The organism is Streptomyces sp. NBC_01166 (assembly GCF_045039765.1).
Taxonomy (GTDB): Bacteria; Actinomycetota; Actinomycetes; order Streptomycetales; family Streptomycetaceae; genus Streptomyces.
In genome coordinates, this window is sequence record NZ_CP108613.1 from 283,389 (window position 1) to 507,034 (window position 223,646).

Below are 223,646 nucleotides of genomic sequence, written 5' to 3' on the forward strand. Positions count from 1 at the left end.
CTTCGACAAGTACGACTTCCCGCACAAGGAGAAGCTATTCGGCATAGTGCTGCTAGGCGTCCTCGTGCCGAGTGCCGTCCTCGTGCTGCCCCAGTACCTGCTGGCCAGCAAGGCGGGCCTGGACAACACCTACTGGGCCGTCCTGGTCCCCCTGCTGGTCAACCCCTTCGGCGTCTACCTCGCCCGGGTCTTCTCCGAGGGGTACATCCCCGACGAGGTGATCGAGGCCGCCCGGATGGATGGCGCGGGAGAGTGGCGCGTCTTCCGCTCGGTCGGCCTGCCGATGATCGCGCCCGGCTTCGTCACCCTGTTCCTCTTCACCTTCACCTCGAGCTGGAACAACTTCGTCCTGCCGCTGTACATGCTGAGCAACGACAAGCTCTACCCCGTCACCCTCGGCCTGGCGATCTGGAGCAAGTCCTCCCAGCAGAACCCGGAGTTCTACATGCTGACGATCGTGGGGGCGCTGGTCTCGGTCCTTCCCCTGATCATCGCCTTCGTCTGTCTCCAGCGCTTCTGGCGCTCCGGGCTCACCGCGGGCGCGGTGAAGTGACGATGACCGCACGGCACACGACGGCGCCGGCCGCCAAGGTCCTTCCCCCGCTCGCGCCCAGCCCCCGTCCGCGGCGTCCCCGCACCGCCCTCGCGATGTCGCGGGAGACCCGCGACGCCCTGCGCGACGAGGGCGCCATCGACCTGCTCCGCGAGGTGGCCGACCTCGATCCGGACCTGCTGGTCACCAACTTCGCGGACCCCTCCGCCGCCACTACCCTTGGCCGGACAGAGGTGCTGCTCACCCACTGGGGATGTCCGCCGCTGACTGAGCAAGCGCTCGCGGCCATGCCCCAACTACGGGCCGTCGTCCACGCCGCAGGATCCGTCAAGCACCATGTGACCGACGCCGTGTGGGAGCGCGGCATCACCGTGTCCAGCGCCGCGGCGGCCAACGCGCTGCCGGTCGCCGAGTACACGTTGGCCGCGATCCTCCTCACCGGCAAGCGGATCCTGGAGAGCGCGTGTGCCTACCGTGATCGGCGCGCCCCGTACCCGCTGCTGCCCTACTTCGCCGGTCACGGCAACTACCGGCGGGTCGTTGGCATCGTCGGCGCCTCGCGTACCGGCCGACGCGTGATCGAACTGCTGCGGCCGTTCGATTTCACCATCCTGGTCCACGACCCCTACCTGGACGACGCCGGTGCCGCCCGTCTTGGGGCGCGGCCCGTCGGCCTCGACGAACTGACCCGGCTCAGTCAGGTCATCTCCATCCATGCCCCCCAACTACCCGAAACCCACCACATGTTCGACGCCAGGCGGTTGGCCCTGCTGTCCGACGGGGCCACACTGATCAACACCGCACGCGGCTCCCTGGTCGACACGGACGCGCTCCTCACCCACCTGACGTCCGGACGCATCCACGCAGTCCTCGACGTCACCGACCCCGAGACACTGCCCGCCGAATCACCGCTGTTCCGGCTGCCGAACGTGCTCCTGACCCCGCACATCGCCGGCTCGCTGTGCAGCGAGCTAGGCCGCATGGCCGACTACGCATCCGCCGAGATCACCCGCTACGCCCGGGGCATGCCCTTCGCCCATGGTGTGGAGCCCCAGGACCTGGCTCGGACAGCGTGACGGTGGCGATCGTGCAGAGCGTGGGCTGCGTCGGCCCGGACTGCTCGTTCACCCGCACCCAGGCCGAGGCCGAGGGGCGGCGCCGTGGCCGAGGCCGCCGGCTGCAAGAACCCCCGTACGGCCGACTCCTGCCTGCGGCGCACGTCCACCGCCGGCCTTGTCAAGGCGTCCGGGACACCGCGCCCGGCTCCGCCCCCGACGCTGCGTCCGAGCACAACGGGTACCGCTCGCCGACGATGACGCCGGCGACAGGATCAGCGGCGAGCTGGAAGTCGGGAGTCTGCCCCTCGTGAAAGCAGAGCCGCCACTCGCGTTCGTGCGGCCAGTCAGCACGTCCTGGTTCGTAGCGAACCCGTCGGGCTCGGAACGGGGCAGGCATGTCATTCATCGCGTCCATCTACGAGGTCAGTCCCAGCAATCTGCACCCCAGTCGCGCGATGTCCGCAACCCCGGGCCCAGTGGCGCCCGCAGGAGCGCGCGCACCACCGACAGATGCGTCACAAGTGCGCGTTTTACGCGTTCGGGTCCCAGCCTGCGAGCTGCTCCATCGGCTCGGTGTTGCCGGTGGTCTCCAGGCCGTCGAGCGGGACGCGCTCGTAGAAGTAGAGGACCAGTTCGCTCGCTGCGCCTCGCATAGCCATGTCGCCCGGCTCCGCGTCGGCGCCGAGGTCGTCGCAGCGGACGCCCTCGGCGTTGAGGGTCAGGCGCCAGGAGCGGCCCTCGGTCGTGTGCAGGTCGATGGTCGCCGGCTTGAACGGCCAGGGGACGGTCGTCGCCGAGACGGTCGTCAGGAACTCGTCGACGCCCTCGACCGCGACGTCCGTCGGCAGCGGCTGTGCGGCCCCCTGAGTGAGCTGGGCGTCGTAGGTGTGGACGGCGATCTCCTGGATCTGGTGCCGGGCCACGGCTCCGCTGGTCTCCGGGGCCTGCGAGCGGCCCCACCAGGTCCAGCAGCCGCGGTCCGGGCCGGCCCCGCGCATCGCGTCGAGCATGAGCTCGGTCGACTCGGCGAGCCAGGCTTCCAGGGCTTCACGGTCGCGGGGCGCGGTCGGGGCGCCCTTCGGGTCCGTCTTCGCCGGGGGCTCAGCGCCCGGGCCCGCCGCGACGATGGCGGCCTGGCGGCGGCGGCCGTCGCCGAGGTGCTGCGCCAGTTCGCGCAGCGTCCAGTCCGGGCAGGTCGGGACCTGAACGTCAAGGTCGGGGGCGGACGCTATCGCGGCGCGGAACGCGGCCGAGCGGTCTTCGATCAACCGCAGAACCTCGGGGAACTCCAAGATGTCGTGCACGTCGGTTGTGTATCACGGCGCTCCGGCCGCCGGGTAGCGAATTTGTCGGACGAACGCGTCGACGGCCGGGCGGAGCGCCGGCGCGCTGAAGCCGTCCTGAAACTCCGCGCACTGCTCGCCCACGGCGACTTCGACCGCTACCGGACCAACCATCTGGGCAAGAGCACCAGCGCAACCACCAGGCCCGCTACCAACTCGCTGCTTGACGTACGAAACCACTCCCGGCAATCCGCACCCGTTCCCTGGGGAGCCCAGCCTGCTGGTGACCTTGCGTGGTCGCCTGCGGCGTACCGACTCCATGTCCCACCGCTCTCTCCGAGGAGATGGCTGCTGGTCTTGTGGTGGTAGCCGAGGGCGTCCGCGACGACGGGGGCGGGCAGTCCGAGGAGTTGTTGCCGGATGGCGGCGGCGACCGGGACACCGGTCTCGCCCAGGCGTGCGGACGGGTGGTCGGGGCGGGCCGGCCGTCCGGCCCGGCAGCCGGGGAAGAGCCAGCAAGATGCGTGGTTGGTGGCGGTGTTCATGTTGGCGCGGTCCGCGATGTATGCCAGCAGCAGAGCTGCGACTGGTGCGGGGACGGGGGTGGGCTCCCCGAGCCGCAGAAGGGTGGTCTCTCCGTCGTGCAGTACGTCGTCGACTCTCAGCTGGACGACCCGGGTTAGGGGTTGCGCGTAGAGGAGGGCATGCCGCCGGCAACACGGAGGTTCATAGGTGCGTCTGTGTCGCTCAGCAGTCGGCCGAGAGCGCCCAGCCGCTGGTCCCTTGCACGGGTTCATTGGACGCGTCGACTGCCTGTCGTCAAACGATCGTTTGCCGACGGGGAGGCCCCGCGCCCCTGTGCGGTGCGTTGCTCCAGGCCGTCCAGGATGAGGGCCAGGCCCGCCTCGAATGCGGACTCATGATCGATCGCCGGCACATCGGCTGGTAGCGCGGTGGTGCCGGGGCTCGGTTCCGCCTGTTCCTCCAGGACGCTGCCGACCGTGAAGCGGCCGGCAGCCAGCATCGCCATCTGGGCGTCACGCTCGGGCACACCGGAGGCGATGAGGAAGTCCATCTTGCGGCGGATTCGGTCGAGGTCGCTGGTGGGTGTGGTGCCGGCGTGGAGGCGTGCGCCGTCACGGCGCGTCAGCAGGGTGTGCCTGAAGCTGCGCGTGTTCTCCCGGAGCCAGTCACGCCAGTCGTCGCCAGGCGTCGGCAGCGGTTGCGCCGCGTGGGGCGCCATCGCCGCTTCCGCCATGGCGGCCAGGAGGTCCTTCTTGGTGCGGAAGTACCAGTAGAGCGACGGCTGCTCGACGCCCAGGCGCTTCGCCAGCTGCCTCGTGCTGACGGCGTCCAGTCCGACTTCGTCGAGCAGGCCGAGCGCCTCGGTGATGACGGTCTCGCGGTTCATCTTGGTCACGTTGACAATCTATCGCTGATAGATGACGCTGGAAAGCAACCATTCACTGATAGATTTCGGGTTGAGGTCATGATCACGCGATCGGGAACACATTCCTTGCGGGTCCTCGTCGCCGGCGGCGGGGTCGCAGGGCAGGCCCTGGCCTTCTGGCTCACCCGTGGCGGCCACCGGGTGACCGTCGCTGAACGCTTCCCGGCACTGCGGGCCACCGGCGCTCAGGTCGACCTGCGGGGGCAGGGCATCGAGGCCGTCTACCGGATGGGCCTCCTCGACGCTGTTCGCGACGCGCTCGTGGACGAGGCGGGTGTCGCCTTCGTGGACGCCCGTGGCAAAGCCAAAGCGACGATCATGGCCAATACGTCTGGAAAGGGCCGGCAGACCCTCACCTCCGAGTACGAGATCATGCGCGGCGACCTGGTGCGCATCCTCCACGACGCGACGAGGAACGACACCGAGTACGTCTTCGGCAAGAGCGTGGAAGGCTTCGAACAGGACCAGCACAAGGTCATCGCGCACTTCTCCGACAGCTCATCCGGAGAATTCGACCTTCTGATCGGCTCGGACGGGCAGGGATCACGCATCCGGCGGGCGCTCCTGCCGCAGGGCTTCGACCCGTACTGGCGCGTCGGCATTCACATGGCCTACTGGTTCGTCCCCCGCATCGCCTCCGACAGCAACATCCGGGACACCTACATGATCCCGAAAGGCCGCCAGATCATGCGTCGCAGCCACAACCAGACTGAGACTCAGGTGTACTTCGTAATGCGGGAGGAATCCAAGGAAGCCTCCGCGATCCACCGCGCGCCCGTCGAGCGCCAGCAGTCATTCTGGGCCGACCGGTTCCGCGACGCTGGCTGGCAGACCGAGCGCTTCATTGAGGGCATGAGGACCAGCCCGTTCTTCTACTCCCAGGAGATCGCCCAGGTGCGCACCGACACCTGGTCCAAGGGCCGCGTGGTCCTGGCCGGCGACGCCGCGCACTGTGCCTCCCCCTACAGCGGCATGGGCATTTCCGGCGGCCTGGCCGGCGCCCACGTCTTGGCCGGCGAGATCAACCGCCACCCCGGCGACCTGCCGACCGCCCTGGCGAACTACGACAGAACGCTCCGACCCTTCGTCGACGAGATCCAGGGCGAAGTCAACCCGCGCGTGCTGCGCTTGGGCATGCCGATGACTCAGCGCGCGATCGACGCCTTCCAGGCCACCACCGCACTTGCCTGCTTCCTCCGCGTCCCGGAACTCACCGCACGCCTTTCCAGGGAGGACCGCGGCGGCGACTGGCAGCTCCCCGCCGATCCGGCACCGAGCAGCGCCGCGTAGAAACCCTCAGGGGCAGCAGGAACCCGGCGGCGTCACGACCAGGACGCAGAGCTGGCCGCCCAGGCGAAACGGGCAGGTCACCGAGCGAGCGCCAAGAAGGCGAAGGCGGCCCCGGATCAGCGCCCGGGTCGGCTACGCCTCAGTGGTCGGCGCCGGAGGTTCTTCTGGGATTGATTATGTGGCTCCGGGGGGGGGGCGGGGTGGCTCGGCCGAAGCCGCCGCGCCGATGTGTGGCGCCCTGAACAGAGCGGCCGAGCGCGCGTCGCGATCAGTACGTAGGTCGCGGCGCGCGCTTGGCTGACGCTGTGCCATACCAGGCGCCCCCCCCTGAAACCGGTTGTGCGCGTGAGGGGTTTTCAGGCGGTGGAGCGGTTGCCCCGGCGTGCCACGAGCGCGGCCTCGGTGCTGGGGTAGGCGGGCAGCAAGGTGTCCATCCCGGTGACGCTGAGCAGGCGGCCCAGCCGTTCGGGAATGGCCGACAGGGTCAGGGAGCCGTCGGCGTCCGTGGCGCAGCGCCAGATACCGATGAGGGCTCCCAGCCCGGAGGAGTCACAGAAGGTGACGCCCCCCAGGTCGGCTACCAGGTCAGGATGTCCGGCCGCGATGAGGTCCAGGGCGCGGGACCGTACGGCGGGTGCGGTGGTGATGTCGAATTCGCCGGACAGCGCGATCACCGCCAGGGCGCCGTCGGTGTACTGGACGTCGATGTGGAATGCGTCGGTCATGGGCGTCGGTTCTCCTGCCCGACGGAGCCGTCGGCGGTCGGGGCGGCGGCGCTGTGAGCGGTGGTGGTGATGCCCGCGGGAGCGGCATCGGGGGTGGGAACGGACAGGGCCAGTAGGGCCACGTCGTCGCGTTCGGTGTCAGGGAGTGTGCCCAGCAGTGCGACGGTGTCGTCGATCAGGACGCCGGCGCTCAACGGTCCCGGCCGCCGGGCCAGGAAGTCGGTCAGGCCCGTGTCGGCAAGCATGTGGCCATCAGAGGTTCGGGCCTCGGTCAGCCCGTCGGTGTACAGCAGCAGTCCCTCGCCGGGTGCCAGGTGCAGGGTGCGTGAGGCGAAAACGGCTTCGGCGAACGCGCCGACCAGCATGCCGCCCTTGGCGCGGGCCGCTTCGACCTGCACCCCGCCGCCCTCGGTGGGGCGCAGGTGGTAGGCGGGCGGGTGACCGCCGGTGGCCAGGGTGACGGTGAAACCGCCGTCGCCGGCGGGGTCCAGCAGGCCGAAGACGGCGGTGCAGAAGCGGGTGCCAACCGCCGCGTCCAGCAGCAGCGCCGTGTTCAGTGCCTTCAGCGCTGCTGTGGGATCCGCGTCGACGAGGGCTGCAGCCCGCAGCGTGTAGCGGGTCAGTGAGGTGACTGAGGCGGCTTCAGCGCCTTTCCCGCACACATCGCCCAGGAAGAAAGCCCACCGGCCCCCGCCGACGGGGAAGACGTCGTAGAAGTCGCCGCCCACCTCCTGCGGGGAGGCGGTCTTGTAGTGGCAGGCCAGCTCCAGCCCCGGTACCGCGGGCAGCGCGGGAGGCACCAGGGTGCGCTGCAGGGTCGAGGCGAACGCGGCGATGGCCGCCATGTCCCGCTCCGCCCGCTGCCTTGCCTCTTCCTCCGCCTGGCGTTTGTCCTGCTCGACCTTGCGGCGCTCCTGCTCGGCGCGCACCACGTGCAACGCCGACAGCCGCAGCTCCAGCTGGTCACGCACCACCGCCGCCAGGTCCGCGAGCGTGGCCGAATCCGCCTCGCTGATCTCGCGGGGGCGGGTGTCGAGGATGTTGACCGTGCCCAGCCGGTACCCGTCGGCGGTAATGATCGGAGCGGCGGCGTAGAACCGCACCCCCATCGGGCCGGCGACCAGTGGATTGGAGCAGGCGACCGGATCCAGCAACGTGTCAGGGATCACGGTGGTGTCATCGGTCAGCACTGCCGAGGCGCACAGCCCGGGATCGCGGCCGATCTCGGTGACGCCTTCCAGCCCGTGGGTGGCCTTGAACCAGATGCGGTCCTCGTCCACGATCGTCACCGTGGCCACCGGCACCTCGAACAGCCGCGCGGCCAGCGCTGCGACTCGGTCGTATGCGCCGTCCGGTGGGGTGTCGAGGATGTCGTAACGGCGCACCGCCGCCATCCGCGCCGCCTCGACCGATGGGACCAGGGGATCGTTCGGTGCTATCGCAGGCAGGCTCGCTTGTTCTGGCATGTTCCTCGTCTCGCTCATCCCCCCAAGAAGGCGCCGACCGGACAGCCAGCACCCTGGCACTCTACCGACCGCCCCCGCGTCACCCGATCCCGCGACGAGCTTTCGTGGAACAGTGCCGAAGCACCGACCACAACTGAGCGCCCGACGTTGACCAGGGCCTGTCCGGCGGATCGTGCCGGGCGGCTGTCGGCGCTGAATCGATGTACCGCCGCTGGAGAAGGCGCTGGGTGGAGCAGGTGGGGTCCGTCGATAAATACCTCGACAGCGGGCGCGGTGATCGGGGACGCTTCGCGCGATGACCAGAATCAACGACACGCCGCCCGCATGGGACGAGCGCACCCAGCTCAGCACGTTCCTCGACTACACACGTGACACCGCCCGCGCCAAGTGCGCTGGCGTCTCTGCGGAAAACGCCCGCAGGGCGCTCCTGCCGGGCTCACCGCTGATGACCATGAGCGGAGTGATCAACCACCTGCGCTGGGTCGAGTACTACTGGTTCCAGGTGGTGTTCCTCGGCGAGGAAGACCTGGCCCCCATGACGGAGGAGGACCCCGACCGCGAGATGCGTATCGCCGTCGACTTCCCGCTTGCGCAGTTGCTCGACGAGTACGCCGAACAAAGCGCCCGCTACCGCGAACTGGTCGCCGGGAACAACCTGGACAAGCGGGCCGAGGGAACCATCCGCAACGGCCTCCACGTCGACCTGCGCTGGATCCTCCTCCACCTCACAGAGGAGACAGCCCGCCACAACGGCCACTTGGACATCCTGCGCGAGATGCTCGACGGCACGACCGGCGGCTAGATCCGGCGGAGATCACGGGCGGAGCCAGAGTCGGATCGAAGCGACCGTGACGGTGCCGTGGAAGATGTAGCCGCGCTTGTCGAACCTTGTGGCCACGGCCCGAGAATTCTTCAACGCGCTGATCATCCGCTCGACTTCGTTCCTTCGCTTGCAGATCGTCTTGTCGAAGCCTGCGGGCCGACCCCCCTTGCTGCCTCTTCGTTGACGGTTGGCCCGCTGGTTCCTCGGCTGGCGATCCGGACCACAGGACCTAGTGCGGCCGGCCGGCCGTCGAGGGGCTCGAAGTGGAACGTGCCGCATGCCCAGCAGTGCCACGACCTGATCGTGGAACACACCGCGAGTGGATACCGAACGCGCCCGTGAACACGGCGATGAAAGGCCAGCCCATCCACTCGTACCTCGCGAACGCGCGGAGGAGAACGGGCCGGTCAAGGGACCGGCGTTTCAGCAGTGCCGGATCGACCTGGTTCGTCCCCCGTGCGGCCCCCTCTTGAGAAACGGCGGCCGGAGGCACCTTCCTCGCGCCGACGGCGTGCTGGTGGGCTCGTACCGCTGTCGAGTCCACCGACACTTCCCAGTCGATCGCGCCCGCCGCGTCCTCGGCTGCCTGGATGCGGGACAGCAGCATCTGCCACGTTCCATCGGCTGACCAGCGACGATGCCGTTTATAGACCGTCTCCCACTGACCGAACCGCCACGGGAGATCCCGCCACTGCACACCGCCCCGCACCCGGCAGAGAACACCGTTGATGACCCGGCGGTGGTCGCTCCACCGGCCACCGCGCGCACCACCAGGAGGACGGTGGCTAGTACGCGAGCTGCCCGATGCCTCCGTCAACGCGCAGCACGGTCCCCGCGGTATAGGCGGACTCGTCCGAGGCGAGATAGACCGCCGCCTTCGCCAGCTCGGTGGCGGTTCCCAGGCGATGGAGAGGCACGGTCTGCCGGAGTTCCTCGTAGAGAGCTGCCTGACCCTCGGGGCCGAGGGGCGCGAACGCGTTGGTGATCGTCGGGCCCGGGCTCAGTCCGTTGACACGGATGCCCCGGTTCTTCAGCTCATGGGTCAGCCCGCGCGTGTAGGAGAGCAGGCCCGCCTTGGCCGCGCCGTAGACCGTCGCGTTCTCGTGTCCGATGTACGCGGAGACCGAGCCGACGAGGATGACCGAGGACTGCTGCGAGAAGAGCGGCAGCAGGTCTCTGATCAGGAAGAACGGCGACTTGAGATTGGTCGCGAGAAGCCTGTCGAACGCCTCCTCGGTCCATCCCTCGATCGGGAGATGGGTGACGTCCGCGGCGTTGCTCATCAGGATGTCGAGCTTCGGCCACTCCTTCCGGAGCCGCGCGGCGAGCGCCGCCTGGCCGGGCACGTCGCCGGCATCACTGACGATGGTCAGTAGCGGGCCCTCCAACTGCCGGGCTGCTTCGTCCAGCCTTTCCTGTGAGCGGCCGGTGATGGCGACGGTCGCTCCCTCGGCGAGGAACTCGCGGGCCGTTTCCAGGCCGATGCCGCTCGTCCCCCCTGTGATCAGTGCGTGCTTTCCTGCAAGACGATCCATTGTTCTGTATCTCCTCAGATTGCGGTGCGGCCACCGTCGGCGGCGACGATCGCCCCGGTCATATAACTGGCCCGGTCACTGGCGAGAAAGGCGATCACGTGGGCCACCTCGGCCGGGTCGGAGGTGCGCTTGAGCGCGGTGGCCAGGCCCATGCCACCCATGTCCGGGCCCATCGCCGCGACCACCTTCGAGGTGCGCATCGGACCCGGCGAGACTGCGTTGACCCGCACGTTCGACTCGGCGAACTCCGCCGCCCAGGTGCGGGTCAGCGATTCGAGCGCCGCCTTGGTGGCGCCGTAGACGGCCATGCCCGGCATGCCGAGGCCGGCCGCGGTGGAGCTGACGTTGACGATGCTGCCGCCGCCGCCCGCAGCCATCTTCTCCGCAAGCAGGGCGGTGAGCAGGAACGGGGCACGCACATTGACTGCGAAGGCGGCGTCGTAACCCGCGAGGTCCTGCCCGGTGGTCGGGGAGAACGTCATCACGCTCGCGTTGTTGACCAAGATGTCGACCGCTCCGGCATCCTCGGCCAGCTGCTGCACGCCCGCCGGGTCGGACACATCGGCCACGACGAAACGCACCGTCGAGGCGGACCTGCCACCGGCCGCCCGGAGGTCTTCCACGACCTGGGCGCCGCGCGCCGGATCGGTGCCGGTCAGAATCAGGTCGGCTCCGCCCGCGGCCAGCACCCTGGCCGTGGCGTGCCCGAGGCCGCCGATCGCGCCGGACCCGGTGACGAGCGCCTTCTTGCCTGCAAATTCCATGCTTCGCCCTTCGCGCCGGCCAGCGAGTGACCGACTTCTGTGCATCCGTTCAAGAAGTAACACCACGGAAGCTACGACTTCTTGAACGTCCAGTCAAGAAGTCGTAGGCTTGGCACGTGACACGAACCGGACGCCCTCGCGAGTTCGACAAGGAACGGACGCTGGAGCGCGCACTAGAACTGTTCTGGTCCCGGGGATACGGGGCTACGTCGATCCAGGACCTGGTTGACGCCCTGACCCTCGAGCGCGGCAGCCTCTACGGCGCATTCGGCGACAAGCGCCGCTTCTACCTGGACGCCGTCAAGCTCTACTGGGAGGTGTACGAGCGGCACCTGATCACCACGCTCGACACCACCCCGCTCCTGCCGGCACTGCGCGAGATCCTGACCCATCCGGCGCGGCTGGACGAATTGATCTCCGACATGGGCGTGCCGCAGGGCTGCCTGGTCGGCAACACCACCGCTGAACTCGTCCCCCACGACAGCGAAGCCACAAAGATCGTCACCCGCTCATACCGCCGCTTCACCGACATCGTCGCCGACGCCCTCCGCCGCGCACAGGCCGCCGGAGAGGTCACGGACGCCTCCTCCCCCGAGGCCCAGGCGCAGCTTCTGCTCTACATCGTCCAGGGCCTGTCACTCGTATCGAGAGCGGGGCTCGACCGGAGCGCGGCCCTGACTGCGATTGACACGGCGGTGGACGGGTTGCGGGCATGACCGGGTTTCTTCATGAGCACCGGCCCCTCCAGGCACGCGGAGCTTCGAGTGTCTTTGCGTCGAGCTCCTTGGGGTTGCCGATCTCCTGGAAGTCGAGCAGCACGACCTAGCCTTACTGATCGTTTCAGAGTGAGGTTTGAGTCGTCTCAAACAGATGATGCTGCAGGCGAGTTGGAGGGGTTCCAGGCGGAGGTCGGCGCGTATCTCGTAGCGGATGCGGAGCCGTGTGAACTGGTGGAGCCAGGCAAAGGTCCGCTCGACGACCCATCGAGTCATGCCCAAGCCGGAACCGTGCGGGGGCACCACGGCGGGCGATCTTGGGTGTGATGCCGCGAGTTCGGATGAGACGGCGGAACTTGTCGAAGTCGTAGCCGCGGTCGGCGAACAGCCGTCGGGGTGGGGTGCCGTGGCCGTCCGCGCAGGCCGCGAGTGCGGGGCATCGCGTCCAGCAGGGGTATGAGCTGAGTGACGTCGTGGCGGTTTCCGCTGGTCAGAGAGACGGCGGGCGGAGTTCCGTTCTTGCCGACGATGAGGTGGTGCTTGCTGCCCGGGCGCGCTCGGTCGACCGGCGAAGGTCCGGTGTGAGCCACCCTTTGAGGGCCCTGACGTGCGAGGCATCGGTCGCCGCGTCGTCCATCTCCAGCAGTCCGTCTCTACGAAGTTCTGTCAGCAGGACTTCCTGCAGGCGGGGCCACACTCCGGCCTCGGTCCGGTCCCGCAGACGACACCAGGCCGTCACCCCACTGCACTCGACGAGCTCCATGGGTACCTCCCGCCAGCTCACACTCTTGCGAAGCACATAAACGACGCCCCGCAGAGCAGCACGGTCATCGGCCGGCAACCGCCCCGGGTAGCGGTGCCGACACGGCGCACGAACCGGCCGCAGCGGAGCAACACGTTCCCACAGGTCATCAGGCACAAGATCAGCAGACACCCAACAGATCCCGCCGACACATCACCCAACTGCTCAGGGTCACAGCTGGACCGAGGCCGCCCGGCATGCTGTGACCGGCGTGGAGCCGCACCCTGGAGAGATGAGCACTCGGCAGTCGACCTGCGCCCTGCACGCTTGAAGCGGCGATCCGTTGCCGATCGGGTCACTACGGGAAGGCCGCAGATCTCAGGCGGGGCCGGGCGGTAGGTGGACGGTCATGATCAGGTGGCACCTCTCGGCGCCGGCGCCGCGGTAGGTGTGGGCGGCGTCGCCGTCGAAGGCGGCGGTCTGGCCGGCCTCGACAGGATGCTCGGCGCCGTCGACGACGAGCACCATCTGTCCGGCGGTGACGCTGACGGTCTCCACAACGCCGGCCTGGTGGGGGTGGCTCGGGTATTCCTCGCCGGGCTCCAGCGTCCAGCGCCAGACTTCGACCGGGGCTGACCCCGAGGTGGTCAGCATGAGCCGGGCCTCGCTGCCGCGTTCACCCTTCCACAAAGGCATGACGGCATCCGCGGTGACGACCCGGACACGTCCTTCGGTTGGCCCTTCCATGAGCGCGGATACCGAGATGCCGAGGGTGTCGGCCAGACGGACCAGGGTGGCGAAGTTCGGATTGCCCTGCGCCTTCTCCAGTCCGGCCAACGCCCCCTTGCTGACCTTGGCGCGGCGGCAGAGTTCATCCAGCGACAGCCCGGCGCGGGTACGGGCTGCGCGGACGTTGTGCGCGAGCGTCCGCAGGGCCGCCTCGGTCTCGGTCATCTCGTCGCCCCTCCAGGGATGGATCAGTGCAATGCACCAGCCGGTCGTTTGGTTGACACGTGTCGGTCGGTGCGTTGTACGGTGTAGTCGTTCCATTGATAGTAAGGGATGTACCCGTGATTGCTCTGCTGCTGGCCCTGTGCAGCTCCCTGACCTACGGATGTGCCGACTTCCTTGGCGGTCTCGGCGCCCGCAAGGCCCACGTTCTGCGCACCGTGATGATCGCCGCACCGGCTTCGCTCACTGTCGAACTGCTCCTGTGGCCGTTCCTCGGCGCCTCCTTCGCCCCGGCGACTCTCGCCTGGGGCGCTGCGTCCGGTGTCGCGTCGGCCGCCGCCTTCGCCCTGCTGTACCGCACGCTGGCGATCGGCCCGATGAACGTCCTGTCTCCGGTCACCGCGCTGATTTCGGCGATGCTGCCGGTCGGGGTCGGGCTGCTGCAGGGCGAGCGCCTGGGCCTGGCCGGGCTGGTCGGCCTGCCGCTGGCGCTGGCGGCCGTGGTACTGGTCAGCGCAGGACACGGCTCCGGCAGCATCCGTCCGTCGCGTACCGCGCTGCTGCTGGCCTTCGGCGCGGGCGCCGCCATCGCTCTGCAGCTGATCTTCCTGCACCAGGCGCCGGCCGACAGCGGCGTCGGCCCGCTGATCATCGGACGTGCCGTGTCCTCAGCGGTCACCCTGGCCGCGGCCGGGCTGATGTGCCGGCGTCTGGGATCGGAGAAGCCCGCGTACGCCATGTCGGCGGCGGCCGGTGTGCTGGACTCGGTGGCAAACCTGCTGTTCCTGCTCGCCGCCCGCAGCGGCGACCTGGCCGTGGTCGCCGTGATCACCGCCCTCTACCCGGCCGGCACCGTCCTGCTCGCCCGCAGTGTCCTTGCCGAGCGGATCCACCGCGGGCAGCTGATCGGCCTGGGTACCGCCGCGGTGGCCGTCAGCCTCCTCGCCCTGACCTGACCCCGTACCCCACCGGGAAGGACCCCTGCCATGTTCATCCAGCCCTGGGACGCCGCCCTCGACGACGCCGAATGGCAGGCCTGGATCGCCGACGGCCACGACTTCGGCATCCTCAGCGTCAACGGCCTCCCTGGCCAGGCGCCCGCCGTCGTACCCACCCACTTCACCGTCGTCGGCAGCACGCTGCTGACCCACCTCGCCCGCCCCAACCCCGTCTGGAAGGCGATCGACGCCGACCCGAACGTCACCTTCACCGTCACCGGCGACTACGCCTTCATCCCCGGCCCCTGGCGCGCGGGGCCGGAAACCCCGCCCCCCGACGGCGTCCCCACCAGCTACTACGCGACCATCCAGTTCACCTGCCAGGCCACGATCATCGACGAGCCCGCCGCCAAGGCCGACCTGCTCCGCCGTCAGATGGCCCACTTCCAGCCCGAAGGCGACCACGCCCCCATCGAGCCCGACCAGGCCCCTTACGGGCGGATGCTCCCTGGCATCCGCGGCCTGCGCCTGAACGTCACCGGCGTACAGGCAAAGTTCAAGTACGACGACCACAAACCCGCCGAGCAGCGCGCCGATATCGCCCGCCACCTCACCGATCGCGGCACCGGTCTGGACGCACCCACCGCAACCCAGCAACTGCGCCGCCTGGACCGCATCGGGACCTGGAAAGCCTGACCACGCCCTCCCGCCCCCGTACGCGCTCTGTCTCTCCGATCACGATCGGAGAGACAGAACGTCTGCTGGCGTGGCGTCTGCTCAGTTCTTATGTGCGGTTACCAGAGCGAAGGAGAGGAATTCTCCGTGGTCTGTGGTGAGCATGTCGATGACGGGTTGGTTCGCGCTCTGGCCGTCGGGGCGGTGTTCAGCGCCTGCCCGGGCCCAGAGCAGCCAGTCCTGCCAAGCATCTTGCAGCAGTCGCGCGGACGTGACCTTCACCAACTCGGTGATTTCCCACTGGAAGCGCCACCACTCCGCCGTGTGCCAGGCGATCGCTTCCCAGCCGACCACTTCCTTGATGTGGGGCGGGATCATCCCGAGCTCGCGGACCTCCCGTGTCATGGCCGGGGTCGCCATGCCGAGCTGTCCGCCAGGTCGGAGGAACCGCAGCAGGTAGGGCAGGTAACTGTCCGCCGTACCGAAGTACTCGAAGGCGTCCACGCTTACGATCGCGTCGAAGCTCGGCTCCTCGAACGGCAAGGTATGCGCCTCTGCTTGCACGGCCTTCACCTGGTCGCCGACACCCGCCCGGGCGAAGACGGCTGCCGCCTGTTCGGGGGCAATCCACAGGTCGGCGGCGACTACCTCGACTCCATACTCGCGGGCCAGGAACACCGACGTGGCGCCCTTGCCGGAGCCGAGGTCGAGAACCCGCATACCAGGGCGCAGGTCGAGATCGTGGGTGAGGTCTTCCGGCATCCACAGTGGGTTCGGCCCCATGTCGAGGTCGAGCAACCAGGCTGGGTCATAGCGAGATGAGCGCGGATAGCGGTCCGGGCGGACGAGATCGTTCAAAGCAGTCACGAGCAAGGACCCAAGCCGGTCATGTGCCCCGGTAGCAAACCGTTTTCGACTCACCACGCCCAGCTCCTGGTACACAGGGGACGGTATGGGGCGGCAGTCGGAGATGCCTCTGATCACGAGCGACGCCAGATCAGGAGGGCTGCGGCAGTGACGGTGCCGAGGGAAACGTATCCGTGCTTGTCGTAGCGGGTTGCCACGGCTCGGAACTGCTTCAGCTTGTTGCGATCGTCCGCTCGACGGTGTTGCGCTTCTTGTAGCGGTCCTTGTCGAGCCAGGGAGGCCGTCCGCCGCGGGGTCCTCTGCGCAGACGGCAGGCTGACTGGTCAGGCTTCTCCAGGATCGCGTGTCGGATACCGTGCTCGCGCAGATAGGTGCGGATTCCGCAGTTGTTGTATGCCTTGTCGGCGCCCCTTGACGGGCCTTCGGCGAGGCCGACCCGGTTCCAGTCGACGGACACGGATCTTGTCCATCAGTCGCGGACAAGAGCCGATCAGTAAACGCAGGGGCTCGCTCTGTGGGCGGCGGGCGCACCATCGCCTTCGTCCCCCGCCATCTGCGCCCTTGCTGCCCGATCTCACCGATGAGCCGTGGGACCGGATCGACGACGGCGGCAGCCTGATGGGCAACAGCCACGTTGCCAGCGCCATCGGTTACGTACGCCGGACCCGCGAAGCCACCGATGCCGGCCCCCGCGACGTGCCTCGGACGCCGTAATCGAGGGCAGCTCCAGCCGGCCCGCTGGGGCTGCCCGCTCCCACCGGAAGGACGATCCGATGAACTCTCCGCACCTCCCCGCTACTGGTAACCCGGGCTGTCGGAACTTGCGGATTGGCCGATCTGCCGCAGCCCGGCGCGAGCTGCTCGTGTGTACGAGTCCTGGGGCAGACGTGGCCGGCTCGGGTTAGTTGACCTCCCCCAGGTAACCCAGCGCTTCGCGGAAGTCATCAAGCGCGGGCCTGAACTCGCAGGCGGCGACGTAGAAGGTCGATCGGTCGATCAGCGTCCTGGCCAGCGTTCGCGTTCCGTCTGCCGGGTCGTGCTGAGGCAGTTGGCGGGCAAGGTCCACTCCCTCGTCGAACAGGGAACGTACTCGCTCCGCGAACAGATGGGTGCGGTATTCCCAGTAGACGGCGGAGCGGACGGTGAGGACCCGATGCAGCCGGACCAGTTCGGCCAGATACTGGTCCGGATCCTCGGTGGCTCGCACAGCAAGGGTGTCCACCTCGTCACGGAGGACATGACGGCTGTCGAAGTAGCGCCGCTTGGCATCGGGCGACCAGTCTATGGGCGCCGCCCCCGAAGGGGGACGCGGTCCATCGGACGCAGGCCGCTCGCCTTCGGCGCCGGAGAAGGACATCAGCACCGCCCAGAACGACGCCTCATAGCTACTCCAGGATTTCCGCTCATCGGAATCGGCCCACTCCGTCAGCAAGGCGAGTGCCTCTTGCCGTACGAGGGCCGCCTGCTCGCCTCGGCCATAGGCGTCGAGCATCTGTGCATACCCGATCAGCGAGTAGAGATGACAGGCTATCGGGCCCCCGTCTTTCGCTGCTTCGGCCGCTTCCATGCTGACGAGGGCCACAAACGCGCCGAGTGCTTCGCTGGACCGGCCGGCGTCATGGAGAGCGGCGATCCACTCCAGGAGCGACCACGCGAGGCCCCCGCTGGCGGGCCCATGGGGCAGGATCGCTGCGACCAACTCGGTCATGGCATCGGCAGCCTCGGCATACCGGCCTTCCTCGGAGAGGCCAGCAGCCCACTTGCTCAGTCCGGCCACGGGGGCTCCGGCGGCCTGTGCGCGGCCAATGGCGAGCATCTCGGCGCGCATGGCGAGCCCTTCGGCGCGTCGACCCACGGCGTACAGCTCTCTCTGGCACGAGTCGAGGGCCTCGTACAGAACCTCCGCACGGGCAGTTTCGGCCGTATCCATGGACCGTGCCACGGCCACCGCCTCCTCGCACAGCGCGAGACTGTCCGGATGCGGCCTGCCGCGGCTGGTGTCGTAACTCAGACGCTGCAGCGCCCTGGCCAAGAGCGGCAGGTACGAGGCGGGGCTGACCTGGACGAGAACCCGGTAGGCGTCTACTTCCTCGTGCGGGGTGCGGCGTCCTGAGGCGAGCAGGACATTCCGCGCCCGCATGATGTCGTCCTGATCAACTTTCCCCGAGTGGTTCATGACGACGATTCTGGGTGCCCCGCCGAGGGCCGAACAAGGCTGGCGACCTGTGCCGTTCGTCCTACGAAAACGCCCTCTGACCTGTCATGATGAGTGTGACATCACTTTCCCGCGCTCTACTGGTAACCCGGCCTAGCAGTTCTTGCGGAGTTCCCTCCGTGCCACCTCTGCCGTGTATCCCGGGCGAGTGTTGCCCGTTTCCTGCGCCCAGAGTGTGGCGGTGCTGACGTGGATGCCGAGAAGGCCGCTGAGGACGACGGCCGGGAGTTCGCCGGCCAGCTCCATGAGCGCGGTGTTGCGTCCGGGTCGAGCCCTGATCCCGATGCGGTTCAACCGGGCGGTGATGGAGACGCCGTCCATAGGGCGTCCGCGGAGTGCACCGGGGAACAGCCAGGGCGTGCTGTCCATGTGGCCCACCACGGCGTGCCCTTGGCGCGTGCGAACGAGCTCCATGACGAGGCCGGCCAGGGGTTCCGGTATGCCGAGTGGCTTCCGCCGGAGCCGTAGCTGGACTCTGTCGTGAAATCGGCCGGGTTCTGGCCTGAACCCTCCGCAGCAGTGAGTAATGCCCCCAGGACAGCTGCCTTACTGACCCGCTGGCTCCGCGCTCGGGGTGTCCGCAGTCCGGAGGAGCTCGCGGCGACGGCGCTCGACGCCGCCGAACGGCAGCACACCTCAGTACCAGGCGAAGCGGTCATCGCCCAGCTGGTACGGACCCTCGCCGCCGACGTGCGGGTGTTGAACGACAAGGTCGCGGAGATCGACCGGCTCGTCGAGGACCGCTTCCGCGCCCACGACCTCGCCGAGATCACCTCCGGGCCCTCATCCGTGACCGGCGGCTCTATGAAGTTGCACCGCCACCGGCCACGCTGCACTGACCTGGCCCGAAGCCATGGTGGTGTCTTCAAGGCAAGGCGGGCATCTCGTGGGTGCTCAGACCGACGGCGGGGAAGGGGTCATGTCGTACTCGTCGACGTCCAGAAGCGTGCCAGTAGCGGCAAGAAAGGCGATTGCTTCGTGGTCGAGCGCCCAGCCGAAGAGGTTGTGCTTGTCTCTGTCCCGCGGTTGCCCAGCCTCGTCCTGCTGCTCGGCGTCGTTGAAGTAGCGCACCACCTCCAGCCGGGCTTCGAGGTAAGGCTCGTCTTCGTCGTCTGCACTGTTGTACTGCTTCATGAGCTCGGCTATGCGGTCGGTCTGTGGCCGGAGACGGCTCAGGACGTGCGCGATCTGTTCATCCACGCACAGGCCCGGTTCCCTGCACACGACCTTCCAGATCTGACAGAACGGATTCGCCGGGTCAACAGGGAGACTGCGCGGGTTGACCACTTTCGTCTCATCAGGCTCGATACCCAGGGCATCGGTTATCTCCTGAGCGGTAATGCTTCGGCTGGACAGAGCGAAGTAGACGTACTGGTGAAGAGGCATCCCCGGAGAATAAGCGGTCACCCTTCATCCCCACTCGCCTGTCTGTGAGTGAGTCCCGAAGCCCAGTGGGGCCACGGTCAAGACATCTGCGAAACGACTCCCCGACCCGTAGCGGACGCCCGAGCTGTTTGACTTCTCCATTGGGAAGCCACTGAGCGCGGTAGTTGGGCACTTGATGCTGAGCTGCTGTCCTCGGGCCCTGTCTGCTGCAGAATGGCCACCATGCGTAGAGGGGTAGGCGAGGGGCTGCGCCGGTTCTGGCCATGGCGCGGGCGCGATGAGTCAGCGCGCATGCAGATCAAGGCCAGCATCACCGCTTTCGGCGAGCCTGACGCCGCTCCCTTCAGCACCGGCCTTCCCAGTCCCACCGATGAGGTGCGAGCCGAAGTGGCGGGTACCCGCGGGCCGCATGTCAGCGGGGAGGGTGGCCGGGACGATCAGACGCATCGACTGGCAATGCCGTCGTACCGTCCGGCCGTCATGGTCTTCTCGACCAAGGGACAGGGACACGTGCATCTGCGCTTCGTAGGCTTGAAGGGGCGCTCCTCGCGTCTCTACCGGCTGTCGGGCGACGGGAGCCCCATCACCGCGCGGATTCCGCTGCCGGTGGGAAACGAGGCGACCACGTTCCGAGTGTTCATTGCCGACGGCCGGAACGCGTGGACGGCGACTGCGTGGACGGCGACTGCGTCGCCCCTGCGTGAAGTCCCACGCTTCCATGAGGAGATCAGCGGGACCGGCTCAGACCTCGTCCACTACCGAGGCGGACCGGGCCCAGGCTTCCTGCACTATGCGGGTCCGAACCGGATCCAGTTGGAGGTGCTGGACGGCAACCTCGTCTACAAGGGCCTGGTGACAGAGAGCCGTGCCGGGGAGCACATGTTCCATTGGCCGGGCCGCGGCTACTACCAGGTGCGCTCCTCCGGCGCGTGGAGCCTGGCCATCGCATGCCCGAAGGCGGACTGCTGCGGTTAAGTGGGACCGGTCCGGCGCCCCCTTGAAGCCGCGGGGCCGATCCGGCACAGCGCACACGGCGCGGCTGTCCACGCCTGCCTCAGGCTGTGGGGTCCCAGAGTCCGCCGGCTTCGTCGCGGGCGAGATGCTCGGCGTAGACACCGACCTTCCAGGCGATGACGGACCGGCACTCCTCCAGCGCCTGGATCTGTGCGTCGACGCGCTGTCGATGGGCGTCGAGTAGTCGCAGGCGTTCTGCCTCGTTGCCTGGACCATGCCGTACCAGTTCGGCGAAGTGCTTGAGGTCGGCGAGCGGCATACCGGACTCGCGGAGCCTGACGCAGATCAGTAGCCAGTCGACATCCAACGACGTGTAGCGCCGCCTGCCGCCCGACGTGCGCCGGACCGGTCCGACGAGCAGACCCTCGCGCTCGTAGAAGCGCAGGGCGTGCACGCTCAGCCTGGTCCGCGCGGCCACCTCGCCGATGCTCAACAACTGCAGGGCAGCCTCGGTGATTGTCATACCGCTCACTCCTGGACTTGATCTAGACCTCGCTCTAGATCGTAGCGTCGGCGGCATGACCATTACTGATCAGCAGCCGCTCGGCTCGCCCTTCTCCGCTGCCACCCCCGCCGAGGACATCGTGGCCGGCTGCGACCTTTCCGGCATGACCGCTGTGGTGACCGGGGGCTACTCCGGGCTCGGCCTGGAGACGGTCCGGGCTCTGACGGCCGCCGGGGCCCGGGTCATCGTTCCAGCCCGCCGCCCCCACGTCGCTCGTGCCGCTCTCCAGGGAGTGAAGGGCTGCGAGGTCATCCCCATGGACCTGGCCGACCTCGCCAGCGTCCGCTCAGCCGCCGCGCACATCTGCGACTCCGCCGACCGGCTCGACCTCCTGATGGCCATCGCCGGAGTCATGGCCATCCCGGAGCGGCGCGTCGGGCCCGGCTGGGAAGGCCAGTTCACCGCCAATCACTTCGGGCACTTCACCCTCGCCTGTGAGCTCTACCCGCTCCTGGACGCCGCAGGCGGCGCGCGCGTCATCGTCAACAGCTCCGCTGGGCACACCCTGACCGGGATCCGCTGGCACGACCCGCACTTCCGCGCCGGCTACGACAAGTGGCTTGCCTACGGCCAGTCCAAGACCGCCAACGCCCTGTTCGCCGTGCACCTCGACGCCCTCGGTCACAACGATGGCGTCCGCGCGTTCGCCCTCCACCCAGGCAAGATCATCACCGGTCTCCAGCGCGAAATGGCCGTCCAGGAACAGATCGACCGCGGCTGGGTGGACGAACACGGCAACGTAATCGGCGTCGACTTCAAGACCGCGTCCCAGGGAGCCGCCACCGGCCTGTGGGCCGCCACGTCCCCGCTGCTCGACGGCCGCGGCGGACTTTACCTCGAGGACTGCGACATCGCCCGCGTCTCCACCCCCGACCAGCCCATGGACGACGGCGGCGTCCGCACGTACGCCATCGACCCCGACGAGGCCGCACGCCTCTGGGACCTCTCCGTCGCCGCGACCGGCGTCACCCCGATCCCCCGGTGAACCCGCGCCCTGAATACGCTGGCGATCGAGACCTGGCTCACCGACGGAGGGACCTTCCTGCGTCAGACCGACTGAGCGCCACACCGGCGCCCGGCCGCAGCCGCACCACTGCGCCCCTCCCCTGCAACGGGAAGACATGGGCGGCATCGTCAGGACGAAGAGCTCCACCTCCGGCCGCCTGCTGCGGCTGCTTCCGCACCCTCATGGGTGCCAGCACTCCGCGCCGGTGTCGGAGGACGCCAGCGTCACGGCCGACGAGTGCGCGAACCTCGTCAGCCGTGACGCGGAGCCAGGCCCTCCGGCGGGGTAGGAATACGCCCCCGGGCACGCGCGAGCAGAACGGCCGGCTCCGGCTCCGCCTGCAGGGACTTGAGCATGAGCAGCCACCACTGGTCCAGCCGCTCCGCCCAGTTCCGACCCCCCGGCATCTCCTCGCTTACCGTGCAGAGGCCGAAGAAGGAGTACACGAGCGTCACGGCCGCGGTCGACGGTGCGACCCCGTCCGCCAACTCGCCTCGTGTGCGGGCCTGGGCGAGAAGCCGGGTGACGGCCAGGGCCCAGCCGCCGAACGGCGTGGGTACGGGGGACTTCATGGCGCGGCGTTCCGCCCACAGGCGTGCGCCCGCGCGCGCCACGACGTCCTCACTGAGGGACCGTGCGACACCGAAGCTGAGTACGACCAACTTTTCCAGCGGAGGGATGTCGGGCGCGGAGTAGGGGGCCGCGAGTTGTGGCCAGGTGGCGAACTGCTCATGGATCACCGCAAGCGCCAGCTTCTCCTTGCTGGAGTAATGGAAATAGATCGCTCCACTCGTTTTTCCGGAGTGATCACTTATGTCATTGACACTCGTTCCCGCATATCCTCGTTCGATAAATAGATGTGCTGCTGATTCGAGCAGCTCTTTACGGGTGGCGCGGGCCCTGTCCTGCACTTCAGTTCCACTTTCGCTCAAATGTTCCAACAGTTGCGATGGGGAAGCTGGCATCTCCGTCCGGAGGGCCCGACCACAGCGCGCGGAAGATCCTATTATTCTTCGACCGTGCGCACTTGGGGCTGACTTCCGTGAATTCGCCGCCTGCTCTGCAGAATCGTTTCTCGAGGAGCCTGAACTTCGCCCCGATCGGGACGGCGCCGACCCTGAAAGCCGTTGCTCATCAGGCCAGTTGCCTGCTTTCCGTGGAGTAGTCCGCACCGTGCACGGAGGAGGCGGCCATCTTCCTCGAGGATATTTCCGTCACTCGAAATGGTGATTGCGGAGTCCAGAGGGACCAAATTAACGTAATGCCTACGATGTTTAGGATTCGGTCAAAAGGGGCGGTCGCGTCTCCCTGACGCACGGAAACGCCACGTGGCGCATGAGTGGTGCGGCACACACTCTTCCGCTTCATTTCTCCGAATGGATGACCCATCCAGGCACCCGCCTGCGCCCGTGCCGCCGGTCGGCGCAGCCTCTGAGAACGGCAGTCACATGACAGTTCATCCCATCCTTTCCTGGTCCCCGTCCGCCATCGTCTTCGACTGCGACGGGACACTGATGGACACAGAGCGACACTGGCAGGAGGCCCGGAATGTCACGTTCCGGGCGTTCGGCGTCAAACCGCCCGCCGGCTTCGCCGACCGGGCCAAGGGCGTGCACTTCACTGAGTGCGGGGCGCTCATGGCCGAAGAGGCCGGAAAGCCGGACCTCGTGGATGACTTCGCGGACACGCTCCTCAGCACCTTCACCGCGCTGGTCGACCAGGACCCGGTCACCATGCCCGGAGCCGCCGCACTGGTCCGGCTGGCCGTCGGCCGTGTCCCTCTCGCCGTGGCGAGCAACTGTCCCCGGACAATGGTGGAGTCATGCCTCGGGCGGGCGGGGCTCCTCCGTTGCTTCGACCACGTCGTGGTCGCCGGCGAGGTGCTACGGCCGAAGCCGGAGCCCGATGTCTACAGGGAGGCCGCACGTCTCTGCGGCGTACCGCCCGAGCAGACCCTCGCCGTGGAGGATTCGCTCACCGGCATGCAGTCCGCGCGGCGGGCAGGTCTCCGCGTCATCGGGATCGGACCGTGCCCGCCGGGTCTGGAGGCGGAGCAGGCCGATCTTTGGGTCAGGAGTCTCGCCGAGGACGAACTGGTGTCATGGGCCAAGCGCCGGATCCGCACGTAGAACGGCTCAGCCGCGACGCCTGGCCCTGGCCTGAGGAGGCGGTCAGCCGGTGGTCACACGGTGCGCCAGGGTGTCCACGCTTCCGCCGGCGGAAGCGAGGAGCAGGGCGACGCCGACCGCCCCGGGGTCCAGGATGCCCGTCTCCCTTCGACCCAGGTTGCTCGCCCCGCCCATGCGTGCCACCAGGAACGCCGTGTCCCGCACCCCTGCCAGGCACCCTCCGCCGCCGCGGCCAGAGCCTCCGCGGGAGGCATGCCCTTCGCCGCCAGCAACGCGGCGGCAGCCGGAGCGAGCGCCTCGACCCTGTCCTGTCACCTGGTGAGGCATCCCCCACACGGCGGATGCCGGCCAACCCTGGGCGTTGCCTTCGGCGACCACAGGCCACGGCGCTTCGAGCGGGTCTCCCGGGAGTGACCGGTCGATGTAGCGCACCATGCACATCTGGGGCGCGAAACCGAGCTGGTGGTGCATGGAGCGTCGCCTGGCGAGCAGATCGCGTTCGACGTCGTTGAGGAAGAGGAACCGCTCAGCCTCGGGGCGGGTCGGCTCCTCGGCGAATTTCCTGTACGCATCGGCCTCCTCATCAGTCAGAAACTCCACCGGCACGGTTGGACCGTAGCTAGCCCCGGCGCCCGCCCAGCGATCTTCCGTCTCTGCGGCCGCGTGCCATGGCTCACGCCACCGTGGTGCGGAGCGTGCTGGGACTGAGTCCCTTGTGGCGTTTGAAGGCGGCGCTGAAGCCGAAGGCGTCGGCGTAGCCGACGGTCTTGGCGATCTGGGCGATGCTGAGGTCGGTGTCGGCCAGGAGTGCCTCGGCGTCGTCCATGCGGCACGCGGTGAGGTAGGTGAGGGGCGGACGGCCCATCAGCTCGGTGAAGCGACGGGCGAACAGTGCCCGGGAGACGCCGGCTTGAGCGGCCAGCGACGCGACCGTCCAGCTCTCGGCGGGCCGCCCGTGGAAGGCGTGCAGGGCGGGGGCGAGGACCGGGTCGGCGAGGCCGCGGTACCAGCCGGGCGCGTCGGCACCCGCCCGGTCGAACCAGGCGCGCAGCGTGCAGACCAGAGCCCAGTCGAGGAGCCGGTCCATCAGCGCCTGCGAACCGGCTGAGAGCCGGGCGGCGTCCGCGGCGGAGTTCTCCAGCCAGGCGCAGACCTCGGCGTCCTCGGCCACGACCAGGACGGGCGGCAGGGCGCGCAGGAGCCGTTCGTGGCGGTGCCCCGAGGCGCGGTAGGCGCCCACGATCAGCGCGGTCGCTCCCTCCGGGCCGGTGCCCCAGCGGATGCCGTCGAGTGCCTGGCCGGTGCACGCGGCGTCCGCGGTGAAGCAGTTGATCTCGTACGCGGTGTGGGGGCGGTGGACAGTGCCAGCCTCGTCCACGAGGCGGAACCGCGCGGGGCCCCGGACGATGGCCGTGTCGCCCGCGCCGATCGCGCGCTCGGTGCCGTCGGACAGCATCAGCGTGCCGCCACCGCGCAGCACGCTGACCATGGTCAGCGGAGCGGCGTCGGCGAAGGTGATACTCCAGGGCGCCGTCAGGACGGCATGGCTGACGACCGAGCCCTCGGCCCGGATGCCGCTCAGCAGTGAACTCAGAGGATCCACAGCCTAATCGTAGACGATCTCCTATGCCCTGGAGGGTTTCTCCCATGGATCATCCACGGTGCTGCGGTTGTACTGGACCCACTGCACCAGATCGAGCCCTCGGGAGACACCGTGCCGCAGCACAGCAGTGACACCAGGACAGCCCTCGTGGTCGTCGCGCACCACCGCAGCGATTCCCTCACCGCCCACACCGCCCGCCGCGCGGCTGCCCAGCTCGAGGCCGCCGGATACCGCATCGACCTGCTCGACCTGCACGCCGAGGGGTTCGACCCGCGGATGAACGTGGAGGACCAGCCGGACTGGGGCGACCGGGAGAAGCCGTACTCGGACGAGACGCACGCTCACATGCGGCGGATCCTGGACGCCGATGCCGTCGTCGCCGTCTTCCCGGTGTACTGGCAGAGCGTGCCCGCCCTCCTCAAGGGATGGATCGACCGCGTATGGAACTACGGGTTCGCCTACGGCCGCAGCAAGCCCCGCCTGGCGGGCAAGCGCATGCTGTGGCTGGCCCTGGCCGGCGCCACCGCCGACGACCCCGTCGCGGAGTCGATGCAGTCCGTCCTCGAGACCAACCTGAGCGACGGCGTCGCCTACTACTGCGGCTTCTCCCGCTCCACCGTAGGCCTGCTCCTGGACGCGGAGGACCGACCGCAGCGCATCGACGCCGAGGGCAATCTGCTGGTCGGCGAAGCGGTCGCCGGCGCCGAGCGGGTAGCGCAGTACACCGATTTCGACCGTCGGGCGCGAAAGTTCGTGGACGAGTTCGTCGCGGACGGACGCGTCGCGGCCTGACGGCCTCCGGATCCCGTGGGCTGACATGGCGGCAGTACGTGCGGACTTGGCGGCCCGGCTTGCAGCGGCGTACGCCTGGCGCGATTCCGTCGCCTGCTGGTCGAGCGCTGCGCCGCCGGGTTGCCGCCGTACGCGGCGCTGCCGCAGGACGAGCGCGCTCTGGGAGCCGATCTGCTTCCTGGGAGTCGTCCGCGTCCCGCCTCGTTCTGGACGGCCTACCGCTCCGCGCTCGTCACCCTCTCCGCGTCCCGCAGGCTGCGGCCGGTGCGCGACAAAGACGCGACCGACGACGAGTGACTACGCGGGCGCCGGCAAACGCTTGGCGCACGGTCGGAGACTGATGTCCCTCAGACTCCGGGCCCGGCCGGCGTCGGTGAGCCGCTCCGTCACGGGCGGGACAGGAGCAGTGCGACGGGGCGGCCTGCGCGCTCATCTGGCTGGCGCCGACTGACAGCAACTCAGCACCGCCACTCGCAGACGCTTGGAGAGGTCTCCGCAACTTCCCGAGGCCAGGCCCCCCCCTGGGGGCTGCAGCCGTCGCTAATGGTCATCGCCCCATCCATCAGCCAGACGCACCCAAACCCGGACCGACGTCCCAGTACTGGCAAAGCCGTCCACGACAACTACGGCGAACCCCGTTCCGGCCGGATAGTTCGAACCGGATCTCGGGGTTGCGTCCGTCGTCCAACCGTGGCGTTTGCCCGGCCCGCTTCACGCCAACACGAGGCTGGCAGCGCTGTGTACGGGCCGGATCCGTGGCGGGTGCCTCGGGTAGGCGTCGGTGCAGCATCCCCGGGCGGCGAGGTGGAGCCCTGCGAGGTAGATGGTGGCGGTCTTGTCGTAGCTGGTGGCCAGACCGCGCCACTTGAGCTTGTTGATGCAGCGCTCAACTCTGTTGCGCGGGCGTCCTCGGGCGCCCTACTGCTTGCGGCCGTTGCCGTGTCCGTCGGGATGCAGGACCACCTTGGTCCATCCCTCATCGCGGGCGTCGAAGTGCTCGTAGGCGGTGGGGGCCTCGTCCAGGCCCAGTTCGTGGGAGACGACGAAGCTCGGCTTCGCCTTGTCGCCGGCGATCAGGTCGCGCAGTGCTCGGTTGTACCTCTTCACCGGTGCCTGTCCGGTGCCCATCTGCTGGCCCTTGAACCACATCATGCCGAAGTCGATCGGGACCTTGCCCTGCGCCTCCAGCTTCCCCTGGGCCTTGGCACCGCCGGGGTCTTCGGGCAGGAACACACCCACCACGCCGAGGTCGCCCGTGAACCTGACCGAGTCGATCAGGCCGTTGAGCGTGAGACTGGCGTCCTCTTTTCCCTTGGGGTCGTGTGCCTGGTATCCGACGCATTCACAGCCGTTGTCGGCGCCCAGACCAAGGGTGGCTTCCTTGACGACCTCTGCCGGCTCCTGCTCGGCGGTGTTGATCGGGATGGCGCCGATCTCCTCGGCCTTGCGCAGCCGGTCGGGCTGGTGGTCGGCCACCCAGACGCGGCCTGCGCCCTTGAGGAGGGCGGAGTAAGCCGCCATCAACCCGACAGGACCGGCCCCGAACACGATCGTCTGGTCGCCGGGTTTGACGTGGGCCATCTCGGTTGCGTGGTAGCCGGTGGGGAAGATGTCGGCGAGCATCACGTAGTCGGTCTGCCGCTCGGCGGCGTCCTCACCCAGCCGCAGCGCGTTGAAGTCGCCGTACGGCACGCGCAGCAGTTCCGCCTGGCCACCCTGGTAGGGGCCCATCTCGGCGAATCCGTAGGCGGCTCCAGCGAGGGCCGGTTCCGGCTGCATGGTCAGGCAGTAGTTGGTCAGACCGCGCTCGCACTGCTTACAGAAGCCGCAGGCGATGTTGAAGGGCAGGACCACATACTCGCCGACCTGGATCTTGCTTACGGCCGAACCGACCTCCACGACCTGGCCCATGTTCTCGTGGCCCAGGGTGCGGCCGGACTCGAACGAGGTGCGGCCCTCGTACATGTGCAGGTCCGAACCGCAGATGTTGGTGGCGGTGATCTTGACGATGATGTCGCAGGGGTGCTCGATCTTCGCGTCCGGCACGTCCTTCACCGTGACCGTACGCGGGCTCTCATATACCGCTGCTTTCATGATCGCTTCTTTCGGCGCCGCGGCACGGCCGCAGCGCGGCTGCGATGGAGGCGGAGCGGGCGCTGCCCGACTCTCGCGCGTGGGTACGGCGGAGTCTGCGGCTCCGGTACGCCTCTGCGGGCCGCCACCCGGTTCGGGTGCACGGCGGCACCACGGCCGGACCGCCAGAAGGAGCCCCGGCGCGGCACACTCTGCCCATACCCATGGGGTCACTCGCTAAACGACTGTGCACCGGTTGAGCAGCGCAGCGGAATCTGCGGATCCGAACGACCAGCAAGTGGCGACACATTCGGTTCAGGTCACCAGCTAGGCATCGTGGTCGTCCTTCAGCATGCTGCGGCGTTCCTGTTCGCGCTTGGAGTAGGCGGCTGCCCGGATCGCCTCGTCGCTCTCCAAGCCCGATCCCAGTGCGCCGGCCACGGTGGCGACCGAAGCGACGAACCAGGACAACGTCCAGTATTCCGTGGCGTGCAGCGGGGTTCTTGTCATGGAGGTGAACACTTGGCCGTTGAGGACGAACAGCGCCCACACCAAGTTGATGACCAGCAAACCGACATAGCAGACGAGCACCCCGATAGCCAGGGTCACGATCGTCGAGGCGTTGTAGAGAGCCGCCCGCTTTCTCGCTTCCGGCGAATCTCCTGCCGTTCGGTGCCACAGGTTGGCGTCCACGATCAGCCAGCCGATCATGAGCGCGACGGACCCGATCATGGCGATCACGAGGCGCGGCGTACTCAGGAACGCGGCCAGGCTCCAGACGGTGGAGTTCACGGTGGCGATGGCTCCGGTGGCGAGTGCGGCCGCCAGTGCCTTCGACAGGCCTGGCACCAACCGCCACGGCCGGTTGGCGCGGACCATACCGGCCAGTAGTCGCAGGTAAGCGCGCGGTCCGCTGACGACGTACCGACGATCAGCGGCTTCCTCCTCACCGACCTGGCCCGGGTGAATGGGGGTGAGAGGGCTGGCAAAGGGCCCTTTCAGGGGCTTACTTCGCGGACGCCCTTCAGCCCTCTCGCCTCTCGTGGTTTGTGGATCCGCCAACAAACTGAGCACGGCTTCTTCCACGGCCCGCCGGGCCCTCCTCTGCAGCCGCAAGCCGCCCAGGGAAGGAAGGGACAGCAGCGCTGAGCCGTCTTCGTGACTCAGATTCACCACGAGCTTGCGCCCGTGCGCATGCAGCGGAAGGTCGGTGAGGGCCACGACGATGTCCCAATTTTCCGAACTTCTGCGGTCGGCGATCCGCCGCATCAAAGTGGTCAGGTCCTCGGTCTCCGCGGTGAAAGGCTCACTGACCACCTGCACGTCGAAACGTCGCCCCTGAGCCGCCTTCTCGGCGAGCCGATCAGGGAGTGTCCGGGCAAGACTGTGCGCGACCTCCGTCGGAGCGTCCGGATCCGCCAGGAGAGCCACGACCGTAACGCCCTGGGACGACACACTCACGACTGGGCCCTTCCTGTCGGCAGCCCGGCGATGAGCCGGTGAGCCCAGGATGCCCCCGAGGCAACGTCGGCGCCCCTTGACGGTCTGGCTCATCGGCGGGCAGACAGGCACGGATTTCCTCCCCTCAGCACAGAACCCGCATTCACGACCCAGTCGCGATCGGGCCTACCTGTGGTGGTGCGGGCCGAGGCCGTGCTGGAGTGGATGTCCCGCCCGAAAGAATGCGTCCCCCGCACCCGCGGACGTCAGGCAACGACACCCAGTCCGTCAATCCCATGATCCGAACGAGACGGCCCAGCCAGGTTCTGTCCGGCGGATCTTGGGGCCTTACTTCCTGGACTCCCCCATGGCCGCAATCTCTGGCGCGGCGTAGCGGCGGTACCCGGATCGGAGCGCTCTCAGCGCGCGGCAGCGCCCAAACATCGGCTGAGATGGGAAGCCTGAAGCCGAGCTGCGCCGCGCTCTGCCGACGCGGTCTCCGCAGGCCCTCGGGGCAGGGCACAGACACCACTCCTCCAGGGAACAGCGGCGGCAGATGGGCTGGCCAAAGACGGGGCCGGCGAAGACGCTCTCCCTGGCCTGCCACATGGCTCCTGGAATCCTCGGACGAGTGCGTGCGTTCACTTTGCGGTCCCGAAGCCAGGGGCTCTACGGAGCGCTCGGTTCGGCCACGAGTCGGTCTCGGCCTGGTGAACCGTAATGCGGTGCACGACGTCACGTTCCAGCGTGTGACCATGCACTTCGAACGGAATATGCGTGCACCGCGCTTGCCGTAGAACGACGACCGCGCCGGGAAGCCTTCGAAAGTGCGAGGCGACGGGTTCGCAGGGGGCTGCATGAGTTTGGCAAGACCAGTACGACCGTGCCCAACCGTCTCCGCTACCACGAGCGTCGGGATGCCGCACACTCAGCGCAGGTGCGTTTTGCGGGTCGGGAAATCCCCGCGGGAAATTGCCCGCATCGGTATATGAGTAGCATCGAAGGCTGACCACCGATTCGCAAACCGAAAAATGAGGACCTCATGCCCGAAGTCGTAGCATCCTCTACAGTCACCGCAGGTTACGCGCAGAAGGTCACCGAAGACCTCGCCGCCACCAGGAGGAAGCAGGAGCGGGTGCGTGCCGAGCTGGCCCGACTGGAGGGCGAGCTCCGCCAGCTCGAGGAGGGCGAGCAGGTCCTGGTGAAGATGCAGGTCGTACTTGGCGGCCCCGGTAAGCCGACTGCAGGAAGTGGCAAGGGCAGGAAGAAGGCGTCGGTTCCTGCGGCGCGCCGTGGGAAGAGCGTGGCAGCGCAGCAGAAGGCACCCGGCAAGGCAAAGCCTTCGAAGAAGGCCAACTCCAAAGGTTCTACGGTGAAGGCTGCGCCGACCAAGGGCGCGGACGAAGAGACCTGGGCTGCGCTGGCCGGCAGTTACCTGGCCGGGCAGCGAGAACCGAAGTCCGCAGCCGAGGTTGCCGCCGCACTGGCAGAGGCCCACCCGCAGCGCAAGGTTCAGGCAACCGTCGTACGCAACGCCCTGGAACAGGGTGTCGCCCGCGGTCTCCTGCAACGTTCCAAGCAGGGCCGCTCCGTGTACTACACCCCTGTCACCACTGAGCCGGCTTCCCCTGAGCCCGCTGCCCAGTAGGGACACAGCCCAGTCGCAGATTCAGGGCCCGGCGGCGTAGAGGGCGCGAAAGCGGGATGCCGGTGTGCTGCGGGGCACGACGGCCACGCAACAGGCAACGGTGAGGTGGGTGCACCAGCAGCGTAAGGAGCGCTGTGGGCATATGGGTTGGAGGAGCGGCACAAGACCTGCTGGACTCCCCGGAAGCCGGGACGGTCCGGCAGCCGGGCGAGGAGGCGTGGGAGACCAAGCTCGCCGCACTGCGCTCGCGCCGGCGGGCCAGAGCGAACGGTAGCCGTGCACGGCCCGGTCGAGCGAGGTGCCGGATCCAACCAAGGCTCTGCGATCCGATCCAGGCGGGTCACGCCGCCTGGGCGTAGCCGTCCGGTGCAGGCGGCCCGTCGCCGCGCAGCGGGCACACGTCCCGGGCGGGGCTCGCGTCACGGTCCGTGGGCGGGTGCTCCCGTGCAGGTGCGGAATCTGCGGAAGAGAGTGTGGAGGACATCAGCTCTTCACCTCCTCAGGGGTGGGAGAGACGGTCGTCGCGGCCGGCCGGCCAGGCGCAACCGGCTCCGCGAGGGTCCGGAACAGCAGCCACGCCAGCGCCGGGAGGGCGATCAGAGGCATCAGGGCGGTCTGCAGGGACGTGGCGTCGGCCAGGCGTCCGATCAGGGGGCTCAACAGGCCGCCGACGCTGATCGTCAGGCCGAGGGTGATGCCGCTGGCAGTACCGACGCGGTTGGGCAGGTAGTCCTGGCCGAGCGTGACCTGGAGCGAGAAGGGGATGTAGAGCCCGGCGGAGGTCAGCGCCACGAACGGGTAGATGGCGGGGCCCGGTACGAAGACGAGTCCTGCCACGGCGAAGACGGTCAGAAGATACGACCAGCGCACGACGGTGACGCGGTCCCAGCGGTCGGCCAGTTTGCCGCCGAGGACGGTGCCGACCGCGCCACCGAGATAGAGCACGAACAGTGCGGCCGTCCCGGCTGCCAAGCCGCCGCCGGTGCGCGCCCGTACATAGAACGAGACGAAGGTGCTGAGGCCGACGAAGACGATCGACCGGCAGACCACCGCGAGGGCCAGCTTCCTGAAGGACGGCCAGTCGTCGCGCTCGGAGGGCGTCGGCGCCGGGGCGCTGGACGTGGCGGCCGTGCGCTCCATTCCACGCAGGACAGGCAGGCACAAGGCGCTGCCGATCAGGGCGGGGAAGATGAGCACAAGGGAGAGCCGCAGGCCGCCGGTTCCCACGACCACGGCGATCATGACCGGGGCGAAGGCGAAGCCCAGGTTGCCGCCAAGGGAGAACCAGCCCATGGCCGTGTTGCTCCCCTTGCTCGCGATGCGCGCCACGCGGGCGGACTCCGGATGGTAGGCGGCGACGCCGATTCCGCCCACGGCGACGAAGGCCAGGGTCAGAGCGTAGGAACCGCTCAGTCCGCTGAGCGCGATGCCCAGACCTCCGACGACCGTGCTCACGGGGAGCAGCCAGGGCATCGCACGCCGGTCGGTGACCACCCCGAACAGGGGTTGCACCACCGAGGACAGCAGCGATGCGGCGAGCACGATGCCCGAGGCCGCCGCGTAGGTGTAAGCGCGCTCGGCCACGAAGAACGGGACCAGGGCAGCAACGGCGCCTTGGTAGACATCGACGCAGGCATGCCCAACGGACAGCAGGGTGATTGCTCGATTCTTTGCCACTGGCCCATCGTCAACCTGGACTCATCGGCGCGCTTCCGATAAAAGGACAAGTAATGAAGAGTATTCGCCATGAGTCGATCGCTCCGACACGCACCCAGTGGGTGGCGGCCGGGACGGACATCGATGCCCACCACCATGACGACCACCAGATCATCTACGCCGCGCGCGGCGTTCTGGCCATCACGACGGACATCGGCACATGGATCGCGCCCGCGACCCGGGCAATCTGGGTGCCAGCGGGCACCGTACACGCGCACCATGCTCATGGGGCGCTCGAACTGCGCCTGGTGGGACTGCCCGCCACGGACAATCCGCTGGGACTGGACGCACCGACCGTGCTGACGGTGAAGCCCCTCCTGCGGGAGCTGATCCTGGCCTATACGAGCGATCCGGACGACGACGGTGCCGAACGGAACCGGCTGCGGGCGGTACTGCTGGACCAGTTGGCGGCCTCCGCGCAGCAGACGCTGCACCTTCCGACCCCCACCGACAGCCGCCTCAAGGAGATCTGCGACATCCTGCGGGCGAACCCCAGCGAACAGCGCACACTGGCGGCACTCGGCAAGGAGGCCGGCGTCAGTGCCCGTACGCTCTCCCGCCTGTTCACCTCCGACCTCGGCATGACCTTCCCCCAATGGCGCACCCAACTACGCCTCTACCAGGCCCTGGTGCTGCTGGCTGAGGGCGTGCCCGTGACAACGGTGGCGCACCGGTGCGGTTGGTCCTCCGCCAGTGCCTTCATCGATGTCTTCCGCCAGGCCTACGGTCACACTCCGGGCAGACACCGGATAGGCGGCGCGAAGGCCTGACGCCCCGTGCGGACCGCGACGGCCGCGGCGTAGCCCCGGGCCGGGCCGGGTTCAGTGGGGTGGTCTTTCCCACCAGTCGTGGACGGCCGGTGGTGTCGTAGCGGCCCAGCAGCAGAACCTGAGGGCGGTGCAGGAAGCCGGTGATGCCGCCGATGAGTGCTTTTCGGTGCAGTTCCTGCAGCGGACCTTGGTCCAGCCGCACACGCCCGGGCGGTAGCGGCCCGTCAAGCTCTTGGCCACGACGCCTTCGACGCCGGGGACATCGGTCCACTCGTACAGCACTCGTCCGCGATCGCCGGGCCCGTGGTCGACGGGCACAGCGTCCACGGTGGTGCCGAGCCGGTGGTCAGCGAACAGCGCCTCCAGGACCTCACGGCGGCGCGCGCGAACGGCTCGTCCAACAGCTCCTGGCCGTCGCTCTGCAAGACGTCGAACGCGATGAAGTGAGCGGGGAGCTCGGCCGCCAGGGCGCTCGCGTTGCGGCCGGCGGTCGCGCGGCGCTGCGGGGCAGTGAAACTGAGCCGGCCGCGGTGGTCAAGGACGGCGAGCTCGCCATCGAGGACGAAACCGGTCGAGAGGCTGCGTGCGGCGGCGGCCAGGCCGGGGAAACGGTCCTGGAACAGTTTCCCGCGCCGGGTGCTGGTGGACCCTGGTCGCCAGCACGATGTCGTCGCGCCGGGCGAACTACTTGCTCGCCTTCCCGACGATCTTCTCCGAGGCGCCGAAGCTGTAGACGTTGGCGGTGTCCCGGAAGGTGATGCCGAGGTCGAGAGCCTGTTGGAAGAACGGCGCGGCGGCGCCATAGTCCAGGACCCACTTCTCGCGGGACCCGTCGCCGTAGCTCATGGTTCCCGGGGCGATGACCCCAGCGTGGTGTACTGCACGTTTCTTGTCCGATCGCTCGGTTCGGTCAGCTGTCGATGGCGGCCATGTTCGCCTCGTCGTGGCGTTCGCCCGAGGCGGGGGTGAGGTTGTTCAGCCGCTCCAGCTGTGTGGCGGTGAGCTCGATGCCGTCGGCAGCGGTGTTCTCCTCGACGCGTGCGACCCGCCGGGTGCCGGGGATGGGGGCGATGTCGTCGCCGCGGGTCAGCAGCCACGCCAGCGCGGTCTGTGCCGGGGTCGCGCCGATCTCGGCGCCGATCGCCTGCACCTCGTCGACGATCGCCAGGTTGCGCTGGAAGTTCTCGCCGGTGAAGCGCGGGTTGGTCTTGCGCCAGTCGTCGTCGGGAAAGTCGTCGACGGAACGGATCTGCCCGGTCAGCAGGCCGTGCCCGAGCGGCGAGTAGGGGACGAAGCCGATGCCGAGTTCGCGCAGCAGCGGGAGGATCTCGTCCTCGACGTCGCGGGTCCACAGCGAGTACTCGGTCTGCAGGGCGGCGACCGGGTGCACGGCGTGGGCGCGGCGGATCGTCGCGGGGCCGGCCTCGGAAAGCCCGATGTGGCGGATCTTGCCCTCGGCGACCAGCTCGGCCAGGGCACCGACGGTCTCCTCGATGGGCGTGGTCTGGTCGACGCGGTGCTGGTAGTACAGGTCGATGTGGTCGGTGCCGAGCCGCTTCAGGGAGCCCTCGACGGCGGTCTTCACGTTGGCGGCACTGCTGTCGGTGATGCCCGGGGCAGGGCTGTCGCCGGAGTGGGAGACCAGACCGAACTTGGTGGCCACGACGACCTGGTCGCGCCGGCCCTTGATGGCCTTGCCGACGACCTCTTCGCTGTGGAAGGGGCCGTAGATCTCGGCGGTGTCGATGTGCGTGACGCCGAGGTCCAAGGCCCGGTGGATGGTGCGGATCGACTCGCTGTCGTCGAGCCCTCCGCCGGTGGTGTATGTGCCGGCCATGGTCATGGCGCCCAGGCCGATGCGCGAAACGTCCAGTCCGCCCAGCGATACGTGCTTCATCAGGTACTCCTTCGTCGTGGTGGTGCAGTGTGCGGTGGTCAGGCTTGGTCGGTGGGCATGACCCAGAGTTCGGCGATCGCCGTGTGCCGGGGCCGGGTCACCATGTAGGTGATCGCGTCGGCGATGTCCGTGGGTACGAGGCGCTCGTGCTGCTCGTTGAACGGGTCGAGGATCTCCGCGTGGATCGTGTCGTTGTTGTGCGAGCCCAGCTCCGTGTCGACGGCGCCCGGCTCCAGGACACCCACCCGCACGTGCCGGCCGGCCAGCTCCTGGCGCAGGGACTCGGTGAACCCGTTGACGCCGAACTTGGTGAGGTTGTAGACCCCGTAGTTCGCCCACGCCTGGCGGCCGGCGATCGAGCTGATGTTGACGAGGTCAGCGACCCGCCGCGGTCCCTCCTCGGCGGCCTTGAGCAGGTGCGGCAGAGCGGCGTGGGTGGTGTGGAGCAGGCCCTGTACGTTGACGGCGATCATGCGCTCCCACTCCTGGGGGTCCGCGCCGACGACCGGTCCGAGCAGCATCAGCCCGGCGTTGTTGACCAGGATGTCCAGCCGTCCGAACCGCTCGACCGTCTGCCGAACGGCCGCTTCGGCCTGGTCGCGGTCGGTGATGTCCGCCTCCACCGCCAGCGCGGTGCCGCCGGCCTCGGTGATCTCGGCGGCCAGCGTCTCGAGGCGTTCCTTGCGGCGGGCCACCAGAGCGACTGTGGCGCCCTGGTCGGCGAGCTGGCGGGCGGTGTCGGCGCCGATTCCGCTGCTCGCGCCGGTGACGAGGGCGACGGTGCCGGTCAGTTTCGAAGCCATGGGTCTTCCTCCTGTGCGGGCAGGCGGCGTCACAGCGGGTGTGAGGGCCGTCGGCCTGCCAGTGCCATGATCAGTGCGGTGCAGCAGGCCCGCTATCCAGGCAACCACCCGACGACCCGCCCCGGAGGCCCGTACGGGGGTGCGTTCGTCCGGGGGTCCAGCAGTACCCCTTTCGCTCACCGGTAGGTCCACGGGCGCGCCGTACGGTGGACGCATGGACCGCAGCAGCGAGATCCGCGAGTTCCTGCGCACCCGCCGGGCCCGGATCACCCCCGAAGACGCCGGCCTCACCCCCCACGCCGGGCCCCGCCGCGTTCCTGGGCTGCGCCGCGAGGAAGTCGCCCAGCTCGCCGGCGTCAGCGTCGACTACTACATCCGCCTGGAACGCGGCCGCACCCAAGGCGTCTCCGAAGCCGTCCTTGACGCCGTCGCCCGGGCCCTGCACCTGGATGACACAGAACGCGCTCATCTCTTCGACCTTGCCGAGCCCACCACCGCCTCGGCCCGGGCCCGACGCAAGCGTGCCCTCGCCCCGCAAAGAGTCCGCCCCGCCCTCTACCGGGCCCTGGACGCGCTCAGTGTCCCCGCCATCGTCCAGGGCCGGCGCCTGGACGTCCTGGCCGCCAACCCGCTCGGCTATGCACTGTTCGCGGACTTCGCTTCCCGCCCGCACCGCGAGCGGAACTTCGCCCGCTTCGTCTTCCTCGACCGGGCCGCTCCCGCCCTCTACGCCGACTGGGAGAAGGCCGCCCGGGACACCGTGGCCGGTCTGCGCCTGTACGCCGGACGCCACGCCGACGACCCGCAGCTCACCGAACTGATCGGCGAGCTGTCCCTGCACAGCGACACCTTCCGCCGACTCTGGGCCGACCACGACGTCCGCGCCCACACCACCGGCACCAAACGCCTCCACCACCCGATCGTCGGCGACCTCACTCTCGACTACGTCGTCCTCGCCGCCGAAGACGACCCCGAACAAAGCCTCGCCATCTACACCCCCGAGCCCGCCTCTCCCTCCGCCGAAGCCCTGGGCATACTCGCCAGCTGGGCCAGCCCGTCCACCAGCCCCTCGTCCGCACCCGGCCAGAGCGACAAACCGTCGCGCTGAGCATCCTGCGGGGCCGGCGAACGCTTCACCGACGGCGTCGTTGGGCCGGCAACAGGGGCCTCAAAGCCGGGAAGGCAATCCCGCCCGCGCGAGAACGGAACTCAATAGGGCAGGCCTTCGGAGGCCGCGCGCAGAGCGAACAGGAGGCAGAGGCAGACGGCGATTTCGCTTCCCGCTGCCTCGGGCTCGTCCGCGTTCCGGCGGGCGAAGTCCTCGGACGCCGCTCGCAGGGCCCGTTGATGGTGGCCGCGTGCACCCTGGTCCGTAGGTCGACTGCGCTGCTGCCGGACCGCTCGGCAAGGAGTTGGGCAGGGCCTCGTCGTGGGCCTGGAGCCAGACGGCGCGCAGCGCCGGGTCAGTGGTGGTCATGCGGATCAATTCGAGGAGCCGGGCGCTCGTCTGTCTCACCGCGTGCAACCCCGCCGCAACCACCGCACTCGACGACAAGCCCCACGGCGTCCGGCGCAGGCGCGGCAAAGCAGGGCGGTGCTGATCGGGGCATGGCGCGGCGTGATCACGGCGGGGAGCTCCGGCTGGGCCGTGTTTCAGCCTGCGGCTCCACCTCGGCGAGGCAAGGTTGTTGTCATGGGGTCAGCTCGCTGCTTGTCACCAGCGAGAAAGCGGCGAGGTCGTTGTCACCACTATGCCGACCGTGGCAATAATGACCCCCATGGTGCCTATTTCCTCCCGCTCAGTCCGGGGTTCCTCGCTCTCCTTGTGGTCGAAGGACTCATTCCTGTCCATCGGCTCCGTGGGGTCCGTGCTGTCCATCGGCTCGGTTGGCAGCGCGCTATCCATCGGGTCCATCGGCTCTTCGCTGTCCGTCGGATCGATCGGCTCCGCCATGTCCCTGGTGTCGCTGGGGTCCATCCAGAGCACCGGAAGTGCGCTGTCCATCCAGGCACGGCGCTCAGTACTGGCCATCGGCCCATACCGCGTGATCAGCTCCCCCGGCACGCTCGCACTGATCGGAACGGGCGCGCTAGCGCTGGCCGGCGCGCTTGCCCTGCACACACGTAACAGGCCATGAGCCGTCCAACGCCTTCGATCTCGGTGCCAACACAACTGCTTTGATGACAGCTATCGCGCTCGGCTCAACGCTGTGCCGATGCTCGGTAGTTGTCACCGACGGCACCGGATAGCCCGCGAAGGAACCGGGGCGAAGCGCCGGACTGTCACCAGAGAGGCGCTGTAATTGCCACACGCGGTCGATCGCCGGTCTTTCTGTCACCGGGTCGCAGCAGCTCCATCGACCGGACTCAGCCGAAAGCGGAGTCGTCGAGATCCAGGATGAGCAGGTTTCGCCAGTCGTTGGTGATGATCGCCTTGCGGCCCTCGTAACGCACCCTGATGAAGGGATTGGACGCAGCCGAGAACACAACCCACCGCAAGGAGCGGTCGGGATGGAGACGCGCGATGTAGGCGGTGTGTCCCAACCCAAGGTCCCCGACCGACATCCACCCCGATCCGTCTGGCAGCGGACCCTCGTCATTGACCTCCACCTCACCGGTGCCGTGTTGCTCCAAGACGTGCGCCACGTCCAGCGGTCCTCGGATACACCACCGAAGTGGCTGCCCCGCGTCCGGGTGGTATTCCCCCGGGCCGTCGAAAAGCAGCTCCACTCCGGTGTCGTCAGGCCGGTACAGCCCATCGCGATAAGGAACCTTCCCGGCCCTCCACGCCTCTTCGACCTGTCCAATGGTCATTCCGCCGTCCGTAGTCCGTGGTGCGCGAGGGGGTTGGCAGTGCCTCATCGGTGCGCCCCACCTCCGCTCGCCCGGAGAGCACCGTAGCCGGTGGTCGCCACCCTGGGGTATTTCATCTCTGGCGCCATTTGATGAAGGCAACCGGGACTTCCCAGCTCCCCGCTTGCCGACGAACGACGACCGCGCCAGTAGCCTTCGAACCTGCGAGGCGACGGGTTCGCGGGTGGCTGCACAAGCCTGATCGTGCTGCTCGAAATTTCGGTCGCTCTTCCACTGGGGTTGACGTCGGTGATCCATGGGTGGGGGCCCTGGGGTCCTAGCCGCGGACCTAGGCCGTTTCCTCCGGATCACCTTGCTGACCAGACGAAGATTCCTGCCAAGTGGAGAGCCGCGAGGTAGATGGCGGCGGTCTTGTCATAGCGGGTGGCCAGGCCCCGCCATTGTTTGATCTTGTTGATGCACCGCTCGACCGCGCCCCGCTGTTTGTACGCTTCGCGCTCGAACGCCGGAGGGCGCCCACCGCGGCTGCCAAGCCGCTTGCGATTCGCTGCCTGGTCGACGGGCTGAGGGATCACCGCCCGGATCCCGCGACGTCGCAGGTAGGTGCGGATCGCGCGAGATGAATACGCTTTGTCCGCGAGGACCGCGGTGGGCGTCGTACGGGGTCTACCGACCGGCCGAGGGACCCGGATCCCCGTCATCACGTCCGGGAATGCCGGGGCGTCACCCGCCTGGCCGGGGGTAATTATGAAGGCCAGCGGGCGGCAGCGGCTGTCGGCTGCCAGGTGGATCTTCGTTGTCAGCCCACCACGAGACCGCCCCAGTGCATGATGGTCCGGTTCCTCGGCCGGGGCCCCTTTTTACGGGCCCCGGCCGCGTGCTGGTGAGCACGAACGACGGTGGAGTCCACCGCGACGACCCAGTCCAGATCGCCCTCGGCATCAGCCTGGGCGAGGAGGTTCGTGAAGACCCTTTTCCAGGTGCCGTCAGTTGCCCATTTCCGCAGCCTGTTGTGGACGCCCTTCCACGAACCGAAGTGCTCAGGTAGGTCCATCCAGGGAATTCCGGTGCGGTATTTGAACGCGATCGCGTCGATCACCTGCCGGTGGTCCCGCCACCGCCCGCCCCGCCTCGGCGTCCGATCCGGCAGCAACGGCTCGATCCGCGCCCACTGGGCGTCACTCAACGACATGCTCCAACGAACGACTCGTATGTGCGGAGGCAACGGCCGCCCGCCGTACCGATCAGATAGGCCGCAGTACCTGATCAGACTCTGCGGAAGCAGCCCCGGCGAACTCTGCGAAGTCCTCGTTGCCGAGCGCCAGGCCCACCTGGACGCCATGCACCGCGGCAGGCAGGGCTCGAAACTCCCGAGGCTCGGGCGACTCGATGAGTTCCTGGTAATAGACGGGGTCAAGGCCACTCACGTCTTCCCAGACGGTCGACAGAGCCAGCAACGCCCGCGTCGGCGACTGCATGGTGCCGCGGTCAGCAATGAAGACAACAACCAGGTCCTCATCCACCACGGCGGCAAGAACCTCGTCGGCCGTTGCTCCTGACCAAGCAGGCGCATCGACCAGCTGCACTGCTGCGGCAAACTCGCCGCCTGGCCCCCACGGCCGGTGCAACTCCCCAACCAACGCGTTCCACGCCTCGTCGTTGCTGAAGTCGGTCCTGATGACGAGAACGTCGAACAAGTCGCGTCCGATCTCAGGCAGCACTCGCTCAGGATTCTCCGGCAGCATCATGCCCAGGACTCTCCCACCCCGCACAGACAACCAGCTCCTGCGGGAGTGATCCGGAGGAAACGGCCTAGCCCAGAAACCAGCCGCAAAGTAGCCGGAGATCACGTGCTCACCGCCGTGGCGCCCTGCTCGGCGTATTCGCGGAGCATCCGCATGACGGTGGCGGGCGAGGGGTGCTGGCCCCTCTTCGCGCCCGTGGTGATGGCGAGCCGCTCGGCGATGTCGCGCAGGCTCATCTCCTGGTCGCGCAGGTGCAGGGCCATGGAGAGCATGGACTCGTCGGTGATGCCCGCCGCCGATGGTCTTGCCGCGCTTGCGGGCGGACTCGTGGCCTTCGAGGGTGCGGTCGCGGATGTACTCGCGCTCCATGCCGGACATCGCGGCGAGCACCGTGAACACAATCCCGGAGGGGTCGTGCGAGCCCCGGAGCTCCCCGGTGAGGAGCTCCAGGCCGACGTCGCTCGACTTCAGCTCCTCGGCAAGCATGGCGAGTTCGATGCCGCGGCCGAGTCGTTTGTGTTCGTGGACGACGAGGGTGACGGCGAAGCCGGAGGAGCGGATCTCCCCGGCGAGCTTCACGGCGGCCCCCAACTCGGGGCGTCTGGCGGCGCGGGTGGAGATCCTCTCCGAGAAGACGCGCGTCACTCCGGCCTCGGTGAGGGAGTCGAGTTGTACGTCGAGGGACTGCCGGGTGGTCGAGGCGCGGGCGTATCCGAGGCGGACGTGCCCGACTGGTTCGGCGTCGGCGCTCACCGGCCGGGGCAGGTCGGTCCAGACCGACCCCGGCTCGCGTACGGCGGGGGTCGGCACGCTGAGGGCCTTGGCGAGTGCGCCGTCTCGGGGCCGGGCTACGGCCGGTGCGCGGAACGGTCGACAGCATGCTGCGCAAGGTGGAAGTGCACCACACCGACCTGGCCACCCGGCACCGACCGGCCACCGCCTTCTTCATCGCCCGCGAACTGGAGACGACCACCACGAAACTGCGCACCAACCCCAACAGCCCGCCCATGGCGCGTAGCGTCTCCCCATGCTGAGAGGGCGGCAAGTGGGGCTTGGCTGAGCACGACTTCGCTTCTGGTGGAGTCGCGGGTAGCGCAAGTGCGTGTGGATCAGGCCAGGATGCTGATCGAGTGTTCGTGATGCGGAATGCTTTGGCCATGAGCGATGAATCCAAGCGTCTGGCGAAAGCTCTCGTCGAGTTCCGGGAAGCCGAAGGCATCTCCGTGAGGGAACTGGCGTACCGCACCCAGTTGAGTCAGGCGACCGTGAGGCTCCACGAGAGTGATCATGGCCGTCCGCCCGTTCCCTTCGCGGCCCGCCGTTTCGAGGAAGTTCTCGGCTGGGCACCGGGCAGCATCCCGGCCGCGTCGGCCGAGCCGACGGATCGCGAGCCTCCGCCGGACTCCAGCGCTGTCGGTGAGTAGGCCTGGCGCCTTGGCGAGCGGCACCCCACGCGCAATTACGGTTTGACGGCACACAGGCGTGTCTACAGACGTCCCTGACACGCAGACCAGACCTGTTGCAGAAGTGTCCGGTAGTCCTCGCCGTAGGTGGCTACGGCTGCGTACACCGCGTCGAGGGCGGCCTGGAGCGGATCTGCTTCGGCGGCGCCGAGCAGTGCGGGGATGGCCATGTGCGGCTGAGACATTCGCGGGGACGGGTCCGGGGGGCCGATCGTGACCTCCAGCGCTCGCGTTGCTCGGTCGAGCGGTCTCGGCATCGGCTGCCCGGGCGGGCTCGGCAACTCCGTTGCGGCGGCCGCGGGGCCCACGGGCCGTGGAGCCTGCCCGGGTTGGGGCCTCGGCGTATGGGCGCCTTCATCGGCGGGCGACCGCTCTGGCGGGACGGGTCGGCCGACAGTCCTGTCGGGTACGCGCGGGTCGGATTCCAGGGCCTGCCACAGGCGGGCGGGATCGTCGAAGAGCGGCGGTAGCGGGCATCCTCGGGCCAGGGCGGTCAGCGCCGTGGCGATCCAGTCGAGTTGTGCGAGGCCGGCCTCCTCGCACGCGTGGCGTGCCGCAAGCAGGGCTACGGCGCGCTGGGTTGCAGGGCCGGCGGCATCGATGGCGTGGACGAGGGCTGGGTCGAAGGGGAGCAGGCCGCGCACGTTGCCACCGACGTCGCGGAGGGTCTGGCTGGGCGACTTCCCACCCCAGTCCCATCGTTCGTATGCGAGTCGGCGTTCTTGCTCTGCTTGTTCCTGCGCGCGGCGGGAGAGAAGTTCGGCTTCGGCGCGTTCGGCAGGCGTGGGAGGGGGTGGCTGCCGGCGGGCGTAGTCGTGCCAGTAGGCGGCGTACGCCGAGGTCTGCAGCAGTACGCGGTCCAGCGCGGGCGGAGCGGGCCAGAACTGCAGTAGATAGCGGTCGAGTTGGTGCTCGTCGTTGAGCCGGGTGTCCTGCTGGTGTGCCTCGTCCATGCCCTTGGCCCAGTAGCGCACCCGGTAGTCGGTCTCTTCCAGGTCAAGCTCCCAGGACGCCTCGCCTGCCCACTGCACAAGCATGCTGCGGGCGGAGACGGGGCGGAAGGAAACCTCCACACCCTCCTCCCATACCGCGTCCAGGATCGGCGGCGCCTGGTCGTGTACCTCGACGGTGAAGCGGACGCATCCCGTGTGCAGGCCCGTCGTCAGCCACAGCGCGCCAGGCGTAGCCGCGCCGCACAGTCCGGCGCTCTGTCCCGCGAAGGCCTCCGCGAGGTCCGGGCCGCAGCTGTCCGGATCGCTCTGGACGTAGATCTGAGCGTAGTGAACATGGACTTCGCCCTCGACCGGCCTCCGCACGGCTACCCCCATCGTCTCCGGGACGGAACTTCGCCAGTCAGCCTACGGAGCCGAACTGAGGTTCAGAGTCCCGAGCTGCGGGAATCAAGTCGCGCAACCAGTGTCGGTGCTGCGCGTCGGCCCGCGCCGCGGCCTCGCTGAGGCTCGGGCAGGGCGTGACGCGACACGCGCGTGGCGTATCTGCGGAGGCAACCCAAGAAACTTGGCTTCCCTGCGAACAGGCGGCCAGCGACAATGCAGAGCAACAAGGGACCACAGGGCGGTTCCGCCATACGCAACGGGGGAAGCATGATCTTCATCATTTCCATGGCAGTCGTGTCTGCGGCCGCGATCGGGGGGTGCCTGATCGCGCTGCGACGCAGAGGCGGCTCGGGGGAACGCGGGGCACTGGAGCGTGGGGCAGCGGACCAGGGTCTCGCACAAGGACTGGGCGCGGCGAACGCCAAGGGCCAGAACACGGGGTCCTGGTCCTGAGCTCTGCCGTCACCTACGACCGTCAACGCCCCCGCAACGGCTCGCTGCGGGGGCGTTCTGCCTGGTCGGCGCGGACGGTTTCACAGCGTATGGCCCGCTACTCACGACTGCCCAACGCCGTCACTGCCTGCTGTCGTTCTGGACTGGGCGGTGGAGGGCAGGGACACCTGATGACGCGGTGGTGGCTCACTCGACCACCCATCGCACCTTGCCCAGACCGGAACAGTGGGCGACACCGAGTCTGCGCGTGGGGTCGAACCTCTTGTCGTGCTCGAGGAGAAAGCTGATGCGCAGTAGCCGAGACCGGTAGATCAGTCGACCTGGGCCAGACTGCGTGAGCTCCGGGGCGTCCACCGAGCTGGCCGTGTGCAAGCGGGCTCCGGGCTCGGACTGGGGCGACGGGTTTCCCTGAGCGGCTCCGGGTCCGCGACTCTTCCATGTCGGGACGGGCCGTCCTCACGCCAACGGCAGCGGCACGACGGCCGTGTACACCGTACGGTCCGCGAGTTCGCGGGTGGTGCCGACGGCCGCACCGAAGGAGGGGGTGATGTCCTCGACCTCTCGGACGAGGACCCTCAGACGGCCGGGGCCGGCCGGAGCCGTGAGGGCCGGCAGGGGCTCACCGGTGTGGCCGGAGACCGTCGCACCGGCGACGCGTTCCCACGCTGGGAAGCCCGGCGGTGTTCCGGTGAGCGAGGTGAGGTCGACGGGTGCGCCCGGTACGTCCGGCGCGTCGCACCGTTCGACCGACGCGAAGACGCGGTTGGGCCGGTTTCCCCCGCGGCTCAGGCCGGTGAGGGCGATCCGCAGCCCGTCGGGTTCCGCCCGGACCTCCAGGGCACGGTCCGGGAGGAGCGGGACCATGTCCGTGCGGACGACACGGGAGAGGCTCAGGCCGTCCAGGCTCTCGGGCTGGTAGCGGGCCAGCGCCAGGTGCACGAAGGGGCAGTAGGACGAGGAGGCCGCCCCCGGCATCGCGATGTCGGCGTACCAGCGGCCCTCGTCGCGGAACACCGGGTAGGGAAGAACCCGGACACCGTGGCCGGTCTCCACGAGCGGTACGTCGACCGGGGCAACGGCACCGGCGAACATGGACGGGTCGGCCAGCGCCTTCGGGGAGGGTGTCGAATGGATCGGGTCGCGATTGATCCAGGACACCAGGGGGCGGTCCTCGTCGAGGACGGAGTCCTCGTCGCCGGGCAGGGCGATCACAGCGACGCATTCCCCCTCGCCCGTGGTGTACCAGGGCCGGCCGAGTTCGACGCGCAGCCGGCCGGCGGAGCGCTTCCGTACGATGCCCCCTTCGGGGCCGGGTTCGTCCGACCAGAGAAAGGCGGGGACGGCGGACACGATCACGGGTGGCGGGGGCAGCGCGCTGCTCTTGACCGACACCGGGCCGAGGACGGTGTTCGCGCGGAACTGTTCCTCGTCGTCGGTGGGCGCGAAGCAGTCGCGGAAGCGGCTGATCGCGGTGACGGAACAGCGGATGTTCCGGTGCCTGGTGTCGCCGAACTCCGGGCGGATCTCGGCCAGTGCATGTGCCCCGCGGGACACCGCGAGCGGGGGCAGGGGGACCGAGGTGGGGACGGGAGCGTCGGTGTCACCCCATTCGTCCCAGTGCGCGCGGATGTCCAGCTGCGCGGTGCTCGGCGTGTGCACGCCGAAGATCCCGTCGTGGGGTTCGAGGACGGCATGGGTGCTGCCCGGGGGCCTCGACGAGGTCAGGGATCCCGACGGGGCGTTGAGCGGGCGACGGACGGCGTGGACGAGTTCGAGCCGGCGTGGCGGGGTCAGCATGGGATGCCGGCCCTTGAGGGCGGCCCTGCCCGCGTCGAGGTCGTCGGTGTCGTCGGTGTCCTCCACGCCGTTCCCGTCCGTATCGCCGTCGGTGTCCGCGGTGACCAGCCGCTTGATCTCGAACCAGTCGAGTTTGTCCTGCAGGACCGTCGAGGTCAGTTCCACCTTGACGCGCTGTCCGGGCGGCACGGAGATCCGCACCGTCGAGGACTCCGCGGCCGGCGTTCCCTCCGGGGTCGTCCAGTTCAGGCTCGCCGGGTCGTCGCGGTCGTCGGCGGGGACGAGCTTGACGTGTTTGGGCTGGTGGTCGGGCCAGGTACCGGCCCAGGGGCGGGCGTCGGTGAGGCGGCGGAGCGGTCCGGCGGGCTCCGGCATGACGGTGGCGGCGGCTCCGAGGGCGGCCGGGTCGGGGAGCCCGGTGCCAGGTGCGGCGGTGATGGCGCGGGTGGCCCGGTCGCGACCGTCCTCCGCCGGGTCGCTGAGGACTCCGTGCTGCTCGGCGAGCTGGAAGGTTGTCGCGGGCGGCGAGAAGGTGCGGTGGTCGTTGGCGGGATAAGCGGGGTCACCCTCGAACTCGTCGGGGCGGAAATCCCCGTTGGGGGTGGGCGACGAACGTACGACAAGCCGTTCCAGGGTGCCGCCGGGTCCCAGTAGTTCGTGGTTGACGCGGAACCTGCCCGGCTCTCGCGGGTCCTCGACAAGCAGGCCTTCGGGGACCAGCACTTCCGGGGGTGGGACCGGCTCCCACCGGGTGTAGGGGATCTCGTCGGTCGGGCGCGAGGCCGCGAGGTGGTCGTCCGGCAGGAGCCCGCCGCCCGCGATGTCGGCGACGCGTGCGCGCAGCTGGTACGCGCGGCCGAACCGGAGTTCGGGAAGGCTCCCCTCGGCAACCTCGACGTGTGCGACGAACCGGTAGGGGATGCGTTCGGCCGCAAGCGCCGAGGGGCTGGACGTCGGCTGCGTACCGTCCAGTGTGGGGCGGGGGACGGCCAGGCTCCAGCCGGTCCAGCCGGCCACGATCTGATCCGTGTGCAGGCCGTCCTCCGTCTTGACCATCATGTTCGGTTTGAGGTGGCCCTCTTCCGGCACCTCGGTCTCCGGACCCACAGGGCGGTCGTCGACCCTGTACCGGGCGATGCGGGCCTGCAGGGAGAACCACGTGTTGCTGTCCTGTGGCCGGACGTCGAGCCGGTATCCGAGGACCAGGTCCTCCGCGCCGAGGACCCGGCCGGCGAGCGATCCGTTCCGGGCGCTGGAGCGTCCGCGCTCGCTGCGGTCCGACAGCTGCTGCTCGCGGTCGGTGCGTGCCAGCAGAAGCCCGGCGGACTTCAGTGTGGGAAGTACCAGCGGTTCGTCCGCCGTGCCCCCGTCGTCGTCGAGCGCCGTGCCGGCGGTGTCCCGGAGTCTGTCCACCCCGCCATCGACGTCGACCGTGACGACCTTCCAGGTGTCGGAGTCCGACAGGTCGACGAATCCGGACCGGATGTCGCCGCCGGAGGCCGGCAGGAAGTGGGTGCCGTCGAACTCGTAGGCGGTCCACGGAGACTCGACCGTGACCGGTGAATCCGGCCAGCTCACCCGGATCCAGGAATACGACGGCTCGGTGCTCCTGGGCAGCGCGCCGGCCGGCACGTCCAGCCGGACGACCAGCCCGAGCGCGTGCAGTACGTAGGGGTGGTCCCGCAAGAAGGAGACGGCCCGGTGGAAGTCGAGCGTCGGAAAGGCCGGGTCTCGGACCGGCTGTTCGCCGGTGGCGGGATCCGGTGGACGGCGCGGGCGCCAGTTCTGCAACTCGTCCCGGACGACCTCCGTGTCGCCCGGGCTGCTCGCCGCGGCTGCGTAGGTGGCGATCAGGGCGTCATGGTCCCGCAGGGTCGGGCTGACCTCCGGTTTCCGGTACCCCTTGGGCGGCTGCCAGGGGGTGACCTTGATTCCGTGTCCGAAGAAGCCTTGCCAGGTGTCACTGCGGGCGTCGCGGTGCAACGTGGCCGGGACCGCGCGGTCGGCCTGTCCGGGCTCACGGATCTCGACGAGCGGGTTCGCCGCGTTGACGGTCCTGGGCCAGTCCTCCATCGGCGTGCCGGCCAGTTGCCGGGTCAGCCGGGGAACGACGAGTACGCGCAGCGGCGCGGCGTCCGTCTCGACCCGGCCCCCGGGTACGGCGATCCAGCCGAGTGTGCTCATGACGTGGGTCCTTCCCCGAAGGCGGACCGGTAGCCGCGCCACTCCTCCGCGGCCGGACCGGCCGGCTCGGCCGGCGGGGGCTGCGGGCCGGGTCCCACCGGTGCGGGTGCGAGTGTGCGTTGCCGCCGGCCTTCTCCGCCGGCCAGTACCCAGTCGCCGGTGTCGAGTTCGACGGACTCGCTGAACAGCGTCAGGTCGATCTCCAGCACCAGCGTGGCCCGGCCGACCAGCTCGTTCGTTCCGCTCCGGTAGGTGAGGGTGATCCTCACTTCGATGGACACGGTGACCAGTCCGAAGATACTGATGTGCCCGCCCAGCCGGAGGTAGCCGCTGAGGTCGAACTGGTCTCCGCTCTTCAAAAGGTGGACCCCGCCCATGGCGTGGACCTCGCCGGAGGCGACCACGAAGTTCACAGCGACCGAGGCGCCGAACTCCAGCGCGGCCTCCAGCCGTCGTAGTCCGGTCCGGTCGAGTACCACGTCGACGTATCCACCGCCGCCGAACATCAGCACGGAAAGGTTGAACGGCGCCGCCCGGCTGGCGAAGGCGAGGGAGACCGCGACCGGCCTGTCGTCGAAGGGCACGTCGATCCCGGCGTGGAACACCAGCCCGGTCAGCTGGAAGGCTCCCGCGGTCACGTCCGGGACCGGCAGGCTGTAGGAGGCCGAGACCCCGCCGGACGAGGCCTCGATGTGCGGCCCGGCGCCCCCGAGGTCGACGCCCTCCTGCAGCTCCTTCAGCAGGTTCAGCAGCCCGGAGAACTGCGCCCCGACATTTTCGACTCCGAGGGTGGGTGGTTGCCCACCGCTCTGGAGGAAGGTGATGCTGCCGAAGCTCACCTCCAGGAGCTTGCCGCTCTCGCTCCGGTCGGGAAGCGCCAGCGCCACGTTCCGCACCGTGCAGCTGATGGTCTGCTCCTCCGGTGCCATGACGACGTCGAGGTCCAGCACGGAGTCGTCGCCGGTGACGAACGATCCGTCGGCGGTGTCGAGTTTCACGCCGTGCCATTGCAGGGTGATGCGCGGAGGGCCGCCCGCCGCGGCGTCGCTCAGGATCGTCGGCGGTTCCTTCAGCGCGGTCGCGTCGATGAGGTCGGACAAGCGGTAACCGAGGAGGGTCGCTCCGTCGCCGAGGATTTTCTTCGGGTCCAGATGGCCGCCGGCCCGGTCGAGCAGACCGCCCACGTTGACCGGTCCGTTCAGGCGGGAGATGCCGTCCGCCACGATGTCGGGCGCCACGATGCCGCCGCTGCGCGCGCTGTTCCGGGCGAAGTCGGTGACGAGCGCCTCCGCCCCCTCGGGTACCTCGAACGGGACCTTCAGGTCATGCGCCGAGTCGAGCAGGGCAGCGCTGAGGGCCAGCCGCATCGGTGGACGGTCCGCGCCGACCAGCGCCCGTACCGCCGGAAGCGCGGTGTCGAACGCCCAGCGGTCCAGGCCCGGCCGACGCCGCTCGCCGGGCCGGGGCGCTGCCCCGAGCCGCGGGCGGAACCCGCCGTTGTGCGGGGTGCCCACGACATGCAGGCGCTCCACCTCGCAGACGTCCTGTTCCACGGGCGCGCTCGACCGTACGAGGTCGATCCGGGCGCCGTGTGCCGCCACGGCCCCGTCACCCACGTCCCGGTAGGTCTCCGCCAGCCTGCGCGCGATGTCGCTGTCCGTCAGCGAGTTGAAGGGCGGTGTGAGCAGTCCCTGAGGGCGGTCGATGTCAGACACGAACACCAGGGGCATCGCCAGGTGGACGTCACCCGCCCGGCCCGCCGCACGGACCGGGAAGTCGACGGGTGCACCGCTGACTCGCGGCACGATGTAGACGGGGAGCGGAACGACCCCACCATGCGGCAGGGCGTCGATCTTCGCGTCGATGTGCGCGATCTGCTCCTGAAGGTCCAGGTAGTCACGCGCCGCCGAGGAGCGGGTGACCGGGGGCTCCGGATCGTCGGGGTCGAAGAACGCGTCATCGAGAGGCTCGTCGGCGTCGGGGGTGACGCCGTCCGCCAGGTCCTCGACCGGGGGAGTGCCCCTGCCCGGCCCCATGTCGCCGTACAACTTCTCGTACAGGTCACCGGCCAGGCCCGACCATTGGCCCCGGGCCTCCAGGAGGCCGGTCAGTTCGGGCACCGGGAAGTCCTGAGTCCCCCACGGCTCGCTGTCGAGCCCCTCGTAGAACGTGCGCTCGATCTCCACCTCGTGAAAGGGGAATGCCGCCCGGAGTGCGGCGTCGGCCGGTTCGCTCCGGACAGGTTCGGTGACCTTGAGAATCGTCGACTTCCGCAGGTGTGCCACGGCCCCGTCGCGGGTTCCCTCGAAGACGCGCTCCGTCAGCTCGACGAACTCCGCCCGGTGCCCGAAGGGGTACAGCACCCCTTTGGTCGCCGTACGGACGTACCGGTCGCGGCCGAGCGCGGCCAGATGCTCCCACTCGAACGTGTCCCAGGACCCGGCGGCGGTCAGCGATCCGCCCAGTGAGCTCAGGGTGAGTCGGTCGATCCGCGCGGTGGGCTCCTCCAGCATGATCCTGGCGCGTGAACCCCCGCGCAGCGCCACGGGGAACGGATCGTCGGAGGTCATGTCGACCGGGCGCAGGCGCAGGCCGGCCGGTGCGCCCGCGGCCGTGTCCTGTGCCGCGACGGTCGTCTGCCAGAGGCCGACCGTGCTCGACTCCGACCTGACGGCGTCGGCCGGATGCGTGGCGCGCACATCCAGCCCCTCCGGCGGGTGCGGGGAGAGCACCAGCCCGTAGGGGATCTCGATCGCCGTTTTCTCGTCCTGGACCCCGTTCGCCGGCACCAGACGGCCACGGCGTACGGCGTCCAGCACGCCCTCGGCCGTCAGCCGGACCGGAAGATCGTCCGTCCGGAATCCCACCACGAGCCGGCTCGCCCCCGCCAGGGCGGCCTGCCACGTGGGGAACCCGCCCGTCAGGGACGGGTCCAGTGCGGGCACGGCAGGCCCTCGGCTCGCGACGACCTCTTCGACCACGTGCTGGGGAGGGAAGAGGACCGTCAGTTCCGCCGCCGGACCCGGCACCAGTTCGGCCGGTTCGCCCGCCGGGGTCCGGAGTTCGAAACCGCTCCAGCGCACCCCGAGGAGGACCAGGTCGTCCGGTCTGATCAGCAGCATGTCGGGGTCGGCCGGCAGGGCGGTCATGAATTGCGGCTCCGGCGCCGGCTCGGTGGGGAACAGCCCCTCCGACTCCCCGGTCAGCGGCACCGGCTCCCCCATGCCGCCCTCGGGGTCGAGGGTGAAGTCCTCGCGGCTGAAGCCGCCGTCGGTAGCGCGCACCAGTACCTCGGCGTGTTCCCCGACCGACCAGGCGGTGGGTGGGAAGGGGGAGGTCACGATCTCGGAGGGGCCGCGCCAGGCAGCGGGGCGTCCCGGAGCCGCAGGTTCCAGAACCCAGCGCACGGTCCCGTTGTTCTTCGTGCCGGCAACCAGCAGGAGAAGTTCGGGGCCGAACGTGACGAGCTGGACATCCCGGGCGGCGATCCTCCTGGAAGCGGTGAGCTCCATGTCCAGCCGTTCTTCTGCGTCGAACCAGCGGACGCCGTCCCAGCCCCAGTGCAGTGGCACCCCGTCCGTCCGCACCGCGAAGAGGTCGAGCCGCCGGGGATCGTACGAGGCCACGGTGGGCCTGCCCGAGAGCGACTGACCGCCCCGCGCCTCGGTGTTCCAGCGGTTCTCCGCCCACCACCAGTGCCGCAGCGCGCCTTCGCCGTCAACGGCGAACACGTCGAGTGCGCCCGGAGCGCGGCTGATTGCCGCCGGCTTGGAGGTCGCCACGTCCGAGGTCAGTCTCCGCGGGGCGCTCCAGCCACGGACACCGAGCGTCCATTGCCTGATGCATCCCTCGACCCCGAGGGCGAAGAGCTGGAGCCCCCCGGCGTGGACGATCTCCGGATCGGTGACGCAGAAACCAGGCAGAGTCTCCTCGGTGGGCGGTCCTAGCAGCTGGACACGACCCGCGTCCGGCCAGGACCAGTCGACGATCCTGACCCCCGACCGGCCGAGCAGATGCAGACGTCCGTCTCCGCCCACGGTCACCACCGGGTCGGAGTCGAAATGGCCTCCGAGCGGCTCGGGCCCGGCCATGACAACGCCCTCGAAGACCTCGTAATGCTCCACCGTTCCGTCGTCCCCGCGGACGAAAGCGGTGAACTCACCGAGATCCCAGGGAAGCACGGCCACCCGATGGTGGAAGGCCGAACGATCGAAATCGGTCACGATGCTGACATCTCCCTGCTGAGAGCGGGAGGTGAGCCGACGACAGGCGGCGCATGCCACCAGCTCGCTCGAAGGGCCGTCAACTCACTTGAAAGGCCTGGGAACTCACCCCAAGGGCCGGGCCCGGGTCCCCAGCGAGCGGCTCCTGCGGGCCGCGGCAGAGGCCAGACGACGATTCCTGGGCGACGCGTGGGTCCGCCGCACACGGCGGAAGAGCCGCGGGCCGCCCCCGTTCACGGTGAGGGACCTCGTGAACACGGCGTCCTCCGAAATGCTGAAGGTGCACATGTTGGACCCACTCGTCGACACATCGCCCGACAGCGTCGTGGTGGCCGTGACGGTCACCGGGCCCGGCGAGGGATAGGCGGCGACCAGGTACAGCGTCTGCGTGGCCGTCGTGTCGCTCTGGGGCGCTATCGACTCACGGCGGACCTCGGACGCGGTATTCCCTTCCGAATCGGACAATTCACAGACGGTTTCCACGATGATCGGGTCGTCCGTGTCATTGACAATTTCGTACCAATGGGAACTGCTCAGCGATACATTGGTGTCCGTCGTCGCCGCTCCCGGGCACGTGGGTCCTGCGGCTGCTCCGCCGTACGGCATGATCTCTCCTCTGCTCGTGCGTATCACCGGATCGGTGTCCGGTTCCGCCGTCGACACCGCCTCTACCCGCGCCTGTCCGCCGAATTCAGACTGCGGCCACGACGGGAACGCAGTGGAACGTCGTGTGCCCCACTCCGAGGTCGTTGGCCAGCGTCACGGTGAGCCGATAGTCCCCAACCGGAAACGGCCCCACCTGGGGCTCCATCAGCGGGCCCGTCTCGCCCGCGAGCAGATCCGGTTCGGTGAAGTCCGCCGGGTTCCCGTCCACGTCGCTGTCGAAGACGGCCTCATGTTCGACGTCGTCGGAACCGGGGCAGCCTTCCGGAATCCTCTCGACGAGCAGCCGGTCGACGAAGGACGGAAGGTCTTGGGCGCTGACGTTGAAAGCCACCCATTCGACACGGAAAGATTCATCGTCATGGATGATTGATATGCTCGGGGTTATTGGATTCTCACTGTCGGCAAAAACGACGTCGGCCATGGCTGCTCCCGTGAAGCGGCAATGTACTCGGAGGGCGTAACGACCAGTCTCATCTTATCTTCGTTCGGCGTTTCGCGTCATATGGAGACATGGGGCCGTGACCCTTCCCCGAATACTCGCCTGAATTTCACGCCAGGCCGCCAAGAGCTGTCCGTACGAGGTCCACCCGCAGCCACGGGTTGCCGCAGCCAGCACCGCCCCCCGGGCGCACACAAGATCACGGCCACCGGTTTTCCGGACATCTTGGCGAGCTCCGACCACCGGTCCGTGATCGCGAGCCGGCGCACTCGGCCACCGACGCGCCGGCGTACATCATCGTCACCGACCGCCGCTTCACCGACCCCTACCGCTGGGGCCAGCGCGCCACCCCGCTCACCCTGGGCCGCCGAGATCCAGCGCCAGCTCCTGCCCGACGCGCCCTCCTGCGAGGCCGCGGAGTTCATGCTCGCCGCGAGCCTGGTGCCCGCCGACTCCGCCGCCGGAGACACCTACGACTTCACCCTCGACTACAACACCCTGCACCTGTCCGTCACCGACGCCATGGGCCACGATGTCGACGCCGCCCTCATGGCCACGCTCCTGGTCAAGGCCTCGCGTGGCGCCCGCCGCGAGGGCGCCGGCCTGGCCGAACAGGCTCGCCGGATCCATCAAGCCCTCCTCGACCACGGCCACCACGCCCTCGCCGCCGGCCAACTACTGCGCATCGCGCGGGACGGAACTGGCGTGGCGGGGGGGGGGCCGTGCCAGTCAAGGCACAGCACGGCGGCGTCGTCGGCCAGGTGGCCGCCGCCCGCGTCGGTGACCACCGCTGCCAGGACGCGCACGACCTCGCGGGGATGTTCAGAGGCGGTGTCGCGGATCAGACCGGCCAGGTCGACGGACTCGGCTTGTCGTTCCTGCATGCCGTCGGTGCAAAGCAGGAGGCGGTCGCCGGGGCGCAGGTCGAGTTCTGCACGTGGTACGGGGTTCTTCCGGGGACGCCGAAGAGCACGTCGACGTCCAGGGGCACATCGCTCACCGTGCCGCCACGCGGAAGCAGCGGCCGGGGACGCCCTGCGTCGACGAGCCGAGCTGCGTCTTCCAGTTCGCCGAACGCGCTCCGTCCGCGCCCGGTGTGCGGCGGGCAGCCTCATCAAGGACCGTGGTCCTGATCAGCAGTGCGAGCGCGGCTGTGCGCGGTTTGATCCCCGGCCCGTACGCACGAGGCCCGCCGGTGCCCCGGCGGGCGCGCAGAGCTTCAGGCCGCGGGTGGCGTGCTGGTCGGCTTGGTGTCTCGGTGGTGTTCGGCGTTGATGCGCTGGGCTTCTTGGAGCTGGTCCTCAAGGATGACGATGCGGCAGGCCGCCTCGATAGGAGTACCGGCATCGACGAGTTCGCGGGCGCGGGCAGCAATGCGCAGTTGGTAGCGGGAGTAGCGGCGGTGGCCGCCTGGGGAGCGCAGCGGTGTGATGAGACGGGCTTCGCCGATGGCGCGGAGAAACCCCTGTGTGGTGTTGAGCATCTCAGCGGCCCGGCCCATGGTGTAGGCGGGGTAGTCGTCGTCATCGAGACGGCCGAACGAGTCGTCTGCTGTCATCTGTACCTTCCTGTGGAACACGCGTCGGAGGGGCCCTGGTGCCAATAGCACCAGGGCCCCGAAGGAACTGCTACACCATCAGCCGGCTGTATTCTTCTCCGCCGGCTCTGTGTTTCCGCACACCCGCCGGGAAGAGATCCGCGGGTTGCGGGGATCGCGATTGCTTGACCGGAGACCACCTCACTATCGATGTCCTGCGGTACCCGGGCCCAATATTTCCGCCCGGGCGATCCTGATGGCGCTCAACTCCTCCGTTCTTTCCCTCTGGACAAACTACTTCCGTACCTCCGGTGGCCTCTCACAGCGCCACTTCGGCAGCCAGCCCCGTCGCCCGTCCTGCATCCGCTCTGGCTTGGAACCCCACTGCCGAACCTCCCGGCACGCGCGCCGCAGCCTGACGCCTTTTACCGAGGAACCACTGATACTGCGGACTGCACTTGCGTACTGCGGTACCGCTCGCGGCGGCCCCTGATCACTGCGGGCCACCCAGTCCGGGGCCAGTCCCGTCGCCTACCTCCAACAACCCTGGCTTCGGAACTCCGCCACCGCACCGACCTGCACTTACATGTACTGCTTCCCGGCAGTTCATCCCTGCCGGGCCTGCTCGACCTCTTGGCTACGAACAAGACACTAGACCCAGCAACGACCAGATGTCTACCTCCGCCATGACAGGTTTCCTGTGAGGACTGACAGTGATGTCTTGCGGTGCGCAGCACCTGGAAACTGCACTGGGGCACATCCGCCGGGAGGTGAGGGGTACCGGAGCGGGCAGGTGGGGCGCTACGGCACAAGCGGTACAACTGACCACGGGTGGGGTGTGTGCGTATGAACAGCACGACGATCAGCATCATCTCGACGCCCCCGTACCGACCGATGTCCGGGGCGACAGCGCGTCCAGCATCGGCCAGGCCCGCCAGGCCGCCCGCGGCTTCACCGGCCGCCTCCCTCCAGCACCCGACCCAGACGCGCCGGACACGCTCGGCCTGGTGGTGGTCTCCGTGCTCGTCACCAACGCCTTGGGCCACGGCGGCGGCACCTTCAACCCCCGCTTGAACGCCCACCCCGACGCGATCAACCGCCATCACCCACCGGACAGCCGGCGGCAAAACCGTCACCGCCTCTCTCCCCCACTGACACCGCCGCAGACAGACAGCGACCCCACGCCTGCAGCACTGACAAGTCTCTGTGGATCCCTGCGGCGGACCTTGGATGCGACCGCAGGGTCCGTGGTCGACGGGCACAGCGTCCACGGCGGTGCTTAGCCGGTGGCTCGCGAAATGCGCCTCCGAGACGTCGCGGCGGCGCGCAAACGGCTCCTCCATGAACTCCTGACCGTCGCTCTGCAGGACGTCGAACGCGAAAACGAGCAGCCTCGTGGAATTCCGGGCGTCGAACAGCAAGGAACCCGGCGTCTCATCCGAGGGGAGGCGCGTGAGCGGACAGGTTCCGACCCGCATGCTGTGACCGGCGTGGAGTCGCACCCTGGAGAGATGAGCGCGCCAATAGTCATTCACCGCCTCTCCCCCACGGGCGGGCGCCGGGTCACCATCCGTGGGCAGATCGCCGGGCTCGCCCACGACGATCACGATGTCGTGGAGTTTCTGCGTCGGGCGGGGCTGCCGGATGCGGAGGATCTGCTGGACCGGCCGGAGTGGGTGGAGTGGCGAGGCGGGCGCGCGCATACGTACGTGGCCGCGTAGACCGTGGTGGGCCGAGTGCGCGGCTCAGCTCAACAGTCCGGTGTCCGGCCGGCAGACCCGGCACGGCTCGATGTCCGGTTCCGCCAGCGCGACCATCGCGTCTTCCCGGGAGATGAGCCCCACCTGGTCCGGGTAGGTAGCACAGCCGCCACGGTGCAGCAGTGCCACCGACGAGGAACGCTGCGGCTGGATCTTCCACAACATCTCCGCCCGCGCCCGCTCCCGCCGCTCCCGCTCCTGCGCTTCCCTGATCTCCAGCTCCCGGACGCGGCGCTCGGTCTGCCCGACCTGCCAGCGCAGCCAGTCCAGAAGAGCCCGGTTCTTCTCCAGGTCGCTGATGGTGCCGGAGTACGGGATGCCGTCGGGCACGGCTACGCCTCGGGGCCGCATCGAGTCGGCAGCCGAATCACGCCGCACCCTCCGCACGCCGGTCGCCACCGGTCCGCTGCCGCAGCTCCACCCGGGCCGCAGGCGTGCGGCCGGGCGGGGTGGACCAGAAGGGGTGCCAGTGGATCCGGACGGACAGGGCGAGCAGGCGGCGGCGCAGCTCGGTGGCACGGCGCGGGCGCGGGCGGGCGAGCGCACGGTTGATGTCGTGCCACTCCCGCTGGGCACGTACGAGATCGTCGGGGAAGGAGAAGCGGTCCATCCGGCAATTAGATCGCATGTTCGAATTTCGTCGCCACTCGGACACCCCGGTCTACTTCAGCGAGACACAGGCGTCCGTGGACAGGCCCTTGAACTCGCGGACCGCACACCCTCCCGCCCCCTCGCCGACGAGGGCCGTCTCGTGGAGCGCTGTTTCCCACCGCGCCGGTGTGAAGCCGCGAAGGCCCATGGCCCGCCGAGACGACCCCTGAGCTATCCCGGCCTCAGCGCACGGTGATGACCAGCTTGCCGGTGGTGCGGCCCGTCTCCCCCAGAGCGTGGGCCCGGGCACCTTCGGCGAGGGGGAAGGTGCTGGAGACGTGAGGGCGGAGACTGCCCCGGTCGACGAGCTCGGCTATGGCTCGCATTCCGGCCTGGTCGTGCTCAACGAGCATGGTGACGGCGCGGACCTGTGCCTCCTCCGCTGCGGCCTGGGTGTCCTTGTCGCCCGGTAGGAGGGAAACCAGGACGCCACCGGGGCAGAGCACGCTCACAGAACGGGTGGCGGTCTCGCCACCGAGGGCGTCAAGGACGACGTCGTAGCGCTCCTTGGTGTCGGTGAAGTCCTCAGAGCGGTGGTCGATGCACACATCCGCACCGAGCTCGCGCAGGAAGTCATGCTTGGGGGCGCTTGCCGTCCCGGTGACGTGTGCGCCGCGCTCCTTGGCGATCTGTACGGCGAGATGACCGACACCGCCGGCCGCAGCGTGGATGAGGACCCGCTGACCGGCCCGGAGGCGCGCAGTCTCGACGAGTGCCTGCCAGGCGGTGAGCGCGGCCAGCGGCAGAGCGGCCGCCTGGATGTGGTCTATGCCGGCGGGCTTGGCGACGAAGGCGCGGGCGGGGCCGGCCACGTACTCGGCGTGTGAGCCGGCCCCGTACGGGTACGGCAGCATGCCGAACACCGCGTCACCGGGCCGGAAAAGGGTGACGCCGAAGCCGGTCTCCACCACGGTGCCGGAGACGTCCCACCCGAGGGTGAGCGGCGGGGGCGGCAGGAGGATACTCAGGGCGCGGTGCTTGAAGTCCGTGGGGTTGAGTCCGGCCGCGTGCACGGCGACGAGAATCTGCCCGGGCCCGGGCGTCGGCCGCGGAACCTCTGTCAGCTGCAGAACCTCGGGGCCGCCAAGGGCCGTCTGGTGCAGGGCGAGCATCACGGGGGCGTCCTCCGGGACAGCAGGATTCGAGGCGTCCGTGGCGGCCGGGCCCGGTGAGTTGAGGTTCTCGCGTGTCTCCGTCGAAGTCATGCCTCGATCCTGGCCGTACGGTCCGGGCCAGGGCGATGGCAAGAAGGTCAGTCTTCGATACATTCTTGCCATGCCCATCTCCCCTGCCGCCCGCCGCGCTCTTGGCGGCACTCTCAATGTCCACTCCGCCTCAGCCGCGCCCTCGCGGGACAGGGACCTCGCCAGTCGTGCGGTCGAGCTGGGTCACCTGATGCACCCGGAACCGCAGCCCGGCGCCCATAAGGTGGTCGTCCTTGTTCTCGACGGGGTCTATCCCTTCGAACTCGGCATACCTCACCGGGTCCTAGGCTCCGCCAATGGCCGCTACGAGGTGCTGTCCGCGAGCGTGGACGGGCAATCCGTGCGTACCGACTCGGACCTGACCGTCACCCCCGGACACGGTCCCGAAGTACTGGCCGAGGCCGACACCGTGATCATCCCTCCGTACGCGATCACCCAGGCCTCGGCCGCCGCCGCGGACTCGCGAGCTCTCGACGCCCTGTCCCGCGTCCGCCCCGGTACCCGTCTGGTGTCCATCTGCACCGGCGCCTTCCTGCTGGCCGCCGCCCGTCTCCTGGATGGGCGCCGGGCTACCACCCACTGGGCACTCACCGACCACTTCCGGGAACTGTTCCCCCGGGTCGAGCTTGACGCCGCCGTGCTCTTCGTTGACCACGGTGACGTGCTGACCTCTGCGGGGGCGGCGAGCGGTGTCGACGTCTGCCTGCACCTGGTGCGTCAGGACCACGGCAGCGAGGTTGCCAACCAGGTCGCCCGTTACTGCGTCGTGCCGCCGTACCGGGACGGCGGGCAGGCGCAGTACATCGAGCGGCCGCTGCCGCCGGCGAGCGGAACCGGCACCGGACCGACCCGCGACTGGGCGCTGCAGCGGTTGGAACTGCCGCTGTCACTGGCCGAGTTGGCCGCGCACGCGACGATGAGCACCCGCACCTTCGCCCGGCGCTTCCAGGAGGAGACCGGCCTGAGCCCCGGCCGCTGGCTGACCCAGCAGCGGCTGCGGCGGGCACGGCACCTGCTGGAGTCCAGCGACCTGCCGGTGGAACGAGTTGCCCACGAGGTCGGCTTCGCCACCGCCACCTCGCTGCGGAGGCACCTGGCAGCGGAGGCCGGGGTCGCTCCGTCCGCGTACCGGCGTACTTTCCGTGCCCCGGGTCCGGTCGCGGGCGATGTGGGTCCTGCCCTTCAAGAGCCATGCTGAGCTTGTCTTTGTCTTCCGGCCTCGAACGGCGGTTTCCTACTGCACCGCTCACCTGGGGATCCGCCGAACATGGGGGGCGGCCTTCGTCTGATCCTGTGCCCCGATCAAGGTGCACGTGATCAAGACGAAGGCCGTGACGATGAGTCTGCTGGCTGATGCTGTCCAGGGGAAAGCGTTCGCGGAAGCGTCACCCTTGGCGGCCGCGGTGTCGAACCCTCCAACGTCGACTCCCGGATGTTCTCCCGCTCTGTCTCTGCCATCGCAGCGAAGAACGCGAACAGCGGCCTGCCCGGCCCGATCGGGTCGTAAATTCCGGGCAGGGGCCCGGCGAGTATCTCCAGGACCAGGTCGTGCGCATGAGGTGGTCGGCCAGCGCGGTGAGTTCGGCGGCGCCGCGGCCGCGCCGCGTCATCTCGTACACGGTGAAGATGACCCGGCAGTGGGGGCGTGCGCCTTGACCTCCCGGGCCGTCCGCAGCGCCTCCTCGAAGCGGGGGCGGACCCGTACCGCTGAGCGCGTCGATCTGAGAGTCGAGCCCTTGCCCGAGGGTCGAGCACCGTGCATACCCGCTGCGGATGTGGCCCGGGCCGACCGTGGAAGCCTGGCACCCCGCCCCCGGCGGCCATCGACCCGGATCTGCCGAGCGCGGGAAGGGGTCTGAGGTGCTGTCAGGGGTGCGAATTTTCGCCCTGCTGATCCGGGATCGATTCTCAGAACCCGTTCTCACTCAGAAGAGGGTTGCACCCCCTTCTGAGACTTGCATTGCGCACGCAGAGCTGACCCGGCTTCCGCGCTGACGCACAGCGGAACTCGGGGTCGAGGCCCTCCGCGCCCAGCAACGATCGAAAAGCACGCGACCTTCATCCCTCCACAGGATTCTGATCATTCTGCTCTTGCGCCTGCGCCCAGGTGATCGCCCATTCGTCGAGCGGTCGGAGGGCGTGACCGAGTGCCGTCCCCAGCCGAGTGAGCTCGTAGCCATCGACTGAGGGCGCGATGATCCCGCTTGCCGTGAGTTCGCGAAGCCGCTGGTAGAGGACACTGGATGACAGGCCTTCACACCGCGCCAGCAGCGCACGCGCCCCGAGCGGACCCGCACGCAGCTCCCAGAGGATTCGCAGCGCCCACCGACGGCCGAAGAGATCCATCGCGGCCATGATCGGACGGCCGGTAGTCGATCCACGAACCGGTGTTCCTGGGCGCCTCGGGTTCGCGAACGGATCGACGCCCCCTTGGTCTTGGCGGGCAGCGCCGTCGTCGTCGGTGGCGGGTTCGTCCTCTTTGCGACCGCCCGGTCGAACCTGGCCGAACTGTTCGTAGCAATGGGCGTGCTGGGCTTCGGTGTCGGCATCTTCTCCGCCGCCATGCCCGGCGTCATCTTGGCCGTCACCCCCGAGAGCGAGACGTCGAGCGCCATGAGCTTCAACTACGTCGTCCGTAGCGTCGGATATTCCCTGGGCAGCGCCGTAGGCGGCCTGGTCCTGGCCGGCGGCACCGACACCGGCCATCTCTTCCCGAACTACGGCGCCTACACCACGGCAGCGCTGGTCGGCATCGCCGCGATGGCCATCACGAGTATGGCCAGCCTCGCTCTCGCTCGCCGACGCTCGTCCGACACCAACCCGACCGCAGTCCCGACCGGCGCGCCAGAAGGGCGAGAGCCCGGACAAGAACGAAAAAGAGCCGACACGTAGGTACGAGTCGCACCATGCGGCACCCTCGCCGCACCGAAAGACGCCGTGGTGAAACGGGGTGGCGGTCGGCCAGTGGCTCGCCAATCTCCACGGCGCTATGTCCGGTTCGGCCAGTGCCACCACCTCACGGACATGGGGACCGGTGCGCGTCATGCGAACGAAGACCATCCTCTACGGCGACACCGACGGCGACCACCGCGACGAGGCCGCCGCCTTCGTCGGGTGCAACGACAACGCAGCCACGCAGAACGCAGACATTGCCCACGGATACGTGGTGTACGCGCACGCAGGGAATCTCGTCGTCCTCGGCTCGATTACCCCACAACAGAAGTCCACCGCGAACCAGCCTTCGGAGGGCTCCCCTGGCGAACAGTGCCACCCAGGTCAGCTCCCCCAAGCATCGCGGCACAGAGAGACGGCGACCCCCCCTCCCTAACTTCACGCCTGCCACGGCTGGTGACGGCACGACCAGACTCTGGACGAGGAGCGTTCTCAAGAAGACGGCAGGCAGCCCGATCAGCAGCAGGACGGCGCCGATCGCCAGCGGGAGGGAGTGCGACCACAGGGCCCAGGTGTGCACGCTCAAGCGGTCACCTCGCCGGCGAAGCGCATGCCGCCTCGGACGTTGTCGTGCCCCGGCCGTTGCGGTCCTGGTCCTCACGGCGCTCACGGCATCCTCCTGACCTCGATCGACAAAGGGCGACTCGGACAACGGCTCGGCCGGAGTCTTCCCGTTCACAGGTGTCTGTGGGGTCGACAGGGGGAATCGATGTCCGCTATGTCATCCTTCGGAGCCGTGATCAGGAGGGTCGGTCTGGAAGCCGGTGATCAGGGTGTCGATGAGGAAGTGGAAACTCCGCGTGACGTCGCGGGGCATTTCGAAGCCGCTGGCGCCCTCAAGGGTGACGAACCCATGAAGTGCCGATCGCAGCGCCCGTGCGGAGTCGACTACGCGCCCGGCGGGCAGGTCGAAACCGGCGAGGACGTCGAGCAGAACCTGCAACGCCTCTTCGCTGACGCGGCGGTCCTCCTCGTCACCGGCCGCCGGAGCGGGGACGGTGGCGGCGTAGCGGCCGGGATGCTCCAGGGCCCAGTGGCGGTAGCTGTCGGCGAACGCCCGGACCGCGTCCGGGCCGGAACGGCCGACGGACTCCCGGGCCAGCTGATGGGCGAATTCGCGCTTGGCCTGGACGGAGATGCCGTGCCGTAGTTCGTGCAGGGAGCCGACGTGCTTGTACAGGGACGGCGGTCGTACGCCGAGCCTGTCGGCCAGCAGCCCCATGGTCAGACCCGCCAAACCGACCTCGTCGGCGAGCGCCGCGCCCGCTGCGACGACGGCGCTCGTATCGAGGCCCGCCCTAGGCACGGGCGTGTGCTTCCAGAAAGGCCTGGATGAGGGACACCGTCTCCTCGGGGTACTGGTCGTGCAGGTAGTGGCCGGCTCCCTCGACCACCGCGAGCTCTCCGACACCGGCCGGCATCGCAGCCACGATCGCCTCGCCCTCGGCACGGGGATCGACCCAGTCGGGGTCGAGCGAGCCCTGCACGATCAGGGCAGGGCACCGTACGTTGCCCAACTGGGCGCCGGCGTCGGTCGGCGCCGACTGCCCCATCTTCTGCAACGCCCGCATCCGGCCGGGCTCGCCCAGCATCGCCTCGATGCGTGCCAGCCGGCCCCTCCAGTCGGCCGGCTTGCGGCCCGGGTAGGCGTGGTCCAGATAGCGGGACCACAGTCCCACGCTGCCGAACAGGCTGGCACCGAGCAGCCGGAAGGCACCCTTGCGGTAGGTCTTCGAGCGGAAGTCGCCGAGCTTGATCGACTGCGCACGCGTGAAGGGGCCCAGCTCGATGATGCCTCTGACCAGGCCGGGATCCTGGGCGGCCGCAACGGTGGCGGCGCCGCCGGAGATCGAGTGGCCGACCAGGACGGCCGGGCCGCTGTCGATGTGGCGGATCACCGCGAGCAGATCGCCCGCGATGTCCGTGCGCGAGTAGGAAGGCCATTGCGCGCTCGACTCGCCACAGCCCCGCAGGTCGACCGCGGCCACTCGATACCCCGCCGCCACCAGACGCGGCAGGACGAACCTGTACGCCGTGCGGCTGTCCCCCATGCCGTGGGCCAGGACGACCAGCGGACCTTCTCCAGCGGCCTCGTAGGCGATGGTGCCGCCCGGGACGGAGACGAACTCAGCCATGACATCTCCCTGCTCGTTAAGCACAATAGCTATAAGCTAATATGAATAGCCAAAAGCTAATGCCCATAGCCATGAGAGTCAACCCCAGCCGGGTGCCAGGCGAGGGCGAGGGAGGAAGGTCCAGCTCAGTCCGGGCCGGGCGGTAGGGGAATGGGCTGACGCGCAGCTCGGCCGGGTCCGCGCATCGTCACTCCGGTAGTGCCGGTTCGGGACGCGCCTCCCCAATCCCAGAGGGCCTCTCCGTTCTCTGTGGGCAACGCAGCTGGCCGCCCAGAACACACCGTCTCCCTTGAGCCTGCAGTCGCGGAGGATCTTCCAGTTCTTCATCCGAGCCAGGACATGCTCAACGCGGGCCCGAACACGCCGGTGAGCGGCGTTGTGCTGCTCCTTCCACTCAGGTAATCGCGTCTGCCCCGCCTTGCGGCGATGTGGGATGAGCAGGCCTGTCCCCTGATATCCGCCGTCCGCGATGACCGTTGCCCGTCCGCATGCGACATCGATCCCGGAGTCACTGAACGCTGTGTAGTCGTTCCGATTCCCGGGCAGAGGCCGGCCGACCGAGATAACGAGTCTGGTCTCCGCTGTGACCAGCACCTGCACAAGGGTGCAAGCTGCCGCACGGTCAGGTTGGTGCGGCGTACATCGCCGCCAGCAGAACCCGGTCCCTCAGCGGCAACGACCATGGATGCCCAGGTCGGGCCGCGCCCAGTGCCTGCCCACCGGCCCTCTGAACCGCCTGCACAAGCCGTTGGAACTGGCGCGGCTGAAGCCCGGTGAACACTTCAACGAGCTCGCGACGCTCAGCGGAGATCACCTGCATCATCAGGCCAACGCGGTTCAGCCCTCACAGTTACGAGACAGGCTTCAGGGCGCGCATTTGGCTGTGATCAATCTGCGGGATCGACCCTCGTGGCTGGGCCTGATCTGGTAGATCGTGTTGTGTGACGCGGATGCAATTGACGGATATGGGAGTGGGAGTTCATCGGCCCGTACCTGCCGATCGGCACGTATGGGCCGTACCCGGAGCGGCTGCGGCACCAGTTCGAGGGCGTGATCTGGCGGTTTCGGACGGGCGGGCAGTGGCGGGAGATGCCGGAGGAGTTCGGCTGGTCAAGCGTCCATAACCGTTTCCGGCAGTGGCGGGACGCCGGCGTCTTCGAGGCCCTGCTGGAGGGCCTGATCGCGGAAGCCGCGAAGCGGGGTGAGGTGGACTTATCCCTGGTCAGCGTGGACTCCACCACCGCCCGGACCCACCACGACGCTGCCGGGATGCACGACCACGTATCCGGCGTCGGCACAGACTCCGGTTGAAAGCCGTCCTGCTCAGACGCTCACGGGGCGGGCAGACCAGCAAGGTCCAGTCCGCCTCGCCTCCGACCGGAAGTGCCGCCCACCGGCGCTCGTCCTGACCACGGGGCAGGCCGCGGACAGCCCGCAGTTCATCCTCGTGCTCAAGAAAGTACGGGTCCGCGGGCCCGTCGGCCGCCCCCGCACCCGGCCCGACTCGATCGCCGGGGACAAGGCCTTCTCGTCCTGCGGCAACCGCGCCTACCTGCGCAAACGCCACATCAAGGCAGTCATCCCGGAGAAGAAGGACCAGGCCGCCAACCGGAAGAAGAAAGGCAGCAGAGGTGGTCGGCGCCGTCAGTCACGACGCCGACCTCTACAAGGAACGAAACACCGTCGAGCGCCTGACCAACAAGCTGCAAGCGTGGCGCGGCATAGCCACCCGCTATGACAAGACCCCTCAGAGCTAACTCGCCGGCCTCCACCTTCGCGCCTCAATGATCTGGATCAAGGACCTCACACGGAGCAATCCTTGATAACAACCAAATACCCGCCCTAGCGCACCAGCTGATCCGTGAAGCCGTTGCCGAAGACCCGGTGAGGATCGAGCCGGTCCAGGATGGAGACGGCTTCGGACCACTGCCCGGCGCCGTACGAAGCGGGCACCGTGGACTCGATGATCTGCTCGTCGGCCCAGGCTGCCGTATCTGTATAGCCCCAGCCCTTGGACCATTCGACGCGCGCGAGCGCGTAACCGCCGTCGAAGGTACTCATCAGGAAGCTTTCCAGTTCCCGGTAGAACTCGTGGGCTCCGGGTGAGGTCGGCTGGGTCAGCACGTCCACCCACACCACACAGTCGTACTCCGGGTGGTCGGGGTGCGGGCGGATGACGGAGAGCAGCGGCGGGCGTGCACCCGGCGCAGCGGAGTCTTCGGGCTGGTCGAGGCCGCTGACTCGGATTTCCACCTGCCCGTTGATCGGGAATCTGCCCGCTGCGGCCCAGGCCGCCAGCCGTTGCCGGTAGTAACCGGCGAACTCGGAGACGACGCGCTGGACGTCGGCACGGCGGGTAAGGATCCCGTACCCGTTGGCGGTCTCACGAAGTGTTGTGGGGCGCAAGTAGAACTGGAGGGTGTGCGAGGGGCCCCACAGGTCCTTCGCGACGGTGGCGGTCAGTCCGGTCGCCGCCACCGTGTACTGTGCGGCGCCGAGCGTCGGCGCGAGGTACCAGGAGCCTGCGACGAGAAGCCCGGCCAGCCGGGCGACCGGGGTCGGGACGATGTCGCTGAACGGGTAGTTGTACGGGGCGTGCACCGGCCTGGAGGTGACCGGGCGCTCAGGGCTGAGGCTCCATACCTTGAGCCAGGGCCGGTCGGTGAAGGCGAACCAGATCGTCTCCACCCGCCCCGACTCGGCCATGAAGTCCGCGAAGGTGTTTCCCCGGGCGGCGAGGGCGCTGCCCGGGGCGGCGAACAGTTCGTCGGCGGTGAGGTCGACGCGGCTCCGGCAGCGCAGCGGGATGTCCTCGCCCGCCTGGATCTCGGCCTCCACGATGAGACCGCGCCCGAGGTGGGTGGCCAGGGCTTCACACTCCTCGTCGATTCCTCGGTGGAAGGTCTTCACGACGTAGGCGTCCTCGGCGGAGTCCCAGACGACGGCGGTGAGGGACAGGACGAGGTTGCTGAGGCTGCCGTAGGTGTGGCCGGGGCGGGCGGACTCGCCGTCCGCGGGGACGCTGGTGCCGTGGGCGTCGATGGCCAGTGTGCCGCCCAGGGTCAACTCCCCCGGCGCGGGAGTGTTGGTGACGCCCAGTCCGTGATCGGCGAGGAAGGCCATCAGCGTTTCGAGGGTCACTCCGGCCTGCGCACGCACCGCGCCGGGGGCGCCGGCGGGCGGGGTCGTGAGTTCCATGTGTGTCAGATGCTCGGTGGTGTCCAGCAGGAGGACGTGCGCGTCGCGCTCGGTGGCCGGGACGATCGTCAAGGGTGACCAGTTGTGCGACTTACCCCGGGCACGCAGCCGCCAGCCGTTGGCATGGGCCCAGTTTGCGAGGTCGGCGAGTTCCTGGCCGGTGCGGGGCGCGCAGGCCCACAGCCCGCTGTGGGTGATCTCGCCGGCCCAGTTGATGTACGGAGAGCGGTAGGGCACGAGTCCGGCGGGAAGTTCGGGTGCGGCGCTCGGAACGACGGCGGGCGCCGCCGCGGCCGGGGAGGCCCCGGCTATGGCGGCACTGAGCGGGAGGCCTAACGCTCCGGCAGCCGCCGCGGCGCGCAGAACACCACGGCGGGAGAGGCCGGACGGCTCAGAGGGACCGGAGGAAGTGACAGGACGTGAAGAAGACTTCGAGTGATCAGACATGACATGAATGTATGGGGAACCAGCACGTCACCGAAGCTCCATGACACAGACCGCCGAAACCGGCACCTGAACGTCAAACCGGCAAACTGCACCCGTCCGCAATCATCGCGAGTTCCGTCTCACAGCCTCACAGCCTTCGGCAGGTTCCGCGGCTTCCTTCTCGGGGGCGGCGGTACGGCGGGTGGTGATGTACAGATCGCGATGCAGACCCGCCGCTAGGCTTACGACTGGCGAAGAGGCGGGGTTCACAAACCGCACAATTCGCTCGTCAGCGGACATTGTCTGTCGGCGGGGCGATCTGCCACACACCTCGGAGCAGGTCGTGTGTCGCCGTATAGCCCAGTGGGGGGTCCGCGGGTCCGTCGGCCGCCCCCGCACCCGGCCCGACGCGGTCGCCGGGGACGATGCCTACGCGTCCCCCGCGGCAACCGCGCCTACCTGAGCAAACACCACATCAAGGCAGTCATCCGGAGAAGAAGGACCAGGCCGCCAACCGGAAGAAGAAAGGCAGCAGAAGCGGCCGGCTCGTCAGCCACGACGCCAGCCTCTACAAGGAACGAAACACCGTCGAGCGCCTGATCAACAAACTGAGGGCCTGGCACGGCATAGCCACCCGCTACGACAAGACCCCTCAGAGCTACCTCGCCAGCCTCCACCGTCGCGCCTCAATGATCTGGATCAAGAACCTCGCACGGACCAACCCTTGATCACAACCAAATACGCGCCCTAGTGCTTGTCCAGCCCTCGCGCTCCGATGGCGAACCGGAAACGGACTCGATCAGGTCGAACTGGCGGAGACAGCCAGGCCTGAGCAGCCCACCATCTCAGCTGGAACATCACGCCACGCGACTCCGGTCCGTAGTACGCACCTGATCCCGCCGAATGCCGTCCGGTCGGGAACGCGCAGTCGCCCGGGACAGCGCGGCGCCGCTCAGGAGCAGGTGGCGACAGCGGAGCTGCGCGCTCTCACAGTCCCGATCAGTAAGTGATCTTCCGGCGACCTCTGGCGGCCCTGCGGGCGTGCGAAGCGGACTCGCGCTTCGCTCAGAGGAGGCCGGTCTCCTGGGGCCTGTCCGATGAGTCGCGTGACAGGCTGACTGGTGAATCGTTTCTTCCGTTGGGGCGGGGTGGGCTGACAGAAGCAGAGTGGGCCCGGCTGGAACCCGCACCTGCCGAGGGACACAGGCCCAGGCGGGCGGTGGAGGAGCCACCGGGTGGTAATCAACGGCATTCTCTTCCGGCAACGGACCGCCATCCCGGGGTGGGACCTGCCCATGCGGTTCGGCAAGTGGAAGACGGAGCAGCGGGATGGGGAGATCGAGGAGGGCGCCGGACGGCTCGCCGACCCCCTCCTCGAAGACCTGGACACCGCGCCGAAAGCAGGAGCAGGCGGTGGGTTCAGCCTGCCAGCTGTTGCAGCCATTCACGCAGCAGAGCCGTCTCCGCGTCTCGCAGAGGTACCCCGGCGCCCGCAGCCGGGGGCCCGGTGGGGAGCGCGGTTTGAAGTGCGGCGAGGGCGAGGGCGCGCGAGGCCAGGTCCGACCCGGATGGGGTGGGCGAGTCTGTGGTGATCGAGGCGAGGACGGTGTCCCGCAGCCGTGCCGAGGTGGTCAGGTCCTGCTTTGAGCGCTCTTCGCCGATCAGCGCCAGCGTGGCACCTGTTGTCGCCGCATGGATGACGCGCGTCGCCTGCTCCACCGGAACCCGAAGGCGTCCGGCGTCGGCCGCCCGGCCCAGCAGTCCCACCAGCAGGGCGTGCGCCTCGTCCGCGGCCGGGGGGCGCCGCCCGGGCTGCACAGTGCCGTACATGAGCATGTAGAACGCGGGGTGCCGCACTCTCTCCCAGAACGGGTGCGTGGGGACCACCGCCGACAGGCGCAGCAGCTCGGGCCGGAGCCGTGCGACTTCCGCGTGCCGCCCCCTGGGTGTATCCAGGGGCCGGCCTCCCTGCCCGGCTGCGGCGGCGCGCTCGGGCAGGCCGACCAGGCCGCCGAGTGACGAGCGGTGAGTTGCCGCGCCGACTTGAGCTGCAGACCGAAGGGCTGGTGTGATTGCTTCTCAAGGTTCTCACCCTGTTCACGGGCGAGTGTCGGTAGACCGTCCGTCGGCGCGATAGAAGCCTGGGCTCCTGGCCATGATTCGGTGTCGGGACGCTGCTCGGTCAGTCACGGCTTGTGGCCTGTTTTCTGGACCAGGCGGTGGCGTCATCTCCGTATCGGGCCAAGAGGCGTGCGAACTGGATACGCTCCCCCGGCGACCAGGCAACGGTGATCTCCTGGAACGCTCTGCGCTGTTCAGCGGCGAAGCGGCTGCGTTCGGCCTCACCATGCTCGGTGAGTTCGAGCACGGTGCGACGTCCGTCGGCCTGGGACGCCGCCCGGCGCAGCAACCCTTCCTCTATACAGGCGGCTACGGTCCGGCTGGCCACCGGCTGGGCGACGCCCATCTCGGCGGCGAGGCCACCGACGGTCGTCTCGCCCGGCGCATCGGCGATCACATTGAGCACGAGGTTGCGGGTGAGGTCCTTGCTCGATGCGGGTGCGCGTCGTCGCAGACGTGACAGCGCGGGGCCGATCTGGTCCAGCGCCAGATCGTCGGACGGCTGCTCGGAGAAGGGCGCGCTGCTCATGTGACCCATTCTAGGCCCGGTCCGCACATTTGCATACCAGTATACAAGTGCATAGCATCGGGTATGTAAATCTTGGACGAGCGAGGAAACGAGGCGGACCGCTATGGCGCTCACCGCGATCACCAACGCACAGATCTTCGACGGAGAGAAGTCGATAGGCGCGCAGACCGTCGTCATCGACGGCGGGAGGATCGCCCGTGTCGGGGGCGACGCCCCTCAGGGCAGCGAGATCGTGGACGGCGGCGGCGCCACCCTGCTGCCAGGACTCATCGACGCCCACGTCCACTCCTCCCCGGGTTCCCTGGCGCTCGCCCTGCGGTTCGGGGTGACGACCGAACTGGAGATGCAGGGGATGAACACCCGGGAGAACCGGGGGCTCATCACCGACGACGACACGCAGGCCGACGTGCGCTCTTCCGGCTTCGCCATCACCCCGCCCGGTGGTCACCCGAGCGAGCTGATGCCCGAAGGATTCCGGCCGAAGTGGGATCTCCCCCCGGTCATGCCCCTGATGCCGTTCTCCACCACGCCCGAGGAAGCGGCAGCCTTCGTGCCCCAACTGCTCGGCCGCGGTTCCGACTTCATCAAGTTCATGATCGACGACGGCAGCGTGGAGGGGCACCCCGGGCTGCCCGCACTCGACCAGGCCACCGTGAACGCCGGTGTGGCCGAAGCCAAGAAGTACGGCGCCCTCACCGTGGCCCACGCGCTGACCGTGGACGCCACCAGGATGGCCGCCGAAGCCGGCATCGATGGCCTCACCCACGTGTTCATGGACCAGCCGCACACCGCCGAGATCATCAGCGTCATCAAGGACGCGGGCATGTTCGTCATCCCCTGCGTCACCCTCAACGCTTCGATGATGGGGATCACCGGCAGCGAACTCGCCGACGACCCCCGGGTCGCCGCACGCCTCGACAGCAAGTGGGACCAGACCCTGCGCTCCAGCTACAACCGCTACCCGCAGGGCAAGCTCGACGACGTCTACGACACCGTACGCGCTCTGGACGCCGCCGGTATCGACGTGCTGGCCGGCACCGACGTCTCCATGCCCGAGACGTTCTTCGGGGGCCTGGCCCACGGAGCGAGCCTGCACCACGAACTGCAATACCTGGTGGCGGCCGGCCTCACGCCCGCACGGGCCCTGCGCGCGGCCACGGCGACCACCGCCCGCCGCTTCCGCCTCGGCGACCGGGGCCGCATCGCCGAGGGACTCCGTGCCGACCTTCTACTGGTCGACGGCGACCCCGTCAGCAACATCAGCGACACCCTCAACACCCGCGCCATCTGGCGCCGCGGCACCCGCCTGGCGGCATAACCGCAGCACTTCCCCTTGAGGGAAGGACTCAACTGTCCGGTTCTTGCTCGCCGCAGTAGGGCGATTATCTCCGAACCGCCCAAGACCTCTGCGACTCGGTCGGCTGGGAGCGAGCTCACCTACCCTCCCCACCGGTCGGCCGACCAGCGGCCGGGAGAGACTGCGGCCGGCGGGCGTGCGCACCAATATGCGGCGGCGTACGCGAGCCGCAACTGCCTGGGCTGGCTGCTTGTCGATCACGCAGACGGAAGCACCACAGACGCATATCCTCCACCGATGGAATGGACTTCGGTGGTCAGTACGGTGACGGGTGCTGTCATCGGCGTGGGGCCAGGTGGCTGGCCGACCGGTCCAGGTGGCGCAGAAAGCAGGGGTCCGGCGTACCTCTGTCACTCGCCAGTTGTACGCCGCCTACCTCGCGACTGTGGCGCGGACATGGAACGAGATCCACGGCGTGACGATGAACCAGCACGGAGCCCTGGCCGGAGCGCCCGTCCGGCAGCGAACGCGTATCGGGACGGTGGCATGTACGAACTGCGCTAACAGATTTCCATCACCGCACCGCCGGACATAGTCGCGTTGTCTGACAACGTGCTGCGCGGTATGCGCGACCTTGTGCAGAGCCTTGTCGCCGGCCAAACCTACGACACCTGGGCAGAGTTCAAAGACGCCAACCGTGCAGGGTTCGACGACTTCGACGCCATGTGGGGGGCCATTCTGCGCTGGGGCGTTCCTGGAGGGGCGCGACGCGGGCAGCCGGCAGTGGTGCTGTGCGTGCTGAGGCGGATGGCATATCGATCCAACTCACCATGCGCGGGTGATGGTGTTGCTGTCGAGAGTTACGGACCCGTTGCGCGCGGAGACTTGCCCGTTGACTGTCGCGCCGGGGTTGAGGGTAATCGATGTCACTGCGAGGATTCTCCCTGACAGGGAACTGGCGGGACCCAATGTGGCTGAACTTCCGATCAGCCAGATGACATTGCGTGCGGAGGCGCCGTTGACGAGTTGTACGCGACTCGCGGTTGCGGTGGTCAGGGTTGAGCCGATCTGAAACACCCAGCGCGCGTTGTGGTCATCTTGCGCGTCGAGTGTCAGCGCCCCGGTGAGTGCGATCGAGGACGCCGCGTGATACACGCCAGGGACCAGGGTCTGGCCGCCCAGGTCTCCGGAAATGCTGGTGTCCGGCTGCCTGTTGACGGCTTCGTCACAGGTGGCCGCCAGCTCGGCTCGGACCTGTAGTGCGTCCGCGTCGGCGATGTGGAAGGTTCCGTTCAGTTGACCTGGCGGGAACCCGGTGACAGACACTCCGGGGCTCGTTCCGAGGTCTCCCGTGACGCTCGTAGGTCCGGCGTTGGTAACTGACTCGCCCCCTAGGACGGCGAAGCGCCCAAGGTAGGCGTAGACGCTGGTCGCCGTGGCGGTGCCGCCGAGGGTCGTGATGGTGACATCGGCCAGGCCTGGCTCACCGCTGGGCAGAAGAGCGTCGATCTCGGTGTCCGAGGCGATCCGGTAGGAGAGGGCGGGAATGCCGTCGAAGGCGACACCTGTGGCGTAGGAGAAACCAGTGCCTGTGATGACGACGATGTTGCCGCCGTCCACCGGTCCGGAGTCTGGGGTGATGCGGTCAATAGTGGGGACGTCGAGATATGTGTAGGTAACGCCGCCCGCGACTCCGCCTCTGCTTCGAACGATGATCACTACCGTTGTCTCCGCACCTGAGGCCGGGACCGTGACAGTGAGTCGCCCGTCGGATTCGACGGAGAACTCGGCGGCTTGCGTGCCGAAGCTGACGTCGCTCGTGGTGGAGAGGCCAACACCGATGAGGGTCACGATGTTGCCGCCGGTGCGGGGGCCGGCCGACGGAGGAACGAGACGGAAGGAGGGCGGGGGAAGGTAGAAGAAGGTACCGACGAACCCCGTACCGCCGGCGGTGGTCACGGTGACGGCTGCGGGGCCGCGGCCGGACGGTGTGACCGTGGCCGCCGAGGAGTCGTTGACGACTGTGAAGCCTGCGGCCTGACGGAGGCCGTAGTGGACGGCACTGGCGCCGGTGAAGTGGCTGCCGGTGAGAGTGACGATGTCGCCGCCGCCAGTGGAGCCCTGATCTGGTGAGACCGGCATGGGGTGCTCCCTCGATCCGACAGGGCCGCCGAAAAGCGTTGTTCACGCGCGCGTCCCCTGTGTTGGCCGTAGTTGGCAGACGACTCAATCGAGTAGCCCATTAGCGTGCCAATGTGGCAATACCTCACACTGTGCATCACCCGAACGAGGGACCCGTCAGGACCTGAGGTCCCCAAACAGGCGCTGCCAACGCACCGTACGGCGCAAGTGACTTGGCCCTGGCATGCACGGCTCGGCTCATGTGTTCGCGCAACGCTCCGCGGGCAGCATTTTCCCGCCCCGCCGAAATCTTTGGTCGGCCGTCCGGAGATCAACCATTGCAGCGGTGCGCTATCGCCGCGTCTGTCGCATGAAATGATATTCATGAAAGCGCTGTCTGTGTGCCGTCTTTTACGCCCTTGGCGCTCGCCCGATCGGATGACTCAACGTCAGTTTCATTGCGCCGAAGGTCACTCGAATGGGTTACTGCACCTATCCGCATCCAGCGGTCTTCGGATCCACGACACATAGGCGAGCAAGCCCCTGATCTGGCGGCAGCTGACGCTCGACAGACCGTGTTCCTCGACTTCTCCTGCGTGTGACGGCGGAGGCCGCAGACCTCCACCGGGCAACCACACGCAAGACCGTCGATCCACCACCTGGCCAGTGGACACGAGAGCCGGCTCGCATCCATCCGGTACGTGCGGGGTCCACAAGACCCTCACCACTGCTCGGCAATGTACATCATTCCGAGCGAGGAAGAAGCCCTCATGCCCATCAGCCCGAACCAGGGTTCCAGCGGCGGCGGCACACTCGTCACCATCACCGGCACCAACCTCACCGGCACCTCCGCGGTGCGCTTCGGCAACCGGCCCGCGACCGCCGTCACCAACGTCTCGCCCACCCAGGTCACCGCCGTTTCGCCCTCCGGCAACGGAGCGGTCGGCGTAACCGTGACCACCCCGGGAGGGACGAGCAACCCGCTTCCCTTCTACTACATCGGAGCGCCGTTCAAGCAGTCGCTCAGCCCGACCTCCGGATCGACGGCGGGCGGTGAGACCGTCACCATCAACGGAACCGGTCTTTCCAGCGCCACCAGTGTGGCGTTCGGTGCCAACTCGGCGGTGCCGACCGTCATCTCCGACGGTCAGATCACCGTCGCCGTACCGGCCGGTCCCGCCGGCTCCGTCGGCGTCAGCGTCACCACGGCCGGCGGCACCAACAACGGACTCTCCTACACCTACGTCGCGGCTCCGACAGTGACGACGGTAGTCCCCACTGCGGGACCGACGTCCGGCGGAACGACCGTGACCGTGTCGGGTACAGGCCTTACCAGCACCACCGAGGTCACCTTCGACGGCAACCCCGCACCCTTCACCGTGATCTCCGACACCGCGGTGTCGGCCGTCACACCTCCGGGAGCCGCCGGTCCGGTAGACGTCGTCGTCACCAACGACGCCGGGAGCGCGACCGCAACGGACGCGTTCACGTACATCGCAGGACCCGGCATCTGACCGACACCGAACGAGGGCCGGCTCCCCCAGGGAGCCGGCCCTGCCCGGACGGCCGCGCGGTGACGCTGTCGTCTCACCGCAGACCCCTCTACAGCCCCCGGCCCGGACACCCCACCTGGGCCGGGGGCCCACCGGGTAGCGACCGGGAAGAACCCGATCAGCCGCCCTGGCTTTCCCGGCCGCCCGACCCACTTACGGAGACACGTGAAAGACGCCGACCCCAACACAACACCGGCGCGGCCCAGCGCCGTGGCCGCCGCGCCCGTCCTCACCACCGTGGTGCCAGCTACCGGTCCCGCGGCCGGCAACAACAACGTCGTCCTGAACGGAAACGGCTTCACCGGCGCCACCGCCGTCAGTTTCGGTCCCAAAGCGGCCCTCGGCTACAACGTCGCTTCATCGACGCAGATCACCGCCATTGCCCCGCCCGGTACGGGTTCTGTCGCCGTCACCGTGAAAACCCCCGGGGGAACGAGCAACGCTGTCACCTACACCTACGCCGCGGCCCCCTCCCTCACCGGGATCACACCGACCCAGGGGCCCTCGTCCGGCGGCACGGCCGTCAACCTCACCGGATCGGGCTTCACCGCAGTCACCGCAGTCACCTTCGGCACCGCAGCCGCCACCAGCTACACCGTCAACTCCCCCACCCAGATCACCGCCACGGCACCCGCTGGCGCCGGAGCCGTACCCGTAACCGTCACCACCCCCGGAGGCACTACCGGGCCCGTCTACTTCTTCTATCTGAGCGCCCCCTCCCTCATCACCCTCACGCCGAGCGAGGGGCCTTCCTCCGGCGGTACGGCCGTCACCCTCACCGGATCGGGCTTCACCGGAACCACCGCAGTCACCTTCGGCGTGACGGCCGCCACCAGCTACACCGTCAACTCCCCCACCCAGATCACCGCCACCGCACCCGCTGGCGCCGGATCCCTACCCGTAACCGTCACCACCCCCGGAGGCACCAGCAATCCCGTCGTCTACACCTACGCACCATCGCCAGTCATCACAGGCCTCTCCCCCGCCCAGGGCCCCACTTCGGCGGGCGCCGGCGTCACCCTCACCGGCAGCGGTCTGACGACCACCACCACGGTCCGCTTCGGCACACTGCCAACCGCGTTCACCGTACTGTCCGACACAGCCGTGGTCGCGCTCGCACCGGCGGCACCAGCAGGCCCCGTCCTGGTCGACGTCATCACCGTCGGAGGCACCAGCAACTCCCTCCCCTACACACGGCTGTCGCCCCCCGGAATTTAGAACCGCACTCCCCTACGCCATCGATCAAAGGCCCCGGGGCGGCATCTGAAAGCCCGCAAGAATATGCTCATCGGGCTACCCGAAACCCGGGTACCTGCGTTCAGGTAATCCTCTAACCCAACCGGGTTGACCCCCGCAACGCCTCCCAAGATTCCAAAACCAGCGGCATAGGGTGACGGCTCCGAACCGGCCAGGGATTAAATACCCGGTCGCAACCTAGGAGTCGAACAGTGAGCCTTCGGAAAGTACGCGGGACATTCAAACTGGCCACCTTCGCGGCACTCTGCACAGTGGTTGGCGGCGCATCACCGGCCGCCGCCGCAGTGGCATCGACAACCACGGTCCAAGCATTCCCCTCGACCGCGCCCGTCAGTGAACCGGTGCAGCTGACTGCGACGGTGACCTGCTCGGACGACCCAACCGGCGGCCTCGGCGTGACGTTCTTCGACGGCGGAGACCTCCTGGACACAGTCCCTGTCGGACCCGACGGACAGGCCTCGTACACGGCCAGCTTCACCACCACCGGCTCGCACACGGTGACAGCCGCCTACAACGGCAACGACAACTGCAACGCCTCCAACGACGAAACTATCGTCACCATCTCGGCAACCCCGGTACCGCCCACCACTCCGGGCGGATTCTGTCTCCTCGCCTGTGGCGGCCTGATCAATTTCAACACGGGAAACATCCACAACGAGATCAACATCCACTAGCACGAACGGCGCCCCCGGTCCCGACAACGGCCCTGCCGGGGGCAGATCTCATGGGAGAGAGTCGTGCCGAGCATGAGTCGTGTGATCATCGGCCGCCTGCGACTGCTCCAGCAAGCCTGAGCAGTGGGTAGCGTCTGGCCAGTGTTGGGCAGCGAGCCTTTCGTCAAGCCCCGGAAAAGTGCCTGCCCGCCTGCCACTCCCAGCTTCTGATGATCTCCCACTCCGTGTTCTCCGCCGGGTGGCAGCCCGGGTCACACACCCACGATCGGGCACCGCCCGTCCGCGGGGCCGCGAGAACGGCCAGACCTAACGGCGACAGGACGATGCCGGACCAGACGGAGAAGGGCCAGAGGCATCCGGAGATTCCGTCTCGGCCAGGCACTTTCCAACATCATGCCGCAGCTGCTCGGGGCTCTCCAGCCTCGGCCCGCCACGTCGCGCCGAGGCCACGAGAAAATGCCATGTCCGTGAAACTGGCATCCTGGCCATCAAGTTGAGACCGCGCACGACCTGCTGGCCAGCGAAACCACCTGTGCCACGAGCGGCGAGAACCTAAGCCGAGCTTCCGGTAGGGCTCACCTTAGGGGGCGTACGACCCACCGGGGTGCTGGAGGGCGACGGCGATGATGTCGGGCCCGTGGTCGTCGCCGGGCCGGGTGTGGGCGCGCTCGGGAACGGCCCGACCCTCAGAACGATGTCGTGGGCGCAGCCCGGCTTCAGGGGCTCGGGCGGCGCGGGGCGGTGAACGTCGCGCGGAACGCGTCGACGGCGACCTGGTCCTCGGCAGGGAGGGGGCCGGGTGCGGTGGCGCAGCGGCGGAACAGGGTGCGGTTCATCGAGCGGTCTCCTCTGTGGCGGTACGGGGGCGAGGGACGTGCTGCGCGCGCAGCAGCAGTTCGCGGTTGCGGCGCTGCTGGGCGGTCGTGAGTGGGCGGGGCCGGGGGCTGGCCCGGTGCCAGAGCGGCGATGCGGGCGGCTCGGGGTAGGCGAGGTGGCGAACGTCGCGCTTGGGTGCGCTGCTCATCGGCATCACGCGGATCTCCCGCGTAGTGCGGTAACGGGTCGTCCTGAGCGGCGGCCGTTCACGCTGGGCGTGGGGGCGTGCCCGGGCCCGGCCTGGGGGATGATGCCGGTGTGCTTGCCCTCGTACATCGCGGTATCGGCGGAGCGCATCAAAGTGGGCAGGTCACCGTCCGGCTGGCGGCCGGGGTGGCGGCACCGATGGACACGGCCAGGGGCAGAGTCCCGCCCTCGTACGGAACGGGGCGGGCCATGAGGCGTGTGAGGCGGTCCAGGCGCAACTCCCAGCGGCGTCGCGGCCGCCGGGTGACGGCGTTCCAGGGCGCCCATAACCAGGCCGGCGACGAGGACCAGGAGCAACAGGACGAGCTGGGTGAGCGCGGGGCCACGGCCCGCGCGCCGGGCCGTTCGGTCGCGTTCTCGCGAATTTTCTGTTCCCGGCCGTCGTGGAGGGGCATGTGGCGGAGTCGACCAGCCCGGAGGGTTCCGACACCGTGTCTGAGGCGCTCCGGCCGGTGTTCTGCGTGATGATTGACGAGAAAGTCATCGCCGCAGCAGACATGAGCCGAGGCCGCAGAGTCGGCCCGAAAGGGGCGGCAGCCATGCCTACCTCCCGGACGAAGAGATCGGCCGCCGCCGCACTCGCCGCGCTCACGCTCGTCCTCACTGCGGCCTGCAGCAGCTCGGGCGGAGGGAAGACAACATCCGCACCACGCGCCGAGGTTCTCGCCGTGAAGATCGACAACGTAGCCGCGGCTCGGCCGCCGACCGGGCTCGAGAAGGCCGACATCGTCTACGTGGAGCAGGTAGAGGCAGGCCTCAGCCGCATACTCGCCGCCTACTCCTCCGACCTGCCGTCCGTCGTCGGCCCCGTACGCAGCGCTCGCGAAACGGATCTGGAGCTGCTCCGGCAATTCGACGAGCCCACGCTCGCGTACTCGGGCGCCCAGTCCGCCCTCCGGCCGTCGATCGAAGCCGCCCCCCTCGACGCGCTGCCGCCGTCGAAGGCACCGGGCGCCTATTTCCGCAACGAGGATCGCGCCGCACCCCACAATCTCTATCTGCGCCCGGGGAAGATCCCGCGCGCCTCCACCGGGGCGAACGCGGCCGAGGACATCGGGCTCCGCTTCGCTGCCCCGCCCCCGGGCGGTATCCCCGTCAGCGAGCGCAGCGTGTCGTACCCGTCGGCACGGTTCACCTTCACCTGGGCCGCGGACCGGGACGAGTGGCTGGTGAGCATGGACAGAGCCCCGGCCCGTGCGGCCTCCGGGGACCGGCTCGGAGCAGCCACAGTAATCCTGCAGGATGTGGACGTGCAGCCTTCACGCTTCCGGGACCGAGGGGGAAACACCTCGCCGTTCAGCGCGACCGTGGGGTCCGGCTCGGCTGTAGTCCTGCGGGACGGCAAGTCGTACGACGTGGCATGGGAGCGGAACACCGCCGAGTCAGCGACCGGCTTCACCACCAAGGACGGCGAGCCGATGACATTCGCGACCGGCCAGGTCTGGATCGTTCTCGTACCGAATTGACGCAAGGCCGCCGAAGTCCGCATCTGCGGACTCCGGCGGCCCGGGTGACAGCGAAACGGCTCCAACTCACGCGATGTCATGAGGTCTTCGTCGGCACCGCCAATACTCGGCACCCCGGTCTTTCCGAGCAGCTTCCACGCGTTCGCGATCTCTCGCTGCGGCATCGTCCGCGCAGCGTTCCTGGCGTCCCTGTCGGCCATGGTGAAGGCAAGGGCCGCGGCGACGACGGAGACGGCGGCGAGCACGAGATGGGCGTTCTGGAAAGCTGCGACCGGCGGGTGGGCGTCAGCGCCCCCGCCCGCTGCGGTACGTGAGGCCAACACGACGGTGGCCACCGCGATTCACCCCCTGCCGTCCAGCCTGTCCTTCGCCCAAGGAGCGGCAGTCGGCGTCCCTTGCGTGACGGCCTGGCGTGCCCTGTTCCAGCGAGCCCGGCTGCAGCTGGGCGGAACCGTCTTCATCCACGGCGCGAGCGGCGGCGTCGGCGCCGCCCGGTGTTCGCGCACGACGGCCGGCAGCGGTTCAGGCGGGGGCGTCGTCGGCGTCCAGGCGGCGATACGGGACCCGGTCCCGGTTGTAGACGCACATCAGCAAGGAGCGCGGGTTGCATCAGGGGGGCTGATGGTGCCGGACGTGCGGTGTGCCGTCAGGCATGGCTACGCCTCAGGGCCGGCCTCGTCGTCGTGGGCCTGCTTCAGGGCAGTGCGGGCCTCCACCCGGTCCGGGCCGGACAACGTCGCCCAGTACGGGTGCGTCAGCACGAACGTGGTCAGTTCCAGAACCCGTGCCCGGTACCCGGCAAGGCGCTCGGTCTGCTCGGGTGTGTACCCAGAACTCCCTTCCGTCTCCGGCCGGTAGCGGTCACGTTCGGCCTGCACCTCGTCGAGGGCGGCCTGGGCGTCGAGGAGGTCTTGGGGAAAGTCATAGGCGGGCACACCCAGATGATACGTCTGTTCGAATTTTGAATGCGAGTGGCGCACCGCACCCCCGAAACTGATGATGGCCTCCAAGTCGGGATGTGAGAGGAACGCTTCCTCGGCGGCCGTTGCGAGGTCTTCGACACTCCGGCAGGTGGCGTCGAGCTGCTGGATCATGGTTTGGACCCGCTTGCCCATGGTCTGCTCGACCTGCGGCAGCTGGTGCAGGCAGTCTCTGCGGAAGATCTCCCGGAGCCGTTCGGCCTCGGCATCAGTGCCGCGCCGCTGCCGCCGGCGCAGGTGCTGGGGCCAGGACCGTGCGGGCGTGCACCATGCGGCCCCCTTCGCGCTGAGCGCTCACGCGCCGGGCCGCCCGCTGGGGGCAGAGAAAGGGACCGATGAGGTCCACGTCGATTCTCAGTGCGGGCGGGCACGGTGGCATCGTCCCGAGCAGTGATGGCCCCACAGGCCCACCTTTTATAGACCGATCGCCAATCGGGGCCGAGAGTCCGGCGCCGCAGACCACGTTTCGGTTCCGCGGCTCCGTCAGCCTGGCCGCATGCCTCTGGCGGGCTCGATAATCCCGTCGACGGCAGGGGCGTCGGTCCCGCTCGGCAGCGTGCTCAGCTTCAGGTCGTTGAAGACGGCCCGGATGTGATGACCGACGCCGTCCCGCCCCGACCCGCCCCAGTGCAGCCCCACAACCTGCCGTTTCTCAGCAGCGAGGGCTGCATTACCGGGTGCGAGCAGGTACAGCGCTCCCGAGTCCCCGCCCAGCGAGAAGTCGCCGCCCTCGGCATCGATCCACAGATCGGAGTGCGAGCCGCGGTAATCCGAGTCGAAGTCGATCAGGTCGACGGTGCCGAAGGTGAGTCCCGTCGCACGTCCCGTCTTCTGGACGCGCATATCCAAGGCCGCGTCAGCGATCTCGAATACCGCAGGCCCTCCCTGAACGATGGACGCACTGACGATCGACGCATCAGCCGGCTCGGCTATCGCCGCGTCGAGTGATCCTGTGCGCAAGACGGAGGCGATGCTGTCGTCCGGTGAAACTCCGCCGTCGTCATTCGAAGGCTGAATGATGCTCACACCGGGACGTGAGCCGAATACATGGGCATTGGACAGCGCGACCACTTGCCGGGTCACGGTGTCCCATACCCATCCCCCCAGCGTGCCCGATCCGACGTGCGTTCCCACGATACCGACGCTCACCCCACCAGGAACCGGGCGGACCCTGCCTGTCTCCGGAGTGGGTTTCGCGTGCTGCTGCACGTCTACGCGCACCGAGACATCTCGCCCGCTCTTTTCGGTGAAACGCAGCTCTTTGGGCAGCAATCGCGCGGGAGGAATTCTGCTCTCCGGCAGTTTCTCACGCAGATGCACGACGACGGCGTACTCGTCCGTCCTGTCTCCGGCCCGCCGACGCCGGCCTACCCCCACCCCCTCCACGTCGGGGTGGGCCAGCAGCTGAGGACCGAAACGCGCCTTCGCCTCGCGGGCGATGCGCAGGTCGTCATTCTTCATGCCGTCTGCCTGCACGGGTCACTCGGGGCGCACGCCCGCGTCTCCCGCACCCGCGTCTCCGCCACCGACCGGGGTCACGGGAGGACGACCACTGATCGAGTCGCACCCACATTCAGGAGTGACCACCGCGTCCGAGTGATCGGCCTCTTCCGGAAGGGCACTCCCCTTCGCGGCGACCAGCTCACTGATCACACGAACCGGACGGATATCCATGGCAACCGTGTCGACACCGGCTTCGCCGAGGGCGCCTCTCACCTCGTCCCACAGGTTGTGCTTCTCGATGAAACGGATGTGGCTGCGGAACGTGTCGAGGGGCACGTCGGCAAGCCTTTCGCCGTCACCTTTCGCCTGGTCAGCATACGTTCCCACGACACCACTCCTTACTCACTCCTCGTTCTGTCAGGGTCCCATGCCCCCTCTCCCCGCGCACATCGGAACGGGGAGTCCGCGGCCCGGAGTTCGTGTGTGCCGAAAGGGGGTTGGTGCGCCTATCCCCCGGAATCCGCATGCAATGACCGCACCGGAATTCTGCGAGGTACGTCATTGATCCGCCCGCTGGATTACTTACCTGGCATTGAGCCAGCGACAAAGACCGATGTGCGGCGTGGTGTGAGCGTCGTCAAGAACGCCCCGCATGGATACCCGCCGGACCGCGAGGACGTGCGGGAGATGATCACCTATGTGCGCGGTCATCGAGAAGGCGACGCCCAGCGCCCCTTCGACCTCGTAGTCGGCGGCGCCACTCCGGCGGACACCGCCATGGCCAAGGTTGCGATCGGCCCGCTACGCGACGCGGGTGCCACCTGGTGGGACGAGAGGCAACTCGATCCCGGCCCCGATGTAGACCGCCTGGCTCCGGTACTGCGGCACATCGAGGCGGGTCCACCGGAGCTCGATTAGGCGCCCCACCCCATGGCGCAGGTGCTCGCCTGTCAGGGGTCGGTGGCAGAACTCGGGCAACTCCCCGGGGGACTGATAGACCCTCATGTCCGCAGCTAATACGCAAGATTGACGGTGAATCAGGTGTTGACGGGATAACCCTGCCGAGTCCTGCCCAGGCAGTAACTGATCTGAGGACGACGCCCTTGTTGGCTTTCACCATCTTGATGGCATTGTCCATGACCGCCAGGTTGCCGTGACTGAGCGTTTCAGACCGACCGGAAATAGACCGTTGTTGCGGGGCGAGAGTGTGGGGTGAGTGCAGTGCGGGCACGAATCCGCCTGATCACTTAGCTCTCTACGATCGCCCGTCAACTACAGCCGTGTGCACGCTTAATACGGACAGCACACCATCAATACCTTGCCGTCCTCCCTGCAGTTCGTCCTGACGCAGTTTGATTGGCCCCGTCCGATCTCGGCACCATTGATCAGGACCTCGCCATGCGCAGACTTGGCGAGGGGCAGGACGGCGTGAGGTGGGGACACCCCCCGTATCAACCCGGGCGTCAGCAGGATGGGCGACCGGCGCGGCGGCCCGGCACGCTGAGAGAGGAACGGCACAGGCGACAGAAACAGGGGCAATCAGTGAAGGCACGTGCGGGGGCAGCAACACTGTTGGCGGGACTTTGCGCGGTGGCGGTATCAGGAATCTCCCCGACGGCCGCGGCGGAGCGAGCGTCGGCCCCGCCGCCCGCCGGCCTCAAGGAGGCCATCGAGCAGACGGTCGCGGACGGATTCCCGGGTGTCGTGGTGTATGCCAGGCGCGGAGAGCGGGAGTCAAAAATGGCGGCCGGGCTCGCGGACACGGCGAGCGGCGAACGAGCACGGCCGGACCAGCGGTTCCGGATCGCCAGTAGCACCAAGTCATTCGTGTCGACGGTGTTGCTGCAGTTGGAGGGCGAAGGGCGGCTCTCGCTCGACGACAGCGCGGAGAAGTGGCTGCCCGGCGTGGTCCAGGGAAACGGCAACGCCGGCAATGACATCACCATCCGCCAACTGCTCAACCACACCTCGGGCATATACGACCCCACCAAGGAACCGGAGTTCTTCGCTCCCTACCTGGAGCACCAAGAATGGGACCACGTTTACACCCCCCGGGAGGTCATCGCCCGCGCCATCCGGCACAAGCCGCTCTTCGCACCCGGCAGCGACTGGTCGTACTCCAATACCAACTACCTACTCGCCGGTCTGGTGATCGAGGCAGTCACGCATCGCAGCGCGCCCTCCGAAATTCGGCGGCGGATTCTCGCCCCGCTCGGCCTTGAAGACACCTCTTTCCCGCTGACCGACCCGGCCATTCACGGTTCTCATCTGCACGGTTACGATCTCACGGGGCGCGACGTAACGCGATTCAGCCCGTCGTACGACTGGACCGCCGGCGCCATGATCTCCACGGTCGACGACCTGGCCCGATTCCACCGGGCCCTGTTCACCGGCAAGCTGCTGCGCCCCGCCCAACAGCGCGAACTCCTGACCACGGTGCAGTTCCCCGAAGCGCCGGCGTACGGACTCGGCGTGCAGCGTATGGACGTGCCGTGTGGCTCGGAGCCGGACACCAAGCCGATCGGCGCCTGGGCAACCGACGGCGCCGGACCCGGGTTCACCAGCGTGTCCCTCGCCACCACCGACGGTGAGCGACAGCTGGTCCTCGCCGCTAATGTCTACGACCTCGGCGCGGACCTGAAGGATGAGCGGCCCGTTCCGCAGAGCGAGGGACCGAGAAAGGCGCAGATGGCAGCCCTGTGTCATTGAGGCTTCGTCGTGCTCGCGCTGCTCTGTGGCTCCGGTTACGAACGCCGGACGCTGTCAACGTCAACCTCGACCGCTGCTATGACAGCGCCAAGTGCCGTGCGTCGATGGCAGAGTTGGGGTCCATGACCACAATCGCCCGCAAGGGAGTGCCGGCCCCGATCCAGGCAGGCAAGCGCTGGGGGGCGAGCGCACGCACTCATGGATGAACGACTTTCGGCAAGTTCCGGCGCTGCACCGAGAGGAGCGGCGAGGTCGTGGACTTCTACCTCCGCCTCCCCGCCGCTCTCGTCACGCTCCGCATGCTCATCCACCGAGCAACAAGCCGCTGCCGCGGGGACGGCCGTCCCACCACCCGGCGCCTCAAATGAACCATTTGCCGGTCGGTCCTATTTGGCCCCTGAGCGCTCTAGTTGGCCCGCGTAGGCGTTTCAGTTGGCCGCAGGGCGAGTGTGTCACCTCGCTGTGCTAGCTGTCATCGGCTACGGGTACGGTCTGCGCATGGTTGACCAGCAGTGGAGCGGTGTGCGTGAGCGTGTGGTCGCGTTGGGCGCTCAGCCGTGGAGCGGCAAGGTATTTGGCTCGCACGGGCACGAGTGGGCCCTGGAGGACCCGCTGGCTGATGACGGCCTTGCGGAACTCGAAGCACAGGTGGGTGTCCAGTTGCCGGATGACTACCGGAGCTTCCTGACCCGCGTGGGCGCCGGCGGCGCGGGTCCCGCGTACGGCCTCTTCCCCGTTCGCCGCGTGCAAGGCCGATGGCGGTGGGAAGGAGACGGTGCCGACCTGGCCGATCTTTCCATGCTCGCCCAGCCCTTTCCTGACCGCGGCCCGGATCCCAGAGATCTCGACGCACTGCTCGCCGTGCGCCCTGAAGAAGAGGATTTCGACGAGATCGAGGACTTCGACGACGCCATCGAAGCATGGGACGAACGCTGGGAAACTCTCATGTTCGCCCCCGAGCGCACCGCCGGCGCCATCGTGATCTCCCACCTCGGCTGCGCTCAGAGGGAGTGGTTGATCATCAGTGGCACCCACCGCGGCTCCATCTGGTCCGACTGCCGGGCAGACGACGCCGACCTGGTCCCGCTCCTCGACCAAGCGGGGAGCCCGATCACCTTCAACCGCTGGTATATCGACTGGCTGGAACGAGCTGAGCTCACAGCACCCCTGTCACCTGCGAGCACCTGACGCTGGTGTGCACGGCGCTGCGCCGTCGAAACGATGAGCGGTGCCGTTAGCCCTGGGCCGGCTACGCCACGGGAGAGACACCGGAGGCGCCCCCAAGCGAGGCCGCGGTGAGTGACACCCGGTCTCGGACCGTCTCCTGATGGAAGCCGCTCGCTGTGCTCGTAGCCACGGTCTTCGCATCCTCGACAGACCCCGGCGTTCCTGCTCGGCTAGGGTGCGACCATGGCAACCGCCCGCTCCAATGGACCCGTCCTCCTGGACCCCAAGGGCCCGGTGATCACAGCAATCGCGTGCACCGTGGGTGCGGTCCTGTTCCTGGGCGCGGGAGGGGCCTTTGCCTATGTCACCGTCCGCACTGTCGCCGACCTCGACGAGACGAGCGGGGCGTGGGTGTGGGCCGGCGCCGGCCTCGCCCTGGCCGCGGCGTTCATCGCCTGCGTCGGGTTGTCCACCATCCTCGGCGCCCGCGCGGAACGGCGGGCCACGCTCCAGCTCGCCGCCCTCGGCGTCGACGCGACCGCCCTGGTTCTGGCGGTCGCCTCCGCCCCGCCGACCAACGACAACTGCTACCAGGTTCGGCTCCTGATGCGTATCAGCGGCCCCGGCTTCGAACCCTTCGAGTGCGGCAGCGAAGTCCCGAAGTACCGGTTCGGCAGCGCTACGCAGGGGACAGTGCTGCCGGCCCGGGTCAATCCGGCCACTCGCGCGTTCACCATCGAGCGACCGCCTGCGTCCCCGGCCCGCGCAGCCGGAGGCGCATAGCGCGGACGGGAATCATCGGTGCAGCAGCTACCGGCTGCCGTGCGGCCAGCAGCACGCCGACGACCGTCAGTTCTCGGCAAGGTCGGCGAAGGGGATGGGGCAGCGGGAACTTGCGGCGCACACGTTCAGGTCGTCACACCCGGCTTCGACGGCTACGACCAGGTCGGTGCGAATGGTGGTCAGATCGGCGATCTTCGCGTCGACCTCAGCGAGCTTCGTCTGCGCGCGGTCCTGAAGCCCGGCGACGTGGCGGCCGTGGTCGTGGCGGCCGGCCTCCAGTAGGTCGGCGACCTCCTCCAGCTTGAACCCGAGCCGCTGAGCAGCCTTGATCACCCGCAGCGCGGTCACCGCCCCATCCCCGTGGAGACGGTGACCACCGTTGCTTCGTTCCGGCTCGGCCAGCAAGCCGCGCCGTTCGTAGTAACGCAGGGTCTGGACGTTCACCCCGGCCGCGTCGGCGACCTGCCCGCTGCGCCGCCCCCCGCTCACGGCTGCCCTCCGTCGGCGGTCCGCGCGGCCAGGGCCTCCAGGACCGCGGCGTGCTGCTGGTCGACCGCGATGTCCAGGCCGATCAGGCCCTCGCCCGGGGTGATGGTGAAGACGAAGAACGAGCAGCAGCCGCTCCACCAGGTCCCGCGCCCGCCCGCTCATCGATGTCGTGTCCGCCGGTTAGGTCCAGGTGCAGCCGTAGCGGTCCGGGCCGTTTCAGCAAGGTCAACCGGTCGGCGGGACACCGGCGCGAATGCGTTGAAGGAACCGGACGGGTGTCCCGACGCAGGAGCCGTTCGTGTAGTGCCCGGGGAGGTCCCGGTCACCCGGCTGTGCTCGCCGACGGCCGGACGGCTGTCCTGCCGTGATTGCTGCAGGTCGTGTGATTGCTCAGCGGCCGTAAGTTCCGGCGCCCGGGGTGCGGGAATGAGCTCGGCCCGAGTGGCGGTGGCCCGCACCCGCCCCGCCCCAGGCGGTCGGGTGCCTTGGGCGGGGCTTCCCCTTCGGGCACGAGGTACGCCGTCACGGTCACCTGACGTCGTCGCCGGGGGCGGGCCGAGTCTCCCGGGCCCGGACGCGGGCTCAGTAGATGTTGGCCTCCACGACCGGGCCGTCGCCCCGAGTGCTGTTGATCTGGGCCCGCATCGAGATCTCGTCGTAGACGCGGAACTCCCGCACGATCCGGCCCTCCTGGATCAGGAACTGGGACACTCCGAGGACGGTCACGGGCTTGTCGGTCAGCGGGCCGAAGACCGGAGTGCCCCGGTAGGTGCCGTGCATGGTCCAGGTGACGGCCACTCGCAGGCCGGCGTACCGCTCCGCGTAGTTGGTCTGTATGTCCCGTACCGCGAACCGGGCGTCGGGGAAGGCCCCGACCATGGCCAGCAGATCACTCTGGTAACGCTCCGGGCGGATGACAGTCCGGTCGCCGACCGTGTGCAGGAAGAGGTCCCGGACCATGAAGTCGTCGACCCTGTGCAGTCGGCGCTGCGTCCACACCTCCTCGATGAACTCCAGCACCATCTCGCACTCCGGCCGGAACTCGTCGGGGCGCGGTCCGCTGACGCCGGCCAGCAGCACGTCCTTCGGCGGCTCCTCGGTCATCGACCCGCTGTACCCCTGGAACCGCAGGGCGCGGGCCGCTTCGTCCGGGTCCGATCCGCGCTGCAGGCAGTCGGCCAGCTCGTCACGGACCACCCACTCCTCGACCATCCGGCCGCGGCGGTAGAGGCAGTTGGCGACCGTGCGTTTCCGGATGCGGATGTTCCTGCCGTCGACCAGATGCTCGTCGGCGGAGAAGACGAGGTGCGAGCTGAGGAAGGCGTCGTCCCCGCGCGCCTCCCACACCACGTCCTCCGCCTGGCCGATGTGACCGGGCGTGCTGCCCATACGCATCGTGCTGCCCTCAATCACGCCGTCGCGGCCCACCACGGTGCCCAGGCTCGTGTGGACGATCGAGTCCGGTTCGTAGTTGTCGACGATGTAGGCGATGTCGCGGCCGACCCAGATGCGGTCGGTGACTTCACGGATGAAGTCGTCCGGGTCCTTGTAGGGGAGGTAGGCGGCGGGGTCCAGCGTCATGGTTCTCACCTTTCTCGGAATGCTGTGTATGCGTATGTAGGTGAAAGGGTCTGTGGTGGGGCGCCCAGGGGGCGCGGGGTCCGGGCTGCGTATCGTGTGCCGGTCACGCGGCGAACTTGTCCGCTCCCAGGTGGCTCCGGTACGTCTCCGTCATGAAGGCGCTCACGACGACGAGCGCCAGGACCGCGGCCGCGGCGAGGTAGACCCACACGGCGTAGATCGTGTCGAAGCTGCTGACGAGCAGCGCGGCGACGAACGGCGTGATGCCCATGAAGATGGAGAACGAGCTGTTGTACGCGATGGCGCTCGCGCTGAACCGGGTGCGCGTCGCGAAGAGTTCGGCCGTGCAGACCGTGACGATGCCGGTCAGGAAGAACTCGGGGACGATGTAGATCAGCTGGCTCGCCACCGCCGTGCCGAAGGTGCCTCCCTCGCCGACCCGGAAGGCCAGCGGAACCAGGACGATGCACGCGACGGCACCGGTGACCAGCATCGGTTTGCGGCCGATCCGGTCCGAGAGGATGCCGGCCAGGGGCAGCAGCGGGATGAGTACGGCGACCGAGATCGCGTTGGACGTCAGTGCCATCCAGCGTGGCAGGCCCAGCGTGCCGGTCAGGTACTCGGGATAGAACGTGACCCAGCTGTAGGACAGGATCGCGAGCATCACGGAGACACCGCAGAACACGAGCATCGGACGCCACTGCGTGCGCAGCGCCTCCCGGATCGGAGCTTTGACGACCTCGGCGCCGTTCCCCGTGGCCCGGACGAACTCGGGTGACTCCTCGATGCGCCTGCGCAGCCAGATCCCCACCGCACTCAGCGGAAGCGCGAGCAGGAACGGGATACGCCAGCCCCAGGAGTCCAGGGAGGGGCCTTGGAACAGCCAACTGGTGAGGGCGGCGGTGCCGGCCCCGGCGAGGATGCCGACGAAACAGCTGTTGGAGGCGTACGAGGCGTAGTAGCCGCGCCGGTTCGGCTCCGCCCACTCCACGATGAAGGCCACCGCCCCGACGTACTCCCCGCCCGACACCATGCCCTGGACGACGCGCAGGAGCAGAAGGAGCAGGGGTGCGAGTACCCCGATCTGCTGGTACGTCGGCAGGACGCCGATCAGGGCGGTGGCCACACCCATGAGCACGATGGTCCACAGCAGCGTCTTCTTGCGGCCCACCCGGTCGCCCCAGCGGCCGACGAGCGTCCCGCCCAGCGGGCGGAAGAGGCACGCGACGGCGATGATCGCGTACGTGCTCAGCACCGCCACCGCCTGGTTGCTCTCAGGAAAGAAGGCGGGGGCCAGGACCGGCGCCATGTACCCGTAGAGGCCGTAGTCGAACTGTTCGACGAAGTTTCCGATGCTTCCCGCGCCGATGGCTCGGCGTATCGCATTCCGCTTCTCCGAGTCGGCCCCTGGGGTGCCGACCGTGGCGGTGGGCGCTACAGCGGACATGGCTTCTCCGTTCGCGCGTTGACGTGGTTATGCATACGTATGAACTTCCGCCGAACACTAAGGAGCCCGGCGAAGGTCGTCAAGAGGTGGACGACACCCATTCCGTGACGCTGCGGGGCGACCGGCGGTGGTCATGTCCGCAGGGGTGCGGCAGCGCGCCCGGCTTCCGGGAGAGGCACGGACCGCACCGGGCGCGGGCGTGCGGCGTCATGAGGGACTGCCGGTCCTCTCGGCAGGTCCGGGCGCCGCGAGGGACCGGAAGGTGTCCATCAGGACCTGGGCCGTGTTGTAGAGGACCAGTTGCGCCCCTGCCCGCTCGGCAGCGCGGGCGCCCTCGGCGCCCGGGACGATCGTCATGACCGCCCGGCCCGCCGCCCGGGTTGCCCGATGGGCCGTGGCCACCAGGCCGTCGATCACGTCCTGCCCGGGGAAGGAACAGTCCGCCGCGAGGTCGGCAGGGCCCACGAGTACCGCGTCCACGCCCCGCGTGGAGGCGATCTCTCCGGCGCCGGCACAGGCCCGCTCCGTCTCGATCATCGCCACCACCAGGGCGTCCCGCGAGGCAGTCACATGGTCGGCCGCCGGGACCGTGCCGAAGCGGCCCGCCCTGCTGTACGTCGCGAATCCCCGCGTCCCCAGAGGCGGATAGTGGACCGAGGCCACCGCACGCCGCGCGTCCTGCGCGGAGTCGACGTGCGGATGGATGAGGCCGGCGGCCCCCAGGTCCAGACAGCGCAGGGCAAGAGCAGGCTCGGACGTGCCCACCCGGACGAGAACGTCTATGCCCTGAGCCGCCGCGGCCGTCAGGTGGTGCTGGAGGACGGTCATGTCGGCCGGCCCGTGCTCGCAGTCGATGACCACGTAGTCGAGGCCCGCGACCCCCGCCATCTCCACCAGGGTCTCCGAGGGGAGCCGCAGCAGCGCGCCGTACAGCCGCTCGCCGTCCGCGAGTCGCGTCTTGAGTGAGCGGCGTTCCGCACGCGCCGCCGTCACCGTGCCACCATCCCCGCCGAGAGGTCGATGTCCGCACCGCACAGGCCGGGCATCTGGAGCATCGCGCTCACCGCGGCGCCCACTTCCTCCTCGCTGACCATCCGTCCCAGGGCCGATCGCGACACGAACGCCTCCTCGGCCTCGGCGTAGCTGATGCCGGTGCGCTCCGCCTCGAGGCGGAAGTTCCGTTCCATCCGGGGGCCCGAGACGGGCCCCGGGGACAGGGAGTTGACCGTGACCCCCAGCGGACCCACCTCGCCCGCCAGGGTGGTGGTCAGGCCGATGACCGCCATCTTCGACGCGCAGTAGGGCGTACGCCGCAGAAGGGGCCGCTTCCCCGAGACCGAGGCGATGTTCACGACGTCCCCGGTGCCCCTCTGCGTCATGGGGGGAAGGAAGGCCCGGCACATCAGGAACACGCCGCGCACGTTCACGTCGAAGACCTCGTCCCAGTCACGGGCCGAGATCTCGGTCAGGGGCGCCACCGGTCCCGCGATCCCGGCGTTGTTGACGAGTACCGAGATCTCCACGTCCGCGAGGCTCTCCGCGAGCGTCTCGACCTCGTCAGGCCGGGACACGTCGCAGACCCGGTGGACGACACCCGGGCCCAGCCGGGAGGCGGTCTCCTTCAGGGTGCGCTCGTTGCGGCCGGTGATCACCACGCGGGCTCCGTCCGACAACAGGGAGCGCGCGACGGCGGCGCCGAGCCCGCTGCCGCCTCCGCTCACGAGTGCCGTGCGCCCGGCCAGCCGGCCCGCGTTGCCGCTCATGCGCCGGCCTCGTTCCACGGCAGCATGCCGTTGCCGTACTTGGCGGCCCGCACGTCACCGGAGCGGGCGTGCCCCTCGAACAGCTCGACACGCGCCGCGCGCCCGCACACCTCGCCGAGCAGCGCCGACGACGAGGTGTCCGTGACCTCCTGGTAGGTCACCGTCTTCAGGTACTTCCCCACCCACAGGCCACCGGTGTACCGCGCGGCCCCCCGGGTGGGCAGTACGTGATTGGTGCCGATGACCTTGTCCCCGTACGAGACACAGGTGCCTTCACCGAGGAAGAGGGCGCCGTAGTCGGTCATCCGGTCCAGCGCCTGACGCGGGTTCTCGGTCAGGACCTCCACGTGCTCACTGGCGTAGGAGTCCGCGATGCCGAAGGCCTCGGCGAGCGAACCGGCCACGACGATCTCACCGTGGTCCCGCCAGGCGGGCCCGGCGAAGTCCCTCGTCGGCATGCCGGGCAGCAGCCGCTCGATGTGGCGTTCGACCTCCCGGCCCAGTTCCTCGGAGGTGGTGACGAGAACGGCGGGAGAGTCCGGGCCGTGCTCGGCCTGGGAGAGGAGGTCGACGGCGACCACGAACGGGTCGGCCTGTTCGTCGGCGATCACCAGGATCTCCGTGGGCCCCGCGAACAGGTCGATGCCGACCTCGCCGAACAGCTGGCGCTTGGCCTCGGCCACGTACGCGTTGCCGGGCCCCGCGATCAACGGCACCCGGCCGACCGTCTCGGTCCCGACGGCGAGCGCCGCCACGGCCTGGACCCCGCCCAGCAGGTAGATCTCGTCGGCGCCCGCCAGGTGCATCGCGGCGACCGTCGCAGCGGGGATCTCGCCCCGGATCGGCGGTGTGCAGGCGGCGACCCTGGGCACCCCGGCCACCTTCGCGGTCACGATCGTCATGTGGGCCGACGCGGTCAGCGGGTAACGCCCACCGGGTACGTAGGCTCCGGCGCCGGCCACGGGGACGTGCCGATGTCCGAGGTGGACCCCGGGCAGGGTCTCGATCTCGACGTCGTGCATCGAGTCGCGCTGCGCCTGGGCGAAGGTGCGCACCTGGCGCTGGACGAAACGGATGTCGTCCAGGACCGTCTCCGGAACGCCGGCGATGATCTTCTCGATCTGCTCCGGGCCCAGGCGGAAGGACTCGGGGCTCCAGTTGTCGAACTTCTCGGAGTACTGGCGAACTGCTTCGTCACCGCGTTCGCGGATGTCGTCGAGGATGATGCGGACGCGCTCGGCGACATCCGCGCGGGCGGCACGTACCTGACCGGCGGGCACGGGGGACTTGAGGAAGCGAGGCATGACGGCTTTCTTTCGAGGATGCGTGTCGGACGGGGAGAGTGGAGTCGGGTGCGGGGCACGGGCTGAGGCGGGTGTGGAGTGCGAGCCCGGCGCGTGTGGGGTGTGAGGTGCGAGCCCGGCGCGCTCAGGCAGCGGGGGGCGCGATGTGTGCGGACGTCCGGGGCGCCGACGGTGGCGTCTCCCGCACCCGCACCAGCAGGCCCCGCAGCGCGGCGGAGACGGCGGACGGGCTGTGCCACGGGAGCAGGTGGCCGGCCCCGGCCACCTCCCGCAGTTCGGCGCCCGGCACGGCCCGCGCGATCACCCGGTGGAAGTCGGGCGGGCAGAGGGCGTCCCGGGACCCGGACAGGACCACGGCCGGGCACCGGGCGGTGCGCAGCACGCCGATCGTGTCCTGGCGGGTCGTCTGCGCGGCGAGCTGGGAGCGGGCGGCCTCGGGGCCCACGGCATGCGCCATGCGCCGGTAGCGTTCCGCCGATTGCGCCGGCGGCTGCGGCACGGGGAACATGCCCGTCAGCGTCTGCTCGACGACGTCCGCGAACCGGCCGTCGGCGATCAGTCCGTCCATGGCCTGCCAGGCGGCGTACTGGTCGGGGCGCGGTGCGCCCGCGTTCGTCGACATGACGCACAGGCCGAGGAGCCGCTCCGGGGCCCTGCGCAGCGCCTCGAAGGCGACGACGGCCCCGAGACTGAGGCCGACCGCGACGAACGGCCCGGACACCGAGGACAGCAGCTCCTCGGCCATGGCCCCGATGTCCGGCTCCGTCAGCTCGATGTGAAGGACCGGGTGGCCTTCGGGAAGAACCACGTCGGACCAGAGGCTCGCGTCGCACAGCATCCCGGGCACCATCACCACGGGCGGCAGGCTCGGCGGGCAGCTGCGGGTCACGGCGGTCACCAGCGGCGCGCGGAGCGGGGCAGCAGTGCGTACGGGGCGACGTAGCCGTTGTGGTCGATGCCGAGCCCCGCGTCGGCGGCACTCTTGGCGACCTCCTCGTCCCAGTCCAGGCGGACGCGGCCGTCACCCGAGTTGACGACCATGAGGTCGCCCTGTTCGTCGCCGACGTTGCGCAGGGTGCGCCAGGCGTCCTGCGGTACGGAGAGCATGTCGCGCGGCCCCAGGCGGACCGAGACGGGCTCGGTGCGGTTGAGGGTGACCTCCCACAGGCCGTCCTTGACGATCAGCGTCTGGGTCTCGTGCTGCCGGTGGAACGAGACCCCCTGGCCGGGATCGGCCCGCATCCAGGCGACGTTGTGCCCGTGAGGGTTGAAGATCCGGGGCTCCTGGTGCAGGTCCTCGGTCATGCCGTAGCCGATGACGCAGCTCAGCCGGACCCCTCCGCCGGGCAGGGTGCTGTCGAGGAAGGGGCGCTCGGACCACACCAGTTCGTCCGACGCCGCGATGCGGCGCTTCATCTCGTCGGCGCTGTAGTGACGCAGCCGGTCGATGTGCTCCTGCGCCATCGGTTCGGTCAGCTCGGTCCCGGGCGGCACCCCGTCGCCGGCGACCGCGTCGATCAGTTCGTTGTCGGCGGTGAGGTACAGGCCGTGGCCCTCCGCCTCGCGCAGGACCGAGGGGCCCCAGATGATGCCGCCCGTGTGGTCCATGCCGAGCACGGTGAACATCCAGCCGTCGTCGGGGCCGGTGTTGGTGAAGCCGCGGAAGATCCAGGTGGGGATCGAGGCGATGTCCCCCGCCCTGAGCAGGTGTTCCCCCTGGGTTCCGTCGGCGCCCCAGCGCAGCAGGTATTCGCCCTCGGTGCAGACGAACACCTCGGCCGTGTAGTGGAGGTGGAGGTTGTTGGTGATGCCGTGGGGCATGGCGGCCGCACCGATGTTGTAGCCGTGCGGCAGCCGGAGATTGACGTGCTGGGCCGCGGCCTGGGAGACGCCGGGCCCGATCATGGCGTAGTTCTCCTTGCGGTCGGAGCCCGGCGTGCGGCAGTCGATGAAGGCCTGGTTGCAGGAGACGAAGTCACTGCGGCGGATCGTGCGACGCCCCAGCTCGACGGTGGACACGACGACATCGGGCATGACTGCTCCTTTGCTTGGAATACGTATGCATTCCCATGACAGGCCCTCCTCCGGGCAATGTCAAGGGGTCGGGGAGGGTCGGCTTCAGACGTATGGTGCGCAGAACCCGCGTCGCCCCATGGGAGTGCGCACGGGGCGCAGCACCGCTGCCGGGAAGTGTGCGCCGGTCCGAGAGGGTGCGGATCCGGTCGACCTCGCGCGGTGGGGTGGGTGTACCGACTCCGGTGGCATCCAGCTACATACGTATAGTGATATCTGCCGCGCCAAGGGGTGGCGCACCGGGCGACGGGAAGAGGGCCGATGGCGATCACGAGTCACGACGTGGCGAGGCTGGCAGGCGTCTCGCAACCCACGGTCTCCCGCGCCCTGCGCGACGACCCACGGGTGTCCGCGGCTACCCGAGAGAAGGTCAGGCGGGCCGCGGAGGCACTGAACTACGTGCCCAGCGAGGCGGGCCGGACCCTGTCGACCCGGTCCACGCGGCGTATCGGGGTGATCGTCACAGATCTCACGAACCCCTTCTACCCTCACGTCATCGCGCCCCTGCACGACGAGCTCCAACGCCTGGGCTACCGCATGATGCTCCTCACCGAACGCTCCGACGAGGCGGTGGCCGAGGAGAAGCTCCTGGACCAGTCCCTCGACGGCGTGGTGCTCGCGACAGCGACCACCGACTCCCGGCTGCCGGCCCAGCTCGACCGCCGCGGCATGCCGTACGTCTTCCTCAACCGCGACACCGGCGGCAGCGGCGACTACGCCTCCGTGGTCGACAACGAGGGGGGCGGGCGGCTCGTCGCCGACGTACTCGTCGAGCTCGGACACCGGCGGATCGCGGGCATCTTCGGTGCGGCCAACACGACGACCGGGCGCGAACGGGAGCTGGGCTTCCGGCTGGCCCTGGCCGACGCGGGTGTAGGACTTCCCGCGGACCGTGTGGTGCGCGGCGCCTTCGAGTACGACACGGGATACCAGGCGCTGCCCGCCCTGCTCGGGGCGGCCGAAGCGCCCACAGCGGTCTTCTGCGGCAACGACGTGGTCGCCATCGGCGTCCTGAACGCCGCTCTCGCCGCAGGGCTCAGGGTTCCCGACGACCTGACGGTGATCGGCTTCGACGACCTCCCCATGGCCGCCTGGGAGGTGTTCCGGTTGACCACTGTCCGCCACGACCTGCGGGAACTGTCGCGTCAGGCCGCACGCCTGCTGGTGCGGCGCATCGACGGCGACGCCGACCCCGCCGGCGAACGCCTCGTCCTGCCGACTGAATTCGTACCGCGTTCCACCCACGCCCGCCTCCTCTGACCGGTCACCGCGGTGACGACCCGACGCGAGGGGGCCGGCCGGCGGCGCCGGCTCCGGTGCCGGAAGCGGCCAGGCCGGTACCGGGCCGGTCACCGTGCCGCCGTTGCCGAAGGACGCCGACGCCCACGAGGACCGCGGCCAGGGCGAGGGACAGCCAGAGTTCGAGACGGTGGCCCGGCAGCACCGCCATGAGGACGAGTACCCCGGCGATGAAGGCGATCGTGGCGAGAGTGAGGTAGGGGAAGGCCCACATCCGCACCTCGCCCGGCTCCGCCTCCTTGCGGCGGGTGGCGTACTGCGTGATGGCGATGACCATGTACATCATCAGGGCGATCGCGCCGCTGGACGCGATGAGGTACGTGAAGACGCTCGGCAGCAGATAGTTGGCTATCACCGCGGCGACGCCGATGACCGTCGAGGCGATGACCGCGTTGCGGGGCACACCGGCAGCGGAGGTGGCGGCGAGGGCGGCCGGCGCGTCCTTGCGGCGGGCTAGGGAGAACGCCATCCGGGAGGCGGTGTAGATGGCCGAGTTGAGGCAGCTGCTCACCGCCACGACGAGGACCACGTCCATGATCCGCCCCGCGCCCGGGATGTTCATCCGGTCGAGGACCGCCTGGTAGGAGCCGGCCGCCAGTCCGTCGGAGTTCCACGGCACGAGGCTGACCACGACGAAGATCGAGCCGACGTAGAACAGCCCGAGGCGCCATACGACGGCGCGGACGGCCTTCTTGATGTTCTTCTTCGGCTCCTCCGACTCCGCGGCGGCGATCGTCACGATCTCGCTGCCCTGGAAGCTGAACATGGCGGTGAGCAGACCGGCCAGTACGGCGACCCCGCCCTTGGGCGCGAACCCTCCGTTGCTCCACAGGTTCGACACCCCATGGGCGTCGGAACCGGGCAGGAGACCGAAGACGGCGAGTCCGCCGAGTACGAGGAAGGCGACGATCGCGATGACCTTCAGCAGGGCGAACCAGTACTCGAACTCACCGTAGTTGCGGACGGCGAGGAGATTGCTGCCGGCCAGCAGAGCGATCATGGCGAGGGCCGGGATCCAGCTGGGAACCGAGGTGAGCCCCGCGATGACCTCGCCCGCGGCGATCGCCTCGATGGGAATGACGAGGATGTAGAACCACCAGTAGAGCCAACCGATGGAGAATCCCGCCCAGCGGCCCAGGGCGCGGTCTGCGTAGGTGGAGAAGGAGCCCGTGTCGGGGTTGGCGACGGCCATCTCCCCGAGCATCTGCATGACGAGCACCACCAGGGCGGCGGCCAGCAGGAAGGAGATGAGAACTGCCGGTCCGGCGGCCGCCACGGCGGTGGAGGAGCCGACGAAGAGGCCGGCTCCGATCACACCTCCGATGGAGATCATCGTGATCTGGCGTCCCTTGAGGCCCTGGGTGAGCGCGGGGCCTGCCCCGTTGGTCGGGGCGGGGGCGGGCGGGGAATGGTGCATGGGGAGGATCCTCGCGGGAGTGGGAGCGCAGGTGCTCCTGCTGCAGGACGGTACTCACCCGTCTCGGGCGGGCGATGATACCGGCGGCCCGGGACGCAGGCCGCGGCCGTTCATGGTGCCCCGCGGCCCCCGCCCCCGGCCGACACGAAGCCGGAGGCGGGGACGGGATCAGAGCTGTTCGCGCAACGCGTCGGGGACGGAGTCGAACGCACCGGACGTACGACCGATCCGGTCGATACGGATCGAGGCGGTCGCACCGTGGGCGGCCAGGCCCTCGAAGGCCGAGATCCGCTCGACGGCGGGCGCAAGCGCGGCGGTACCCCCCTCGGTCACCCGCTGGTACGTCAGGGGCTTGAGGAAGCGGGAGACCGACAGCCCCGCGTTGTAGCGAGCGGTCTTGCCCGTCGGCAGCACGTGGTTGGGCCCGGCGATGCCCTTGTCGGAGTACGCCACCGTGGACCAGGGCCCCAGGAAGAGCGACCCGTAGTTGGTGAGGTTCTGCAGGTAGTAGTCGTCATCCCCGGTCTGGATCTCCAGGTGCTCCGGCCCGAGGATGTCCGCCACGGCGACTGCCTCGTCCCGGTCGCGTACGACGATGACGGAGCCGAAGTCCCGCCAGGCAGGTCCGGCGATGTCCCGGGTGGCGAGCGTCTCGAGCTGACGGTCGATCTCGGCGGCGACGGCGCGCCCCGTCTTCTCGGAGGTGGTGATGAGGGCAGCGGGCGAGCTGGGACCGTGCTCGGCCTGGCCGAGCAGGTCGGCGGCGACCCAGGCCGGGTCTGCGGTGTCGTCGGCGATGACGGCCACCTCGGACGGGCCGGCCAGCAGGTCGATGCCGACCTGACCGAAGAGCTGCCGCTTCGCCTCGGTGACGAAGGCGTTGCCGGCACCGACCAGCATGTCGACCGGGGCCTCGCCCAGCAGGCCGAAGGCCATCGCGCCGAGTGCCTGCACGCCGCCGACGGCGAAGACCCGGTCGGCCCGGGACAGGTAGGCGCCGTAGAGCACGGCCGGGTGGGCGCCGTGCTCTCCCGACGGAGGAGTGCACGCCACCACGGTGGGGACGCCGGCTGTCTTGGCCACGCCCACGGTCATGAAGGCGCTGGCCAGCAGGGGAAAGCGGCCGGCCGGGAGGTAGGCGCCGACCCGGGCCACCGGAACGTAGCGCTGTCCGGCCGCCACTCCTGGGGCCACCTCGATCTCGAAGTCGGTCAGGTGCTCGCGCTGGGCGGACGCGAAGCGGTGTGTGCGTTCGTAACCCATTTCCAGGGCGGTGCGGACGTCGGCGGGCAGGGCGTCCCCCGACTTCTTCAGCTCGGCGGCCCCGATCTCCAGCTCGCCGGACCAGCCGTCGAGCTCCTGACCGTAGGCGCGGACGGCGTCCAGGCCCTTGCTCTCGATCTCCTTGAGCATCTGGGAGACGCGCTCGACCACCTTGGGGTCGCGCTGGGCGGGAGGACCGTCGACCGCCGGCTTCTTCAGCCACTGGAAGGGGGCGAGGGTCTTCTGTTCGTCGTGCGTGATCTGCATACCCGGGACGGTAGACGCGCCGCTGCCACAGGGCTAGAGGGGCAGTTCCTGCGTCTCCCACAGGGTTTCCCTGTGGATCGACCGCGGCATCCACGGGCGGCGCCGTCAGGTCATCAGGCCGTGCCCCATCTCGCGGATGGTGTCCTCGGCGAGGCGGGCGAGCTCCCGGGTGGCGCGGGAGAGGGGATGCCCGACGCGCCGGACGAGCGCGATGGTGTCGTACAGCGGCTCGGCGAAGGGGGCGGTGTGCAGTCCTGCGGGGAAGGCGGGGCTGGCGATCACGGCCCGGCTGGCGATCGTGTCGCCGGCTCCGGCCGCGACCAACTCCAGTGCCGCCTCCACGCGTTCGAGCTCGATCAGGGGATCGACGCGGACTCCGGCGAGCTGGGCGCGTTCGGCGATCTGCCGTCGGGTCGGGTCCTTCCAGCCGTAATGGGCGTCGTACAGCACGAGAGGCGCCCGCGAGAAGGTCTCGATGGTGACCGGGGTACGGGCGCGCTCGGCGCTCGCGCTGACGTAGTGCACCTCGTCACGCATGAGCGGAGTGACGGCGAGCCCCTCGTCGTCGATCGGCAGGACGACCAGGCCGGCCTCGATCCGCCCCGCCGCGACGGCCAGAGCGGTCTCGGCGGAGTTCTGCCCCACGAGCCGTACACGGACAGCCGGGTACCGGGCGTGGAACATCTGCACGAGGTTGGCGAGCAGGTAGTAGTCGGCGTTGCGCAGCACCCCGAACGTGGCGGTGCCGCCGCCCAGCGAACCCAGTGAGTGCACGGCCCGGGCACCGCTGTCCGCCGCCGCCACCGCCTCCTGGGCGTACGGAAGCAGCTCCTCCCCGGCCGAGGTCAGGGTGAGGGTTCGGCTGCCACGGACGAACAGCTCCGCGTCCAGTTCCGCCTCCAGACGGCGGACCAGTTCGGAGGCGGACGCCTGGGCGATGTCCATGGCCTGCGCCGCGGCGGTGAACGAGCCGAGCCGCTCGGCCTCGACGAAGGCCCTCAGCTGGACGAGAGTCATGCTGCCCGGTGAAGTGGTTCTGTGCATGCTTGCACCTTAAGAACTGGCTGCGCCCACCACAGGACAGGGTCCCCGGCCGAAGGCGGCGGCCCGTCATGCCGCCCGAGGCGGCGGGCACCGGGGCTTCAGATGTTCGTAGAGGGGCGTGCGACAGGTTGCCCGCCATGACCGGACTCGTCGCCGTCGCCTGACGGCCCGCCCCGACGAGGACCGTCAGGTGATAGGCGACGTTCTGGCGCTGGCTGACGGCAGCCCGGTGACCTGGTCCGTTGACCTGAACGCTGGCGGGGGGGCGCTCTGCTGATAGCCCTCCTGACCAGCCGTGGCCAGCGGCTGCTCCACATCTCTGGCCGATCTTCCGCCCCGCCTCCCGTGGCTACCGCGGCGACGGCAAGACCGACGCGGAGGACGCCGCGGCTGCGCCGCCCGGGCCGCCCGGCAGGGCGGGCTACTTCCCGGCGGCGGCGCGTTCGTGGGCGAGAGGCAGAGGCTGGTTGCCGGAAGGCTCGGCGAGGATGGTGAGTGCTTCGGCCTCCGGCTGCTCTACGGTCAGACGCCGGCGCAGCTTGGTGGCGACCCAGTCGGCTGCGTACGTACAGCGTGCGTCGGCCAGCGGCGGGAGCCAGGTGGAGGGGCACTCGATCACGAGGAATGACGGCGTCGCCGTTGTGCGACAAGCTGGCCAGTGAGCGGGTGCCGCATGACATCACTTCTCGTTCGCTGACCACGTGGTCAGACGAAAGTGGTGGTGCACGAAACCCGATCGCGCGTTCGCCAACTACCGCCACTAGCCCATGAGACTGGTCCACAGGATCCATCAGCCGCCGCCAGGTGAGCTCTGTGATCTTGCGGGGCAGTTCGTTGTAGAACCGCAGGTAGCCAGCCCAAAGCTCATCCCGCCGCTCACGGTGGGCTGCGCGGTGGGCAGAACTGCGACGAACGCATGGAGGCGATCATGAACGACCAGGGATCCAGCCCGGCCCTCCCTCCTGTGGTGGACAGAAAGACCTGGCAGGAGGCGCGGGACGCACTGTTGGCACGGGAGAAGGCGCACACCCGCGAAGGGGACGCGATCGCGGGGGCGCGGCGGCGGCTGCCGATGGTGGAGGTCGACGCCACCATCGAGGTGATCGGTCCCGAGGGGCCGGTCACGATTCTCGACGTCTTCGAGGGCCGTCGGCAGCTGATCGCGTACTTCCACGCATGGTGGCCCAGTCGGCCCGCCGCGGAGCAGTGCGAGGGCTGCACTTTCTTCAACTGCCAGGTCCGCGAGCTGTCCTACCTCCATTCCCGCGACGTCACCTACGCCACGCTCTGCAAGGGCCCGTACGACGCCAGCGTCCGCTACCGGAACTTCCTGGGCTTGGACATGCCGTGGTACTCGGTCGAGAAGACGGCGGCACGTCTGCTGGAAGGTCGTGACTGGCAGCGTCACCACCTCGTCTGCTATGTCCGCGATGGCGATCGGGTCTTCGAGACGTACTACACCGGCGGCCGCGGCGTCGAGATCATGGCCCCCACCCACGGGCTGCTGGACATGACCGTCTACGGACGCCAGGAGACGTGGGAGGACTCCCCCGACGGCTGGCCCCAGCCCTGGGGTGACGCCAAGAACCCCGAGGTCTGGCGTACGAACGGACGCCCCATCGCCCAATGGTCCCGCATCCGAGCCGGCCGCTCCGACGAGCTGACGTCCTGATGCTGCTCTGGAGACTACCGCCGTGCTGTCAGCAGTCGGATTCTGGCTCCACTTGTGTGACGCAGCCACTCTGAGTGGCAGCCGCACCGCTTCGGGACGTACGCAGCCCTGCTTTGCACGTGACTCCCCGCACCAGGCCGGCTCGACGACGCTGGAGCGAACCTGAGCGAGGCTGCGGAGCGGTGCGTCACAGCCCGATCCGGCCCAGCCTGCCCCCAGCTCGAAGACCCCTCCGACTCGCCCTGGCCGAGGGGACACCGCTTCGCCGACCGCACCCGTGTGAAACACGCGACCGTCCACAAACTCCTGGCAGCCGGGCTCAGTCGGAGAACCACCGGCCGTCAACACCGGATGACCTACCGCACCGTCAAGCTCCTCCCTGACACAGCCACCCGGAGGATCTGCTCCAGGGGCGGTGGCAGGGCCGGCCGTCCCAACTCGACGCCCTCAATCCCTATCTGGATGACCGCTGGAACCAAGGCTGCACGAACGCCTGGAGGGCGTGGGAGGAGATCATGCCGCTCACGCGGGCGAATTGCCGGTGGGGTAGTCGGAGAGCTGCCCGTGTCTGATGATCATTGGATGCGACTGCTGAAGCACGGCTACACCAACCGCACAGTCGGGGATGGCGCCGTGGTGGAGAAATCGTACGAGGGCCCCGATGCTGAACTCAGGCTCCGTCGTGAGCACGCACTGCTGACTCGGCTGCAGGACCGATTGCCCGTGCCGCCGGTACAGGGAATGACGGAGGCCAGGCTGACTCTTGGCTTCGTGGCCGGTGCGCACGGCCAGGAGCTTCTGGCCGCCGGTCAACCAGAAGCTGTCCTGGCGAGCTGTGGGGAATTGCTGCGCAATATTCACGGAACCGCACCGAGTGTGCTCCCGGAAGACGCGCCCAGCGCGGAGAAGGTGCTTGTGCACGGTGACTTCGGGCCCAACAACGTGCTGCTCGATCCCGCCACCTTCGAGGTCACCGCAGTGGTTGACTGGGAGTTCGCCCACCTCGGGGACCCAATCGAGGATCTGGCGTGGTGCGAGTGGATCGTGCGCACGCACCACTCCGAGCACCGCCGTGCACTCGGTCACTTCTTTCGGGCCTACGGCGGGGAGGTGCCGCCCTGGCCGGTCCGCAGGGCGGCCATGCTGACCCGGTGCGAGGAGCTGCGGCAGTTCTGCGACCGGTGGGAGCCGAACGGTCCGGGCGTGAGGCTGTGGCAGGGGCGCGCCGCAGCCACAGCGGACTGGCAGGAGTAGCCCGGGTACCCGGGCCCCGGCAGAGCGGGCCGAGACTGCGGATGCCACCGGAACGGAAGCGATCTCCGCGACGAGGACCGGCTCCGGGGGTTGCAGCTGTCCAGGACAGGGAAGCCGGTGACGCCGCCGATGAGCGCTTCGGTGGAGACCCTGCAGCGGGCCTTCGGCCAGCCGCGCGCGCCTGGCCGGTTGCGGCCCGTCAGGCTCTTGACCTCCACGCCTTCGACGCCGGGGACGTCGGTCCAGTCGTACAACCACTCCCCCGCGATCGCGGGGTCCGTGGTAGACGGGCACAGCGTCCATGGCGCTGCCAGCCGGTGGTCGGTGAACAGCGCCTCCAGGACCGCGCCGCGGCGTGCGAACGGCTCGTCCAAGAGCTCTGGCCTCACTCCGCAGGACTGCTCGAACGCGACGAAATGGGCAGGGAGCTCGGCAGCCAGGAGCTTGGCCTTGCGGCCGGCGGACGCGCGGCGCCGCAGGGCGGTGAAGCTGAGCCGGTGCGACTGAGCAGCCCGGTTGGCACCCAGGACACTCCTACGCCTGATCTGCGGCCTTCTCTGATTTCGTGTACGCAGGTGCGCGGTTCGGCTGTGCTTGTCGTGAACTCTCGGCTCGTAAGGCCGCGACTTCACCCCGCAGTTCGGTCAATTCCCGGTGCAGTGCCTGAATGGCGACGATGGCCACTCCGTTGGCATCGGTACAGCAGATCGTCCGGTCGTTCTCACCGATCCCGAACGCTTTCCACCAGTCCTGCGCCATGGGCCCCAGGTGGCGTACGTGCGGAGGGTCCCAGTGATACCGCCATGTACTGACCGGCAGCTGCACCACCTGCTCCAGCACCTGGTAACCGTTGACCGGATCGCTACCGCGCACCGCACCCGACACGGCATCGGAAGCCAGACCGGCCGCAGAAACACCTTGTCTCAGGCGCATCCTGACCAGGGATTGCATCAGGGCGCTGGCCAAGGATCCTTTCCACCGCCGGTAGATCATCGCTCCCAGACCACCGCGGTGACCTCAGTCTTCAGCCCACGATCCGAAAAGAGCAGGCTGCCCCCACCACCGCGATTCTCAGGGCTGCTCACCGGCAGCTGGACCAGACCACTGCCGACCCCGCTGCTGTAGGTCGTCACGCCGACGGCCGTGACCTCACGTTCCATGTTGATCATCGTGGTGTCGTAGGCGGCGTTGCCGGCTGCCAGAATGTTCGTGCTAGCGACGGCCGGAACACTCAACGCCCCCGTACCGGTGGCCGCCGTGGCTGTCAGCACCAGTAGACGACTGGCAACGCGCTTCGTGGACATCAAGCATCCTTCCGGCCGGGACGCCGCGTGCGTCCGCGACACCCCTAACGGCCCATCGCCCGCAAAAGGCACGTAGGTTTTCAGATCTCTTCCGCCCCCACGCCCGCCACCCGAACGCGACAAAAGCGTCCAGCTGGTAGCGCCCGGCATGCCGCCACCGTCCTGGAGCCGCACTCTGGAGAGAGGAGCACGCCGATAGTCATCCACCACCCATCTCACCGGCGGACAAGAAGGCGGCGCCGACGGCCGGGGCGTTGCGTGCGCCGACCTGGCAGCCCGCGTTGGGCTGGTGGCTTCCGAGACTGCTCGCATCCGCGCTCTGGTTCGCGGCCGCGCCAGCCTCCCCCAGGGCACACGAAGGCCCTGCCCCCAGTGGTCAGGGCTTTCGCGCTGCCGGTCGGCTGTCTTCGGGTCCTCGAAATCTGCTGTTGCGGTTCTTCGTCAGACCGAACCGGATGGGTCTGATGGTGCGTCGGCGCGGCGGTATTAGGCGTTGATGCGCTGGGCTTCCTCGAGTTGGTCCTCGAGGATGACGATGCGGCAGGCAGCCTCGACCGGAGTCCCACGGCCGACGAGTTCTCGGGCCCGGGCCGCGCTGCGCAGCTGGTAGCGGGAGTAGCGGCGGTGGCCTCTCGCGGAGCGCAGCGGGGTGATCAGACGGGCTTCGCCGATGGCGCGGAGGAAGCCTTGGGTGGTGTTGAGCATGTCGGCGGCCCGGCCCATGGTGTAGGCGGGGTAGTCGCCGTCATTCGAGACGGCCGAAGGGGTCGTCTGCTGTCTTGCACCTCTGTGGAACACGCTGGAGGGGCCCTGGTGCCTTATGGCACCAAGGCCCCGAAGGAACTGCTACACCATCTGCCGGCCCTGGAACTGCGCCGGCCTTCTGTGTCCGCTGCCCCGACGGAAACGCTGTCGGGGATACGGGGATCGCGGTTGCTTGACCGGAGACCACCTCACTATCGATGTCCTGCGGTACCCGGGCCCAGCCCTTGCGCCCGGGCGATCCTGATGGCGCCTGGTTCCTCCGTTCTTCCCTCTGATGATCAACTGCGTATTGCTGGTACTGCGTCCTTCGCGGCATGTCGTAGCGCCGCTTTCGGCAGCCGGCCCCGTCGCCTGTCCTGCGTCTGCTCTGGCTTGGAACCCCACTGCCGAACCTCCCGGTACGTGCGTCCGCAGCCGACGCCTTTACCGAGGTACTGCTCCACTGACTTTGCTGCTGGGTACTGCCTCCTGCTCATGGCCGCCCCTGATGACTGCGGGCCGCCCGGTCCGGTCGCCAGTCCCGTCGCCGTCCTGCACAATCCTGGCTTCGAAACTCCGCCACCGCACCGTCCTGCAACTGCAACTGCGGTACTGCTGCCTGGCAGTTCGTCTCTGCCAAGCTCTGCTGACTTCCTGGGCTACGAGAGAAACCATAACTACGTCACGGCCCAATGTCTACTCTGACCGACATAGATTTTCGCGTGTTCGGTAATGAGGAAACCGGCCTCGGTCAGTGATGCCGCAGGGTTTGCCGGGGCACAGGCCGGGCAGAAGCACCATCCAGGCAGAACCAGGTATGACGATGCAGAGACCAGGTGGCCTGATGGGCATGATGAGCGTCACCGTTACACTCGCCCGCTCCGCGACGTCCGTCGCCGACGCACGCGACAGCGCCCGGACCTTCCTCCAGCGTCTCGTACGTCCGATCGCAGCCGAGGCCGCTGACGGCGTGATCCTGGTCGTCTCGGAGCTCGTCACCAACGCTCTGCGCCACGGCGGCGGCACCTGCACGCTGGACCTGAACGCGCACCCGGCCGGCATCGAGGTGGCCGTGCACGACCGCAGCCCGCAGGGCCCGCGTATGCGCACCCCCGACCTGAACGGCGGCACCGGAGGCTTCGGCTGGCCTATGGTCAACCGCCTCGCCCACACCACGGCGGTCACCCGCCGACCGGCCGGCAAGACCGTCATGGCCCTCATCGCCCGATAGCCAAGCCCCGGTACCGGCTCCTCCGAACCGGCCCTCCGGGTGCCCCGGTCGTTCTCTGAGCAGTCGGCGCGCCGAGCCTGCGTGAGCCATGGGGCTTCGCCCGCGCTGCCGTCTGACTCAGAACATCCCTCGCTGGACGTACTCCACCCACGGTGTCCAGGCAGCCGCCGGCCAGCTTCTCCAGCGCGGCCTGCTCCTTCGTGTCGCCGGTGAGCTTCCGGCGGAGCTTGGTGGCGCCCCGGTCGGAGGCGTAGGCGCACTGCGCGGAGGTGGCCGACGGGAGCCACTGGGCTGGGTCCTTGTCGCTTTTGAGCCGGTTCGACTTGGCTGTCGCCAGTTAGCGTGAGGCGCCGGTAGACAGAGGCAAGGTCTGGCTGCCCGGCGCGCTTCAGGCGGTGGAGTCAAGCGGGTTGGATGCCATTCTGTCGGCCAGGCCCGATCGCACCGCGCCAGCCGCAGCGGTGCCGGGTTTGCGAGCGGCCTGGGCCTGGAAGCACGTCAGAAACTGTTCGGTGAGGTCGAGCCTGGGGTAGCGATCCAGCACCTCGGCCCGGAAGCCGGCCGAGTAGTCGTCCGCGTCTTTGCCGACGACTTCGGTCGCGGTGGCGCGGGCCAGCAGGTGTCCCTCGGGATCAATGGAGACCTCCACCCACGGCCACATATGGCGGACGATCACGTCCGACAGGCGCGCCCGGCGCTTGGCCGGCCATCCGGCGCCCGCTGCGAAGACCTGGGCGACGTGGCCACCTGCCTCCTCGAACGCCACAGTGTGGCTGTCGAAAGCCGGCACCAATCCGATGTCGTGGAACAGCGCAGCAACGTAGAGGAGTTCCGCGTCGAAGGGAATGCCTTTTGCCACGCCGGACGCGGCCGCCCACACGTACGCACGCAGCGAATGGTTGAGCAGCGCGGGGGAATGGTAGGCAGTGGCCACCTCGAGGGCGGCGGCCGACGTCATGCTGCCGGGCATGGGGAGAGCGTCGAGCGACATGCGGGTCACTGTTGGCCTGCCTTTGTGGCGCTGTCCGACACGATGCGGATGATCGCCTTACCGGGCCTGCCGTGGCCGGGCGTGAAGGCCGCGGGCGCGTCAGCGAGCGAACATACCTCCCCGACGATCGGCTTGAGCCTCCCGTCCCTCACCCGCTGCACGACGTCGGTGAGCCTGGCCCGGTCGGGTTCGACGACGAAGAAGACGGCCCGCCCGCCCTCGGGCTTGACCCTTGGGGGTTCGGCGATGGTGACCAGAGTGCCGCCGGCGCGTACCAGTGCGGCGGAACGGTCAAGGATCTCACCACCGATGACGTCGAACACGAGGTCGACGTCTCCGGTGTCCTCCAACCGGTCCGCCTGGAGGTCCACGAATACGTCGGCGCCCAAGCTGAGAGCGGTGTCCCGATCTGCGGACCGGCCGGTGGCGATCACCCGTGCCCCCAGATCGTGCGCGAGTTGGACCGCGGTAGACCCGACGCTGCCTGCGGAGCCGTGGATCAGGACCGTCTGTCCCACCGCGAGCCGTCCGTGGTCGAACAGCCCCTGCCACGCGGTCAGCCCCGAGATGGGCAGCGTGGCGGCGACGGTGTAGTCGACGTCCGCCGGAAGGGGGGCGAGGTTGCGGGCCTCCACCGCGGCGTACTCGGCCAGCGATCCGTCACGCGTCCAATCGGCCATACCGAAAACCCGCTGGCCGACAGTGAAGCCGGTTGTGCCATACCCAAGCTCGGCGACAACCCCCGCCAACTCGTGCCCAGGCACGCTCGGCGTCCGGTCACGGCCGGCTCGGTCGGTCCACGTCCCGGGCCAGGCGAGTTCCCCACGGGTGAAGCCAGCAGCATGCACGCGCACGATGACGTCGTTCTCAGCAGCGTGAGGATAGGGCAGTTCCGTCAGAGCGAGTCCGCCGGCACCGGCATCACGGTTGCGGACGGTGATGGCTTGCATAGAGATCATCCTCTGAAGAGCGAAGTAGCGGCGATGAAGCAGATAAATGCCCGCTTGGGGCGACATGGCACGCGATGCGTCGTGATCTCGACCGTATGCGCCATCCACTGTCACCGTGTGGGCCACTTCCCAGGCAATGGGATGAGCCACTTTCGCGTCGCCAGCAGAGGTGGACACGCCACACCGCATCCGAGGGCTGACCGCCCGTTGCGACCCAGACCACCAGGCTGAGGCGGTGGCACATCTTTTCCAGGACTCCCACGATCGCCCGGCCGGTATCGGCTGACCCAAGAGGGCGGAGTGAGGCGGTGGGGGGCCTTTGCGTCCGGGGAACGGCGAGCAGTGCCGTCAGAGGCAGGCGGCAACCTCAGCCCGATCTCCACCGCCTGTGTTGGGCGGCCTCTGACCAGCTACGAGATGCTGCTTCGAAGCATCTTCGGCAACCCGCACCATCGCCGGATCACAGCAAGGAGGACCGTGACCAGCACAGCATGGACCGTCCCCATCCCGCAGGAGAGGGTGCAGGAGTTCCGCGACCTGCTCGCCGACCTCAACAAGGACCTGTCCGGGCTCGCCGAGCGAGCGCGGGAGGTGGGGTATCACCGGGAGCGTATGTGGCTCCAGACCAACCAGGACGGCAGCGGCAGCTCATCGTCCACCTCGAACTCAACGATGGTGTGACTCCGGCCGAGCTCGTGGCTCGACTGTGCTCGTACGACTCGGAGTTCACACGCTGGTGGAACCCTCGCTTCGAATCCTTCGGCTTCCCGGCGTCCCCCGGTGAGACGCTGCTCGCTTGGAGCGACGACGCCCGATCTGTGCGGCTACTGCGTCTCACCGAACGGCGGGACTTCGGTTTCGGCGGCATCCAAGGCGGAGCCGTTCGTAGCGCAGCGGGTGGCGCCACACACGGTGGTCCTGTGACACGTCGGCGCTGATCTCCGCGACGAGAACGGGGGCAACCAGGACCTTTCAAGGGGGTGCGGCTGTCCAGGACGCGGTGAACCGACCGGCGACGTCCCCAGCTGGGCCGGGGTCCAGCGTGGCGGTCTTCCCCACCAGCCGCAGACGGCCCGTGCTGTCGCAACGTCCCAGCAGCAGGTCCTGGGGGCGTCGCGGAGAACCTGTGGCGCCGCCGACGAACGCTTCGATGGAATCCCTGCGGCGGACCTCGACCATCCTCGACCATCCACGCACGGCTCGGCCGCCACCCTCATCTGCCACCGCCCTGCGTATAGAACGGCGTCATAAGCCCAGTGCGAGGAAGGGCCGCGCTCGCTGGCGAGCCCCCACGGGCCCTCCCCGATTGGATTCCTAACAAGTCTTGCTACTACAGTGGGTAGTGGTAGGTCACTTTGTGTATCCATGACGCGCGGGGAGAAACGTATATGCCCGAGACACAAGTCTTGCGCGCGTACCGGTTCGCCCTGGATCCCACGGATGCCGAACGCGTCGAACTGGCTCGCTATGCCGGTGCCTGTCGGTGGGCCTACAACTATGCGCTGGCGAAGAAGACGGAATCCCACCGGGCCTGGGCGGCCCGCCGGGCCGTCTACCTCGGTGCGGGGCTGAGCGAGGCCGAGGCGAAGGCCCGGATCAAGGCCGACGGCGCCGAACTCACCGACCGCATCAAGGTATGGGACCACCACCGCAAGACCCTCATGGCCACCACCCCCGGCAAGCAGGCCGTGGCCCCGTTCCAGCCCCCAGCAGGGCAGGAGGCACTGGCCCACCGACTGGCCGCGGCCCGGGCGGACGCCGTCGCCACCGGGCGCGAAAGCCGGCTGCTGGCCGAGGCCCGCACCACGGTCAACAGCCTGAAGGCCGAAGCGTTCAGCGCCGGATTCCGCACACCGTCCGCCATGGACACCAGTGCCCTGTGGCGCATGGACCGCGACCTGCCCGCAGAGGAGGGTGGCAGCCCGTGGTGGGGCGAGGTCAACGTGTACTGCTTCACCTCAGGCTTCGACCGTGCCCACGTCGCCTGGAAGAACTGGCTGGAGTCGCTCTCCGGCCGGCGTGCCGGGCACTGTGGCTATCCCCGGTTCAGGAAGAAGGGCCGGGCGGCCGAATCGTTCGCTCTCTTTCACGACGTGAAGCGGCCGATCATCCGGCTGGACGGCTACCGGCGCCTGGTGATGCCGGGCCTGGGCAGCATCCGCATCCACGACACGGGCAAGCCGCTCGCGCGGCTCGTCCACCGGGGCCAGGCCGTCATCCAGTCCGTGACCGTCACCCGGGGAGGCCACCGCTGGTACGTTTCCGTACTCGCCAAGGTGCGGCAGAACATCCCCCTGCTCTGGGAACACATCGACGACGAGGACGGCACCCGGACCCCGTACCTGACACGCGCCCACGCCGATAGGGCCGCCGAACGTCTCGGCCGCGTCAGGCAGATCGGCGGCCCGACCGCCCGACAGCGGACCGGCGGGCCGGTCAGTGTCGGCCTCGGCTCCCGCTACCTCACCCTGTCCAGCCCTCTCCACCCAAGCGACCCCACCTCCACTCTGGTGGAACACCCGCGGCCGCTCACGGACAACATGGCCAAGCTGACAAAGACTCAGCGTGCACTGGCCCGCACTGCCAAGGGATCGCGACGGCGGGCGAAGAGCACTGCCCGGCTCGCCCGCCTGCATCACCAGATCGCAGTCCGGCGCGCATCGTTCCTGCACGGTGTCTCCAAGAAGCTCGCCACCGGGTTCACGCACGTGGCGATCGAAGACCTGGACCTCACCGCGCTCACCGCCTCGGCCGGGGGCACCCCCGGTAAGCAGGGCAAGAACGTGGAGGCCAAAGCCCGCTTCAACCGGCACCTCCTGGATGCCGGTCTGGGCGAGCTGCGCAGGCAACTCACCTACAAAACCGTCTGGTACGGCTCGCAGCTTGTCGTTCTGGACAATGCCGGAACGACCACCTATACCTGCGGGAAGTGCGGGGTGCGAAACCCAAGCTCCGCGCCTTCCAACAGAGGGTTCTACTGCCCGTCGTGCGGTGGTGTTCTACACCGTCACGAGAACACCACCGCGGACGTCGTACCCTCGGCGCGCGGGCAGCTCACGCCGGTCGCCTCCGATAGGGGGGAGACCTTAAACGCTCGCGGAGTCTCCGTAAGCCCTGGCTCCCGCAAGGGTTCCGGGCAGGGGGCGTTGACGCGAGAAGACACCGGCTGACGCCGGTGCCACCCCCGGGGAGCGATTCCCGGGCGTCCCGTACCCGACCCGTCGCGACGGCTACCCGATGCCACGCGTAGACGCAATGAGCCGCGGTGGACAAGGGCCACCAGAGCGGCACGCCACCGCACGGGTATGGACGGGACGATCTGTGTTCTGGCAGACGCCATACAACGAACGTCCGCGCTCACCTGCGCCTGCCCTGCCCGAGTTCGGGCAGGGCAGGCGCAGCGCGTGGCCGGGTTACTGATCATTTCAGAATGAGTTGAGTCACGGGGATTTGTGCTCGGCGATCTTGGTCGGCAAGGTGTCTGGGGTGCGTGCTGACCTTGTTCCTGACGACCTGTGGGAGCGGGTGGCCCCACTGTTGCCGCCCGCTCCCGAACGGCGCCGCCGCCATCCCGGGCGGCTGCGTATTCCCGACCGGGCAGCACTCGCCGGCGTCATGTACGTGCTGCGGACCGGTGTGGCGTGGCGCGATGTTCCTGCCGAGACCGTGGGCTGCTCCGGAGTAACAGCCTGGCGCCGGCTGCGGGACTGGACCGAGGCCGGTGTCTGGCCGCGCCTGCACGCCACCCTGCTGGCCGAGCTTCGCCGCGTCGACCTGCTGGACCTGGACGACTGCTCCGTGGACGGGTCGCACGTCCGGGCCCTCAAAGAGGGGATCACGTCGGCCCCTCGCCCGTCGACCGAGCCCGCCCCGGCTCCAAGCACCACCTGATCGTCGACCGCCACGGAACGCCGCTCTCCGTGACGCTGACCGGCGGGAACCGGCATGACGTCACCCAGCTCCTGCCGCTGCTGGACGCCGTTCCGCCTATTCGAGGTCGGCGGGGACGCCCCCGCCGCAAGCCCCGACGTCTGTACGCGGACCGGGGCTACGACTTCGACAAGTACCGCCGCCTACTGTGGATGCGCGGCATCAAGCCGTGCATCGCACGACGTGGCGTCGCCCACGGTTCCGGACTGGGCAAGGTGCACTGGGTCGTCGAGCGCGCCTTCGCCTGGCTGCATCAGTTCAAGCGGCTCCGCATCCGCTACGAACGATGCGCGGATCTGCATCAAGGCCTGCTCGAACTGGCCTGCAGCCTCATATGCCTGCGCCGTCTGCGAACTTCATTCTGAAAGATCAGCGAGGGGCAACATGTCGGAGCCGGCGGTAGGGCGGCAAAGTCGGTTCGTGCCCTTGGGGGCTGAGCTCAGGTGAGGTCGAAGGTGATGTTCACCGAACCGTGCCCGTTCGGCACCTCCATGAGCGTGAGGGTTCCATCCTCTGTTTCGAAGACTCTCACCAAGATCCCGCTGTTGTCCTCGCCGGGAAACACAACGGAGAAGTGGGGGTCCATCTCCATCAGGAAGTCCCAGCCCTCCCGCTGGGGCGTGTCGAGGAGATTGGCATGCCGACCGGTTGCCTGCCATTTGCCGACCTCATCGACAGTGACGGTGAGGTCGATGCCGTACTTCTCAAGGCAGATCTCGCGATTGGCCCACCATTCGAGGCTGGCCTGACCCACGAATCGATCCATGAGCACACTATGCACGGCACCCAGGCTGGACGGTCAAGTTTGTGTGGCTGCCGGCCGTCGTAGGGCGGTCCGTGAGACAAAGCTGCATGGGCAGGCCGGAGAGGCCCCCGCCTCAACCGGCCACAGCGTGTATGCCTTCTCTGCCTCCGGATCCCATTCTGAAACCAGCAGTTAGTCCGGCTCCGACCTTGGTCAGCATCTGGCCGAGGAGGTGGAGAGCTCGTGCACGTGTCGGCACTCCACGCGCGGTTCCCGTCCAGTAGGCGCCGGTGAGCTTCTCCGTGACCGTGAAGATCTGGTCCTCGTCCTGGGCGGCCAACACGAGGACGAACCGCACGTAGTCGCCGATGTCGGTGCCCTGGGGGTGCTGGTGCGTGAAAACCTGCAGGCGGGGTGTCAGAGCGGGCAGGGTGCGGTCCGTCGGGAAGACGACGGCGAGACCGGCCAGGGCGAGACGAACCGCAGGGCATTCGGCCGACCAGCGGGTCAGTAGATCCGGAGTGCGGTCCTGGACCGTACTGCGGGCCCGAGCCTCGCTCTCGGGATCGGCGTGCGGCGCGGTGGCTGGCCAGGTCTCGGCGAGACGACGCTCGGCGACGGTGGCAGCCCTGAAGAGCAGGTTGACGGCTTGGAATCGATATTGAGCGGGAATCCGGTCGTCGAGGGCGAGGGCCGCGAGCAGGACGAGGCCGTCAGCGGTGGCGGGGTGGCAGGTGTCCTGATGGACGATGTCGTTGCAGAAGTCGGCGAGGAAAATCCGGTCGTCCCAGCAGGGGTCGATCTCGGCGGAGAGCAGCATCGCCGCCTGGGGTGGCCTGGGGCCCGGCAGGCGGTCGGCGATGACGTCCCGGAAGAGCTTCCGGATCGGCGGACCGGCAGCTATCGCGTCGTGCCGTGACTGCTCGGGGCCTACGTGCAACGTGCATATCCATGGCCGACGCAGCCTACTGGAACGTCTAGGTCGCGGCCGCCCCTGGACGGCTTCCCTGCTCCAATGGAGGAAGTTGGGTCTCCTGAGCGCTGGGGAGGCGCACCGGCAGGGCAATGCGGACTGAGTTACCGGAGGCTCCTGCGGGCGCGGACGGTGATCGTGAAGCCGCCGACGACGGTGAGTACGGCTACTCCGGACAGGACCGAGGCCTGTGTGGTCGTGCCCGTCCTGGCCAGGCTCGGTCGGGCATTCTGGGCCGCCTGGAGAATGAGGTCGGTGACGTCATCGGGGTTGGTCTCCAGCACGTCGTGCGGAGCGTCGACTTCGACAGTGGTGGGGCGGGCACGTTTGGCCGTGACGCGGAGAGTGTCTGTGCCGATCGCGCGGTCGCCGGTGACGACCATGTACCAGGAGGGAATCGTCTTCCACGCGGCGGCCCTGGACGGCTCGCTGCCTGCGAGCGCGGTCGCGGGACGCTGGGAAGCGGCGAGTACCTTGGCCCGGCCGGCCTCGACGCGGTTGCTGAGGAAGACGTCGCTGAACCTGTCCGGCTTGATGTACAGGTCGACGTCGGTGGCACTGCCACCGACCGGCACCGGGGTGAGAGCCGTGGGAACGGGAGCCTTGGGGTCGTCCACCAGGCGGCTGCCGGGGTACTTCGCCGCAAGCTGCAGGGCGCCTCCGCCCTTGTCCGGAGCGAACGCAGCGATATGGACGAGTGACTTGACGTTGGAGTTGCCTACGGCGGCGTTCGAGATGTCGGCCTCGCAGTAGGAGGGGCCGACCAGGACGACTGGGCCCTTGAACGACTTCAGCCGGGCGGCCAGGTAGTCGGCGTCTCCGGAGAGGCTACGCAACGGGTTCGCGGTGGCGACCACGGGATAGCCCTGAGCCTGCAAACTTTCGGGTTCTCGTTCCAGCCGGAGGCATCGGCCCAGGCGCCGTGCACCAGCACGACGGTCGGCTTAGCGCCCTCGTGGGGCTCGGAGTTGCCGCCGATTTCGGAGGCCAGTGACGGGCCGGCGGATATGAGGGCCACGGCGGGCAGCAGAAGAGCCAGAGAGGCGAGCTTGGGCGATCCGACGTGCCTCATTGACACTCTTTCAGGTCGGGAAGGCCGACTGCTGCAGAGACTGCCTTCCCGCTATAGACGCAGCGTCACGGGACGGTCTGACCGGGTGAAGGCGGCTGCCACGCGTGCAAACCTGGAGGGCCGGGCTCTGGCGGTCTGTGCGCTCCGCCGGGGGTTTCGCCGCCCGTTGGACCGCTCCTCGGTCAGCCGACCACCTCATGCAGCAGTTTGGGTCTCGGCCTTGAGGTAGGAGTGACCTGCTGCGATCGCGACGGAGCGGCCCGGACTTCATCCGAGCCGCTCTGCTGTACGCCCCAGAAGCTGCCTCGCAGCAGGCATCCTGGTACCTGCCTGCACCTGTTCGCCGCTCGGCGTTCTTTGCCGGAGGGGTACCAGGTTCGGTGTCGGCTGCTCTACTCCTTGACGAAGGCCAGCAGGTCGGGGTTGACGACGTCGGGGTGCGTCGCCAGCATGCCGTGCGGCAGCCCGTCGTAGGTCTTCAGACGGCCGTTCTTCAGAAGCTTGGAGGACAGCGGGGCGGAATCCTCATAAGGCACGATCTGGTCGTCCGTGCCGTGAGCGACCAGCACGGGCACCTCGATCTGCTTGAGGTCCTCAGTGAAGTCGGTTTCTGAGAATGCCTTGATGCAGTGGTAGTGCGCGTTGGCAGCGCCCTGCATGCCCTGCCGCCACCAGTTGTCGATGATTCCCTGTGAGATCTGAGCGCCGGGCCGGTTGAACCCGTAGAAGGGTCCGGATGCTACGTCGACGTAGAACTGTGCGCGGTTGTCGACCAGGGACTTGCGGAAACCGTCGAATACCTCGATCGGCAGTCCGCCGGGGTTGGCCGGCGTCTGCACCATCAGTGGCGGTACCGCCCCGACGAGGATGGCCTTGGCGACCCTCCCCGGCTTCGCGCGCGCCACGTACCGTGCGACTTCACCGCCGCCCGTCGAATGGCCGATGTGAACCGCATCGTGAAGGTCCAGGGCGTCTGCCAGTGCGGCGACGTCAGCCGCGTAGGTGTCCATTTCATGACCGGTCGCACTTTGGGTGGAGCGGCCATGTCCCCGCCGGTCGTGCGCGATGACGCGGTAGCCGTGCTCGAGGAAGAACAGCATCTGGTTGTCCCAGTCGTCCGCGCTGAGCGGCCATCCGTGGTGAAATACGACGGGTTGAGCGTCCCGGGATCCCCAGTCCTTGTAGAAGATGCTTGTGCCGTCGTTTGTGGTGACCGTGCCCATGGCAGATTCCTCCGCATCACGCTGGCTCGAACTGTTGTGGGTTACGTCAGTTGCGTCGCAGAGTCGGCGGAGCATGTCGCTCAGCGGCCAGCCATGTCGCAACTAAGGTCTTCTGCGACATTACACCCAAGTCCAGCAACGCTCATTTTGGCGCCACTACGCTCGTGACCAGGAGATTTGCGCAGCTCTACGGGTCAGCACAAGACAGGCGCGGGCACATACGTCCCCTGACGGCGCGGTCGGCGTGCCGGATGGCGTTCGCGCGTTGATCATGGCTCGTGATCAATACACCTAAGGCGCATCACTTGCCCGTTACGCTCGCCAGAGTGCGGTGCGCAGTTGTCGCCAGCAGACGACGGCCTGCTGAGGTGACGCAGGCGGGTGATCTCAGCACAGCGTGTGCCCTCACACCCGAGGCTGCTCAAGGTGCGGTCCCGCCTGCACCTCGGGCAGGCGCCCGGCCGACGGGCGGTGCCCACGCACGGGAAGCCCAGGCTGGTCGGGGGCCAGCTGGGGCCGATGAGGGTGTGGGTGCGGAGGGCGGTCGCCTCTCGGCGGAGGGCTCCATGGGGCTTCAGCCGAACGATCTTCCCCATGGGCTATAGGTGAGGCCCGGGGACACTGTCCCCTCCGTACCCACAGACAGTTGAACCCACAACCGCCCGGAGTTGTTCCCGCCCGCTTCGCCACCGGCCGATGATCCGGCGTGTGTACTACACCCCGCCGTGGTACGCGGCTCAGCTTGATGTCGACCTTCTTCAAGGCGTTGTCTGCCACAAAACGATTGCACCTCCCACATGGGCAGCGCCTGCGACCGGCGGCATGAAGCCTCATTGCGTCGGTGATTCACAACTCGTGCCCCGCAGAATGCAGGACTCAACCAGGAGTTCCTCTACACCGGCGGCCTTGCCCGTAGGCCGTCCGTCTTCAACAGTCGGCCGATCGTGTCCAGCGCCCCGTTCGCAGCCGCATCGTGGGCCAGCTCCTCGTCGTCGAGGAGTACTGCCAACCGGGCCTGAGGAAGATTCGGGTGGCGCGCCGCCGCAGCCCTCACGGCATATTCCGGGTCCTGGGTGAGACGCGCCACAGCTGTCGGCTCAGTTTCGGGGTTGCGTGCGGCCGAGGCCCGCGCTTCAGGGTCCTCGTGGTCGGTGAAGGCGGCCAGCCCGTCGGTCGGGAAGTCGGCCGGGAGGTGAAGTGGCTGCGCTCGGGGCCGGTGTACTCGAGGAAGCTGATGTGGCGCGGGGGCGTCCGGATGGTCCTGGGCCAGCAGGACGCGTACGCCGAGGTCGTCGTCGGCGGCCAGCCGTGCGACGAGGTCCGGTGGCGATGGGTGGTGCCTGGCTGCCTCCCGGCGCAGCAGTGGGTGGTTGGAGAGTGCGTTTCGGCGGACGGTCTCGGGATCCCGGGGGACCTCGGATGCAGGGCGGAAATCGAAGGGATGGTCCATGGGGACCAGGCAGTCGATCCGGGCCCGTTCCTCCTCGCTCAGTGCGGGGTGGAGGGACACGGCCAGCCGGACGCCGGGGTGAACGTAGGTCGCGGAGATCAATACGCATTTGTGCGTACGCCAAATGTCCGGCCGCTGGTGCCAAGCGATCGGCCGTTCGATCTTCCACCGGTGCCGACCGAGGCGTTCGCCGGACCCGATCCGGGCCGCGCGATGTGCGCAACGAGCCCGCGCTCGCGCAGCCAGGCCAGGTGTTCGGCGGAGAAGTACGCCTTGTCCGCGCGGAGTTTGACGTCGGCACCGCTGTGGCCCCCGGCGGGACCGGACGGCGGGCATGCCACGGATGAGCGGCTTGAGGGCGAGGCTTTCGTGCACGTTCGCGCCGGACACGGCGACGGCGAGGGCATCGGACAGCACGTGCAGCTTGCCGCTCTCGGCGGCAGATGCCACCAGGCACAGCCGCTGGTCAGCGCGTACACCACTGCCGTGAACACGGCCGCTCGTCACACGGAGCAGCCCACCACCTTGCGGACGAGCAGCCAACGACGGCAGCAACAGGGCGGCCGGCTCCCAGAGTTCATCAGTAACCAGACACTTCGATGGATCAGCACCCACGACCGCAGCATGCCGCACGAGCACCAAGTCACGTGAGACAACTACTAAGCCTTGACCGGTGCCGCCGACCTGGCGGCCTGCTCGACCTTCGCGCAGTAGGCTGCACGAGCTTCCTCGTCGATCTGCGCCTCGTGTTCGGCGCGCAGCCCGGTCCGGCCGTCGAGGCCCTCGCGCAGGATATCGGCATGCCCGGCATGCCGGATGGAATCGCCGAGGACATGGACCATGATGGCGAACAGGTTCGTGTCGGCATAAGGCTCCGGCCACCACGGCACGTGGCCGGGGGCGTCGAGGGGAAGCTCGTTGATCGTCGCGTCCGAATGTTCCCACGTGCGCCGGTAGAACCCGATGATCTGGTCGCAGGTCTCGTGCTCGGTCGCCCACAGATCGCTGCCGTCGGAGTCCTGCCACCGGGGCAGCGGTTCCGGGGAAGGGCGGTCGAAGACCTCGCCGAAGTACCTGGCCTCGACTGTGGCCACGTGTTTGACCAGGCCGAGCAGGTTGGTCCCGGTCGCCGTCAAAGGCCGGCGGGCGTCGTAGTCGGACAAGCCGTCGAGTTTCCAGAGCAGCGCCTTGCGGTCCCGCCGCAGTCTCCCGTACAGGTTGTCCTTCGCGAATTCATCGATCATGCGGCATGAGCCTGCCACGGGCTGCTCGTGGTCTCAAGAACCCGTACGGGGTCCGCAACGAGCGGCAGAGCCGAGGCCTGGCCAAGGCCGCCGCACTGGCCTGCTACAAGAAGCTCGCGCAACTTGTCACGTGAGACGACCTCTAGGCTGCTTTCGCGATCACGCGTCGCGATCACGCCGAGAGGAACGGCTCCGTCAAATGCGGCGTAGCCAGGTGCAGCGTAATGGCGGTTCCGCAGTCCAGCATGCGCTCCCTCGAGTGCCTGGCCGCCTCAGGGTCGGTCTCGTGCGCGTAGGCGAGCTCGGGGTGGAGCAGCTGCAGCGCGTGCACCAAGAGGTCGCCGGTGACGAGCGCCAGCTCGCGCCCGTCGGCGACCAGCACGCTCTGGTGTCCGGGCGTGTGACCGGGCGTGGCGACCACGCGCCCGGCGCTCAGCGGCGTGTCCCCGTCGAGGAGCCGTAGCCGACCGGCGGCTTCGAGCGGATCGGTGAGGGTCTCGCGAAGCTGCGAGTTGACCATGTCGATGGCGTCGAACTCGGCCCGCTGGAGCAAGTATTCGGCGTTCGGGAAATAAGGGCGGCGACCGCCGGTCGAAGCCTTGGTGTCCGCCGCGCCCTCCACCGCTGGTACGGCCTCCTCGGTCACGACCGCCCACCCGACGTGGTCGGTGTGCAGATGGGTGAGCACCACGGTGTCGACTTCGGCCGGGTCGATGCCCGCGGCGGCGAGCGACTCGGGGAGCGCACCGGGCACGGGCGCCCACGAGCCGGCCGGGCTGTCCGCCGGACCGATCCCGGCGTCCACGACGATGAGGCCCTTGTCACCGCGGATCGCGTACGCGCGGAACTGCAGCCGCCAGCGGCCCTCGGCGTCGACCGCACCCGGGTCGTAGCGGTCGACCTCGGCCCACTGCGCGGTCGTGGCATCGGGGAAGGCCTCGGTGCGCGCGGAGAAGAACGGGCCCTCGCCGTCGGCGAGAGCGATGATCTCGGTCGAGCCGATCCAGAGGCGGGGAACGCTGAGGGACATGACCGCGATCCTGCCATGCACTCCTCGTGGGTGGTGCCCCAATCCATGCCGTGATGGTCTCGATGCGAGAAGAGGTGGTCTCAGTTGAACAGTGGGAAGTGCTGGGGTAGTTGCTGTCTGCCGCACTGTTGGGCAGGCCGTCGGTGTCTCGAAGGCGCCCACCGCCGCCTGATCGCCGACCGCCTCGACATCACCGGCACCCGCCGGGGCTCGACCGCACCGAAGCCCTGATGAACCACTCAGGGTTTCAAGATCATCTCACTGTTGTCTATGCCCCACGCCCGGCAAGCACGAGGACGCCCACGCCTGGGCTCGTAGGCCTACTGGATGGGATTGGTGTTGAGCCAGTTGTTCAGCTCGCGTGCCGGGCCGAGCACGGGAGGGAGGCGGGCCTCCCCGCTCAGTCCCGCGGCCGCGGTGAATCCCTTCTCCAGCTCGCCGAACAGAAGAATCGGCTCGTCGTAGACGCCTTCTGGCGCTCCGGACTCCTTCATCAGGTCCTTGAGCAGCAGCCCGTCGTTGAAGATTCGCACGAGGTCCGGCCTGCAGTCTGCGGAACAGTCGACCGCGCTCAACCCCTGAAAGTCGTCTTGGAACTTGCGCGCCGCATCGTGCAGAGTTGCCCTGTGCCAGGACTGACTCGGGCTTGCGCTCGGCGCCGTCTCAGTCCTGTCGGTTGAGGCCTCCGTCTTTCCACCGCAGCCGCTCATGGCTGCTATCGCCGCGGCGGCGAGCAGAGCTCCTGCCACGGGCTTCCCCCACTGGTTACTCCTCATGACGGTGGATCATGCCATGGCGCACCCGCGCCGTTACGGGATGCCGTAGACCCCGACGCGCCCCGACCTCGGCTTGGTTCGATGGCTGACAGGACGTTCACGCTGACCGTCCGCGCGGCGGCCGTCGTCCTTTCGACTTGCCGGCGCCCCGAACACGGTCCGCAACTACGGGGTCGGGGTGGGCAAGACGGTGCTCTCGTGGGCTGGGCCGGTGCGACGAGCGAGGGTGCGACGGCCCTGCCTGGGTGAAGTGGCATACCCCGCCGGCCCCAGAGACACCGACCCCGCTCGAGGATGGGGATCGACGGCACCCCGGCTGTCGGCGCTGTCGCGAAGACGGGCGGGCACATCCCTCCGTGCGTGGGGTCGGCGGTGCGTCTGTGCCCCGCCAGAAGCCTGGCGGGGCGATGGCTCACAGGCAGCGCTAACGCTCATCTCTGGCCGCGACTCAGCCAATGGGCGATGTCCGCGATGACGGCGGGGTCGACATGCTGCGGAGTTCCGTATTCGGCGGGTGTGGATGGTCCTGCGCCGCTGAAGAACAGGTGGTTGTCAGCTTCGTAGACACGGATATCGACTTCCGGGCAGCCGGCCAGGCCCGTCCTCCATCGCACCAGGTCGTCGGCGACGGTGACCTGGTAGTCGCGTCCTCCTTGGAGAATGAACATCGGCTTGCCGAGTCCGGCCGCGATTGCGACCGGGTCGTAGTCACGCAGTTCGAGCCAGTACGACGCGGACAGGCCGAACGGCAGATCGACTGCGGGGGTCGAAGGTGTGAGCTCCGCGCTGTCGACCAGGGCGGCCTGCGTCTGGAAGGTCTCGATGACCGCGGGTGGAACCTGCTCGGGAAGCACGGAGGCGAGGTAGCTGACGACGCGGACAGCGGCGTGGTGCATCGGCTGCGTGTCACCGGCCATGATCACCAGGCCCGCCACCGTGGGCGCGGCGACGGCGACGGCGGGGGCGACCTTGCCGCCCATGCTGTGGCCGAGTACGAAGACGCGCGCGGGATCCACGGACCGGTGGCTACGGAGCAGGCCGACTGCGTCGACGGCATGCGGTACGTACTCCTGCGTCATCGTCAGGCCCGATGCCGCGGCCGCATCGCGGTGGGCGTATGTCGCCTTGTCGAAGCGCAGCACCGTCGTCCCGCGGCTGGCGAGCCCCCAGGCAAGATCCTTGAGCGGCTTGTTCGGACCGCTGGTCTCGTCGCGGTCGAACGGCCCACCCCCGGCGAGCAGCACCACGCCGGGGCCGGGGGCCTGCCCGAGGGGGACGCTCACCGTGCCTGGCACCGCGAGTGGGCCGGTTCCGACGGTCACCTCGTGCTCGCTGAAGCGGCCGGGCTCGGCGTATGGCGGTGGCATCCAAGCGAGTTCTGAGCCGGTCATGGACTTGGTCGCAGCACCATCAGGCATCCCAGCCCTACCTTTCTCAATGAATGCGAACGGTAGCATGACGTGAGATCATTGCGAGATGGATGCCTTCGAACTCTTGGCCCACCCGGTGCGGTTGCGCGTGGTTCATGCGATGTGCGGTGGCAGGGAGATGACCACCGCCGAACTGTGCGAGCGCATTCGGGATGTCTCGAAGGCCACGGTCTACCGGCACGTCGACCTGCTCGCAGCCGGTGGCGTCCTGGAAGTCGCCCTGGAGCGGCGCGTGCGCGGCGCCGTCGAGCGCCGGTACCGGCTGCGCCGCGACCGAGCGGGGATCAATGCGGAGACGATCGATTCACTCTCGCTCGATGACCATCGCAGCGCATTCGCCGCCGCACTGGCGGTCCTGGCTGCCGAATTCACCGCGTATCTCGACCGCGGCACGGCCGACCCGGTAGCCGACCTGGTCGGCTACCGGCAACATGCCGTCTGGCTCAGCTCCGGGGAGCTGAACGGGATGATCGAGGGGATGCGGCAGGCGATCGTCCCGCACCTGGCCAACGAGCCGTCACCCGACCGCACGCAGTACTTGATCAGCCCGGTCCTCTTCCCCGTCGAAGCGCCGCCCGACCGAGACCGGCGTCGATAGCACCGCGCCTGCAGCGGAGCCCGGGACCCCGTAGCTGAGCAAAGCCCACCACTGCCCCCGTGGTCGATTTGCCCCAAGCCCCAAGCCGCACGGCCCGTTGGGCCACAGAGAATGCTGATGCACGCTCCTCCGCCTCATCGGCGTCATCGACGGCCCGCAGGGGGTGCGGGCCGTGGCCGGGACCGCCGGCCTTGAGGTTCAACAGGTAGCGGACCAGGAAGTTGACGTGCCGGCCCTTATACGGGGCCGGGCGAGCGACGCCCTTGTCCTTGACGTCGTTGGGCGGCACCGAGCCGGACCACACTTGCGTCCAGATATCGAGCCGGAGGGCCCGTCGGAGATCTCCCCGCACCTGATCGAGCGCATCATGCGGTACGTCGAATACTCCACACTCAAGCTCAGAAGCCGAATCGATCCGAAAGCTCCCGATGTGGCAGCTCGCGTCGCTGTTCGGCTGCTCGCAGGCCACCGTACGCCGGGTCATCGGGCGGCTGCGGCCGCTCCCGCCGATCGAGCCCGGCGCCCGCCCCGCCGATGCCGTGGAACGGCTGTCGATCGTGGACGGCAAGTGGCCCCGGTCGGCACCTACTCACGCACTACCGCTTCTTCGCGAACGTGCAGGTCAACATTGGCGCCGACACGAAACTCGTGATCGCAACAGCACGCCCGGTGCCCGGCAACACCGCAGACGCCAAAGCATGGTCGGACTCCGGACTCGCCTCCCCCACCGCGAACGCCCCGGCCGCCCACTCCTGCCAGGCGAGAAATCGGACAACGCAGAACACCTACGCGTGCCGGCCCGCGTGGAACACGCATTCGCCCGCATGAAGCACTACGACATCCTCTGCGGCTGCTGCCCAACCACAGGCCTCTGCAAAGCGCTTCAGACGATGCCCGTCGGCTCCGCGCAAAGGGCGATGGTGAACGCCACCCGGTCGAGTCCGGGGCCGTCGTAGTCCGGCTTCACGGTTGAGGCCGTGAAGCCGAGTCGGGTGTGAAAAGCCCGCGACGCAGTGTTCTCCGGACTGGTGATACAGCGCACGACACGGCGCCCGTGTGACCGAGCGAGCGCGAAGAAGGCCCGGTAGAGGGCACGCCCGACGCCCTGCCCGTGCAGCGCCGGATCGACGCCGACGAAGTGCACATAGGCGGTCTCGGGCTCTGTCTGTGACAGGAAGCCGACCAGGAAGGCGCCGACTTCTCCATTGTCGCGTTCGACCAGAAAACTGGTGGTGGTGAAGTGCTGGAAGTACAGCCGGGGCAGCAGCAGCGCACGTTCCGTCGCCCCTGCCTCCCCCTTCAAGCCACCCCACCACGTGTCCAGTACGGCGAGTACGCGGAGATGGTCTGCGTCGGCAAGGTGTCGGGCCCTCAGGCCGGCGGGAAGATCGTCGATCATCTGTCCAGTCTGTCAGCCGCGCGAGGCTTACCGCGAACGCGCGCGATACACCGCGAACTTGGCCGCTGCGGGGCGCGACGACTCAGAAGTGCGACCGACAAGCCGACAGCGGCCAAGCTCAGTGCGTCAATAACGGTCCGTACTTGGCAAATTCTTGATGTCCGCCATCAGTGCTGCCCGGGTTCAGCTTTGAGCATGTCGAGCAGCACGTCGGGGCTTGCCCTTGGACGAGGGGTGACGCAGTGCTCCGAGTCGATGTCCAGCCAGCCGCTCAGTGCGACGGCGCAGGCGTGCTCCGGCTCGTGCGCATCACCCGTCAGGCCGGGATCCGCGGGATGGGCGGTCACCGCGCGCGCCGCGCTGCCATACCCGCACCGTCGAACGTAACCTGCAGCTCCCGTGGTCGAAATCCAGGCCGGACGTGGAGTCCTCGAAAGGGCCCGCAGGGGTTCAGGAGGCACGTTCGGCATCTGGGCTCACGGGATTCAGCGCATCGGGTCCCAGTGGGAGGGTGCCGACCGTCGCTCCTCTGCCCTGCGGCCGGCGCGAGAGGAGCCGGTTCACCGTTTCAGCGCGGCTCGGTCGATGGCGTCAACCATGGCCCGGTAACCGGCGGACCGGGGTGGATGTGGTCGCACGTGTGCAGGTCCTCCTGGAGCCGAGGCCGTTGTTCAGGACCGGCCGGGGACGGCCGGCGGCGAGCAGGCGTTGAGCGAGGATGTCGACGCTTCAGCATCACCCTGCTCCCGTGGCACCTGGGAGCATGCCCGAACCGACATACGGCCGCCCTGGTCCAAGACGTAGGGGTACCCCCACTCCGGCGACGAAGGGTGCCCACAGTGAGCTGCTGGTCGGCGGATAGCGTGCGGGCATGGCTACTACGGGGAAGCGACGGGTTCTGTACCGGCAGGGCAGCGGATTCTGGCGGATGACGGCGAAGTGGATCCTGGCCTTCGGGGCCTTGTACCTGCTGAATGGCGGGCTGCTTAGGTCGTGGGGTGACGCCCTTGTCTGGCCGATGATCGGGATCCTGCTATGGGTGCCTTTCGGGATCGGCGTCGTCTGGTACCCGAGGAAGGACCAACGCGTCGAACTGACGGCGCGTGAGCTGCGGGTGCGGCGCAAGCGGCTGCCGATGGAGAAGGTGAACGTGCTGCACGTGGCGCGGCTGTGGCTGGAGGGGCGGTCAACCGCGGACGAGCAGCCGGTGTCGGAGTGGACACGGTCCGACCGGGTGGTGTGGGTGCCGCTGAGGGACGGCCGAGCGTTCGGTGTGGAGTTCCGCGACCCGGCCGCGTTTGCCAAGGTCTTCGGCGCTTTCGCTGTCGCGGCGTGCGGCGGGCCCGACATCGTGCGCGCGAGGGCCGCGGCGGAGACCTACCCGGATCCGCTCCCGATCCGGCCCCGCCCCGCCGGCGACACGGGCTCCTGGCTGGATGCTCTGGACATCTTCAGCTGACAACGTCGCACCCGGCAAGGGGCAGCCTTCCGTCACGCTGGACCACTTCGGTCCTGACGAGCTGAGCCGAAGGATTTTCGAACGCGGGGTGGTCGGCGGGAAGAGGACCCACGGGATTCACGGACTCCTCCTTGGTAGGGATCGGATGGAGCACCCCGAACAACGTTGCTGATCACGGGGCGATACGGGACGGTCCGGGCGACCTGTCGAGCACAGATTCGAGGAGAGGCGCAGGAGGCAAGTGCGGTCGGCGCCCCCGTGCGTTCGATTCACTCGTCAAGGGGACGGCAATGGAGTGGCAACCCGAGCGGGGGATTGCGTGAGGACGTCGAGAGCACCGGTCTCCTCGGTGAGGGCGGATGGACCTGCGGACGGAACCTTCGGCCACACCACTGACAATCCGGCGGGCACGTGCCGGGATCCGGACAATCCGAGCGGCACTTCCGACGGCGGACCAGGGCCCGCGACTCGACCTGTTGGCCTGCGACGGAACCGGGAGAAAGGATTCGTGGACCGCTCGGCGAATCCCCGTGACCGAGCGGGCGGATGGATGGCTTGATCTGTCCGCATCGTGGTGCCGGCGCAAGGGCTGTCCGGCGGATCACGGCGTCGTAGCCTCAAGTCATGCACCGCACTCTGACTGAGCATGCCCGGTGTCTCTACGGAGATGAGTACCGATCCGCACCGGAGTGCCGACTGGAGCACCGGGAGCACTACTTCGTCGAGGAGCTGACTTTCGCCGATGCCGAATCGATCCTCGCCATGCTCCATGAGCTCAGCCCGCATGTGGTCGACGGCCACCTGCCGGTCTGGATCCGGAATCTGGCCTATCGGCTGGTGCTCCTGCTACGGCCGGACAAGCCGGCACTGCTGCGGGAGGCTGCGGAGAGTTTGTGGATGCACGGGCCGGACTGGGACGACGTCGCAGCTGACATGGTGAGGCGAGCCGACGCCCTCGGTTCGGGCGAAGCCTCGAACTCGGGGCGCACTGATCCGTGCGGGCCTCTCCCCCGCCCGTGAAGGACTCGTCCGCCGTGAGCTGGGCGGCCCGGCCCAAGAACCGGCCGTGCCGCGCAGAGCACAGACCGTGCGGCGAGCTCCGCATGTCCCCCAGGATCTTCTGTGTGGACAGCGTAACGACGGTTGGCTGTGCGCGCGATGCTCAGGTCATCGAAGTCAGCGGTCCTGGAGCCCACGGGAAGGATCACGATCTCGGGTGCGGCGCAGTGAGCAACTCCGCCATGTGGTCCGCCAATTCGGTGAGCCGGTCCAAGCGTGGCCCGCCTCGCGCCATACGGAATCCATGACGGCGGCCCCAGAACGCAGCCTGGACGGCATGGAACTGGGCCCAACGCCGGGTGCGCTCCCGGTCGAGTTCCGCGGCCTCGGTGAAGACGTCCAAGGTCCGGTGGAGAGCTTCGCGCAGGTCGTCCTGTCCAAGGAGCGTCAACGCGCGGGACTTCAGCAGCGTGCCGCCGTCGTAGGCCGGGTCTCCCGCGTACCCCTTGGGGTCGACTGCCAGCCATGGCCCGCGGTCGGCGCGTAGGATGTTTCCGGCATGCAGGTCCCCGTGGATGAGGGTGTCCGGCTGGATGCGACCCAGCTCGCGGATGGTCGCCACGGCGGCGTCCAGCGCACAGGGCGACAGTGTGTGCGTCAGCTCCTCGGCATCCTTGAGCATCTGCTCCTCCCAGGTGCCGGCCTGCTCCCGCAGCCGGGGCAGGCCGGCCGGCGCGGGGATGGCCAGCCGGTGGCTGATCCGCCCTGCTACCGTCACCACCTCCTCGCCGTCTTCGACCTCGGCCAGCGTTGACGGCTGGGCGCGTTCGAGCAGCATCGCGAACCGGTCGTCATCTCGCTCGTGCAGCAGAACAGCTCCGCGCCCACCCCACGCAACCAGGGCATCCGGCTCATGCACATTGCCGGGATGCGGAAACGACACCTTGAACACAGCGGTGTCCCCGGCTCTCCGCCGCACCGGGACGACGACCCCGACGGCACCGTGCATGACCTTCCCGTCCGGCACGCACCCCCAGAGCTCCAGCAGCTCCTCCACGATCCCGGGCAGTTCGGAGAGCCACGCCGCTCCGCGCTCCCCTTCGCGCTCGACGGTGGTGTGCGCGAAGGCCTCTGGTGTCTCGAACATCCGGGAACCCTACGCACCAGCTCCGGGCGGCCGCCAGGAGCCCGAGCGGGTCGAAGAGACACCCGAAGCGATCCACCGCGACGCCGCCCTCTCACGACCTGGAGCTGTCATGACCCTGGCGGAACGCGCAATCCACCCCCACAATACCGATGGGAGCGCTCCCATCCGCCGGGGCGCCGCTCCCCCACGCCCACCGCCTCTGTCGACGAAAGGCCTTCCCGGTGAATGCCTCACCACTCTCCGCACGGCCCGTGTGCGTCCGCCCCCGGCACGGGAGACGCGTGTTCGGGATGTCAGCTGCCGCCTTACTGTTCGCCGCGGCGCTGGCGGTGCCCGGCACGTCCGGTGCCCAGGCAGCCGAGCCGGGCCCCGAACAGATCACCAACGGCGACTTCACCGCCGGTACCGCCCCCTGGTGGTGGACGGCGAACGCGCCGGCGGCCGTATCGGACGGCCGACTGTGCGCGGAGGTGCCCGCCGGTACGGCCAACGCCTGGGACGTCATCGTGGGCCAGAACGATGTCCCGATCGTCGCGGGCGAGAGCTACGAGCTTTCCTACACCGCCAGTTCGACCGTCCCCCTGACCGCCCAGACCCGGGTCCAGGAGGCGGCGGAGCCGTACACCACGGTGCTCGCCACTGCCGACCCGGTGGGTACGGAGGTCACACAGGTGACTCGTACGTTCACGGCCTCGGTGGACCTGCCCGCCGCCTCGGTGCAGCTGCAGATCGGCGGCGGTGAGCGGGCGACGGACTTCTGTCTGGACGACGTATCGCTGCGGGGCGGGGCCGAACCGCCCGTGTACGTACCGGACACCGGCTCGCCCGTACGCGTCAACCAGGTCGGGTACCTCCCCCACGGTCCCAAGAGCGGCACCGTGGTCACCGACGCCGACGCGCCGCTGACATGGACGGTGAAGGCCGGTGACGGCTCGACGGCCGCCACCGGTAAGACCGTTCCGCACGGAGAGGACCCCAGCTCACGTCAGCGGGTCCACACCTTCGAATTCGACGGCCTCACCACCACGGGCGACGGCTACACCGTGGAGGTCGACGGTGAGGTGAGCGAGCCGTTCTCGATCCGTGGCGACCTGTACGACGGACTGCGCTCCGACGCGCTGGCGTACTTCTACCACAACCGCAGTGGCACCCCGATCGAGGCGGACCTCGTCGGTGAGGAGTACGCGCGCCCGGCCGGCCACATCGGTGTCGCGCCCAACAAGGGCGACACGGACGTCCCCTGCCGGACGGGGGAATGTGACTACCGGCTGGACGTGTCGGGCGGCTGGTACGACGCGGGCGACCACGGCAAGTACGTGGTCAACGGCGGGATCTCGGTGGCCCAGCTGATGTCCACGTACGAGCGCACCCTGACCGCCCCGAACGCCGAGTCGGCAGAGCTCGGCGACGGTGAGCTGCGGGTGCCCGAACGCGACAACGGGGTGCCGGACATCCTGGACGAGGCGCGCTGGGAAATGGACTTCCTGATCAAGATGCAGGTCCCGGCCGGCGAGCCGCTGGCGGGGATGGCGCACCACAAGATGCATGACGCCGAGTGGACAGGGCTGCCGATGAAGCCGCATCTCGATCCGCAGCAGCGTGAGTTGCATCCCCCGTCGACGGCGGCGACGCTGAACCTCGCCGCCTCGGCGGCCCAGTGCGCCCGGCTCTACGCCCCCTTCGACGAGGACTTCGCGGACCGCTGCCTGCGGGCCGCGGAGACCGCGTGGGCCGCGGCGCAACAGCACCCGGACGTGCTCGCCGACCCGAACGACGGCGTCGGCGGCGGCGCGTACAGCGACAACGACGTCTCGGACGAGTTTTACTGGGCGGCCGCCGAGCTGTTCACCACGACGGGCAAGGACACCTACCGCCAGGCGGTGCTCTCCTCCGACCTGCACGGTGACACGGACGCGGTCTTCCCGGCCGGCGGCGGCATCTCGTGGGGATCCACCGGCGGACTGGGCGTGCTCACCCTGGCCACCGTGCCGAACGGTCTGACGTCGGCGCAGCTCGGCGAGGTCCGCTCGGTGGTCACCGCGGCCGCCGACCGCTACGCCGAGCAGTCCCGCGCGCAGGTGTACGGGCTTCCGTACGCCCCCAAGGGCGAGGACTACGTCTGGGGATCCAACAGTCAGGTCCTGAACAACATGACCGTGCTGGCCACGGCCCATGACCTGACGGGTGACGCCGTCTACCAGGACGCCGTGCTGCGGGGCGCCGACTACCTGCTCGGCCGCAACCCCCTCAACCAGTCGTACGTCACCGGCTACGGCGAGCGGGACTCCCGCAACCAGCACCACCGCTTCTGGGCGCATCAGAACGACCCCGCTCTGCCGCACCCGGCACCCGGTTCCGTCGCGGGCGGGCCCAACCTGACCGCGGGAGCGTCCGGCGATCCGGTGGCGACGGAGAAGCTGAGCGGCTGCGCCCCGGCCATGTGCTACATCGACGACATCGGCTCCTGGGCGACCAACGAGATCACCATCAACTGGAACGCGCCGCTGGCCTTCATCGCCTCCTACCTGGACGACGCGGGCGACGGTCAGGCCGACCTGGCCCGTACCTGCAAGGTCGCGTACTCCTCGCACCCGTGGAACAGCGGCTCGACGGTGACGGTCCGCGTCGAGAACACCGGCCCGGAACCGGTCTCGCCGTGGTCGCTGACGTGGCTGTTGTCCGGCGAACAGCGCCTGAGCCACACATGGAGCGCGGAGTTCGACCAGTCCGGCCGGACGGTCAGCGCCAGGCCGCTCTCCTGGAACCGGGCCCTGGCCCCGGGCGCATCGGTCGACTTCGGCTTCAACACCTCGGCCGCGGGTCCGGCGCCGGACCCGGGGTCGTTCAAGTTGAACGGCCGGGCCTGCACGTCGGGCTGATCGCGATACAGGTGCGTACGAGCCCGGGTGCGGCGGCCTTTCGCGGGTTGCCGCTCCCGGGCGGTTACTGGGCGCGGTCCTGCGGTGCGGCACCTCAGCGTCGGGCCGGCACGCCTTGGGCGCGGTCGGTCCGATCCGACCGACCGACGGGCCCGGACCCGCCGCCCTCCTGAGCGAGGGCGGGGACGTCCAGGCCACCGCGGAATTCACCGGCGCCGGCCGTGATCCGGTTCGCCCACAAGCCGAACCGGGAAACCGCTCCCACTCCGAAAAGGGCCGCTACCGTAAACCTCCGACTTGTACTGCGACTGCCCACCCGAACAGCGCCAACCACGCCGACGTTGACGTGTCGACGTACGGCTGCGACAGCAGCCGGGGCAGAACGTCAGGGTGACCAGACCGCCCGCCCTGTCGCGCTGGACCACTACGGTCGATGCGGCCTATGGTCGGCCGGTGCCAGGCTCTGAAAGGCAGTGGACGGCTGGGTGGCGGAGGGCACATTCCGGCACTGGTGGGGAGGGAGGGCGGTGGAGCGGCACGAGATCGAGGTCTTCCTGGCTCTGGCCGAGGAGTTGCACTTCGCGCGGACGGCTCAGCGTCTGCGCATCTCGCCCGGCCGGGTCAGCCAGACGATCAAGGCGCTGGAGCGGCGCATCGGCGGTGCGTTGTTCGAGCGGAGCAGCCGTCATGTCGCCCTGACACCGGTCGGACGGCAGCTGTGTGCCGACCTGGCGCCCGCGTACCGGCGGATCCAGCAGGCCGTAGCCGATGCGATGGCAGCGTGCGAGGAGATCAGGGGCGCCTTGCGCGTCGGCTTCACCGCCCCGTGGTCCGGGAGGCTCCTCGTGCAGGCTGCGGATGCCGTCTCGCGCCGCTATCCGCGCTGTGCCGTGGAGCTGCAGGGCGCGACGTACAACGCCGTGATCGACGCTCTGCGGGAGAAGGAAGTCGACCTGGTGATCGCGGAACCGCCGGTCGAGGGGCCGGGCGTCACGGTGGGGCCGGTGGTGTTCAGTGAGCCCCGCGCCCTCCTGGTGCCCGCCTCTCACTCTCTCGCCGCACGGGAGACCGTGTCGCTGGAGGACTACGCCCGTCTACCGCTGATCACAGCAACCGGTGTGTCCCAGGCGTGGCGCGAGGCACACTTCCCGCGCCACACACCCCAGGGCCGGTGTATCGAGCACGGCCCGGCCGCAGCCGACTGGGAGGGTGTGCTCTCCCTGGTCGGCGCCGGCCGGGGCGCCACGATAGCCAGCCTCAGAGCGGAGCAGTACCACGGCCGGCCCGACATCGTGTACGTCCCTCTCAGTGATGCACCGCCCATCGACTACGCGTTGATGTGGCGCGACGGGAGTATGGCGCCCGGGCTGCGGGCTTTCGTACAGTCCGTCGTCGAGCTCGCTCCGCAGCCCTTGGGTCCGCCGTCCTGACATCCCGCTCCCACCGCTCACCTCTGGCCGGGCCGCCTCCGGAACGACCGCCCCACCTCACGTTCCGGCGGCCCCGTGCCCGCCGCGTGGCAGCGTCAACGTCGCGGCCGCCGTCGCCGCGAGCCCGGCCGCAGCGAGCAGCACGCTCCAGCGCATCCCGGCCAGGAACGTGTGCGCGCCCGTCAGCAGTGCGCCGTACACGGCGACCGCGATGGCCCCGCCGACCTGTCGGGCGGTATTGAGCACCGCGCCCGCGGTGCCTGCTCGATCTGCGGGCACGACGTCGAGGAGCATCGCGGTCAGCGCCGGCACCGCCAGCGCGCCGCCGAGCCCGACCGGCACCATCAGCGCCGCCACCACCCACATACCGGTGTGGCCGCCGACCGTCAGCAGTGTCAGCAGCCCGACTGTCCCGACCAGTTGCCCGGCGACCATCGGTACGCGTGGCCCGAACCGTGCCGCCAGCCGCGCCGAGGCCAGGTTCACCACCGCGACCAGCGCGGTCATCGGGATGAACAGGACACCCGCCTGCAGCGCCGATTGCCCCCGCTCCTGCTGCAGGTACAGGCTGAAGACGAACACCCCGCCGTAGTAGGCCGCGTTGAGCATGAAGCCCACGACCAAGGAGACCGCCACCACCCGCGTCCGGAAGAGCGGCAGCGGCAGCATCGGATGCGCACCCCTGGCCTGCGCGAGGAGGAAGGCGGCTGCCGCCGCCACGGCCACCAGCAGGGACGCCACCACGAGCGGATGGCCGAAGCCCTCGGCGCCCCCCTCGATCACGCCGTACGTCAGCCCGCCCAGCGCCAGCACCGCCGTCACCTGCCCGACTCCGTCCAGCCGCGCCGGCAGCCGTGGCGAGACGAGGACGCGGGTGAGCAGCGCCAGCGCCAGCAGGCCGGCAGGCAGATTGACGAAGAAGATCCACCGCCATCCGGCCGAGGCGGTCAGGGCCCCGCCGACCACCGGTCCTGCCGCCACCGCGACCGCGCCGCCCACGGTCCAGACGGCGATCGCCCGCGCCCGCTCGGCCTGATCGGGAAAGCCCTGCCGCACCAGCGCCAGGGACGCCGGCATCATCACCGCCGCCGCAGCCCCCTGCACCAGCCGAGCGGCCACCAGCACACCGAGTCCGGGCGCGAACCCGCAGGCAGCCGACGTCAACGCGAACAGGAGCAGCCCGCCGCCGAACGCGCGGCGTGCCCCGATCCGGTCGGACAGCGAGCCCGCGGAGAGCATCAGGGCCGCGAACATCAGCGTGTAGCCGTCCACCACCCACTGCAGGCCCGACATGCCGCCGCCGAGACTGCGGCCCATGTCGGGCAGCGCGACGGTGACGATCAACGCGTCCAGGGAGATCAGGAAGAAGCCCAGCATCGCGGCGCCGAGCACCACGGGTCCCGTGCCCGGGACAGCGGACGGCGACTGGGTCGCGGACGGCCCAGCAGCGGACGTGGTCATCACCGACCCGCCGCCCGGACGGACAGACCTCTGTTGCCGTCGCCCCAGACCGCGGTCATCACGACGGTGTCGATGAGCCACCGGTCGCCGCTACGGGCCAGCTCCCACCGGTATGAGCCACCGAGTGTCCACAGCGGCGATCCGTGGGCGTCGGCCAGGCGGTGTGTGGCCTGGAAGGAGGCGGTGCACAGGGCACGGTCGCCGTCGATGTGGACGAGCTGATTGCCGATCAGGTGCTGGGTGGCGTCGTAGCCGCTGAGCGTCGAGGCCCAGGCGTCGACGATCTCCTGCGGGGTGAATTGGGCTGGTTCACCGCCGGCCAGGCTCGTGTAGTCGAGCAGCACCTTGTCGGCGAACAGACCGCGGAGCAGGTCCCATTCACGTTGATCCGCGTGCACGGCCATGCGGGTGCAGGTCTCGGCGACCGCGTACTTGGACTGGAGTACGGACTCGGACATGGCAGGTGATCTCCTGACGAGGTCGGGGTCTGGGGCGGCGTCCGGGGCGTTCACAACGTGCGGGCGAAGTGTTCGGCCGTCGCGTCAGCGGCGTAGCCGACCTGCAGGGGCTGGTCGTAGAAGTCGAACTGGACGCCCTCGGTCCACAGGAATTCCGAGGGCCCGGCCAGTCCGGCGTGGAAGCGTCGGGCGCCGTCCGGGACCGCGGCGTCCTCGCTGTGCACCAGCAGCGTCGGGGCCGTCACGCGCGGTGCGAGCGCCACGGCGTCGAAGTCCAGCCACTCGGACCAGGCCATGACGGCGTACCGATTGGGCCACTGCCGAATCCCGCCGCGCCGCGGGTTGAGATAGAAGTCGATGTCGAAGGGCATGGCCGCCTCGGGGTCGCTGCCGCTGACCACCGGCACATAGACGACCTGGCCTGTCTCCTCGTACTGGCGCCGGGCCTCGAGCGCCGCGGCCTTCTTCGCCGAGATGCCCTCCGGACCACCGTAGTTCTCCTCGCAGATGCGCCGGTCGTGCAGCCATGGCGCCACCAGCGCGAGCGACCGCACGCGGGAGTCCTCGGCGGCGAAGGCACTCGCGTACATCGCTCCGGCGCATATGCCCAGCACGCCCAGTTCTCCGTCACCCACCTCCGGGCGGGCGGCCAGGAAGTCGGCTGCCGCACGCAGGTCGCCGACCTTGAGCGTCGGCGACTCGTAGTCGCGCGGGTCGCCGTCCGACTCACCGTATCCGGTGAAGTCGAAGGACAGGGCGGCGAAGCCGCGTCGGGCCAGCTCCTCGGCGTACCGGTCGGCCATCTGCTCCTTGACGGATGTCCAGGTCCCGGCGATCACGACGCCCGACACCGGAACGGATTCGTCGACGTCCGGCAGAAAGAGACGGCCGGTGAGCTTGCCGGCATCACCGGCGAAGCTCACCTGTTCAGAAACGGGCATGGCAGGACTCCTTGGAAGAGGGATACGAGCGGCATGTCTTCACGCTGACAGCCGGCAGCCCCTCGAACAACGCCCGATGTGTAAGGCCTGGTTTAGCAGGACTAAAGGTCGCCTCTTCGCTGCCGGCTAGGCCGGTTCGTTTGGATCACTTCCGCTGGCCGACTCACCGCGTCAGCGCTCTGATCTCGGCCTTCGGCGTCCTTGCCAGCGTCATGCTGCTCGTTCTTGGCGTTCGCGAGTACCGCTCTGGGACCTCGGTTCTCTGGCTCGCGGCTGGAGCCGTGATCTTCCTCAGCGCTTCGTACACGCTCGTGCGGGACGTGCGGCGGCTCCGCACGGGGCCGGCCGCCTGACAGCGGTGCCGTTCCGACCAGCTCCGCCAGTCGTTGTTCGTGTATGCCGTTGACTGACGCGCAGTGGGCGCGAATCGAGCCGTTACTCCCGGACCGGACACCGCAGCGGGGTGGCCGGTGGCGGGACCACCGAGAAGTGATCGACGCGATCGCCTGGAAGTTCCAGACCGGATCGCAGTGGATTCACCTCCCGGAGAAGTACGGCAACTGGCGAGGCGTCTACAACCGCTGCGGATGTGGGCCGTCGACGGCACATGGGAGCGGGTGTTCACCGCGCTGGTCGCCCAGGCCGACGCCGACGGCGACCTCAACTGGGCTGTCTCGGTGGACTCCACCATCGTGCGCGCACACAAGCACGCTGCCGGGGCCCGCGAAAAGGGGCCCCAGCGGACGAGCCGTCAGACCACGCCATCGGCCGATCCCGGGGCGGGCTGACCACCAAAATCCACCTGGCCTCTGATGCCCACTGCCGGCCGCTGGCCTTCGTGCTCACCGCCGGACAGGCTGGTGACGCACCCGCATTCGCTCACGTCATGGCTCGAGCAGTTGGTCGCACCGTATGCCGTCGGTGAGGACGTTGAGACGCGATTGTCGCTGAGGGCCTGCCGGGAAATAACTTGCTGTCGAGCACTCTGACTGCGCTGGGGCGTCAAGAGCCAGAACCCGCAAGTTATTTCCTGGCAGGCCCTGACGAGCTCGTGCACGATAGGAGCCGTCGCTGCGACCGTGCAGGTCAACAACTTGGGCGCAGCGGTTCCACAAGCCTTGCGGACCTACGGTTCTTGACCAGTGTTCGAGGACGGTGGAAGCAGAGGACCAAGCCCTTGTCCCAGGCTTCTGCGTCTCAGGACCTGCGGTGTTTCGCCGTCTACCCGGGCTTCGTCGCCAGAAGGGTGGAGCCCCGTGTCCGGGCTCGGCGAGGGCTCCTTCCTGGCCGTGCGGTACACGGCGGGCAGCGGACCAAAATATCCGCAGGCGTAGGAAGAATTGGCCAGCAGCTCGGCCGTGACTCGTACACCGCTGAGCTCCTCGGCAAGAGCGATCTTGCCCGGCTGGCCCGGATCCTGACCTTGAGGACTGAGATCAAAGCCGACACGCTGCATTGCCTCGACGAGGTCGTCCGGAGTGCTTCCGCGGCGCTTGCGAGGCCATTCGAACGTCGTCCGGAGCTCGCCGTCCTCCCACCAGTTGAAGGATGCTCTTCCACTGGCGTTCTGGTAGTGGGAGAGAGCCCGTGTTGCTGCCGAGGCTGGCTCCATGTACGTGCCGGAGTCACCGATCCAACCGTTGAGCTCGACGGCGAGGGTCCATGGGCCGTCGTGGCCGAGCACCTGCGTGGCGCCGATGAACTGCCAGTGATCGTCTATGACCAGGGGAGCGTTCCAGTGTGTTGAAAACAGGCCCTTCAGCCCTTCCTGGTCGGGGTAGGGAGTGACGCCCAGTCGGGCCAGGAACTCGCGCGGCGTTAGGCCCTTGATGTAGGTCATGCAGTACATGGAACGTAGTTCGTTGTCCTCGAACCACGCGTACTCAGAAGCAGAGGGACTCATGGCCGGGATAGTGCCACGCGCTACTGACACCTGGTCATGATCCGAAGGAAACGCCCTAGTCGGCCGGGGTGGTGGACGGTGGTCCGGTCCGATGCACGGCTCAGTGCATGGCTCTGGGACCGACGGCCTGAGCGAAAGCGGCGAAGGCCCGGATCGGTGGCGTTTCGGCGGCGGTGCGCCACACCAGCGCCCATTCGGTGGGCGGGGCGTCCCGGAGGGGGACGAAAAGGACTCCGGGGTGGGTGTAGTAGCGCAGTACATGGGCGTTGAGCGGAGCAACCCCGGCATCAGCGGCTACCTGGGTCAGTGCCTCGTGAAATGTGGTCACCGGGGGCCCGCATACGAGGACGGGCCGGCCGCTGGGGGTGCGGGCGGGCAGCATGGCGGCTCCCCAGGGTTCCGGAAGACCGAAGCTCGGATTCAGCACCGGGTGGTCGGCGAGTACTTCGATACTCACACCCGTACGACCGGCAAGTTCGTGCCCCTTGGCGATGGCCAGGACCCGGCCCTCGGTCAACAGCACGGGTCCCACGGTCAGATCCGGCTCCGCGACCGGGAGCCACACGAGCAGCATGTCGGCGTCGCCGCTTCGCAAGGGGGTGAGGGGATCGCTGAAGTGGATCTCGCGGAACTGCACGCGGCATTCCGGATGTCGTTCGGCGAACTCTGCCGCCATGGAGTGCAGTTCGTGACCTAGGGCTCCCATGACGCCGAGAGTCAGTGCGCCCGACAACCGGTTGGCGGCTGCGGTGGCTTCGGCCAGGGCCTGTTGAATGCTGTCGTATCCGCTGCGCAGTGCCTCCGCCAGCCGCTCACCGAGTGGAGTGAGCCGGACAGTTCGGCTGGTTCGCTCGAACAGAGCCCCGCCGAGGCGTCGCTCCTGCATCTTGATGGCCTGGCTCACTCGCGCCTGGGAGACATGCAGGCGCTCGGCGGTCCGGCTGAAGTGCAGTTCCTCGGCGAGCGTCAGAAAGATCTCGATGTCACGCAGTTCCATGCCCCACCCCTTGCCTTCACCCCACCGAACTCCGGACGCGCGATTCATAATGCACGGGTTATGGATCACCGCGGAAGTCGTCGTTGATGCTCGAACAGAGCGGGTGCAAGCTCGGTTCCTGCGGGGGCGGTTGGCCTCCGGTCTCGTGAGCCAAGGAGCATCACTGTGTCTCTCGCCGTTGTCGTCACCGTGCTGACTGCTGTCTGGGTGGCCTTCTCGGGGGTCTCCCTGCTGCGGCGGGCCCCGTTCGTGGTCGACCCCCTGGTGTCCTACGGGGTTCCGCGTGCGTGGTGGCGCCCGCTGGCTGTCGCCAAGCTCCTCGGTGCGGTCGGCCTGCTGGCAGGGCTCGTCGTACCGGTTGTCGGCGTGACAGCGGCGGTCGGCCTGGTCGTGTACTTCGTCGGGGCGGTCATCACGGTCCTGCGTGCTCGCTCGTTCAAGACGGTCGCCTTCCCTGTTCTGTATCTCGCGCCGGTCGTGGCAACCCTGGCGGTCGGATTCGCCTGACCGCCTGGCGAGCGCCGGCCGGAGGGACGACCCGGCTGTCCAGCGGCAGCCCGAAGACCGGTCCCGCGCCACTCCGCCCTGGGCGGAGCAGCTCAGCCGACTACCCTGCCCTGCGGGTAAAGGCGGCCGACCGCCGTCGCCGTCATGAGGCGAGGGCGGTCAGCGCGTCATTCAGCAGGATCGCCGCGAGGGTGCCCAAGGTGACCCCGGCGACCATGTTCACCGTTACAGCCGTGCGGCGGCCCCGCACCAGTTCCCGGCCCAGTCGGCCGGCGCACAGGCCGATCGCACTGTCCCAAGCGAGCCCCGCCAGCAGGAAGATCGCCCCGAGGATGAGTAACTGCGCCCATAGCGGACCGTGTTCCGCACTGGTGAACCGCGGCAGGAACGCGGCGAAGAACAGCACGGTCTTCGGGTTGAGCAGATTGGTCAGGACAGCCTGCCGCAGGATCCGACGTTCGTCCGGCGTCCCGGGAACCGCGGGCGGCGTCTTCCTGGCGGAGCGGACCGCGGTCACCGCGAGCCATCCGAGATAGAGCCCACCGACCAGCTGCACCAGCACGAGTACCGCAGGTGTGGAGCGCAGCAGGACGGCGAGCCCGAGCGCAGCGGCCGTCACGTGTACGACCATCCCCAGAGCCATTCCCGCGGCGGACACCAGACCGGCCCGCGGGCCCCGTTCGAGGGCCACAGCGATGATGTACGCGGCGTCCGGCCCCGGCGCAACAGTGATGATCGCGACTGCCGCCAGATAGGCCGGCAAAAGAGTGAGATCCAGCATGTCCACCTCCCGCATCCAGATGACGTAACGCACGGAAACGCTTCAATACGTTACCCAACCCGCAGTGCCAGCGCAACGCATAGAAGCTTCAAAGTGCGTTACATTGGAGGTATGGCTGTCATTCTCACCGGGATTCCACTCGACACCCTGACGGAACTGGTCAACGGGTGGGGCACCCTGCCGCGTAGGGAGGACGGCCGAGGGGACAAGGCGCACCTGCCGGCCTCCGAAATCACACAGAGGCTCGGCCTGCCCGCCCGCGTGAGCGGCGGGCTCACCTCACAGGCATTGGCCGACGCGGCGGACCGCCTCCACGAGGTCTTCTCCGCCCCGGACAGCGAGACGTGCGCACACAGCCTGACGCGCCTGTTGTCCGACATCGGCATCCACCCCGTCATGGACGTTGCGGCCGACGGCACACTTCGGGCCGCCTGGTGTGTGGAGGACACGGATCAGGCCCTCGCCGGGGCGGCGGGGATCGCCCTGCGCGAGCACCTCGCGGACCACGGCTTCGCGCGCATCGGGATCTGCACGGGGGCCCGCTGCGCCGACGTCTACATCGATCAGTCCCCCGGCGGCCGACGCCGGTTCTGTTCGGTGACCTGCCAGAACCGTACGCGCGTGGCGGCGTTCCGCAGCCGCAAGGCGGCCGCCTCCGGCCGAGCGCCCGACCGGGGTGATCGAGTCAGGACTGACGGGGAAGGCCGTTAGGTGTATTACCCGCAGCGTTTCTTTTCGATCATCGGATCGTTGCTCCGGCCGTGCCGTTGACTGAGGGGCAGTAGGCGCGGACAGAGCCGTTGTTGCCTGATCGGACGCCGAGACGAGGGGGTCGCCGACGTGATTCGTCCGACTCCAGGTAGCCCTCGCAGAACTCGTCGTAGGTCGAGCCCGCTTGGTGGTTGTCGAGTGGACGTTCACCGTCCCACTCAGCAAGGTCATAGCTCACAACCACTTCGTCGCAGGCAGCAGTTCCGCCAACGCCAGCGGGCCATGCGATCGAACCTCCACCAGTGATCCGAAAGAGACCCCGCTAGCGTGGTGGCCGGTCGACGCCTGGTCCTTGGTGCGGTGCTCAACATGACGGACACGGCCGTTGACAGCGATGTGAACGCCGCACCACCAGCCGAGCGGTTCACCCCGCTGGATGGTCCGCCGGAGGGCCTTGAACGCTTGGCGGCGCCACCGAGCATGTCGACTTCCTCCCCGGTCAGCACGCGCTCCGGCAACAAACTGGAGAGGAGGGCCCCACTCTCTCCTTCGGCTGCGGTCGCCCGCTCAAGGCATCCCCAGCCGACATACTCAGGCGTGGTAACGGGTGTGTGGCAGCTTGTTAAGGCATTCCAGGTCTTCCATACAGCGACGAAACCTCCCGTAGAGCCGTTGGAAGTCCTGAGCTGCGGCCAGATCCATATCGCGGTTCTTCTTGATCCGGTCCCAATGATCCGTTATTCGAGTGGTCAAGAGCCGGCCGCCGGCCGCCGGTGGTCTGCTGCCAAGGGTCAGATGATGACCACAATCTTCCCCCGCACGTGTCCGCGTTCGGAGTGGGCGTGCGCCTGCGCGATCTCTTCCAGCGGGTAGGTCTGATCGATGCGCGGCACGTAGCGACCCTGCTCGCCGAGGGCGCCCGCCTCGGCCAGGAGCGTGGAATCGTTGACCGCGTTGGCCACCCGGACGCCCAGACGCTGTGCGTTCACGTGGTCGGCGACCGTCACCACGCGGTCCGGGTCGCCAGCGATCTCGACGAGATCGGTCAGCGAGCCGGAAGCGGCGGCATCGAGAACGAGGTCGACCCCGTTCGGGGCCAGGCGGGTGAGGCGTTCCGCCAGGCCCACGCCGTAGGCGACGGGAATGGCGCCCAGGGACGCGAGATACGCATGGTTGCGCTCACTGGCCGTCCCGATCACGGTGGCCCCCATAGCGCGAGCGATCTCGACCGCCGCGCCGCCGACTCCTCCGCCGGCCCCCTCGATCAGCAGGGTGCGACCTTCCAGCTGACCGCCGAGCGCCTTCAGCCCGCCCAATGCCGTCACGGACGCCAGGCCGGCCCCGGCCGCCTCCTCGTCGCTCCAGGCAGCGGGGGCAGGAGCCCAGGCCGAGAGCACCGCCAGCTCGGCCGTCGCGCCCGTCACTCCGCCCAGACCGAAGACGCGGTCCCCGATGTCCACCGAGGTGGCCCCCTCGCCGATCATGTCCACCAGACCTACGACGTCGCGTCCTGGGATCGCCGGCAGATCGACCGGGAAGAAGTCGCGCACTGATCCGTTACGCACCTTCCAGTCGACGGGGTTGACGCTGGCCGCCGCGACACGGACGCGGATCTCTCCGGGCCCCGGCAGCGGGTCCGGGGCCTGCTCGACGACGAGGGTCTCCGTACCGCCGTACTCGTGGTAACGGGCTGCGCGCATGATGACCTGCCTTGTTTGTCCGGATGGCTTGGTATGCCTTGACGTCGACTACGCTAAAACCTGACGTCAACGTGAGGTGCAAGTCGAGGCTTCTGCCAGGAGAGAAGAGGACGCGTGCGGATCGGTGAGGTGGCTCGCAAGGCCGGGGTGAGCGTGAGAGCTCTGCGCTACTACGAGGAGCAGGACCTGCTGCAGGCCGACCGTAGCTCCGGCGGGCAGCGCCAGTATCCGGACTCTGCCGTCGACCGGGTGCGGCTGATCCAGCAGCTGTTCGCCGCCGGGCTGCCGAGCAGGTCTGTACGGGAGGTGCTGCGCAGCGTGTACTCCGGCACGGTGGAGCCGGGGCTGCTGGACCGGTTGGAGAGCGAACGCGCACGAATCAGCGTGCGCGTCACTGAACTCCTTGCTGCGCGTGACCGGCTCGACGGAGTGATCGCAACCACACGCAACCCTCCACCCGAGTGCGCACGCGGCCGGGCATTGGGGGACCCGGCTCGCAGTGCTGCACCCAGTTGACCGGTGTTGTCGTCCTGCCCGGGCATGTGTCGACGTGCCCTGCGCGCGGGTCTGTCCACGCGACCTCGGCTGGTCAGGCACACGCATGCTGCCCTGGCGCCGGGCGAGCCCGAGATGACTCTTGCCGCCCGTCGGCTGTGTGCCGCTGGTGTCGAGGCGGAGGCCGAATGTCCCCAACCGACTGACGAAACCCCAGCTCGAGAACGGCATGCTGGGCGAGGGCGTCGACGATGGGGCCCGACCGAAACCTGTACCTCCGGCAGCCCCATTGCCGAGGTGGAAGCGGCCATCGATCAGGTCACCATCGTGAACCCGGCCGAGGCCACCGCCACCGTGCGCCGCATCCTCGGGCCAGTCCCCCGCTGCGCCCGCTTCCGCCGCATCCGCGAGATTACTGAGGACAGCGTTTGCCGGCTTCGGCGACAGTTGGTGATCGACAGGCTCGTGACTGTCGGGGAGAAGTGAAGGGCGGATTCAAGCCACGCCGCAGCCTTCCGGGCGCTCACGCGTGCAGCAAGGCTTTAGCGGCACGCCGGGTGCGACGAGGGAGCCGTCTGTCGGCTGCCCAAACGGCCATCGCGCAGACCGCGAATCCGGCCCCGAGGAGACTGGAGCCCGCCCAGCCGTGGATGGTGTAAACGGCCGTGGTTGTGGCTGCACCGAGGGCGGAGCCGAGCGAATAGAAGACCATGTAGCCGCCGATGATGCTGCTGGTGCGCTCCGGATGCGCGGTGGTGAGCAGGTGTTGGTTGCTCACATGGACGGCCTGGACTGCGAAGTCAAGGGCCACGACGCCGACGATGAGAAGCCCCAGTGTCCACGGCAGCTGCGCGATCGCTGCCCACGAGAGGACGAGCAAGGTAAGCGCAAGGCCCGCGACCTGAGTCGTCCGTCCTGCATCCGCCCACCGTCCCGCGCGTGCAGCGCCGAGGGCGCCGGCGAGTCCGGCGCTGCCGAACAATCCGATCTGACTCTCGCTCAGATGCCACGGCGCGTCCGCAAGCGGCAGGGACAGCCCGCTCCACAGCGTTCCGAACGATGCGAACAAGAAGAACGCGATGAGCCCGCGCGTCAGCAGGAGGCGCTGACCGAATAGTCCGCCCAGTGCAAGGACGGCCTGCCTGTACCCCGCAGGTCGGCTGGGACGCTCCACTGGCGGCAGAGCGACGAGAACGAGGGCCGCGAGGCCGAGCGACAGCACCGCCAGCACGGCGTAGATGCTCCGCCAGCCCCACACATCGGCAAGCGCGCCGGTGACAACCCGCGCGCCCAGGATGCCGACCACAACGCCGGAGGTCACGACACCGATGTTCCGTCCGCGTTCGGCAGGCGGCGAGACCGATGCAGCGTAGGCCACCGTGGTCTGTACGACGACCGCGAACAACCCGGTCGCCGCGAGCCCCCCGAACGCCATCCATGCCGCTGACGCCGAGGCCGTCAGGATCATGCCGGTTGCGGTGATCGCCAAGTGCACGGCAATGAGTCGGCGCCTGTTGACAACCACATCACCGAGCGGCACCAGCAGCACCAGCCCTGCCAGGTAGCCAAACTGACCGGTCGCGACGATCCACCCCGTGTGCGCTGCCGACACGCCGAGATCCCGTCCCATCGGCTCCAGAACCGGCTGCGCGGCATAGATGCCGGCCACAGCGACGCCACACACCGCCCCGAGCAGAAGCCGCTGCCACGCGCCCATAGCACCCCAACCCCCAATCAGTAGCGAAACGCAACTGTTTTGACAGTAGGGCATGCTGGTTTCAATCCGCAACTCATTGGGAGGTGTCATGTCGCGCACCACGACGCGCGCCCCGAAGGCAGACTGGACCGACCCCGACTGCCCCGTCGCCCGCACACTCGACCTCGTCGGCGACAGATGGTGCCTGCTCGTCATCCGCGACGCCATGGACGGGGCGCGATCGTTTACCGAGTTCCAGCGACGTACCGGTATCGCACGCAACATCCTCACTGATCGCCTGCGCAAGCTCGCCGCTTACGGGCTCCTCGCCCAGCGCACCGCGCCATCGGGCCGCCGTCAGGAATACGTACTCACCGATGCCGGCCGCGACCTCTTCTCCGTCATCCTCACTCTGCGGCAATGGGGAGAACGCCATGCCTTCGCCCCCGGCGAGGCTCACTCCACCCTGGTCGACGAACACGGCACCCCTGTGCCGGAAGTCGTCCCGACCGGCGCCGACGGCACCCCTCTTGATACCGAGACCACCCACGTTCAGAAGGCCCGTTAGGAGGTAAGTCTTCGGTGCTTCAGAATCTCCAGTGGGTGCCAGAAGTGCCTACGTCACCGTCGCTCCCAACGGCATCGGCACGGAGATCGCCCGCAGCCGCATATAAGCGCCCTTCCACGTGCCGTACTCGGCCGGGAGGTGCGCCCGCTGAGACCCGATCCGCAACTTCCAGGCGATGGCATCGATCATCTGTCGGCGAAGGCAACGACGGCTCTGTCCGCGCCCACTGCGCGTCAGTCAACGGCACGGCCGGACCAACGATCCGATCGGAAAGAAACGTCCTAGTGACCTGAGTCGGTGATTCGTCGTTGGTTGGGGGTGAGTCGTCGTGGACCGAAGCTTGCAGCGTTGTCGGTAACTGATGCACAGCGGGCCGTGCTTGAGGGGTGGGTGCGCCGTCGCTCGACGGCTCAAGCACTGGCCTTGCGGTCGCGGATCGTGCTCGAGAGCGCCGAGGGTCATTCGATCGCGGAGGTGTCGCGCCGTCTCGGGTCGTTCCCGAGACGGTCCGCACATGGCGTCGTCGTTTTCTGGACCGGGGTCTGGACGGGATGTGCGAGGAGCCCAGGCCCGGTGTGCCGCGCAAGATCACCGATGCGGATGTCGAGCGGGTGATCGTCAAGACTCTGGAGGAACGGCCGGCGAACGCCACCCACTGGTCAACGCGGTCGATGATGCAGGCGACGGGGATGTCACAGTCGGCGATCTCGCGCATCTGGCGGGCCCTTGCCCTGGCCCCGCACCGGTCCGAGACCTTCAAGCTGTCCACCGATCCGTTGTTCATCGACAACGTCCGCGACGTGGTCGGCCTCTACCTCGACCCGCCGGAGAAGGCTCTCGTGCTGTGCGTGGACGAGAAGTCGCAGATCCAGGCCCTGGACCGGTCCCAGCCGGTGCTGCCGATGATGCCCGGGGTTCCCGAACGCCGCAGTCACGACTACATCCGGGCAGGCACCACACGTTGTTCGCGGTCCTGGAGATCGCCTCCGGCAAGGTCATCGGCTCTCTGCACCGCCGGCACCGGGCCGCCGAGTTCGAGATCCTCGCCAAGATCGACAAAGAGGTGCCCTCGGAGTTCCAAGTGCACCTGATCCTGGACAACTACGCCACGCACAAGACTCCGGCGATCAAGCAGTGGCTGCTACTGAACTTGATTGAGTGATGTCGGGCTGTTTGCCAGACGGTGGTGGGGTGTCCTCGGTAGTCCTGGTGCGGTGAGATACGCGCAAGGCGGCGTGTTGACTGACGCCGAGAGGGCCAGACGGGAGCGGATCCGGCTGGAGGCCGTGGAACGCTTCGAGGGCGGGGAGAAGAGTCGGGAGATCGCCGCGGTCCTGCGGGTGTCGGAGCGGTCGGTGGAGCGATGGCGCCGGGCCCGGCGCGAATGCGGCAAGGCTGGAGTCGCCTCCAAGGGTTCGCCGGGCCGACCAAGGCTCAGCGACGTACAGATCGTCCGGCTGGAACGGGAGTTGGAGCGTGGTCCGCTGGTCCACGGATGGGCGGTCAGCGGTGGACGCTGGCGCGGGTGAAGACGTTGATCGGCCGGCTGTTCCACGTCTCCTGCACCGTCGAGGGCACGTGGCGATTATTGAGGCGGCACGGCTGGTCGTGGCAGCAGCCTGCCCGGCGGGCCATCGAGCGGGACGACGAGGCGGTCGAGGTGTGGACGAAGGAGACCTGGCCGCGGGTAAGAGCTGTGCGGCGGAGTATGGGGCCTGGATCGTCTTCGAAGACGAGGCCGGGCAGTCGATGACTCCGCCGCGCGCCAGGTCCTGGGGCCGCATCGGTCAGACTCCGGTGGTGCGCGTGCGGGGCCGAGGCTCCGGACGGGTGTCGATGGCGGGTATGACCTGCTTCAGGCCGGGCGAGCGGTCCCGACTGATTCTACGCGATCCGTGAGTACCGGGGCCGCAAGGACGAGCCGAAGGGTTTCGGCTGGCGGGACTTCCGCGACCTGGTCGTCCGCGCCCGTTTCCAACTCGGGGGCCCGATCGTGCTGGTCTGGGACAACGCCCGGATCCACCTGACTGCGGCCATGCGGGAGTTCATTGACGCGAACGCCAGGTGGCTCACCGTGTTCCAGCTACCGGCCTACGCACCTGACCTCAACCCCACCGAGGGCATCTGGTCGCTGGTCAAGCGCGACATCGGCAACCTCGCGGCGGCCGATCGCGGTCAGGTCACCCGCGCTGTGAAGCACCGGCTCAAGAAGATCCAGTACCGCCGGCACCTCGTCGATGGTTGCCTCACCGGCACTGGCCTGATCTTGGATTGCTAACCGACGACACGATTTCGCCCACGATCGGCTCTACAAGCCGGTTGTCGGGTCTGTTTCTGCGAGGTCCGGAGCGCGAGCCAAGCGGTCAGCGTCGCGCGACCACATCGACGAGCTACTGGTACCAGTCGTCGCCGCCCTCGGCCAGGGAACGGCCCAGGTAGTCCCTCAGGTCTCGCGCGACCCAGCGGCGGCTGTCGGTTTCGTGCTCCCAGACGAAGATGTCCGGGCGCTGGGGTGTCTGCACGAAGGCGAACTGGTCCCCGCCCCCGTTGTCCCCGAAGAAGAGGAGAGCGTCGAAGGACATGTACAGCTGGGCGAAGGAGCTGTCGGTGCGGAAGAGAAGGTTCCGGGCGACGATCTGCTCGACGGACCAGACGGTGTCCACCGCGGTGTGCCCGATGATGCCGTCGCACTCCAGGAGCAGCTGCCTCAGATCGGCAGGCACCGCGCGTCCGAGACGGTGCTCCGCGTCAGCGAGGGCTGCCACCTGCGCGGGACTCCGGAACTCCGCCTCAGGAAATACCTCAAGAGCTGCTTCTCTCCACATGGCTCGGAGACTACTCAGCGGTCGGCCAGGGCTCGAAAGGAGGGTCCGCCGCGTTTCTTGTAGCGCTCGCTGTCGAAACCGGTGGGTCGACCGCCTCGGGAACCTCGATTCTTGCGGTGCCTTTGCTGGTCTCGGCGTTCGGGGATGGTGTACGAGATGCCGCGTCGTCGCAAGTAGCGACGGTTTCCGCGGGACGTGTAAGCCTTGTCCGCCAGGACATGGTCGGGGCGGGTGCGAGGTCGGCCGACTCCTGTTCGGGGCACTGATATCTGCTCCAAGACCCGCTCGAGCTGGGGTCCGTCACCGTAGTGTCCGGGTGTCAGGACGAGGCCGAGTGGCCGGCACCGCCCGTCGGCGACGAGGTGAATCTTGGTGGTGAATCCGCCGCGGGAACGTCCCAGGCATTCGCCGAGCTGACCACCTCCTCCAGACGTGCGGCCAGTTTCAGCAGTACCGGATCGACCTGGTTCGTCCCCCACACGGCCCCCTTTTGAGGAATGGCAGCCGGAGGCACCTGTCTCGCACCGGCGGCGTGCTGGTGGGCCCGCACAGATGTGGAGTCCACCGATACCTCCCAGTCGATCCCGCCTGCCGCGTCCTCGGATGCCTGGATACGGAACAGCAGCATCTGCCAAGTTCCATCGGCTGACCAGCGACGATGTCGCTTATAGACCGTCTCCCACGGCCCGAACCGCGTAGGCAGATCCCGCCACTGCACACCGGTCCGCACTCGGTAGAGAACCCCGTCGAATACCCGACGATGGTTACTCCACCGACCCCCACGCGCACCACCAGGAGGTAAGAACGGCTCCAGAAGATCCCACTCTGCATTCGTCAGATCCCCACGACCCATCCAGCCAGCCTGGCGCCAACACCCCACCCACGTCAGGAGATCCGAGAAACAGTGCCTAGGCCTATTCTTGCGGGTCAGTGAGCGGCCAGTGGCGCGATGGGTCCATGCGGCGTGAGAACTGTGCGACCAGGAACCACATAGAGGTGTGGCGTCAACGTGCCCTGCCCGGAGCTCCAGAACAGGTCACGCTCTGGGCAATGTCACGTGGTTCGCACTTCCCACTCTTCGTCTCGGCCGGCGTCCGCCTGCTTCGTGCACTCCCCCCCGTAGGGCCGGACACTCCGTTCGCTGCAGCGTCTACGGCGCTGTGGGCGGCGTGCTCGACAAGTCCATGGCCGGGTTCTGATGCGTCGCGGTGAAGGGTTGGTGTGCGGGGCCGGCGGAAGCGGGTAACGTATTTGTCATGTTCTTCCAGACGCCGATCTACGAGTGAGAGCGTGATGGGCCGCTGGTGACGCCCTTCGACGTGGCCGTCAGTCCCCACCGATGAATCCGTAGATCACTTCACATCATTACCGGGAGAACCCGTGACCGTGAGCAAGAACATCAACAACCCCGTGGGCATGGGCGGCGGCAAGCGCAAGAGGCTGTCCCGCACCGAACGGCAGAACAACGGTCCGCACCGCAACCTCGACCGCCAGGGTGCAGCCGACCAGAAGGCGGAGCTGGTACGCAAGATGCGCGAGAAGGCCCGCGCAGCCGAGGGCGCCGGACAGGCTGACGACGCCACCGCACAGAGCTGACACACCACCGCCGCAGGGCGGCACCGCACGGCAGCAGGGCCCGGACCGCGACGCGCGGCCCGGGCCCTGCTGCCGCCGTCGGCGATGTCGACCGCGTGGCCCACAAGCGGCCTTGGTGCCGGATTCCGCCCATGCCCTGCAGTCGTCGCGCTTGCCGGGGAGTGGTCGGACGACCACGACGGCCAGGTGACCACAAGCATCAGGCCACCACCTGATGGCTGGTGGAGCACCGAAATTCTTGGACTGCTCGGCCACCGTGCGGTCGCGAGGGGGCCCAGTCCCTGGAACTGTCGCGGACCCAGGTGATCCTGGCCCGGGAGCGGAAGCCTCCCGGCAACAGCCCGCTCCCGCGCCTCACGCCCTCGGGGGCAGCCGCCAGATCCCGTCGATCGCGTCTCCGGTCAGCACCTCCCGGGGGTCGCCCTGTCCTCGCAGCCGACCGTCCTGGAGCAGCAGGAGATGACCCGCTGATCTGGCCACCTCGAGGTCATGGGTCGCCTGGACCACCGTCACCCCTTCCACCGTCAGCTCGGCCAGCACATCGGCGATGAGCCGCTGAGCCGTCGCGTCGAGCCCGGTGGTGGGCTCGTCGAGCAGCAGTAGATCCGCCTCCTGGGCCAATCCCTGCGCGACCAGAGCGCGCTGGCGCTGGCCGCCCGACAGCTCCCCCAGTTGCCGATGGGCGAGGGCGCTGATGCCGAGCCTGCTCATGCTCGCCCCCACGGCGTCCCTGTCCCGCCGGGACAGCCGTCGCCACGGTCCGCGGTGACTCCACCTCCCCATCGCCACGGTCTCCCGCACCGTCAGCGGCAGCACATCGGCCGCCCTGCTGCGCTGCGTCACGAACGCCACGCTCCTGTCCGTGCGGTGCTCCACCTCACCTGCTGTCACCTGGATCACTCCGGCGATCACCCCGAGCAGCGTGGACTTGCCCGAGCCGTTCGGGCCGACCACGGCCGTGGTGGTCAACGCCGGTATGTCCAGGGTGAGTCGGTCCAGTACCGCTCGGTTCGGATAGCCGGCCGACACACCCTCGAGCCCCACCTGTCGCTGCATCTTCGGAGCCTCTTCCTATCAGCTTCTTTGTAGTGATAATCATTTTCATTGTAGTGTCCTGCGGCATGGAATGGTTGATGGGCCCCTTCGAGGTGACCTTTGTCCAACGGGCCCTGTGGGGCGGCATACTCGTGTCGTCGATCTGCGCCCTGGCCGGTACGTGGGTCGTCCTGCGCGGGATGGCGTTCTTCGGGGACGCGATGTCGCACGGCATGCTTCCCGGGATCGCGCTCGCCTCGCTGCTGGGAGGCGACCTGCTCGTCGGCGCCGCCGTGAGCGCGGCGGTCATGGCGTTCGGCGTCAGCGTCGTCGGCCGGTCACCCCGGTTGTCCCAGGACACCAGCATCGGCCTGCTCTTCGTGGGCATGCTGTCGCTGGGCGTGATCATCGTCTCGCGCTCGGAGTCGTTCGCGGTCGACCTGACCGGCTTCCTCTTCGGAGATGTGCTCGCCGTGCGTCCGGCGGACCTGGCCTACCTCGGAGGCGCGCTGGTCATCGCGCTGGTGATCTCCGCACTCGGCTACCGGCCGTTCGTCGCGCTGGCGTTCGACGAGCGCAAGGCGCACACACTGGGGCTCCGGCCGCGCCTCGCGCATGCGGCCCTGCTGGCCCTGCTCACGCTGGCCATCGTCGCGTCGTTCCACGTGGTGGGGACGCTGCTGGTGTTCGGCCTGCTGATCGCGCCGCCCGCGGCCATGTTGCCGTGGGCGCGGCGAATCCCGGTGATCATGACTGGCGCCGCCTGCCTCGGGGCGAGCGCGACGTTCGTCGGCCTCTTGCTCTCGTGGCACCTCCGCACGGCCGCGGGGGCGAGCATCGCGGCCACGGCAGTCGTCCAGTTCCTGCTCTCCACCGCGGCTTCCGGCCTCCACCGCCGGTGGCTGCGGTCCACTCCCCCAGCCTCCCCGACCGACCGCCCGCACATGGAATACGGACATCCGTCATGACACCCAGGAAAACCCGGACCGCCGCAGCGCTCTTCTGTGCCGCCCTCGTCAGCTCCGGGCCGCTCGTCGGCTGCCAGAGCAGCAGCGATGCGAAGACACCCTCGAAGACCTCCGCCTCCGCCGCGAAACCCCACGGTTATGTCGAGGGAGCCGAAGAAGCCTCCGAACAGCAGTCCCGGCTCGTTCTCGTCGACGCGGGCACGGGGGCCGTCAAGGTCCTGGACCTGGCCACCGAGGACATCACATCACTCGGGGACAGAGAGGGCGTACAGGGCTTGCGCACCGACGGCAGATTCGCCTACCTGAGCTCCGGCGGCAGCACACATGTCGTCGACGCCGGTGCCTGGACGGTTGATCACGGCGACCACGTCCACTACTACCGCGCCGCGATCCGCGACGTGGCGGGGACCATCGCCGGGACGGACGCCGCCCGTGTCCACAGCGATCAGGCCGTCACAGCGGTCGCCTCCGCCGGGGCCGGCACCCTGCTGCTCGACCGCAAACAGCTGGAGGACGGCACCGTCCCCCGTGGCAGCGTGCTGACAGGCGCGGGCAGCGGGATGGCCGTCCCCTTCGAGGAACATCTGCTGGTCGCAGCGGCGGGCGCCGGCAAGGACTCCGTGGAGGTCCACGACCGGGACGGTTCGCGGGTCACCACGCTGAAGGAACCGTGCGCCCAGGCGCGGGGCGAGGCGGTCACCCGTCGGGGCGTGGTGTTCGGATGTGCCGACGGAGCGCTGCTGGTGAGCGGGAGCAAGGGCGCGTTCGACGCGGAGAAGATCGCGTACGGCACAGCCGTGAAGGCCTCGGAGCGGGCGGTCGAGTTCCACCACCGGGCGGGCAGCACCACGCTCGCGGCCAGGTCGGGCGATGACGCCGCCTGGGTCCTCGATGTCACCGAACGCTCCTGGACACGCATCGGGACCGGCCCGGTCGTGGCCGCCAACACCGCGGGAGAGGACTCTCCGTTGCTCGCGCTCGGCACGGACGGTGCGCTCACCGCGTACGACATCACCACAGGGAAGAGGCTCGCCCGTAAGGAGCTCCTCCCTGAGGGGGCCGGCTCCGCCGTCATCGAGGTCGACACCACCCGGGCGTACGTCAACGACGCCGCGGCACGGAAGGTCTACGAGATCGACTACAACGACCAGCTGCGGCTCGCCCGCACCTTCTCCCTGGGCTTCGCCCCGACGTACATGGTGGAGACCGGCCGATGAGCACCGGTTCCGCGACCGCGCGCCTCCTTGTCGCCTCCCTCGCCGGCGTACTGCTCCTCGGGGTGAGCGGTTGCTCGGCAGGTGGGCGGGACCGCCCCTCGGTGGTCGTCACCACGAACATCCTCGGTGACATCACCCGCAACATCGTCGGCGACGAGGCCGAGGTGACCGTGCTGATGCAGGCCGGCGCCGATCCCCACTCCTTCGGTGTCTCGGCTCAGCAGGCGGCGTCCATCGAGCAGGCCGATCTGGTCGTCCACAACGGTCTCGGCCTGGAGGAGAACGTCCTGCGCCATGTGGAGGCCGCCGAAGAGGCCGGCGTCTCCACCCTGGCGGTCGGGGAATCCGTCGACCCGATCGCCTACACCGCGGGCGAGTCGGCCGAAGAGGCGGACCCGCACTTCTGGACCGATCCCGAGCGGGTCCGCGAGGCCGTCGGGCTCATCGCGGATCAGGTCACCGAGCACGTGGGGGGCGTCGACAGCGCCGTCGTCGGGAGGAACGCGACGGCCTACGCCGCGCAGGTCACCGGACTGACCGCGTGGATGCGTGAGCAGTTCGGCGACATCCCGCCCCGGCATCGCCGGTTGGTGACCAACCACCATGTCTTCGGATATCTGGCCCAGCGTTTCGGCTTCCGGGTCGTGGGGGCGGTGATCCCGAGCGGGACCACCCTCGCTTCGCCGAGCGCCTCCGACCTCAAGTCCCTTGCCACGGCGATCGAGACGACGGGCGTGAAGGCCATCTTCGCGGACTCGTCGCAACCGGACCGGCTGGCCCAGGTGCTGAAACGCGAGAGCGGCATCGAGGTCGCTGTCGTGCCGCTGTTCTCCGAATCCCTCACCGCGAAGGGGAAGGGGGCGGCCACCTACCTGGAGATGATGCGCGCCAATACCAAGGCCATAGCCGCGGGCCTGGGAGCCGAATAACCACCTGTCGCCATTCATGGGCGACAGCCGTAAAGAGGAAATCCACATGATGAAGCATGTAGTACGCCCGAGGACGGCGGCTGCCGTCAGCACCCTTCTCGGTCTCTCCGTCGCGCTCACGGCCTGCGGGGGTGACAACGGGGAATCCGCTTCAAGGACGACGGGCAAGGCGTCTGGTTCACCGGCCGCCCAGGTCGCGGAGCCGATTGTCGCCACGTACGACGGGGGCCTTTACGTCCTGGACGGGAAGACGCTGAAGCTCGCCGAGGACATACCGCTGGAGGGGTTCAACCGTGTCAACCCGGCGGGCGACGACCGTCACGTGATGGTCTCGACCGCGAGCGGTTTCCGGGTACTGGACGCGGCGGGGCGCAAGCTCACCGATGTCGAGTTCGAAGGCAGCAAGCCGGGCCACGTCGTCCGGCACGCGGGCAGGACCATCCTTTTCGCCGACGGCACCGGCGTGGTCACGGTCTTCGATCCCGAGGACCTGGGCGGGACGAAGCCGAAGGCCGAGACATACACCTCTGCCGCCCCGCACCACGGTGTCGCCATCCAGATGGCCGACGGCAAGCTGGTGACCACGCTCGGCACGGAGGAGAGGCGCGTCGGCATCGCCGTGTTGGACAAGGACCGCAAGGAGATCACCCGCAGCGAGGAGTGCCCCGGTGTCCATGGGGAGGCGGCCGCGCAGGGCGAGGCGGTCGTCATCGGCTGCGAGGACGGTGTCCTGGTCTACAAGGACGGCGCCATCAAGAAGGTGAAGAGCCCCGCGGAGTACGGCCGGATCGGCAACCAGGCCGGGTCCGACGAGTCGCCCGTGGTCCTCGGCGACTACAAGACGGACAAGGACGCCGAGCTGGAACGGCCGGAGCAGGTGTCCCTCATCAACACCGGGACGGGCAGGATGCAGCTCGTCGACATCGGTACGAGCTACACCTTCCGTTCGCTGGCGCGGGGCCCGCACGGTGAGGCGCTCGTCCTGGGGACCGACGGCAGGATCCATGTCATCGATCCCGGAACCGGCGAGGTGACCAAGAAGATCTCCGCCCTGAACTCGTGGCAGGAGCCGCTGGACTGGCAGCAGGCCCGCCCGGCACTGTTCGTGCGCGACCACACGGCGTACGTCTCGGACCCGTCGAGGAGGAAGCTGCTGGCCATCGACATCGAGTCGGGCAAGCAGCTGGCCACGACCGAACTGCCGAAGGCACCCAACGAGCTGAGCGGCGTAACGGAGCACTGACCCTCTTCCGTCCTACGAGGAGCGCGTTCCCGCCTGGAGGCGGGGGCGCGCTCCGGTTCCTGCCGTGGACCGAGCAGAGCGTGGCAGAGTCATGGTCGCTGGTAGGTTCGGTTCGTCAGACCTGAGCCGTTGAGGGGGCCGAGGTGCTCACACTGGCGGAGATCGCCGACGAACCGCTGGTTCTCACCCGCCACTTGGACCTGCTCGCCGGTGCGGCAGGTGTCTTCCGCCCTCTCACCCATGCCGACAGCGAGCGTCTGGCTTGTTTCCTCGAGGGCCTGTCCCCTGAATCGAGGCGGCTCAGCACGTTCGGCGGTTACGGCATCGTGGCTGCCCGGGAGCTGTGTGACGCCATCGCGGTCTCGCCCTCCCCCTCGCCGACGTCGCGCGCTACAGAGACGCCGGCATCGAGCTCACGGAGCTCACCGACTGCCGCTTCGGGCCCACCCTGGCCGATGACTACCAGGGACAGGGGGTGGGGACGCTGGCCCTGCCGCTCATCAGAGACGTCGCGCGGGGGCTCGGAAGGACGAGGATCATCCTGTGGGGAGGCGTCCTCGCCGGCAACGCTCGCGCCATTCGCTATTACGAGAAGAACGGCTTCCGGCCGGTCGGTTCCTTTGCCAGCGCGGACGGTTCGCTGTCCCTCGACATGATGCTGGACCTCCGCCGGAGGCCGTGAGCCGCCCCGCCCGTCCGTCTCCGGGTGCCTCAGCCGGGTCAGGTCAGTCCTGACTCGATGGCGCGACGGACGGCGTCGGCCCGGTCGCGGATTCCCGCTTTGGCGAACAGGTTGTTGATGTGGGTCTTGACCGTGGCCTCACTGATGAACAGCTTCTCGGCGATCCCCCGGTTGGGAAGGCCCTGGCCGATCAGAGCGAGTACCTCTCGTTCGCGGGGTGTGAGGGTGCTGGGCAGGGAATGTCCCACCACCGGCGTCCTGGTCCTGACGGTGGCGAGCAACCGGTCCTGGACCTCGCGGTCGAGCACGGACTGACCGGCGGCGGCGGCCCTGATCGCCCGGGTGATGTCCTGGCGCCCCGCGTTCTTGGTCAGGTAGCCGCGGGCCCCGGCACTCAGCGCGCCCAGGATCGAGTCGTCGTCGGCGAAGGTGGTCAGCACGACCACCGCCACGTGCGGGTACTCCTCGCTCAGCCGACGGGTCGCCTCGATCCCGTCCATCACGGGCATTCTCAGGTCCATCAGCACCACGTCCACCGGCCCGGCGGCGACGGCCGTCAGCACCTCGCTGCCGTCCGCGGCGGCCGCGACCACCTCGATGTCGTCGGACAGCCCGAGCACCGCGGCAAGCGGCTCCCGGACGGCGGCCTGGTCGTCGGCCACGACCACATTCAAAGGCTGGGGCTCGTCGGTCTGTTCACTCATCCGGGATCACTGCCTCCACCTGCCAGCCGCCCTCGTCCGGTCCCTCGGTGACCGGGCGTGCCGTGACGCTTCCGCCCAGCAGCGCGACCCGTTCACGCATTCCGATCAGTCCCATCCCGCTGCCGATACCGGCGTTCACCGCACGGGTGGCGGGGCCGTTGCGGATCCTCAGTGTGGTCGACGAGGTCTCGAACGTCAGCGTCATGCCGACATCTGCCCCGGGGGCGTGCCGAGCGGCGTTGGTCAGCGCCTCCTGCGCGATCCGCAACAGATTCTGGGTCACCTGGACGGGCACCTCACGGACGGTCCCGGTGACGGTGAGGACATCACGGTGGCCCGACGACTCGAGCAGCGCGGTCAGGCTCTCCAGCAGCGGCAATGAATCCTCACGCAGCGCGTGCACGGTCCACTGCGCCTGTTCGAGGCTCTTCCTGACCAGGCCGTGGGCCTTGTCGTTGGCCTCCCGGACCCTGTCGAGGTCACCGGTGTCGATCAAGGCGTCGGCCAGTTCCAACTGCATGTTGATCCCGGCCAGCGAGTGCGCCAGAACGTCGTGCACGTCCCGGGCGATCCGGCTGCGCTCGGTCAGCACGGCGGTCCGGGCCTCGGCGCGGGCGGCGCGTTCGGCTGATTCTGCAGCCGCGATCGCCGCCAGTACGGCCCGGCGCTGACTGCGGTTGACGATGCCGGCCACGACCGGGACGCCTGTGGCGAGCCCGACGACCCAGGGCAGCTCGTGATACCCGGGCCCGAGTCGGAAGTAGAGGACACCGCAGCAGAGCAGGCTGCAGATCCCCGCGAGAACGAGGGCCGGCCTGGTCTCGAGGCGGTATCCGAGGTGAGCGGCGAGGAAGAAGGCGAAGAGGTAGCTCGTACCGCTGCTGCTGACGCCGATCAGGGCGGCCGCCGCGACGATGCCGAGCGTCAGCCATACGAGAGCCAGGTGCTTGGGAACCTTGCTCTCGGGCAGGCGCCGGGCCAGCAGCGCCGCACAGTTGATCACGAAGAGGACGGCAACAGCCAGACCTCGGCCGCTGAAGCCCATGGGCCGGATCGTCAGGGTTCCGACCACGATGACCGCAAGGGTGAGCACCCATTGAGCACGCGGGTCCCGCCCGGGAACCTGCTGCGGGCCCGGCCCCCGCGCCGCGGCCTTTCCATGCGGCGGGACGCTCTCGGTTACGGACACGGGCAGAACATATCGCATGGTCAGGCCGTACGTTCGAAGGCGGGCACAGGGTGGGTGACCGTCCGGAACCGGCTCCGTACGAAGATCGTGGCCAGGCGCGTGACCACTTCGGTGAGTGCCATCAGGACGAACGCCGCCACCCAGGCCTGGTCGCCGGTGATGTGGTGGGTGACGCTGAACCGGCCGACGTCGTCGGCGCCACCGCCGTGCTCGACCCACAGCTGGAAAACCATTCGCGCCCCCATGCCCAGGACCCAGAGGATCGCCGACACCGCTCCGGCCTTGATCAGTATGTGCTCGCCCGCAGTCCGGAGCCGGGTGTGGATGCCGCCGGCTGTGCCGAGTGCGGCACCCACGGCCATCAGAACCCCGATCAGCACCAGGTCGTTACCCGCGGTGGGAACGGTGTCCAGGTACGAGTAGGCGACGACCGCCACGATCCCCAGTGGGATCAGGAAGGACTTGAGGTCGAGTCGGCCTTCCCGCAGCTGTCGGAAGACGACGAGGATGAGGACGATGTCGGTGATCCACTCGGTTGCTGTCATGCCTTGAAGAATCCCGGGACCGGGCTCGAAGCGCCTGGACCCACGGGTGGAACCGTGGGTGGAGTTCAGCCGGTCGCCGATGTCCACCCCACCGGCCGGGCGAACGCGAGACACCCGGAATGCCGGCCCGGCCCCCAGCGTCCGGCACCGCTCACGCGGCCCCCGGGGGCTGTCCCTCGGCGGCAGCGCCAAACCTCCTTATCCGTGGCGCATACCACATCACCGGGTGGATTGCCCCGAGGATCGATCAGGGAAGCCATATGACGCCCAAGGTCAGCTCGAAAGGTGGCATGCTCTCGTGACGCTTGTAGCGCCTCCCCCCATACCCAGAGCGGCAGGCTCGGTCCCGCTGCTGGGTCACGCGGTACAGCTCGTACGCGACAATCTCGGCTTCATCGCCTCACTCCGTGCCGATTACGGCCCGCTGGTCGAGATCACTCTCCAGCCGGGCACCCGCACTCTGATCGTCCAGGACCCCGACCTCATCCGCGCCATGCTGACCGACCTCGGCCCCGGTCTCGACAAGGGGCGCTTCTTCGAGAAGATGGGTCAGCTGCTGGGCGACTCCGTCGTCACCGCCGCCGGCCAGGAGCACGTCCGCAGACGACGCCAGCTCCAACCCGCCTTCGCCCGGCCGGAGATCGCCCGGTACGTCGACCTCATGCGGGGCGCGACGACCACCGCCGTCGACTCGTGGGCCCCTGGCCGTCAGCTCGACGTCCGCGAGGCCATGGTCGAGCTCTCCCTCGAGATGCTCGCCAAGACCGTCTTCGCCGACAGCCTGGACGACGCGACCTTCCGTCGGTTGCGCAAGGACCTCTCGGTGGTCATGAACGGTGTCGGGGCGCGCGTCATGCTGCCCGACTGGGTGGAGAAACTCCCCCTGCCCTTCAACCGCAGGTTCACGGCAGCCCGGGACGCGGTTCGGGCCACCATCGACCGGGCCGTGGCCGAACTCCAGGAATCGGGGCGGGAAACCGGTGACATGCTGTCCCTGCTGCTCCGCACCACGGACGAGGAGACCGGCCTTCCGCTGACCGGGCACCAGATCAGCTCGGAGATTCTCACTCTGGCCGTGGCGGGCACCGAGACCACCGCCTCGGTCCTGGCCTGGACGCTCTACGAGTTCGCCCGGGACGCCGACGTCGAACGCAGAGTTCTGGACGAGCTCGACACAGTTCTCGACGGCCGGCCCATCGCGTTCGAGGACCTCCCCCGTCTGCCCTACCTCGGCCGCGTCATCCGGGAGACGCTGCGGTTGCACCACACCGGATGGCTCGTCACCCGTCGCACCGTCACCCGGACACAACTGGGACCGTGGTCCGTGCCCGCCGGCACCGAACTCGCCTACTGTCAGCACGCCTTGCACCGCGACCCCGCGCTCTTCCCCGACCCGCTCACCTTCGATCCGGACCGCTGGCTGCAAGAAGCGCAGGCCGAGGCTTTCACGCCGGGGGCGTACCTCCCCTTCGGTGCCGGCAAGCACAAGTGCATCGGAGACCGGTTCGCCGTCACCGAGCTGGTCACGGCCATCGCGACGATCATCAGGCGAGTGCGGTTCGATCTCCCACCGGGCCGGACCGTCCGGCCCGTGGCCCGGGCAACTGTGCGGCCCAGCACCCTGCTGATGACCGCGCACCGGCGAACCGGCTCCACGGAGCAGGAGCAGGAGCAGGACTGACGGCGTAGACGACTTTCAGGTCGGGCGGGTCCGAAGAACTTCGCGGACCCGGCCGGCCGGGAGTACGGGCTCCAGGCGGAACGGGTTCAACCGAATCAGGTTCTAGTATCCTGATTCAATATCTGCCTACCGGTAGGGAGCCCCATGTCCAGGACCGGGGAAACAGCGGAAGCAGAGCAACTTCGCTACGCCTGGCGCGTGTTGTCCGTTGTCAGCATGGCGAGCATTCTCATCGCACTCGGCAGCAGCTCGCTGAACGTCGCGCTCCCGGACGTGGTGAGGCACTTCGACGCCGGTGCCGCCGCCGCGAATTGGATCCTGTTGTCCTACATGCTGGCCAACACGGTGCTCCTGGTCGTCTTCGGCCGACTGGCGGACATGTTCGGGCGGCGCACCATGTATCTGCTCGGGCTGGCCACGTACACCGTGGCCAGCCTGCTTCTCGGTTTCGCCCCGGGAGCGTGGTTCCTGGTGGGCCTGCGGGTGGTCCAGGCCGCCGGGGGCGCGATGCTGCTGGCCAACAGTGCGGCGCTGCTGGCCGACGCGTTCCCGCCCCGGCACATGGCGCGTGGCATGGGGGTCTACATCGCGTCGTTCTCCGTGGCACAGCTGGTGGGCCCGACGCTGGGCGGGTACCTGACGCACCGTTTCGGCTGGGAGTGGGTGTTCTGGTACAACGTGCCGATCGGCTTCGTGTGCCTGGTCCGGGGCGCCGTGGTGTTGCGCAGGGTCGGTGGCCCAGGTGGTGACCGCGGCATCGATGTGCCGGGGAATCTGCTCGTACTGGTCGGTCTGGGAGGCCTGCTGATCGGCCTGTCGGAGGTCGGTGACCGGAGCTGGGGTGATCCGGTGGTGGTCGCCTGCCTGGCGCTCTTCGCCCTGCTGGTGCCGGTGTTCCTCGTGGTGGAGCGACGCAGCGCCCGTCCGGTGGTGGATGTCGGGCTCTTCCGGGACGTGCCGTTCGCGCTGGGCCTTCTGACGTCGTTCCTGAACGCGGTGTCCCGGATGGCCGTGGTCCTGCTGATCGCGCTGTTCTACCAGGCGGTGCGCGGGGAGGACCCGGTGTCGGCCGGATTGAAGGTCCTGCCGCTGCCGGTCGCCGCGATGATCGCGTCGGCGTGCTCGGGAACGCTGCACTCGAGGCTGGCACCACGCACGATCGTGCTGCTCAGTACGTCGGTCGGCACCGGGGGGCTGTTGGTTCTCCTCCTGGAGATGTCCGTGGATGTGGGTTACGCGCCGATCGCCTGCGGGCTGGTGCTCGTCGGGGTGGGCTCGGGGATGTTCATGCCGGCCAACACCACGGCGATGCTGGACGGTATAGCGCCCGACCGGATCGGAATCGTCAACGCGATGCGTCTGATGATCCAGAATACGGGAGTGGTGGTGAGTACGGCGCTGGCCATGTCGCTCGTCACCAGTGCGCTCCCGGCAGAGCTGCGCGACCGCGTCTTCGACGGAACGATCTCCCGTGTGGCCCCGCACGCACTTGCCCAGCTGGTCACCGGCTACCGGCTGGCCCTGCTCGTGATGGCCGTCATCTCAGCCCTGGCGGTGCTCGCCTCGCTCGGCCGGCCGCGGGCGGCGGACGATTCCGCCGAGGCTGCCGGCCGGACGAGGCGGAGGTCCCCCGCACCGGACGGTGTCAGTCCGCCGCCCTCGGGATGACCGGCTCGGGAGCCTTCGCCGGCGCCACGGCGGCGCGTCGCCACGGCCCGTGGAAGAACAGCGTCGCCGGGAGGAACAGCACCATGCAGCCGAGCGCGATGACCATCCACAGGTGCCAGCTCGAGTGCTCGACCACACGCGGTACGGCGAACAGCGCGAGCACCGCCACGGCCTTGGACGTGAAGCCGAACAGCCCCCACGCACTGCCCTGGAGCCGGGGGTCGATGTTCTCCGCGTCCTCGGAGAAGTTGGCCATCCAGGGACCGTAGGCCACGCCCATCGCGCCGCCGAGCAGGGCGCCGGTGATCATCAGGTGCGGATGCGACACATCTTGACGGCCCATCAGGTGCACGAGGTGACCGGTGACCGCCACCGCCGCGAGCGTTCCGCCGACACAGAGGGGTTTGCGCAGTTGCAGACGGTCGGAGATCCGGCCGCTCACCACGACCGTGACCAGGTTGAGCACCCAGAAGACCGACATGATCCCGGCCGCGGTCGACGCGCTCAGACCGAACGACTCCCCCAGCATGAGCGGCCCGTACAGAGAGAGGGTGAGGAAGAGCACGAGCCACAGCCCGATGCCGACGACGTGCGCCACCATGTTGCGGTGGGCGAGGAGGCCACGGGCCCTGGGCGGTGCGGTGGGGCCGGCCGTGACGATCGCCCGCACCTCCGTCTGCTGGATGCGTCCGCGCAGTTCGGGAGAGAGGTCGGCGATGTTGTACGCGATCACCAGGGAGGCGGCCAGCGACACCACGGCCATGATGACGAACTGGGAGCGCCACGAGTCGTGGAAGAGCGGCAGGGTGGCGCTCGCGATCGCGGCGGCCAGGAAGTTGGCGCCGACCGGGCCCCAGGTCCAGAAGCCGAAGGCCTGGGCGCGCCCCATGCGTGGTGAGAAGTCGCGTACGAGCGGCGCGGTGCCCGCGAGCGCCATGCCGTCGATGACCGACAGCGCGATCCGGGCCAGGAGCAGCTGTGTGGGTGAGTGCACCGTGGTCATCAGCACGCAGCACACGGTGGTGAGCAGCATGAGCGGGATGAGCAGGCGCACCCGGCCCAGTGTGTCGGTGAGCCGGCCGCCTGCCATGGAGGCAAGGGCACCTGCGACGGTGGCCAGCGCGGAGATGGTGCCGTAGGTGGACAGCGACATGTCCAGGTCTTCGAGCAGCAGGGGGGCGACGGGGGCGATCTGCCCCTCGTACGATCCGATCAGGACGGCGAGCACGGCCATGCTGAGGATGCGTATCCGGCGTCCGCCGGTGGGGTACTCGTCGAGTTCGCGTACGTAGGAGAGCCTCATTGCCCGGGCCTTTCTGCGAGTGGTGTTCCGCCTCTGTCCGTCGAGCGAGGTGCGGCGCTCTCGAGCGGCCGTGACCGGCGTGAGGGACCGAAGGCCGCCGCGGTCGCAGCAGGCGACCGCGGCGGCCTTCGGGTGGCGCCGCGAGGGTGGTTCAGTTCCAGGTGATCAGTGCGTCCAATGCCTCGACCTCACTCCCCCGGACGAGGAGCGGGTTGACCTCCAGCGATTCCAGCCGCGGGCCGAGGCTTCCGGCGAGCTGCCCGATCCTGGCGACCACTTCGGCGACCCTGTCGAGGTCTGCGGGCTCCGTCCCGCGTGCCCCTTGGAGCAGCCGGGCGCCACGGAGTTCGCCCAGGGCCCGTCGGATGCCGGCGGTGTCCACCGGCAGCAGCCGCAGTACCGAGTCGCGCAGTACCTCGACCCAGATCCCGCCGAGAGCGACGGCCATGGTCAGTCCCCAGGCCGGATCGCGGACCACACCGACGAGCAGTTCCACTCCGCCGGTTCGCTGCGGCTGCACGAGGGTGCCGACCCCGGTCAGTCCGCGGTCGCGCAGGGTGGCGCACACTTCGCCGTGGGCCTCTCGCACGGCCTCCGGTCCGTTCAGTCCGAGCCGCACCCCGCCGATGTCGCTCTTGTGCCCGAGGCCCTCGGCGACAGCCTTCAGCACCACGGGATACCCGAATGCGGCAGCCGCCTCGACCGCCTCGTCCTCGGTGGCGGCGAGGGTGGAGGGGACGACCGGGACACCGTTGTCCGTGAGCAGCCCGGACGCCCGGTGCTCCGTCCAGAGCCCTGTGGTCTCGCCCCGTACGACGGGTGGCACACCCTTGTCGGCCGGGGCGGTCCTGTCGGTCTCGCCCAGGGCGCGGGACCAGCGGACGGCCGCGCCGATCGCGGTCATGGCGTGCTCGATCCCGCCCACCACGTACGGGAACCCCGTCTCCCGCTGAACCTGGCGGCCCACCTCCGTGATGTCGGTGAGCACGTTGCCCGCGACGATCACCGGCCGCCGCGCGTCGCGGATGCGTTGCGCGGTCGCGGCGAAGTGCTGCAACGTCAGGTTCAGATCGGCGGGTGGCAGCCGCGGCAGGTCGGTCAGGAGCATGACCGCGTCGACTCCCGGATCTTCGGCCACCACCTCCAGGGCCCGGCTGAGGAGCGTGCGGTCCACGACCACATAGCCGGTGACGTCCAGCGGATTCTGGACGGTGGCGAAGTCCGGCAGGATCTCCTTCAGCCGTGCCACCGTCTCCGTGGCGAACGGAGGCAGTTCCAGTCCTTCCTGCTCCGCACGGTCGGCTATGACCTCGCAGGCCCCGCCGGAAGGGGTCACCACGGCGATCCGTGGTCCCCGTACCGGACCGGTCTGGGCCAGCAGCCCCGCCGTGATGATCAGGTCCTCCAGGGAGCGGACCCGTACCACCCCCAGCTGCCGGAACGCCGCGTCGACAACCGCGTCGTCCCCGACGAGGGCTCCGGTGTGGGCCTGGGCGGTGTGGGAGGCGAGTGCGCTGGATCCGATCTTGAGTGCCACGATCGGTTTGCCGGCCCGGGCAGCTCGGCGGGCGGCGCGGGCGAATTCCTGGGGGCGGCGTACGGACTCCAGGAACAGCGCGATCACGCGGGTGGCGGGGTCGTCCACGAGGTAGTCGATGACGTCGGTGACCGAGACCATCGTCTCGTTGCCCATCGAGGTGAGCAGGCTGAGACCGACGTTGCGGGCCTGGGCGAAGGCGAGGATGGAGCTGGCCAGTGCCCCGCTCTGCAGCACCACGCCGACGGGGCCGCTGATCAGCGGTGGCGGGATCGGCAGTCCGTAAGGGGTGGTTCCCTCGGTGGCGTTGATGTATCCGTTGCCGTTGGGGCCGAGCACGGTCAGCTGGTTCTCGCGTGCGAAGGCGAGGATCTCCTCCTCGAGACGTCTGCCCTCCGGTCCGGTCTCGCCGAAGCCCGCGGTGAGCACGACGTAGCTGCGGATCCCCAGTCCCGCGCCCTCTCGCAGTACCGGCAGCACCGCGGATGTCGGAACCATGACGTAGGCCATGTCGACCGCTTCACCGATGTCCGTGAGGCTGCGGTGGGCGCGTCGGCCGTGCACCACCTCCGTACGGGGATTGACGAGGTGGACAGGGCCGCGGAAGCCGTTGGTGCGCAGGTTCTCGAACGTGGACAGCGACCACCCCGATTTGTCCGTCGCACCCACCAGCGCGATGGAGCGGGGCGCGAAGAGGGCCTGCATCGCCTCCGTGCGGATCTGTGTCGTGGCCGTGCTCATGCGCTCTCCTTCACTCGGAAGCACGGCAGCGCGGGGGACTCCTCGCCGCCCAGCCGGGTGATCTCCAGCTCCACCCGGTCACCGATCCGGACCGGAGCGCCGCCCACGATCCGCGACATCATCCGTACGCCCTCGTCGAGGTCGATGAGGGCGACGGTGTACGGCGGATCGCCGGCGGACGGACTGAAGGCCCGGTGCGCCACGGTGTACGAGTAGACGGTGCCTGTCCCCGGGGAGGTGACCCAGTCCAGCCGTTCGCCGAAGCAGTGCGGGCACAGGGCCCGGGGGTAGAACACGGCACGGTCGCAGTCCCCGCAGCGCTGGAGACGCAGCTCACCGGCTGCGATGCCGTCCCAGAACGGCTGTGTCTCCGCATCCGGCACAAGGTCCCCCACGGTGATCAACTCCTTCCGAGTACAACGGTGGACGTGGACGAGAGGACCCCGCCGGTGCCGTGCACCAGGGCCAGTTGTGCCCCGTCGACCTGTCGCGGCGGGTCGGAGGCGAAGTCGTGCCGCAGCTGCCGGGTCGCCTCGATGAGCAGGAAGATGCCGTACATGCCGGGGTGGGTGTAGGACAGTCCGCCGCCGTTCGTGTTCATCGGCATGTCACCCCCGGGGGCCGTGCGGCCCGAGGCGACGAACTCCCCCGCCTCGCCCGGCTTGCAGAACCCCAGGGACTCGAGGGTCAGCAGCACGGTGATGGTGAAGGAGTCGTAGATCTCCAGCAGGTCGAGATCGTCGTGGGTGACGCCGGCGGTCTTCATCGCGGCCGGGCCGGAGTGCGCCGCTCCGGTGACGGTCAGGTCGGGCATCTGGGCGATGGAGCTGTGCGTGGTCGTCTCGCCGTGGCCGAGCACCTCGACCGGGTGGGTGTCGACGTCGGGCCAGCGGTCCTCCGCGGCCACGACCACCGCGCCGCCGCCGTCGGTGACCAGGCAGCAGTCCAGCAGGTGCAGCGGATCGCTGATCATGGGGGAGCCGAGCACGTCGTCGACCGTGATCGGGTCGCGGTGGTAGGCGTCCGGATTGAGAGCTGCCCACTGCCGGGCGCTGACCGCGACCTCGGCCAGTTGTTCGCCCGTGGCGCCGTACTGGTGGAAGTAGCGGTTGGCGGCGAGCGCGTAGGCGCCGACCGGTTGCGGCAGCCCGAAGGGCCGGTCGAACTGCTCGGTCAGTGTCGCGGGCGGTCTGAGGGCGGTGCGGGAGCGGTTGCTGCGCTGGGTACTGCCGTAGGTGATCAGCGCGACGTCGATCAGCCCGGCCTCGATGGCCGCGGTCGCATGGCCGAGGTGCGCCTCGAACGACGACCCGCCGATATTGGTGCCGTCCAGGTAGTCCGGTCGCAGCCCCAGGTATTCCGCCAGGGTCAGCGCCGGCGCCCATGACCAGTTCCCTGCCACGAAGAGCGCGTTCACGTCCTCGGGGCGGAGCCCGGCCTCGGTCAGGGCTGCCTTGCTCGCCCTGGCCTGCTGCGAGAGCACGGTCATGCGGGGTCCTGCCCACCTCCGACTCTGCCACCCCGACGATCGCGGCGCGCCTGCGGCCGGTCATTCGCCGATCCCGCCCAGCCGCACGTAGCCCTTCAGAAGGTTGCGGGCGATGGTGCGGCGCTGGATCTCGTCGGTCCCCTCGAAGATCCGCAGGAGCCGCAGCTCGCGGTACCAGCGCTCGATCGGCAGCTCCTTGGTGTAGCCCATGCCGCCGTGGATCTGGAGGACGCGGTCCACCACCTGATTGGCCATCAGTGCGCCGTTGAGCTTGGCGATGGACGAGGCGTGCCGTGCGTCCATGCCCTGCTGGACCCGCCAGGCGGCGTACAGGGTGAGCCACTTGGTGGATTCGATCTCGACCTGCGAATCGGCTATCTGCCATTGGATCGCCTGGTAGTCGCCGATCGGGTGCCCCATCGAGTGCCGGATCTTGGCGTAGTCCACGGCCATCTGCAGCATGCGCTCGGCTGAACCGATCGCCCGGGCCGGGATCATGTAGCGCCCCTGGCCGATCCAGCGCAGCGCGAGAGCGAATCCCTGGCCCACCTCGCCGAGTACGTTCTCGGCGGGTACGCGTACGTCGTCGAACACCAGCGCCGCAGGGCCCCACTGGCCCATCGTCGGGATCGGCTCGGACTTCCAGCCCATGTCCCGGTCGACGAGGAAGCACGTGACCCCGCCGTCCGCGCCCGCGTCCGGGTCGGTGACGGCGAACACCATCACGAAGTCGGCCTCGTTGCCGCCGGTGATGAACGTCTTCTCGCCGTTGATCACCCAGTCGCCGCCGTCACGAACGGCGCGGGTGCGGATGTTGCGTGCGTCCGAGCCGGCTCCCGGCTCGGTGATGGCGAAGCAGGAGCGGCGCTGGCCCTCGATGGTCGGGACGAGATAGCGCTGCTTCTGTTCGTCGTTCGCGCTGTAGAGGATGTTGTCGGCCGACCCGCCGAAGCTGAACGGGACGAACGTCCTTCCGGTCTCCATGGCGAGGATCGCGGACATGACGGCTCCCAGGTTCATCCCGCCGTACTCCTCGGGCGTGTTCATCCCCCAGAAGCCGGCCTTGCGAGCCTTGGACCGGAGCTCGTCGAGCACATCGAGGGTGATCGCCGGGGCGCCCGCTCGTTCGTTGCGCAGGACGTCCTGTTCCAGTGGCATCACCTCCTTGGAGATGAAGGTGCGCACGGTGTCCCGGATCTGACGTTCCTCGACATTGAGTGAGAAGTCGACCATCGAGAGGTGTCCTTTCCTGTTCGGGCGCGCGAGATGAGCAGCTGCGCCTTTTTAGAATCGAACTCTAGGAACCAGTTCAGACTGTGCCCGGCCCGAGCGGCGTGTCAAGACACCTGTCACCGCCAAGAGGGTCCGGATGTACGGAGCTCAGACGGCCTGTGGTGGCACGGGGCGGGTGCACCGGGGAAACGTCCCCGTCACGGCGGTGTGCCCAATTCTAAGATTGGATTCGGTACGGTGACCGTGTCGACGGCCGTCGACCGCACGCGAGGAGGTCGTCATGGCGCGAAAGGCGGGCAACGCCGCGTCCGGAGGAAACGCCTGGCAGTGGAGCCGCACGGCGGAGACGCGGCGTGTGCTGCTGAACGCCGCCCGCGAGGTGTTCTGCGAACAGGGCTTCGCCGAGGCGAGTGTCGCGGCGGTGGTGGAGCGTGCCGACTCCAGCGTGGGCAGCCTGTACCACCACTTCGGGGGCAAGACCGAACTCTTCCTCGCCCTCTGGGAGGAGCACCAGGCCGCCCATGAACAGAACGCCGTGACCGCCGTCGCCGCGGCGCGGGCCAAGGCCGAGGGCCGGGACGAGGACGCACTGGAGCTCTTCATCGCAGGGGCCCGCGCCTTCCTGGAGGGATCCTGGGAACGCCGTGATCTGGCGCGGCTGTTCATGGACGGCGACGCTCCGCCGGGCTTCGAACTGGTCAGACGCACGCGCAGCCGGGAGTGGGTCCGGCAGAACGGGGTGCTGCTCGGCGCCGGCATCGATTCCGTCGGGCGGCTCACGGTCGCCGTGCTGACCACGATCATCGGCGAGGCGGGACGCGAGATCGCCACCAGTTCGTCGAAGCGCCAGGCCAACAAGATCACCGAAGCCGCGATCGTCCTGATCCGCCGGCTCGGCTCCACGAGCATCGACACCTGACCCCGTCAGGGCGACAGAGGGGAAGCACGCGTGGCAGGGACGGAGCAGGAGGAGGCGTTCTTCACGGGCGTGGGTGGAGAGCTGGTGCCCGCCACCCACGCGCGCGGCTGGTGGACGCCGGGCATGATGCACGGGCGGCTGCTCGGGGGCCTCGCGGCCAGGGCACTGGAGGCGGAACACGCCGCGGAGGGGCTGCACTTCACCCGGCTGACCGTCGACCTGTTCCGCAACGCGCCGATGGCGCCCGTGCGGGTCGAGACACACCGGGTGCGCGACGGACGCCGGATCCGGGTCGCCGACGCGACCGTCCATGGTGCGAACGGCGTCGTCGCGCGCGCGAGCGCCGTCCTGCTGCGCCGCAGCGAGCAGCCGCCCGGCCGGGTCCCCGCGACGCCGCCCTGGGACGCTCCGCCCCCCGAACAGCTCTTCACCCCACGCGACGGGGCGTGGACGGCCTGGATGTTCGACGAGCACAACGAGTCGGCGAAGGGCGGCTGGCGTGGGGACGTCAAGCGCCGGGCATGGCTTCGGGAGGCGCGCGAACTCGTGGCGGGCGAGCCCCTGTCCCCGTTCGTACGGGCCGCACTGGCCGCGGACACCGCCAGTCCGCTCGTCCATGCGGGCGACGCGGGTCTCCAGTACATCAACGCCGACTACACCCTGTGCCTGAGTCGGCTGCCGCTCAGTGACGTCATAGGCCTGGAGTCCGGTGCCCACACGAGCGAGGAGGGCGTGGCCGTCGGGCACTGCACACTGCACGACTCGGCGGGCCCGATCGGTTACTGCATGACCACCGCGGTCGCCAACCCTCAACGCGCCTGATCCTTGCCGCGCGGCGCCGGTGCCGCCCTGCCGCGAGCGGGCACCGGGGCCGTGCCGGCACGGCCGGTGAGGCGAGTCAACGGGGCGATCGGGGCGCCGCGCGGACGGTGACCCGTCCGCGGTCGATCACAACGGTCCCGTCCGCCTTGGTGGTACGGAACCGTGAGGTCTCTACGTCCTCCCATACGGAGACGGTCAGTGGCTCGCCGGGGAACACCGGGTTGCTGAAGCGGCCGGACATCGAGGCGAACCGGGACGGATCCGATTCCGCCAGGGTGTGCAGCAACGCGCGCCCGGTGAACCCGTAGGTGCACAGGCCGTGCAGGATCGGCCGCTCGAAACCGGCCTTCGCCGCGAAGGCGGGATCGCTGTGCAGGGGGTTACGGTCTCCGGACAGCCGGTAGATCAGCGCCTGTTCGGGTCTGGTCGGGTAGGTGACCGTATGGTCCGGCGGACGGTCAGGCTCCGGCCAGCCGGCCTGCGGGCCCCGCCCGCCGCCGAAGCCGCCCTCCCCGCGGATGAACACGGAGCTGCGCGAAGTGATCAGCGGCTCGCCGGTGCCGGGGTCCACGGCCACCGCCTCGCTCGTCACCAGCGCGCCGGAGCCCTTGTCATGGATCCCGGTGACCTTGGATGTGATGCGTACGCTCCCGGCCGGTGCGAGGGGCCGGTGCAGGTCGAACGACTGCTCGGCGTGCACCAGCATCGCAGGGTCGAACACGCCGATGCCGGGGCCGCGGCCTCCCTGGGCGGCCAGTACGGCGAACGTCGGCAGCACCTGCTGGTCCACTCCCCGGGTGTTCTCCGTGATGAAGGGGAGTTCTCGCAGCGGGTCGTCGAGCCCGGCGCCGACCCCCACCGCGTACAGCAGGGTGTCCGCGGAGGTCCAGGACCGCTCCACGGGTGCGGACTCGACTCCGATCACACTGTGGTCGAGGGCCATGTCAGGAGCCCCCTGTCGGCGCGAGGCCGTTCTGCAGCGCGTTGGGGCGGGCCTTGCCGACCATGGCAGGGATCACCTCGTCCAGCTCGGACAGTTCCCAGCATGACTCCTTGTCGATCCCCGGCCCGTTATGCCAGCCCTCCGCGACGCTGATCGTCCCGCCCCGCACGTTGAACACCCGCCCGGTGATACCGCGAGCGGCGGGGCTGCCGAGCCAGACCACCAACGGGGCGATGTTCTCCAGGGCCGAGGCGTCGAAGGCCTCCGGCGCCCGGGTGGGTCGCTCGGGGCGAAGCCCCTCCGTCATACGGGTGAGCGCCGCGGGCGCAACGGCGTTCACCGCGACGCCGTAGCGCTCCAGTTCGCGCGAGGCGATCACGGTCAGTCCGGCGATCCCGGCCTTGGCCGCGCCGTAGTTGGCCTGGCCCGGATTTCCGTAGATGCCGGAAGAGGACGTCGTGTTGACGACGCGCGCGTCGATCCGGACGCCGGCTTTCGACCGAGCCCTCCAGTACGCCGCCGCGTGGCGCAGCGGAGCGAACGTGCCGCCCAGGTGCACCCGTATCACGGCGTCCCACTCGGCGGCGGTCATGTTCACCAGCATCCGGTCGCGCAGGATCCCGGCATTGTTCACGAGTACGTGCAGGTCCCCGAAGCGCGCCACCGTCGACTCCACGAGCCTCCGCGCACCCTCGAAGTCCGAGACGTCGTCGCCGTTGGCCACGGCCTCACCACCCGCCTCACGGATCTCACCGACCACTTCGTCCGCCGGCCCCGAGGCGGCCCCGGTCCCGTCGACCTCCGAGCCCAGATCATTGACCACCACCTTCGCGCCCTGCCGCGCGAATTCCAGCGCGTGGCCGCGGCCGATGCCGCGGGCCGCCCCTGTGACGATCACGACCCGGCCGTCCATGACGCCGCCCATAAGCCTCTCCCATCCGTAACTCCAGCCCGGCCCCGCGGAGTTACGCAGCCGACCAATGTTGGAATCACTTTCTAAAAAGAGTCTCGGCGTGGTGGATCGCTGTCAACCCTTCACGCCGGGGCCGCAGTCGCCGGCCGACACGGAGGGGTGGAGGTCAGCGGGATCACAAACGGGTCCACGGCCCCATTAGCCCCGACGATCTGTTATGGTTCCCTGAACTTAACGGAACCATAATCCCATTAGGAGTCGTCGTGAACACCGCATACGTACGCCGCGTCGCCGCACCCCTCTTCGCCGGGTCCCTCGCCTTCGGCATCCTGGCCGCCCCGGCCGAGGCAGCACCCGTCGCCTGGACCGCCGCCTGGGGCGCTTCCCCCCAGCTGCCCAGCACCGGCTTCACACCCAACTGGTCCCAGGAAGGCTTCTCCCACCAGTCCGTACGCCAGGTCGTCCGTGTCACCAAGGGTGGCAGCCTGGCAAGGATCCGCCTCTCCAACTCGTACGGGACCTCGCCACTGCACATCACGGGGGCGGTGATCGCACGCACCACCCGGGGCGCGGCGGTCGACAAGGGGTCCGTCCGCCACCTCACCTTCAACGGCGAACGTTCGTCGTGGATACCGGCGCACGGGGAACTCCGTAGCGATGCGGCCCAACTGGGCCTGAGGAGCCTGGAGTCGGTGACCGTCACTCTCTATTTCGCGGGGACCACGGGCCCTGCGACCTTCCACTCCCAGGGCTGGGCCGACACCTACCGGGCAGAAGGTGATCACCGGGCCGACACGACGGGTACCGCGTACACCGCTACGACCCAGTCCTGGTACTACCTCTCCGGCATCGAGGTGGGCGGCGCGGCGAACGCGCTCCCCTCAGGAGCAGCCCGGAAGTACGCCCGAGGTGCGGGCGACGGGGGCGGCGTCGCCGTCTTCGGTGACTCCATCACCGACGGCTTCGGCTCCACACCCAACACCGACCGCCGCTACTCCGACGCCCTCGCCGAGCTGACAGGGCGGCCCGTCGTCAACCAGGGCATCGGCGGCAACCTCGTGCTCAACGACTCCGCCTGGTTCGGCGAGCGCTCCACCGCCCGCTTCGGGCGTGACGTCCTGAACCAGCCGGGCATCTCCACGGTCGTCATCCTCGAAGGTGTCAACGACATCGGCTTCAGCGAAGCCGCCAAGGGGCCGAATCCGCCCGCCACCTACAAGCCGGCCCCCGTGGTGTCGTCCCGCCAGCTCATCGGCGCCTACCGCACGCTGATCGACGCCGCGCACGACAAGGGCCTCGACGTCGTCGGGGCGACCCTGCTGCCCTTCAAGGGCTCGGACCACTGGGGCCCGCACGCGGCGCAGGTCAGCAACGAGGTCAACGACTGGATCCGGCACTCGGGCGAGTTCGACGCGTACGTCGATTTCGACAGGGCACTCGCCGCCCCCTCGGACCCGGACCGCCTCGATGCCGCCTACGCCTACAAGGACGCGCTGCACCCCAACGACGCCGGCTACCGGGTGATGGCGAACGAGGTGGCCGACGTCCTGGAGAGGTGACACCGAGTGGCTGCGGGCCGAGGTCAGGCGGCGAGAGTCCTTCGGAGCGCTGCGAGTCCGTCCGAGTAGATGTCGTGGAACAGGGCGACCGCCTCGTCGTCGCCGATCCCGACCGGTGTGAATGTGCCGCTCCACTCGACACGGGAGAAGCCGGAGTCGAGGTCCTCGCGCACCGTGATGGTCGAGAGGTAACCGGTCACCGGGAACGGAGCCTGGAGTATCGAGTAGCTGTAGGTGCGGGCCCGGTCGTCGAAGGCCTCGAGACGCTCGACGATCAGGCCGCCTTCCTCGTTCGTGAGGCTACGGGTCCTGCCGCCTTCGCCGAGCTCGCTCTTCGGGATGTACGGCAGCCAGTCGGGCAGGGTGCCGAAGCCGCCGATGAGCTGCCAGACACGGTCGGGCGAAACGGGAATGTGAATCGATGCTGTGGTCGTGGCCATGAGAGTTTCTCCTTGAGCGGTCGGCCGGCGTGCGGAGGCCGGAGGTCAGACGGTGGGTACGGGTGCGTCGGGGGCGATCAGCTGCTCCTCGCGCAGCGCCGTCCAGAACCCTGCGGGGATCCGCTCCTCCAGTGCGGCGACGTCCTCAGCGATACGGCTGGGCCTGGTGGCGCCGGGAACAGCGGCAGCGGTGGCCGGGTGGGCCAGGGAGAACTGCAGGGCAGCAGCCTTGACACCTACGCCGTACCGCTGCGCGAGGGCCTTGATGCGCTCCACCCTGCTGATGATCCCGGCGGGCGCCTCCTGGTACTCGAAGTGCGTCCCGCCGGCCAGGATCCCCGAGCTGTAAGGACCGCCGACGACGATGTCGACGTTCCGCTCGGCAGCCGCGGGCAGCAGACGCTGCAGAGCGCGGCCGTGATCCAGAAGGGTGTAGCGGCCGGCAAGGAGGAAGGCGTCCGGGGTGGGCTCGTCGAGATCGAGGGTGAGCTCGAGCGGCTCCACCCGGTTCACGCCCAGACCCCAGGCCTTGATGACGCCCTCGGCGCGCAGCTTCTCCAGCGTGCGGAAGGCGCCCGTGCGGGCCGTCTCGTACTGGGCGAGCCATTCGTCACCGTAGAAGTCCTGCGCGATGTCGTGCACCCAGACGATGTCGAGGCGGTCGGTCTTCAGCCGGTCGAGACTGTCCTCGATGGAGCGCATCGTGGCGTCCGCCGTGTAGTCGTTGACCATCCTGTTGGGGCGGCCGTGCTCGAACAGGCCTCCCTTCTCGCCGAGTTCACGGGTGGCGGGGTCCTCCGGCTCGTCCAGGATGACGCGGCCCACCTTGGTGCTGAGGACGTACGCGTCGCGCGGGTGAGCAGCCAGCACCTCACCCAGCCTGATCTCGGCGAGGCCCGCACCGTAGAAGGGAGCGGTATCGAAGTAACGGATGCCGTGGTCCCAGGCGGCTTCGACGGTGGCGGCCGCCTCCGCGTCGGGGATGGCGCGGAACATGTTGCCCAGCGGGGCGGTACCGAAGCCGAGCGGTCCGGGCAGGAGGGGCGAGACAGCCATGAGGTGATTCCTTACGGGGAGGGGTGGGGGGTGACATCGATTCGTCCGGAATGCGAGGTCCACCGGTTGGATGTCTTCGAGGCTACGATCGATACTTGAGACTGTCCAAGACTCGCTTGGACTGAGTTGAGTCCCCCGAGGTCTTACATGCTTGACCTGCGACAACTTCGCTATTTCATCGCCGTGGCCGAGGCGGAACACGTCGGCCGCGCCGCCGAACACCTGCACATCTCGCAATCTCCCCTCAGCCGGCAGATCGCCCAGTTGGAGAAGAGCCTGGGCCTGACCCTCTTCGAGCGCACCCAGCAACGTATCCGCCTGACCGCCGACGGACGCGTCTTCCTCACCGAGGCGCGCGCACTGCTACGACACGCCGACCGGCTGGAGAACCTCGGCCGCCGTCTGGGACGCGGCGAGGAAGGGGGCCTCTGCATCGGGTACGTCTCCGACGCCATGCACACCGGCGTGCTCCCCGCAGCGCTGCGCACCCTGCAGCAGGAGCGCCCGGGCATCCACGTCGCCCTCTACAGCCTGACGCCGGAGGAACAGTTCGTAGGTCTGCGGCAGCGCAGCCTCGACATCGCGCTGGTGCAGCAGCCCCCCGCGGAGGACGATCCCGACCTGCTGGCCGCCCCGCTGCTCGAAGACCCGCTGCTCCTGGCCCTGCCGGCTAATCACGCTCTCGCAGGTCGGCGGGACATCACGGCACACGACCTGGACGGCCTGCCCTGGGTCGCCGTCAGTACGTCCCACGAGCCCGCCGCCCGGGACGCCTTCGTGGCCGCCTGCGCGGCATCGGGTTTCACACCCGACATCCGTCTGGACGCACCGGACCCCCTGACCGCCCTCGGACTCGTCGCCTCCGGCCTGGGACTCGCGCTCATCCAGAAAAGCATGATCCATGGCACCACCGAGGGCGTCGAAGTCCGTGAACTGCCTTGGCACCAGGCATCCGTGTACCTGTGGGCGGCTTGGCACCGAACCGACCTGCGACCCGTGGTCGCCTCGTTCCGGGAGACGGTTCTCACCCACCGCACCACACCGCCGCCGGCACCGTGACACGCCGGCGGCGGAACTCACGGCCGCCCGCCTCGTTGAACCCCCGGGCTCGGCCGAGCCCGCAGGACGGCGTCGTACAGCAACGGAGACAAGATGAGCAATGAGCTGGATCCCGCGGTGGCAAGGTTCATCGACGCGGTGAACGCCGGTGACCGCGACGCTCTCTTCGCGGTACTCACCGACGACGCGACGATGAGTGACGACGGCAGCGAGCGTGACATCGCGGACTGGACCGACAAGGAGATGTTCAGCAGCAACGGCCGGATGAAGGTCGAGTCGGTCAAGGACCATGGGCGCTCACTGGTGGCCGACTTCACCAATGACACCTGGGGCACCATGCGAACCGCCTGGCGATTCACCCTGGCCGGCGAAAGGATCAGCCACTTCGACACCGGGCAGGCCTGAACCCGGTCGACCGCCCGCATTGCCCGCCACTTCCACCGCCTACCCCCACCTCGTAGGCGCAACGCCCGACGACGTGCGCGTCTCGGCATGGCATGCCGCGCGCATCGTCGTCGAGCACCTGCCCGTCCGGGTCCCCATCCCCCGCCGTGATCCACTCGCGAACGCCTCGCTCATGGCGTGGCTGGTGTCTTCCCTGTGCGGTGAGCGGTGTGCCCTAGGGTCGTGACATGCGACGGAGAACGGGGCCGGCAGTGGCCGTGGCGGCAGCCGTGGCCTGGGGCGAGTGGTTGAACTGGCGCTGGTCCCGAGCCCTCGTGGGGAACACCACCGGCACTACCGAAGCCGTGGTCGTGCTGGGTTACCGGAACCCCCGGGCGAGGGCGAACTTCATCAACCGCTGGCGAGTCCGTGCTGGAATTCGCTCCATCGCCGCCGACCCCGCGCTCGACACCCGCGTGATCTTCAGCGGTGGCGCGACCAGTGGTGGCGCCACGGAGGCCCAGTTGATGGCTGACTACGCGGCATCGGTGCTCGAGTTCGACGGCACAGCGCTCCTCGAAGACCGAAGCTGGACGACATGGGAGAACATCACGAACGTGATCCCGCTGCTCGAGGACATCGACCGCATCAAGATCGTCTCCCAGCCGGCTCACGCGCTCAAGGCCCGCGCCTACTTGCGGCGGCAGCGCCCCGATCTCGCCGCGAAGCTCGTGCGCGCGGATGACTACCGCCCCGGTGAGTGGGTTATCGGCAAACTGCCGTTGGCTCTGTACGGACTTTGGACACTTCGCGGCCTCAGAGCCGACGAGCGGAAGCCCGCTCCGTAGAAGGCCCATGTCGCGTCGGCCGGTCCGGAGTCGGACGCGGTTGCCTCTTGGCGGGCTTGCCGGCGGATGCGACGAACCGGGGCGCCCGGGTGCTACGAGACCTCGGCCGACGCCCCGGCGCAGACGAAACGCAGCGCGCGGGCAAGAGCTGCCGTGTGGACGCGGTCGAGGCGCCGGGCGTGCCGGACCTGCACCGTGGCGGCGGTCAGGGTGGCGCGGCAGGAAGGAGCCGCCCGTGATGCTGCCGATACGGCGATCCCACGGACCAGGGCAAGGTTCAGGCGGTTGATCTCCCCGCCCACCACGGACAGGTCCGGGGTCTCCTCCGGCGCGTCCGCCGGGTTCGCGTTCCAGCGGCTGTGCAGAGCTCGCTGCACCTGCTTGTTCGCTTCGATCCGGTCCCGGAAGATCTTCACGGTCGCCACCGGATCTGCTCGCACTTCGCGCGCCTGGCGCGCCGCCGCGTCGAGGACCTGCTGTTCGCGGGTGGGGTCGTCGACGGGGCCGCCCGCCCCCCACTTGGCCGCGGCCACCCGTCCGGCCGTGCCGAGGCGCTGGGCAGACAGGTCGGCGAGTGAGTGGAGCTCGCGGTACGAACCGCGGCCGGTCGTGGGGGCGGGAACGGCGACTGAGACCGAGCCGGTGCAGATGACGGCCACGATGGCACCGGCGGTCAATGCGCGCCACGGGGACGCGGCCGGTTGCATGGGCCGATCGTACGGTTCCGCGTCTCTGCGGTGACCGGGACATGGCCGTCGGCGGCCTCATGAGCAGCGCCCGCTAAGCGCCGTGACGGGCGATCAGAGGTCGCTGTCGATCCCTGTGACGGCGGGCGGGCCCAGCGGTGCGTCCTCTTCGGAGAAGCCCGTCTCCCGCAGGGCGGCCGACACGAGGCGCACCGCGTCCATTTCCGCCTCGTACCGGTCTGGCGCGTCGACTTCCAACCGGATGGAGAAGGTTGCGTCATCGCCGAGGCTGAGCAGGTCGAGGCCTTCCTTCTCACTCACGTCCGTGTGCTGGGCGCCCAGTTTGCGCTCCAGGGACGCACGGCGGGATTCCGTGATGTCTGTGACGAATGTGCCCGGCACGGTGATCACAAATGTGGTCATGACAGCTCCTGACGGGTGCGCGATCGTTCTACGTCCCTTGCGGATACCCCTGATGTGGCGAGCTCACCGGGGACCCCGCGCACCCAGCCCTCGCGCGAGCCGGCCGGGCGCCGGGACCATCCGTACGATGCCGCGGACGAGTGTGTCGATCAAGTCGTCGGAAGGCGCGTCGCTTCCGTGTGTAAGCAGCCGGGCGAGGGTGTGCACCAGAGCAGGCGAGCCCATGACTCGGCGGCTGAGCAGCGGCCGGTATCCATAGCGGGCGAGCACCAGCTCCGCGACGGTGTTGCCGAGCCGGTAGTAGCGTCCCCAGCGGCGGTTCACCTCATTCGCGTACTGGTGCAGAGCCTGCTCCCGCCCTGGGCCGGCCCGACGGTGCAGGGCGAGAGCGACGGTCTCGGCCGCGACCTCGCCCGCCTCCATCGCCTGGACTATGCCCTCACCGCTCCATGGACTGACCATGCCCGCGCTGTCGCCGACGAGGAGCAGACCGCGACGGTACTGAGGGCGGCGGTTGAACCCCATGGGCAGCGCGGCGCTGCGCAGTGGCGAGTCGGCGTTCTCCTCCCGCAGATCCCAGTGCTGGGGCACCCGGGTCAGCCACCGGTCCATGGTGGCCCGCAGGTCCACGGATCCGTGACCGCGGTGCGGCAGCGCGCCCAGGCCGACGTTCACACGGCCGTCGCCGAGGGGGAAGATCCATCCGTATCCCGGCAGGTCACGGCCGGTACGGGAACAGAGGAGGTCGGCCCAGAGCTCCAGGTAGGGGTCATGGGTGCGGGCTTCGCTGCGGTAGTACCGGCGGGCGGCGGTGGCCATCGGCCTGTTCGGGTCGCGCTCCAGGCCCATGGCGAGGGCGGTCCGGGCGGAGGCGCCGTCGGCGGCGATCACCACGGGGGCGCGGTAGTTCTGCGGCTGCTTGTCGGCTCCCGCGACCGCGCTCACGCCGATGATGCGGCCGGCACGGTCGGTCAAGGGACCCGTCGCCTTGGTGTCCAGGCACAACCGCGCACCGGCGGCCACGGCCTGCCGCGCCAGGATGTCGTCGAAGTCGTGCCGGGAGCGGGTGAGGCCGAAGTCCGGGTGGCTGCCGGAGCGAGGCCAGTCGATGTGTACCTGGCGCCCTCCGCAGACCCACCGCATGCCTTTGGTCCGCATCCAGCCGGGAGCGTCGATGTCGACGCCCATGCGCACAAGCTGCTGCACACCTCGTGGGGTGAGACCGTCTCCGCACACCTTGTCCCGGGGGAACCTGCCCTTCTCAAGGAGCAGTACGTCGACGCCGGCCCGCGCCAGGTGGAGCGCCGCCGCAGAACCCGCGGGCCCCGCGCCCACCACGATCACCTGTGCCTGGTGGTCGCCGCTCCCCGCACCGTCCTCTGACTCCACGTGCTGACTCCTCGATGAGCGTGGCGGGTGCCGACGAGTTGGGCGTGTGCGAGACGCCAGGCCCCCGGGTCGTGCTCCCCGAGGGCCTGGGCGATCTCGACCTGCGCTGTCAGGCAGTCGTGATGTTCTCCGCCTGCGGGCCCTTCTGGCCCTGGGTGACGTCGAAGGTGACGGCCTGGCCTTCCTGGAGCTCACGGAAGCCAGTCGCGTTGATGGCGGAGTAGTGAGCGAAGACGTCCGGCCCGCCGCCGTCCTGCTGGATGAAGCCGAAACCCTTTTCGGCGTTGAACCACTTGACGGTTCCGCTGGCCATGCTGATGCCTTCCCTTTGATATCCGGATCCGCACCTCGCGGTCCCGGAGGCGCCGTGGGTCCGCACCGATACAGCAAAGCGCCCGCACCGAAGCGCGGGCAGGTACGGCGAACCACGACATCTGGCAGTGACGCTACATGGCGAAACCGGCCCCCACCAGAGAGCAACGGCGCGATGTGTGCGTCCAGGGGGCTCCGATCACTCCTACGGAGCGATTTGGGCGTGAACTGCGGATGCGCGTCACCGGATTGGCCACGTCGGGAAGCCACGAAAGATCCCTGGTCCGGTTGCTGGTGATCGCCTCCCCCCAGGCACAACTTCGGGCCAACATCGCGCAGTCATCTCGGTGTAAAAAGTCCGCACACGGGGTCCCGTCCACTCTGGCTCCCCACGTTCGAGCACACGGACGAGGTCCGTATCCGTGGTAATTCGGTATCCACTGGGGGGTTGCCCACGTTGGTGTCGGTAGCATCAGCTGCCCTAGGTATTTGAGACACACAGCGAAAGACGAGGACTGCATGTCCGAAAACACTCCTACATCCGGCATCAGCGCAGACTACGCACAGCGGATCACCGACGATCTCGCGGCGAACCGAAGTGAGCAGGACCGGATGCGCACCGAGCTGACCCGACTGCAGGACGAGCTCATCCAGTTGGAGGAGGGTGAGCGCATCCTGGTCAAGATGCAAGAGGTGCTCGGCGGCACCGGGAAGCCCGCTGCGAGCAAGGCCAAGGCCGACAAGCCGGCGGCCGCCGTCCCGGCCGCCCGGCGCGCCAAGGGCAGGACCGCGGCCAAGAAGAGCGGCAGCGGCTCGAAGACTCGGGCCGAGAAGCAGACGTCCACCCCTGACCGGACCACGGCGTCCAAGAAGGCCGGGGAGCCGACGTGGCGCGAACTGGTCACGGCGTATCTCACGGATCAGAGGGAGCCGAGGTCCGCCGCCGAGGTGGCAGCCGCCCTGAGCGAGGCCCACCCTCAGCGGACGACCCAGGTGACCGTGGTCCGCAACACCCTTGAGCAAGGGGTCGCGCACGGGCTGCTGGAGCGCTCCAAGCAGGGTCGCTCCGTCTACTACAGCCCTGTCTCCGCCGCGAGCGTCGGCGGCGCCGGTACCGCGGCCGAGTAGCCGCGGCGCAAGGGCTGAGGACCCATGCGTCCCGGCCCGGCCCCAGGCCGTTGACCGCCTGTCCCGGGTCCGGCCGCTCCAGCTCGGAACATGCCGGGCCCGCGGGGTCCGGCACGCACACACCTGCGGCGTTGTCGACGAAGCGGCGGCCGGGGAGGCGCGCACCGCTCCGCCTCCCGGCCGCCTCGTCCCCACCCTGACTCCAGGCCGTCGCCGCGGGGAACAGATGCCTCACGCCGTTACGTCCGGCCTGATCCAGAAGGCACGTCCGGCCCGGTCCAGAAGAAGCGTGCACCACACAGGATCGGGAGTGTACGTTCGTACGCTCGGACTATATGGTCTCCGTATGACTGTTGACGCGCCGAGCCGGCCTGCCCTGGCCGAGCGGCAGGCCCGGGTAGCCGTTGCCGTGCTGTTCTTCACCAACGGGGCCCTCTTCGCCAACCTGCTGCCGAGATATCCGCAGATCAAAGCCGATCTGGGCATGAGCAACGCCGTTTACGGGCTGGCCGTCGCGGCCTTCCCGGCGGGGGCCATCGCCGCCGGTCTCGCGGCGGGCGCCGCCATCCGGAGACTTGGTTCGGCGCGGGCGGCGGTGCTGGGCACTCTGCTGACCGGCGCGGGCATTCTCGCCGCGGGCCTGGCCGACTCGGTCGCACTCCTCGCGGGAGCGCTGTTCCTGGCCGGCGCGATGGACGCCGTCACCGATGTCGCGCAGAACGCCCATGGACTGCGGGTGCAGCGCCGCTACGGACGCTCCATCATCAATTCCTTCCACGCGATCTGGTCGATCGGCGCCGTCGCCGGGGGGTCCATGGCCGCCGCCGCGATCGCGCTCGGTCTCTCGAGGGGCCAGCACCTGACGATCTCTGCCGTGGTGTTCGCGGTCGCGGCGTGCGTGGCTCTGCGGTACTGCCTGTCCGGCCCCGAGAGCGAGCCGGCCACCGCACCCGAATCCGACGGCCGCGTGGACCGCGCCGCGGGCCATGAGACCGCGGCACGGCGGCGCACCGTCTACGTGCTGGCTGCCCTCGTCCTCATCGCCACGGCCGGGACCCTCGTCGAGGACGCGGGCAGTTCCTGGGCGACGCTCTACCTGTCCGGATCACTGCACGCGTCGGTCACTCTGGCGGCCTTCGGCTACATCGCCCTGGTGGGAGCCCAGTTCATCGGCCGCATCATCGGCGACCGGCTCGTCGACCGGTTCGGCCAGCGCACCGTGGCACGGGCAGGCGGCCTGATCACGGCAGCCGGCATGGGCCTCGCGCTGGCGGTGCCCTCGGTACCCGGCACGATCCTTGGTTTCGCCGCGGCCGGGTTCGGCGTGGCGACACTCGTGCCCGCGGCCATGCACGAAGCCGATGAACTGCCCGGCCTCAAGCCCGGCTCGGGACTGGCCATCGTCTCCTGGCTCATGCGCCTGGGCTTCCTGGCCTCGCCCCCGATCGTCGGGCTGGTCACCGACGCCACGAGTCTCCGGGTGGGCCTCCTGGTGGTGCCACTCGCCGGGCTGCTCGCTCTCCTCCTCGCGGGAGTGCTGCGGAACGGGAACACGAGCGGCCGGCCGGGCACGTAGCGGATCCGTCTCCGCCCGGCGTCGTCAGTGACGCGGCGCCGGGTAGGCCCTGGGCAGAGGCATGCCACGAGCGGCCATGATGTCCCGTACGCGGTCGGGGTAGTCGGTGATGATTCCGTCGATGCCCATGTCCATGAGCGCCTCGACGGTGGCCGGGTCGTCACAGGTCCAGGGGATGACCTCCAGTCCGCGCCGGTGCGCGTCCCGGATCATCTTCCTGTCGGGGTAGAACCGGAAGCCGGGGTCCGCGACGGTTCCGTTCTGCGGGAATCCGTAGTTCGGGGACAGCGCGGTCACCCCGGGAACCGACGCCGCTGCCCTCACGAAGTCACCGTCGTAGTCATCGGCGTCGATGCCGCCGAGCCAGGGGGAAGCGCCGGGCTTCCCCACTTCGAGGAAGTCGTAGTTCGTCAGTGCCACCAGGGGGTAGGCGGGCGCGAGCTCGTGCATCTCCTTGAGCGCCCCCCAGTCGAAGGACTGGACGGACACCTGCTTGCCGATGCCCGACCGGCGGATCTCCTCGTGGACGCGGCGCACGAACAGCTTGCGCGGAGCGGTCTGTTCCGGCGCCCCGGCCTCCACCTTCGTCTCGATGTTCAGCTTGATCCGCTTGGCGCCGTAGCTCTTCACCAGGCCGAGGACATCCTTCAGTTCGACCATGCGGTGGCCCTTGATCTGTTCCTGCTCAGGAAAACCGGGCAGCTGCCGGAAGCCGCAGTCCATGCTCTTGATCTGTGCGAGTGTCAGGTCCTTGATGTACTTGCCGACATACGGGTACATCAGGTCGCCGGGTGTGAGCGGGCCGGTGTCCTCGCACTTGTGGGCACTGACCTGACGGTCGTGAGTCACCACCACCTTCCGGTCCTTGGTGACCTGGGTGTCCAGCTCCAGAGTGCTGACGCCCATGCGTATCGCTTTGGCGAAGCCCTCGAGGGACGCCTCCGTGGTCAGTCCGAGGCCTCCGCGGTGGGCCTGCAGGTCGAAGGCCGCCCTGCGAACCGGTTCGTGCTCGTGGGGAGCCGTGGCCGCCTGCGCGGTCGTTGGGACAGTGAGCGCGGGCAGAAGGGCCAGGCCGGCGACTGCGTGCCTCAGGGACATGTATGCCTCGTCTGTTGCGTCGAACTGGACGCCGCGAAGCCAATCCTGGGGATTCGGCCCGCACGAGGCCCCACAGCAAGGACATGATGAACGTACGCGTAACGGTCGCTCCCGAGGAAGCCCTGGGCCCTCCACGACGCCACCCCACCCTGCCCCCCGTTCGAGTGAATTCCTGGCCGGCGGGGAATAGCGGGTTCAGGTGGCTGTTGACATCACCATGACTTCTGAGACGCGTGAGACATTCGGACGGGTCGGCATCTGGAGCGGTGCGCTGCACGCGTCACGCACGGACGACGCGGGCAGGGACGCGATCGCGGAAGCGGCCGCCGAGCTCGAAGAGCTGAAGTACGGCACTCTCTGGATCGGGGGCAGTCCCTCGGTCGACGACGCCGCGGCTGTCGTCGCCGCCACCCGCACAGTCACCGTGGCCACCGGCATCCTGAGCATCTGGGATCACTCCGCCGAGGAGGTGGCGGCGCGGGTCGCCGAGATCGACGCGAGCACGCGCGGACGGTTCGTGCTCGGCCTGGGCGTCAGCCACGGCCCGATGGTGCCGCAGTACAAGAAGCCGTACAGCGAGATGGTCGCCTATCTCGACGCGCTCGACGCCGCGAACCCTCCGGTGGACCAGGGACGCCGGGTGCTCGCCGCGCTCGGCCCGAAGATGCTGAAGCTGGCCACCGACCGGGCGCTGGGGGCGCACCCCTATCTCGTCACAGCGGAACACACCGCGGAGGCGCGTGCGGCGCTCGGCCCCGACGCGTTGCTCGCCCCGGAACTCTCGGTGGTCCTCGACACCGACACGGACCGGGCCCACACCACAGCGCGCAACATGCTGGCGAGGTACCTCCAGTTGCCCAACTACACGGACAACCTGCTTCGCCTGGGGTTCGCGGAGAGCGACTTCGACGGCGGCGGCAGCGTCCGTCTCCTGGACGCGCTCTTCGCCCTGGGTGACGCCGAGAGGGTGAAGGCCCGGACCCAGGAGTACCTCGACGCCGGCGCCGACCACGTGGCACTCCAGATCCTCACCGCCGAGGAGGGCGGCAGCGGCCTGCCGCGGGCCGAATGGCGTGAACTGGCAGAGGCGTTCGGCGACGAGTTGTAGCGGTCCGCTCCCCGGCCTTCAGAGCCCCTGGACTCCTAGTTGATTCGCCGCCGCCGCCACGGTCTGCGCGAGCAGGACCGCGATGGTCATCGGGCCCACGCCGCCGGGCACCGGAGTGATCAGACCGGCTCGGGTGCGAGCGGTGTCGTACTCCACGTCGCCGACGTTGCCCGCGTTGTAGCCCGCGTCGATCACCACGGCGCCGGGCTTGATGTCTTCACCCCGGATCAGCCTGGGGCGTCCCACGGCCGCCACCACGATGTCCGCTTCCCGGACGATCGCTGACAGGTCCGCTGTGCGGGAGTGGCAGTACGTCACCGTTGCGTCCTTCGCGAGGAGCAGCATCCCGACCGGTTTACCGAGAATCGCACTGCGCCCGACCACGACAGCGTGCTTGCCCGCGAGCTCGACGTCGTACGCCTCCAGCAACCGCATGATCCCGCCGGGAGTGCAGGACACGAATCCTGGCAGAGCGAAGCTCATCGAGGCGAAGGAATCCATGGTGACCCCGTCGACATCCTTCTCCGGGGCGATGGCCTCGAACGCCGTTCGCTCGTCGATGTGCGGGCCGCAAGGATGCTGGAGCAGGATGCCGTGGATTTCCGGATCCTCCGAAAGGGACGTGAGGACGTCGACCAGTGCGGCGGTCGTGGTCCCGGCCGGCAGTCCGATGAGCCGGGACCGGATGCCGGCCTTGGCGCAGCGGGCTCGTTTCATGCGGACATACGTGACCGAGGCGGGGTCCTCCCCGACCAGCACCGTCGCCAGACAGGGGCTGGTTCCCGTGCGCCCTGCGATCTCGGCCGCCTTGGCAGCGGCCTCTTCGACGACGCGTGCGGCGAGGCTGGTGCCATCCATGAGCTGGGCCGACTGAGTCGGAGTCATCGTTGCCCTCCAGGCGTTGCTGACCAATCGCCCAGGCGCACGGCATCGACTTCCCGTCGGACCGCTCCCCGGTGGTGCTCCACCTCAGCGCCAGTCACGGCCCACGGAGCACTGTAGCGGACGCCTCGCTCCCGTTCGGTGTCCTCGATCAGGACGGCCTGCGAACGGTGAATGCTCCTGACGTGCCCCACACAACACACCGGACACCTCCCGGAATCCCGAACAGGTGCTGAAACCTGAAGGTGCGCGAAGCCGTGCGCACTGCTGCTCGGCCGAGCCTGCGGGCCCGTGGACCTGGTATCCGTCGTACGACGGGGCGCCCCCGCGCAGTTCCGGGCGCACCGCCTCACAGGTCTCTGCGCATGCAGACCCTTGGCCATCGGTCCAGGCCGTGAGCGGCTTCCTGCCTGCGGATTTCCCGCAGGCCGGGGCCGATCTCGCTGTCGTCGAGCGGGTGGAAGCCGCAGCGCGCGTAATAGGGAGCGTTCCAGGGGACATCGGCGAACGTGGTCAGGGTGAGGGCCGGCGCGCCGCAGGCCGCCGCGTGACCGGCGAGATGGTCCAGCAACCCGCGTCCGACAGCGCGACGTGCCTGATCCGGGTGGACGGACACCTGCTCGACGTGGAGGTTCCCGTCCACGTGTTCAGCGATGAGGTAGGCCACTGGAGCGTCCGCCGGATCGACGGCGACCCAGGCCGTCCCGTCCCTCAGGTAGCGCGCCAGTTCACCGACCGGGAGTGGCTCGTCCTCGGCGATCTCGGGCATGCCGATGTCACGGAAGCACTGTCCGGCGGCTCGCTCGATGCCCTGGAGCAGCGGAAGCTCTTCGACGTTCACGGGGCGGATACGCATGGGGGCATTGTCCCCGGCGCCCGGCCCCCGCGTGCGCCGCCCCGGGCGGGCGAGCACCCGGGGCGACGGTCATCGCCGGCCGGCGCGCCGCCCGTTACCGATGCCTGCGACGTGCAGAGCCAGCAGGAGGAGGCCGATGAGCATGACATTCGTCGAGGCGAAGATGTCATTCGTCGCTATGTCGGCGGCGTTGATCAGAAAGGCGATGAAGAACAGTACTGCCGCGGCTATACCCAGCATGACGTTGCTCCTTCTGTTGTTGGAACACGTGTGCCCCCGCATGCTTGGATCACGCCGGCCGGAGGCCGCGTTTCCGTCGAGGCGCCGAGGTGGCATCGTGCACGATGCCGGGGCCGAGTCGCCCTGCCCGGCGGTTCGATCAACCACGTCGTGCGTGTCGGCGCCACCGTGCGCCGCCCAGTTCTCACCCACGTCGAAGGACATGTGGCCCGGGAATCGCGGCAGCCGCCGTCGGCCGCAGCACCACCACGCTCTCCCCGGACCGTCGTTGACAAAGCGGAACGCTGCTCCGTATTCTAATCGGAACAGCGGTCCGGTTTCAGTGGAGCTGCGACCGGATGCCTCTGCCCGCCCACGCCCGGCGGACCGGACCTGCGGCGGAGGCCATTGCATCGATTTTGAATGGACATGCACATGAGTGAATCGACCCACGCGGCGGATGCTTTCGGCTCCCCCGCCCCCGTCCTGTCGGTCAGTCCGGTGGTGCTGTCGGCTCCGGGACGCGCTGTGGATCTGGAGGTGCGGGTCTCCGCACCCATGAGCGGGAGCGCCCTGCCGGTCACCCTCCTCTCGCACGGGCAGGGCCCCTCGAACCACCTCTCCTCACTGAATGGTTACGCCCCTCTTGTGAACTTCTGGGCGTCACACGGGTTCGCCGTGATCCAGCCGACTCATCTGAGCTCGAGGACACTGAACCTCGATCCCGACACCCCCGGCGCGCCCCTGTACTGGCGTTCGCGGGCCGAGGACATGAGCAGCGTCCTCGACCAGCTCGACGCGATCGAGGCCGCCGTCCCGCAGCTCCTCGGGCGACTGGACCGGACCAGGGTCGCCGCGGCCGGGCACTCGATGGGCGGGCACACCGCGAGTGTGCTGCTGGGAGCCCGGATCACCGATCCCGACGACGGAGCGGAAGTTGCTCTGGCCGATCCCCGGATCAAGGCGGGCGTACTGCTGGCGGCACCCGGCAGGGGTGGGGACGCCCTCACCGATTACGCGGCCGAGAATCTCCCCTTCGCCTCGACCACGGACTTCTCCACGATGACGACACCCACGCTCGTGGTCGTCGGCGAGAAGGACGCTTCGCCCCATCTGACGGTCCGGGGCCCGGAATGGCACACGGATGCGTACGTCCTCTCCTCGGGCTCCAAGACACTGCTCACCCTGTTCGACGCGGAGCACGGGCTCGGCGGGGTCTCCGGATATGACGTCGCCGAGACCACGGACGAGAACCCCGAGCGGGTGGCCGCGGTCCAGCGGCTCACCTGGGCCTACCTCCGCACCCGGCTCTACGCCGGGGACCCGGCGTGGCAGGCGGCGTGTGACGCACTGACGACCGGTTCCCGCGCGTTCGGACGGGTCGAGTCGAAGTAGGCCGAGGCCCAGACCTGCTGTTCCGGAGAGAGCGGCCGGCGGGGCTGAGGATCACTGTCCTCGGTCCGCGACTTGGGCCGAGGAGCGGAAGATCCTGGCCGACGCCTTCCCGCACGGAACCGTCGAGGAGCATTACGTGGTCAGCCCGGCCCTGGCCATCTCCTGAAAGGCCGAGCCGGCCCGGCCGCCCCGGAACGACACGTGGCGGTGCGCGTCGAAGCCGTCAGCCCGTAAGCGGCATCAAGCCGTGTACTGGTAGGCCGGGTAGGTCAGGTAACCGTCGTCGCCGCCCTGGTAGTACGTGGTCTCGTCGACGGGAGCGATCGGCAGCCGGGAACGCAGCCGCTCCACGAGGTCGGGGTTGGCGATGAACGCGCGGCCGAAGCCGATCAGGTCCGCCCCGAGCTCGAGCCAGTGGTCCGCTTCGGCCCTGCCGGTCTGCTTGGGCCCCATCGGGAACACAGGATTCATGATCAGGGTCCCCGGCCATGCACGCCTCAGGTCCAGCAGCACTTCTTCGTCCACCGTGGCCTCGAGATGTACGTACGCGAGGTCCAGCCGCGCCAGCTCGGCAAGCAGCGCCTTGTTGAGCTCAAGGGCGTCGGTCTCCTCGACGCCCCAGAAGCCGCCGCCCGGGGACAGGCGTATGCCGGTCCTCGCGCCCCCGACCGCCTGCACCGTCGCGGAGACCGCCTCGACGGCGAACCGGATCCGATTGGCCACCGAACCGCCGTAGGTGTCCGTACGCAGGTTGGCGTTCGACGAGAGGAACTGGGAGATCAAGTAGCCGTTGGCACCGTGCAGTTCCACACCGTCGAAGCCCGCGTCGATCGCACGGCGGGCGGCGCTCGCATACGCCAGGGCGTGCTCCCCCACCTCGGCGGTCTCCAGTTCACGCGGGAGCGGGGCGGGCTGGGGGCCCGTGGGGGTGAACACGTCACCCACGGCGGGGACCGCGGAGGGTCCGACCGGCTGCATACCGGTGGTGTCCGGGTGCGACACCCGGCCGCCGTGCATGATCTGCGCGAAGATACGGCCGCCGTTCGCATGCACCGCGGACGTCACCGGACGCCATGCGGCCACCTGCTCATCGGTGTGCAGTCCCGGCGTGCCGGGATTGGACTGACCGATAAGGCTCGGCTGCACCCCCTCGCTCACGATGAGTCCGGCCGTCGCCCGCTGGGCGTAATAGGCGGCCATGGAGGAGGTCGCGAGACCACCCGCGGCAGCCTGGACCCGCGACATCGGGGCCATCACCATCCGGTTGGGCAGCGTCAGATCACCGAGCTGGTAGCTGTGGAAGAGGCTGGTCATGTCGAGAACTCCCCTGCGTCGATACTCCGCGCCCGGCTGCCGGGCACATCGATTACGCTAAAACCTCACATCAATGTCAGAGGCAAGGCCTGTGACGCACACCACAGATCACAGGGGGTCTCATGCGGATCGGGGAACTCGCGTCACGGACCGGAGCGAGCGTCCGGTCCCTGCGCTACTACGAGGAGCAAGGACTGCTCGCCAGCGTCCGCAGCAGCAGCGGACAACGGCACTACACGGACGACCAGCCCGAGCGGGTCGAATTCATCCAGCGGATGTACGCGGCAGGCCTCTCCAGCCGCACCATCGCCGAGCTGCTCCCCTGCGTCGACTCGCCGAGCCAGGACAACTCCGACTCCGCGCTCGATCGGATGGCGCTCGAACGAGACAGACTCACCCGGCACATCGCCGACCTCGCGGCCACCCGGGACGCGCTCGACGGGCTCATCTCCACGGCACGCGCCTACCGGGAACAGCTTCAGGGAACAGCGACCACCGGCTGAGGGCGCACGGAGGGCCACGCCGGCCGGTGCCGCCCCAAGGCCCCTGATCAGCGAATCTCCCGCAGCAGCTTGCGGCGTTCACCGCGCTTGGGGTGACGGACAGTCACTCCGCCCATCCCGCAACTACCGGTCAGGCGGATCAGGGGTGAGCCCGGGAGCTTCTCGGCCGTCGTCCTGTTCCGCAGGCCGGCCAGGCCGGGGTCCAACTCCCCCTCCTCGACCACCCAGCCGTCAGGGATGACGATCTCGACACCACCGGCCTGCCCGTCCACCTCGATCTCGACCACACGCAGACGGCACTCGACACGCGTGAAGTCGATCTTGACGCTGCCCAGGCCGCCGTACGCCTTGATCTGCTCGGGTACCCGCCAGACCCCCTCCCGCACCGCGCCGGCCACGCCGCCTTTGAGCAGCAGCGGCTGAGCCGGCGGCATGGTGCGCAGCAGATCGGCGGTGAGCGGCGCCAGTTCGTCGTGCGTCCTGGCGGCCAGGGCCACTTCCAGCCGCGCGCCCAGCTCGTCGAGGTCGATGCGGCCGTCGGCCGCCGCTTCCTGCAGCTCCGCCACCACGGCTTCGCGGTCCGCGTCGGAAGCGCGCAGGGGGACGGGGTGCGAGGGCTCAGCGCTCATATGCCGATGATAACGAGCGCACTGGCCATGCGGACCCTCAACGACCGTCATGGTCAGGGTGCGTCCGGCACCCATGCCTAGACAAGGCCCAGCAGGCCCGGGAAGCGGGAGTCGAGGTCCCCGACACGGAACGTGGCGCGGGGTTCCGCCGATCGTTCGGGGTTCCACTCCGACGCGGGGACCGTGCCGCCGGCCGGACCCCGGCCGCGGTGACGGGCCCGCGCAGTGGGAGGCGGACGGCTCAGGGGCTGTCCGCCTCCCAGGCCCAGCGCCTCGGATCGCCGGTGACGGGCCCGTACACGGCACGTCCTCCCGCACCGAACTTCCCGAGCTCGGTGCCCAGTGCGGCGCCGACGGCGAGGCGCTCCTCGGGCCAGCCGGTCACGTCCAGGAGCAGGCCGTCCAGCGGGCCGCCCACCAGCTCCACGTAGACGTGCCCTGGCCGCGGCCCCGGGTCCGGGTCCTCGTGGTCGGCGCCGTAGACGCGGCGTCTCATCAGTTCGTCCATGGCTCCAGCATCACAGCCACCACCGACAATCCTCCTCGGCGAGCCGGCGCACGGCGGCTCGTCACCTGCGTGTGGGCGGGCGCCAGACCGTGAAGTCGCTGATCCTGAAGTGGCTGGTGACCGTCCGGAACGCGAAGTGACCGCTGGTGTACGGCTCCGGGTCCTGGTGGTCGAACACGAGGCGACCGTTGTTCCACCACTGCACTGTCGAGCCGTCCGAGACGATCCGGACCCGGTTGGGCTCGTTGGCCGTCAGCAGGGGGGCCGTGTAGTCGAGCAGGAGGGGACGGTTGCCCGCCTCACCGACGTATCGGCGCAGCCGGGTCGTGGTGTTGGAGTTCGCCCCGTAGCCGACGTAGTAGGTCTTCAGGTGGTCGTACTCCGCCAGGGCGCCGCCGCGTGCGGTGGCGAAGAGGTCGCGTGGTGAGCGGACGTCCGTGGCGTTCCAGAAGTTGTTGAGGTCGGACACCCTGTCGTTGGCGCCGCCTTCGGACACCGCGGTGGCCGTGTACTCGATCTCGTACGGGCCGCTGAGCCTGCGGTCGAACCAGACCGTCGCCCCACTGGGCACGTCGATGTCGAGCACACCGTCCGCGGCTGTCACGCTCCCGCCCTCCTGGAGCTCGGAGGTCCACCGGCCGGTGCCCGAGCGGAAGGTGTCCCGTGCGATCGGGGTCCAGGCTCGGTCCTGGCCTGTGTCCGTCCGGATCGCCGGCCGGGGCGGGTTCTTGGAGCCGTAGCCGAGGTGGTAATCCGTGAACGTGGACTGGAGATAGCCGCGTACGGTCCAGCCGAGGCGGTGGGCGGGGTTGTGGGCCAGGGTGTAGAGGCGGGTGGAGGTCGGCTCGGTCGTGGTGTAGAGGCGCAGGGCCGTGTGGTCGTCGGACTCCGCGAGGATCTCCTCGCGCCAGTCGCCCAGAACGTCCCCGTAGAACGGGGTGGCGTTGCGAGCTCCCGGGACGACACCCGCGGGGTCGAACACGCGGTCGGCGGTCTCCCGTGCGGGGTCCCACTTCTCGACGTGCGTGCCGTCGAGCAGCTCGGCTCCCTTGTCCCCGTCCCACCAGATCCGGAAGTTGACGCTGGGCGTGGTGCCTGAGACCTTGCCGTCCCGGACGTTGCGGACGCCCGCGCCCGGCGCGGTCACATCGGCGGTGGAGGTCCAGTACTCGAGCCCCGGGTGGCGCGGGTCGATGTCGGCCGCGGTGCCCCGTCCGACGTCGAGGTCTGCCTCGCTCGCCGGATCGGCGGGGTGCTCCCCCGTCACCAGGCGTTCGCCGGTGTCGGCGTCGTAGTAGTACCAGGGGAAGCGGGACACGACGCCGAGTTCCGACTGCTGGATCGCGAACCCTTCCAGCCCCGGCCTGGCCGGGTCCAGGTCCGCGATGTGGAAGCGGTCGCCGTGGCCGGCGCCGTCGACGACGTACCGCAGGGTGCCGTCGCTGTTGACGACGTAGTTGCCGTCGGCGATGTCGTCCTTGCCGTCCTGGTCGACGTCGACGGTCCGGATCTGGTGGAAACTCGTGGCCCCGCTGTCGGTCGGTACGACGTACTTCCACTTCCGCTTCAGCTCACGGCCGTCGAAGTCCCAGGTCTGGATCAGGGTCCGGAAGGCTCCTCGCTTTGCGCCCACGCGGGTGACGAGTTTGGACACCGGGCTCGGGTGGACCCCGTCGAGGTAGGCGATGCCGAACTGGCCGCCGGAGGGGCCGTCGGCGGTGAAGTCGTCGGGCACCGGCTGCCGTGTGCGTTCGGTGCCGGTCGCGCCGTCGACGACGGAGACGAACTGGTCGGCCGGCGATTCCGCTTCGACGCTGCCCCCGTCGGCGAACGTGGTGCCGTCCGCGGTGTGGACGAGCACCTCGGCCCGGCCGTCGCTGTCCAGGTCATAGACGGTGACGTTGTCGTCGTTGCGGAATCCGCCGATGGCGGTGGATCCGCTGACCGCCGCCGGGGCGGGGTCGTTGGCGCCGTTCCCGGAGACCTGGTTGTACGATCCGGGGCCCTGGTCGATGCGCCACAGACGCTCACCGGTGAGGGTGTAGGCCTCCAGGAGGTCCGGCTGGTCCCTGGTGCCGGACAACCTGCTGACCACGAGCTCGTAGCCGCCGTCACCGTCGAGGTCGCCGGGCCAGGCGTGCTGCACGGTGTATCCGGCGGCGTCGGCCAGGGGTATCTCGGCGTACCCCTGCCCGAAGTCCAGCGCACCGTCGCTCGGCTTCTTCTCTCGGCCGTCCACGACCGCACGCACGGTGTAGGCGCCGTGCCCCCGACTGTCGTCCTGGTACGTGGTCGACGAGGTGACCGGCCGGTGATTGAGGCGCTTGCCGCCCCGGTAGACGTTGAAGGCGATGTCCGAGCCGTACTCGGTGCCGAGCAGTCGCCAGCTGAGGAAGGTTCCGCGGCCCGAGGGGACGGCGACGAGGCCCCGGTCGAGTTTCTCCAGGATCCGTCGGGGCCGCTCGTCGACGGGCCGGGCAGTGTCGGATGCCGCGTGTGCGGCGGGGGCGGCGAGCAGGCCTGCGAGAGCGGCCACGGCACTCGCCGCCGCGATTCTGCGGCGCCCGGAGCGGACGGGGAGCATGGTGGGGTCCTCCGAAGATGGAAAGCGCTGTCTACGAAGATCCACAGTGCCGCCGCTCATCCGTGGTGTCGACGTTTCCCTGCGGGCTGCCACGCGACCGCAATGCGCCGCTCACATTGGGCGGTCGCGGAGCCGCGGCCCGGAAGCTGCGCGGGCTTCCCGGCGCGGGCGCGCAGCGTGGGGGCGGTACCGGCCGCCGCTCGCGTCGTGTGGCAGCGTGGAGGCGCGCCTTCCGAATCATCCGGTGTGGTCCACCGTCACGGGGAGGGCGCACCACGAGACAGAGGAGAGAACATGTCGAAACCTCCGCTCCCCGAGGCCGCGGTGGCGATGCTCCGCAAGCCCAACCCGGCTGTGATCGCCACCCTTCGCTCGGACGGACAGCCGGTGTCCACAGCCACCTGGTACCTCTGGGATGACGGCCGGGTGCTGGTCAACATGGACGAGGGGCGCAAGCGCCTGGAGCACGTACGTCGGGATCCGCGTGTCACCCTGACGGTGCTCGACGACTCCGACTGGTACACCCATGTGACCCTGATCGGGCGCGTCGTCGAGATGAGCGACGACGAGGGTCTGGCCGGCATCGACCGGCTGTCCCAGCAGTACCTCGGCCAGCCGTACGCGGACCGTGAGCGTGCCCGGGTCAACGCCTGGATCGAGATCGACCGCTGGCACGGATGGGGCGGCTTCCGGGACAGCTCCCAGGCTGCGACCTGAGGTCTCCCGTCCGGGTCGTCCAGGGCCCGGGCCGAAGGCCGGGGCGCCCCGGCACCGAGGCCCGGGCTCCCGGCGGAGTAAATGGTCGAAGTACAGGCCTTGCTGGCGTTTCGGCGTGCGATGCGGCTCCCTCGTGGGTGACGGTGGACCTCCAGGCGCACCGGCTCTGCTGAGGAGGCTCCATGAACTGGACACTCGAGGTCGTCCCGATCCCCGTCACCGACATGGACCGGGCGAAAGCGTTCTACTCGGAGAAGGCGGGCTTCACGCTGGATCTGGACGACGAGGTCGCCCCCGGTATGCGCATCATCCAGATGACGCCACCGGGGTCGCGGTGTTCGATCGCCATGCTCAAGGGGATGCCCGCCTTCCCCGGGGAGAAGGTGATGGCTCCCGGCACGCTGCACGGTCTCCAGGTCTGCGTGACGGACATCGAGGCGGCACGCGAGGAGTTGGTGGGCCGCGGCGTGGACGTCTCCCCCATCCGGCACGTCGGCGCGACGGGCTGGGAGGAAGGCAAGGGGGACACCTGGAACTCGTTCATGTCCTTCGCCGATCCGGACGGCAACGGGTGGGTGGTCCAGGAGGCACCCTCCGAGCTCTCGGCCCGCTGACGTTCGCCGGTGTGAGCCACGCCCACCCGCCCCGCACCGGGACGGGTGGGCGACGTCGCCCGCTCCTCGTACGTCAGGCGTCAGGGTCGAAGGGGATACCGGCAGGGAGGGCCTTCCGCAGGTGGGCGGCGAAATTCCCGTCCTTGAGGCCGAAGACCGCGCTCCCGAAGTCCGCCTGGACCAGCTTGTCCCGCAGGCCGGCCGGGTAGCCGTTCCAGCCGACGAGAGCCGGGAACCGCCACCCGCCGTAGTGGTTCTCCGGCGGCTCGTCGCCGGAATTCGCGGGGCGGAAGCAGTGGGTGCTCACGCCGTCCTTGTGATAGACGATCTTGGGGTGGGTTCCGTCCCACCTGATCCGGTCATTGGCGTAGACGTCGAAGTCGCCGTGGGCAGAGGTGGACACGTAACGGGCCTCGTTGTTCTGGACCCACACCACGACGTGCTCCCAGTCGTGCCGGTGCCCGCCGAGCCCGCTGCCGGCCACGGCCTGGTCCTTCTCGAAGTAGAGCCCGTACATGACGGCGCACCACCCGTTGTTGCACTTGGAACGCGCGTAACCGTTGGTGTTGTCCAGGTCCACGGCGTCACGGCAACTGCCGTTGACGGCCCCGGTGGTGTTGAGGCCGGGGGCGATCGTCCCGTCGGGTCCGATCGCCGGTGTGGGGTAACAGCCGTCGGTGTCGTAGTCGTACGCCGGCTGGAATGCCTGCTCCATCGCGTCCGCGTTCGCCGCCAGCGCGGCCGGCGGGGCGGCGAGCGCGCTGCTCGCGGAAGTGATGACCAGAGCGACGGCACTGGCCAGGACCAGTGCTGCCTTGTGGATCGGTGCGCTGCTTCTCACTGCGTCCTCCCGGTCGGCGCGTGAATGTGGGGGGCACGCGCGCTACGCCTGACATGCCCATCACAAGCGCGTTGAACCCTGGGGGTTCACCGGGTCATACGTCGAAGGGCCACGCCTCAGCGCGTGCGTTGCCCCGAGGCCGTCGTCGCCCCTGAGGTGCGGGCCAGGGCGGTCTTGCCCGGGCGCAGGGTCCACGGCACCGGATCGGTGTTCATCAGCCAACCGTCGGCGATCAACCGGCGGATGACGTGGATGCGTAGCTCCCGTGACATCTTCCCCCAGCCCATCGCCTTGCAGAGCTGTTTGACGGAGGGTCCGTGACCGTGCGCGGCGCGGAAGGCGGCGGCGAATTCGGCGGCGGCGGGTCCCTGGGCGGGGTACTTGGCCTCCCAGGCGGTGTAGGCCGCGCGTACCTTCTCCTCGAACTGGGCAGGAACCGCCGTGCGCATGAAGGCCTCCGAGACCCTTTCCGTGGTCAGGGAGCACTCGGGGCAGCGCTCAACGGCTTCGACGTGCCGCCGCAGAGCCACGCTCGCCCGGTCCTTCCACGCGTCCCAGCTCAGCCGCTCCGTCTCCGGCTCGTCGCGGGTCCTGGGCGGGGTGTCGGACGGCGGCCGCGTTCCCGACAGGTGACGGACGGCTTCGGAGAGCAGATACCGCTCACCGTCCAACTCGCACAGGAACCCCTTGGCGAGCAGTTCGGGCAGGGCGGCCCGGCAGTCGTCGGGCAGGTGGGCAGGCAGCGTGCCGTGCTCGTCGGCCGGGCCGTGGGCGGCCAGGAACAGTGCGGCCAGTCGCCCGGCGCTCGAGGTCTTCTTGACCGGCTTGGCCGCCATGGTCCGGACCGTCCAGCCCGACACCCTGGACCGCATCACCTTGCCGAAGGGCAGCCGGGGATCCGGCCGGTCGGCGAGGTCCGGCACGGTGACGGCCACGGGGGTCACCATGTCCTCTCCGAGCAGGGCCTCCTGGCCCTGCCAGCCCAGTGCGGCGAACGAGGTGACGGCACCCTCGGGGTCGGCCAGCCGCAGCGCGCGCAGGTCCTGCCCGGTGAGGTTGCCGATTCCTCGCCGGGCCGCCCGGATGGAGACGACGACCGCGAGAAGTTGTGCATCGGCTCCCTTCAGCGGCAACGAGCCCACATAGGCCATGAGCGCGCGGGCGGCCTCTCCCTGGCGGGGCGTCAGCAGGAAGGGCTTCGGCTTCGCCACCGGCGCGGTCGGAGCGGCGGGCGAGCTGGAGAAAGAGGTGGGCACGCCCTGCACAACGCGCGCGAAGGGCCGAGGTCACCGTTCGTACCGAAGTACGCGCCCGGGCGTCCGCCGGTAAACGATATGAACGCAATCACGGGACCCCTGGCGGATGTCCCGGGCATGGCTAGCATCGGCCGGCATGCACCGGAGCGAGAAGCCAGGAGGCAGTACCGTGTTCGCCTTTCTCATGAAGCCGCGTTCACGCCGGAGGCTGTCCACGGTGACGGCAGGCTGTGTCGCGGGGATTCTCGCCGCGGGCGTCATCGGCCCGGCCCGGCCTGCGGTCGCGGCGCCCGGCACGGTCGCCTGCCCGGCGGCCCTGGCGGCGAAGGCCACGTGCTACGCCGGCCAGGATTCCCACGGCGCCCACTACACCGTCGCCATCCCCCACACATGGAACGGAACGCTGGTCATGCATGCCCACGGCGGACCCGACCTGGGCGAGGAGTCGGACCCGCAGCGCAGCGGCGACGATCTGGAGCGCTGGTCGGTCATGGTCGACGAGGGCTATGCCTGGGCGGGTTCGGCCTACCGTCGAGGCGGATACGGGACGAGGATGGCGGCCGCGGACACGGAGAATCTGCGCCGGCTGTTCACGGAGAGGTTCGGGCGTCCTGGCACCACGCTGATCCACGGGCAGTCCTGGGGCGGGAACGTGGCCGCGAAGACCGTCGAGATGTACGGCGGCGCCGGCTCGCCCTACGACGGCGCGCTGCTCACGAACGGTGTCCTCGCGGGCGGCTCCCGCGGCTACGACTACCGGGTGGACCTCCGTGTCGTCTACCAGTACTACTGCCGGAACCACCCACGCCCGTCCGAACCGTCGTACCCCCTGTGGATGGGTCTCCGCGAGGATTCGGCCATGACCGGGGCGGGGTTGCGAGCCAGGCTCCAGGAGTGCACGGGCTACGCCTCACAGCCCGCGGACCGGACGGCCCTCCAGCAGCGGAACCTGGACGACATCCTCGCGGTCACGAAGATCCCCGAACGCACCCTCGAGTCGCACCTCTCCTTCGCGACGTTCACCTTCCGCGACATCGTCCGGCGACTCGGCCTGCGCAGCCCCTTCAGCAACCAGCACGTGCGCTACAGCGGCTCGCACGACGACGCGGCACTGAACGCCGGGGTCGAGCGGTTCTCCGCCGATGCCTCGGCGCGGCGCGACCTGTCGTACGACAGTGATGTGACCGGAGCGGTGTCCGTCCCGGTGCTGACCATGCACGCCATCGACGACCCCACAGCCTTCGCCGAGCACGAGGCGGCGTACCGCGACAGTCTGGAGGGCGCCCACCGCGACCGTCACCTCGTGCAGACCTTCACACAGGAGCGCGAGCACAGCGGTCTCAGCACGGCGGAGTACGCCGCCGCGGTCTCGGCGCTGTCCGGGTGGGTACGGACGGGCCGTAAGCCGACCCCGTCGTCCGTCGCGTCCTCCTGCCCCGCCTTCGACGCCGATTACGGGACCGGGTGCTTCTTCCGGCCGGCCCATCGTCCCGCCTCCTATGCCTCGCGGGTGAACCCTCGCGCGGGGGCCACACACTGGCCCGCGATGACGAGGTCTCAGGAGAAGAGGTGGAGCCGGCTGGGGAACGTGGGGATCGCGCCCTGAGACGCGGGGCAGGCGGTCCCGGAGGGTGCTCCTCCCGGGCGCAAGGGGCCCGGCCGGGAGCGGACCGCCCGGGGAACGCGCATCGGTGGCGCACCGCCTTGCGGTCCGCCACCGATGAGCCCGTTCGTCCTGTGATCAGTCCTCGTCGATCTGCTCGTCCGTGATCGTGCCCTTCACCGCGTCCACGTCGAAGGTGGTCTTGTTGTATCCCTTGGAGACGACGTCGACCTTCCAGACCAGAACCTGGCTGTCGTTCTCGTCGAGGGCCATCGAGGTTACCCAGCCCTTCTGCCTGCTCATGGCGACCTTCGCGGCCTGCTGGGGCGTCTGCGTCGCCTTGGCGATCTGGGCGGCCAGCTCCTGCTTGTCCGCAGCACTCTGATCGGCATCCGGTGAGAAGTCGAGGACCTTGCCGGACACCGCGTCGATGGTCACGTTGTGTGCGGTGCCGTCCTTCTCCACAACCTCCGCGACCCACTTCGGGCTGGCGGAGCTGCCGCTCGGGCTGGGACTTCCGGTCCCGCTCGGGCTGCCGCTGGCCTTGGGGCTCGGACTGGCACTGCCGGTCGGGCTGGGGCTGCCGGTCGCGTCGTCGTCGTCCTCGTCGTCGAGGCCCTCGAGGTCCAGGTCGGTCAGCTTGCCACCGGACACCTCACCGACGGCCGTCGTGACAGCCTTGTCGGCGGTGACCTTGACGGTCGACAGCAGTTCCTTGCGCTCGGTCTGCTCCGCGGTCAGCTGCGCCGTCTCGGAAGGGCTGCCCGAAGGGCTGGTCGTCTGGTTCGGAAGGACCTTCGCAGCCTCCGAGGTCTCCGCGGCGGTCTTGTCACCGCTGTCCTGACCGCAACCGGTCACGAGAGTGGCGGCAAGAGCGGCGGCGCACAGGGCGCCGCCGGTCACGCGGAGCCGGCGGGTACGCGGGGAAACGGTCTTGTTTCGACGGGGCTCAAATCTCATGCTTGCATGCCTAGCCGCCTCCGCTGACAGTCATGTTGTCCGACCGGCGGGTATCACCCGTTCGACGGCACCGTCCGCCCATTCGGCGTGTCGTGCGGTTCCACGCCCGGGGACTGTCCACAAGCGAATGACGCCGGTTCGGAAGAACCGGCGTCATCCCTGGTGTGCACTGTGCGGAGTCAGGCGGTCAGCTGTACCTCGGCAGCACCCTTCACCGGGCCCAGCGATCCCGCCGAGGGGACGGCGCGCAACTGGGCCGCCGCGGCAGCCAGGGCGTCGGGCACGGTCCTGGTTCCGGTGGTGACGCAGAGGGTGTAGGAGACGTCTTCGAGTCGACGGCTGCTCTCGGAAGTGCCCAGCCGCGCATGGGAGCTTCGCAGTGTCTCGTAGCGCTTGACGAGATTCCGCAGCGTTGCGGGATTGGCCATCAGCACGGCAGTTCCTCTCCACAGGGCGGCCGGGAGCCCGTGGGCCCCGCGCCGACGAAGTCCGATCGCGCCGGCGGGACCCGCCTGGCGTCACGGGCGGCCGTGCGAAGCTGACAGCACGCGTCCGATCCCTTGCAGATGATGGTCGCCCCGCCTCACCCATTCCGCATCCGCAGTCACGGAAGGTCACCCGCCCGTGCTCCCGGAGCGCCGCGAGCTCCGGTGGGAAACAATGGAGATGACGGGCGAGCGGCTGCTGCCGGGCCCGGTCGGGAGGTGGATCATGAATTACCCGGAGAGTTACGAACTCATATTCCAGGCGGGCGGCGCCGAGGACGACGTGGTCGTCGTCCACCTCACGGACCGCTCAGGCGCGGGTGGTTACCCGGTCTACGCGGACGAGACCGGCATCGTGCGTGCCGAGATCAGCGAGCGCGGCGAGGTGCGCATGCAGGCGAGCGGCGGCCATCAGGTCCTCGGGGCGCCTCTGCTGGCCCGGCCACTGAGCCCTCGAACCACCACCCACGGCACCGGCTGAGGAGTCCCGGACCGCCGTTCCCTGAGTCCGTTCATGCCCACTCTTTGCCCGAATGTGTTTACTTTCCCGAGGTGCGACCGTAGTCTGCCGGTGAACCCACAGACTCGGGCATGAAACGGAAACGTAACCACATGTACGCACCGGAGCGGCAGCAAGAGATTCTCCGCATCGCCGACGAGAGCGGGCGCGTCGACGTGCTGTCCCTGGCAGAGGAGTTCCAGGTCACGGCGGAGACGATTCGGCGTGACCTCAAGACGCTCGACCGGGCGGGACTCCTCCGCCGGGTGCACGGCGGCGCGATTCCGGCCGGGCGACTCGGTTTCGAGCCGGATCTCGCCGAGCGCGACACGGTGGCGGCCGACGAGAAGGACCGGATCGCCGCCGCCGCTCTGGGCGAACTCCCGGCCGAGGGCAACATCATCATCGACGCCGGGACGACGACCGTCCGACTGGCCGGCGTCGTCCCCCTCGACTCGTGCCTCACCGTGGTCACCCATGCCCTGCCGGTGGCCGCTCGTCTCTCCGACCACCCGGGGATCGCGCTGCACCTGGTCGGCGGCAGGGTGCGGCATCGCACCCGCGCGGCCGTCGACGCCTGGGCGCTGAGCGCGTACGCCGAGATCAACGCCGATGTCGTCTTCCTCGCCACGAACGGCTTCTCTCCCGACGGCGGCCTGACCACTCCTGATCTGGCCGAGGCGGCCGTGAAGCGTGCCGTGATCGCGGCGGCCCGCAGGGTGGTGCTCCTCGCCGACTCGGGCAAGTCCGGGCAGCAGCACTTCGCGCGCTTCGGCGATCTCTCCCACGTCGACCTGCTGATCACCGATACGGGGCTGAGCCCCGAGGACGCCCGGGCCATCGAGAGCCGGGGCACGGAAGTGGTACGCGCATGATCCTGACCGTCACCCCCAACCCGAGCCTGGACCGCACGTACGAACTCCCCGGGCTCACCCGTGGCACCGTGCTCCGGGCCACCGCGGACCGTGTCGATCCCGGCGGCAAGGGCGTCAACGTCTCCCGCGCGGTCGCCGCCGCCGGGCACCGTACGGTGGCTGTCGCGCCGCTCGGCGGCCCCGAGGGAGCACTGCTGGCCCGGCTGCTCGGAGAGCACGGCATCGAGTCCGCGGGGGTGCCCATCGCCGGCAGCACCCGTATCAACATCACCCTCGTCGAACCCGACGGCACGCTCACCAAGGTGAACGCGGCGGGTCCCGAGCTCGCCCCCGCCGAGGCCGAGCGCCTGCTGGAGACCGTCCGGGCCCGGTCGGCGGGCGCGGACTGGATCGCATGCTGCGGAAGTCTGCCGCGCGGACTGCCGCCCCAGTGGTATGCCGAACTGGTCGCCCGCAGCCACCGGGCCGGGGTCCGGATCGCGCTCGACACCTCCGGCGCCGCGCTCGTCGCCGCGCTGAGTGAGCGACCGGACGTGATCAAGCCGAACGTCCAGGAGCTCGCCGAGGCCGTGGGCCGTCCGCTCGCGACGGTCGGTGACGCGCTCAAGGCGGCGCAGGAGCTGTGCGAGCTCGGCGCACGTTCGGTGCTCGCCAGCCTGGGCGCCGTCGGGCAGCTGCTGGTGGAACCGTCGGGAGCGCACTTCGCCGTGGCGCGGGTGGATGCCGTCCGGAGCGATGTCGGTGCGGGGGACGCCTCGCTCGCGGGGTTCCTGTCCGCCGGCGGAACAGGCCGGGCGGCTCTGTCGGCCGCGGTGGCGCACGGCGCCGCCGCCGTGCAGCTGCCCGGAAGCGCCATGCCGACGCCCGCCGACCTCGACCCGTCCGCGGTGGTCACCACCGCGGACATCCCCATGGACCTGCCTCTCACGGAGCAGGCCGCATGACCCCCCTCGTTCCTGTCCAGTCGTACGACGCCCCCGTCCCCCGCCCCGTCCCCGGGCGGTCCACGAGCAAGGAGCCCCGCGATGAGTGAGCTCATCACCGCGGAACTGGTCGATCTCGATCTTTCCGCCGAGACGAAGAGCGCGGCCGCCCGTTCCCTGGCCGGACGGATGGTCGAGGCCGGCCGCGTCACGGACCTCGACGGTTTTCTCGCCGACGTGGCGGCCCGCGAGGCCCAGATGCCGACCGGCCTGGACGGCGGCATCGGCATTCCGCACTGCCGGAGCGAGCATGTCAGCGAGCCGACGCTGGCCTTCGGCCGCAGCGCCGCGGGCATCGACTTCGGCGCTGCGGACGGCCCTGCGGACCTCGTCTTCCTGATAGCCGCGCCCGCGGGTGCGGACGACGACCACCTCACCATCCTGTCGAGCCTGGCACGCCGGCTCATGGACCCCGGATTCACCGGCGCCCTGCGGGCGGAGGGTGATCCCGCCGCCGCGGCGGCCCTGATCCGCGGCGAAGAGGTCCCCGCGGCGGTGCCGGCCCCGGAGGACACCGAGGCGGAGAAGGAGACGGCCGAACCGTTCCGCATCGTCGCCGTCACGTCCTGTCCGACCGGAATCGCGCACACGTACATGGCCGCAGAGTCGCTGGAGGCTGCCGCGCGCGCCCAGGGTGTCGTCCTGGACGTCGAGACCCAGGGGTCCGCCGGCTTCGAGCGGCTGGATCCGGCGGTGATCGCCGCCGCCGACGCGGTCATCTGGGCGCACGACGTCGACGTACGGGAGAAGGCCCGGTTCGGCGGCAAGCCGGTGGTCGACGCCGGGGTGAAGGCCGGGATCAACCGGCCTGCCGAGCTCATCGCCGAGGCCCGGCGCAAGGCCGAGCGCGGAGAGATCAGCGGGGTCACCGAAGGTCCCGGCGAGCCGGGGTCCGGCACGGGCGGATCAGCGGGGGCGTCCGGTCACTTCGGTGTCCGGCTCCGTACCTATCTGATGTCCGGCGTCAGTTACATGGTGCCGTTCGTCGCTGCCGGGGGGCTGCTCATCGCCCTGTCGTTCGCGATCGGCGGCTACGAGATCGCGAGCGCGAAGTCGGTGGCCGACCACTTCGTCTGGGGCGAGGCGGCCAGCTGGGCCGCCCTGCTCAACCAGATCGGCACCGCGGCCTTCGGCTTCCTGGTCCCGGTGCTGGCGGGGTACATCGCCTACGGGATGGCGGACCGGCCCGCGCTCGTCCCCGGATTCGTCGGTGGCGCCATCGCACTCACCATCGACGCGGGCTTCCTCGGCGGTCTGGTCGCGGGGCTGCTGGCCGGTGCGGCGGTGATGGCGATCCAGCGGGTGAAGGTGCATCCCACGCTGCGCGGCATCATGCCGGTGCTGGTGATCCCCCTGCTCGCGTCGATCGCGGTCGGCTTCCTGATGTTCATCGTCGTGGGCAAGCCGATCGCTTCCCTCCAGAACGCCCTCACCGACTGGCTGAACGGGCTGTCCGGTTCCAACGCGGTGATCCTCGGCGTCGTCCTCGGCCTGATGATGTGCTTCGACATGGGCGGCCCGCTGAACAAGGTCGCGTACGCCTTCGCGGTCGGCGGGCTGGCCGACCCGACGCCGGGCAGTCTCAAGGTCATGGCCGCGGTGATGGCGGCCGGCATGGTGCCTCCGCTGGCGATGGCCCTCGCGACGACCGTACGCCGCGGGCTCTTCACCCGGACCGAGCGGGAGAACGGCAGGGCGGCGTGGGTGCTGGGCGCCTCCTTCATCACCGAGGGCGCGATCCCGTTCGCCGCCGCGGACCCCCTGCGGGTGATCCCTTCCGTGATGGCCGGCGGGGCCGTCACGGGCGCGCTGTCCATGGCGTTCGGCTGTACGCTCCGCGCCCCGCACGGTGGTGTCTTCGTCGTGCCGCTCATCGGCGAGCCGTTCCTCTACCTGCTGGCGATCGCCGCCGGCACCGCGGTGTCCACCGCTCTGGTCGTCACCCTCAAGGGCGTGCGGCGGAGGCCTGAGGCCGCCGCCACGGCCGACGACGGGTCCGACGTCGCAGTGGCCGCCTGATCACTGTCCTCCCCGAACACCCTCTTCAACCCTGGAGTGAACCCGTGTACCAGCGCACCGTCTCCGTCGGATCCCGCAGCGGCCTGCACGCCCGTCCCGCCTCGCTCTTCGTCCAGGCGGCCATGCGGCAGCCGGTCCCCGTCACCGTCGCACGCGAGGGCAGCACCCCGGTCGACGCCCGGAGCATGCTCTCGGTGCTCGCCCTGGCCGCGCAGCACGGCGATGCGCTCGTTCTGTCAGCCGTGGGCGAAAGCGCGCCGGACGCGGTAGAGGAGCTGGCTAGCCTGCTGTCCCGGGACCTCGACAGCAAGGACCTCGACGGCAAGGACTGAGTATGACGGAGACCTGGGATCCGGCCGGTGAGGGCGTGATGTGCCTGCCCTCGGGCCGGCTGGTCCGTGGCCGCGGTCTGAGACGTCCGCTCCCCGCGGGACCGGAACCTGCCTTCGCCGTCCATCTGCTGGGCGGGCCTCCGCCCCCGGTGGCCTGGGAGTCGCGGTGGCTGCGGTGGCCCGATTTCCGCCTGCCCTCCGACAGGAGCGCGGCGCGCGCCGTGCTGAAGGAGGCGTGGAACAGGGCGCCGGGTGAGCGGGTCGAGGTCGCCTGCGCGGGCGGCCGCGGACGGACCGGTACGGCTCTGGCCTGCCTGGCCGTACTGGACGGGGTCCCGGCGGAGGAAGCCGTGGCTTTCGTCCGCCGGAACTACCACCCCAAGGCTGTGGAGACGCCTTGGCAGCGGCGGTATGTGGTGCGCTTCGCGGGAGACTGATCACCTGCCACGCCGGCGGTGCGGTCGCTACACCGGGTGCGGAGCCGGAACCGTGGCTCCGCCGCCGGCGCGTACCGCCTCGACGACGCTCTGGTGGAGGGCCCTGCTCGCTTCCTCGGACGGGCAGGGCACCGGACTGCCGGCCAGTGTGAACCAGTCCGAGGCACCGCTGTACTGGACAGCGACCTCGGCCTGCTTCTCGGTCCACGTCGTGTGTACGGTCAGATCACCGCTCACGACACCTACCTCTTCGGTGCGCACTCCGCCGGTTCCCGCGAAGACACCGAGGGTGGTCCACGATGCCCAGTTCATGACGCGTCGCCTTTCGGGACAATGACAAGCCTGTCAAGCGGACTTGTCTTGAGTATGGCACCAGGAACCATCACCCGCACGGGTGTGTCCGTGAGTATCCGACCGGTGACGCCCGGGCGCCGGTCAGGGGTGCATGGAGGCACCCTTGAGGATCTTGTCGACGGCGTTGCGCGGGCCGTACACGGCCAGCCCCACCAGATCCATCGCGTCCCTGCGCACCGCCCGGACGGCTGCCCTGTTGGCCTCGTCATGGCCGGTCGCGAAGAGATCGGAAGTGAACACGGCAAGGGTCACGCCCCTGCTGACCGCCTTGGTGTGCGCGGTCGTCAGGAGCTCCTTGGACCCGGCGAACACGAGGACGGGCTGCCGGAACATGGGCAGGTAGGAGGTGTCGTCGGCGTCGGCGTACGGTTCACCGATCACCTCGGGGACCTGTGTGCCGAGGCCGCTCACCAGGAAGGCGGTGACGTTGAGGCGCTGCCAGGTCTCGAGGTCGTCGCGGAGCAGCACGGCGATCTTGGTGTCGAAGCGTACGGGGGCGTTTTCGTCGGTCATGCCAGGAGTCTGCCGAGCCCGGCAGGCGGCCGTCTTGTACGAAGTTTGCACGTCGCCGGGGCTCCGGCACGCTCTTGTACGCTTCGCACATGGGTGCACGTCCGGACATCACCGCGTGGCGTCCGCGCGTCGAGGGGATCGACGAGGTCTTCCACGCGCACTTCGCCGACCACGCCTATCCCATGCACACGCACGACGCGTGGACGCTGCTCATCGTCGACGAGGGAATGGTCCGCTACGACCTGGACCGCCATGAGCACGGAGCGCCCAGTTCGGTGGTGACGCTGCTGCCTCCGCACGTGCCGCACAACGGCGACGCGGCGACCCCTGGAGGGTTCCGCAAGCGTGTCCTGTACCTGAACACCGCACAGATCGACCCGGATCTCGTCGGGCGCGCGGTCGACCGGCCCGTGCTGCGGGATCCGCGGCTGCGCCTCCGTGTCGACCAGTTGCACCGGACGCTCGAGCGCCCCGGGGACGAACTGGAGGCCCAGAGCCGTCTCGCCCTCGTCTCCGAACGTCTCGCGGGGCACCTGCGCGACGAGCCCGTCGCCCCACAGGTGCCCGACAGCCGGATCGCGTACGCCCTCCGGGATCTGCTCGACCAGCACTTCGTGGAAGGGCTGACGCTCCGCGAGGCCGCGGAGCGTCTGCACGCCCATCACACGCACCTGGTCCGTGCCTTCAGCAGGGAGTTCGGCATGGCTCCGCACCAGTACCTGACGGGGCGTCGCGTCGATCTGGCCCGCCGCCTGCTGCTCGGTGGGATGCGCGCGCCGGAGGTCGCGGCATCGGTCGGCTTCTACGACCAGGCCCACTTCTCCCGGCACTTCAAGCGTGTGGTCGGTACGAGTCCGGGACACTACGCGCGCACCGGTTCCGCGTCCTACTGACGGCGTTCCAGCGCACCACGGACGAAGGCGGCCTGCCCGGCGTGCTGCAGATCGTCGGCGATGACGCTGATCAGCCGCACGCCGAGGGTCACCGGCGGCGACCAGGCGTCGTCCACGACACGGTCCAGGGCCCGGCCGTCGAGTCCCCGGACGAAGCCGAGGGTCTGCTCGTTCACGGCGTCGAAATAGCCGAGGAGGAGGTCGCCCGACGCCACCGTCACGGAACCGACCTGCGCGCTGCTGTGGCCGTAGCCGGTCGAGCCCTTCTCGAGGGGCAGTTCGAAGCGGGACGCCCAGTCCTTCGCGAACCAGACCTGCTCGGTTCCCGCCGCGTCTGCGACGTGGTCGTCCTGGACACGGGTGAGGTGCCACACGAGCCAGGCGATGGAGTTCGCGTCGTCGTCGAGCCTGGCGTTGAGGTCCTCGGGCGGGAGACCCTCGACTGCGGCGTGCACCGCTTCATGGATGCGTTCGAACGCATCGGCGAGAATGCCTGCACTGTTCATACGACCACCATGGCCGCTCGGCGGACGGGGCCCCGACTACGACACGCGGCCGTCACGTTCCAGGGCCCCGGCGATCCGCCACTCCCCCGTCAGACGAGCAGATGCAGGAGGTGCGCGCAGGCGGCCGCTTCATCCGGGTGCCGGGCGATCACCTCGTAGGTGCCGCGCTCGTACGCACCGGTCTCCCACACCCCGTCGGGCGCCTTCCTCAGGAACAGGAAGTCAGGGGGTGTGGGGGCCGGTTCGTGAACGCCCTCGATCCGGTAGTAGCCGTCGTCCACGCCTGCGGCGTGAAGGGCGGCGCGCAGTTCCTGGCGTTCCATGGCGGGTACTACGCGCCGACGGGGGTGAGGTAGGCGTGGTCCAGCAGCCACTTCACGTTGAGGCGCTGGCCCGCGCCCGGGTCGAGGAAGACGGCGTCGAGCTTGATCTGCTGACCTCCGCCGGGCTGCTCGAACCACGGTGCGATGCTGCCCTGCCAGACCCAGAACGGCTTGGCCACCTTGTAGACGCGGTAGTCACAAGGGACCGCGGCGTCACGGGTGTTGAGGTTCTGCGGGGGCAGGGCACGCTCCTTGTAGGCGTCGCCGGCCGGTGCGAGGTAGGCGCCGTACTCCGATCCGAAGCGGTCCAGCCGCTGGCCGGTACGCAGCTTGGCGGGCTCCTTGTCGAGGTCACCGTTGACTTCGGCGAAGCCGTCGTTGGGCGGATACTTCCAGCTGCCGGTGTCCGCGGGTCCCTCCCAGTACTTGTTCAGGAAGGCGGAGGGAGACAGGCTGCCCGTGCGCTTGTACCCCTTGAGCAGCGGGCCGACGGGTGCCTGCTTGGTGGAGGGGAGCCACTGGGGGCCCAGCCGCGCGTCCCCGAGGAACTCGCCGGTGCAGGGATCGTGGGCGACTGCCGTCGTGCGGTTCTCGTGCGGTGCGGCGTTGGCGGCGGGAGCGGCCACCAGGCCGGCGGCGATACCGACTGCGGCAAGTGCGGTGCGGATACGGTTCATTCGGGGGTCCCCTCGGATGACGATGAGTGCTCGTCGAGCTCACGTAGGGTAACCGAACGACTCCGTAACGGCGTTGCGCCATGCCGTGCGGTGCCCGGCCGGGGGATCCGGCCGGACACCTTCTCCTCAGCGGGCCGTCCCGTCCGGAACGAGACCGTCGGCGGCGAGCCCCTGCAGGACGGCGGCGCCCAGCGCCTGGACCGCGGACATCGGGCGGACCATCACGGTGAACTCGTTGATCCGGCCGTCCTCACCGAACTGGAGGAGGTCGATCCCGTGGATCTCCTTGCCGTCCACCGTCGCCCTGAACAGCAGGATCTCCGCGGGCTCCTGGTCGCCCTCCGCGCTGGTGGATGCCTCGCCCTCGAAGTGCCCGACGTAGCGGAAGTCCTCGAACGTGCGAAGGAGAACGCCGAAGAGACCGAGCACCATCGGCCTGCCCTCGAAGGGCGTGAATTTCACCGGGCTGAAGAGGCGTACGTCCTCGGTGAACAGCTTTTCGAGCGCCGCGTGGTCCCCCTTCTCGACAGCTGCCCTGAAGCGTTCCGTGGTTTCGGCGGTCATGGTCATCACTCCCCGGCTCCTGACGGTCGATGAGGCGACCGTTCGTTCAGGCGAGTGTGGCGCAGGGCCGCCGCGCCGGTGCGGGCGGGGCGGCCGGGACGGCGAGGAGGTCAGCCGCGCGGGTCGGCGAAGCGGACGGTGACCTTCTCGAATCCGAGCGAAGCGAGCAGTCCCTGGAGCATCGAGGTGGTGTTCTTCTCGGCCCGCTTCGTGAGGCCGCTCTCCTCGGCCGCCTCCCCGATGTGCCGCGCGGCCAGCTTGTTGACCGCCTGCTCGCTGCCGGGGTTGTCGGAGAAGAGGTCGCCGAGCCGGTCGAGGAGGCCGCGCTGCTTGGACACGGCGTAGGAGCGGTCCGGGTCCAGGGCGGGCTTGCCCAGCACCGCGTGGGGCAGGACGAGTTCGGCCGTGGTGCGGTCCTCGTTGACGGTCACCCCGTCGGCCCCGACCTTGCCGAGGTCGACGGAGGCTCCGACGGTGCCCGCGCCGACGTACAGCGTCCGGGTGCCCCGGATGGCGTCGGGCAGGAACTTCGCGTCCTTCTCCAGGTCGACGACGACCTGGAAGTTGCCTGAGGCCGCCTCGTACGCGCTCATGTCCTGGATCGACTTGAGCACCGCGGGGCCGGAACGGTCGTTGGTCTCCTCGCCGAAGAGGCTGCCGAACCCCGGCAGCAGGCTGAGCCGGGAACCCAGGAGCAGGAGGACCAGCGCCACGGCGCACACACCCGCGAACGGCAGGCATCCTCGTGTGCGGGCGCGGCGGCGCGGCGTGCCGCCGTGGGCGGGGTCCCCGGCGCTGTCTGTCCTTACGTCAGTGGACGTCATACCTTCCGTGTGACCCCGTCCCGGGGTTTCAGTCCGCCTGGACGGCCGATTACGCCAGATCCTGTACGGGCGGCGGCGTCCGGGGCGGCCTCAAGCCCCCGTGGTGCCGTCCAGCCGTTCCCTCAGCAGGTCGGCGTGGCCGATGTGGCGCGCGTACTCGGCGATCATGTGCACATACACCGTGCGGAGCGAGTAGACCGAGCCGCGCCGGGTGAAGGTGGAGTCGAGCGGCGCGTCCGCCGCCGCCTCGTCGGCGAGGCGCATCTCCTCGACGAGACGGGCGTAGTCGTCGGGGGCGTGGTCCGGTGAGAGGTCCTCGAAGTCGGCGTCCTTGCCCTTCTCCGTGTCGTACATCGAGGGAAGAGCCAGCCCGGCGAGGCCCTCGCGGAACCATATGCGTTCCACCTTGGCCATGTGCCGGACGAGGCCGAGCAGGGTGAGGTTGGACGGCTCGACCGTCTGCTCGGCGAGCTGGCTGCCCGTGAGGCCGGAGCACTTCTGCAGCAGTGTGCTTCGGTAGAACGCGAGGAAGGCGGTCAGTGTCTCGCGCTCGCCGCCGGTGAGCGGTCCGATGGTGCGAGTGGCTTCAGGAGCTGTCCAAGTCATCGCATGATCATGCCTCGCACGGGCAGGTTCGCGCGAGGCCCTGTGCGGGACCGGGCGGCAGGCGGATCCGGGGCGTGGGCCGGGTATTCATCGCACGGATTCCGACCGCGCGTACGCCGAGCACCGCCAACGCGCCGGGATCCTGGAGCAGAGCACGGTCGACGCGATGCGGGCGAGCGGTGCGGGCGAGCGGTGCGCGCTGGCGTCTGGATCGGTCCCGTGCCGGGGATCCCGGCCGCCGGCTACAGCCGGCGGCCGGGATCCCCGGGTACCGCGGTCACTCACTCCAGGAGGTCTGCATACGCCCCCAGAGCCAGTGCGACGTCGGTCTGTGCCCAGAACCGGTGGTAGGTGAAGACCGGTGCGGTCCCGCCGTCCAGATAGGCCTGCACCTTGGGCCAGTTCGGGTCGTCCTTGTAGAACGACCGGATGGAGAGGAACGTCGAGTCGTTGTCGACGGTGTCCCCGTTCGGCATCGCGCCCGTCCAGCCGTCCGGGACGTAGACCGGGTCGTCGAACCGGTTGTAGTCGGCCCGGGTCTCGGGAACGGCGATCCCGGCGTCGTCCTGGTAGTGGCTCCACATGCCGTCGAGCAGTCCTTCGGCCGTGGCCTTCGCCTCGGCGTCACCGGACTTGGCGGCGTAGTAGGTCAGTGTCCTGGCGTAGGCACCGGCCACGCCGACGTCGTTGGTGTAGTCGGCGACCGTGACGTGGAGCCCGGAGTTCGCGCCGGGGCTCGACGCGTTCCAGGTGTCGGGCGCGCCCGACCACTTGAGGGTGGAGGGCATGAGGTAGGTGCCGTCGGGGTTGATGGTCGTCTCGGACAGGGCCCAGTCGACCCACTTGTCGAGTACGGCCTTGGCCTGTGCGTCACCCGACTCGTGGTAGTACTCGGCGACGCGCTCCATCGACCACGCCTGGAAGCCGAACCACTGGTTGGACGGCGGGTCGTGGTAGACGGGCTTCTCGTCGTAGAACATGCCGTAGAAGGTCGGCGTCCCGGCCGGCGGCTGGGCGTAACTGCCCTTCCAGCTGTTGGTCGCGCCGCCCGCGATCGCCCCCTCGTCGGACTGGAGCCACTGGTAGAAGTCCATCTGCCGGTCCAGGCTCTTGGCCCAGTCCTGCTGGCCCGTGGCCGACTTGGGCTTGAGGTCGGCGACGGAGCTCAGCGCGTAGGCCGCCATCGGGTTCTGGTAGCCGCCGTGTGCGTGACTGGATCCGATCCGCCAGGACCAGCCCGCCGAGGTGTCGGTGGCACCGCCCCAGGCGTAGTACCAGGACATCAGGTAGTGCGCGCTGTCCTTCCCGCTGCCGGCGGGGCAGGTGGTCGGGCCCACGCAGTTGCCGACCTTCTTGAAGTACTTGTCGAACATGGAGTAGCGGAGGTAGTCGCCCATCTTCGCCGCCTTGGCGACGGTCGCGGAGACCTCACCCGACTTTCCCTGCTCCTTCGCCCAGGTGTCCGCCCAGTACGCGGCCTGTACGGCACGGGCGTCCGCGTCCGGAGCGTTGGTGAACTTCCACTGCTTGGCGTAGGAGGCGTCCCCGGTGAACAGGTCCAGGTAGCCGTTGTCCCCGCCGTAGGTGAAGTTGTCGCAGGTGGGGTGGGTGACGGTCTCCCAGACCGACTCCTGCGGTCCCCGCTGGAAGGTGTTGATGTACGACGGCCCGGTCTCGGTGGGACCGGCCGAGCACTTGCCCGGCGTGTTGCCGTAGCCGTAGACGTTGTCGACGTCCTGGATCCAGTGCATGCCGTAGATGTCGTCGGTGCCGTACGCGCTCTTCAGCTCGGCCGCGATCGGGTCCGAGCCGGAGGTCGCCGATCCGTCGAGGACGGCCGGGTACTCGTTCGGAGTGTCGTGCTCGGGCGCGTAGGTGGCAGGCTTCGACGCGTTGTAGAAGGAGTTCGTGGGCTGGTCGGCGTGCGTGGGGATCATGTACTTCTCCATGGTGTCCCACGCACCGTTGAACTTCGTCCAGTCCCCGGTGAGCTTCCCGTACATCGCCTGGAGCCAGATCAGATAGCTGTACGCCTCCGACGTCGTCTCGTGTCCGTGGTCGGGAGCCTCCACGATCAGCGTCTCGACGGAGTGGTAGGGGATGCCCTCCGAGGAGAAGTAGCCGTTCGCCGGGTCGGTGATCTTCCCGTACAGATCGAGGAAGCGGGCGTCGTACTCCTTCGCCTCCGCGAGCTGGGTGACGGTGACCTCGGACTTGGTGTGGCCGGGGGCCGTCACGGTGAAGGTCGCGGCTCCCGTGCCGGATCCGTCGGCCGAGACCGTCACCTTCTGAGGTGTGGACCAGTTCGAAGGGGTGAAGGTGAGGCTCGCGCCACCGGTGACGCTCAGCCCGGTGTTGCCGGCGCTCCGCGCCACGGTGGCGGTGACGGACGAGGCGGGGGCGGTGGACAGCGAGACCTGGAAGGTCCCCGACTTCCCCTGCTGCACGCCCAGTTGGGCGGGGGTGGCGACGACGGCCGGGCCCGCCGCGACGGTGATGCCGGCCGGGGGCGATTCCGCGGAGGCGCCGAGGCTGTCGTACGCCCTGGCGTACACGGAGTGGCCGCCGGCGGAGAGCCCTTGGGCGTTGTACGTGTAGGGGGACGTGGTGTCCGTGCCGAGCAGGGTCGTGTTGTCGTAGAACTCGACCTTGCTGATCCCCGCGCCGTCGGCGGCAGCGGCCGTCGCGGCCAGGGGGACTGTGTCTCCGGCGGAGAAGACGGCGCCCGCCGCCGGACTGGTGAGGACGGCGATCGGCGGCTGATGGGCGCCGACACATGCCGTGCCGTTGACGGAGAAGGTGGACGGCGCGGTATTGGTGCCGCTGTAGCTGAACTGCGCGCCGGTCGTGGCGGCGCCCCCGGCGGCGATGGTGCCGTTCCAGCTCGCGTTCTTGACGGTGACCGTTTTGCCGGACTGGGACCAGGCCCCGTTCCAGCCGTTGGTGAGCTTCTGGCTGCCGGCGTAGTCGTAGCTGAGGGTCCAGCCGTCGATCGCAGCGGAGCTCCTGTTGGTGACGGTGAGTTCGGCGCTGAAGCCCGAACCCCAGTCATTGGTCTTGTAGTCGACGCTGCATTGGACAGCGGCGGCCTGGGCCGGCGCACCGGCTGCGGCGGTCATCCCCACAGGGAGGGCCAGCGCGGCCACCAATGCTGTCCACAACCGTCGGTTTCCGGCTCCGGTTCTGCGTGGTCTTCCGGGTAACCAGGTTCTTCGTGCGCGTCCCGATGGCATGCGCAGTACCTCCTCGCGGCTCGGCGACATGGGGGGTGTGCGGGGCTGAGCACAAGCCTTGAACCAGTGGGAGCGCTCCCAGCATGGGGACGAGGAAAAAGAGAGTCAAGAGACTTGAAGAGTCGAATTATTTCGATACCAAGAGATGAGAACTGGTGTGTTGACCGACACCACTTGACGCTCTAACGTCAAGCCACACCAGTGGGAGCGGTTCCACCAGTCGACGTGCCGTAGGGGGCACGCCCGATCTGCAAGGAGTCGCTCATGCTTCACCTCCCGCACGTGTCGCACCTGTTCAGGCTGCTCCCCGGAGCAGTGCTCGGCGTGGCCGGAAGCGCCCTCCCGGCCACGGCCACGGCTTCCGGATCCGCCCTCGTACGCACGGTGGAGAACAGCACCGCGCAGCATCGGGCCGGCGGTTTCCGGGGATCGGGCATCGCGGCCGGCAACGGCCTGACCGGGACTCACGCGAACAGTGCGGGCTCCGCAACGGGCTTCCTCGGCCCCGGAGCTGGTCGAGCACACCTCTGTGCCGACGGGCGTCGGCCGGAACCCGCACCGCCCCTGTGCCCCCCGACGAGGAGTACCGGCTTGGCCTGAACCCGAACACAGATGTGCGAACGAGGACCGCTCGAAATCCCCGCTCGCACCGGTCGGGCCGAAGTCCCCCTCGCCGCAGGCAAGTTAGGCCAGAACTCTCCTCCCGGACGGACCTGGGACCACCTTGCACCGCTCCAGGGTCCGTCCTTGATCAGCGACTACGACGGTACCCCCACCCCGTACGGAATCGGGCTGCGTGATCACCTGCGCGCCCTCGACAGCTGAGGAAACGGAATTCGTATGAGCCGCACGAGCCGCACCACCCTGCGCCGATCCCGAACGGCGCTCATAGCGGCGGGAGCACTCGTCGCCGCAGCCGCAGGATCCGCCGCCGCGGTGGCACCCTTCGGGACCTCCGCCGCGGCGGCGGCAGGCTGCTCCGTCGATTACAAGATCCAGAACCAGTGGAACGGGGGTCTCACCGCCTCGGTGACGGTCAAGAACCTGGGCGACGCCGTGACGGGCTGGCAGCTGCAGTGGTCGTTCGCCGGCGGTGAGAAGGTCAGCCAGGGCTGGAACGCCACCGTCTCGCAGAGCGGCACCGCCGTCACCGCGAAGGACGCCGGCTACAACGCCGCACTGGCCACCGGATCCTCCGCAACCTTCGGCTTCAACGCGACGGGGAGCGGCAACAGCGCCGTGCCCGCGACGTTCAAGCTGAACGGCGTCACCTGTGACGGAGGCACCACCGGACCGACCGACCCGACGGACCCGACCGATCCGCCCACCGATCCCACCGACCGGGTCAACAACCCGTACGAGGGTGCCAAGGTCTACGTCAACCCGGAGTGGTCGGCCAACGCCGCCGCCGAACCGGGCGGAAGCCGGATCGCCGACCAGCCGACGGGTGTCTGGCTCGACCGTATCGCCGCCATCGAAGGCGCGAACGGCGGAATGGGCCTGCGCGACCACCTGGACGAGGCCCTGACCCAGAAGGGCTCCGGCGAGCTCGTCGTCCAGCTCGTCATCTACAACCTGCCCGGGCGTGACTGCTCGGCTCTCGCCTCCAACGGTGAGCTCGGCCCCACCGAGATCGACCGGTACAAGACCGAGTACATCGACCCGATCGCGGCCATCCTCGCCGACGAGAAGTACGCGGGTCTGCGGATCGTCACCACCGTCGAGATCGACTCGCTGCCGAACCTTGTCACCAACGCCGGCAGCCGCCCTACCGCCACGCCGGCCTGCGACGTGATGAAGGCCAACGGCAACTACCAGAAGGGCGTCGGCTACGCGCTCAACAAGCTCGGCGACGCTCCGAACGTCTACAACTACATCGACGCGGGGCACCACGGCTGGCTCGGCTGGGACGACAACTTCGGCCCGTCCGCCGACATCTTCAAGGTGGCGGCGACCACCGAGGGCGCGACCGTCGACGACGTACACGGCTTCATCACCAACACGGCCAACTACGGCGCGACGACGGAGGACCACTTCTCCATCGACGATTCCGTCAACGGCACGTCCGTACGTCAGTCGAAGTGGGTCGACTGGAACCGCTACACGGACGAGCAGTCCTTCGCCCAGGCCTTCCGCAACGAGCTGGTCTCGGTCGGCTTCAACTCCGACATCGGCATGCTGATCGACACCTCCCGCAACGGCTGGGGCGGCGCGAACCGACCGACCGGACCGGGCGCGAGCACCAGTGTCGACACCTATGTGAACGGCGGCCGCTACGACCGCCGCATCCACCTGGGGAACTGGTGCAACCAGTCCGGAGCCGGTCTCGGCGAACGCCCGCAGGCCGCACCCGCCGCGGGCATCGACGCGTACGTCTGGATGAAGCCCCCGGGGGAGTCGGACGGCTCCAGCAAGGAGATCCCCAACAACGAGGGCAAGGGCTTCGACCGGATGTGCGACCCGACCTACACCGGTAACGTGCGCAACGGCAACAACATGTCCGGCGCGCTGCCCGACGCCCCGGTCTCCGGCAAGTGGTTCTCCGCCCAGTTCCAGGAGCTCATGAAGAACGCCTACCCGGCGCTCTAGGCTCCGCGCCGGCGGGCTCCGGGTGCTCCCCCGCCCGGGCCCTCCCGCCGGCTGCGCCACCTGTCGAGCAGAGCGCGTCCGCGAGCCACCGGCGCGGACGCGCTCCGCCGTGCGGCGGAACCGGACGCGGGGCTGCCTGCGGCCTTCGCCTCGGTCGCGGACTTCGACGCGGCGTCGCGCTCGGCCTTGGCACCAGACTTCGTCCTGCTCCGGCTCTTCGACGCCGCACCAGGCTTCGCCCTGCTCTTCGCGGCCGGCTCCGTGCCGGCCCGTGTCGGTCCGGGCTTCGCCTCGTCCACCGCGGCCGGCTCGTCCGAGAGCGCGTGGTAGCGGTGGCTGATGCGTCGCCCCACGAGCGCGTACCCCATCAGCGCGCCGGCCGTATTGAGGATCACGTCGTCGATGTCGAAGGCCCGTCCCGCCACGAGCGCGCCCTGTACGAGCTCGACGACCGCCATGACCAGTACGGTGAGCACGGTCATCCGGATCATCCGGAGCCGACGCGGCACCAGAATCGGCAGCAGCACGCCGAACGGAGCGCCCAGCAGCAGGTTTCCGCCCGCCTGTTTGCACGCTGCGAGAAACGTGTAGTCCTCCGCGTACTGCCGCAGGGACCGCCCCGGCTTCAGATTGGACGTCACGATGTCCTCCGACGCGGGTGACGGTGTGAGCGTCACCTTCGCCAGCACCACGGAGAACGCGACAAGGGCCACGAACGCCGCCGCCAGCACCGCCGCGCGCAGCAATAGATTCCCCACGCCTCTGCGTCGTGCACTACGATCCGCCTCTGCTGTCATGGCGGAACGGATGCCCCCAACCCCGTCGGCCACACCCCCGGGTGGGTGCGACCATGTGCGCATGAGCGCACAGAAGAAGGACGAACTGCTGGCGGAAGCCGTTCGGCTGCGGGAAGAAGGCCATCCCGAACAGGCCAGGGAACGCCTCCTCTCCCTCACGGCCTCGTTCCCCGACGCGGCGGACGTCGCCTATCAGACCGCCTGGGTCCACGATGTGCTCGGCCTGGAGGCCGAGGCCGTCCCGTACTACGAGCGGAGCCTGCAGGGCGACGGCCTCACCGAACAGGAACGCCGGGGTGCGCTGCTCGGCCTGGGCAGCACCTATCGCGTCCTGGGCAGGTTCGGTCAGGCCGTCGAGACGCTCCGGCGCGGTGTGTCGGAGTTCCCGGACGACGGGGCGCTCAGGACCTTTCTGTCCATGGCCCTGTTCAACACCGGCGAGCACCACGAGGCCATGCAGCTCCTGCTGCGGCTGCTGGCCTCGACCAGCGACAGCCCGGGCGTGCAGCGGTACCGGCCTGCCATCGAGCACTACGCGGCGGATCTCACGCAGACCATGTGAGCACCCGGGCCCGTGCGGGTGGGCCTTCGAGCGGGGCCGAAGGGCCCCTGCGGCCTTCGATCGCGCGGCACGCGGAAGGGGCGGCCCAAGGAGAAGCCCCGGCCGGATCGGGGGAATCCAGCCGGGGCGGCTTGTGTGCGGAGGTGAGGGCGGGCTGCCGCCCGGCGGCTTTCGGCCGCTCACCCCGACGCATAGATGAACGATAAACCACCACCCGGCGTTCCGTGAATCCGCCCCCCGCCGTGTGATCCACACCACGACGTCGCAGGCCGGGGGCCCACGGCTACCGGAAGGTACCGCAGCCGATCGTCAGCGGGTCTCACGGAACGTGACATGACGCCCGGCGGCCGGGTCGAACTTCCTCAGTTCCAGCCGGTCGGGGTCGTTGCGCCTGCTCTTCCGCGTCACATAGGTGTGGCCGGTTCCGGCCGTGGACCGGAGCAGGACGATGGGCCTGGTCTCACTGCGCGCCATGGGGCCTCCAGACAGGGATTCCGACCTCACCCCCCAGGTGGGAATGAGTGTCGTTTTCGTTTCTGGTTCACATAACACGAACACATGCGCCACCATTCCCTCCGTCGGACACCCCGGACAGTGGGCCGCCGACCCCCCTGCACCTGGACCTCGAACGGATGGCCGACGCACATCCGGTCGCGACGTCGAACGTTTCGTCGATCCCGCGACGGCACCGGCGGCGCGAGCCGTTGATCCACGGCTCGCGCGACTCCGCATATGCCCAGATCCCGGCCGGTGCGGGCCGCGCGGGGTCGCACGCGCGGGCGTACGCCGAGCGGCTCACGCCCGGCGACTTGCGTCAACTCCCCGCCAGGGGCAAGGGTGTTCGGCGGACCTTCGCTCCACCCAGCCGATGGCATATGCCGGAAGCAAGAACGTATCGAGTGTTGCCAAACCTCTTACGGGGCCCCGCAGCCTGTGCAACAGTCGTGTTCGGTCCACCCCCACGAACCGGCCGTTCCGCCTGTATCGGAGTACCAGATGCCGTCCCATCTGTTTGCGGACCGCCCCGCCCCACAACCGCCCGAGCGGGACGCCGTCGACGCCCTGATCGACCGGACCCGGACGCTGCGCGGTGACATGGACGCGGTCCGGCGCGACACCTCCGTGATCGACGACGACGATCCCCAGCAGCGCTGGCAGCGGGCGCTCTGCGACCTGGCCGTCCATCAGCTCGACGACCTCGGCGAGCATCTGGGCCAGCTGAGGGACGGCATCCCCCGTGCCACGGCCGCGGAGCCCGCGGGAGAGCACCCGCCCGCGCCGGCCGGACCGCCGACCGGTTCACTCCTCAGCAGGGTGGGCAGCGCCGAGTGGAACCTGCTCACGGACGAGGTCAGCTGGTCCGAAGAGCTGTACCAGATCTTCGGCAGGGACCCGGAGGCAGGAGGGCTGTCCCTGGACGAGCTGCCGTCCGTGCTCCTCGCGGAGGACCAGCCTCTCCTGACGTCGATGGTGACCGACTGCCTGGTGGACGGGCGGCCGATAGACGGCGAATTCCGGATCCTGCTGCCCGACGGTGGAATGCGCACGCTGCACATGATGGGCGAACCCGTTCTCGACGCGGACGGCTGCACGGCCTCCATGTGGGCGGTCCTGCGCGATGTCAGCAAGTTGCGGCGCAGCCAGCACATCGTGGGCCGGACACGGGACACATTGCGGCGGCAGGAACAGATGGCCCGGGCCGAGCACCGGATGGCGGTGGAGCTCCAGGAGGCCGTGCTTCCGCCGTGGCGCGGCTCGCTGCCGATACCCGGTCAGGGCGCGAGCGGCCTGGACATCGCCGCGCATTACCTGCCCTCGGGGTCCAGCGACCTCATCGGCGGCGACTGGTACGACGCGCTGCCGCTCCCGGACGGCAGGACCCTGCTCACCGTCGGTGATCTCACCGGCCACGGGATCCCGGCCACCTCGGCCATGGCGATGCTGCTCGGCGCACTGCGCGGCATGGCCGTGGCAGGTGTCGGCCCGGGGCCGGTCATGGGCCATCTGAACCAGCTGATCGAGTGCTCGGCACAGCCCGCCCTGGGCAGCGCCGTGTGCTGCCGCTTCGACCCGGCGACCGGCACGCTCGTCTGGGCACAGGCAGGGCACCCCGCGCCGCTGCTGTTCCGCGACGGAGTGGGGCGTCCTCTGCCGGCGCCTGACGGAGTGCTGCTCGGGGCGGCATCCGGAGTCAGCTACGAGCAGGACGAGGTGGGCCTGCTCCCCGGCGATGTGCTCGTACTGCACACCGGCGGACTGACCGACCGGAGCGATCGGAACGCCGGCCCGGACATGCTTCTGGGGCTGGCGCCTCGGTTCGCGCAGGCCCGCACCGCGCAGGACTGCGTACGGGCCGTCGTCGAGGAGCTCGGATCTGCCGAACGGCTCGACGATGCCTGCGTGTTGGTGGCCCGCGTCGAGGCATGAGCGAGCCCCGGCCGGCCTGCGGAAGGTCTGGTGCGCTCATCGAGCGCGGCCCGGATCAGATCTGGGAGCCCTTGGCCTTCTTCTTGCCTCCGCTCGGGGGCAGGGCGAGCTCGATCTCCTCGCGCAGGTCCTCGATCTTGCCGTAACCCGCGAACTGGCCGGTGAGCCGGTACATCTCGCGCAGCCGGTCCCAGGTCCGGTGCGAGGACGTCTCCCCCATCGACACCAGGGCCAGCCGTGCGTAGCGATCGGCCTGCTCGGGGTCATCGGCGATGAAGCACGCCGAGGCGAGTGAGATGTAGTCGAAGATCTTGGACCGCTGGCGGCCGTTTATCCGCAGATCGAGTGCCTGCTTGGCGTGACGCTGGGCGGTGGAGGCCGCCCCCGGGTCGTGCTCGGCCAGCGTACGGAAAGCCAGGGCCTGCATCCCGTGCATGTCCGCCTCGTCGAACATCTGCATCCAGCTCGGCGGCGGCACATCGCCCTTGTCCGAGACGAAGAGCTCCTCCGCCTCGCCGAGGGTGCGCCGCATGGCCTGCCCGCGTCCCATCGACGCCTGTGCCCAGGCCTCGATGGTGTGCAGCATCGCCCGTGTACGCGGCAGGGTCTCCTCCCCGGAGCCGGACTTGGCGAGCTTCATCAGGTCCAGGGCGTCGTCCGGCCTGCCCAGGTGGACCATCTGACGGGCGGCGCGTGAGAGCGCCTCGCCCGCGCGGGGACGGTCGCCGCCCTCACGCGCCGCGTGAGCGGCGATCACGAAGTACTTCTGGGCGGTGGGCTCGAGGCCGACGTCGTGGGACATCCAGCCGGCGAGGACCGCGAGGTTGGCGGCGACGCCCCAGAGGCGGCGCTGCAGATGTTCGGGGTGGTTGTAGGCGAGCATGCCGCCCACTTCGTTGAGCTGGCCCACCACGGCCTTGCGCTGGAGTCCGCCACCTCTGGAGGCGTCCCAGGCCCGGAACACCTCGACCGAGCGCTCGAGCGCCTCGATCTCCTCGGACCCGATGGGCGCGGCCTCGTACAGGTCGAAGCCGGCGTTGTCGGCGTACAGAGGGTCGTTGAGCCGGGAGGCCCGGGCCGCCGGAGCGGGATCTGAATGCAGCCAGTCGTACATGGCGCCGGTGAGAGCTGAGCCAGCGGCGAGCGCGGCGCCCGCGCCCACCAAGCCGCGTCGGTTGAGCATGAGGTCCATTCCCGTGAATTCGGTGAGGACCGCTGCCGTCCGTTCGGGCGCCCACGGCAAACCGTCGGGATTGTCTTCCGTCCCGGCTTTTCGCCGCTTCCCTGCACGCCCGCGCCGGCCGAACCCGAGGTCCTCGATGGTCACGACACGGCCGAGCCGCTCGGTGAACAGAGCTGCCAGCACCTCGGGCACGGGATCACGGGGGGACTCCCCCATGTCGATCCAGCGCCGCACCCGCGAGGTGTCGGTGGCGAGTTGGAGGTGGCCCATGGCCGCCGCCTGCCTGTTCACCATTCTCGCGAGTTCGCCCTTGGACCAGCCGGCCAGGCCGAACAGGTCGGAAAGACGGGTGTTGGGTTCTCCGGTCACGTCAAGCCCCCAGGTTCTCGGCTGACTTGACCCTAGCCCCCCGGCTGATGCCGGGCGAATATTCGCCAGGGTTCGCCAGGGGTCGCTAGATGTTGTGCCACCCGCGGGCCGGTGTCAGGTAGGAAAGCGCCACCCCGCCCGGCAGCCCTAGGTACTCCCCAGGGTGCCGAACGGCCGCCGGCCGGGGCGGCGCACGCAACTTGTCGGCGCACGAAGGGATCTGTCTCGCCATGTACACAGCATCGTCCTCCGTGTCCGCCCCGCCCCGGCCGCTCCGTCCCTCGGGGGCGGGCGGCGGGCCGTATCTCGACCCCCGCGCCGCGTCACCGGCGTCCGGCACGGGTCGGACCCGGCGGACTGCGGGGCCGGGCTCCCAACCGCTCAGCGGAAGACTCGACCTGTCCGGCGCTCAGGGTGCGCAGCTGCGGATGGCCATCGCCTCCGTGCACCGCATCTGCCCGGAGTTCAATCCCGTGCAGGTGCTGCGCCGCAGCGGGCGCTCGGTACTCATCGTGGGCACCACCGGCCGCGCGACCGCGGTGGCCAAGTGTTTACTCGATCACTCCCCCGCGTGGACGGAGCGGTTCCGGCACGAAATAGCGGCATACCGCGCCTTCGTCAGGCACCGCCCGCCGGTCAGGGCCCCGCGGCTCATCGCAGCCGACCCGGAGAACTGCACCCTGGTGATCGAGCGGATGCCCGGACGGGTCGCGGCGCTGACGAGGCATCCCGCGGAGGCGCCGCCCCGTGCGGATCTGCGGGCGGTGCTCGGAGCCGTCAGCCGGATCAATGCCTGGAGGCCGCCGGCCGGGCTGTTCGACGCCCCGCTGGACTACGCCTCACGCATCGCCCGCTATCACGAGCTGGGTCTCTTCACCGATCGCGATCTGGGTGACCTGCAGAAGCTGCTGCACGGTCTGGCCCATGCGGGCGGCCGGCAGGGCATGGGCCAGTTCTGTCACGGCGACGCCCTGCTCTCGAACATCCTGCTGCCGCCCACCGGGCCCGTGCTGGTCGACTGGGAGCACGCCGGCTGGTATCTGCCGGGATACGACCTGGCGACGCTATGGGCCGTGCTCGGTGACGCACCGGCGTCGCGGCGCCAGATCAGCCAGCTGGCACAGGCGGCCGGGGCTGCCGCCCGTGATGCCTTCCTGGTGAACCTCATGATCGTGCTGACCCGGGAGATCCGTACGTACGAGACAGCTGTCCAGCGGGCCATGCGCGAAGGGGCGCCGGCCGGGGGCGGCCAGGCACGGCAGGGCCTGCTGACCTCCGGCGAGGAGCAGAGGCTGCTGCTGCGCAGGCTGCACGACGACTGCGCGATGGCCCGGCGGGCCGTGCGCGCCGCTGTGGGGACACGCTGACCACGCCGGGTACACCGGCCTGACGGACGGGGGATGCGCGCTGCGGGACCGATGCCGACTCACGGGTCCCGCAGCGCGCCGTTCGCTGTCTCAGCAGTCGCTCACGATCCGGATCGCACCACATCGACGTCGGACGCCTTCACGAATCCGATCCGGTGGCCGATCTGGACCGTCACGTACTTCTGGCTTCCGCGGAAGTATGTGTGGTCGTACGGCTTCGAGGCGTCGATCGTCGGCGCGTAGTAGTAGCCGGTGGGTGCCTCGCCCCCTCCGGGGAAGGCCTGCCCCGCCTTGATGGTGTAGACGAGCGGGCTGCCCACGGTCGGCTTGGCGAAGTCCGTGGGGTACTCCGCCTTCTCCGGATAGGCGACGCCGTACACCGGCACTTCCTCCTTGCCGGCCTTCGGTCGTACGACACGGCCTGATGTGGGGGTGACGGTCCGGGTCCCGGCCGGGGTGCGGAACCATGCCTTCTCCCCGTACCACCAGATCGCCGTCCAGCCGGGTGCCTTGCCGGCTACGACGGCCTGCTGGGTGGCGCTGATCTTGCTGCCCCAGTCCGCCGCGCAGTTCGTCCCGGGCGAGCCGTCCGGGTGCAGCCCCGGGTCGGAGAAGAGCGGGGAGTCCGCGGACGGCCCGGTGTGCAGTGGGACCGCGCTGCTGCCCTGCCGCGGCAGGTCGACGCTCTTCTCGCAGTCGCGGAACTCCTGCTGGTTCTTGGTGAAGTCCGCGCTGACGGTGACCAGTTCGCTGCTTCTGGGGGCGTTCGGCACGGTGGGCCTGCCCAGCAGCGCCATGAAGCGGTTCCAGTCCCAGTAGGGGCCCGGGTCCCAGTGCATGTTCCGGGTGCCCGCCGCACTGGTGGGCGGCACGCCGTCGTGGCCGAGGATGTGCTGCCGGTCGAGCGGGATGTCGTACTTCGCCGCCAGGTGACGGACGAGGCGTGCGGTCGAGCGGTACATCTCGGGGGTGTACCACTTGGCGCCCTCGGCCGCGACGCCCTC

The 223,646-nt window shown here is 68.9% G+C and carries 212 protein-coding genes, 22 pseudogenes and 1 riboswitch (2 of these 235 cut by a window edge); of the genes and pseudogenes, 95 read left to right on the forward strand and 139 right to left on the reverse strand.

The window, feature by feature from the left end; all coding sequences use genetic code 11:
• Window positions 1-553: the 3' portion of a carbohydrate ABC transporter permease gene (locus OG379_RS01445; RefSeq protein ID WP_405658406.1), read on the forward strand. The gene continues 404 nt to the left of window position 1, outside the view; only the last 553 of its 957 coding nucleotides appear in the window; its start codon lies off the left edge, out of view; its stop codon occupies window positions 551-553.
• A gap of 95 nt (window positions 554-648) precedes the next feature.
• Window positions 649-1,629: a hydroxyacid dehydrogenase gene (locus tag OG379_RS01450; protein ID WP_405668364.1), complete on the forward strand. Its 981-nt coding sequence runs from the start codon at window positions 649-651 to the stop codon at window positions 1,627-1,629.
• A gap of 512 nt (window positions 1,630-2,141) precedes the next feature.
• Here the strand turns inward: OG379_RS01450 and OG379_RS01455 are convergent.
• The gene (locus tag OG379_RS01455; RefSeq protein WP_405658407.1) at window positions 2,142-2,915 is read right to left on the reverse strand and encodes a maleylpyruvate isomerase family mycothiol-dependent enzyme; all 774 of its coding nucleotides are present in this window, start codon (window positions 2,913-2,915) and stop codon (window positions 2,142-2,144) included.
• A gap of 12 nt (window positions 2,916-2,927) precedes the next feature.
• Window positions 2,928-3,068, reverse strand: coding sequence for a hypothetical protein (locus OG379_RS01460; protein WP_405658409.1), 141 nt, complete (start codon window positions 3,066-3,068; stop codon window positions 2,928-2,930).
• Between the two features lie 170 nt (window positions 3,069-3,238).
• On the opposite strand from OG379_RS01460, the gene OG379_RS01465 reads away from it, so the two are divergent.
• Entirely contained in the window at window positions 3,239-3,577 is a 339-nt protein-coding gene (locus OG379_RS01465; RefSeq protein WP_405658412.1) for a hypothetical protein, read from the forward strand.
• A gap of 110 nt (window positions 3,578-3,687) precedes the next feature.
• Here the strand turns inward: OG379_RS01465 and OG379_RS01470 are convergent, their stop codons facing one another.
• Entirely contained in the window at window positions 3,688-4,305 is a 618-nt protein-coding gene (locus OG379_RS01470; protein WP_405668366.1) for a TetR/AcrR family transcriptional regulator C-terminal domain-containing protein, read from the reverse strand.
• Between the two features lie 78 nt (window positions 4,306-4,383).
• On the opposite strand from OG379_RS01470, the gene OG379_RS01475 reads away from it, so the two are divergent.
• On the forward strand, window positions 4,384-5,634 hold the full coding sequence (locus tag OG379_RS01475) for an FAD-dependent monooxygenase (protein ID WP_405658414.1): 1,251 nt from the start codon (window positions 4,384-4,386) through the stop codon (window positions 5,632-5,634).
• 356 nt (window positions 5,635-5,990) lie between these two features.
• On the opposite strand, the gene OG379_RS01480 is transcribed toward OG379_RS01475, so the two are convergent.
• Both OG379_RS01480 and OG379_RS01485 read right to left on the reverse strand, forming a co-directional pair.
• Window positions 5,991-6,359, reverse strand: coding sequence for an STAS domain-containing protein (locus OG379_RS01480; protein ID WP_405658417.1), 369 nt, complete (start codon window positions 6,357-6,359; stop codon window positions 5,991-5,993).
• Window positions 6,356-7,753 carry a PP2C family protein-serine/threonine phosphatase gene (locus OG379_RS01485; RefSeq protein WP_405658419.1) on the reverse strand — a complete coding sequence of 466 codons (1,398 nt, stop codon included), beginning with the start codon at window positions 7,751-7,753 and terminating at the stop codon, window positions 6,356-6,358. The genes OG379_RS01480 and OG379_RS01485 overlap by 4 nt, the downstream gene beginning before the upstream one ends.
• A gap of 367 nt (window positions 7,754-8,120) precedes the next feature.
• On the opposite strand from OG379_RS01485, the gene OG379_RS01490 reads away from it, so the two are divergent.
• Window positions 8,121-8,627, forward strand: coding sequence for a DinB family protein (locus OG379_RS01490; protein WP_405658422.1), 507 nt, complete (start codon window positions 8,121-8,123; stop codon window positions 8,625-8,627).
• A gap of 12 nt (window positions 8,628-8,639) precedes the next feature.
• Here the strand turns inward: OG379_RS01490 and OG379_RS01495 are convergent.
• From OG379_RS01495 to OG379_RS01505, 3 genes are all read right to left on the reverse strand, one after another.
• A protein-coding gene (locus OG379_RS01495) for a transposase (RefSeq protein ID WP_405658425.1) occupies window positions 8,640-9,465 on the reverse strand; the annotation gives its coding sequence in 2 pieces (ribosomal slippage) (window positions 8,640-9,060 and window positions 9,059-9,465; 828 coding nt in all).
• Complete coding sequence (locus OG379_RS01500; protein ID WP_405658427.1) at window positions 9,434-10,183, reverse strand: SDR family oxidoreductase; 750 nt, start codon at window positions 10,181-10,183, stop codon at window positions 9,434-9,436. Before OG379_RS01500 ends, OG379_RS01495 begins: the two co-directional genes overlap by 32 nt.
• A gap of 14 nt (window positions 10,184-10,197) precedes the next feature.
• Window positions 10,198-10,947, reverse strand: a complete 750-nt coding sequence (locus OG379_RS01505) for an SDR family NAD(P)-dependent oxidoreductase (protein WP_405658430.1) — start codon at window positions 10,945-10,947, stop codon at window positions 10,198-10,200.
• Window positions 10,948-11,063: 116 nt separating this feature from the next.
• Here OG379_RS01505 and OG379_RS01510 point away from each other — a divergent pair, with 116 nt between their 5' ends.
• Complete coding sequence (locus OG379_RS01510) at window positions 11,064-11,663, forward strand: TetR/AcrR family transcriptional regulator (protein WP_405658433.1); 600 nt, start codon at window positions 11,064-11,066, stop codon at window positions 11,661-11,663.
• Between the two features lie 135 nt (window positions 11,664-11,798).
• On the opposite strand, the pseudogene OG379_RS01515 reads toward OG379_RS01510, so the two are convergent.
• Window positions 11,799-12,597: pseudogene (locus OG379_RS01515) on the reverse strand (IS5 family transposase); the annotation flags it as partial.
• A 186-nt stretch (window positions 12,598-12,783) separates the two neighbouring features.
• The gene (locus tag OG379_RS01520) at window positions 12,784-13,359 is read right to left on the reverse strand and encodes a helix-turn-helix domain-containing protein (protein WP_405658436.1); all 576 of its coding nucleotides are present in this window, start codon (window positions 13,357-13,359) and stop codon (window positions 12,784-12,786) included.
• A 116-nt stretch (window positions 13,360-13,475) separates the two neighbouring features.
• Here OG379_RS01520 and OG379_RS01525 point away from each other — a divergent pair, with 116 nt between their 5' ends.
• Both OG379_RS01525 and OG379_RS01530 read left to right on the forward strand, forming a co-directional pair.
• Window positions 13,476-14,312: an EamA family transporter gene (locus tag OG379_RS01525; protein ID WP_405658439.1), complete on the forward strand. Its 837-nt coding sequence runs from the start codon at window positions 13,476-13,478 to the stop codon at window positions 14,310-14,312.
• 30 nt (window positions 14,313-14,342) lie between these two features.
• The gene (locus OG379_RS01530; protein ID WP_405658441.1) at window positions 14,343-14,990 is read left to right on the forward strand and encodes an FMN-binding negative transcriptional regulator; all 648 of its coding nucleotides are present in this window, start codon (window positions 14,343-14,345) and stop codon (window positions 14,988-14,990) included.
• Between the two features lie 81 nt (window positions 14,991-15,071).
• Here the strand turns inward: OG379_RS01530 and OG379_RS01535 are convergent, their stop codons facing one another.
• From OG379_RS01535 to OG379_RS01555, 5 genes are all read right to left on the reverse strand, one after another.
• Window positions 15,072-15,836, reverse strand: coding sequence for an SAM-dependent methyltransferase (locus tag OG379_RS01535; RefSeq protein ID WP_405658443.1), 765 nt, complete (start codon window positions 15,834-15,836; stop codon window positions 15,072-15,074).
• Window positions 15,837-16,047: 211 nt separating this feature from the next.
• Window positions 16,048-16,293, reverse strand: coding sequence for a hypothetical protein (locus tag OG379_RS01540; protein ID WP_405658446.1), 246 nt, complete (start codon window positions 16,291-16,293; stop codon window positions 16,048-16,050).
• A 444-nt stretch (window positions 16,294-16,737) separates the two neighbouring features.
• Window positions 16,738-18,012 (reverse strand): hypothetical protein, encoded by a 1,275-nt coding sequence (locus OG379_RS01545; RefSeq protein ID WP_405658448.1) that lies wholly within the window; start codon window positions 18,010-18,012, stop codon window positions 16,738-16,740.
• A 132-nt stretch (window positions 18,013-18,144) separates the two neighbouring features.
• A complete protein-coding gene (locus tag OG379_RS01550) occupies window positions 18,145-18,420 on the reverse strand; it encodes a hypothetical protein (protein ID WP_405658450.1) in 276 nt (91 codons plus the stop codon).
• A gap of 525 nt (window positions 18,421-18,945) precedes the next feature.
• A complete protein-coding gene (locus tag OG379_RS01555) occupies window positions 18,946-19,437 on the reverse strand; it encodes a DUF4279 domain-containing protein (RefSeq protein WP_405658453.1) in 492 nt (163 codons plus the stop codon).
• A gap of 291 nt (window positions 19,438-19,728) precedes the next feature.
• On the opposite strand from OG379_RS01555, the gene OG379_RS01560 reads away from it, so the two are divergent.
• Window positions 19,729-20,412: a hypothetical protein gene (locus tag OG379_RS01560; RefSeq protein ID WP_405658455.1), complete on the forward strand. Its 684-nt coding sequence runs from the start codon at window positions 19,729-19,731 to the stop codon at window positions 20,410-20,412.
• 79 nt (window positions 20,413-20,491) lie between these two features.
• Here OG379_RS01560 and OG379_RS01565 read toward each other — a convergent pair whose 3' ends face one another.
• A complete protein-coding gene (locus OG379_RS01565) occupies window positions 20,492-20,914 on the reverse strand; it encodes a MerR family transcriptional regulator (RefSeq protein WP_405658458.1) in 423 nt (140 codons plus the stop codon).
• 55 nt (window positions 20,915-20,969) lie between these two features.
• Between OG379_RS01565 and OG379_RS01570 the strand changes: the two genes are divergently transcribed.
• Window positions 20,970-21,941 carry an SDR family NAD(P)-dependent oxidoreductase gene (locus tag OG379_RS01570; protein ID WP_405658461.1) on the forward strand — a complete coding sequence of 324 codons (972 nt, stop codon included), beginning with the start codon at window positions 20,970-20,972 and terminating at the stop codon, window positions 21,939-21,941.
• Between the two features lie 272 nt (window positions 21,942-22,213).
• Here the strand turns inward: OG379_RS01570 and OG379_RS01575 are convergent, their stop codons facing one another.
• The gene (locus tag OG379_RS01575) at window positions 22,214-22,873 is read right to left on the reverse strand and encodes a ScbR family autoregulator-binding transcription factor (RefSeq protein WP_405658463.1); all 660 of its coding nucleotides are present in this window, start codon (window positions 22,871-22,873) and stop codon (window positions 22,214-22,216) included.
• Between the two features lie 537 nt (window positions 22,874-23,410).
• Between OG379_RS01575 and OG379_RS01580 the strand changes: the two genes are divergently transcribed.
• On the forward strand, window positions 23,411-24,091 hold the full coding sequence (locus OG379_RS01580; protein WP_405658466.1) for an HAD family hydrolase: 681 nt from the start codon (window positions 23,411-23,413) through the stop codon (window positions 24,089-24,091).
• 42 nt (window positions 24,092-24,133) lie between these two features.
• Here the strand turns inward: OG379_RS01580 and OG379_RS01585 are convergent.
• The 3 genes and pseudogenes from OG379_RS01585 to OG379_RS01595 all read right to left on the reverse strand — a co-directional run.
• A pseudogene (locus OG379_RS01585) lies at window positions 24,134-24,446 on the reverse strand (DAK2 domain-containing protein); the annotation flags it as partial.
• A pseudogene (locus OG379_RS01590) lies at window positions 24,446-24,697 on the reverse strand (DUF4158 domain-containing protein); the annotation flags it as partial. The pseudogenes OG379_RS01585 and OG379_RS01590, both read right to left, overlap by 1 nt.
• 67 nt (window positions 24,698-24,764) lie before the next feature.
• On the reverse strand, window positions 24,765-25,694 hold the full coding sequence (locus OG379_RS01595) for an AraC family transcriptional regulator (protein ID WP_405658469.1): 930 nt from the start codon (window positions 25,692-25,694) through the stop codon (window positions 24,765-24,767).
• A 111-nt stretch (window positions 25,695-25,805) separates the two neighbouring features.
• Here OG379_RS01595 and OG379_RS01600 point away from each other — a divergent pair, with 111 nt between their 5' ends.
• Both OG379_RS01600 and OG379_RS01605 read left to right on the forward strand, forming a co-directional pair.
• The gene (locus OG379_RS01600; protein WP_405658470.1) at window positions 25,806-26,486 is read left to right on the forward strand and encodes an NAD(P)H oxidoreductase; all 681 of its coding nucleotides are present in this window, start codon (window positions 25,806-25,808) and stop codon (window positions 26,484-26,486) included.
• Window positions 26,470-26,729, forward strand: a pseudogene (locus OG379_RS01605) (hypothetical protein); the annotation flags it as partial. The gene OG379_RS01600 and the pseudogene OG379_RS01605, both read left to right, overlap by 17 nt.
• 675 nt (window positions 26,730-27,404) lie before the next feature.
• Here the strand turns inward: OG379_RS01605 and OG379_RS01610 are convergent.
• Window positions 27,405-28,580 (reverse strand): glutathione-independent formaldehyde dehydrogenase, encoded by a 1,176-nt coding sequence (locus OG379_RS01610; protein ID WP_405658472.1) that lies wholly within the window; start codon window positions 28,578-28,580, stop codon window positions 27,405-27,407.
• Between the two features lie 306 nt (window positions 28,581-28,886).
• Entirely contained in the window at window positions 28,887-29,990 is a 1,104-nt protein-coding gene (locus tag OG379_RS01615) for a hypothetical protein (protein ID WP_405658474.1), read from the reverse strand.
• A gap of 1,051 nt (window positions 29,991-31,041) precedes the next feature.
• Here OG379_RS01615 and OG379_RS01620 point away from each other — a divergent pair.
• The gene (locus OG379_RS01620) at window positions 31,042-31,647 is read left to right on the forward strand and encodes a hypothetical protein (protein WP_405658477.1); all 606 of its coding nucleotides are present in this window, start codon (window positions 31,042-31,044) and stop codon (window positions 31,645-31,647) included.
• A gap of 483 nt (window positions 31,648-32,130) precedes the next feature.
• Here the strand turns inward: OG379_RS01620 and OG379_RS01625 are convergent, their stop codons facing one another.
• Window positions 32,131-33,324, reverse strand: a complete 1,194-nt coding sequence (locus OG379_RS01625) for an MFS transporter (RefSeq protein ID WP_405658478.1) — start codon at window positions 33,322-33,324, stop codon at window positions 32,131-32,133.
• A 53-nt stretch (window positions 33,325-33,377) separates the two neighbouring features.
• Here OG379_RS01625 and OG379_RS01630 point away from each other — a divergent pair, with 53 nt between their 5' ends.
• On the forward strand, window positions 33,378-34,133 hold the full coding sequence (locus OG379_RS01630) for an AraC family transcriptional regulator (RefSeq protein WP_405658480.1): 756 nt from the start codon (window positions 33,378-33,380) through the stop codon (window positions 34,131-34,133).
• 224 nt (window positions 34,134-34,357) lie between these two features.
• Here OG379_RS01630 and OG379_RS01635 read toward each other — a convergent pair whose 3' ends face one another.
• The 4 genes from OG379_RS01635 to OG379_RS01650 all read right to left on the reverse strand — a co-directional run bounded on the left by OG379_RS01635 (window position 34,358) and on the right by OG379_RS01650 (window position 36,833).
• On the reverse strand, window positions 34,358-34,756 hold the full coding sequence (locus OG379_RS01635) for a hypothetical protein (protein ID WP_405668368.1): 399 nt from the start codon (window positions 34,754-34,756) through the stop codon (window positions 34,358-34,360).
• Between the two features lie 61 nt (window positions 34,757-34,817).
• Window positions 34,818-34,994, reverse strand: coding sequence for an aldo/keto reductase (locus OG379_RS01640; RefSeq protein WP_405668370.1), 177 nt, complete (start codon window positions 34,992-34,994; stop codon window positions 34,818-34,820).
• Between the two features lie 49 nt (window positions 34,995-35,043).
• A complete protein-coding gene (locus OG379_RS01645; RefSeq protein ID WP_405658482.1) occupies window positions 35,044-36,030 on the reverse strand; it encodes an aldo/keto reductase in 987 nt (328 codons plus the stop codon).
• A gap of 38 nt (window positions 36,031-36,068) precedes the next feature.
• On the reverse strand, window positions 36,069-36,833 hold the full coding sequence (locus OG379_RS01650) for an SDR family NAD(P)-dependent oxidoreductase (protein WP_405658483.1): 765 nt from the start codon (window positions 36,831-36,833) through the stop codon (window positions 36,069-36,071).
• Window positions 36,834-37,047: 214 nt separating this feature from the next.
• Between OG379_RS01650 and OG379_RS01655 the strand changes: the two genes are divergently transcribed.
• The gene (locus OG379_RS01655) at window positions 37,048-37,941 is read left to right on the forward strand and encodes a helix-turn-helix transcriptional regulator (protein ID WP_405658484.1); all 894 of its coding nucleotides are present in this window, start codon (window positions 37,048-37,050) and stop codon (window positions 37,939-37,941) included.
• A 101-nt stretch (window positions 37,942-38,042) separates the two neighbouring features.
• Here the strand turns inward: OG379_RS01655 and OG379_RS01660 are convergent.
• Window positions 38,043-38,328, reverse strand: a pseudogene (locus OG379_RS01660) (TetR family transcriptional regulator); the annotation flags it as partial.
• Between the two features lie 283 nt (window positions 38,329-38,611).
• Here OG379_RS01660 and OG379_RS01665 point away from each other — a divergent pair.
• Complete coding sequence (locus OG379_RS01665) at window positions 38,612-38,971, forward strand: hypothetical protein (RefSeq protein ID WP_405668371.1); 360 nt, start codon at window positions 38,612-38,614, stop codon at window positions 38,969-38,971.
• Between the two features lie 229 nt (window positions 38,972-39,200).
• Here OG379_RS01665 and OG379_RS01670 read toward each other — a convergent pair whose 3' ends face one another.
• The 5 genes and pseudogenes from OG379_RS01670 to OG379_RS01690 form a co-directional block, all read right to left on the reverse strand.
• Window positions 39,201-39,647 carry a hypothetical protein gene (locus OG379_RS01670; RefSeq protein WP_405658486.1) on the reverse strand — a complete coding sequence of 149 codons (447 nt, stop codon included), beginning with the start codon at window positions 39,645-39,647 and terminating at the stop codon, window positions 39,201-39,203.
• Window positions 39,648-39,994: 347 nt separating this feature from the next.
• Window positions 39,995-40,839, reverse strand: a protein-coding gene (locus OG379_RS01675) for an IS5 family transposase (RefSeq protein WP_405658489.1) whose coding sequence is annotated in 2 segments (ribosomal slippage) — window positions 39,995-40,506 and window positions 40,506-40,839 — 846 coding nt in all. Because the reading frame shifts where the segments join, the coding sequence is not laid out codon by codon here.
• Window positions 40,840-40,891: 52 nt separating this feature from the next.
• A complete protein-coding gene (locus tag OG379_RS01680; RefSeq protein ID WP_405668373.1) occupies window positions 40,892-41,395 on the reverse strand; it encodes a DUF6924 domain-containing protein in 504 nt (167 codons plus the stop codon).
• 98 nt (window positions 41,396-41,493) lie between these two features.
• The gene (locus tag OG379_RS01685) at window positions 41,494-41,664 is read right to left on the reverse strand and encodes a hypothetical protein (RefSeq protein ID WP_405668835.1); all 171 of its coding nucleotides are present in this window, start codon (window positions 41,662-41,664) and stop codon (window positions 41,494-41,496) included.
• A gap of 91 nt (window positions 41,665-41,755) precedes the next feature.
• Window positions 41,756-42,202: pseudogene (locus OG379_RS01690) on the reverse strand (recombinase family protein); the annotation flags it as partial.
• 68 nt (window positions 42,203-42,270) lie between these two features.
• On the opposite strand from OG379_RS01690, the gene OG379_RS01695 reads away from it, so the two are divergent.
• Together OG379_RS01695 and OG379_RS01700 are read left to right on the forward strand one after the other, a co-directional pair.
• Window positions 42,271-42,426 carry a hypothetical protein gene (locus tag OG379_RS01695; protein ID WP_405658491.1) on the forward strand — a complete coding sequence of 52 codons (156 nt, stop codon included), beginning with the start codon at window positions 42,271-42,273 and terminating at the stop codon, window positions 42,424-42,426.
• Window positions 42,427-42,549: 123 nt separating this feature from the next.
• The gene (locus tag OG379_RS01700; RefSeq protein WP_405658493.1) at window positions 42,550-42,816 is read left to right on the forward strand and encodes an XRE family transcriptional regulator; all 267 of its coding nucleotides are present in this window, start codon (window positions 42,550-42,552) and stop codon (window positions 42,814-42,816) included.
• A 62-nt stretch (window positions 42,817-42,878) separates the two neighbouring features.
• Here the strand turns inward: OG379_RS01700 and OG379_RS01705 are convergent, their stop codons facing one another.
• A complete protein-coding gene (locus OG379_RS01705) occupies window positions 42,879-44,183 on the reverse strand; it encodes a hypothetical protein (protein WP_405658496.1) in 1,305 nt (434 codons plus the stop codon).
• Between the two features lie 294 nt (window positions 44,184-44,477).
• Between OG379_RS01705 and OG379_RS01710 the strand changes: the two genes are divergently transcribed.
• A complete protein-coding gene (locus OG379_RS01710) occupies window positions 44,478-44,645 on the forward strand; it encodes a hypothetical protein (protein WP_405658498.1) in 168 nt (55 codons plus the stop codon).
• Between the two features lie 456 nt (window positions 44,646-45,101).
• Here OG379_RS01710 and OG379_RS01715 read toward each other — a convergent pair whose 3' ends face one another.
• The 4 genes from OG379_RS01715 to OG379_RS01730 all read right to left on the reverse strand — a co-directional run bounded on the left by OG379_RS01715 (window position 45,102) and on the right by OG379_RS01730 (window position 53,936).
• A complete protein-coding gene (locus OG379_RS01715) occupies window positions 45,102-48,626 on the reverse strand; it encodes a hypothetical protein (protein ID WP_405658500.1) in 3,525 nt (1,174 codons plus the stop codon).
• Entirely contained in the window at window positions 48,623-52,849 is a 4,227-nt protein-coding gene (locus tag OG379_RS01720; RefSeq protein WP_405658502.1) for a hypothetical protein, read from the reverse strand. Before OG379_RS01720 ends, OG379_RS01715 begins: the two co-directional genes overlap by 4 nt.
• Window positions 52,850-52,954: 105 nt before the next feature.
• Window positions 52,955-53,314, reverse strand: coding sequence for a hypothetical protein (locus tag OG379_RS01725; RefSeq protein WP_405658504.1), 360 nt, complete (start codon window positions 53,312-53,314; stop codon window positions 52,955-52,957).
• A 226-nt stretch (window positions 53,315-53,540) separates the two neighbouring features.
• Window positions 53,541-53,936, reverse strand: a complete 396-nt coding sequence (locus tag OG379_RS01730; protein WP_405658506.1) for a hypothetical protein — start codon at window positions 53,934-53,936, stop codon at window positions 53,541-53,543.
• Window positions 53,937-54,232: 296 nt separating this feature from the next.
• Here OG379_RS01730 and OG379_RS01735 point away from each other — a divergent pair.
• Window positions 54,233-54,659 (forward strand): annotated as a pseudogene (locus tag OG379_RS01735) (SpoIIE family protein phosphatase); the annotation flags it as partial.
• Here the strand turns inward: OG379_RS01735 and OG379_RS01740 are convergent.
• Window positions 54,584-55,008: pseudogene (locus OG379_RS01740) on the reverse strand (PP2C family protein-serine/threonine phosphatase); the annotation flags it as partial. The pseudogenes OG379_RS01735 and OG379_RS01740 sit on opposite strands and share 76 nt — an antisense overlap.
• A gap of 165 nt (window positions 55,009-55,173) precedes the next feature.
• Complete coding sequence (locus tag OG379_RS01745) at window positions 55,174-55,512, reverse strand: MerR family transcriptional regulator (RefSeq protein ID WP_405658383.1); 339 nt, start codon at window positions 55,510-55,512, stop codon at window positions 55,174-55,176.
• Between the two features lie 1,490 nt (window positions 55,513-57,002).
• Between OG379_RS01745 and OG379_RS01750 the strand changes: the two genes are divergently transcribed.
• Complete coding sequence (locus tag OG379_RS01750; RefSeq protein WP_405658508.1) at window positions 57,003-57,212, forward strand: hypothetical protein; 210 nt, start codon at window positions 57,003-57,005, stop codon at window positions 57,210-57,212.
• 24 nt (window positions 57,213-57,236) lie between these two features.
• Here OG379_RS01750 and OG379_RS01755 read toward each other — a convergent pair whose 3' ends face one another.
• The 3 genes from OG379_RS01755 to OG379_RS01765 form a co-directional block, all read right to left on the reverse strand.
• Window positions 57,237-57,581, reverse strand: coding sequence for a DUF6233 domain-containing protein (locus OG379_RS01755; protein ID WP_405658511.1), 345 nt, complete (start codon window positions 57,579-57,581; stop codon window positions 57,237-57,239).
• Between the two features lie 37 nt (window positions 57,582-57,618).
• The gene (locus OG379_RS01760) at window positions 57,619-57,861 is read right to left on the reverse strand and encodes a hypothetical protein (RefSeq protein ID WP_405658513.1); all 243 of its coding nucleotides are present in this window, start codon (window positions 57,859-57,861) and stop codon (window positions 57,619-57,621) included.
• Between the two features lie 223 nt (window positions 57,862-58,084).
• Window positions 58,085-59,107, reverse strand: a complete 1,023-nt coding sequence (locus tag OG379_RS01765) for an NADP-dependent oxidoreductase (protein ID WP_405658515.1) — start codon at window positions 59,105-59,107, stop codon at window positions 58,085-58,087.
• Window positions 59,108-59,297: 190 nt separating this feature from the next.
• Here OG379_RS01765 and OG379_RS01770 point away from each other — a divergent pair, with 190 nt between their 5' ends.
• Complete coding sequence (locus tag OG379_RS01770; protein ID WP_405668375.1) at window positions 59,298-60,305, forward strand: GlxA family transcriptional regulator; 1,008 nt, start codon at window positions 59,298-59,300, stop codon at window positions 60,303-60,305.
• An 860-nt stretch (window positions 60,306-61,165) separates the two neighbouring features.
• Here OG379_RS01770 and OG379_RS01775 read toward each other — a convergent pair.
• Window positions 61,166-61,462: a winged helix-turn-helix transcriptional regulator gene (locus OG379_RS01775; protein ID WP_393767156.1), complete on the reverse strand. Its 297-nt coding sequence runs from the start codon at window positions 61,460-61,462 to the stop codon at window positions 61,166-61,168.
• A gap of 63 nt (window positions 61,463-61,525) precedes the next feature.
• Here OG379_RS01775 and OG379_RS01780 point away from each other — a divergent pair, with 63 nt between their 5' ends.
• Together OG379_RS01780 and OG379_RS01785 are read left to right on the forward strand one after the other, a co-directional pair.
• The gene (locus OG379_RS01780) at window positions 61,526-61,999 is read left to right on the forward strand and encodes an MFS transporter (RefSeq protein ID WP_405668376.1); all 474 of its coding nucleotides are present in this window, start codon (window positions 61,526-61,528) and stop codon (window positions 61,997-61,999) included.
• 151 nt (window positions 62,000-62,150) lie between these two features.
• Entirely contained in the window at window positions 62,151-62,435 is a 285-nt protein-coding gene (locus tag OG379_RS01785; RefSeq protein WP_405658516.1) for a hypothetical protein, read from the forward strand.
• A gap of 345 nt (window positions 62,436-62,780) precedes the next feature.
• Here the strand turns inward: OG379_RS01785 and OG379_RS01790 are convergent, their stop codons facing one another.
• From OG379_RS01790 to OG379_RS01800, 3 genes and pseudogenes are all read right to left on the reverse strand, one after another.
• Complete coding sequence (locus OG379_RS01790) at window positions 62,781-63,365, reverse strand: WHG domain-containing protein (protein WP_405658518.1); 585 nt, start codon at window positions 63,363-63,365, stop codon at window positions 62,781-62,783.
• A complete protein-coding gene (locus OG379_RS01795; protein ID WP_405658521.1) occupies window positions 63,358-64,194 on the reverse strand; it encodes an alpha/beta fold hydrolase in 837 nt (278 codons plus the stop codon). Before OG379_RS01795 ends, OG379_RS01790 begins: the two co-directional genes overlap by 8 nt.
• A 252-nt stretch (window positions 64,195-64,446) precedes the next feature.
• Window positions 64,447-65,017 (reverse strand): annotated as a pseudogene (locus OG379_RS01800) (transposase); the annotation flags it as partial.
• A 118-nt stretch (window positions 65,018-65,135) separates the two neighbouring features.
• On the opposite strand from OG379_RS01800, the pseudogene OG379_RS01805 reads away from it, so the two are divergent.
• Window positions 65,136-66,017: pseudogene (locus OG379_RS01805) on the forward strand (IS5 family transposase).
• A gap of 19 nt (window positions 66,018-66,036) precedes the next feature.
• Here OG379_RS01805 and OG379_RS01810 read toward each other — a convergent pair.
• On the reverse strand, window positions 66,037-67,839 hold the full coding sequence (locus tag OG379_RS01810) for a cholesterol oxidase substrate-binding domain-containing protein (RefSeq protein WP_405658522.1): 1,803 nt from the start codon (window positions 67,837-67,839) through the stop codon (window positions 66,037-66,039).
• A gap of 358 nt (window positions 67,840-68,197) precedes the next feature.
• On the opposite strand from OG379_RS01810, the pseudogene OG379_RS01815 reads away from it, so the two are divergent.
• Window positions 68,198-68,546: pseudogene (locus tag OG379_RS01815) on the forward strand (transposase); the annotation flags it as partial.
• A 95-nt stretch (window positions 68,547-68,641) separates the two neighbouring features.
• Here OG379_RS01815 and OG379_RS01820 read toward each other — a convergent pair.
• A pseudogene (locus tag OG379_RS01820) lies at window positions 68,642-68,805 on the reverse strand (transposase); the annotation flags it as partial.
• A 151-nt stretch (window positions 68,806-68,956) separates the two neighbouring features.
• Between OG379_RS01820 and OG379_RS01825 the strand changes: the two are divergent.
• Window positions 68,957-69,137: pseudogene (locus OG379_RS01825) on the forward strand (transposase); the annotation flags it as partial.
• A 100-nt stretch (window positions 69,138-69,237) separates the two neighbouring features.
• Here the strand turns inward: OG379_RS01825 and OG379_RS01830 are convergent.
• A complete protein-coding gene (locus OG379_RS01830; RefSeq protein WP_405668837.1) occupies window positions 69,238-69,705 on the reverse strand; it encodes a hypothetical protein in 468 nt (155 codons plus the stop codon).
• Window positions 69,706-70,000: 295 nt separating this feature from the next.
• Window positions 70,001-70,468 carry a MarR family winged helix-turn-helix transcriptional regulator gene (locus tag OG379_RS01835; protein WP_405658524.1) on the reverse strand — a complete coding sequence of 156 codons (468 nt, stop codon included), beginning with the start codon at window positions 70,466-70,468 and terminating at the stop codon, window positions 70,001-70,003.
• A 103-nt stretch (window positions 70,469-70,571) separates the two neighbouring features.
• On the opposite strand from OG379_RS01835, the gene OG379_RS01840 reads away from it, so the two are divergent.
• Window positions 70,572-71,786, forward strand: a complete 1,215-nt coding sequence (locus tag OG379_RS01840) for an amidohydrolase family protein (RefSeq protein WP_405658526.1) — start codon at window positions 70,572-70,574, stop codon at window positions 71,784-71,786.
• 804 nt (window positions 71,787-72,590) lie between these two features.
• Here OG379_RS01840 and OG379_RS01845 read toward each other — a convergent pair.
• The gene (locus tag OG379_RS01845) at window positions 72,591-73,907 is read right to left on the reverse strand and encodes an ice-binding family protein (protein ID WP_405658528.1); all 1,317 of its coding nucleotides are present in this window, start codon (window positions 73,905-73,907) and stop codon (window positions 72,591-72,593) included.
• 749 nt (window positions 73,908-74,656) lie between these two features.
• Between OG379_RS01845 and OG379_RS01850 the strand changes: the two genes are divergently transcribed.
• The 3 genes from OG379_RS01850 (at window position 74,657) to OG379_RS01860 (ending at window position 77,370) form a co-directional block, all read left to right on the forward strand.
• Window positions 74,657-75,400 carry an IPT/TIG domain-containing protein gene (locus OG379_RS01850; protein WP_393767146.1) on the forward strand — a complete coding sequence of 248 codons (744 nt, stop codon included), beginning with the start codon at window positions 74,657-74,659 and terminating at the stop codon, window positions 75,398-75,400.
• A 204-nt stretch (window positions 75,401-75,604) separates the two neighbouring features.
• A complete protein-coding gene (locus OG379_RS01855; protein ID WP_405658530.1) occupies window positions 75,605-76,657 on the forward strand; it encodes an IPT/TIG domain-containing protein in 1,053 nt (350 codons plus the stop codon).
• Window positions 76,658-76,980: 323 nt separating this feature from the next.
• Window positions 76,981-77,370, forward strand: a complete 390-nt coding sequence (locus tag OG379_RS01860) for an Ig-like domain-containing protein (RefSeq protein ID WP_405658532.1) — start codon at window positions 76,981-76,983, stop codon at window positions 77,368-77,370.
• An 832-nt stretch (window positions 77,371-78,202) separates the two neighbouring features.
• Here OG379_RS01860 and OG379_RS01865 read toward each other — a convergent pair.
• Window positions 78,203-78,394 carry a hypothetical protein gene (locus OG379_RS01865; RefSeq protein WP_405658534.1) on the reverse strand — a complete coding sequence of 64 codons (192 nt, stop codon included), beginning with the start codon at window positions 78,392-78,394 and terminating at the stop codon, window positions 78,203-78,205.
• A 598-nt stretch (window positions 78,395-78,992) separates the two neighbouring features.
• Between OG379_RS01865 and OG379_RS01870 the strand changes: the two genes are divergently transcribed.
• Window positions 78,993-79,919 carry a DUF3048 domain-containing protein gene (locus OG379_RS01870; protein WP_405658537.1) on the forward strand — a complete coding sequence of 309 codons (927 nt, stop codon included), beginning with the start codon at window positions 78,993-78,995 and terminating at the stop codon, window positions 79,917-79,919.
• Between the two features lie 656 nt (window positions 79,920-80,575).
• Here OG379_RS01870 and OG379_RS01875 read toward each other — a convergent pair.
• The 3 genes from OG379_RS01875 to OG379_RS01885 form a co-directional block, all read right to left on the reverse strand.
• Window positions 80,576-81,013 carry a hypothetical protein gene (locus OG379_RS01875; protein ID WP_405658539.1) on the reverse strand — a complete coding sequence of 146 codons (438 nt, stop codon included), beginning with the start codon at window positions 81,011-81,013 and terminating at the stop codon, window positions 80,576-80,578.
• 369 nt (window positions 81,014-81,382) lie between these two features.
• Window positions 81,383-82,360 (reverse strand): hypothetical protein, encoded by a 978-nt coding sequence (locus tag OG379_RS01880; protein ID WP_405658541.1) that lies wholly within the window; start codon window positions 82,358-82,360, stop codon window positions 81,383-81,385.
• 18 nt (window positions 82,361-82,378) lie between these two features.
• Complete coding sequence (locus OG379_RS01885; RefSeq protein WP_405658542.1) at window positions 82,379-82,678, reverse strand: hypothetical protein; 300 nt, start codon at window positions 82,676-82,678, stop codon at window positions 82,379-82,381.
• A gap of 291 nt (window positions 82,679-82,969) precedes the next feature.
• Between OG379_RS01885 and OG379_RS01890 the strand changes: the two genes are divergently transcribed.
• From OG379_RS01890 to OG379_RS01910, 5 genes and pseudogenes are all read left to right on the forward strand, one after another.
• The gene (locus tag OG379_RS01890) at window positions 82,970-83,260 is read left to right on the forward strand and encodes a hypothetical protein (RefSeq protein WP_405658544.1); all 291 of its coding nucleotides are present in this window, start codon (window positions 82,970-82,972) and stop codon (window positions 83,258-83,260) included.
• A 624-nt stretch (window positions 83,261-83,884) separates the two neighbouring features.
• Complete coding sequence (locus tag OG379_RS01895) at window positions 83,885-85,051, forward strand: serine hydrolase domain-containing protein (protein WP_405658545.1); 1,167 nt, start codon at window positions 83,885-83,887, stop codon at window positions 85,049-85,051.
• A gap of 44 nt (window positions 85,052-85,095) precedes the next feature.
• Window positions 85,096-85,419, forward strand: a pseudogene (locus tag OG379_RS01900) (IS5/IS1182 family transposase); the annotation flags it as partial.
• A gap of 130 nt (window positions 85,420-85,549) precedes the next feature.
• On the forward strand, window positions 85,550-86,239 hold the full coding sequence (locus tag OG379_RS01905; RefSeq protein ID WP_405658548.1) for an SMI1/KNR4 family protein: 690 nt from the start codon (window positions 85,550-85,552) through the stop codon (window positions 86,237-86,239).
• Between the two features lie 222 nt (window positions 86,240-86,461).
• Window positions 86,462-87,001 carry a hypothetical protein gene (locus tag OG379_RS01910; RefSeq protein ID WP_405658549.1) on the forward strand — a complete coding sequence of 180 codons (540 nt, stop codon included), beginning with the start codon at window positions 86,462-86,464 and terminating at the stop codon, window positions 86,999-87,001.
• A gap of 66 nt (window positions 87,002-87,067) precedes the next feature.
• Here OG379_RS01910 and OG379_RS01915 read toward each other — a convergent pair whose 3' ends face one another.
• The 8 genes from OG379_RS01915 to OG379_RS01950 form a co-directional block, all read right to left on the reverse strand.
• Window positions 87,068-87,490 (reverse strand): MerR family transcriptional regulator, encoded by a 423-nt coding sequence (locus tag OG379_RS01915; RefSeq protein WP_405658551.1) that lies wholly within the window; start codon window positions 87,488-87,490, stop codon window positions 87,068-87,070.
• A 582-nt stretch (window positions 87,491-88,072) separates the two neighbouring features.
• On the reverse strand, window positions 88,073-89,071 hold the full coding sequence (locus OG379_RS01920) for an ester cyclase (protein WP_405658553.1): 999 nt from the start codon (window positions 89,069-89,071) through the stop codon (window positions 88,073-88,075).
• A gap of 103 nt (window positions 89,072-89,174) precedes the next feature.
• The gene (locus OG379_RS01925) at window positions 89,175-90,518 is read right to left on the reverse strand and encodes an MFS transporter (RefSeq protein ID WP_405658554.1); all 1,344 of its coding nucleotides are present in this window, start codon (window positions 90,516-90,518) and stop codon (window positions 89,175-89,177) included.
• A gap of 207 nt (window positions 90,519-90,725) precedes the next feature.
• Window positions 90,726-91,511, reverse strand: a complete 786-nt coding sequence (locus OG379_RS01930) for an HpcH/HpaI aldolase/citrate lyase family protein (protein WP_405658556.1) — start codon at window positions 91,509-91,511, stop codon at window positions 90,726-90,728.
• Window positions 91,508-92,281: an SDR family NAD(P)-dependent oxidoreductase gene (locus OG379_RS01935; protein WP_405658558.1), complete on the reverse strand. Its 774-nt coding sequence runs from the start codon at window positions 92,279-92,281 to the stop codon at window positions 91,508-91,510. The genes OG379_RS01930 and OG379_RS01935 overlap by 4 nt, the downstream gene beginning before the upstream one ends.
• Window positions 92,278-93,585 carry a histidinol dehydrogenase gene (gene hisD, locus OG379_RS01940; RefSeq protein ID WP_405658560.1) on the reverse strand — a complete coding sequence of 436 codons (1,308 nt, stop codon included), beginning with the start codon at window positions 93,583-93,585 and terminating at the stop codon, window positions 92,278-92,280. Before hisD (OG379_RS01940) ends, OG379_RS01935 begins: the two co-directional genes overlap by 4 nt.
• A 124-nt stretch (window positions 93,586-93,709) precedes the next feature.
• Entirely contained in the window at window positions 93,710-94,474 is a 765-nt protein-coding gene (locus OG379_RS01945; protein WP_405658562.1) for an alpha/beta fold hydrolase, read from the reverse strand.
• Window positions 94,475-94,479: 5 nt separating this feature from the next.
• Window positions 94,480-95,619, reverse strand: coding sequence for a cupin domain-containing protein (locus OG379_RS01950; RefSeq protein ID WP_405658564.1), 1,140 nt, complete (start codon window positions 95,617-95,619; stop codon window positions 94,480-94,482).
• A 300-nt stretch (window positions 95,620-95,919) separates the two neighbouring features.
• Between OG379_RS01950 and OG379_RS01955 the strand changes: the two genes are divergently transcribed.
• Window positions 95,920-96,918, forward strand: a complete 999-nt coding sequence (locus OG379_RS01955) for a LacI family DNA-binding transcriptional regulator (RefSeq protein WP_393754142.1) — start codon at window positions 95,920-95,922, stop codon at window positions 96,916-96,918.
• A 4-nt stretch (window positions 96,919-96,922) separates the two neighbouring features.
• Here OG379_RS01955 and OG379_RS01960 read toward each other — a convergent pair whose 3' ends face one another.
• The 4 genes from OG379_RS01960 to OG379_RS01975 form a co-directional block, all read right to left on the reverse strand.
• Window positions 96,923-98,374, reverse strand: a complete 1,452-nt coding sequence (locus tag OG379_RS01960) for an amino acid permease (RefSeq protein WP_405658567.1) — start codon at window positions 98,372-98,374, stop codon at window positions 96,923-96,925.
• A 168-nt stretch (window positions 98,375-98,542) separates the two neighbouring features.
• Window positions 98,543-99,904, reverse strand: a complete 1,362-nt coding sequence (gene hisD / locus OG379_RS01965; RefSeq protein ID WP_405658569.1) for a histidinol dehydrogenase — start codon at window positions 99,902-99,904, stop codon at window positions 98,543-98,545.
• A gap of 105 nt (window positions 99,905-100,009) precedes the next feature.
• Window positions 100,010-100,948 carry a LysR family transcriptional regulator gene (locus tag OG379_RS01970; RefSeq protein WP_405658572.1) on the reverse strand — a complete coding sequence of 313 codons (939 nt, stop codon included), beginning with the start codon at window positions 100,946-100,948 and terminating at the stop codon, window positions 100,010-100,012.
• A gap of 421 nt (window positions 100,949-101,369) precedes the next feature.
• Entirely contained in the window at window positions 101,370-101,567 is a 198-nt protein-coding gene (locus OG379_RS01975; protein WP_405658574.1) for a hypothetical protein, read from the reverse strand.
• 309 nt (window positions 101,568-101,876) lie between these two features.
• On the opposite strand from OG379_RS01975, the gene OG379_RS01980 reads away from it, so the two are divergent.
• Window positions 101,877-102,620 carry a DUF899 family protein gene (locus OG379_RS01980; protein ID WP_405658577.1) on the forward strand — a complete coding sequence of 248 codons (744 nt, stop codon included), beginning with the start codon at window positions 101,877-101,879 and terminating at the stop codon, window positions 102,618-102,620.
• 582 nt (window positions 102,621-103,202) lie between these two features.
• The gene (locus OG379_RS01985) at window positions 103,203-103,874 is read left to right on the forward strand and encodes a phosphotransferase family protein (RefSeq protein ID WP_405658579.1); all 672 of its coding nucleotides are present in this window, start codon (window positions 103,203-103,205) and stop codon (window positions 103,872-103,874) included.
• A 534-nt stretch (window positions 103,875-104,408) separates the two neighbouring features.
• Here the strand turns inward: OG379_RS01985 and OG379_RS01990 are convergent.
• From OG379_RS01990 to OG379_RS02000, 3 genes and pseudogenes are all read right to left on the reverse strand, one after another.
• Window positions 104,409-104,840 carry a tail fiber domain-containing protein gene (locus OG379_RS01990; RefSeq protein WP_405658581.1) on the reverse strand — a complete coding sequence of 144 codons (432 nt, stop codon included), beginning with the start codon at window positions 104,838-104,840 and terminating at the stop codon, window positions 104,409-104,411.
• Window positions 104,841-104,863: 23 nt separating this feature from the next.
• Complete coding sequence (locus OG379_RS01995; protein WP_405658584.1) at window positions 104,864-105,178, reverse strand: hypothetical protein; 315 nt, start codon at window positions 105,176-105,178, stop codon at window positions 104,864-104,866.
• A gap of 486 nt (window positions 105,179-105,664) precedes the next feature.
• Window positions 105,665-105,956 (reverse strand): annotated as a pseudogene (locus tag OG379_RS02000) (MerR family transcriptional regulator); the annotation flags it as partial.
• A gap of 810 nt (window positions 105,957-106,766) precedes the next feature.
• Between OG379_RS02000 and OG379_RS02005 the strand changes: the two are divergent.
• Window positions 106,767-107,153, forward strand: coding sequence for an ATP-binding protein (locus OG379_RS02005; protein WP_405668378.1), 387 nt, complete (start codon window positions 106,767-106,769; stop codon window positions 107,151-107,153).
• A 388-nt stretch (window positions 107,154-107,541) separates the two neighbouring features.
• On the opposite strand, the gene OG379_RS02010 is transcribed toward OG379_RS02005, so the two are convergent.
• Together OG379_RS02010 and OG379_RS02015 are read right to left on the reverse strand one after the other, a co-directional pair.
• The gene (locus OG379_RS02010; protein WP_405658586.1) at window positions 107,542-108,144 is read right to left on the reverse strand and encodes an HD domain-containing protein; all 603 of its coding nucleotides are present in this window, start codon (window positions 108,142-108,144) and stop codon (window positions 107,542-107,544) included.
• A gap of 5 nt (window positions 108,145-108,149) precedes the next feature.
• Window positions 108,150-109,094 carry an NADP-dependent oxidoreductase gene (locus OG379_RS02015; RefSeq protein ID WP_405668380.1) on the reverse strand — a complete coding sequence of 315 codons (945 nt, stop codon included), beginning with the start codon at window positions 109,092-109,094 and terminating at the stop codon, window positions 108,150-108,152.
• A 477-nt stretch (window positions 109,095-109,571) separates the two neighbouring features.
• Between OG379_RS02015 and OG379_RS02020 the strand changes: the two genes are divergently transcribed.
• From OG379_RS02020 to OG379_RS02030, 3 genes are all read left to right on the forward strand, one after another.
• On the forward strand, window positions 109,572-109,775 hold the full coding sequence (locus tag OG379_RS02020; RefSeq protein WP_405658589.1) for a hypothetical protein: 204 nt from the start codon (window positions 109,572-109,574) through the stop codon (window positions 109,773-109,775).
• 707 nt (window positions 109,776-110,482) lie between these two features.
• A complete protein-coding gene (locus OG379_RS02025) occupies window positions 110,483-112,264 on the forward strand; it encodes an RNA-guided endonuclease InsQ/TnpB family protein (RefSeq protein WP_405658591.1) in 1,782 nt (593 codons plus the stop codon).
• A gap of 316 nt (window positions 112,265-112,580) precedes the next feature.
• Window positions 112,581-113,389 (forward strand): IS5 family transposase gene (locus OG379_RS02030; protein ID WP_405658594.1). Its coding sequence is split into 2 segments (ribosomal slippage): window positions 112,581-112,920 and window positions 112,920-113,389, totalling 810 coding nucleotides; the frame shifts between segments, so codons are not numbered across the junction.
• A gap of 74 nt (window positions 113,390-113,463) precedes the next feature.
• On the opposite strand, the gene OG379_RS02035 is transcribed toward OG379_RS02030, so the two are convergent.
• The 5 genes from OG379_RS02035 to OG379_RS02055 form a co-directional block, all read right to left on the reverse strand.
• Window positions 113,464-113,790 (reverse strand): hypothetical protein, encoded by a 327-nt coding sequence (locus OG379_RS02035; protein WP_405658596.1) that lies wholly within the window; start codon window positions 113,788-113,790, stop codon window positions 113,464-113,466.
• A 112-nt stretch (window positions 113,791-113,902) separates the two neighbouring features.
• Window positions 113,903-114,709: a hypothetical protein gene (locus tag OG379_RS02040; protein ID WP_405658598.1), complete on the reverse strand. Its 807-nt coding sequence runs from the start codon at window positions 114,707-114,709 to the stop codon at window positions 113,903-113,905.
• A gap of 137 nt (window positions 114,710-114,846) precedes the next feature.
• Window positions 114,847-115,599: an alpha/beta hydrolase gene (locus OG379_RS02045; protein WP_405658600.1), complete on the reverse strand. Its 753-nt coding sequence runs from the start codon at window positions 115,597-115,599 to the stop codon at window positions 114,847-114,849.
• 607 nt (window positions 115,600-116,206) lie between these two features.
• On the reverse strand, window positions 116,207-117,037 hold the full coding sequence (locus tag OG379_RS02050; protein WP_405658603.1) for an alpha/beta fold hydrolase: 831 nt from the start codon (window positions 117,035-117,037) through the stop codon (window positions 116,207-116,209).
• An 892-nt stretch (window positions 117,038-117,929) separates the two neighbouring features.
• Window positions 117,930-118,589: a hypothetical protein gene (locus OG379_RS02055; protein WP_405658605.1), complete on the reverse strand. Its 660-nt coding sequence runs from the start codon at window positions 118,587-118,589 to the stop codon at window positions 117,930-117,932.
• 69 nt (window positions 118,590-118,658) lie between these two features.
• Here OG379_RS02055 and OG379_RS02060 point away from each other — a divergent pair, with 69 nt between their 5' ends.
• The gene (locus tag OG379_RS02060) at window positions 118,659-119,138 is read left to right on the forward strand and encodes a hypothetical protein (protein ID WP_405658607.1); all 480 of its coding nucleotides are present in this window, start codon (window positions 118,659-118,661) and stop codon (window positions 119,136-119,138) included.
• 8 nt (window positions 119,139-119,146) lie between these two features.
• Here the strand turns inward: OG379_RS02060 and OG379_RS02065 are convergent, their stop codons facing one another.
• The gene (locus OG379_RS02065) at window positions 119,147-119,731 is read right to left on the reverse strand and encodes a DinB family protein (RefSeq protein ID WP_405658610.1); all 585 of its coding nucleotides are present in this window, start codon (window positions 119,729-119,731) and stop codon (window positions 119,147-119,149) included.
• Between the two features lie 5 nt (window positions 119,732-119,736).
• On the opposite strand from OG379_RS02065, the gene OG379_RS02070 reads away from it, so the two are divergent.
• The gene (locus OG379_RS02070; protein WP_405658612.1) at window positions 119,737-119,865 is read left to right on the forward strand and encodes a hypothetical protein; all 129 of its coding nucleotides are present in this window, start codon (window positions 119,737-119,739) and stop codon (window positions 119,863-119,865) included.
• 38 nt (window positions 119,866-119,903) lie between these two features.
• Here the strand turns inward: OG379_RS02070 and OG379_RS02075 are convergent, their stop codons facing one another.
• The 3 genes from OG379_RS02075 to OG379_RS02085 all read right to left on the reverse strand — a co-directional run bounded on the left by OG379_RS02075 (window position 119,904) and on the right by OG379_RS02085 (window position 122,904).
• Window positions 119,904-120,761, reverse strand: a complete 858-nt coding sequence (locus OG379_RS02075) for an MBL fold metallo-hydrolase (RefSeq protein WP_405658614.1) — start codon at window positions 120,759-120,761, stop codon at window positions 119,904-119,906.
• A gap of 320 nt (window positions 120,762-121,081) precedes the next feature.
• Window positions 121,082-121,294 (reverse strand): hypothetical protein, encoded by a 213-nt coding sequence (locus OG379_RS02080; protein WP_405658617.1) that lies wholly within the window; start codon window positions 121,292-121,294, stop codon window positions 121,082-121,084.
• A gap of 674 nt (window positions 121,295-121,968) precedes the next feature.
• The gene (locus tag OG379_RS02085) at window positions 121,969-122,904 is read right to left on the reverse strand and encodes an alpha/beta hydrolase family protein (protein WP_405658619.1); all 936 of its coding nucleotides are present in this window, start codon (window positions 122,902-122,904) and stop codon (window positions 121,969-121,971) included.
• A gap of 109 nt (window positions 122,905-123,013) precedes the next feature.
• Between OG379_RS02085 and OG379_RS02090 the strand changes: the two genes are divergently transcribed.
• Both OG379_RS02090 and OG379_RS02095 read left to right on the forward strand, forming a co-directional pair.
• Window positions 123,014-123,565 carry a helix-turn-helix domain-containing protein gene (locus OG379_RS02090; RefSeq protein ID WP_405658622.1) on the forward strand — a complete coding sequence of 184 codons (552 nt, stop codon included), beginning with the start codon at window positions 123,014-123,016 and terminating at the stop codon, window positions 123,563-123,565.
• Window positions 123,566-123,987: 422 nt separating this feature from the next.
• A pseudogene (locus tag OG379_RS02095) lies at window positions 123,988-124,419 on the forward strand (IS5/IS1182 family transposase); the annotation flags it as partial.
• 29 nt (window positions 124,420-124,448) lie between these two features.
• Here the strand turns inward: OG379_RS02095 and OG379_RS02100 are convergent.
• On the reverse strand, window positions 124,449-124,964 hold the full coding sequence (locus tag OG379_RS02100; protein WP_405658625.1) for a GNAT family N-acetyltransferase: 516 nt from the start codon (window positions 124,962-124,964) through the stop codon (window positions 124,449-124,451).
• A gap of 167 nt (window positions 124,965-125,131) precedes the next feature.
• Window positions 125,132-125,311 (reverse strand): hypothetical protein, encoded by a 180-nt coding sequence (locus OG379_RS02105; RefSeq protein ID WP_405658627.1) that lies wholly within the window; start codon window positions 125,309-125,311, stop codon window positions 125,132-125,134.
• Window positions 125,312-125,835: 524 nt separating this feature from the next.
• Here OG379_RS02105 and OG379_RS02110 point away from each other — a divergent pair.
• Complete coding sequence (locus OG379_RS02110; protein WP_405658630.1) at window positions 125,836-126,423, forward strand: hypothetical protein; 588 nt, start codon at window positions 125,836-125,838, stop codon at window positions 126,421-126,423.
• 624 nt (window positions 126,424-127,047) lie between these two features.
• Window positions 127,048-127,443 carry a hypothetical protein gene (locus OG379_RS02115; RefSeq protein ID WP_405658632.1) on the forward strand — a complete coding sequence of 132 codons (396 nt, stop codon included), beginning with the start codon at window positions 127,048-127,050 and terminating at the stop codon, window positions 127,441-127,443.
• 184 nt (window positions 127,444-127,627) lie between these two features.
• Here the strand turns inward: OG379_RS02115 and OG379_RS02120 are convergent, their stop codons facing one another.
• Complete coding sequence (locus OG379_RS02120; protein WP_405658634.1) at window positions 127,628-128,569, reverse strand: aminoglycoside phosphotransferase family protein; 942 nt, start codon at window positions 128,567-128,569, stop codon at window positions 127,628-127,630.
• A 290-nt stretch (window positions 128,570-128,859) separates the two neighbouring features.
• Between OG379_RS02120 and OG379_RS02125 the strand changes: the two genes are divergently transcribed.
• Both OG379_RS02125 and OG379_RS02130 read left to right on the forward strand, forming a co-directional pair.
• Window positions 128,860-131,448 carry a glycoside hydrolase family 9 protein gene (locus OG379_RS02125; protein ID WP_405658636.1) on the forward strand — a complete coding sequence of 863 codons (2,589 nt, stop codon included), beginning with the start codon at window positions 128,860-128,862 and terminating at the stop codon, window positions 131,446-131,448.
• Between the two features lie 527 nt (window positions 131,449-131,975).
• Entirely contained in the window at window positions 131,976-132,878 is a 903-nt protein-coding gene (locus OG379_RS02130; protein WP_405658639.1) for a LysR family transcriptional regulator, read from the forward strand.
• A gap of 57 nt (window positions 132,879-132,935) precedes the next feature.
• Here the strand turns inward: OG379_RS02130 and OG379_RS02135 are convergent, their stop codons facing one another.
• Genes OG379_RS02135 through OG379_RS02145 form a run of 3 tightly spaced genes read right to left on the reverse strand, consistent with a single transcriptional unit; the run spans window position 132,936 to window position 135,738 of the window.
• Entirely contained in the window at window positions 132,936-134,339 is a 1,404-nt protein-coding gene (locus OG379_RS02135; RefSeq protein WP_405658641.1) for an MFS transporter, read from the reverse strand.
• Entirely contained in the window at window positions 134,339-134,797 is a 459-nt protein-coding gene (locus OG379_RS02140) for a nuclear transport factor 2 family protein (protein WP_405658643.1), read from the reverse strand. Before OG379_RS02140 ends, OG379_RS02135 begins: the two co-directional genes overlap by 1 nt.
• A 50-nt stretch (window positions 134,798-134,847) precedes the next feature.
• Window positions 134,848-135,738, reverse strand: a complete 891-nt coding sequence (locus tag OG379_RS02145; protein ID WP_405658646.1) for an alpha/beta hydrolase — start codon at window positions 135,736-135,738, stop codon at window positions 134,848-134,850.
• 396 nt (window positions 135,739-136,134) lie between these two features.
• On the opposite strand from OG379_RS02145, the pseudogene OG379_RS02150 reads away from it, so the two are divergent.
• A pseudogene (locus OG379_RS02150) lies at window positions 136,135-136,633 on the forward strand (IS5 family transposase); the annotation flags it as partial.
• A 231-nt stretch (window positions 136,634-136,864) separates the two neighbouring features.
• Here OG379_RS02150 and OG379_RS02155 read toward each other — a convergent pair.
• Both OG379_RS02155 and OG379_RS02160 read right to left on the reverse strand, forming a co-directional pair.
• Window positions 136,865-137,641: a DUF6461 domain-containing protein gene (locus OG379_RS02155; protein ID WP_405658648.1), complete on the reverse strand. Its 777-nt coding sequence runs from the start codon at window positions 137,639-137,641 to the stop codon at window positions 136,865-136,867.
• 100 nt (window positions 137,642-137,741) lie between these two features.
• Window positions 137,742-138,638: a LysR family transcriptional regulator gene (locus OG379_RS02160; protein WP_405658651.1), complete on the reverse strand. Its 897-nt coding sequence runs from the start codon at window positions 138,636-138,638 to the stop codon at window positions 137,742-137,744.
• A 165-nt stretch (window positions 138,639-138,803) separates the two neighbouring features.
• Between OG379_RS02160 and OG379_RS02165 the strand changes: the two genes are divergently transcribed.
• Entirely contained in the window at window positions 138,804-139,145 is a 342-nt protein-coding gene (locus OG379_RS02165) for a DoxX family protein (protein WP_401620285.1), read from the forward strand.
• A 142-nt stretch (window positions 139,146-139,287) separates the two neighbouring features.
• Here OG379_RS02165 and OG379_RS02170 read toward each other — a convergent pair whose 3' ends face one another.
• Window positions 139,288-139,941, reverse strand: coding sequence for a LysE family translocator (locus OG379_RS02170; protein WP_405658653.1), 654 nt, complete (start codon window positions 139,939-139,941; stop codon window positions 139,288-139,290).
• A gap of 96 nt (window positions 139,942-140,037) precedes the next feature.
• Here OG379_RS02170 and OG379_RS02175 point away from each other — a divergent pair, with 96 nt between their 5' ends.
• Entirely contained in the window at window positions 140,038-140,637 is a 600-nt protein-coding gene (locus OG379_RS02175) for a CGNR zinc finger domain-containing protein (protein ID WP_405658656.1), read from the forward strand.
• Window positions 140,638-141,428: 791 nt separating this feature from the next.
• Here the strand turns inward: OG379_RS02175 and OG379_RS02180 are convergent.
• Window positions 141,429-142,337 (reverse strand): NADP-dependent oxidoreductase, encoded by a 909-nt coding sequence (locus tag OG379_RS02180; RefSeq protein ID WP_405658658.1) that lies wholly within the window; start codon window positions 142,335-142,337, stop codon window positions 141,429-141,431.
• A 114-nt stretch (window positions 142,338-142,451) separates the two neighbouring features.
• On the opposite strand from OG379_RS02180, the gene OG379_RS02185 reads away from it, so the two are divergent.
• Both OG379_RS02185 and OG379_RS02190 read left to right on the forward strand, forming a co-directional pair.
• Entirely contained in the window at window positions 142,452-142,853 is a 402-nt protein-coding gene (locus tag OG379_RS02185; RefSeq protein WP_405658660.1) for a MerR family transcriptional regulator, read from the forward strand.
• 276 nt (window positions 142,854-143,129) lie between these two features.
• Entirely contained in the window at window positions 143,130-143,318 is a 189-nt protein-coding gene (locus OG379_RS02190; protein WP_405658662.1) for a hypothetical protein, read from the forward strand.
• Window positions 143,319-143,355: 37 nt separating this feature from the next.
• On the opposite strand, the gene OG379_RS02195 is transcribed toward OG379_RS02190, so the two are convergent.
• Window positions 143,356-144,549 (reverse strand): MFS transporter, encoded by a 1,194-nt coding sequence (locus OG379_RS02195; protein WP_405658665.1) that lies wholly within the window; start codon window positions 144,547-144,549, stop codon window positions 143,356-143,358.
• A gap of 88 nt (window positions 144,550-144,637) precedes the next feature.
• Between OG379_RS02195 and OG379_RS02200 the strand changes: the two genes are divergently transcribed.
• Window positions 144,638-145,096 (forward strand): winged helix-turn-helix transcriptional regulator, encoded by a 459-nt coding sequence (locus tag OG379_RS02200; protein ID WP_405658666.1) that lies wholly within the window; start codon window positions 144,638-144,640, stop codon window positions 145,094-145,096.
• Between the two features lie 48 nt (window positions 145,097-145,144).
• On the opposite strand, the gene OG379_RS02205 is transcribed toward OG379_RS02200, so the two are convergent.
• Window positions 145,145-145,333, reverse strand: coding sequence for a transposase (locus OG379_RS02205; protein ID WP_405668382.1), 189 nt, complete (start codon window positions 145,331-145,333; stop codon window positions 145,145-145,147).
• An 81-nt stretch (window positions 145,334-145,414) separates the two neighbouring features.
• Here OG379_RS02205 and OG379_RS02210 point away from each other — a divergent pair.
• The 3 genes and pseudogenes from OG379_RS02210 to OG379_RS02220 all read left to right on the forward strand — a co-directional run.
• Window positions 145,415-146,240: pseudogene (locus OG379_RS02210) on the forward strand (IS630 family transposase); the annotation flags it as partial.
• A 70-nt stretch (window positions 146,241-146,310) separates the two neighbouring features.
• A pseudogene (locus OG379_RS02215) lies at window positions 146,311-146,849 on the forward strand (winged helix-turn-helix domain-containing protein).
• A gap of 240 nt (window positions 146,850-147,089) precedes the next feature.
• Entirely contained in the window at window positions 147,090-147,374 is a 285-nt protein-coding gene (locus OG379_RS02220; RefSeq protein WP_405658668.1) for a transposase, read from the forward strand.
• A 112-nt stretch (window positions 147,375-147,486) separates the two neighbouring features.
• Here OG379_RS02220 and OG379_RS02225 read toward each other — a convergent pair whose 3' ends face one another.
• On the reverse strand, window positions 147,487-147,861 hold the full coding sequence (locus tag OG379_RS02225) for an SMI1/KNR4 family protein (RefSeq protein WP_405658670.1): 375 nt from the start codon (window positions 147,859-147,861) through the stop codon (window positions 147,487-147,489).
• A gap of 77 nt (window positions 147,862-147,938) precedes the next feature.
• Window positions 147,939-148,774: pseudogene (locus OG379_RS02230) on the reverse strand (IS5 family transposase); the annotation flags it as partial.
• 527 nt (window positions 148,775-149,301) lie between these two features.
• Between OG379_RS02230 and OG379_RS02235 the strand changes: the two are divergent.
• The gene (locus OG379_RS02235) at window positions 149,302-149,517 is read left to right on the forward strand and encodes a DUF6243 family protein (RefSeq protein ID WP_405658672.1); all 216 of its coding nucleotides are present in this window, start codon (window positions 149,302-149,304) and stop codon (window positions 149,515-149,517) included.
• Window positions 149,518-149,871: 354 nt separating this feature from the next.
• Here the strand turns inward: OG379_RS02235 and aztA are convergent, their stop codons facing one another.
• On the reverse strand, window positions 149,872-150,573 hold the full coding sequence (aztA, locus tag OG379_RS02240) for a zinc ABC transporter ATP-binding protein AztA (RefSeq protein WP_405658674.1): 702 nt from the start codon (window positions 150,571-150,573) through the stop codon (window positions 149,872-149,874).
• Window positions 150,574-150,638: 65 nt separating this feature from the next.
• Between aztA and aztB the strand changes: the two genes are divergently transcribed.
• The 5 genes from aztB to OG379_RS02265 all read left to right on the forward strand — a co-directional run bounded on the left by aztB (window position 150,639) and on the right by OG379_RS02265 (window position 155,591).
• A complete protein-coding gene (aztB, locus tag OG379_RS02245) occupies window positions 150,639-151,520 on the forward strand; it encodes a zinc ABC transporter permease AztB (RefSeq protein ID WP_405658676.1) in 882 nt (293 codons plus the stop codon).
• The gene (locus tag OG379_RS02250) at window positions 151,517-152,737 is read left to right on the forward strand and encodes a hypothetical protein (protein ID WP_405658678.1); all 1,221 of its coding nucleotides are present in this window, start codon (window positions 151,517-151,519) and stop codon (window positions 152,735-152,737) included. The genes aztB and OG379_RS02250 overlap by 4 nt, the downstream gene beginning before the upstream one ends.
• Window positions 152,734-153,666, forward strand: coding sequence for a zinc ABC transporter substrate-binding protein AztC (gene aztC, locus OG379_RS02255; protein ID WP_405658680.1), 933 nt, complete (start codon window positions 152,734-152,736; stop codon window positions 153,664-153,666). Before OG379_RS02250 ends, aztC begins: the two co-directional genes overlap by 4 nt.
• Before the next feature lie 49 nt (window positions 153,667-153,715).
• Window positions 153,716-154,909: a zinc metallochaperone AztD gene (gene aztD / locus OG379_RS02260; protein ID WP_405668384.1), complete on the forward strand. Its 1,194-nt coding sequence runs from the start codon at window positions 153,716-153,718 to the stop codon at window positions 154,907-154,909.
• A gap of 475 nt (window positions 154,910-155,384) precedes the next feature.
• Window positions 155,385-155,591 (forward strand): hypothetical protein, encoded by a 207-nt coding sequence (locus tag OG379_RS02265; protein ID WP_405658683.1) that lies wholly within the window; start codon window positions 155,385-155,387, stop codon window positions 155,589-155,591.
• A 38-nt stretch (window positions 155,592-155,629) separates the two neighbouring features.
• Here the strand turns inward: OG379_RS02265 and OG379_RS02270 are convergent, their stop codons facing one another.
• Genes OG379_RS02270 through OG379_RS02280 form a run of 3 tightly spaced genes read right to left on the reverse strand, consistent with a single transcriptional unit; the run spans window position 155,630 to window position 158,029 of the window.
• The gene (locus OG379_RS02270; RefSeq protein WP_405658686.1) at window positions 155,630-156,295 is read right to left on the reverse strand and encodes a response regulator; all 666 of its coding nucleotides are present in this window, start codon (window positions 156,293-156,295) and stop codon (window positions 155,630-155,632) included.
• Complete coding sequence (locus tag OG379_RS02275; RefSeq protein WP_405658688.1) at window positions 156,288-157,502, reverse strand: sensor histidine kinase; 1,215 nt, start codon at window positions 157,500-157,502, stop codon at window positions 156,288-156,290. Before OG379_RS02275 ends, OG379_RS02270 begins: the two co-directional genes overlap by 8 nt.
• Window positions 157,503-157,504: 2 nt before the next feature.
• Complete coding sequence (locus tag OG379_RS02280; RefSeq protein ID WP_405658690.1) at window positions 157,505-158,029, reverse strand: hypothetical protein; 525 nt, start codon at window positions 158,027-158,029, stop codon at window positions 157,505-157,507.
• Between the two features lie 298 nt (window positions 158,030-158,327).
• Between OG379_RS02280 and OG379_RS02285 the strand changes: the two genes are divergently transcribed.
• Together OG379_RS02285 and OG379_RS02290 are read left to right on the forward strand one after the other, a co-directional pair.
• Window positions 158,328-159,710, forward strand: a complete 1,383-nt coding sequence (locus OG379_RS02285; RefSeq protein WP_405658692.1) for a cytochrome P450 — start codon at window positions 158,328-158,330, stop codon at window positions 159,708-159,710.
• A 144-nt stretch (window positions 159,711-159,854) separates the two neighbouring features.
• Window positions 159,855-161,378: an MFS transporter gene (locus OG379_RS02290; RefSeq protein ID WP_405658694.1), complete on the forward strand. Its 1,524-nt coding sequence runs from the start codon at window positions 159,855-159,857 to the stop codon at window positions 161,376-161,378.
• Here OG379_RS02290 and OG379_RS02295 read toward each other — a convergent pair.
• The 5 genes from OG379_RS02295 to OG379_RS02315 form a co-directional block, all read right to left on the reverse strand.
• Entirely contained in the window at window positions 161,356-162,681 is a 1,326-nt protein-coding gene (locus OG379_RS02295) for an MFS transporter (protein WP_405658696.1), read from the reverse strand. The genes OG379_RS02290 and OG379_RS02295 overlap by 23 nt on opposite strands.
• 151 nt (window positions 162,682-162,832) lie before the next feature.
• Window positions 162,833-164,959, reverse strand: coding sequence for an acetate--CoA ligase family protein (locus tag OG379_RS02300; protein ID WP_405658699.1), 2,127 nt, complete (start codon window positions 164,957-164,959; stop codon window positions 162,833-162,835).
• Entirely contained in the window at window positions 164,956-165,354 is a 399-nt protein-coding gene (locus OG379_RS02305) for a Zn-ribbon domain-containing OB-fold protein (RefSeq protein ID WP_405658701.1), read from the reverse strand. Before OG379_RS02305 ends, OG379_RS02300 begins: the two co-directional genes overlap by 4 nt.
• 5 nt (window positions 165,355-165,359) lie before the next feature.
• Window positions 165,360-166,448: an acetyl-CoA acetyltransferase gene (locus OG379_RS02310; protein ID WP_405658703.1), complete on the reverse strand. Its 1,089-nt coding sequence runs from the start codon at window positions 166,446-166,448 to the stop codon at window positions 165,360-165,362.
• A 60-nt stretch (window positions 166,449-166,508) separates the two neighbouring features.
• Entirely contained in the window at window positions 166,509-167,681 is a 1,173-nt protein-coding gene (locus tag OG379_RS02315; protein ID WP_405658706.1) for an acyl-CoA dehydrogenase family protein, read from the reverse strand.
• Between the two features lie 280 nt (window positions 167,682-167,961).
• Between OG379_RS02315 and OG379_RS02320 the strand changes: the two genes are divergently transcribed.
• A complete protein-coding gene (locus OG379_RS02320) occupies window positions 167,962-168,600 on the forward strand; it encodes a TetR/AcrR family transcriptional regulator (protein ID WP_405658708.1) in 639 nt (212 codons plus the stop codon).
• A gap of 30 nt (window positions 168,601-168,630) precedes the next feature.
• Window positions 168,631-169,422, forward strand: coding sequence for a thioesterase family protein (locus OG379_RS02325; protein WP_393754241.1), 792 nt, complete (start codon window positions 168,631-168,633; stop codon window positions 169,420-169,422).
• A gap of 76 nt (window positions 169,423-169,498) precedes the next feature.
• Here the strand turns inward: OG379_RS02325 and OG379_RS02330 are convergent, their stop codons facing one another.
• Window positions 169,499-170,365, reverse strand: a complete 867-nt coding sequence (locus tag OG379_RS02330; protein WP_405658710.1) for a MaoC/PaaZ C-terminal domain-containing protein — start codon at window positions 170,363-170,365, stop codon at window positions 169,499-169,501.
• A 1-nt stretch (window position 170,366) separates the two neighbouring features.
• Window positions 170,367-171,290, reverse strand: a complete 924-nt coding sequence (locus OG379_RS02335) for an SDR family oxidoreductase (RefSeq protein WP_405658712.1) — start codon at window positions 171,288-171,290, stop codon at window positions 170,367-170,369.
• A gap of 251 nt (window positions 171,291-171,541) precedes the next feature.
• Here OG379_RS02335 and OG379_RS02340 point away from each other — a divergent pair, with 251 nt between their 5' ends.
• Window positions 171,542-172,837, forward strand: coding sequence for an SGNH/GDSL hydrolase family protein (locus tag OG379_RS02340; protein WP_405658715.1), 1,296 nt, complete (start codon window positions 171,542-171,544; stop codon window positions 172,835-172,837).
• Window positions 172,838-172,860: 23 nt separating this feature from the next.
• Here the strand turns inward: OG379_RS02340 and OG379_RS02345 are convergent, their stop codons facing one another.
• Together OG379_RS02345 and OG379_RS02350 are read right to left on the reverse strand one after the other, a co-directional pair.
• A complete protein-coding gene (locus OG379_RS02345; RefSeq protein WP_405658717.1) occupies window positions 172,861-173,277 on the reverse strand; it encodes an SRPBCC family protein in 417 nt (138 codons plus the stop codon).
• Window positions 173,278-173,322: 45 nt separating this feature from the next.
• The gene (locus OG379_RS02350) at window positions 173,323-174,333 is read right to left on the reverse strand and encodes an aldo/keto reductase (protein WP_405658719.1); all 1,011 of its coding nucleotides are present in this window, start codon (window positions 174,331-174,333) and stop codon (window positions 173,323-173,325) included.
• A 147-nt stretch (window positions 174,334-174,480) separates the two neighbouring features.
• Between OG379_RS02350 and OG379_RS02355 the strand changes: the two genes are divergently transcribed.
• From OG379_RS02355 to OG379_RS02365, 3 genes are all read left to right on the forward strand, one after another.
• A complete protein-coding gene (locus tag OG379_RS02355) occupies window positions 174,481-175,392 on the forward strand; it encodes a LysR substrate-binding domain-containing protein (protein WP_405658721.1) in 912 nt (303 codons plus the stop codon).
• A 93-nt stretch (window positions 175,393-175,485) separates the two neighbouring features.
• The gene (locus tag OG379_RS02360; RefSeq protein ID WP_405658723.1) at window positions 175,486-175,797 is read left to right on the forward strand and encodes a nuclear transport factor 2 family protein; all 312 of its coding nucleotides are present in this window, start codon (window positions 175,486-175,488) and stop codon (window positions 175,795-175,797) included.
• Window positions 175,798-176,024: 227 nt separating this feature from the next.
• Window positions 176,025-176,624 carry a YdcF family protein gene (locus OG379_RS02365; protein ID WP_405658725.1) on the forward strand — a complete coding sequence of 200 codons (600 nt, stop codon included), beginning with the start codon at window positions 176,025-176,027 and terminating at the stop codon, window positions 176,622-176,624.
• A 92-nt stretch (window positions 176,625-176,716) separates the two neighbouring features.
• Here OG379_RS02365 and aroQ read toward each other — a convergent pair whose 3' ends face one another.
• The 4 genes from aroQ to OG379_RS02385 all read right to left on the reverse strand — a co-directional run bounded on the left by aroQ (window position 176,717) and on the right by OG379_RS02385 (window position 179,435).
• Window positions 176,717-177,331 (reverse strand): gamma subclass chorismate mutase AroQ, encoded by a 615-nt coding sequence (gene aroQ / locus OG379_RS02370; protein ID WP_405658727.1) that lies wholly within the window; start codon window positions 177,329-177,331, stop codon window positions 176,717-176,719.
• Between the two features lie 93 nt (window positions 177,332-177,424).
• Window positions 177,425-177,733, reverse strand: coding sequence for a hypothetical protein (locus OG379_RS02375; RefSeq protein ID WP_362930869.1), 309 nt, complete (start codon window positions 177,731-177,733; stop codon window positions 177,425-177,427).
• Between the two features lie 63 nt (window positions 177,734-177,796).
• Window positions 177,797-179,122: a geranylgeranyl reductase family protein gene (locus tag OG379_RS02380; RefSeq protein WP_405658729.1), complete on the reverse strand. Its 1,326-nt coding sequence runs from the start codon at window positions 179,120-179,122 to the stop codon at window positions 177,797-177,799.
• A 109-nt stretch (window positions 179,123-179,231) separates the two neighbouring features.
• Window positions 179,232-179,435, reverse strand: coding sequence for a cold-shock protein (locus OG379_RS02385; protein ID WP_014158060.1), 204 nt, complete (start codon window positions 179,433-179,435; stop codon window positions 179,232-179,234).
• 518 nt (window positions 179,436-179,953) lie between these two features.
• Between OG379_RS02385 and OG379_RS02390 the strand changes: the two genes are divergently transcribed.
• Both OG379_RS02390 and OG379_RS02395 read left to right on the forward strand, forming a co-directional pair.
• The gene (locus OG379_RS02390; RefSeq protein ID WP_405658731.1) at window positions 179,954-180,562 is read left to right on the forward strand and encodes a hypothetical protein; all 609 of its coding nucleotides are present in this window, start codon (window positions 179,954-179,956) and stop codon (window positions 180,560-180,562) included.
• Window positions 180,563-180,908: 346 nt separating this feature from the next.
• Window positions 180,909-182,138, forward strand: a complete 1,230-nt coding sequence (locus OG379_RS02395; RefSeq protein ID WP_405658734.1) for an MFS transporter — start codon at window positions 180,909-180,911, stop codon at window positions 182,136-182,138.
• Between the two features lie 24 nt (window positions 182,139-182,162).
• Here OG379_RS02395 and OG379_RS02400 read toward each other — a convergent pair whose 3' ends face one another.
• Window positions 182,163-183,236, reverse strand: coding sequence for a glycerophosphodiester phosphodiesterase family protein (locus tag OG379_RS02400; protein ID WP_405658737.1), 1,074 nt, complete (start codon window positions 183,234-183,236; stop codon window positions 182,163-182,165).
• A 217-nt stretch (window positions 183,237-183,453) separates the two neighbouring features.
• Between OG379_RS02400 and OG379_RS02405 the strand changes: the two genes are divergently transcribed.
• A complete protein-coding gene (locus tag OG379_RS02405; protein WP_405658739.1) occupies window positions 183,454-184,344 on the forward strand; it encodes a TIGR03620 family F420-dependent LLM class oxidoreductase in 891 nt (296 codons plus the stop codon).
• Between the two features lie 18 nt (window positions 184,345-184,362).
• Here the strand turns inward: OG379_RS02405 and OG379_RS02410 are convergent, their stop codons facing one another.
• The 3 genes from OG379_RS02410 to OG379_RS02420 all read right to left on the reverse strand — a co-directional run bounded on the left by OG379_RS02410 (window position 184,363) and on the right by OG379_RS02420 (window position 186,322).
• Window positions 184,363-185,229, reverse strand: coding sequence for a bifunctional 5,10-methylenetetrahydrofolate dehydrogenase/5,10-methenyltetrahydrofolate cyclohydrolase (locus tag OG379_RS02410; RefSeq protein ID WP_405658741.1), 867 nt, complete (start codon window positions 185,227-185,229; stop codon window positions 184,363-184,365).
• Window positions 185,230-185,251: 22 nt separating this feature from the next.
• Window positions 185,252-185,337: riboswitch (ZMP/ZTP riboswitch) on the reverse strand.
• Window positions 185,338-185,575: 238 nt separating this feature from the next.
• The gene (locus tag OG379_RS02415) at window positions 185,576-186,082 is read right to left on the reverse strand and encodes a GNAT family N-acetyltransferase (protein WP_405658744.1); all 507 of its coding nucleotides are present in this window, start codon (window positions 186,080-186,082) and stop codon (window positions 185,576-185,578) included.
• Window positions 186,083-186,151: 69 nt separating this feature from the next.
• The gene (locus OG379_RS02420) at window positions 186,152-186,322 is read right to left on the reverse strand and encodes a hypothetical protein (RefSeq protein WP_393754275.1); all 171 of its coding nucleotides are present in this window, start codon (window positions 186,320-186,322) and stop codon (window positions 186,152-186,154) included.
• 414 nt (window positions 186,323-186,736) lie between these two features.
• Here OG379_RS02420 and OG379_RS02425 point away from each other — a divergent pair, with 414 nt between their 5' ends.
• On the forward strand, window positions 186,737-187,696 hold the full coding sequence (locus tag OG379_RS02425) for an alpha/beta hydrolase family protein (protein WP_405658748.1): 960 nt from the start codon (window positions 186,737-186,739) through the stop codon (window positions 187,694-187,696).
• 240 nt (window positions 187,697-187,936) lie between these two features.
• Here OG379_RS02425 and OG379_RS02430 read toward each other — a convergent pair whose 3' ends face one another.
• A complete protein-coding gene (locus tag OG379_RS02430; RefSeq protein ID WP_405658751.1) occupies window positions 187,937-189,010 on the reverse strand; it encodes an alkene reductase in 1,074 nt (357 codons plus the stop codon).
• A 122-nt stretch (window positions 189,011-189,132) separates the two neighbouring features.
• Here OG379_RS02430 and OG379_RS02435 point away from each other — a divergent pair, with 122 nt between their 5' ends.
• Window positions 189,133-189,513 (forward strand): MerR family transcriptional regulator, encoded by a 381-nt coding sequence (locus OG379_RS02435; protein ID WP_405658753.1) that lies wholly within the window; start codon window positions 189,133-189,135, stop codon window positions 189,511-189,513.
• 47 nt (window positions 189,514-189,560) lie between these two features.
• Here the strand turns inward: OG379_RS02435 and OG379_RS02440 are convergent, their stop codons facing one another.
• The 4 genes and pseudogenes from OG379_RS02440 to OG379_RS02455 form a co-directional block, all read right to left on the reverse strand.
• Complete coding sequence (locus OG379_RS02440) at window positions 189,561-190,142, reverse strand: DUF1707 domain-containing protein (protein WP_393754286.1); 582 nt, start codon at window positions 190,140-190,142, stop codon at window positions 189,561-189,563.
• Between the two features lie 241 nt (window positions 190,143-190,383).
• Complete coding sequence (locus OG379_RS02445; protein ID WP_405658756.1) at window positions 190,384-190,650, reverse strand: hypothetical protein; 267 nt, start codon at window positions 190,648-190,650, stop codon at window positions 190,384-190,386.
• A gap of 61 nt (window positions 190,651-190,711) precedes the next feature.
• A pseudogene (locus OG379_RS02450) lies at window positions 190,712-191,320 on the reverse strand (DUF6250 domain-containing protein); the annotation flags it as partial.
• A 102-nt stretch (window positions 191,321-191,422) separates the two neighbouring features.
• Window positions 191,423-193,294: pseudogene (locus OG379_RS02455) on the reverse strand (hypothetical protein); the annotation flags it as partial.
• A gap of 234 nt (window positions 193,295-193,528) precedes the next feature.
• On the opposite strand from OG379_RS02455, the gene OG379_RS02460 reads away from it, so the two are divergent.
• A complete protein-coding gene (locus OG379_RS02460) occupies window positions 193,529-193,951 on the forward strand; it encodes a PPOX class F420-dependent oxidoreductase (RefSeq protein ID WP_405658758.1) in 423 nt (140 codons plus the stop codon).
• A gap of 182 nt (window positions 193,952-194,133) precedes the next feature.
• The gene (locus OG379_RS02465; protein ID WP_393754292.1) at window positions 194,134-194,565 is read left to right on the forward strand and encodes a VOC family protein; all 432 of its coding nucleotides are present in this window, start codon (window positions 194,134-194,136) and stop codon (window positions 194,563-194,565) included.
• Between the two features lie 73 nt (window positions 194,566-194,638).
• Here OG379_RS02465 and OG379_RS02470 read toward each other — a convergent pair whose 3' ends face one another.
• A complete protein-coding gene (locus tag OG379_RS02470) occupies window positions 194,639-195,406 on the reverse strand; it encodes an NPP1 family protein (protein WP_405658761.1) in 768 nt (255 codons plus the stop codon).
• 116 nt (window positions 195,407-195,522) lie between these two features.
• Entirely contained in the window at window positions 195,523-196,671 is a 1,149-nt protein-coding gene (locus tag OG379_RS02475; protein ID WP_405658763.1) for a hypothetical protein, read from the reverse strand.
• A gap of 175 nt (window positions 196,672-196,846) precedes the next feature.
• On the opposite strand from OG379_RS02475, the gene OG379_RS02480 reads away from it, so the two are divergent.
• On the forward strand, window positions 196,847-198,268 hold the full coding sequence (locus OG379_RS02480) for a hypothetical protein (protein WP_405668386.1): 1,422 nt from the start codon (window positions 196,847-196,849) through the stop codon (window positions 198,266-198,268).
• Between the two features lie 135 nt (window positions 198,269-198,403).
• Here the strand turns inward: OG379_RS02480 and OG379_RS02485 are convergent, their stop codons facing one another.
• Window positions 198,404-199,225: a PepSY domain-containing protein gene (locus OG379_RS02485; RefSeq protein ID WP_405658765.1), complete on the reverse strand. Its 822-nt coding sequence runs from the start codon at window positions 199,223-199,225 to the stop codon at window positions 198,404-198,406.
• 179 nt (window positions 199,226-199,404) lie between these two features.
• On the reverse strand, window positions 199,405-199,659 hold the full coding sequence (locus tag OG379_RS02490; RefSeq protein ID WP_393754302.1) for a DUF5133 domain-containing protein: 255 nt from the start codon (window positions 199,657-199,659) through the stop codon (window positions 199,405-199,407).
• Window positions 199,660-199,936: 277 nt separating this feature from the next.
• Here OG379_RS02490 and OG379_RS02495 point away from each other — a divergent pair, with 277 nt between their 5' ends.
• From OG379_RS02495 to OG379_RS02520, 6 genes are all read left to right on the forward strand, one after another.
• The gene (locus OG379_RS02495; RefSeq protein WP_405658767.1) at window positions 199,937-200,191 is read left to right on the forward strand and encodes a DUF6296 family protein; all 255 of its coding nucleotides are present in this window, start codon (window positions 199,937-199,939) and stop codon (window positions 200,189-200,191) included.
• A 131-nt stretch (window positions 200,192-200,322) separates the two neighbouring features.
• Window positions 200,323-201,084, forward strand: coding sequence for a DeoR/GlpR family DNA-binding transcription regulator (locus OG379_RS02500; protein WP_405668388.1), 762 nt, complete (start codon window positions 200,323-200,325; stop codon window positions 201,082-201,084).
• Window positions 201,081-202,028, forward strand: coding sequence for a 1-phosphofructokinase (pfkB, locus tag OG379_RS02505; protein WP_393754306.1), 948 nt, complete (start codon window positions 201,081-201,083; stop codon window positions 202,026-202,028). Before OG379_RS02500 ends, pfkB begins: the two co-directional genes overlap by 4 nt.
• An 81-nt stretch (window positions 202,029-202,109) precedes the next feature.
• Window positions 202,110-204,086, forward strand: coding sequence for a fructose-specific PTS transporter subunit EIIC (locus OG379_RS02510; RefSeq protein ID WP_405658771.1), 1,977 nt, complete (start codon window positions 202,110-202,112; stop codon window positions 204,084-204,086).
• Between the two features lie 44 nt (window positions 204,087-204,130).
• Entirely contained in the window at window positions 204,131-204,418 is a 288-nt protein-coding gene (locus OG379_RS02515; protein WP_405658773.1) for an HPr family phosphocarrier protein, read from the forward strand.
• 2 nt (window positions 204,419-204,420) lie between these two features.
• Window positions 204,421-204,855, forward strand: a complete 435-nt coding sequence (locus OG379_RS02520) for a protein-tyrosine phosphatase family protein (RefSeq protein ID WP_405658776.1) — start codon at window positions 204,421-204,423, stop codon at window positions 204,853-204,855.
• 27 nt (window positions 204,856-204,882) lie between these two features.
• On the opposite strand, the gene OG379_RS02525 is transcribed toward OG379_RS02520, so the two are convergent.
• Both OG379_RS02525 and OG379_RS02530 read right to left on the reverse strand, forming a co-directional pair.
• Window positions 204,883-205,167, reverse strand: a complete 285-nt coding sequence (locus tag OG379_RS02525) for a hypothetical protein (protein ID WP_393754316.1) — start codon at window positions 205,165-205,167, stop codon at window positions 204,883-204,885.
• A 123-nt stretch (window positions 205,168-205,290) separates the two neighbouring features.
• Window positions 205,291-205,722 carry a DUF2000 family protein gene (locus OG379_RS02530; protein ID WP_393754319.1) on the reverse strand — a complete coding sequence of 144 codons (432 nt, stop codon included), beginning with the start codon at window positions 205,720-205,722 and terminating at the stop codon, window positions 205,291-205,293.
• An 89-nt stretch (window positions 205,723-205,811) separates the two neighbouring features.
• On the opposite strand from OG379_RS02530, the gene OG379_RS02535 reads away from it, so the two are divergent.
• Entirely contained in the window at window positions 205,812-206,615 is an 804-nt protein-coding gene (locus OG379_RS02535) for an AraC family transcriptional regulator (RefSeq protein ID WP_393754322.1), read from the forward strand.
• Here OG379_RS02535 and OG379_RS02540 read toward each other — a convergent pair.
• The 7 genes from OG379_RS02540 to OG379_RS02570 form a co-directional block, all read right to left on the reverse strand.
• Complete coding sequence (locus OG379_RS02540; protein WP_393754324.1) at window positions 206,609-207,121, reverse strand: mycothiol transferase; 513 nt, start codon at window positions 207,119-207,121, stop codon at window positions 206,609-206,611. The genes OG379_RS02535 and OG379_RS02540 overlap by 7 nt on opposite strands.
• A gap of 89 nt (window positions 207,122-207,210) precedes the next feature.
• The gene (locus OG379_RS02545) at window positions 207,211-207,444 is read right to left on the reverse strand and encodes a hypothetical protein (protein ID WP_405658779.1); all 234 of its coding nucleotides are present in this window, start codon (window positions 207,442-207,444) and stop codon (window positions 207,211-207,213) included.
• An 8-nt stretch (window positions 207,445-207,452) separates the two neighbouring features.
• Window positions 207,453-208,121 carry a TNT domain-containing protein gene (locus OG379_RS02550; RefSeq protein ID WP_405658781.1) on the reverse strand — a complete coding sequence of 223 codons (669 nt, stop codon included), beginning with the start codon at window positions 208,119-208,121 and terminating at the stop codon, window positions 207,453-207,455.
• Between the two features lie 126 nt (window positions 208,122-208,247).
• Window positions 208,248-208,685, reverse strand: a complete 438-nt coding sequence (locus OG379_RS02555; RefSeq protein ID WP_405658783.1) for a nuclear transport factor 2 family protein — start codon at window positions 208,683-208,685, stop codon at window positions 208,248-208,250.
• Window positions 208,686-208,795: 110 nt separating this feature from the next.
• Window positions 208,796-209,509: a DUF4230 domain-containing protein gene (locus OG379_RS02560; protein WP_393754333.1), complete on the reverse strand. Its 714-nt coding sequence runs from the start codon at window positions 209,507-209,509 to the stop codon at window positions 208,796-208,798.
• A 90-nt stretch (window positions 209,510-209,599) separates the two neighbouring features.
• Window positions 209,600-210,115 carry a DinB family protein gene (locus tag OG379_RS02565; RefSeq protein ID WP_405658786.1) on the reverse strand — a complete coding sequence of 172 codons (516 nt, stop codon included), beginning with the start codon at window positions 210,113-210,115 and terminating at the stop codon, window positions 209,600-209,602.
• Window positions 210,116-210,396: 281 nt separating this feature from the next.
• Window positions 210,397-213,234, reverse strand: a complete 2,838-nt coding sequence (locus OG379_RS02570) for a glycoside hydrolase family 48 protein (protein ID WP_405658788.1) — start codon at window positions 213,232-213,234, stop codon at window positions 210,397-210,399.
• Window positions 213,235-214,188: 954 nt separating this feature from the next.
• Here OG379_RS02570 and OG379_RS02575 point away from each other — a divergent pair.
• A complete protein-coding gene (locus OG379_RS02575) occupies window positions 214,189-215,937 on the forward strand; it encodes a glycoside hydrolase family 6 protein (RefSeq protein WP_405658791.1) in 1,749 nt (582 codons plus the stop codon).
• On the opposite strand, the gene OG379_RS02580 is transcribed toward OG379_RS02575, so the two are convergent.
• Window positions 215,934-216,734, reverse strand: coding sequence for a VanZ family protein (locus tag OG379_RS02580; RefSeq protein ID WP_405658794.1), 801 nt, complete (start codon window positions 216,732-216,734; stop codon window positions 215,934-215,936). The two genes, OG379_RS02575 and OG379_RS02580, sit on opposite strands and share 4 nt — an antisense overlap.
• 61 nt (window positions 216,735-216,795) lie before the next feature.
• Between OG379_RS02580 and OG379_RS02585 the strand changes: the two genes are divergently transcribed.
• A complete protein-coding gene (locus OG379_RS02585) occupies window positions 216,796-217,296 on the forward strand; it encodes a tetratricopeptide repeat protein (RefSeq protein ID WP_405658796.1) in 501 nt (166 codons plus the stop codon).
• Window positions 217,297-217,605: 309 nt separating this feature from the next.
• Here the strand turns inward: OG379_RS02585 and rpmG are convergent, their stop codons facing one another.
• Window positions 217,606-217,770 carry a 50S ribosomal protein L33 gene (gene rpmG, locus OG379_RS02590; protein WP_393754345.1) on the reverse strand — a complete coding sequence of 55 codons (165 nt, stop codon included), beginning with the start codon at window positions 217,768-217,770 and terminating at the stop codon, window positions 217,606-217,608.
• A 522-nt stretch (window positions 217,771-218,292) separates the two neighbouring features.
• Here rpmG and OG379_RS02595 point away from each other — a divergent pair.
• Window positions 218,293-219,723: a PP2C family protein-serine/threonine phosphatase gene (locus OG379_RS02595; RefSeq protein WP_405658799.1), complete on the forward strand. Its 1,431-nt coding sequence runs from the start codon at window positions 218,293-218,295 to the stop codon at window positions 219,721-219,723.
• Between the two features lie 55 nt (window positions 219,724-219,778).
• On the opposite strand, the gene OG379_RS02600 is transcribed toward OG379_RS02595, so the two are convergent.
• On the reverse strand, window positions 219,779-221,275 hold the full coding sequence (locus OG379_RS02600) for a hypothetical protein (protein WP_405658801.1): 1,497 nt from the start codon (window positions 221,273-221,275) through the stop codon (window positions 219,779-219,781).
• A 230-nt stretch (window positions 221,276-221,505) separates the two neighbouring features.
• Between OG379_RS02600 and OG379_RS02605 the strand changes: the two genes are divergently transcribed.
• Window positions 221,506-222,642 carry an aminoglycoside phosphotransferase family protein gene (locus OG379_RS02605; protein ID WP_393754351.1) on the forward strand — a complete coding sequence of 379 codons (1,137 nt, stop codon included), beginning with the start codon at window positions 221,506-221,508 and terminating at the stop codon, window positions 222,640-222,642.
• A gap of 101 nt (window positions 222,643-222,743) precedes the next feature.
• Here the strand turns inward: OG379_RS02605 and OG379_RS02610 are convergent, their stop codons facing one another.
• Window positions 222,744-223,646 carry the 3' portion of an N-acetylmuramoyl-L-alanine amidase gene (locus OG379_RS02610; protein ID WP_405658805.1) on the reverse strand. 429 nt of this gene lie beyond the right edge of the window, so only the last 903 of its 1,332 coding nucleotides appear in the window; the start codon falls outside the window, past its right edge; its stop codon occupies window positions 222,744-222,746.

Excerpts from the sequence above, each read along its gene's own strand:
- OG379_RS01450 (WP_405668364.1), top strand. The coding sequence starts at position 649 with ATGTCGCGGGAGACCCGCGACGCCCTGCGCGACGAGGGCGCCATCGAC.
- OG379_RS01460 (WP_405658409.1), bottom strand. The coding sequence starts at position 3,068 with ATGGTTGGTCCGGTAGCGGTCGAAGTCGCCGTGGGCGAGCAGTGCGCG.
- OG379_RS01465 (WP_405658412.1), top strand. The coding sequence starts at position 3,239 with ATGGCTGCTGGTCTTGTGGTGGTAGCCGAGGGCGTCCGCGACGACGGG.
- OG379_RS01470 (WP_405668366.1), bottom strand. The coding sequence starts at position 4,305 with ATGAACCGCGAGACCGTCATCACCGAGGCGCTCGGCCTGCTCGACGAA.
- OG379_RS01475 (WP_405658414.1), top strand. The coding sequence starts at position 4,384 with ATGATCACGCGATCGGGAACACATTCCTTGCGGGTCCTCGTCGCCGGC.
- OG379_RS01480 (WP_405658417.1), bottom strand. The coding sequence starts at position 6,359 with ATGACCGACGCATTCCACATCGACGTCCAGTACACCGACGGCGCCCTG.
- OG379_RS01485 (WP_405658419.1), bottom strand. The coding sequence starts at position 7,753 with ATGGCGGCGGTGCGCCGTTACGACATCCTCGACACCCCACCGGACGGC.
- OG379_RS01490 (WP_405658422.1), top strand. The coding sequence starts at position 8,121 with ATGACCAGAATCAACGACACGCCGCCCGCATGGGACGAGCGCACCCAG.
- OG379_RS01500 (WP_405658427.1), bottom strand. The coding sequence starts at position 10,183 with ATGGATCGTCTTGCAGGAAAGCACGCACTGATCACAGGGGGGACGAGC.
- OG379_RS01505 (WP_405658430.1), bottom strand. The coding sequence starts at position 10,947 with ATGGAATTTGCAGGCAAGAAGGCGCTCGTCACCGGGTCCGGCGCGATC.
- OG379_RS01520 (WP_405658436.1), bottom strand. The coding sequence starts at position 13,359 with ATGACCGAGACCGAGGCGGCCCTGCGGACGCTCGCGCACAACGTCCGC.
- OG379_RS01530 (WP_405658441.1), top strand. The coding sequence starts at position 14,343 with ATGTTCATCCAGCCCTGGGACGCCGCCCTCGACGACGCCGAATGGCAG.
- OG379_RS01545 (WP_405658448.1), bottom strand. The coding sequence starts at position 18,012 with ATGAACCACTCGGGGAAAGTTGATCAGGACGACATCATGCGGGCGCGG.
- OG379_RS01550 (WP_405658450.1), bottom strand. The coding sequence starts at position 18,420 with ATGGACAGCACGCCCTGGCTGTTCCCCGGTGCACTCCGCGGACGCCCT.
- OG379_RS01555 (WP_405658453.1), bottom strand. The coding sequence starts at position 19,437 with ATGCCTCTTCACCAGTACGTCTACTTCGCTCTGTCCAGCCGAAGCATT.
- OG379_RS01560 (WP_405658455.1), top strand. The coding sequence starts at position 19,729 with ATGCAGATCAAGGCCAGCATCACCGCTTTCGGCGAGCCTGACGCCGCT.
- OG379_RS01565 (WP_405658458.1), bottom strand. The coding sequence starts at position 20,914 with ATGACAATCACCGAGGCTGCCCTGCAGTTGTTGAGCATCGGCGAGGTG.
- OG379_RS01570 (WP_405658461.1), top strand. The coding sequence starts at position 20,970 with ATGACCATTACTGATCAGCAGCCGCTCGGCTCGCCCTTCTCCGCTGCC.
- OG379_RS01580 (WP_405658466.1), top strand. The coding sequence starts at position 23,411 with ATGACAGTTCATCCCATCCTTTCCTGGTCCCCGTCCGCCATCGTCTTC.
- OG379_RS01610 (WP_405658472.1), bottom strand. The coding sequence starts at position 28,580 with ATGAAAGCAGCGGTATATGAGAGCCCGCGTACGGTCACGGTGAAGGAC.
- OG379_RS01620 (WP_405658477.1), top strand. The coding sequence starts at position 31,042 with ATGCCCGAAGTCGTAGCATCCTCTACAGTCACCGCAGGTTACGCGCAG.
- OG379_RS01630 (WP_405658480.1), top strand. The coding sequence starts at position 33,378 with ATGAAGAGTATTCGCCATGAGTCGATCGCTCCGACACGCACCCAGTGG.
- OG379_RS01645 (WP_405658482.1), bottom strand. The coding sequence starts at position 36,030 with ATGAAGCACGTATCGCTGGGCGGACTGGACGTTTCGCGCATCGGCCTG.
- OG379_RS01650 (WP_405658483.1), bottom strand. The coding sequence starts at position 36,833 with ATGGCTTCGAAACTGACCGGCACCGTCGCCCTCGTCACCGGCGCGAGC.
- OG379_RS01655 (WP_405658484.1), top strand. The coding sequence starts at position 37,048 with ATGGACCGCAGCAGCGAGATCCGCGAGTTCCTGCGCACCCGCCGGGCC.
- OG379_RS01665 (WP_405668371.1), top strand. The coding sequence starts at position 38,612 with ATGGTGCCTATTTCCTCCCGCTCAGTCCGGGGTTCCTCGCTCTCCTTG.
- OG379_RS01670 (WP_405658486.1), bottom strand. The coding sequence starts at position 39,647 with ATGACCATTGGACAGGTCGAAGAGGCGTGGAGGGCCGGGAAGGTTCCT.
- OG379_RS01680 (WP_405668373.1), bottom strand. The coding sequence starts at position 41,395 with ATGATGCTGCCGGAGAATCCTGAGCGAGTGCTGCCTGAGATCGGACGC.
- OG379_RS01685 (WP_405668835.1), bottom strand. The coding sequence starts at position 41,664 with ATGCTCTCCATGGCCCTGCACCTGCGCGACCAGGAGATGAGCCTGCGC.
- OG379_RS01695 (WP_405658491.1), top strand. The coding sequence starts at position 42,271 with ATGCTGCGCAAGGTGGAAGTGCACCACACCGACCTGGCCACCCGGCAC.
- OG379_RS01700 (WP_405658493.1), top strand. The coding sequence starts at position 42,550 with ATGAGCGATGAATCCAAGCGTCTGGCGAAAGCTCTCGTCGAGTTCCGG.
- OG379_RS01705 (WP_405658496.1), bottom strand. The coding sequence starts at position 44,183 with ATGGGGGTAGCCGTGCGGAGGCCGGTCGAGGGCGAAGTCCATGTTCAC.
- OG379_RS01710 (WP_405658498.1), top strand. The coding sequence starts at position 44,478 with ATGGCAGTCGTGTCTGCGGCCGCGATCGGGGGGTGCCTGATCGCGCTG.
- OG379_RS01715 (WP_405658500.1), bottom strand. The coding sequence starts at position 48,626 with ATGAGCACACTCGGCTGGATCGCCGTACCCGGGGGCCGGGTCGAGACG.
- OG379_RS01730 (WP_405658506.1), bottom strand. The coding sequence starts at position 53,936 with ATGGCCGACGTCGTTTTTGCCGACAGTGAGAATCCAATAACCCCGAGC.
- OG379_RS01745 (WP_405658383.1), bottom strand. The coding sequence starts at position 55,512 with ATGACAGCAGACGACTCGTTCGGCCGTCTCGATGACGACGACTACCCC.
- OG379_RS01750 (WP_405658508.1), top strand. The coding sequence starts at position 57,003 with ATGAGCGCGCCAATAGTCATTCACCGCCTCTCCCCCACGGGCGGGCGC.
- OG379_RS01760 (WP_405658513.1), bottom strand. The coding sequence starts at position 57,861 with ATGGACCGCTTCTCCTTCCCCGACGATCTCGTACGTGCCCAGCGGGAG.
- OG379_RS01765 (WP_405658515.1), bottom strand. The coding sequence starts at position 59,107 with ATGACTTCGACGGAGACACGCGAGAACCTCAACTCACCGGGCCCGGCC.
- OG379_RS01770 (WP_405668375.1), top strand. The coding sequence starts at position 59,298 with ATGCACCCGGAACCGCAGCCCGGCGCCCATAAGGTGGTCGTCCTTGTT.
- OG379_RS01775 (WP_393767156.1), bottom strand. The coding sequence starts at position 61,462 with ATGGCCGCGATGGATCTCTTCGGCCGTCGGTGGGCGCTGCGAATCCTC.
- OG379_RS01785 (WP_405658516.1), top strand. The coding sequence starts at position 62,151 with ATGCGAACGAAGACCATCCTCTACGGCGACACCGACGGCGACCACCGC.
- OG379_RS01795 (WP_405658521.1), bottom strand. The coding sequence starts at position 64,194 with ATGGCTGAGTTCGTCTCCGTCCCGGGCGGCACCATCGCCTACGAGGCC.
- OG379_RS01810 (WP_405658522.1), bottom strand. The coding sequence starts at position 67,839 with ATGTCTGATCACTCGAAGTCTTCTTCACGTCCTGTCACTTCCTCCGGT.
- OG379_RS01835 (WP_405658524.1), bottom strand. The coding sequence starts at position 70,468 with ATGAGCAGCGCGCCCTTCTCCGAGCAGCCGTCCGACGATCTGGCGCTG.
- OG379_RS01840 (WP_405658526.1), top strand. The coding sequence starts at position 70,572 with ATGGCGCTCACCGCGATCACCAACGCACAGATCTTCGACGGAGAGAAG.
- OG379_RS01845 (WP_405658528.1), bottom strand. The coding sequence starts at position 73,907 with ATGCCGGTCTCACCAGATCAGGGCTCCACTGGCGGCGGCGACATCGTC.
- OG379_RS01850 (WP_393767146.1), top strand. The coding sequence starts at position 74,657 with ATGCCCATCAGCCCGAACCAGGGTTCCAGCGGCGGCGGCACACTCGTC.
- OG379_RS01865 (WP_405658534.1), bottom strand. The coding sequence starts at position 78,394 with ATGAGCAGCGCACCCAAGCGCGACGTTCGCCACCTCGCCTACCCCGAG.
- OG379_RS01870 (WP_405658537.1), top strand. The coding sequence starts at position 78,993 with ATGCCTACCTCCCGGACGAAGAGATCGGCCGCCGCCGCACTCGCCGCG.
- OG379_RS01875 (WP_405658539.1), bottom strand. The coding sequence starts at position 81,013 with ATGATCCAGCAGCTCGACGCCACCTGCCGGAGTGTCGAAGACCTCGCA.
- OG379_RS01880 (WP_405658541.1), bottom strand. The coding sequence starts at position 82,360 with ATGAAGAATGACGACCTGCGCATCGCCCGCGAGGCGAAGGCGCGTTTC.
- OG379_RS01905 (WP_405658548.1), top strand. The coding sequence starts at position 85,550 with ATGGTTGACCAGCAGTGGAGCGGTGTGCGTGAGCGTGTGGTCGCGTTG.
- OG379_RS01910 (WP_405658549.1), top strand. The coding sequence starts at position 86,462 with ATGGCAACCGCCCGCTCCAATGGACCCGTCCTCCTGGACCCCAAGGGC.
- OG379_RS01920 (WP_405658553.1), bottom strand. The coding sequence starts at position 89,071 with ATGACGCTGGACCCCGCCGCCTACCTCCCCTACAAGGACCCGGACGAC.
- OG379_RS01925 (WP_405658554.1), bottom strand. The coding sequence starts at position 90,518 with ATGTCCGCTGTAGCGCCCACCGCCACGGTCGGCACCCCAGGGGCCGAC.
- OG379_RS01935 (WP_405658558.1), bottom strand. The coding sequence starts at position 92,281 with ATGAGCGGCAACGCGGGCCGGCTGGCCGGGCGCACGGCACTCGTGAGC.
- hisD (WP_405658560.1), bottom strand. The coding sequence starts at position 93,585 with ATGCCTCGCTTCCTCAAGTCCCCCGTGCCCGCCGGTCAGGTACGTGCC.
- OG379_RS01950 (WP_405658564.1), bottom strand. The coding sequence starts at position 95,619 with ATGCCCGATGTCGTCGTGTCCACCGTCGAGCTGGGGCGTCGCACGATC.
- OG379_RS01955 (WP_393754142.1), top strand. The coding sequence starts at position 95,920 with ATGGCGATCACGAGTCACGACGTGGCGAGGCTGGCAGGCGTCTCGCAA.
- OG379_RS01960 (WP_405658567.1), bottom strand. The coding sequence starts at position 98,374 with ATGCACCATTCCCCGCCCGCCCCCGCCCCGACCAACGGGGCAGGCCCC.
- hisD (WP_405658569.1), bottom strand. The coding sequence starts at position 99,904 with ATGCAGATCACGCACGACGAACAGAAGACCCTCGCCCCCTTCCAGTGG.
- OG379_RS01970 (WP_405658572.1), bottom strand. The coding sequence starts at position 100,948 with ATGCACAGAACCACTTCACCGGGCAGCATGACTCTCGTCCAGCTGAGG.
- OG379_RS01980 (WP_405658577.1), top strand. The coding sequence starts at position 101,877 with ATGAACGACCAGGGATCCAGCCCGGCCCTCCCTCCTGTGGTGGACAGA.
- OG379_RS01985 (WP_405658579.1), top strand. The coding sequence starts at position 103,203 with ATGCGACTGCTGAAGCACGGCTACACCAACCGCACAGTCGGGGATGGC.
- OG379_RS01995 (WP_405658584.1), bottom strand. The coding sequence starts at position 105,178 with ATGTCCACGAAGCGCGTTGCCAGTCGTCTACTGGTGCTGACAGCCACG.
- OG379_RS02005 (WP_405668378.1), top strand. The coding sequence starts at position 106,767 with ATGGGCATGATGAGCGTCACCGTTACACTCGCCCGCTCCGCGACGTCC.
- OG379_RS02010 (WP_405658586.1), bottom strand. The coding sequence starts at position 108,144 with ATGTCGCTCGACGCTCTCCCCATGCCCGGCAGCATGACGTCGGCCGCC.
- OG379_RS02015 (WP_405668380.1), bottom strand. The coding sequence starts at position 109,094 with ATGCAAGCCATCACCGTCCGCAACCGTGATGCCGGTGCCGGCGGACTC.
- OG379_RS02025 (WP_405658591.1), top strand. The coding sequence starts at position 110,483 with ATGCCCGAGACACAAGTCTTGCGCGCGTACCGGTTCGCCCTGGATCCC.
- OG379_RS02035 (WP_405658596.1), bottom strand. The coding sequence starts at position 113,790 with ATGGATCGATTCGTGGGTCAGGCCAGCCTCGAATGGTGGGCCAATCGC.
- OG379_RS02050 (WP_405658603.1), bottom strand. The coding sequence starts at position 117,037 with ATGGGCACGGTCACCACAAACGACGGCACAAGCATCTTCTACAAGGAC.
- OG379_RS02065 (WP_405658610.1), bottom strand. The coding sequence starts at position 119,731 with ATGATCGATGAATTCGCGAAGGACAACCTGTACGGGAGACTGCGGCGG.
- OG379_RS02070 (WP_405658612.1), top strand. The coding sequence starts at position 119,737 with ATGAGCCTGCCACGGGCTGCTCGTGGTCTCAAGAACCCGTACGGGGTC.
- OG379_RS02075 (WP_405658614.1), bottom strand. The coding sequence starts at position 120,761 with ATGTCCCTCAGCGTTCCCCGCCTCTGGATCGGCTCGACCGAGATCATC.
- OG379_RS02085 (WP_405658619.1), bottom strand. The coding sequence starts at position 122,904 with ATGCCACCGCCATACGCCGAGCCCGGCCGCTTCAGCGAGCACGAGGTG.
- OG379_RS02090 (WP_405658622.1), top strand. The coding sequence starts at position 123,014 with ATGGATGCCTTCGAACTCTTGGCCCACCCGGTGCGGTTGCGCGTGGTT.
- OG379_RS02100 (WP_405658625.1), bottom strand. The coding sequence starts at position 124,964 with ATGATCGACGATCTTCCCGCCGGCCTGAGGGCCCGACACCTTGCCGAC.
- OG379_RS02110 (WP_405658630.1), top strand. The coding sequence starts at position 125,836 with ATGGCTACTACGGGGAAGCGACGGGTTCTGTACCGGCAGGGCAGCGGA.
- OG379_RS02115 (WP_405658632.1), top strand. The coding sequence starts at position 127,048 with ATGCACCGCACTCTGACTGAGCATGCCCGGTGTCTCTACGGAGATGAG.
- OG379_RS02120 (WP_405658634.1), bottom strand. The coding sequence starts at position 128,569 with ATGTTCGAGACACCAGAGGCCTTCGCGCACACCACCGTCGAGCGCGAA.
- OG379_RS02125 (WP_405658636.1), top strand. The coding sequence starts at position 128,860 with ATGTCAGCTGCCGCCTTACTGTTCGCCGCGGCGCTGGCGGTGCCCGGC.
- OG379_RS02135 (WP_405658641.1), bottom strand. The coding sequence starts at position 134,339 with ATGACCACGTCCGCTGCTGGGCCGTCCGCGACCCAGTCGCCGTCCGCT.
- OG379_RS02140 (WP_405658643.1), bottom strand. The coding sequence starts at position 134,797 with ATGTCCGAGTCCGTACTCCAGTCCAAGTACGCGGTCGCCGAGACCTGC.
- OG379_RS02145 (WP_405658646.1), bottom strand. The coding sequence starts at position 135,738 with ATGCCCGTTTCTGAACAGGTGAGCTTCGCCGGTGATGCCGGCAAGCTC.
- OG379_RS02155 (WP_405658648.1), bottom strand. The coding sequence starts at position 137,641 with ATGAGTCCCTCTGCTTCTGAGTACGCGTGGTTCGAGGACAACGAACTA.
- OG379_RS02160 (WP_405658651.1), bottom strand. The coding sequence starts at position 138,638 with ATGGAACTGCGTGACATCGAGATCTTTCTGACGCTCGCCGAGGAACTG.
- OG379_RS02170 (WP_405658653.1), bottom strand. The coding sequence starts at position 139,941 with ATGCGGGAGGTGGACATGCTGGATCTCACTCTTTTGCCGGCCTATCTG.
- OG379_RS02175 (WP_405658656.1), top strand. The coding sequence starts at position 140,038 with ATGGCTGTCATTCTCACCGGGATTCCACTCGACACCCTGACGGAACTG.
- OG379_RS02180 (WP_405658658.1), bottom strand. The coding sequence starts at position 142,337 with ATGCGCGCAGCCCGTTACCACGAGTACGGCGGTACGGAGACCCTCGTC.
- OG379_RS02195 (WP_405658665.1), bottom strand. The coding sequence starts at position 144,549 with ATGGGCGCGTGGCAGCGGCTTCTGCTCGGGGCGGTGTGTGGCGTCGCT.
- OG379_RS02200 (WP_405658666.1), top strand. The coding sequence starts at position 144,638 with ATGTCGCGCACCACGACGCGCGCCCCGAAGGCAGACTGGACCGACCCC.
- aztA (WP_405658674.1), bottom strand. The coding sequence starts at position 150,573 with ATGCAGCGACAGGTGGGGCTCGAGGGTGTGTCGGCCGGCTATCCGAAC.
- aztB (WP_405658676.1), top strand. The coding sequence starts at position 150,639 with ATGGAATGGTTGATGGGCCCCTTCGAGGTGACCTTTGTCCAACGGGCC.
- OG379_RS02250 (WP_405658678.1), top strand. The coding sequence starts at position 151,517 with ATGACACCCAGGAAAACCCGGACCGCCGCAGCGCTCTTCTGTGCCGCC.
- aztC (WP_405658680.1), top strand. The coding sequence starts at position 152,734 with ATGAGCACCGGTTCCGCGACCGCGCGCCTCCTTGTCGCCTCCCTCGCC.
- aztD (WP_405668384.1), top strand. The coding sequence starts at position 153,716 with ATGAAGCATGTAGTACGCCCGAGGACGGCGGCTGCCGTCAGCACCCTT.
- OG379_RS02270 (WP_405658686.1), bottom strand. The coding sequence starts at position 156,295 with ATGAGTGAACAGACCGACGAGCCCCAGCCTTTGAATGTGGTCGTGGCC.
- OG379_RS02275 (WP_405658688.1), bottom strand. The coding sequence starts at position 157,502 with ATGCGATATGTTCTGCCCGTGTCCGTAACCGAGAGCGTCCCGCCGCAT.
- OG379_RS02280 (WP_405658690.1), bottom strand. The coding sequence starts at position 158,029 with ATGACAGCAACCGAGTGGATCACCGACATCGTCCTCATCCTCGTCGTC.
- OG379_RS02290 (WP_405658694.1), top strand. The coding sequence starts at position 159,855 with ATGTCCAGGACCGGGGAAACAGCGGAAGCAGAGCAACTTCGCTACGCC.
- OG379_RS02295 (WP_405658696.1), bottom strand. The coding sequence starts at position 162,681 with ATGAGGCTCTCCTACGTACGCGAACTCGACGAGTACCCCACCGGCGGA.
- OG379_RS02300 (WP_405658699.1), bottom strand. The coding sequence starts at position 164,959 with ATGAGCACGGCCACGACACAGATCCGCACGGAGGCGATGCAGGCCCTC.
- OG379_RS02310 (WP_405658703.1), bottom strand. The coding sequence starts at position 166,448 with ATGACCGTGCTCTCGCAGCAGGCCAGGGCGAGCAAGGCAGCCCTGACC.
- OG379_RS02315 (WP_405658706.1), bottom strand. The coding sequence starts at position 167,681 with ATGGTCGACTTCTCACTCAATGTCGAGGAACGTCAGATCCGGGACACC.
- OG379_RS02320 (WP_405658708.1), top strand. The coding sequence starts at position 167,962 with ATGGCGCGAAAGGCGGGCAACGCCGCGTCCGGAGGAAACGCCTGGCAG.
- OG379_RS02330 (WP_405658710.1), bottom strand. The coding sequence starts at position 170,365 with ATGGCCCTCGACCACAGTGTGATCGGAGTCGAGTCCGCACCCGTGGAG.
- OG379_RS02335 (WP_405658712.1), bottom strand. The coding sequence starts at position 171,290 with ATGGGCGGCGTCATGGACGGCCGGGTCGTGATCGTCACAGGGGCGGCC.
- OG379_RS02345 (WP_405658717.1), bottom strand. The coding sequence starts at position 173,277 with ATGGCCACGACCACAGCATCGATTCACATTCCCGTTTCGCCCGACCGT.
- OG379_RS02350 (WP_405658719.1), bottom strand. The coding sequence starts at position 174,333 with ATGGCTGTCTCGCCCCTCCTGCCCGGACCGCTCGGCTTCGGTACCGCC.
- OG379_RS02355 (WP_405658721.1), top strand. The coding sequence starts at position 174,481 with ATGCTTGACCTGCGACAACTTCGCTATTTCATCGCCGTGGCCGAGGCG.
- OG379_RS02360 (WP_405658723.1), top strand. The coding sequence starts at position 175,486 with ATGAGCAATGAGCTGGATCCCGCGGTGGCAAGGTTCATCGACGCGGTG.
- OG379_RS02365 (WP_405658725.1), top strand. The coding sequence starts at position 176,025 with ATGCGACGGAGAACGGGGCCGGCAGTGGCCGTGGCGGCAGCCGTGGCC.
- aroQ (WP_405658727.1), bottom strand. The coding sequence starts at position 177,331 with ATGCAACCGGCCGCGTCCCCGTGGCGCGCATTGACCGCCGGTGCCATC.
- OG379_RS02375 (WP_362930869.1), bottom strand. The coding sequence starts at position 177,733 with ATGACCACATTTGTGATCACCGTGCCGGGCACATTCGTCACAGACATC.
- OG379_RS02385 (WP_014158060.1), bottom strand. The coding sequence starts at position 179,435 with ATGGCCAGCGGAACCGTCAAGTGGTTCAACGCCGAAAAGGGTTTCGGC.
- OG379_RS02390 (WP_405658731.1), top strand. The coding sequence starts at position 179,954 with ATGTCCGAAAACACTCCTACATCCGGCATCAGCGCAGACTACGCACAG.
- OG379_RS02395 (WP_405658734.1), top strand. The coding sequence starts at position 180,909 with ATGACTGTTGACGCGCCGAGCCGGCCTGCCCTGGCCGAGCGGCAGGCC.
- OG379_RS02400 (WP_405658737.1), bottom strand. The coding sequence starts at position 183,236 with ATGTCCCTGAGGCACGCAGTCGCCGGCCTGGCCCTTCTGCCCGCGCTC.
- OG379_RS02405 (WP_405658739.1), top strand. The coding sequence starts at position 183,454 with ATGACTTCTGAGACGCGTGAGACATTCGGACGGGTCGGCATCTGGAGC.
- OG379_RS02410 (WP_405658741.1), bottom strand. The coding sequence starts at position 185,229 with ATGACTCCGACTCAGTCGGCCCAGCTCATGGATGGCACCAGCCTCGCC.
- OG379_RS02415 (WP_405658744.1), bottom strand. The coding sequence starts at position 186,082 with ATGCGTATCCGCCCCGTGAACGTCGAAGAGCTTCCGCTGCTCCAGGGC.
- OG379_RS02420 (WP_393754275.1), bottom strand. The coding sequence starts at position 186,322 with ATGCTGGGTATAGCCGCGGCAGTACTGTTCTTCATCGCCTTTCTGATC.
- OG379_RS02425 (WP_405658748.1), top strand. The coding sequence starts at position 186,737 with ATGAGTGAATCGACCCACGCGGCGGATGCTTTCGGCTCCCCCGCCCCC.
- OG379_RS02430 (WP_405658751.1), bottom strand. The coding sequence starts at position 189,010 with ATGACCAGCCTCTTCCACAGCTACCAGCTCGGTGATCTGACGCTGCCC.
- OG379_RS02435 (WP_405658753.1), top strand. The coding sequence starts at position 189,133 with ATGCGGATCGGGGAACTCGCGTCACGGACCGGAGCGAGCGTCCGGTCC.
- OG379_RS02440 (WP_393754286.1), bottom strand. The coding sequence starts at position 190,142 with ATGAGCGCTGAGCCCTCGCACCCCGTCCCCCTGCGCGCTTCCGACGCG.
- OG379_RS02445 (WP_405658756.1), bottom strand. The coding sequence starts at position 190,650 with ATGGACGAACTGATGAGACGCCGCGTCTACGGCGCCGACCACGAGGAC.
- OG379_RS02460 (WP_405658758.1), top strand. The coding sequence starts at position 193,529 with ATGTCGAAACCTCCGCTCCCCGAGGCCGCGGTGGCGATGCTCCGCAAG.
- OG379_RS02465 (WP_393754292.1), top strand. The coding sequence starts at position 194,134 with ATGAACTGGACACTCGAGGTCGTCCCGATCCCCGTCACCGACATGGAC.
- OG379_RS02480 (WP_405668386.1), top strand. The coding sequence starts at position 196,847 with ATGAAGCCGCGTTCACGCCGGAGGCTGTCCACGGTGACGGCAGGCTGT.
- OG379_RS02485 (WP_405658765.1), bottom strand. The coding sequence starts at position 199,225 with ATGAGATTTGAGCCCCGTCGAAACAAGACCGTTTCCCCGCGTACCCGC.
- OG379_RS02495 (WP_405658767.1), top strand. The coding sequence starts at position 199,937 with ATGAATTACCCGGAGAGTTACGAACTCATATTCCAGGCGGGCGGCGCC.
- OG379_RS02500 (WP_405668388.1), top strand. The coding sequence starts at position 200,323 with ATGTACGCACCGGAGCGGCAGCAAGAGATTCTCCGCATCGCCGACGAG.
- pfkB (WP_393754306.1), top strand. The coding sequence starts at position 201,081 with ATGATCCTGACCGTCACCCCCAACCCGAGCCTGGACCGCACGTACGAA.
- OG379_RS02510 (WP_405658771.1), top strand. The coding sequence starts at position 202,110 with ATGAGTGAGCTCATCACCGCGGAACTGGTCGATCTCGATCTTTCCGCC.
- OG379_RS02520 (WP_405658776.1), top strand. The coding sequence starts at position 204,421 with ATGACGGAGACCTGGGATCCGGCCGGTGAGGGCGTGATGTGCCTGCCC.
- OG379_RS02525 (WP_393754316.1), bottom strand. The coding sequence starts at position 205,167 with ATGAACTGGGCATCGTGGACCACCCTCGGTGTCTTCGCGGGAACCGGC.
- OG379_RS02530 (WP_393754319.1), bottom strand. The coding sequence starts at position 205,722 with ATGACCGACGAAAACGCCCCCGTACGCTTCGACACCAAGATCGCCGTG.
- OG379_RS02535 (WP_393754322.1), top strand. The coding sequence starts at position 205,812 with ATGGGTGCACGTCCGGACATCACCGCGTGGCGTCCGCGCGTCGAGGGG.
- OG379_RS02540 (WP_393754324.1), bottom strand. The coding sequence starts at position 207,121 with ATGAACAGTGCAGGCATTCTCGCCGATGCGTTCGAACGCATCCATGAA.
- OG379_RS02545 (WP_405658779.1), bottom strand. The coding sequence starts at position 207,444 with ATGGAACGCCAGGAACTGCGCGCCGCCCTTCACGCCGCAGGCGTGGAC.
- OG379_RS02550 (WP_405658781.1), bottom strand. The coding sequence starts at position 208,121 with ATGAACCGTATCCGCACCGCACTTGCCGCAGTCGGTATCGCCGCCGGC.
- OG379_RS02555 (WP_405658783.1), bottom strand. The coding sequence starts at position 208,685 with ATGACCGCCGAAACCACGGAACGCTTCAGGGCAGCTGTCGAGAAGGGG.
- OG379_RS02560 (WP_393754333.1), bottom strand. The coding sequence starts at position 209,509 with ATGACGTCCACTGACGTAAGGACAGACAGCGCCGGGGACCCCGCCCAC.
- OG379_RS02565 (WP_405658786.1), bottom strand. The coding sequence starts at position 210,115 with ATGACTTGGACAGCTCCTGAAGCCACTCGCACCATCGGACCGCTCACC.
- OG379_RS02570 (WP_405658788.1), bottom strand. The coding sequence starts at position 213,234 with ATGACCGCCGCAGCCGGTGCGCCGGCCCAGGCCGCCGCTGTCCAATGC.
- OG379_RS02575 (WP_405658791.1), top strand. The coding sequence starts at position 214,189 with ATGAGCCGCACGAGCCGCACCACCCTGCGCCGATCCCGAACGGCGCTC.
- OG379_RS02580 (WP_405658794.1), bottom strand. The coding sequence starts at position 216,734 with ATGACAGCAGAGGCGGATCGTAGTGCACGACGCAGAGGCGTGGGGAAT.
- OG379_RS02585 (WP_405658796.1), top strand. The coding sequence starts at position 216,796 with ATGAGCGCACAGAAGAAGGACGAACTGCTGGCGGAAGCCGTTCGGCTG.
- rpmG (WP_393754345.1), bottom strand. The coding sequence starts at position 217,770 with ATGGCGCGCAGTGAGACCAGGCCCATCGTCCTGCTCCGGTCCACGGCC.
- OG379_RS02595 (WP_405658799.1), top strand. The coding sequence starts at position 218,293 with ATGCCGTCCCATCTGTTTGCGGACCGCCCCGCCCCACAACCGCCCGAG.
- OG379_RS02605 (WP_393754351.1), top strand. The coding sequence starts at position 221,506 with ATGTACACAGCATCGTCCTCCGTGTCCGCCCCGCCCCGGCCGCTCCGT.